Source organism: Sphingomonas corticis (assembly GCF_012035195.1).
GTDB lineage: Bacteria > Pseudomonadota > Alphaproteobacteria > Sphingomonadales > Sphingomonadaceae > Sphingomonas > Sphingomonas corticis.
This window is the reverse complement of the sequence record NZ_JAAVJH010000006.1, coordinates 168369-348541: the sequence shown is the minus strand read 5'-3', so window position 1 is coordinate 348541 and position 180173 is coordinate 168369. Positions and strand designations below refer to the sequence as shown.

The following is a 180173-nucleotide window of genomic DNA, read 5'->3' as shown; positions in this document are numbered from 1 at the left end:
CGGGCTACGCCCGCCCTACGCCGCAACCAGCGCGAACGGTGCGACCCCCATACCCGTCACGCTGCTTGACGAAGGGGGTCCCTTTTGCACGCCGATAGGGGGTCCTTTTTGGACGCCGATTGACAGCCACGGTCGCCATCAGCAGCACCGTGGCGGTGATCGCGCCGCTCACCACGGCATAGCGCGCGCGTTGCAGTCCGCTGGCCGCCGCTGCGGCGCCGGCCGTCAGGATCGCCAGCAGCATCGGCGTTCGGTGTACCGACAGGCCGGCGAGGGTCGCCACCACGATCCCTGCCGTCGTGCCGCAGACCCGCTCCAGCCCGCGCCAGCCGGTGTCGCGCAGGCCGGGCTTGAGCACGATCGCGGCCGTCATCGCGGCCCAATAGCCGTGCGACAGCCCCAGCGCGCCGCTGGCAAGCAGGGCCACTACGACGCAGATCGCTGCGCGGAGGGCGTGGAGGGCCATCTCCGCCGGTCGGGCCTTCGCCGATGATGGCGTCATGAGCACCGGTGGGTCGCCGAACAGAGCGACCAGCGCCGCGACGCAGGCGATCTGCACGGCCATGCCGAGCGCGACGAGTGCGGCCCGGTCTACCGCGCCAGCCGGACCGGAGGGGTAGTGGGTGGCGATCAGCGCCGCCACCACGAATTGCAGCCATGCCCACCACAATTCGCCGCTCCGCAGCCCTGCCGCACCGAACGAAGCGGCCACCGCACCGGTAAACGCCAGCGTCGCAAGTAGATCGCGGCCGCATAGCGTGCCGAGCAGGGTCATGGCGACCATGCCCAGCCCGGTCCATGCCATCGCATTCCAGCGCCGTCGCCCGATGCGGCGCGTCGCACCCATGCCGATCGAGAAGGCCGCGCCCGCCGCGATCGAGCCAGCGACCGGGCGGTCCAGTGCGATGCCGCCGATGAGCAGCAGCAGCATGGCCGGCAGGGGCAGCATGGCGGTGCCGACGTCGAACGCCAGCGCCGTCCGCCACCCGCGCGGCCGAGGTGAAGCGTCGTCGCTCAAGGCAGCGCGTAGGCGATCACGTAATCCCCGCGGTCGGGCGACTGCCGCGCGCCGCCCGCGGTGACGACGACGTACTGCTTGCCGGTACGCGGCGAGCGATAGGTCATCGGCGATCCGCCGCTACCCACGGGCAACCGACCCTTCCACAATTCGCGTCCCGTCGCGCTGTCGAGCGCGCGCAGGTAATAGTCCTGCGTGCCGGCGAAGAAAACGAGCCCGCTCTCCGTGGTCAGCGCACCGCCCAGCGTCGGCATCCCGATCGGGATCGGCAGGTGCATCTTGATCCCGAACGGCCCGGTGTCGCGCACCGTGCCGAGCGGTACCTGCCACGCCACCTTGCGCGCGGCGAGGTCGATCGCGGTCATCGTGCCGTACGGCGGCTTCTGGCAGGGTATGCCGGCGACGGAGACGAAGCGGTCGCGGCGCGAGCCGTAGGGCGTACCGGTCATGGTCGAGACGCCCATCTCCGTCCCCGACGCCGGCCCCGCCGGCATCTTCGCGCGTGGCACCAGCTCGTTCCACAGGCCGATGCGCATGTCGTTGACCAGCATGTAGCCGGTGGTCATGTCGATCGACACGCTGCCCCAGTTCATGCCGCCCAGCGATCCGGGGAATTGCAGCGTCCGTTTCACGCCCGGCGGGGTAAAGGCGCCGTCGTAGCGCATCCGGCGAAAGGCGATGCGGCACAGCATCTGGTCGATCGGAGTCGCGCCCCACATGTCCGCCTCGGTCAGCCGCTCCGTCCCGATCGACGGCATCGACGAGAAGGGCTGCGTGGGCGAATAGACCTCCTCGGGGATCAGGCCGCGCGGTACCCGCCGCTCCGCGACCGGCGCGATCGGGCGACCGGTCGCGCGGTTCAGCAGGAAGATCTGGCCCTGCTTCGTCACCTGCACCAGCGCGGGCAGCGTGCCGCCGCGCCCATCGGGGATGTCGTACAGCAGCGGCTGCGCCGGCATGTCGAAGTCCCACAGGTCGCGGTGCACGGCCTGGAAGCGCCAGCGCGGCCGGCCGGTAGCGACGTCGAGCGCCACGACCGAGGAATTCCACATATTGTCGCGCGCGGTGCGGGTGGCGCCGAAGAAGTCGGGCGTGGTGTTCCCGGTCGGCAGGTAGACGAGGCCGAGCGTCGCGTCATAGGCCATGCCCGCCCAGACGTTGGGCGTCGCGCGGGTGTAGCTCTGCCCGGGCGGCGGCCGGCGGGTGATCGCGGGATTGCCGGGATCCCACGCCCAGCGCAGGTCGCCGCTCGCGACGTCGTACGCGCGCACCACCCCGCCCGCCAATCCGGTCGAGACGTTGTCGGCGATGCGTCCGCCGACGATGACGAGGTCGCCCGCCACCAGCGGCGCGGCGGTCTGGGTATAGTAGCCGGGCTCGATAAGCCCCATGTCGACCTTCAGGTCGACCTGGCCGTTGTTGCCGAAGCCGGGGCATGGCCGCCCGTCGGCGGCGTCGATGGCGATCAGCCGCGCATCGCCGGTGGTGACGAACAGCCGCTGCCGGCACACCTCACCGGAGGGCGCGGCGGCCGCCTGATGATAACCGAGCGAGCGGCAGCGCTGCCACCCCGGGACCGTCGAGTTCGGGTCGAAGCGCCACTTGCGCCGTCCGCTATCCACGTCCAGCGCGATGACCCGGTTGAACGGGGTGCAGACGTAGAGCGTGTCGCCGACCTGGAGCGGCGTGTTCTGGTCCTCCGCGCCGAACCCGTCGCTGACCGCCACGTCGCCGGTATGCGCGGTCCATGCCGGGGTCAGCCGCGACACATTGTCCTTGGTGATCTGCGTCAGCCGCGCGAACCGCGTGCCGCGGTCGTCGTTCGCCCAGGCGGTCCAGTTCTCCTGGGGGCCTTTCTGCGTCACCGCCAGCCTCGGCGCCGGACCTTGCGCCGCGACGATCGGGACCGGCATGAAGGCGTAGATCCCGGTCGCGACCAGCGCGGCGACGAGGACCGCCGCGCCGCCCCAGGCCACCCGGCGTCCCCGCGGCGCAAGCAGCGGGTACAGCGCCGCGACCGCTGTCGCGAGCACGGCCAGCGCGACCAGCCGGCTGACCAGCGGCCAGAATGCGAACCCCGCATCGCCCAGCGCCCAGACGATCGTGGCGGCGAAGGCCGCGCCGTACAGCCACGCACCCGCGACGCGGCGCCGCGCGATCAGCACGCCCGACGCGGTCATCACCGCGCCCATCAGCAGGAAATACCAGCTGCCGCCGACACCTGCGAGCATCACCCCGCCGATCGCCATCGGCACGCCGAACAGGCAGATTGCAGCGCCGAGCAGCCGCAGTGTCCAAGTAATGATCGAAGCCCGCCGCTGATTCGTCACCATTGTCCCCCGACGTCGTTGGCCGACCCTATCTACAAGATCTCCCTTACCATATTTTTTGTCTTCGTATCCCGAAAGATGCTCGTCATAAACTCACTATAAGCAACCGTAATCTCTAGTTTTATTTGGAACGCTGCACATTTTCTTCCGAACGGTGGGAGCATTCAGATCGTTGCGAGCAGCGTATCGAGCGAGCGCTTGACCGCCCGATACCGTCGCCGAGAGCGCGGCGGGCAAGGTCGACGGCATCGACGCCGTCAAGCCGGTGCGATCGGCGGCCGTGCGGAGGCGCCCTGCCGTGACCCTCAGAGGTCGGGGTCAGCCGAAGCCCTGTGCTGTGAAATCTATGCGTCGGGCATCTGCCAGCGAGATGGTCATGGGACGCCGGTGGTGGCGGTCTGGCGCGACCGTCGATCGTGGCGGCGGCATCGACCCTTCACATCTTCGACCGCAAGGTGAAGCGGGTGATCTCCGATGGCACGCCGAGGCGGAGCGCGAAGCCCGGCCACAGGCCGGTGCCGTTGCTGACGTAGAGGGTCATGCCGCCGACCTGATAGCGGCCCGCGACGAAACCGGCGTTCGCGCGGGCGACGAGCCGATCCAGACCGACGATCATGCCGCCATGCGTGTGGCCCGACAATTGGAGCGCCACGCCCTTCGCCGCGGCGTGCCGCGCCCGCCGCGGCTGATGATCGAGGAGGACGATCGGTGCCCCGGCAGGGGCACCGCGCAGCGCCAGCCCCACGTCCGGGGCCGCCTCCCCGACACTCGGGGCGGACAGATCCGTCACGCCGGCCACGACGAGTTCCGCGCCGCCGCGCCGGATGACGGTATGCGCATTCGGCAGCATCCGGACACCGAGCGAGGTCAGGTGCCGCATCCACGCGCCATAGTCGAAGAAATATTCGTGGTTGCCCGGTATGGCCCAGACGCCGTCGGGCGCTTCAAGCGCCTGAAGCGGCGCCACATCGTCGCGTCGCATGTCGACCGAGCCATCGATGAAATCGCCTGTGACGACGATCACGTCGCTGCCCGCGGCGTTGGCGCGCGCCACGACCGCGCTTGCCCAGGCGGCCGGGAACAGCTTGCTGATGTGAAGATCGGTCAGTTGGAGGATCCGATATCCCTCGAACCGCGGCGGCAGACCCGCAATTGCCACCTCGACGTCCCTGATCGGCGGAACCCGCACGGCATTGGCGACCGCGATCGCGCTGGCCAGCGCCGCCAGTCCCATCGCCCCGTAGCGCAGGGCGCCGGGTAACGCGGCGCGCTGCCATCGGACCACCGCCGTCACCAGCAGGCCGAGATCGAGCACGATCTGGAGGAGCATGAGCAGCACCAGCGCGCCGAATGCCCAGTTGAAGAGCATCACGACCGGGCGCGGGAACTCAGGGGAGAAGACCGACCCCGAGGATAGCCGGCTCCAGAGGTGATATTGCGAGACACCGAACAGGAGCAGCGCGACGACGACCTTGCTCCACAACGGCAGCGCCAGCGGCCAGAGGGTGCGGGACACGACGTAGATCGCCGGGATCAGGAAGACGAGGAAGATGATCGGCATCCTTCAGGGAGCATCGGCAAGCGGCCGCCGACAAACAGAACGCTTTAACGCCGCTCGGCGCGAGAGGCGACCAGCGATCCGCCGCCGGATGCAGGGCATCAGTGTTCGGTCAACTCGGCGACCTCGAAGTCGAAGCTGCGCCAGCCGTAGCGCCTCGCGGCCTGTTCGGTCAGCGCCTTCTTGCTCGTCGCCTCGCGGGCGGAGGTGGCGTGTCCCCAGAACACCTCTGTCTTGCCGTCGCGCAGATGCGCGACGATGCGCCAGTAATGCGTGAACGGCGCGGCGGTGGGACCGATCGTCTTCACGTAGCCGTCCGCCATCGTCGCGGTCAGGTAGCGCTTCTTTCTCGCCATCTCCGCCCGATAGCGCACGGCCGTTCGGGGTGGGAGGGGAACCGGCTTCAATCCTTGCCGGGAAGCGCAATCCGATAGGGTCCCGATCGCGCCGCCAACCGCTCCCCCTTCCAGCTCAGCCGCACCGCCCCGTCGCGAACCAGCCCGTCGATCGCCGCGTGCACGGACGGCATCGCACTGCGCCAATCCTCTGGAGACCGTGCGCGCGCCACCTCGCTCGGGCAGATCGTCGCGCCTGCCGCGCGGCGGGCGAGAAGGTCCAGTACCGCAGCGCGCGCATCGCTCAGTCCTTCAGGTCGGCTCCGCACGCCCGCGGGTCAAGCCTCAGGCGGTTGCGCCGACCAGCCCCGCTCGCCTATGGGGCGGCCATTCGCAAGGACCCGGTGAAATTCCGGGTGGCTATTCCGGCCGCCGATCCGCCGGACAACAACACGCACCCGATGAGATGCGCCGCCCGGCGCCCGTGCCCTGTTGTGGACATTCGATGACCTTCGACTTCGCTACCTATCGCCGCCAGTGGCTCACTGACGGCGCCGCCGCCCGCCGCGACATCCTGGCCGGCATCGTCGTCGCGCTCGCGCTGATCCCGGAGGCGATCGGCTTCTCGATCATCGCCGGCGTCGATCCGCGCGTCGGCCTCTACGCCTCGGTCGCGATCGCGATCACCATCGCGCTGATCGGCGGACGGCCGGGCATGGTCTCCGCCGCCACCGCTGCCGTCGCCGTGCTCGTCGGCCCGCTCGTGCGCGATCACGGCGTCGAATACCTCTTCGCCGCCACGATCCTGATGGGGCTGATCCAGATCGTCGCCGGGCTGCTGCGGCTCGACCTGCTGATGCAGTTCGTCTCGCGCTCGGTCATCACCGGCTTCGTCAACGCGCTGGCGATCCTGATCTTCATGGCGCAGCTTCCGCAACTGACCGGCGTCGGCTGGCAGACCTATGCGATGGTCGCGGGCGGGCTGGCGATCATCTACGGCGTGCCGCGCGTGACGAAGACGGTGCCGTCGCCGCTGGTGGCGATCCTGGTGCTCAGCGCGATCAGCATCGGGTTCGGGCTGCCGGTGAACACGGTCGGCGACATGGGGCGACTGCCCGACGGCCTGCCGAGCCTCGCCTGGCCCCAGGTGCCGCCGACATTGGACACGTTGCGGATCATCCTGCCCTATTCGCTGGCGATGGCCGCGGTCGGCCTCCTCGAATCGCTGCTGACCGCGCAGATCGTCGACGACATGACCGACACCGACAGCGACAAGCGTCGCGAATGCGCCGGACAGGGCGGCGCCAACATCGTCGCCGCGCTGTTCGGGGGCATGGGCGGCTGCGCGATGATCGGCCAGTCGGTCATCAACGTGACCTCCGGCGGGCGCGGTCGACTCTCGACCTTCGTCGCGGGTGCATTCCTCCTGTTTCTGCTGGCTGTGCTGGGGCCGTTCGTCGGGCGAGTGCCGATGCCGGCGCTGGTCGCCGTCATGATTATGGTGTCGATCGGCACGTTCAGCTGGAACTCGATCCCGAACCTGCGGCGGCATCCGCCCACGTCGTCGGTGGTCATGCTGACGACGGTGGTGGTGGTCGTCGCCACGCGCGACCTGTCGCTGGGCGTGCTGGCCGGCGTGCTGCTGTCGGGCATCTTCTTCGCGGGCAAGGTGCAGCGGATGTTCTCGGTCGAGCAGTCGATATCGCCGGACGGCGCCCACGCGACCTACCGCGTGGAGGGCGAGATCTTCTTCGCCTCGGTCGACCGGTTCAACCGCGCCTTCCAGGCCGGAGACAGCGCCAGCCGCATCGTCATCGACGTGACCGCGGCGCATTTCTGGGACATTTCGGGTGTCGGCGCGCTGGACAAGATCGTCGCCCGGCTGCGTCGCGAAGGGCGCGCGGTCGAGGTGATCGGCTACAATCGGGCGAGCGCCGACCTGATCGACCGCTTCGCGCTCCACGACAAGACCGGCGTGGAGATGGGGCTCGCGCCGCACTGAGCGGCGTCGGCCGCGCTACGATCGCAGGCGCGCCTCTTCCTCCTGCCGCTTCCACTCCGCGGTCCGCAGCGTGACATAGTCGCGCAGAAGCTGCACCCGGCGCGGGCGGAAGCTGCGCCCGCCGCGTTCCAGCGCCTCGATCCGCGGCACCTCGAACGTCCGGTGCGCCTCGCGCAACACGCACCAGCCCACCAGCATCAGCGTCTTCGGGCTGTAGGACAGGCCGAGCGGCAGGATCTCACGCGCGGTCCGCCGCCCCTTCGCGTCACGATTGGCGATCCGGACGCTGAACTCGTCCCGGCAGGCTTCGCGCAGCAGATCGAGGTGGATCGTGTTCGCAGCGTGCGGCTCGGGCGGACGCCACGATCGCTCGATCCGCGACTGGTGTCGCGGTCCGGCGAGCGCATGGGCGACGCGAAGTAGGACCAGGCCGGTCCACAGTCCTGTGACGCTGCCGGGCAGGATTCATGACCGGGATTTGCCATCGATCGGCGGTTGAAAAATGCCACCGACCGATCATCGGCCGCTTGCCATTTTTCGCGCCTTTTTGTACCCCTCGCTGTGCAACTCGCAGATGTGCGGGCTGTTCGTTGACGTGGGTTCAACGACTTGGCGGGCCGGGAAAATCCTGTCTCCCCGACCAAAGCAGCGGTGGCGGGCCTGTAGCTCAACGGTTAGAGCTGGCCGCTCATAACGGCTAGGTTGCGGGTTCGAGTCCTGCCGGGCCCACCATCCCGCCTTCGTCCGCCGCGACCAGCACCTCCGCCAGCGACGCGGGCTCGAACCCGTGCCGAGCCAGCGCAGGCAGCACCGCATCCCACCAGGCGTGAAATCGCGCCAGCTCTGCGTCGTCGCGCACGTAGGGCGTGTTGCCCGGCACCAGCGAGGGGGAGTGGAAGGAGAGGACCAGCAGTCGCTCGCCATCCTGCGCCGCCGCGCGCACCGCCGCCACCGACTCCGCCGCGCACACGCCCTCCGGCGTCAGCGGCACGCGCGAGTGGAGGCCCGCGCGCGCCAGCAGCCCGCGCCCCTTCGGCACCCGCCGCGCCGCTTGCGGCAGCCACTCGCCCGCGCCGCGCCAGCGCCCGACGTCCACGGTCGACAGCGGCAATTCCAGCAACCCCTCGCGCGTGCGGAACGCGGCATTGCCGACATGGGAGAAATCCGCTCCGCCCGCCGCACGGTAATCGTGCCGCGCGCGCATCGACGTGTCGACGCGGATGCCGCGTTCCGCGAGCAGCGCCAGCGATGCGGGACCAAGGCCGTAGCGCCCGGCCCGGTACGCGCGCGGTGCCGCGCCGGTGGCGCTCTCGATCGTGGCGATCAGCGTGTCGAGCTTCGCCGCCTCCACCTCGCGCGGCAGGTTGCCGACGAAGGACGCCCCCTCCCCCGCCGGCTCGCGATCGGGCGGATTGACCCAGGGGTGAAGCTGCGCGCCGATCTCGGCGCCGGCCAGCGCGGCGACGGTGGCGATGGCGCGCGGATTGGCGGCGACGGGGTGGTCGACCAGGTAGAGCGGTCCGATCCCCGCGTCCGCCAGCCGCGCGTGCATCGCCGGCAGCGCCGCCACCGCGGTCACGCCGCGCGCTGCACGGGAGAAGGGCTTTCGCCAGTCGAACTCCTCCTCCACGTCCACGCTGACGAGGAAACGGCGCCCGAACGATGACGGCCATGCCACCCGCGCCGCCGCGGGCGTCGCGAACCGCATCCGGTGAAGCGTGACCGCGGCGTCGGCGGTCACGGCGTGCTGGTGGAAGCCTGCCCCATGATCGTGGTGGAAGCCGCCGGCAGCGTCAGTGTCAAGCGATCCCGCTCGAACGCCAGCCCGCCTCCGAGCTCCACGGCGAGGTGCCGCGCGAGTCGAAGCGAGAAACCGATGCCCAGCAGCGGCGCTCCTTCCACGTCGCCGGCGCGCTCGTCGTCCATCGCCAGCAGCTCCGCCTCGCTGCGGCTCGCCAGCGCCAGCGGCCGGTCGATCGTCAGGCGGATCATCCCCGCGGGATCGCCCGCCACCGCCTGCGTTCGCACCACCTCTCCGGCCGCGGCGGTGGACAGCAGGCTGGCGAGCAGGCGAGAGATCAGCCGCTCCAGCGCGGGCGCGTCCGCCGCCCAGGCCGCGCCCTCGTCCGCCGCGACGGACAGGCGGGCACCCCGCCGTGCCGCCAGCGGCGCCATCTCCGCGGCGATCCGTTCCAGTAGCGGCGCCGCGCCCACCACGTCGTCGCGCAGGTCCAGCGCGTCCGCCTCCAGCCGCGCGGCGGTGTCGAGGTCGTCGATCGCGCCGACCAGGCCGCCGACGTGCCGCCGGATCGTGGCCGCGCGATCGCGATAGATCGACGGCACCGGCCCCAGCAGCTGCTCGTCGATCAGCTCGGCGAAGCCGGCGATCGCGGTGGTGGGCGTGCGCAACTCGTGCACCAGCCGGCGCAATCCCTCCACCGCCGCGCCGCGCGGACGCAAGCGGGCGGCGTCCTCCTCCAGCCGGGGGCGGCGCGCGCTGCCGCGATAGCCGATGAAGGCACCGCGGGCGGGATCGAACAGCGGCACGGCGGAAATGCGCCAGTCGCCCGACAGCGCGGACTCCCCGCGCACCGACAGGCGGGCATCGCCGAAGGCGGCGCGCTTGCGGAACGCGCCGGCGGCGACGCCGTCGACGCTGGGCGCGGCATCCGCGGCATGATCCAGCGACAGGCCGATCACCGCGCCGCGTGGCGCGCTGTCGATCCAGCGGATCACCCCCGCGGCGTCCGTCTCGAACCGGAAGGCGGTCACGGCGGTGTCGGCGGCGAGCGGCCCGGTGGCGCGCTGGCGCTGATAGGCGGCGATGCGATCGACCAGCTCGGCGATCTCGAACCGCTCGTGCGGCCCGTGGTCGCGCGCGGCGGCGACCGGGGGCAGCGTGGCGGCGATGTCGCCCAGCGCGCGGAAGGCATCGGTCGCGGCTTTCGGGGCGGCGACCTTCTCAGGCGGTGCGGCTGCAACCGACTCCCGCGCCTCGTGCGACAGTGCGAAGTCGGTGCTGCCGAAGCTCTCCAGCGCGCGTACCGCGGTCGGCGGCAGGTCGCCGCGCCGCCGCAGCACGCTGCGCCCGTGCGGGCCGAGGCGCGGCAGCAGCCAGTCCCAATCCTCCGGCGACAGCCGCGCCGCGCGCAGTACCGCCGCCGTCACTTCCGGCGTGTCGTCGGCCAGGAACGCGATCAGCGTTACGGGCGGGTCGGCGAGCGCCAGCCCGCGCGCCAGCGCCGCGCGCTGCTCCGCCGGCATGGTGGGGCGCAGCGCGGCGAGCCGTTCGCGCAAGGTATCGTCCAGCGAGGCACGGCCCCGCGCGATCAGGTCGACGAGCTGGCGATAGGCGGCGCGCGCACCGAAGGCGGTGCTGGTGTCGGCGGCGAGCACGGTCTTCAAGCTGTCGTCGAACCGAACGCGCACCCGGCATCACTCCCGCCGCGATCCGGCGGGACCGCTGTCACGTCGGGCATAGGGGACGCGTCGCTGCGGCGAAACGGCGAGGAAATCGCATCTGTCGCAGCTTGGCACAATTGCCAGCGGGCGCAACTTTCCTGTAGCGCGGGTTTGCGAAGCTATCGCGATCGTGCGCGGAGGGGATGAGTAGCGTGATGACCTTGGACCGGATCGACCGCGACATCCTGAACCTTCTGCAACAGGACGGACGGATGACCAACGTCGAACTGGCGGAACGGGTCGGACTCACCGCGCCGCCGTGTCTGCGCCGCGTGCGTGCGTTGGAGCAGGCGGGCGTGATCCGCGGCTATCACGCGGAATGCGACGCGGCGAAGCTCGGCTTTCCGATCACCGTCTTCGCCATGGTCAGCCTGAAGAGCCAGGCCGAGCACGACCTGGCCACGTTCGAGAAGCACGTCGCCTCCATTCCGGAAGTGCGCGAGTGCCACATGCTGAACGGCGAGATCGACTTCATCCTCAAGATCGTCGCGTCCGATCTCGAGAGCTTCCAGCGCATCCTGACGACGCACCTGACCCCCGCACCCAACGTGGCGAGCGTCAAGTCCTCGCTGACGATCCGCACCGCGAAGACGCTGCCGGGCGTACCGATCGCGTAGCGCCGGTCGTCCAAAAGGAAACGCCCGGCGCCGGATGATCCGGCACCGGGCGTTCCCCGTTGCAGAAGCGAGCGATCAGCCGACCGGCGGGTGATCGAGGAACAGCAGCCACATCGCCGCGATGCCGTCGCGCGGCGGCGTCTTCACCGTCTCGAAGGCGGTCTTCGCGCCGGCCTTGTCGCCCGAGTTGGCGAGCGCGATGCCGATGCGCGTGTTCACCGCGTCGGCGTCGACCGAACCCTTCTGCAAGGCGACGCGGTACAACTCCACCGCCTTCGCCCAATTGCCCGAGCCGAGATAGGCGTCCGCGGTGCTGTTGGCGAGCTTGCCGTTGGCCGCGGCCTTCGCGCGCGTCTCCAGCCCGGTCAGCGCGCCCTCGTTCCCGATCGACGTGTTCGCCGCGGCGAGCAGGCCGGACGCGGTAGCGTTGCCCGCGGCGATCTTGCCGGCGGTCTTGCCCTCGTTCAGCACCGCCTTGGACTCCCACGGGATGCCGAGGTCGAGCGCGTATTGCGCGTAGATCACGTAGTCATATTCGTCGGCCAGCGCCTTGCCGGTGCGCAGCAGGCGATAGAGATCGACCTTCTGCGGCTTGTCCGTGGCGACCACCGCCTGCGGCTGGATGCCCCAGAACACGACCATGTCGCGCCAGTTCTTCACGGTCGGATAGGCGGACAGGTAGCGGCGGATCCATGCCTGCGTGTCCGCGGCCATGCGCTTCTGGTGGGTCTGGGAGATGGCGAAGCGGTACAGCTGCTCGTCCGGCTTCTGCCCGGCGGCGACCTGCGCGTCGATCAGCTTGGCGAGGTCGGCCTGGCCGCCGGCCACGTCGCCCGACGCCATCTTCAGCTTCACGAGGTTGAGCGGCAGGTTGGGATCCTGATAGCCCAGCTGCTGCGCCTGCTGGAAATAGGTCGCGGCGCCGGCATTGTCCTTCGCGTTGGAGGCCATCACGCCCAGCTGATAGGCGAACTTCGCCTTGTCGGCCTGCGGCGTACGCGGCGCGGCGATCAGCGCCTCCAGCGGCGCCTTCAGCCCCGCGGTGGCGCCGCCGCCGGCGGCCTGCGACTTCAACACTTCCACGTTCAGGCGGGTGGAGGCGGCGATGTAGCGCTCGTCGTCGCTCTTCGCCGCGGCTTCCATCTGCGCCACCAGCGGGTCGGCAGTGGCGGTGTCCTTCGCCGACACGGCGGCCTGCGCCTTCACCGCGATCTCGCGGAACTCCTTGGACAGCTTGAAGTCGGCGGGCTTCGCCTCCTTCTCCTTCTTCTGCGCCGCCGCGGGCGCGGGCAGGAGCGCCAGCGGGGCGACGCCGGCCATCAGCGCGGCGGCCAGGAAGGCGTTGGTGATCCTCTTCATCGACACGTCTCTCCGATCTCGCGGGCGTTGGTCGCCGGAGCCGCCTCTCTACGGGCGGCCCGGCGCAGGTTCAAGGAAAGTGGACAGGCCCTGCCCCGCACGCGCTGAACCGGGATTGAACGCGTCGGGTTCCAAGTAGCGGTTGAAGCTGGCCACCGGCACGGATAGCGACGCGGGTACGATGATCGCCGTCCTGTCACCAGCCAAGACGCTGGACCTCGCCACTCCGCCGCCCTTTCCCGCCACGCCGGCGCGCTTCGCCGCGGAGGCGGCGGTGCTGGCGAAGGCGGCATCGCACCTGACGCAGAAGAAGCTCGCCGAGCTGATGCACATCTCGCCCGCGCTGGCGAAGCTGAACGCCGATCGCTTCCGCGACTTCGATACGGCGGCGGAGCGCCCAGCGCTCTACACCTTCGCCGGCGACGTCTATGCCGGGCTGGAGGCCGCGACGCTGGACGCGGAGGCGGTGCGCTTCGCGCAAGGCCATCTGCGGCTGCTGTCCGGGCTCTACGGCCTGCTGCGCCCGCTCGACGCGATGCGCCCCTATCGACTGGAGATGGGCACGCGATGGGCACCGCGGCGGCGGAAACTGACGGACTGGTGGGGCGACCGCATCGCATCGGCGCTGGCCGAGGATGTCGGCACGGAGGGCACCGGCACCGTCCTGAACCTCGCCAGCCAGGAATATTGGGCGGCGGTGGACGGCCGGCTGCCCGCCGCCGTCCGCGTGATCGCCGTCGACTTCCGGGAGGCGGACGGCCGCTTCGTCAGCTTCCACGCGAAGAAGGCGCGGGGCATGATGGCACGCTGGATGGCGGAGCATCACGTGACCGACGCCGATGCGATGCGCGGCTTCGACAGCGCAGGCTACGCCTATGATGCCGATGCCAGCACGGCGGACGGCTGGACCTTCCGGCGGCGGGCATGAGCGCCACCGTCGTCATCGGCGCCGGGGGCGGGATCGGCGCCGCGCTGGCCGACGCGATCGCGGAGGAGGGCGAGACCGTCCACCGCCTGACCCGCGCGGAGCTGGAGCTGACCGACGAGGCCGGCATCGCCGCCGCCGCCGCGCGGGTCGGCGCGCCATCGCGCGTGATCGTCGCCACCGGGCTGCTTCACGAGGACGGACTGGGGCCGGAAAAGTCGATCCGCGAGCTCGACCCGGCGTGGCTGGCGCGGCAGTTCGCGGTGAACGCGATCGGCCCCGCGCTGGTCGCCAAGCATTTCCTGCCGGTGATGCCGCGCACGGGGCGCACCGTCTTCGCCGTGCTGTCCGCGCGGGTGGGCAGCATCTCCGACAACCGGCTGGGCGGCTGGTACGGCTATCGCGCGGCCAAGGCGGCGCTGAACCAGCTGGTGCGCACGCTGGCGGTGGAGGATCGCCGCCGCAACGAGCGCGGGATCGTGGTCGCGCTGCATCCCGGCACGGTGGACACGCGCCTGTCGAAGCCGTTCCAGCAGGCCGGGCGCGACCTGTTCTCGCCCGGTCGTGCCGCAGTGCAGCTGCTCGACGTGATCGACGGCCTGCGTCCCGCCGACAGCGGCAGGCTGTTCGCGTGGGACGGCACGGAGATCGCGCCGTAGCCATCCGCCCCGCATCCTCGCGCGCGTACGCGTGCGCGTGACTTTGCGGTCGCGCGGGCCTACATCGGCCCCGCAACGACACCTTCGAACGAAAGAGCTTCCTTGACCGACGAGACCCTGCTCGCCGACCCGTCAGACATCGCGCCGATCTCCATCGTCGAGGAGATGAAGACGAGCTACCTCGACTACGCGATGAGCGTGATCGTGGCGCGCGCGCTGCCCGACGTGCGCGACGGGCTGAAGCCGGTGCATCGCCGCATCCTCTACTCGGCGAACGAGAGCGGGTTCCTCTACAACCGCCCGTTCCGCAAATCCGCGCGCATCGTCGGCGACGTGATCGGTAAGTACCACCCGCACGGCGACACCGCGATCTACGACGCCCTGGCGCGCATGACGCAGGACTGGTCGATGCGGCTGCCGCTGATCGACGGCCAGGGCAACTTCGGCTCGATGGATCCCGATCCCCCCGCCGCGATGCGCTACACCGAGGCGCGGCTGGCGAAGTCGGCGAACTTCCTCATGGAGGATCTCGACAAGGACACGGTCGATTTCCAGCCGAACTACGACGGGTCGGAACGCGAGCCGCAGGTGCTGCCCGCGCGCTTCCCCAACCTGCTGGTCAACGGCGCGGGCGGCATCGCCGTCGGCATGGCGACGAACATCCCGCCGCACAATCTGGGGGAGGTGATCGACGCCTGCGTCGCCTACCTCGACAACGGCGCGATCACCACCGAGGAGCTGATGCAGATCGTCCCCGGTCCGGACTTCCCGACCGGCGCGATCATCCTGGGCCGCGCCGGCGCGCGCTCCGCCTATGAGAGCGGGCGCGGGTCGATCATCGTGCGCAGCCGCCACGTGATCGAGCAGGGCCGCGGCGCCGCGCGGGGCGAGGGTCGCACGTCGATCGTATTGACGGAAATCCCGTTCCAGCAGGGCAAGAACGCGCTGGTCGAGAAGATCGCCGAGGCCGCCAAGGACAAACGGATCGAGGGCATCGCCGACGTGCGCGACGAATCGAACCGCCAGGGCGTGCGCGTCGTCATCGACCTGAAGCGCGACGCGACGCCCGAGGTGGTGCTGAACCAGCTGTGGCGGCACACGCCGGCGCAGGGCAGCTTCCCCGCCAACATGCTGGCGATCCGCGGCGGACGGCCCGAGCTGCTGAACCTGCGCGACATCATCAGCGCGTTCGTGCAGTTCCGCGAGCAGGTCATCACCCGCCGCTCCAAGTTCGAGCTGAACAAGGCGCGAGAGCGGGCACATATCCTGCTCGGCCTGGTCATCGCCGTCACCAACCTGGACGAGGTGGTCCGCATCATCCGCGGTTCCGCCAGCCCGGCGGAGGCGCGCGCGAAGCTGCTGGCGCGCGAGTGGCCGATCGCCGAGATCGCGGGCTACCTGCGGCTGGTCGAGGCGCTGGAGAGCGACGTCGACGGCGACACGTATCGCCTCAGCGAGGTACAGGTCCGCGCCATTCTCGACCTCAGGCTCCACCGTCTCACCGCGCTGGGTCGCGACGAGATCGGCGACGAGCTGAAGGCGCTGGCCGATTCGATCGCGGAGCTGCTCGCGATCCTCGCCGACCGGGTGAAGCTCTACGCCGTGATGCGGCAGGAATTCGCCGACGTGCGCGCGCAGTTCGCGACGCCGCGCCGCACGGAGATCGCCGCCGCCGCCGACGGGATCGAGGACGAGGACCTGATCGAGCGCGAGGAGATGGTCGTCACCGTCACCATGGAGGGGTATATCAAGCGCACCCCGCTCGACACCTTCCGCGCGCAGAAGCGCGGCGGCAAGGGGCGCGCGGGCATGGCGACCAAGGACGAGGATGCGATCACCAGCCTCTTCGTCACCTCGACGCACACGCCGGTGCTGTTCTTCTCCACCGCGGGCAAGGTCTACCGGCTGAAGGTGTGGCGCCTGCCCGAGGGCGGCCCGGCGACCCGCGGGCGGCCGATGGTGAACCTGCTGCCGCTGGCGCAGGGGGAGACGATCTCCACCGTCCTGCCGCTGCCCGAGGACGAGGCGAAATGGGGCGACCTGCACGTGATGTTCGCCACGGCGAAGGGATCGGTGCGCCGCAACTCGATGGATGCCTTCGCCAACATCCGCCAGTCGGGCAAGATTGCGATGCGCTTCGACGAGGGGTCGGACGACCGGCTGATCGGCGTCTCGTTGCTGACGGAGAGTGACGACGTCCTGCTCGCCACGCGCCAGGGCCGCGCCATCCGCTTCGCGGCGACCGACGTGCGCGAGTTCCAGAGCCGCGATTCGGCGGGCGTGCGCGGCGCGCGGCTGGCGGACGGCGACGAGGTGATCTCGCTGTCCGTGCTGGGCGGCTTCGACGCCACGCCGGCGGAGCGCGAGGCGTATCTGAAGGCGGCGCGCTGGAAGGACGGGGAGCGCGAGGTGACGCTGTCGTCCGAGCGGATGGCGGAGTTCGAGGCGGCGGAGGAGTTCATCCTCACTGTCACCGCCAACGGCTATGGCAAGCGCACCTCCGCCTATGAGTACCGACGCACCAACCGCGGCGGACAGGGCATCACCAATATCGTCACCTCCGACCGCAACGGGCCGGTGGTGGCCAGCTTCCCGGCGCATAACGGGCAGCAGCTGATGCTGGTGACCGACCAGGCCAAGCTGATCCGCACCACCGTGGGGGACATCCGCGTCGCCGGCCGCAACACGCAGGGCGTCACCATCTTCCGCGTGGGCGAGGGCGAGCACGTCGTTTCCGCCGCGAAGATCGACGAGGAGGAGGCGCCGGAGAACGAGGCCGAGGCGCTGATCGCCGAGGAAGGCGCCGCCGCGCCCGTGGACGCCGGGGACCGGCTGGTCGTCGACGACGGCACCGGGCCGGCCACGATGGACGAGCGCGTCGACGAGGACGGCGACGGCGGCGACGACGGGGAGGACGAGGCATGAGCCGGGCGCTGACCGCCTACAAGGTGCTGACCGCAGACGAGATGGCGACGCTGGAGCGTGACGGACGGTTCGACGGCGCACCGGTCGATCGCGCCGACGGCTACATCCACCTGTCCACCGCCGCCCAGCTGACGGAGACGGTGGACCGTCACTTCGCCGGGCGGGACGACCTGCACGTCGCCGCGGTGGACCTCGCCGCCTACGCCGATCGCGTTCGCTGGGAGGAATCGCGTGGCGGCCAGCTGTTCCCCCACCTCTACGACGCGCTGCTGCTGGAGACGGTCGTCGCCTACGGCCCGCTGCACCGCGACGCGGACGGCAGCGTCGCGCTTCCCGTCACGGGCTGATCCGCGAGTGAGAGTGGTAGCGGGCGCGGCGCTGCTGGCGCTGGCGGCGTGCGGTGCCGGAGGCGAGGATGAGGAACCGGCGCCGGTCGCCACGGCGACGCCGACGCCGGCGCCGGCGCCTTCACCCTCCCCCACGCCGAGCGGCACGCCCGTCGCGCGTTGGACACCGCACGCGGGTGACGGCTGGCACTGGCAGCTGACCGGCACCGTCAACACCGGCTATGATGTCGCCATCTACGACATCGACCTGTTCGATACACGGCCAGCGACCATTGCCTCGCTTCATGCCGCGGGACGGCGCGTGGTCTGCTATTTCTCCGCGGGTAGCGCGGAGAACTGGCGCAGCGACTATGCCGCGTTTGCCCCGGCTGACATGGGCAACCCGCTCGACGGCTGGCCGGGCGAGCGATGGCTCGATATCCGCTCCGCCAACGTCCGCGCGATCATGACCCGCCGGCTCGAGCTTGCCGCCGGCAAGGGGTGCGACGGCGTGGAGCCCGACAACGTCGACGGGTTCGAACCGGACAACCGCGCCGGCCTGCCGCTAACCGCCGCCGACCAGCTCGCCTACAACCGCTTCCTGGCCGAGGAGGCGCATCGCCGCGGGCTGGCGGTGGCGCTGAAGAACGATCTGGCGCAGGTCTCCGCCCTCGCACCCTCGTTCGACTTCGCCGTCAACGAACAATGCCACGAATATGGCGAGTGCGGGGGCTACGCGGCCTTCGTCGCCGCGGGAAAGCCGGTGCTGAACGCCGAATATGCTGCGCGCTACCGCACCAACGCAGGCGGCGTGCGCGACCGGCTCTGCGCCGCCTCCGCGGCGGAAGGGCTGCGCACGCTGGTGCTGCCGGAGGCGCTGGACGACAGCTTCCGCTTCGCCTGCCCGTAAGGATCAGGTGAACAGGTCGATCACCTCGGCGCCCTCCCCCTCCGCCGCCAGCAGCAGCGTGCGATGGCAGTGGCACGGATCGCGTTCGTAGCACAGCAGCGCGCTCGGCATCTCCGCCGCCAGGTCGCGCATCCGCGCCGCCGCCGCCTGCGCTTCGGGAAGCGCCAGCTGGTGCTCGTACACCGCCTCCAGCGTCGCCACGTCGCCCTTCTTCGCCGCGTCGCGCCCCGCCTTGGGCGTGCCGAGCGCCTTCAGGTGGACGTAGCCGATTCCCGCCTCCGCCAGCGTGGCGGCGAGGATCGACTTGGAGAAGCCGGGCCGGCGCGACAGCGGCAGCGCGCGCACGTCGATCACCCGCCTGACCCCGGCGGCATGGAGCGCGGCAAGGAAGTCGGCCATCGTCGTCGCTTCATAGCCGATCGTGTAGATCGTCGTCATGCGCCTACCTATCACCGCGAGGCGGCGCTGCCCACCGGTTGCCCTGTGCCGCCCGCCCCGCGTAAGGCGCGGCGATGACGCATGACATTCACGTGATCGGCGGCGGTCTGGCGGGGTCAGAGGCGGCGTGGCAGCTGGCCGACGCGGGTTTCCGCGTGCGGCTGAGCGAGATGCGCGGCGCCAATTTGAAGGATGGCGGCGATGCGACCCCCGCGCACCACACCGACGGCCTCGCCGAGCTGGTCTGCTCGAACAGCTTCCGCAGCGACGACGCCGATTCGAACGCGGTCGGTTTGCTTCATCAGGAGATGCGGGCGCTCGGCTCTCTGATCCTGCGCGAGGGTGACGTGCATCGCGTGCCCGCCGGCTCCGCGCTGGCGGTGGATCGCGACGGCTTCTCCGAGGGCGTCACCGCCGCGCTGTCCGCGCATCCGAACATCGCGATCGTGCGCGAGCGGATCGACGCCTTGCCGGACGGTCCGGCGATCATCGCCACCGGCCCGCTGACCGCGCCCGCGCTGTCGGAGGCGATCGGCGCGGAGACCGGGCGCGACGCGCTCGCCTTCTTCGACGCGATCGCACCGATCGTTCATCGCGATTCGATCGACATGGAGACCGCGTGGTTCCAGTCGCGGTGGAACAAGGGCGAAGGTACCGACTACATCAACTGCCCGCTCTCAAAGGACGAGTATCACACCTTCGTCGCCGCGCTGCTCGCCGCGGAGAAGACCGAGTATCGCGAGTGGGAGAATGTGCCGTATTTCGAAGGCTGCATGCCGATCGAGGTGATGGCCGAGCGAGGCGTGGAGACGCTGCGATTCGGCCCAATGAAGGGCGTCGGCCTCGACGACCCGCGCACCGGGCGCTGGCCCTATGCCTGCGTCCAGCTGCGGCAGGACAACCGGCAGGGCACGCTGTGGAACATCGTCGGCTTCCAGACGAAGCTGAAGCATGCCGAGCAGGTCCGCATCTTCCGCACCATCCCGGGGCTGGAGAAGGCCGAGTTCGCGCGGTTGGGCGGCCTGCACCGCAACACCTTCCTCCGCTCTCCCGAGCTGCTCGACGGCGAGCTGCGGCTGAAGTCGCGCCCGGCGATCCGCTTCGCCGGCCAAGTGACGGGGTGCGAAGGCTACGTCGAGAGCGCCGCGATCGGCCTCCTCGCCGGCCGCTTCGCCGCCGCGGAACTGGCTGGCAAGGCGCTGCCCCCGCCCCCACGCGAGACCGCATTGGGCGCGCTGCTGTCGCACATCACCGGCGAGGCGGAAGCAGAGACGTACCAGCCGATGAACGTCAACTTCGGCCTGTTCCCGCCCATCCCCGGCCGCTCGAAGAAGGCGGATCGCAAGCGGATGTACACCGACCGCGCGCGAGAGGCGCTGGCGGGCTGGATCGCGGCCTGAACGTTCGATTCGGTCGCTGGCGCTTCGCGCGCCACCGGCACGAAATTCTCGACGCGGCCCCACGGTCATGCGGCAAACGATGAACTCCGTTCGCGCTGAGCGAAGTCGATGCGCAGCCAGCCTGGTCCCGTAGCCTCCGACTTCGCTCAAGCCGAACGGACGAGAGCGCCTCCGTTCGACGTGCTTATTCTTCCGTCTCCGCCGGCGCCGCAGCAGGGCAAACGCACCGCGGCTTCGCGCTCCGCTTCGGCCGCGTCGTCGCGAACTCCGCCGCGGTCAGCGTGGCGGAGCGGTCGCGGTCGGCGTCGGCGAAGCGGTCGGTCGTCTTCACCGCCCACTCGTCGAACGACAGCCGCCCGTCGCGATCCTTGTCCAGCTTCGCAAATGCCTTGCGCCGGGGCGCGAAATATTCGTCGCGCGTGATCGTGGCGTTGCGATCCTTGTCGTAGCGGTCGAAGCGCTTCTGTTCCCGCGACCGTTCCGGCGCGGCGGGTAGCGCCGCCTCCGGGTCACCCGCTACGCCGGCCTGTGGCTGCCGGACCGCGGGCGCGCTCGCCGGCAGCACGGCGTCGGGGCGCGCCTGGCCGGAGAAGATCAGCCAGCCCGCCGCCACCATCAGCAGCGCCGCCGCGCCGCCCGCCAGATACCGCCACATCGCCCCGCCCCCATGCAACATGGATCAAGCGTAGCGCAAGCGGGCGCCGTCAGGCGAGCGCCTTCTTCAGCAGCTCGTTCACGACCTGCGGATTGGCCTTGCCCTGCATCGCCTTCATCGTCTGTCCGACGAAGAAGCCGAACAGCGCCTCCTTGCCGCCGCGATACTGCGCCAGCTGGTTCGGATTCTTCGCCAGCACCTCGGCGATCACCGCCTCGATCGCACCGGTGTCGCTGGTCTGCTTCAGCCCGCGCTCCTCCACGATCTTGCCCGGCGCATCGCCCGTCTCCAGCATCGCTTCGAACACCTGCTTGGCCAGGCTGCCCGACAGCGTGCCGTCCGCCACCAGCGCCAGCAGCTCCGCCGCCTGTCCTGGCGTCACCGGCGACTGCGTGATGTCCTTGTCCAGCCGGTTCAGTGCGCCGAACAACTCGCCGGTGACCCAGTTCGCCGCCGCCACGGGCGCGGCGCCGGCCTGCAACAGCGTGTCGAACCAGCGCGCGGTCTCCACCTCGGCGGTGAGCACCTCGGCATTGTAGCGCGTGATGCCCAGCGCCTCGTAGCGGGCGCGCTTGGCGTCGGGCAATTCGGGCAGCGAGGCCCGGCACTCGTCGAGGAATGCGTCGTCCAGCACCAGCGGCAGCAGGTCCGGGTCGGGGAAGTAGCGATAATCGTGCGCATCCTCCTTGGACCGCATCGACCGCGTCGCGCCGGTGTCGGGATTGAAGAGCCGAGTTTCCTGCACGATGGCGCCGCCCGCCTCCAGCACCTCGACCTGGCGGTTCGCCTCATGCTCGATCGCGGCCATGACGAAGCGGACGGAATTGACGTTCTTCGTCTCCGTGCGCGTGCCGAACGGGTCGCCCGGTCGGCGGACGCTGACGTTCACGTCGGCGCGCATCGATCCCTGGTCCATGTTGCCGTCGCACGAGCCGACGTAGCGCAGGATCGCGCGCAGCTTCGTGAGGTACGCGCCAGCCTCCGCCGGCGAGCGCATGTCGGGCTTCGACACGATCTCCATCAGCGCCACGCCCGAGCGGTTGAGGTCGACGTAGGAGCGCGTGGGGTGCTGATCGTGCATCAGCTTGCCGGCGTCCTGCTCGACGTGGATGCGCTCCACGCCGATCGTCTTCGTCGCGTCCTCCACCTCGATCTCGACCGCGCCCTCGCCCACCAGCGGGTGGTAGAGCTGGCTGATCTGATACCCCTGCGGCAGATCGGCGTAGAAATAATTCTTGCGGTCGAAGCGCGACCAGCGGTTGATCTGCGCGTCGATCGCCATCCCGGTGCGCACCGCCTGGCGGATGCACTCGCGATTGGGAACGGGCAGCATCCCGGGCATGGCGGCGTCGACCAGGCTGACCTGCGTGTTCGGCTCCGCACCGAAGGCGGTCGCCGCGCCGGAGAAGAGCTTGGCGTTCGACGTCACCTGCGCGTGCACTTCGAGGCCGACGACGACCTCCCACTCACCGGTGGCGCCCTGGATACGATAGTTCGTGTCGCTCATGACGAGGCGCTTACGGCGTCGGAGCGCGGGAGGAAAGAGCGTCGGAAGGGATCGGCGACGTAAGGTTCCCCTCAGGTTGTCTGCACCAGGCCAATCGCATATGAACGGGCAGGCCAGGGCAGCAATGGGAACGGACGTGAGCAGATCGACGGTCACGGTAAGCATTCCCGCCTATAATGCTCGCGAGGTGCTGGAGCGCGCGGTGGGCAGCGTGCTATCGCAGACCTATCCTTGCCATGAGATTATCATTGTAGACGATGGATCAAGCGATGGAACTCAAGATCTGATCGCAGATCTCGCGGCGAGACATTCGATCGTCAAGCCCGTGATCAGAGAGCGTAACGGCGGAGTCAGTGCCGCGCGCAATCTCGGTTTCGCTCACGCGACCGGCGATTGGCTTGCGATCCTAGATGCCGATGACGCGTGGAAGCCCGAACGCATCGCCACCTTGATCGAAGCGGCTGAGCGCGTCGGCGCGGACTACGTTATGGACAATATGGTCCTGTACGACAGCATTGCCAAGCGCGAACATCGTCGCATGATTGCGCCGTCCTGGTCGGTACTACCGCTCACAATGGAGCGCTACTTCCGCAACTGTCGTCTCGGCGGACCGCAATATGCGATCCTCAAGCCGATTGTTCGCCGATCCTTCGTCGAACGCACCGGACTACGATACGACGAGGAATGCGGCAACGGGCAAGACCTCATCTATCATGGGGAGGCGCTGGCGCTCGGCGCATCTGCCATCGTCCTTGCCGAACCACTTTACATCTACACGACCCGCGTGGGTGGGTTTTCCAAGCGCGCCAACAGCTCGTCACGGACCAAGATGAATTTTCAGGGAATTGCCGATCGGATCGATGCCCTTCGTCTGCGTCACGGATCGGCGATACGGGGCGCGGCCGATCGGCAAGCCCGCCTCTGTCGACGCAGTTTTATGGTCGGCGATCGCCTCAACCGATATCGCGACCTGCGACGTGGCGGGAAGCGCGTTCTGGGCTGGGCGAAATTGCTGTCCGATCCGAGCGGCGTGCTGTTGACGGCCCGGATGCGCTACCGTCGGTGGATGGTGCAGCGCCCACCCTACACCCTTGGCTGAGAGGACCCTGACGGCCGGAGTTTCCGTCGCATCAGCATGAATGCAGCGACGTTCCGAAAAATCATCGATGACGCTCCGGATATTGCCGCTCCGACCAGGGCGAAACGCGGGATCAGCACGAGAGAAAGCGCGACGGTCAGGAAGAAGCCGATGAGCGAAAGCTTGAGCGACAGTCGCTCGTTGCCAGACATCACCATCACGCCGCCGATCGGCCCGGTCAGCACGTTAATCGTCTGCCCCGCGCTCAGGATCATCAGTGCCGTGGAGGCCCCGACGAACGCGGGACCGAACAGGGCCAGCAGCTGCTTGGGTATGAGGATGCACAGCAGCAACGGCGCCGCCGCCGCCATGAGCATCAGCAATGTGGCCTGACGATGCCGACGCCACGCCCCGGCGACGTCGCCGATGCGGAAATCGCCGGCGAGCTGCGGGCTCACGAAGGCTTCGATCGTCGTCAGCATGAGCGCGAGGATCATGACGAACTGATTGGCCACTCGATAAGCGCCGACGTCGTCCGCACCGAGTTCGGCACCGACCTGCGCCAGCACGGTCCATTGCGTCAAAGAGTGGCAGAAGGACGTTGCCAGGATTCGCCAGCTGGCACTCAGCAACGGCGCGGTGCTGATCGCCCCCCGCGGCCAGTTTCGCGTGCGCAGAAGCAGGATGATCCAGGCTGACGTGGCGGTGGTGCAGATCGCCCCGGAATAGAGCAGGGCAAGCGTGCTCGACCGGATGCCACCGCTCCCCACCAGCATCAGCCCGGCCACCGCGCCGAGGATGATGATCGAGTGGGCGACGTCGAGAAACTGGCTCATCAGCATCGAACCGGCGGCGCGCATCGTGACCACGGCCACCCGCAACAGCGGGAACGCGACCACCGACGCGGAGGCCGCCGCCATGGCGGCGCTCGACGCGCCGATGAGCGGCGCAAACCGCGAGCCGACAAGCAGCACAATCGCACTGACGATGGACAGGGGAAGAACCAAGCGGATCACTGCCATCAACGCCGCCCAGGCGAGATCCTGACGCCCCTCGCGCAAGTCGCCGCCGATCGTACGTATGGCGATCTGGTCAAGGCCCATCGTGGCGACCAGCGACGCCATCATCGCGCTGGCGATCGCCATAGAATAGTCGCCGGTGATTGCCGGGCCGCTGGCCCGCGCCACGATGAAGATGATCAGGAAGCTGAAGAACGCGCCGCCAAGTTTCAACAGGATCGCGCCGATCGGATCGCGATTCTGGCGGAGCGCCGGACCGATGGCGAGCAGCCGGGTGCCGGGTGCCGCCCGCCGCGCCATGCGCGCGACATCGCGCATACGGGGCATCGTCACGCCCCCACCCGTTCGAGCAGGATCTCGCGGCGCTGGCGACCAACGCGATCCCAGGTGAACTGCATGGCGCGCTCGTGCGCACGCGCGCCAATATCCCTTGCCTGTCCGACGTTCTGCGCAGCGCGGGACAGGAGCTCGGCCCAGCGCTCCGGGTCCGCGCTGTCCAGCACCACGCCTTCCACGCCATCGGCGATGATGTCGCCCGCGCCCATCGGCGTCACTAGCGAGGCCAAGCCGCAGAAGGCGGCTTCATAGGTCACAAGCGGGCTGCCTTCTTCCAAGGTAGGGAAGACGAAGAAGTCGGCCGAACGGTAGAAGGCGCCGACGTCCTGGGTGAACGCGTGATGCTCGACATCCGGTCTCGCCAGGACATCGGCAAAGCGGGCCGCGATCAGCGGCTCCATCCTGCCCAGCAGGACCAGGCGGCCTGCCCCCTCCATGCGGCGCCAGGCATCCAGCAGGATGTGGGCGCCCTTTCGCACACAGATATAGCCGGTGAAGAGGAACGTCGGCACGTCCACAGGTGGAAGCGCGCTGGTCGTGCCGGATAAGCGCGCGGGATCCAGACCATAGCTGGTCCGCGCCAGCCGCTCCTCCTCGATACCCACGACGCGCAGCGTCTCGGCCACCATGGGAGAGGGGCAGAAGATCAGGTGCGCGCGGCGGAGACTTTCCATTTCCGCAGCGATCGAGCGATCGCTGTACTGCCACGTGGGAAAAGCCTTCAGCGCATCAAGCGACCGATATGCGTCATACACGATGCGCCGCGACACGGCCTGCGCGCAGTTGAACTTCTCCCGGGCGATCAAACACCCGGTCTGCTCCAGTCCGCGCATCAATCCGACCGACACGTTGCCCCAGAGAAAGGCCGCCGACTTCCCACCGCGCGTGCGACACGCCGCCAGCAGGCGACGCTCGCTCAGCCGGTTGGTGACCGGCCGCCCGGCGCGGAACGGCCACCGGCGTGCCCAGCGCGGGATGACGCTTTCCACCGCAACCGACGTGCCGATCGTCGTCCGGCGGTCCGCCGGTGCGTATAGCCGCGCGCGGACCCCATGCCCCTCCATCGCCGCCACCACCCGCTCGCAGGTATAACTCGGCCCACCATTCGTCATCGGAAGGCTGATCAACGTGTTCAACTGAAGCACTGAGACGCCTTCCATCAGGACGCGAAACGTCGTTTACCTGCGCTTCGCAGGCGCGGGTTACGGACCGTTGAAGATCCTAAGGCGTTCCGCAGGGTCCCTGACCCGGAGCGCGGGGAACCGGAAGCACCACGTTCCCGCAGGCCACGATGCCCTCTCCCAAAAGTCGGATGCTGGGCCTCAACCGGAAGTTCTTCCGCTCGGGAAAAGGCAGTTCGGGCCACAGCTCCACCTTGTTGTCGCGGACATGCCCTCCCCGTGCCCCGCTGAGCACGATTCCGTTCATGTTCACCGTCACCTTGTTGCCGCGGATGACGATGCGATCGAAGCCGCCGTCGTCCACGCCGTTGCGGACGTGGTTGCCGAAGAAGATGCCCTGCATCCGCCCTTCGATGACGTTGTCCAGCACCTGCACGTCGCTGGTCGGCGGCAGCGTGGACCTGGACCAGCCCTGAATGCAGTCCGGATGGTCGCCGTCGCGCACCTTCTTCCCCGCCGCGTCGAAGACGGCGAGGTTCGGCGAGAAGTCGCGGCAGGAATTGCGCTGGACAAGAACCCTCTGCGACGAGGCCACGTCGATCCCGTCGGAGACCAGCCCGGTCAGCGCGTTGCCGACCAGTGCGATGTCGCGGCTCTCGTTCGTCACGATACCGCGATGGGCGCCGCTGATCCGCATGTTCTCGATCCGCACCCGCTCGCTGCCGCGGATCGAGATGCCGTAGCTGCGCCCGCCCGGCCCCACCACCTGGCCGCCGCGGATCGTCACGCCGCCCACCTTGTTCAGCACCAGCCCGGTGAAGGTAGCGCCGGACGCGTCGATGGTGATCGCGGGAGAATGCACCTCCCGCGGAAAATTGACGATGCCGTAGTCGCCCGGCGCCAGGCGGATCGTCTCCCCACCCTTCGCCGACTTCAGCCGCGCCATCAGCGTCGCCGGCGTTGCGGGACCGGTCGGGGCGCTCGCCGCGCCCGTGCAGGCGACCAGGGCGGCGACGGTGAGGACGGCGAGGACGCGCATCGCGCCTTCTACCACCATCTCGCCGGCCGCGCGACGAAGCCGGCGCGCTCCTCGATCGCCAGCGCGGCGTTCAGCACGCCCTGCTCGTCCAGCGCCCGGCCGATGATCTGCAGACCCAGCGGCAGCCCCGCGGCGTCAAGCCCGCCCGGCACGCTCATCGCCGGCAGACCGGCCAGCGAGGAAGGAACGGTGAACACGTCGTTGAGGTACATCGCGATCGGATCCGCCGACTTTTCGCCCAGCGCGAACGCCGCGGACGGCGCGGTCGGCGTCAGCAGCACGTCGCACTGCTCCCACGCGCGATCGAAATCGCGCGCGATCAGCGCGCGGACCTTCTGCGCCTGCGTGTAATAAGCGTCGTAGAAGCCCGCGGAGAGCACGTAGGTTCCGATGAGGATGCGGCGCTTCACCTCGTCGCCGAACCCTTCGGCGCGGGTCTGCGCGTACATCTGCTGCAGGTTCGCGCCATCGGGCAGATCCCGCAGCCCGTAGCGGACGCCGTCGTAGCGGGCGAGGTTCGACGACGCCTCGGCGGGCGCGATGATGTAATAGGCGGGCAGCGCGTATCTGGTGTGCGGCAGCGACACCTCCACCACCTCGGCGCCGGCGTCCTTCACCCAGGCGACGCCCTGCTGCCACAGCGCGTCGATCTCCGCGGGCATGTTGTCGACGCGATACTCGCGCGGGATGCCGACGCGCTTGCCGGCCAGGCTGGCGTTCAGCCCCGCTTCCCACTGCGGCACCGGCAGGTCGAGCGAGGTCGCGTCTTTCGCGTCGAAGCCGCTCATCGCCTCCAGCATGATCGCGCAGTCGCGCACGTCGCGCGCCATCGGTCCCGCCTGGTCGAGGGAGGAGGCGAAGGCGATCGTGCCCCATCGCGAGCAGCGGCCGTAGGTGGGCTTGATGCCGGAGATGCCGGTGAATGCCGCGGGCTGGCGGATCGAGCCGCCGGTGTCGGTGCCGGTCGCCCCCGGCGCGATGCGCGCCGCGACCGCGGCGGAGCTGCCGCCCGACGAGCCGCCCGGCGCCAGCGCCGCGTTGCCGCCGTCCTTGCGCCGCCACGGCGAGACCACGTTGCCGAAGTAGCTGGTCTCGTTGGACGAGCCCATGGCGAACTGGTCCATGTTCAGCTTGCCAAGCATCCCCGCGCCGGCGTCGAACAGCCGCTGCGAGACCGTGCTCTCATATTCGGGCGTGAAGCCTTCGAGGATGTGGCTCGCCGCCGTGCTCTGCACGCCCTTGGTGCAGAAGAGGTCCTTCATGCCGATCGGCACGCCCGCCAGTGGCTTCGCCGGCTCGCCCGCGGCACGCGCCGCATCGGCGGCATCTGCCGCCGCGAGGGCATGCTCGGGCGTCTCGACGATGAAGGCGTTGAGCGGCTTCGCCGCGGCGACCGCGGCGTTGAACGCGTCGGCCACCTCGCGCGCGGAGAAGTCCCCGGCATGAAAGCCGTCGCGAAGGCCGCGGATGCCGAGGTCGGTCAGGTCGGTCATGGGATCAATCCGAAACGGGAGCGTGCGGGATGCTGGATCCCGGCCTTCGCCGGGATGATCGATTGCGCGGAAACGCTCATTCGATCACCTTCGGCACGGTGAAGAAGCCGTGCTCCGCCTGCGGCGCGTTCGCGAGCACCCGATCGCGGATGCCGCCGTCGGTCACGACGTCGTCGCGAAGGCGCAGCGCGTTTGCGATCACCGCAGTGACGGGTTCGACGTCGGCGGTGTCCACCTCGGACAATTGCTCGATCCAGTCGAGGATGTTGCCCAGTTCGGGCGCGAGCCGCGCCGCTTCCTCGTCGGAGATGGCGATGCGGGCGAGGCCGGCGATGCGGCGGACGGTGGCGGTGTCGACGGACATGGTGGACCCGCCGCTACCATCCCACCCGCGCGGGGCGCAACCGCCTGCCTGTTGCGCCGTCCGCAATCATGCGTCACGGCGATTGCGATTGCGCGTGCGGCGATCTTGCCGCACCGCAGCATGGATGCCCGCTTGGTCCGCAAGTTCCTCTACGTCGTCGCCGCGCTGATCGTGCTCGCGATCGCCGCCGCCTTCGCCTATCGCTTCTTCGGCGTCGAGCTGATGCGCATGGCGATGGTGCCGGGCGAGCGCTTCCGCCCCGCCGCCGCGATGCAGGCCGCCGCCTATCGCGAGCCGCGGATGTGGCTGGCCCGGCCCGACATCCCGGGCAATCCGGCGCTGTGGACGCCCGCGGGACACCGCCCGCGAAAGGAGCCCGGCGGCGCGGCGATATTCTTCATCCATCCCACCTCCTTCCTTAGCCGCGCACATTGGAACGCGCCGCTCGACGATGCCGAGGCGAACGCGCGCGCCGCGCTGTTCCTGCGCGGGCAGGCCAGCGCCTTCAACCAGGCGGGCGAGATATGGGCGCCGCGCTACCGCCAGGCGACGTTCGGCGCCTTCTTGACCAGCGAGGCGGATGCCGAGCGCGCGCTCGACGCCGCCTATCGCGACGTCGCCGCCGCGTTCGACGCCTTCCTCGCCGCTCTCCCGGCGGATCGCCCGATCATCCTGGCCGGGCACAGCCAGGGCGCGCGCCACCTGACGCACCTGCTGCGCGACCGGGTGGCAACCGACGCCGCGCTCGCGCGCCGGATCGTCGCCGCTTATGTCGTGGGCTGGCCGGCTTCGATCGAGACCGACCTGCCGCGCCTCGGGCTGCCCGCCTGCGCCGGCGCGGACCAGCGCGGCTGCATTCTGTCGTGGCAGAGCTTCGCGGAGCCGGCCGACCCGTCGCTGATCCTCGACACGTTCGACGCCACCACCGGCTTCGATGGGCGGCCGCGCCGCGGCACGCGCATCCTGTGCACCAACCCGATCACCGGCACACCGGACGCCGCCGCCCCGGCGAGCGCCAATCGCGGCACCCTGTTGCCCAACGAGGGCATGACGGACGCGTGGATCGAGGCGGGACGCGTCGGCGCGCGCTGCGACGGGCGCGGCATCCTGCTGATCGGGCAGCCACCGCAGATCGGCCCGTACACGCTGCCCGGCAACAACTACCACGTCTACGACTACAGCCTGTTCTGGGGCGACGTGCGCGCCGATGCCGCGCGGCGGATGGCGGCGCGATGACGACGACGGACACGGCGGCATTCGCCGCGGCGCTGTCCGGCGGCGGTCGGCTGCTTGGCCTAGACGTCGGCACGAAGACGATCGGCACCGCGCTGTGCGACGCCGGCTGGTCCTTCGCCAGCCCGGCCGCGCTGATCCGCCGCACGAAGTTCACCAAGGACAAGGAGGCGCTGGCCGCAATGGTCGCGACTCAGGGTGTGAAGGGCCTCGTCGTCGGGCTGCCGCTCAACATGGACGGCAGCGACAGCCCGCGCACCCAATCCACCCGCGCCTTCGCGCGCAATCTCGCCGACCTGTCGCTACCCATCCTCCTCTACGACGAGCGCTGGTCCACCGTCGCGGCCGAGCGCGCGCTGATCGCGCAGGACATGAGCCGCGGCAAGCGCGCCGACCGGATCGATTCGGCCGCCGCCGCGCACATCCTGCAGGGTGCGATCGACGCGCTGGTGAACGCGGTTGCGCGCGCCGCCGCGGACGACTAACCGCTCGATCCCGATGCCGCCGTCGGACCACCGCCCCGGAACGCTGATCGAGGGGGGCGCCGTGTTCCCCCATCGTCACCTCACCGGGATCGAGGGGCTGGAGCCCCACGAGATCACCTTTCTGCTGGACGAGGCGGAGCGCTGGGTCGACGCCGCGCCCGGGGGACCGGAGAAGCGGCTGGCCGGCCTCACGCAGATCAACGCCTTCTTCGAGAATTCGACGCGGACGCTGCTGTCCTTCGAGATCGCGGGCAAGCGGCTGGGTGCCGACGTCGTCAACATGCACGCCGCGCAGTCCAGCGTGAAGAAGGGCGAGACGCTGATCGACACCGCGATGACGCTGAACGCGATGCGCGCGGACGTCATCGTCATCCGCCACATGTCGTCCGGCGCGGTGCGGCTGATCGCGGACAAGGTCGACTGCCCGGTGCTGAACGCGGGCGACGGGCGGCACGAGCACCCGACGCAGGCGCTGCTCGACGCGCTGACGATCCGGCGGCGACTGGGCGGCGTCGCCAACCGGCGCGTGGTGATCTGCGGCGACCTGCTGCACAGCCGCGTCGCACGGTCCAACATTCTGGCCCTGACCGCGCTCGCCGCCGAGGTGCGCGTGTGTGCGCCCTCCACGCTGATGCCCCCCGCAATCGAGCGCTTCGGCGTGACGCCGTTCACCGACTTCGACGCCGCGATGGAGGGGGCCGACGTGGTCATGATGCTGCGCTTGCAGACCGAGCGGATGGCGGGCGGGTACGTGCCGTCGGTGCGCGAATACCATCTGCGCTACGGACTGACGCTCGACCGGCTGGAGCGGCGGGCGCCCGGCGCGCTGGTCATGCACCCCGGCCCGATGAACCGCGGCGTCGAGATCGACTCGGCGGTCGCCGACCATGTCGAGCGCTCCGCCATCACCGAGCAGGTGGCGATGGGCGTCGCCGTCCGCATGGCCTGCCTCGACGTGCTGACGCGGCGGCGTCGCGGCGTGGAGGGCTGGGCATGAGCGGCGCGATCCTCTTCCGCGATGCGCGGATCGTCTGCCCCGCGGCGGGGGAGCGGCGCGGCGACCTGCTGGTCGTCGACGGCGCGATCGCGCCGGGAGAGACGCCCGCCGACGCGCACGTCATCGACTGCCGCGGCCGCATCCTGGCCCCCGCCATCGTCGACCTGGGCGTCGGCGCGATCGACCGCGCCGCGTGCCGCGCGGGCGGGATCGTGCGCGTCGCCCCCCTGCCCGACCAGTCGCCGCCACTGGACGAGCCCGGCGCGGTGCAGCGGCTGGCGCTGATCGGACGGCCGGACCTGTGGATCCACCCGATCGCCGCCGCTACGCGCGGCAACGCTGGCGCGGACCTGGCCGAGATGGCGGTGTGCCTGTCGGCCGGCGCGCGCGCGGTCGGCACCGGGCGGCATTGGATCGCCGACAGCGGCGTGATGCACCGGGTCCTCTCCTACGCCCGCGACCTCGACGTCGTCGTCATGAGCCATGCCGAGGATGCCGGCCTCACCGGCGGCGCGGTGGCGACCGCGGGGGAGACCGCCACGCGGCTCGGCCTGCCCGCCGCCCCGGCGCTGGCCGAGGCGCTGGCGGTCACACGCGACCTGATGCTCGCGGAGGAGACTGGCGCGCGGCTCCACCTGCGCCAGGTGACCACCGCCGCCGCCTTCGCGCTGGTGCGCGCGGCCAAGGCGCGCGGCGTGCGCGTCACCTGCGGCATCACGCCGGCGCACCTGCTCCTCTCCGACATCGCGATGAGCGACTTCCGCACCTTCGCCCATCTCTCCCCGCCGCTTCGCGACGAGGGCGACCGGCGCGCGGCATTGGCCGCGCTGGCGGACGGGACGATCGACGTGCTGTGCTCCGGCCACGATCCGCGCGGGCCGGAGGAGAAGCGGCTGCCGTTCGCCGACTCGAGCGTCGGCGCGGCGGGGGCGGCGACGCTGCTGGCGCTGGGCCTTGGCCTGGTGCGCGACGGTATTGTCACCCTTGAGCGGCTGTTCGCGCTGCTCGCCACCGCGCCCGCGCGCCTCCTCGGCCTGGAGGCGGGCACGCTGGCGGCGGGGATGCCGGCCGACCTGGTGCTGGTGGACGCGGACGCGCCGTGGCGCATCGACGCCGACGCGCTGCCCGGCATCGCCGGCAACACGCCGTTCGACGGCCTGCCCGTGCAGGGCCGGGTCGCCGGTCTTTGGAAGGCCGGCCGGGCCGTCGGCTGAGCCTCAGCGCGAGGCCAGCTGGATCCCGCGGGGCCGGGCCCAGGCGGCCAGCCGATCGCCCGCCTGCTGGCGCACGAAGCACAATCCGCCGCGCACGCGATAGCTGCGGCACAGCGCCACCGCGTCGGCGCGCGCGAAACCGCCGACGGACAGACGATAGAAGCTCGCCCCCTTCACCGCCGCGTTCATGCCGCCGGGCGCGTGGACGCCCAGCGCGGGGAAGCGTCGCGTGGCGCGGGTCCAGCCGTCCTTCGCCACCGCGGCATTCTCAAACGCGCCGATCTGCACGACCCAGTCGCCCTTGGCGGGCGCACGCGCGGCGCCCACTGCCGCCTTCGCGGTCGAGCGGCGGGCGGCGACCGCCGTCTTGTACGATGCGGACGCGGCGATCAGCGGCGGCGACACGGCCTGCTGCGCGATCATGGCCCGTGCGATCGTCGCGGCGGGCGTGGGCGCCGGCGCGGCGACGGGGCCTTGTGCCGGTGCCGGCGGCTCGGCGGCGAGCTGCTGCTCCGCCTCGACATTGGCCTTGGGCATGAAGCTGTCGATCGGCGCCTCGTTCGTCGCGGCGACCGCCACGGGCACAGCGCCCGCCAGCGCCAGCGCCACCGGCAGGCCGGGGTCGGCGACCGGGCGGATGCCGAGCAGCGAGGCGACCTGATCGGACGCGGATGCGGGCCGCGCGAACGCCGCCCACTCGACGATGCGCTTGTCCGCCTCCACCGGCGCCAGGTCCAGCCCGACCAGCGTGCGCGCCTCCTGCCAGCGTCCGGCTAACGCGAGCGCCAGCGCCAGGTTCTGCCGCGTCTTCGGCGTGGCCTCGGGCGAGCGCGTCGCCACCGTCAGCACGTCGACCGCGCCGGCCGGATCGCCCGCCAGCGCCAGCGCCAGCCCGCGGTCGGCCGCGGGGATGGCGGCGGCGTGCCGCTCCAGCGTGGCGCGCGCCTCGGCCCAGCGACCGGCGCCGACCTGCGCCAGCGCCAGGTTCAACGCCACCGTCGCATTCTCCGGCTGCAACGTCATGACGTCGCGATACGCCGCCTCCGCGGAGGCGAAGCGGCCACCCTTCAGATACGCGCTGCCCAGCAGCGTGCGATAGCCCGCGTCGGCGGGGTTCAGCGCCACCGCGGCCTCGGCCCCGGCGATCGCCTTCTCCCACTGGCGCTTCTTCATCGCCTTGCCCGCCTTCACCGCGGCCTCCGCGGCCTTCTTCTGCGCACGCGCGTCGTGGCGCGCGTCGGCGACGGCGGGGGCGATGACGGGCGCGATGGAGGGCACGGCCGCCGCGATCAGCAGCGTGACGATACCGGCTCCGGTCAGGTGCAGCTTCATCTCACAATCCTCGGATCGATCAGGCGCCCGTCGGCAGCTGCCCGCGCAGCGCCTCGACCTCGGGCATGGTGGCGATCAGCGCGTCGAGCGCGTCGGTGACGAGTTGCTGCGCCGAACGGCCGCGCGCGGCGGAAGCGAGGCGCAGGCGCAGGTGGCGCTCGCTGTCCAGCCGCAGCGTGAAGGCCGCCTTGCGGCCGTGCGGCACGGACGCCGCCACCGCCGCGACGACCGCCGCGGGTACGGGGGCAGGGGCGGGTGCGGCGACGGGCTCGGGCGCGATCGCCTCTTCCAGCTGCGCGCGCTCCTCCAGCACGGGTGGCAGCACCGGCAGGGGAAGCGGCTCGCCCATGTCGTTCCAGCCCAGGTCGTCGCCGGCCTGCGACAGCGAGGCGAGCGTCGCCTGGCGGCGCATCGCCGGACGCGCCTGTCCCTTGCGCGCGAGCAGCGTCGACGACAGCGACGCCAGCGGCTTGGCTCCGCCCAGCATCAGCCGATCACCCGGCGGCCGAAGCCGCTGCCCTGCGGCCGCGTCGGAATGTAGCCAGCCGGCGACTTGGGCGCGGCGAAGACGGTGCGGCGGAAGTTCTTTTCCAGCCGGTCGGACAGATATTCCCAGAGGGCCGTCACTTCCGCGGCGGAACGCCCCTTCGGATCGACCTCCATCACGGTACGCCCGTCGATCATCGACGCGGCGAAGTCGGTGCGCTGGTGGATCGTGATCGGCGCGACGGTGCCGTGCTGAGACAGCGCCACGGCGGCGTCGCTGGTGATCCGCGCCTTGGGCGTGGCAGCGTTGACGACGAAGACCAGCGGCTTGCCCGCGCGCTCGCACAGATCGACGGTGGCACCCACCGCGCGCAGGTCGTGCGGCGAGGGACGCGTGGGGATGACGATCAGCTCGGCCACCTGGATCACGCTCTGGATGGCGACGGTGATGGCGGGCGGCGTGTCGATCACCGCCATGCGGAAGCCCTGCTGGCGCAGCACCTCCAGGTCCGCGGCGAGCCGGGCGACCGTCGTCTGCGCGAAGGCGGGATATTCGTCCTCGCGCTCATTCCACCAGTCCGCCAGCGACCCTTGCGGATCGATGTCGATCAGAACGACCGGCCCGGCCCCCGCCAGCTGCGCCTGCACCGCAAGGTGCCCCGACAGCGTGGTCTTGCCCGATCCGCCCTTCTGCGATGCCATGGCCAGCACACGCATGTTTCCGTCGCACTCCCCGCGATTGTTCCACGACGGAGATCGCAGACCGGGATGGAGGAAAGGTTAACGGCGGTGCTTACCTTCACTTTGTCCCGGATCGGGATGACGGATGGTTAATCTTTCGGCACTATCGCGACGGCTCGACATTTCGACTGGGTCGCTTCGAGGGGTGGGCTGATGAGGACGTTCTATTCCGCAATACTCGCCACCGCGCTGGCCGTGCTGCCCGCGACCGCGGACGTGAAGGCGGGCGTCGAGGCGTGGGGCCGCGGCGAGTTCGCCCGGGCGGTCGCCGAGTGGCGCGGCCCGGCGGGCGACGGCGACGCCGACGCGCAGTTCAACCTGGGCCAGGCCTACAAGCTGGGCCGCGGCGTGCCGACCGATCAGGTGCAGGCGACCGAGTGGTTCCGCAAGGCCGCGGTGCAGGGCCATCCCAAGGCGGAGGAGAATTACGGCCTGGCGCTGTTCCAGGACGGCAAGAAGGCCGAGGCGCTGCCCTGGCTGGAGAAATCGGTGGCGCGCGACGAGAAGCGCAGCGAGCTGGTGCTCGGCACCATGCTGTTCAACGGCGACGGCGTGACGCGCGACTGGACCCGCGCCTACGCGCTCGTCACGCGATCGTCGCAGCAGGGCCTGCCGCAGGGTTCGCAGACACTGGCGCAGATGGACCGCTACATTCCCGAGGCGCAGCGGCGCGAGGGGATCACGCTGGCCAAGCGGATCGAGACCGGCGGTCGCACCGCTCTGGCGGGCGCGGGATCGCCGGTCGGCACCGTGCCCGTGCCACCGAGCGAGGTGGAAACGCGGCCGACGCGCGTCGCGGCCGCGCCGAAGCCGCCGAGGGTGCCCAAGGCGCCGAAGCCCGAGGTCGTCCGCGCCGAGCCCGCTTCCCCTCCCCCGCCCGCGGCCAAGCCCGCACCCCGGCCCGCAGTGGCGCGCGTTTCCGCCCCCTCGGGCGGCGCGTGGCGGATCCAGCTCGGCGCCTTCCGCGACGCCGGCAACGCGCGGGGCCTGTGGTCGTCGGTCGGCGGCAGGGTGGGCGGCTCGCCGTCCTACGTCGCGGCGAACGGCCTCACCAAGCTGCAGGTCGCCGGCTTCGGAACCCGCGCGGAGGCGCAGCGTGCGTGCGGTCGTGCCGGCGGCGCCTGCGTGGTGGTGCGGTAGAGCGACAGACCCTCCACTGAGCTGGTCGCGGCGCCCCGCGAGCGAGGCGCCGCAAGAGGGGCGGCATCGGTCGTGGCACGTGCCGGGCAAACACCGGCAACCCGGGAGGTTCCGGCTCGACGAACCGCGTGCTGGCGTCAGTCGTCACAAACAGGCGAACGGCCCCGGGGCTCGCACCCCGGAGCCGTGGTCGTTTCACCGAAAAATGGGTCCGATCAGCGCGGCTTGCGCTTGGTCGTCTTCTTTTCCGTGGTGGTCGTGGTCGTCGTGGCGGCCTCGCCGCTCGCGCCCGCCGCCGGCGTCGTCGCGGTGGTGGACGTCTCGGTGGTGGTCGACGTCGCGCCGGTGGCGGCGCCCGTCGCCGCACCCGTGGTCGCCGCCGCGCCGCCGGCCGCGCTGCCCATCGCCGCGGACAGCTGCGCCGCCGTCATGCCGATCGTCACGCCTTGCGGACCGGGGCCGAAACCCGCGATCGGCAGTGCGGCATCGCCCTGCGCGGTCGTCACCGTCACCGTGCTGGCGTCGACCGTCTTGATCGTGCCGAGCTGCGCGCCGCCCGTGCCGTAGACCGAGGCGCCGGGGACCAGCTTGGCCTTGAAGTCGGCGCTGGCCTGCGCCTGCTGCTGGCCGGCGGCGGCGTCGAGCTGCGCCTTGGTCATCGCCAGCACGGGCCCCTTGGCGCCCGCACCCAGCGAGGTGACCGGCACCGCCGCCTTCACGGCACCGGTGTCGATGACGGCGTTGGTGCCGTCGGTGCTGGCAATCGTGCCGACGGTGCCGCCGCTGGTGTCGTAGACGGTGGCGCCGACGGTCGGCGCCGCGCCCGTGGCGGGGGCCGCACCGGCGGCCGGAGCGGGCGCAGTCTGCGCGGACGCCAGCGAGGGCACGCCGGCGGTGCCGAGAAGAAGGGCGGTCAGAACAATACGCTTCACGAGGGAATCTCCTGCGATTGGTTCGCCTGAGCAACGAGGCGGCGGCGGATCGGGTTCCCGACCCTGCGAGAGGCGCCACGTCGGGCCAAGGGAACGACGATTATCCCGCCCCCGCCTGTCGCCCCGCTGAACGCTCCAGCTCGGCTGGTCGGCGTAGAGGGGCAGGTCGTCGTGACGTATCATGGCGTTCCCGCGCACGCGGAATTTCCCGGGGAAAGGCAGGACAACGCCTTGCATCCCTCGCGGCTCTGGGCTCCCGCCTTCGCGGGAGCACGAGTGAGGTCTTGCCCGAAGGTCGACCGAAGCCGCACTCCTTCTCGTCACCGTCACCCGCCGGCCCGGCAAAGCCGTGCCCGATGGGCTGGCTTGCCGTGCCGTCCGCGATTGTGCGAGTCAGCGCGCGGCCTTGCCGCCGCTGCCGCGCTGCGCGTCAATTCTTCTCCTTGTCCACCAGCTTGTTCGCGCCGATCCACGGCATCATCGCGCGCAGGTTGCTGCCCACCTGCTCGATCGGGTGCGCCGCCGCCGCCTTGCGCGCCGCCTTCAGCTCGGGCTGGCCGGCGCGATTGTCGAGGACGAAGTTCTTCACGAACCGGCCCGACTGGATGTCGGCCAGCACGCGCTTCATCTCCTTCTTCGTCTCGTCGGTGATGATCCGCGGACCGGTCACGATGTCGCCGTACTCGGCGGTGTTCGAGATCGAGTAGCGCATATCCGCGATGCCGCCCTCGTACAGCAGGTCGACGATCAGCTTCGTCTCGTGCAGGCACTCGAAATAGGCCATTTCCGGCGCGTAGCCCGCCTCGACCAGCGTCTCGAACCCCGCCTGGATCAGGTGGGTGATGCCGCCGCACAGCACCGCCTGCTCGCCGAACAGGTCGGTCTCGCACTCTTCCTTGAAATTGGTCTCGATGATGCCCGAACGGCCGCCGCCGACCGCACTGGCATAGGCGAGCGCGACGTCGTGCGCGTTGCCGCTGGCATCCTGCTGCACGGCGATCAGGCACGGCACGCCGCCGCCCCGCACGTACTCGCTGCGCACGGTGTGGCCGGGGCCCTTGGGCGCGATCATGATGACGTCGATGTCGGCGGGCGCTTCGATCAGGCCGAAGTGCACGTTCAGCCCGTGCGCGAAGGCGAGCGCGGCGCCGGGCTTCACGCGGCCCTTCAGGTCGTCGTTCCAGATCGCCGCCTGATGCTCGTCGGGCGCCAGGATCATGATGATGTCGGCCCATTCCGCCGCCTCGCGGTTGCTCATCACCTTGAAGCCGGCGCCTTGCGCCTTCTTCGCGGTCGCCGAACCCTCGCGCAGCGCGATCGCCACGTCCTTCACACCCGAATCGCGCAGGTTCTGCGCGTGCGCGTGCCCCTGGCTGCCGTAGCCGACGATGGCGATCTTCTTGCCCGTCACCAGGTTCAGGTCGGCGTCGTGATCGTAATAGACTTTCATGAGGTCCCTTTCTGCCTCTCCCGGTGGGAGAGGATACGAAGACTTGGCGGCTTGCCGCCTAGTCGGAGTTGGTGAGGGTGGTGCGGGGCAGGAGAGCCGGTCGCCCTCCCCCTCCCATCGCTGCGCGACGGGCCCCTCCCTCTCCCGATGGGAGAGGGGTGATTTCAGGCCGCCTCGCTGCCCCGCGCGATCGCGACGATGCCGGTGCGCGCGACCTCGATCAGGCCGACCTCGGCCATCAGCTCGACGAACTTGTCGATCTTCGCGCGCCCGCCGGTGACTTCGAAGACGAAGCTGCTGGTGGTCGCATCGACCACGCGCGCGCGATAGACGTCGGCCAGCCGCAGCGCCTCGATCCGGTGGTCGCCGGTGCCGCGCACCTTCACCATCGCCAGCTCGCGCTCGACGTGGTCGCCCTCCGCGGTCAGGTCGTGGACGCGGTGGACCGGCACCAATCGGTCGAGCTGCGCCACGATCTGCTCCAGCGTGGCGGGGCCGGCGCTGGTCACGATGGTGATGCGGCTGACGGCCTTGTCCGCCGTGATCTCGCTGACGGTCAGCGATTCGATGTTGTAGCCGCGCGCGGTGAACAGCCCAGCGATGCGGGCAAGGATGCCCGGCTCGTTGTCCACGATCACCGCCAGCGTGTGGCGTTCGGCGGTCTCTTCTCTGATGTGCATCATATCTCCCCGGAACGGAGAGGGGGCCGCTCGCGTCGCGGGTGGTGCAGGGGTCGCCTGCCACCAACGTGTCGCGTGCCGCATTCCCCTCCACCATGCTCCGCATGGTCCCCCTCCCCGTGCCGGGGAGGCAAGGGTTGCGTTCAAACCAGCGCCTTGGCCTCGTCGTCCATGGTGCCCGACACCTCGTTGGCCTGCAGGATCATGTCCGTGTGCGCCGCCCCGCTGGGGATCATCGGGAAGCAGTTCGCCAGCTTCGCCACGCGGCAGTCGACCATCACCGGGCCGTCGTGCGCCAGCATGTCGGCGATGCCGCCGTCCAGCTGCTCGCGGGTGTCGATCCGAATGCCCTTCCAGTCATATGCCTCGGCCAGCTTCACGAAGTCGGGCAGGCTGTCCGAATAGCTCTCCGCATAGCGGCTCTCGTACGTCAGCTCCTGCCACTGGCGGACCATCCCCATATATTCGTTGTTGAGGATGAAGATCTTGACCGGCAGCCGGTATTGCGTGGCGGTGGCCAGCTCCTGGATGTTCATCTGGATGCTCGCCTCGCCCGCGATATCGATGACGAGCGCGTTGGGATTGCCCAGCTGCGCGCCGATCGCCGCGGGCAGCCCGTAGCCCATGGTACCCAGGCCTCCGCTGGTCAGCCACTTGTTCGGCAGCTCGAAGCCGAAATGCTGTGCCGCCCACATCTGGTGCTGGCCCACCTCCGTCGTGATGATCGGCTGGCGCGCCTTGGTCGCCTCGTGCAGGGCGCGGATCGCGCGCTGCGGCATGATGACGTCGCTTGCCGCATCCTCGGGAAAGGACAGGCACTGCCGCGCGCGCCACCCCTCGATCCGCCGCCACCAGGCGTCGAGATCGGGTTTCGGGTGCTGCCGCGCCTTCCACAGCCGCACCATGTCCTCCAGCGCGTGGCCCGCATCGGCGACGACGGCATGGTCGATCCGCACCGTCTTGTTGATGCTGGACCGGTCGATGTCGATGTGCACCTTGCGGCTGTTCGGTGCAAAGGCGTCCAGCCGGCCGGTCACGCGATCGTCGAAGCGCGCTCCGATGTTCACGATCAGGTCCGCCTCGTTCATCGCGAGATTGGCCTCGTAGGTGCCATGCATCCCGAGCATGCCGAGCCACTGCGGCGCGGACGCGGGAAAGGCGCCGAGCCCCATCAGCGTGGACGTGACCGGCGCGCCGGTAAGCCGAACCAGCTCGCGCAGCAGCTGCGACGCCCCCGGTCCGGCGTTGATGATCCCGCCCCCGGTGTACAGGACCGGACGCTCGGCGGCGGCGAGCAGGTCGACCACCTGCTCGATCGCGGCACGGTCCGCCTTCAGCGCGGGGCGATAGGTCTTGTGCTGGATCGGGCCCGGTTTGGCGTAGCGCGCGCTGGCGACCTGCACGTCCTTGGGGATGTCGACGACGACCGGGCCGGGGCGGCCCGACGTGGCGATGTGGAACGCCTCGTGGATCACCGCGCCGAGCCGCGCGGGATCCTTCACCAGGTAATTGTGCTTGGTGCAGTGGCGCGTGATGCCGACCGTGTCCGCCTCCTGGAAGGCGTCGGAGCCGATCAGCGTCGTCGGCACCTGGCCGGTGATGACGACCATGGGGATCGAATCCATCAGCGCGTCGGTGATGCCGGTGACGGCGTTGGTCGCGCCGGGGCCGGAGGTGACCAGGACCACGCCGGGCTTGCCGGTGGCGCGGGCATAGCCCTCCGCCGCGTGGGTCGCCGCCTGCTCGTGCCGGACGAGGACGTGCTTGATCCGCTTGCTGCGGAACATCGCGTCGTAGATCGGCAGGACGGCACCGCCCGGATAGCCGAACACGACCTCCACGCCGAGATCGCACAGCGCCTCGACCAGGATATCGGCTCCGCTCTTCTCGGTCACGTCAGGTCTCCTTCGTTGATGGCGGTGCGCTAGGCTATGCAAAATTGCGCGTCAAACGTTTTCAGAGAAATAAAATTGCGAATTTGCTGCATCGCAGCGCAGCCAGTCCGCGGGTGGCTGATGTCGGAACCAGGTGTATTGCCGCTTGGCATAGCGCCGCGTGGCCAGCTGCGCACCGGCCAGCGCCTCGTCGCGCGACAAGCCGCCCGCCAGCATCGCCGCGATCTCCGCCACGCCGATGGCGCGTCGGACCGGCGCGTCCGCGGGCACGTCCTCGCGCGACAGCAACCCGGCCACCTCCTGCACCGCGCCCGCGTCGAACATGGCGGCGAGCCGCCGGTCGCAGCGCGCGAACAGCGTGGCGCGATCGGGCAGCAGGATCACCGGGGACAGCGCGACACGATGCGCGATCCCGCCCCGCCGCTCCTGCTGCCACGCGGCGAGCGGGCGCCCGGTCGATCGCACCACCTCTAGCGCGCGCGCGACCCGCGCGGTGTCGCCGGACGACAGCCGCGCGGCCGCCGCCGGATCCTCGCGCGTCAGCGCCTCGTGCGCCGCCGCCACCGGCAGCGCGCGCACCGCCGCGCGCACGCCCGGGTCGATCGCGGGCACCGGGGCGATCCCGTCCAGCAGCGTGCGCAGGTAGAGGCCGGTACCGCCCACCAGCACCGGGACCCGCCCCTCGCCGTGAACCTGATCGATCGCCGTCCGCGCGTCCGCGGCCCAGTCGGCGGCGGAACAGGCGCGCGCGCCGTCGACATGGCCGAACAATCGGTGCGGCACCCGCGCCTCCTCCTCACGCGTTGGCCGCGCCGAGAGGATGCGCAGGTCGCGATACACCTGGCTCGCGTCCGCGTTCACCACCGTGCCGTCGATGCGCTCGGCCAGCTCGAGCGCCAGCGCGCTCTTGCCGCTGGCGGTCGGCCCTGCGATGAGCGCGACCTTCGGCAAACGGGAAGACGACATGTTCACGGCGACGCTGATAGCAGCGGGGCGGCTGGCGCCCAACATCGTGGCGGACGCGAACGACCGGCTCGCCGCCGCCGGCTGCGTGCCCACCACGCTGGGCTGGATCGACGAGGGCGACGCCGCCGATCTTCATTTCGAACTGGCCCCCGCCGACGCGCGCACCATGCTGGAAAGCGCGTTCGAGGGCGTCGACGTCGTCGTCCAGCCGCGCGACGGCCGACGCCGGATGCTGCTGATCGCCGACATGGATTCGACGATGATTACGGTCGAATGCATCGACGAGCTGGCCGACTATGCCGGCATCAAGCCGCAGATCGCCGCCATCACCGAGGCGGCGATGCGCGGCGAGCTGGATTTCGAGGCGGCGCTCGACGCGCGCGTGGCGCTGCTCAAGGGGCTGGACGCCGGCGTGATCGATCGCTGCCTGGCCGAGCGCGTGCGGACGATGCCCGGTGCCGCGACGCTGGTGCGGACCATGCGCGGCTGGGGCGCGACCGCGGTGCTGGTGTCGGGTGGCTTCACCCGCTTCGCCGGACCGGTCGCGGCGGAGATCGGCTTCGACCGTGCCATCGCCAACGTGCTGGAGGTCGACGGAGGAGCGCTGACCGGCACGGTCGCGCGGCCGATCGTCGGGGCCGCGACGAAGAAGGCGACGCTGATCGACTATCGCGCCGAGCTAGGCCTCGCCGACACGGCGACGCTGGCGGTGGGCGACGGCGCGAACGACTTGTCGATGATCGAGAGTGCCGGGCTGGGCGTCGCCTATCGCGCCAAGCCGATCGTCGCCGCCGCCGCGATGGCGCGGATCGACCACGGCGATCTCACCGCGCTGCTGTGGGCGCAGGGCGTGCCGAAGAAGGAATGGGTCAAATAGTGCCATTACCGTTCGTGCTGAGGGGCTGAGCCCTTCCACTGCCTGCCGAGGCAGGCGCTCAGGACAGGCTTCGGCACAATGTGCCGGAGCCGAAGATCCATCTCGAAGCACCCGTCGAGACGCCGTTTCGACAGGCTCAACGGCCCTTCAGGGCGAACGAAGGTCGACGTGGACCGCACGGCCATTCACGCCGTAGCCGCCGCCCCCTCCAGCGCCGCCCGCACCGCCGCTACCGCGTCCGCGGCCTTGTCGCCGTTCGGGCCGCCGCCCTGCGCCATGTCGGGCCGTCCCCCGCCGCCCTGCCCGCCGAGCGCCGCCACCGCGCGCTTCGTCAGCTCGACCGCGTTCAGGCGCCCGGTCAAGTCCGCGGTGACGCCGACCGCGACCGAGGCGCGGCCGTCGTTCACCGCCACCAGCATGGCGACGCCCGACCCGATGCGCTGCTTGGCCTCGTCCACCGCGCCGCGCAGCCCCTTGGCGTCGAAGCCGTCGAGCACCTGCGCGACGAAGGGGACGCCGCCCACCGTCTCCGGCCCGGCCGGCGCCCCGCCACCGCCGCCGCCGGACAGAGCGAGCGCCTTCTTCGCCTCGGCCAGCTCGCGCTCCAGCCGGCGGCGCTCCTCCACCAGCGCGGCGACGCGCGCGGGCACGTCGTCGGGCGAGGTTTTCAGCGCCGCCGCGGCCTCACGCAATTTGTCGTCGCGCGCCGAGAGGTAGGCGCGAGCCGCTTCCCCGGTCAGCGCCTCCACGCGGCGCACGCCGGAGGAGACCGCGCCCTCGCCGACGATCTTCATCAGCCCGATATCGCCCAGCGCGCTGACGTGGGTGCCGCCGCACAGCTCGATCGAATAGGTCTCGCCGTCGTCGTCGCTGCCCATGGACACGACGCGAACCTCGTCGCCGTACTTCTCGCCGAACAGCGCCATCGCGCCCATCGCGATCGCGTCGTCGGGCGTCATCAGCCGCGTCGTGACCGCGCCGTTCTGCCGAATCTTCGCGTTCACCGCGGTCTCCGCGTCCGCCAGTTCCGCCGCGCTCATGGCGCTCGGGTGCGACACGTCGAAACGCAGACGCTCGGGCGCCACCAGGCTGCCCTTCTGCGCCACGTGCGTGCCCAGCCGCTGGCGCAGCGCCTCGTGCAGCAGGTGCGTCGCCGAGTGGTTGGCGCGGATCGCCGCGCGGCGGGCGACGTCGATCGCCAGTTTCACGCCGTCGCCGACCTTCAGCACGCCCGCCTCGATCGTCGCGTGATGGATCCACAACTTGCCGAGCTGCTTCGACGTATCCGTCACCGTCGCGCGCAGGTCATCGCCCGACAGCGTGCCGGCGTCTCCCACCTGACCGCCGCTCTCGGCGTAGAAGGGCGTCTGATTGACGATCACGTCCACGCTGTCGCCCGCCGCCGCCCTCTCGACACGCGCGCCGTCTTTCACGAGCGCCAGGACGACGCCCTCGCCGGTATCGCTGGCGTAGCCGGTGAACTCGGTCGCGCCGACCTCGTCGGCCAGGTCGAACCACAATTCGTCCGACGCCTTCGCGCCCGACCCCTTCCACGCGGCGCGCGCGGCGCGCTTCTGCTCCGCCATCGCCGCGTCGAAACCGGCGCGGTCGACGCCGAACTCCTGCGCGCGCAGCGCGTCCTCGGTCAGGTCGTAGGGGAAACCGTACGTGTCGTAGAGCTTGAACGCGGTCTCGCCGGCCAGCACGTCGCCCGGCTGCATTCCCGCGGTTGCCTCGTCCAGCAGCTTCAGCCCCTTGTCGAGCGTCTGGCGGAAGCGCGTCTCCTCCTGTTGCAGCGTCGCCTCGATCAGCGGCTGCGCGCGGACCAACTCGGGATAGGCGGCCCCCATCTCCGCGACCAGCGCGGGGACCAGCCGGTGCATCAGCGGCTCCTTTGCGCCCAGCAGATGCGCGTGGCGCATCGCGCGGCGCATGATGCGGCGCAGGACGTAGCCGCGCCCCTCGTTGGCGGGCAGTACGCCGTCCGCGACCAGGAAGCCCGAGCAGCGCAGGTGATCGGCGATGACGCGGTGCGACGCCTGGTTGTCGCCCGTGGTCGCGGTGTGCGTCAGCGCGCCCGACGCGGCGATCAGCGCCTTGAAGGCGTCGGTATCGTAATTGTCGTGGACGCCCTGCATCACCGCGGCGACGCGCTCCAGCCCCATGCCGGTATCGATCGACGGGCGCGGCAGGTCGCCGACGATGGCGTCCGCCTCCTGCAGATGCTGCATGAAGACGAGGTTCCAGATTTCGACGAAGCGGTCGCCGTCCTCGTCCGGCGAGCCGGGAGGGCCGCCGGGGATATGATCGCCGTGGTCGTAGAAGATCTCGCTGCACGGCCCGCACGGCCCGTCGCTGCCCATCGCCCAGAAATTGTCCTTGGTGGCGATGCGGATGATGCGGTGGTCGGGCAGGCCCGCGATTTTCTGCCACAGCGCGAACGCCTGATCGTCGGTGTGGTAGACCGTCGCGGTCAGCCGGTCCGCCGGCAGCCCCCATTCCTTCGTCAGCAGCGTCCAGGCGTGCAGGATAGCCTGTTCCTTGAAATAGTCGCCGAACGAGAAATTGCCGAGCATTTCGAAGAAGGTGTGGTGCCGCGCGGTGTAGCCGACATTGTCGAGGTCGTTGTGCTTGCCGCCCGCGCGCACGCACTTCTGCGACGAGGTGGCGGTGCTGTAGGGCCGCGTCTCCAGCCCGGTGAACACGTTCTTGAACGGCACCATGCCGGCGTTGACGAACATCAGCGTCGGATCGTTCTGCGGCACCAGCGGCGCGGACGGCACGATGGTGTGCCCGGCGCTGCCGAAATAGTCGAGGAACGAGCGGCGGAGATCGTTGGTCGAGGTCATGGCCTGCGACTTAATCGCGCGATCGCGCGGTGACTAGGGAGCTTCGCCACCTGTGCCGGAATCGGCCGCGGCGCCCCATCGCCGCGCGATCATGGCGCAGGCGACCAGCTGGATCTGGTGGAAGATCATGACGGGCAGCAGCACGATGCCGACCTGCGCCGCCGGAAAGAGCACCCCCGCCATCGGCACGCCCGAGGCGAGGCTCTTCTTCGAACCGCAGAACAGCAGCACCACCGCGTCCTCGCGCCGCAGCCGCATCGCCCGCCCGGCCAGCAGCGTGATGAGCAGCACGAGTGTGAGGAGGAGGCAGCACAGGCCGGTGATGACGGCGAGGTCGCCGGGCGAGACGCGGCGCCACAGCCCCTCCACCACCGCCGCGCCGAAAGCGGTGTAGACGACCAGCAGGATCGACCCGCGGTCGACCAGCGAGAGCAGGCGCCGCTGCCGCGTCACCCAGGCGCCGATCCAGGGCCGCAGCAGGTGCCCGGCGGCGAACGGCAGCAGCAGGTGCAGCACGATCGCCTCCACCGACGCGGCGGAGACGCCCGCGCCGGCCTGGTCCATCAGCAGAGCGACGAGCAGCGGCGTGGCGAGGATGCCGAGCAGGTTGGAGAAGGACGCGCTGCACACCGCCGCCGCCACGTTGCCGCGCGCGATGGCGGTGAACGCGATCGAGGATTGCACGGTGGAGGGCAGCAGCGTGAGGAAGAGCAGCCCCGTCGCCACCGGCCCGCTCAACGCGCCGGCCAGCAGCAGGCCGAGCAGGGGGAAGACGAGGAAGGTGATCGCCAGCACCGCCGCGTGCAGCCGCCACTGCCGCACGCCGTCGATCAGCGCCGCGCGCGACAGCTTCGCGCCGTGCAGGAAGAACAGGACGACGATGCCGACCGTCGCCGCCGCGGAGGCGACCGGCGCGAAGGCGCCGCGCGGCGGCAGCACGCTCGCCAGCACGACGGTGCCGAGCAGCATCAGGATGAACGGTTCGAACACCGCCAGCACGCGCCGGATCACGCGCCCGCCCCCCAACCCGCCTCCGCGCGGCGCATCACACCGGCCGCTCGATGCTCGCCGGGGGTTCGCTGAACCACTTGGGTCCGGCGGCGGTCATGTGGAAGCAATCCTCCAGCCGCACGCCGAAGCGTCCCGGCAGGTAGAGGCCGGGCTCGTCGGAGAAGCACATCCCCTCCGCCAGCGGGGTCGCCTCGCCGTGGACCAGGTTGACGGGCTCGTGGCCCTCCATGCCGATGCCGTGACCGGTGCGGTGCGACAGGCCGGGCAGGCGATAGCCGGGGCCGTAGCCGAGCGTTTCGTAATGGCGGCGCACCGCATCGTCGACGGCCCCCGCGGGCGTGCCGATCCGTGCCGCGGCGAACGCGACCTGCTGCCCCCTCGCCACCTCGGACCACACGCGGCGTACCTCGGCGGGCGGCGTGCCGACGACGAAGGTGCGCGACACGTCCGATTGATAGCCCTCGACCGTGCATCCGCAGTCCATCAGCACCACGTCGCCCTTCGCGATCCGGCGCGGCGCGGTGCCGCCGTGGGGCAGCGCCGCGTCGGGACCGACCAGCGCCATGCTGAACTCGGGCGCACCGCCCAGCCGGCGCGTCGCGGCGGACATCAGCGCGCCGACGTCCGCGCCGGTCATCCCCGGCTCCACCCGCGGGTGGACGAAGCGGTAGGCGGCGACCGTCACGTCCGTGGCCAGTTGCATCAGCGCGATCTCCGCCGGCGTCTTGCGCATCCGGCAGCCGCGCACCACCGCGTCGGCGCTCACCAGCCGCGCGTCGGGCGCGGCGCGGCGCAGGCGGTCGACGGCGAAGAAGCGCACCGTCTCCTCGATCCCCACCGGCCGCCGCGAAAGGCCGCGATCCTTCAGAAAGCCGGCGATCACGCGCGTCGGCTCCTCGTCCTCGTTCCAGGTCCGCACCTGCGCCGGCACGGCCAGGCTGAGGCGGACGGAGGGCTCTTCGAAAAAGGGGGTGACGATGCACGGCTCGCCCTCCATCGGGATCACCGCGCAGGTCAGCCGCTCGCTGCGTCCCCAGCGGACGCCGGTGAAGTAGATCAGGCTCGCCCCCGGCTCGATCACGATCGCACCGATCCCGGCCGCCTTCATCAGCGCCTGCGCGCGACGCAGCCGGCCGGTGCGTTCGGCCACGCCGATCGGCACGGCGCCGGCGGTGATGTCCGACAGGCCGGAGAGGTCGGGCTCGGCGGCGCGAAGCACGCCGGCGAGGGGCATCAGCGCGGCGGCGGCGAGGACGCGGCGTCGGGATGGGGCAAAATGCATCGAGCCTCCTTCGTCACCCCGGACTTGTCCCGGGGTCCACCGTGACGCAAACACAGCCTGACAGGCTCCTGCCGCACGGTGGATGCCGGGACAAGCCCGGCATGACGGTTCGGACGAGGAGCGACGGGAGCATCGAATGGCCAAGCGGCTGACCACCTATATCCTGATCGGCCTCGTGGCGGGGTTGATCGTCGGGCTGTCGATCCACGCCGCGATCGACGACGGCAGCGCCGCGGCGGGCGAGCGGCTGACCACGATCGCGGGCTATTTCTCGATCGTCACCACGCTGTTCCTGCGCCTCATCAAGATGATCATCGCGCCGCTGGTGTTCGCCACGCTGGTCAGCGGCATCGCACAGATGGGCGACACCAAGGCGCTGGGCCGCATCGGCGCGCGCAGTCTCGCCTGGTTCATCACCGCCAGCCTGGTGTCGCTGTCGCTCGGCCTGCTGATGGTCAACCTGCTTCAGCCCGGCGTCGGCCTGAACCTCGCCCTGCCCGCCGCCACGGCGACCGCGGGGCTGGAAACGGGCGCGTTCAACCTGAAGGACTTCGTGACGCATATCGTCCCCGCATCGATGATCGACGCGATGGCGAAGAACGAAATTCTGCAGATCGTCGTCCTTTCCGTGTTCGTCGGCGTCGCCATCACCGCGGTGGGGGAGAAGGCGGCGCCGCTGGTCAAGGCGATCGACGCCCTGGTCCACGTCATGCTGCAGATCACCGACTACGTCATGCGCGTGGCGCCGGTCGCGGTCTTCGCCGCGGTGGCCGGCACGCTGACGGAACGCGGCGCGGGCGTGATCGGCCAACTCGCCTATTTCATGGGCAGCTTCTACGCCTCGCTGCTGCTCTTGTGGTGCGTGCTGCTGGGCGCGGGGTTCGTCTTCATCGGGCGACGCATCGTCGACCTGATCCGCCACGTGCGCGAGCCGCTGCTGGTCGCCTTCTCCACCGCCTCGTCCGAGGCGGCGTACCCGCGGATGCTGGAGGCGCTGGACCGGTTCGGCGTGCCGCCGCGCGTGGCCAGCTTCGTGCTGCCGCTCGGCTATTCGTTCAATCTGGACGGGTCGATGATCTACATGACCTTCGCGTCGATCTTCATCGCGCAGGCCTACGGCATCGACATGTCCATCGGGCAGATGGTGACGATGCTGCTGGTGCTGATGGTGACCAGCAAGGGGATCGCGGGCGTGCCGCGCGCCAGCCTGGTCGTGATCGCCGCGACGCTGCCGATGTTCAACCTGCCCGAGGCGGGGCTGCTGCTGATCCTCGCCATCGACCATTTCCTCGACATGGGCCGCACCGCCACCAACGTGATCGGCAACGCGGTGGCGAGCGCGGTGGTCGCCAAGTGGGAAGGCGGCTTCGACCCGCCCGAACCCGTCGCGATCGAGCCGCCGCACGCCCCGAGCGGCGACGGCCCCGCGCGCGCCGTGGAGAGCTTCCGGGAGGTGTGACGGATCGCCGCGCCGGCGCATCCCCCCGTCGCCACGCCGACGTGGTGCCGGGCCGGTGGCGGCGGCTCTGCGTCAGTTCACCGGCGCGCGCCGGCGGTAGCTTAGCGCCTCCGCCACGTGGAGGCGGGACACCCGTTCCACCGCGGCGAGGTCGGCGATCGTGCGCGCGACGCGCAGGACGCGCGTATAGCCGCGCGCCGACAGCCGCATCGTCGCCGCCGCCTCCGCCAGCAGCACGCGTCCCGCCTCGTCCGGCGCGGCGCATCGCTCCAGCGGCTCGCCGTCGAGTTCCGCGTTGGTACCGCCCTGCCGCGCGCGCTGCACCGCCCGCGCCGCCGCGACCCGCGCGGCGACCTCGCGCGATCCCTCCGCCGGGGGCGGCAGCGACAGGTCGGCTGTGAATCCGAAAACCATGTCGGACCGGATCATGCCCCGAGCCCCGAACATCGCACAAGCCAGTCGGAATAGCTGACAAGTCAGCGCGACCAATTAGCAAGAGAGGAAAAGCACATGCGACCAGTTTCGCGTGGCGGGAGAGCCGTAACCTATTCTAAAGTCGGTCTTATGGTCCTTAAAGAGCACTTCCAGCAGCGCCCCATCGAGGCGACGTTCAGTTCGTTCCGAAGCATGGTCCCGCTGCGCACGCCTTCGGGACCGCAGCAGGTCGAATCGGAGCTGGAGGCCGAACTGCTGGAGCAGCTGGCCTTCGCGCCCGGCACCTACGACCTGCTCACCCAGCCGATCATCGAGTACGCGACGAACGGCAGGGCGCGGCGATACACCCCCGACATCATCGTGCAGCTGCACGCGTCAGGGGACGACGCACCAAGCCGCTATGTCATTGAGGTGAAGCGCCAGGCCGACCTCATCGCCAACGCGGCGCAATACGCGCCCAAGTTCGAGGCCGGGCGCGTCGCCGCCGAGAACGTGGGGGCCGCCTTCCGCATCATGAGCGAGGATCGCATCCGCACGCCCTACCTCGCCAACGCGCGCCTGCTCCGACGCCACCTCGACGCCGACCCGGAGCTCGCGGCGTTCGACCACATTCGCCGGGAGCTTGGCGCGCATGGCGTCACCGTGGCGGAGGCGATCGCGCTGCTGCGCAGCCTGGGTATGGACGAGCCCGACATCCGCGCAGGCATCGAGCAGGCCGTGGCCTGGCGCATGCTGCTGTGCGACCTCTCCCGTCCGTTCGACGACGCGACCGTGGTCTGCGCCCGCGCGCCCGGCGACCTTCCCAGGCCCGTCGACGATCCGATCATGATGTCATTGTGGGACGCAGATTCCGCGTGAACATTCAGGGAACATAATGTAAGCTAGGCGGACCAGTTAGCCGCCGAGGCCAAGATGAAGATCGGCACGAAGAAGGGTGACAAGGTCCGATACGGGGGCGCGCAGATGCGCGTCGTCGGCGCGCGCGACCTCGACACGCTCGTCGTGGTAAGCGCCGAGGGCGAGTACTTCGACGCGTCGATCAAGGATCTCGAGGCGGAGGCGGTGGGACAGGTGCGTTCCGGCACCTCCGTCGACCCCAAGCGCGCCGCGAAGGTGCCAGCCTATGTCGAGGCGCTCGGACCGCTGCTCGGAAACGACCGCAACACCAAGGCCGCGGTGACCGAAGCCGCGAAGAAGCTCGGCATCTCCACCTCCGCCGCATACGACGCGATCAGGCGGTTCAGGGAGACGGGCACGACGGACCAGCTGCCGCCGCCGACACGGCCGGGCGGACGGGGCAAGTCGCGCATCAACCCCAAGGCGCAGAAGATCATCGAGGAGGTGCTGGAGGCGACCGTGCTGAAGCGCGGCGGGGCCAAACCCCGCAAGTTCTTCCGCGAGGTCAAGCGCCGGCTGGAGAAGGCAGGGCTGCAGGTCGCGCACGCGACGCTCGCCGACCGCCTGACGAAGATCCCGGAGCACCGCTGGACCAAGACGCGCAAGGGCTACAACGAGACCCGCAAGACGCACGACCCGATCAGGGATCACTATCCCGAGGTGCATCGCCCGCTGGAGGTCGTGCAGATCGACCACTGGAAGGCGGACATCGAGATCCTGTCCGACGACCGCCTGCAGGTCATCGGCCGCGTCTGGATCACGCTCGCCATCGACGTCTACTCGCGCATGGTGTTCGGCATGCACGTCGGCATCGACGCGCCAAGCACGACCACGTTCGCCATGGCCATGATCAACGGCATGACGCGCAAGGACGCGATCGCCGAGCGATATGGGCTCGAGTGGGACAACCCGATGTGCGGCAAGCCCGAGCGGCTCGAGGCCGACAACGCGCGCGAGTTCACCGGCGAGTCGGCGAACGCATCGGCGGCGCACTTCAACATTCGATTGAAGTGGCGGCCCCTGGGCCAACCCCAATACGGCGCACACATCGAGAGGCTCAACGGCAATCTGGCGGACCGCTTCAAGGACCTGCCGGGTGCCACAGGCGCTACATCGACCGAGCGAGGGGAGCTCCGCCCCGAGATGACGGCGGCGTTCACCCTGGAGGACGTCACCAAGCACGCATGGATGATCGTCGACGAATACCACAACGACGTCCACACTGGGATCGGCATGCCGCCGCTGGAGAGGTTCAGGAGCTACTACTTCGGCCCGAACGGGCAGAAGCACCGACTGCCGGACGTGTTCGTCGACAACCTCCAGTTCCGCATCCACTGGTTCCCGCTCGTGAAGCGCAGCATCCAGCGCTACGGCATCAGGATCGACCACCTCGACTACTACAGCGAGTCGCTGGAGTGGCTGGTCAGGAACCGCAAGAGCTACGGCCAGCTCGAGATCCGCCGCCACCCGTTCGACGTGCGCGTCATCTACGTCAAGCATCCGGACAGGAAGGCCGAGGACCCTGACGCGACGGACCAGGACGAGTGGATCCCGGTCCACGTCCGCCAGCTCAACTTCCCCGAAGCCAGCATCCACGAACTGCAGGCGGCACGGCGCGAGGCGCTGCGGCGCAAGCGCGAGCCCACGCCCGAACTGCTCAGCAAGATCATAGACGAGCAGCACCGCCACATCGAGGAGGCGGTCAAGAAGACCAAGAGTGCCCAGCGCGAGGCCGCACGGCAGCAGCACCACAACAGGATCAGAAAGGAGGCGCCGGTCCCCGCCGCCAGGAGCGGAGCCGTGCCGAGGTTCGTGCAGCCGACCTCGACGCCAGCATCGACGCAATCCGACGAGCAGCCCGTGCGGAACGGGAAGACACAACAGGCACCCGCCGAGGGCAGCATCGCCGCCATCCTAGCGGGCATCAGCGACGACGACGTGGAGGCGATGTTCGAATGAGCGACACCTACGACAACCCGACGCTCCGGCCGGAAATGCAGGAGTTCCTCGACATCGAGGGCCGCGGGCGTCTCGGCGAGTGCTGGAACCGTGTCTGGGTGCCGACGCCCTCGACCAAGGAGGCGTTCATCGAGCTGCAGGACTGCATGAACGCCGCGCAGTCCACGAAGCCGCGAGGCCTCATCATCACGGGCGAGGCCGACACGGGCAAGAGCCGCACGATGCAGGCGTTCCGCGACCTCCACCAGCCGCGCATGGACCCGGAAAGCGAATACGCCGAGCACCGCGTCATCTACCTGACCGCGCCGGACAATCCCGATCCGGTCGTCGTGCTCAAGAAGATCCTCGCCGAGCTCGGACATCCGCTGCGCTACAACCCCTCGCCCGCCGACCTGCGCAGCCACGCCGTCACCATGCTCAAGGCCTGCCGCGTCGGAACCGTCATGATCGACGAGATCCACGACATCTCGCGCGACAGCCGCATGAACTCGAAGATCGTCAGCTTCCTCGTGTTCATGAAGAGCCTCATCAACGACACGGGGCGGCCGTTCGTCGTCGGCGGCACGCAGGTCGTCCTCGACATGATCGCGAGCGAGGACCAGATCGCCGGCAGGCTCAACACGGTGGTCAAGCTGAAGCCGTTCACGCTGTCCGAGTTCGCGATGATCCTGCTGGCCTTCGAGCGCATGCTCCCGCTGCGCCGGCAGTCGCGGTTCCGCGAGAACGAGGGGCTGGTCCAGCTCGCGTACACGCTGACGCAGGGCTACATCGGCCGCCTCAACTACCTGCTGGAGGACGCCTGCAAGGTCGCCATCGACAGCGGCGAGGAGCGGATCACGTTGTCCACCATCGACCGCGTCAGAGACCGCAGCATCGTGTCGGTCGGTCGCCGCGTGGCCTGATGCCGGTTGAGACGCTGCTGCCGCGTCCGCGGCCGAAGCCTGCAATACAGCCGTGGCCGTTCCGGCCGCAGCCGCTGCCGGACGAACTGCTATCGTCCTACCTGTGCCGCCTCGCCGTCGGCATGGACCTGAAGCCCATCACCTTCCTCAACACGGTGTTCGGCTCGGCGAAGAACCTGCTGGCGCAGGACCTCGACAACTTCGCGCCACCCCGGATCGTCGAGCGGATCGCACTCGGCACGCTGCGGCCCGCCGGAGAGATCCACGCCTGCACGCTGCGGGCCTACGCCGGAACGCTGATCACCGCGCACAACCCGAAGGGCCGTAACCCCTGGCTGCTGCCGACGACGATCGACAACAACGTGCGCCTGAGGACCGGGCTGCAATACTGCCCCGCGTGCCTCGCCACCGACGCGAAGCCCTACTTCAGACGGCGATGGCGACTGGCATTCGTCACGTCCTGCACGACCCACGGCCAGCTGCTGCGCGACCGATGCCCGCAATGCGACGCACCCGTCCATCAGCACGCCGCCGCATCTGCGGTGCACTGCTTCAAGTGCGGCGGCGAGCTGTGCGAACAGGCTGCGACGGTCGCGCGGCACGACCACATCGCCTGGCAGAGCATGCTTGAGGCGGCGCTGGAGCGTGGCTGGGGGCCGCTCGGCGACGAGCATCTCCGCGCCCACGTCGCGTTCGCCATCGTGCGGCAGGTCGCTGCCCTGCTCGTCAACGGCCGCCACGCGCAAGCCCTTCGCCAAGTGGTTGCGAGGGACTGGGGCGGGGATCCCGCGCCCTACGAGAAGCCGACGGCGCGCCAGCCGTTCGAGTATCTCGACGTCGCCGACCGGCACCGCCTGTTCGACATGGTCGAACGGCTGATGAGGGGCTGGCCGCACCGGTTCGTCCACTCATGCCTGGAGGCGGGCATGCACCGCTCCCATGCCATCAAGGACATGCCGAACCCACCGTTCGCCTACGAGCGGGTCATGCGCGCCTACATGGACGCCACACCATACCAAGCCACGGAGCCCGAGGTCGCCGCCGCCGCGGCTTGGCTCCGCCGGACCAGGGGCAAGGCGACATACCGCGACCTGCGCGCGATCTGCGGCGAGAGCCGCGCCGCCATATACCGGCACATGGACTACGAACGGCGGCAGGCGGTTCCCTCGCGCTGGCGCACCGAGGCCATGGCGGCCCTAGAGAGCCAGGGCTGACGCGATACGCCGACGCATGAAGTCGGCATAGGCCGCGCGGTCGTCCCACAGGCCGAAGGGGCGCGCGACGCCCCTAACCACGAACTCCGGCGCGAAGCCGGGCTGGGCGACCTTCGGCGAGCGCCAGCTCCCGTCGACCGAGACGCAAGCCCTTCGGGCCGCATTGGCAAGGTCGCGGTCGCTCATGCCCCCTCTCTTCGGCAACAGCAGTCCCAGGCTGCGCTCGTCGCCTAGTGGCGAGCCTCGATCCACGACGAGGAGCCGTCGTCCCCCCACTCGCACGATGGCAACCAGCGGCTCGCGCGTGAGATCAAGGCCCCCGTGCGGCGACCTACGGCCCGACGTGGTTGGCTGCGCGTCCAGCCGCCAGGCCCGTGATCGGCATGCCGTCTCAAGAGCGATCCAGGTGTCAGCCAGCGCCTTGAATGGTAGACGGGCCGCCACTTCGCCCGCTCTCGCCCTGCGCCTCAGGGCCGCCGCGCCGACGTCCGGGTCCGCTCCAGGCTGGCGACCGCCGGTGCCGAACGGCGCGGCGTCCCGCGGGTCCTCGCCGATCAAAGACCGGTCGCGCCGAACGCCTGCGCCGCAGGCGACGGAGACCACCTCGACATCCTTCGCGCTGACGAGATCGACCGTTCCGGTCGGCACCTCCACCGACCGACGGACGGTCGAGCCGGCGCGGCCGGTGGTCAGGACGATCAGACGGGCGTTGGCGGGCCTGGTCCTGCCGTCAGGCGGCGGAAGGTCGCGTCCAGCGCCTCGCTCGGAACCAGGATGACGCACCTCGACGCGCTTGAATGGCAGTGGCGGGGCGATCGCCTCGATGCGCAACGCGACGAACCTCGGCTGGGCGTCGACCCTCGTTACCCATCGTCCGACCAGTCGCATCCGAAGAGGCATTCGCCACGGCCACGCCAGATCCAGGTTGACGGAGCGGCCGTCACGCCCCTCGGGGTCCACGCTCAGCTGCTGAAACGCCGCATCGTGCAGCGCGCGGATCGCCTTGTCCGCTATCACCGCGGCGGCGGCGACCGCCTCGTCGCGCGACAGGTCGCGCCCAGCCTCCAGCACGACTGTGCCGTCATCGCGCACCCGCGAGAGCTGGCGGCTGACCAAGCCGCGCTCGCCGGAAACGGCGGGATCGCGTAAGCCGTCGAAGAGCTCCAGCAGGAACCCGCTGCTCACGCCGAACAGCGCGCGAAGCAGCTCCATCGGCGGCAGCAGGACCCAGTCGGGGTCATTCCACCTCCGCTCGCGCGGCGCATTCCCCTCCACGGCCACCCGACGCAGCAGGAAGCCCGGAACCGACGCGAAGCGCTGCGACGGGAACGGTCGACCCCGCGGCTGCGGGTGAAGCCCCACCCCGACCTCCTCCCTCCAGCCATTGCACTCGAAGCTGTCCTCGATGGCCAGCCCTGGCGCCCACCGCTTCCACTGGCCTCCCACCCAGCACGACCCCGGCGCCAGCAGGTCCAGCTGGCCACAACCGAGCCAGTGCGACGTGACGCCATTCACTAGGTCGAAGCCGGGCGCGTCCATGTCCGATGCGACGACCACCTCAACCTCCACCTCCTGCGCCTCGCCCCGGGGCTGGCGCACGCCGCCCAGGCCCACGATCTCGGCGGTGCCGGGCACCCCAATAAAGCTGTCGATGGCGATCGATCGAGTCGGCACGTTCGAACAGTAGATCCCAAGGCTATAAAAAGCCTACCGGCGAAGCTGCGTGATCGGGCCATCGCTCGCGACCCAACCGTCTCTGTCGGACGCCTATGCCAATTGCGACTGGCATCCTGCGGCTTGACGACGGCGCACGCGGAGAGTCGAGCCCGGGCGTTGCGAGAGGTTGATACAACTACCTGGACAGTCGCACCCGCAGGCGCCGGGCGCGCTCCCTGAACGCATCCGCACCGCCCTCGAGTATGCTGCACACCGCATCCCGTATCGGTTGATCTTCCAATCCGCCCGACTGGTAAGTGATGGGCGGCAACCCGCCCGCCGCGTGATGCCCGCACTCCGCAATGATCACCTGATCGGCATCCGTGTTGATGACCAGGTTTGCGTTGTGGGTGACCATGATCACCTGGCGCTTGGCCTTCGCGGCGATGAACAACGAGACGAGCTCGTCGAAGACCGACTTGGGATCAAGGTTCTCCTCGGGCTGATCGATGATGAGCGGGCGGTCATCGGCATCGTCCAGCGCGAGGTAAAGCAGCAGGAGAACAATGCCCCTGGTGCCCGGCGACAGCTTGCGGATGTCCACCCCGTCATAGGTGATCTCATAGCGGACCGAAATGTGATCTGTGCCGAAGAGCCAGTGCGAGAAGTCGCGCGACCACGCGCGAAACTCAACCGGCTGGGTCGGGACGACAGGCGCGTGGGCGAGGATCGCCTGCGCGTAGTTCGCCACGAAGCCGCTCATGGCGGCCTGCACAGACGCCGCGTCCCCGGCCTCCCACGCCGGTCGTAGCTCGGTCTCGGCTACGCGGATCAGCGACCCTCGCCCGTAGAACGGGCCGGCCCTGCGGCAGTCGATGAGCCTGTCCTCCGCAACGCCGCCCCAACCCGCGGCGTCCACCACCCGAGCGACCGAAAAACCTAGCCTGCGGAGCGTTCCCTCCGATGCCGCGAGGCGGGTCATCAGGGGCGCGTAGAGATCGGCCAAGGCGCACTGCTCGCCGATGATCGCCTGGAACACTCGGCCGTATGAGTTTTCTCGCTCGCCTTGCAGCTGCTTGCGGCGTTCACCGGCGCCCTGAGCATCGAGCAGCCGCGCCTCGATGCCCTGCAACTCGCTGTTCTCTTGGGTGATGCGGGCGGCGAGTGCCGCATATCGTCCGCGCACGACCTGGTCGGCGCTGATCAGACGCTCGAGTCGCGTCATCTCAGCCTTGAGCACGGCTAGGGGAACTGATGCGAGGTCCGCGCCATCCGCGACATAGGGAAGGTCGACCCCGTCTGGTGCCGGTGTCGGCGGCGTGCCGTACAGCGCGGCGATCTCTCGATCGGCCCATTCGATATAGCCCAGCAGGGCCTTGTCGACGTCACCCTTGTAGACGAGCAGGAAGTCATCCCACTTCGCCGCGTCCAATCCGCTGTTCGGATGCCGCGCCTGCGTCTGACGGAGCATCTCCGGTGCCTTGCTGGCGCGGGTGCTCCTCACCTCATCCTGCAGCGACACGAACAATCGCCGCTGGTTGGAGAACGCTTGGACTTGGCTGGTCTTCCTCTGGACGGCCACGTTCAGCTCCGCGTGACGGGCTGCCTGCGCCTCCGTGCCCTTCACCACGAGCTTGCCGAGATCGACCGTGTAGCCAGCGATCAAAGTGCGCTTGTGGCTTGCCTGTGCGGTGAGCGCCGCAACCATGCCCTCCTTCTCGAACTCGTCCGCGATCCGTTCCGAAAGGGCGTCAATCGCTTCGACCTCGCGCCTGCGCGCCTGCCGGAAGCGCTCGGTTCTACGCTCGCGGAGCTGCGCGAAGCTGACAGCACCGTCGCGGTCGTCGCGCGGATGCGCCTCGAATATGACGCGCTCAATCTCGCTAACCAACCCCTCCGACGCGCCGCTCGCGGAGCAGAGTTCCTCCACGAACTGCTGCGACAGATAGCGGGCGCGCTGAAAGGCGAACGGGTCCACCGGGTCGCCGCCGTCCAGCCTGGTTACGCTTGCATCGCCGCCGCCCCACTCGAGCGCTACCTTGGCATCGCCAATTACGTCACGCGCCCTGGCGAGGAACGAGGCGCTGACGCCGCCGACCGCCTCCCAAGCCTTCGCCGGGATCGCATCGCATCCCGCAGCGATCGTGTCAGCCAGCGCCGTCTTCCCGGATCCTCTTGCGCCTATGATCGCGACCAGTCCGGGGTTGAGCGGGAGGTCAGGCGTCGCCGCCCAGGGTGCGTCGCGAATCTCAACTCGCGAGATGACCTGCGATGACAGCGCAGCCCCGGGCGGTTCGGTGCCGACGAAGGCCCGCGTCCCTGGGTCTATGCATGCCTGGCGCAACGCGTCGAAGCTGAGCGCTCCCTTGATCCAGCAGTATCGATCTCCGTCGGGCATGCCGACCGTCGCCTCATCATGAGCGTCGCTGCCGTGCAGGCAGGGCTTGCACCCGTCATAACCGTCGCGCAGCTGCTCGATACTCAGGGCGCGTCCACCCAGCCAGAACTCGCGCTGGGATGGGCTGCTCGCGAAGATGATGTGCGCAAATCGCTCGATCTCCTGACGGATCGTCGCATCGGCAGCTTGGCGCAGGCCAGACGTGCCGTCACCTGCGCCGCCAGCGACGCCGACGAGAATGTTCTCCCTGGCCCACTCGTTTTCCTTGAGCACCTTCTTGAGCTGGTCGAAGTTCACCTTGAACTGCGTCGCCCCGTGCGCGAGCGCGCGTCGATCGTCGACCAGCGACGGGTCAGCCCTGCGTCCCAGACGGATCAGATCCTCGCGGGTGCAATCGAACGTGTCACCAAGGACGTTGAACTGAAGCCGTCGCAGCACCCTGTGAGCCTCGGCGACATGGTCGGGGTCCTCCGGGCTGACCAACAGGTGCAGGTTCACGAACCCGGACTTCGCGGCGATGTCCAGCCGCACCTCGATGTTCGGGAAGACACACTTGACGTCCGATAGCCGTCCGGCCGCCCTGTGCGCGACAGCCTGCTCGTAGGTATCGGTCACATAGTAATCGGTGAACCCGATCGCCTCAATCCGGGGCGATCGCGACTCCAATGCCGACAAGTATCCAGCCCACGGGTCGGGGCCGCCGAACTGATCGTTAAGCACCGTCCCCGGCGCGTGGATGTGCGGCTCCCACCGCCGCCATTCGGCTCCCCTCGTCAGCATCTCACCCCCCGAATATGAATCTTTCTCCGGCGCACCCTAGCAGGGCAGCTCCCCGCGTCGATCGCATGTTCTCGCTGCTCGATGAGCACATGAGGCAAGCAAGGCCCTGCGCACGGCAGCAGTCTGGTTCAACGGCTACCAGATCGCGTCGGCGGTTGCGTGAAAAGGCCGAAACTTCGATGAAGTGGCGGCACGGAATAGGATACGACCATGGCGAATGCGGCGCTAGAGTTCATGCTGAACGTGAGCCGGCACTGTCGTAAGCTGATTGAAACGGCCGGGCTCGCGATTCGTGATCAAAAAGAATACGCTACTCAGGCCGCGAGAGCCGCACTCAAGACGGCCCTGAAGGCGCAACAGGAAGCACTTGAGGCCGTCTTGCCCGCCGACTTCCCGGGTGGACGGCGTGGGGACCTTGCCAGGCATATTCACTTTTGTGAGCCCGGCGACTGGAACGACATCGTATTTTTCGACGTGCCTGACATCATGGCGAAGGCTGAGGCATACGCCACCGAACTGCCGCGGGACGATCTGGGCGATCTGGATGTGTTCATTCATGCGCGCTTCCGCCCGCGACTGGCGATGACGCTTCAACAGGACCAGCCGGACTTCCACGCCCTTATACTAACCTGCAGCGTCGACCTCGCGACTCTGTTCCGACAGAAATCCGGCGCTGCGGACGACTCCGACGGGGAGATCGGGCGAATTTTTAGCCCGAACAACCCAGTGCTCAGGGTGCCGGCGGCGCTCGCGACGGAGACGGAGAGAAACATTCAGCGGGGATCGATGCTGCTGATGCAGGGGTGGAGAGCGTTCATCCGTAATCCTCACGCCCATGGCGAACGCCCGACGGATCGCGAGTATGCCATGCACGCACTCATGCTGATGTCTTTCCTGGCGAGGATCATCGACGGCGCGACACGGGTCGTGTGATCGCGGTTCGCCAAGGCTGGGTTGCATGGGCCGTCACACCAGCGGCTCAGGCCTCATCCACATCGGCCGCCCCCAACGACGCTTTGTTGCAAGCGTGTAGCTCCGAGACGAAAGTGCTTGGTGCACCAGCAGCTTCTTCCTATAATGCGGAAACGATGAAGGGGTCCGACATACTCAGGCAGGCGGGGGAGGCGCTTTACGGGGAGCGCTGGCAGACGCCGCTGTCCCGCGACCTGGGCGTGACCGACCGCACCATGCGGAACTGGGCCGCGGGCCGCCATGACGTGCCCGCCGACGTGCCGGACAAGCTGCTGAGGATCCTGCGGCAGCGGGGCGACAGCATGGCGCGGCTGGCCGCGAGGATAGAGGAACACGTGCGCGCGGAGGGCGACCGCCCGACGGCGCAAGAGGAAAAGGCTAGAGAGGGACAATGAGCGCACCGACCATCTACGACCTCTGCGCCCCGCGCCCCGACGTGCTGTCGGGCGCGATGTCGGAGGGCGACTTCGCGGCGCGCCTCGGGCCGGTGGTCAACCGCACCGGCCATCCCGACTACGTCGACCCGATCCGCTTCTTCACCAACACCTATCCGACGGCCGGCCTCAAGGAGCTGCTCGACCAGGTGCTGCGCCGCCTGTCCGGAACGCCCGGCGCGGTCTCCTCGGTGTTCCGCCTCGACACCAGCTTCGGCGGCGGCAAGACGCACGGGCTCATCGCGCTAATCCACGCGGCACGCAGCGCAGCGTCGATCCCCAACCTGGCCGAGTTCACGTCGGTGACGATGCCGGGGACAGCGCGCGTCTCCGCCTTCGACGGCGAGGCGTCCGATCCGACCAACGGGCGCGCCATGGGCGACGGCGTGCTCGCCTACACGCCCTGGGGCGAGCTGGCCTACCAGCTGCGCGGCCGCGACGGCTACGAGCGCGTCCGCGCGTCCGACGTGGAGCGGAAGGCACCCGGCTCCGAGACGCTGTCCGAGCTGCTGGGCGACGAGCCGGCGCTCATCGTGCTGGACGAGATCGGCGAATATCTGCGCAAGAGCCCCGGCGCCGGGGGCCGCGACCAGCTCGCCGCCTTCATCAAGGCGCTGTTCTCGGCCGTCGAGTCCTCGCCCCGCGCCGCCGTGGTGTTCACGCTCGCGGTGCGCGCCGACGGCAAGGCAACCGACGCCTTCGCTGCCGAGAACGAGGCGGTGGCGAAGCTGATCGCCGAGGCCGAGAGCGTGTCCGGCCGCAAGGCGACGATCCTCAATCCCACCGGCGACGACGAGACGGTGGCCGTGCTGCGCCGCCGCCTGTTCGAGACGATCCGCCCGGGTGCCGCCGACGAAGTCGCTGCCGCGTACGCGACGGTGCAGGCGGACAGACGGGTGGAGAGCCGCGAGGGGGTGCGAGGGTCACGGCTGGTCGACACCTACCCCTTCCATCCCGACCTCATCGACACGCTGACCGACAAGACGGCGACGCTGGCCGATTTCCAGCGCGTGCGCGGCATGCTGCGCATCCTCGCCAAGACGGTCGCTGGCCTGTGGGCCCGCCGGGCGGGCGACGCGTTCGCTATTCACACGCACCACATCGACCTCGGGCAGGAGGACGTGCAGCGAGAGTTCACGACCCGCCTCGGCCAGTCGGCGTTCGTGCCTGCCATCAACAACGACGTCGCCGGCCCCGCGGGCAAGCCCGCACTCGCCCAGGTCGTCGACGCGGACATGAACGCAGGGCTCCTTCCCTACGCCTCCTACGCCGCGCGAACGATCTTCGTGCACACGCTGGCCTTCAACAACGAGCTGCGCGGCATCACCCCCGCGCAGCTGCGTTATTCGATCGCGTCGCCCGCGTCGGACCTCGACCTGCTCGACGCCAGCCTGGTGCGCTTCCAGACCGACAGCGCGTATCTCGACGACCGCCCCGGTGCCCCGCTCCGCTTCAACGCGGAGGCCAACCTCACGCAGATCATCGCGCGCGAGGAGAAGGGCATCGACGCCGAGCGCATCCGACTCGAACTCGATAGCCGGATCAAGGACATCTTCTCCGGCGACCGGCCGACCTTCGACCCGATCCTGTTTCCGGCCGGCGCGTTCGACGTGCCGGACGATGTCGGCGACGGCAAGCCGCGCCTGGTCGTCGTCAAGCACGAGACGCTGGAGGTCTCGTCGCAGCTCGACGCGGTGCCCGAGTTCATCGCCCGCATGTACACGCGCAAGGGCGCCGAGGAGGACAAGATCCGCCTCCTGCGCAACAACCTCGTGTTCCTGCTCGCAGACGAGCGCGCGGTGTCGCAGATGCGCGAGGCGATGAGCCGCCGGATCGCGCTCGCGGAGCTGAAGCGCCCCGAGCGCCTGGTCGACCTGGCCGACCATCAGCAGCAGGAGATCCTGCGGCAGGAGCAGCGGTCGGAGCAGGCCGTCGCGGTCGCCATTCAGGGCTGCTACCGCCACCTACTCTACCCGTCTAAGGCGGCGCTGGGCGACGGGTCGGTCAGCCTGGGCTACGCCTCCATCGACAATCCCTCGACCGCTGAGAAGCCCGGCGCCGGCCAGGTGCAGGTCGTCCGCCAGCTGTCGGCGAGCAACAAGCTCAAGTCGCCCGAGGACGCGCCCGACGCTCCCGCCTACATCCGCGACCGCACGCCGCTGAAGAGCAAGCGGCAGATGACCGCGGCGGCGCTGCGCGAGGAGTTCCGGCGCGACCCCAGCCTGCCCATCCAGATCGGCGACGACCCGTTCAAGAAGATCGTGCGCAAGGGCATCGAGGACGGCGTGTTCGTCTACCGGCGCGAGGACCTCGTCGCCGGCCAGGGCGAGCCGATGCCCAGCATCGTCATCGACGAGTCCTCGGTCATCTTCACCGCCGACTACGCCAGGGAGCACGGCATCTGGCCGCGGCCCGCGCCAGCGCCGACCGCCGGCGCGGGCACGGGCACTGGCGGAGCCGACGGGGGCGGAACCCGCTCGCCCGACGGCGGTGCCCAGTCCGGCGATGCCGCCAGTGGCGGTCACCAGGCCGGAGCTGGCGGCACCGCGACCAGCGGCGCGGGCGCGACGGCACAGGGCGGCACCGGCGAGGCCAACGCCGCGAGCCCGGGCACTGTGTTCGTGCACGAGGGCGTGCTCAAGGAGGCGCTCACCGTCGTGTTCCAGAAGGCGCGCAGCGCCAAGGCGGTCAGTCTCGCGTCGGTGACCATCTCGCCGTTCGACTACGCCGACGCCTTCAAGCTGCTGCCGGTGGCCGAGGGCGTGCCCGACGCCACCAAGCACGTCGAGATGGAGGGCGACCTCGCCACCGCGGCCGGCGGCGAGCTCAGCATCCGGGCCGAGGGCACGCTGACGGAGATGAAGGGGCTGCGCGAGTTCGTCGAGCCCCAGCTCCGCGCCGCGAGCGAGAAGCGGCTGGAGGTCGTCATCCGGCTCGACTTCGCCAACGGTCTCGCCCTCGACGGCGACGCGCCCGAGCGCATCGTCGACCGTCTAACCCGCTTCGGCGCCGCCGCCGCCTTCGTCGAAGCCTCCGCCAAGGTGAACTCGTGATGCAGACCCGCAGGAAAGCCGAATACATGGCCCGCCAAACCATCCAGCCCTCCTACGAGGTCCGCGCCCGCCGGGTTGGCAACGAGCTCCAGGTCGAGATCTGGCAGCTGCCCTCGCCGGCCAGCCCCCACGTCACTGTCCCCGTGCGGGTCGCCGGGCTCGCCGGGCGCAACCTCGAGATCAACCAGATCCGCATCCTCAAGCGGCTGCGCGATGCCGGCATCCGCCTCGACGTCATGCCGGTCGAGGGCATGCGCGCGCCCATCGACGAGGCGGCGGCGCTGCGCATCGCGCTGATGTTCCGCGTGCTCGCGCCCATGCGCTCGCGCGCGGCAATGGTGCAGGTCGCCGAGGGCATCGAGGACATGGCGCGCGAGGAGGCCGCCTACTGGCTCGGCATGGCCGTCCACCGCAAGAACCCGCGCCGCGTTCTGACCGCGCTGCGCGTGCTGCTCACCACCACCCAGCGCTGATCCGGAAGAACGATAACGATGACCACCCGCCTGATCGAGCGCTACCTACCCATCGCCGAGATCGGCATCGAGAGCGTGCGCGAGCGCACCCCGATGACGCCGTTCCCCGCGCCCAACCGTCTGCATGTCTGGTGGGCGCGTCGGCCTCTCGTCGCCTCGCGCGCGGCGGTTCTCGCCTCCATCCTGCCCGAGAACGCCGATCGCGACGCTTTCAAGCATGCTCTCGGCATCCATGGAGACCCCGTTGCGGCACGGGCCAGGATCGCTCGCGCTGACCGACTTGGCGAGCGTCTCGGCGCTGATGCCTACGGCTACCCGCGTGCGTTCTCGCATAACCCGACCCAGGAAGAGCTCGACGACCTCATCGACGATCCCGACCTCGTCGTGGTCGACCCAACCGCAGGCGGCGGCGCCATCCCGTTCGAGGCATATCGCCTTGGACTCTCGGCCAGCGCCAACGACCTGAACCCGGTCGCCACCCTGATCGAGAAGGCAACGCTGGAATACCCGGCGAAGTTCGGCGCAGAGCTATTGCGCGAGTACGAGTCGATCGGCCCGGTCTGGGCGGATCGGGTCCGTGAACGCCTGTCCGATTTGTTTCCGCCTGAGCCGGAGGAAGACTGCCGTCCTGACGGCTACCTCTGGGCGCGCACTGTTGTCTGCCCATACTGCGCCGGCAAGGTGCCGTTGTCGCCGAACTGGCGGCTCGCGCCCGATGGAACCGGTGTGCGGCTGATCCCGCATCTCGCGTCCGGTGTCGGCGACGCTGCTCGCCACTGCTCCTTTGAAATCGTCGACAACGTCAAGGATCAATCAGAGGGCACCGTCGCCGGTGGCGATGGAATCTGCCCCTACCCAGACTGCGGTCGCCCGATCGACGGCGACGACATCAAGCGACAGGCGCAAGCCGGCGGAATGGGAGATCAACTCTTTGCCGTCGTCTACAAGCGGCAGCTCGTCACCAAGACCAAAACCGGCAAGAACAGGATCAAGTGGATCCGTGGTTATCGTGCCCCGACCGAAGACGATGACAACAGCGAGATGCTCTCAACAGCGCTTGCGGACAAGCTCTCCGAGTGGGAGGTCATGGATGTCGTTCCGAGTGAAGCCTATCCCGCGAATACTAACGACGACCGTCCGCGTCAGTATGGCATGCCGCTCTGGCGCGACATGTTTTCTGCTCGACAGCTGCTCGCCCATGGCACCGGCGTAGAGGTATTCCGCGAACTGCTCGAAGCCGATCGAGCAAACGGCTTGCTGAGCGAAGCGCGCGCAGCCGCCTACGTCTATCTCGCGATCGGCATGGACAAGCTGCGCGACTACGGTTCGCGGATGACGCGCTGGATCGTCAATCGTGAAACTCTTGCCAACACCTTCGACCGCCATGATTTCGCATTCAAGTGGTCCTACGCGGAAATGGCCCTGCTGATCGAAGGCATGGGGTTCGACTGGGCCGTCGAGGCGACCGGCAAGGCGTTGAAGGAGCTGATCACCATGGTCGGCGCGAACAAGCGCGGCGACATGCTGGACGCGGTCCAGAAGACGACCGGCACAATTACCGTCACCAACGGCTCCGGCGCATCGATGCCGCACCTCGCCGACAAGTCCGTCGACGCCGTTGTCATGGACCCGCCCTACGGTGCCAACGTCATGTATGCCGAGCTGTCGGACTTCTTCTACGTCTGGCTGAAGCGCACCGCCGGCCTCGTCGTGCCGGAGCTGTTCACCCGCCGCCTCGCCGACAAGGAGACGGAGGCGGTCGCCAACAAGGCCCACTTCAAGGGCCAGAAGGGCGCCGATAAGCTCGCCAACCGCGACTACCAGGACAAGATGGCCGGCATCTTCGCCGAATGCCGCCGGGTGCTGAAGGACGACGGCATCATGACCGTCATGTTCACGCACAAGGACACGGGTGCGTGGGACGCGCTCGCCATGTCGCTGATGGACGCCGGCTTCGTCATTACCGCCTCGTGGCCCGTGAACACCGAGGCATCGGGATCGCTCCACATCAAGGACAAGGCCGCCGCGAACTCCACCATCTTCCTCGTCTGCCGTCCTCGTCTGGAGCAGGGCGGCGAGGCGAGTTACTGGGAGGAGGTCGAGCCGCTGGTCGCCAAGGCGGTGCGCGAGCGCATCGACGAGTTCCAGGCGTCCGGCATCGCCGGCGTCGACCTCTATCTCGCGAGCTTCGGGCCGGCGCTTGAGGCGTTCTCCCGCCACTGGCCGCTGACCCGGGGCACGCCCGCGCCGCAGCCGCCCGCGAAGCGGGGGTCTCAGGGCGACCTGCTGGAAGAGTTCGATCCCTACGCCGTCCGCCCCGAGGACGCGCTCAACGCCGCGCGCCGCGAGGTGAAGGCGTGGCGCCTCGCCCAGCTCGCCGACCGCCGCGCCAGCCGCGACATGGACCCGGCCACCGCCTGGGTCGCGCTCGCCTGGGACGCGTTCCGCGCGCCCCAGTTCGCCTATGACGAGGGCCTTCGCCTCGCCCGCGCCGTCGGCCTCGACATGACGCAGGTCGTGGGGCGCCTGGCCGAGAAGAAGGGTTCCGACCTCAAGCTGTGGGACAGCGCCACCCGCGTCGCCAAGGGTGCGCTTGGACCGGCGGACGGCTCGCGCGGCATGATCGACGCGCTGCATCACGCGGCCAACACCGCGCGCAAGCAGAGCGTCGAGGCGGCGCGCGACCAGCTTGAGGCCAACGGCCTGCTGAATGACGACGAGTTCAAGGTCGCGCTGGAGGTGATGCTGGAGGTGCTGCCGCCGTCAAAGACCTTCTCGGGCATCGACGCCGACGACGCGGTCAAGCCAGCCGCCGACGACTTCGACGCGCTCGAAAAGCTGCGCCGCATCGTCTACGGCGAGGAGATCGGCGCGCCGAAGCAGCTGTCGCTCTACGAGCAGCTCGAAGCCGCCGAATGAGCGGACGGACGGACGACGACTTCGCCCACGAGCGCACGGCGCTCGACGCGGCGCACCAGCAGAACGAGACCCAGCGGGACTCGTTCATCGCGCTGGCGCACACCGCGCTGTTCGCGGCGTCGATCTCGTTCGTCGGCAGCGTCGCGCCGCTGAGGACGGCGATCTGGCGGCCCGTCCTCGTCACGGGATGGACGTTCAGCGTCGTCGGGCTGCTGGCGCTCACCTTCAGCTTCGGCGCCGCGCGCCGGGAGATCGACCGCCGACGGGCAGCGCTGAACGACGAGACGCCGCCGGCCCCCTCGCGGGTGCTCGGGCTTCTCCACACGGTTGCCACTTGGTCGTTCCCGCTCAGTCTTCTATGTTTGTTCTCCTTCGTAACATCGAACGTGGTGTCCGCCGATGAGCCGTCGCCCAAGCCCCCCGCCGCCACCCAGTCCGCCGTCACGGCCGTCGCGCCTCAACGAGGGTGTCAACCCGCCGCCGCGGGCACCGACGCGTGCGCCTGCCCCGCCCCCACCGCCGCCCAGCCCACCCCGACCGTCAACCGGCACGCGGGGGACGTCGCCGCCGCCGCGCGCCCCGAGCCACATCGCCCCGGGCGGTCGGGTCCAGGGCGGCGTCACGCCGGCGCCGCGAGCCCCGACCCAGACGCTGCCACCGCCACCTCCTCCGCCCCCGCCGGCGAAGAAGTAACGGGCCGCGGGCACCGGAGACGCAGATGCTTCTGAGCGACCGAACCTGGAAGCGGAAATACACGCGCGAGGACGGCGACCTCGTGCGCAAGTTCTACGTGCCCGCGCTCTCCACCGCCAAGCGCTACGACCGCATCACCGGCTACTTCAACGCCGAGGGCCTCGCCCTCGCATCGGCCGGCATAGAGCACCTCGCGCTGAACGAGGGTGCCATGCGGCTGATCGTCGGCTGCACGCTCGACGACGCCGAGGTGAAGGCCGTGGAGGACGGCCTGTCCATGGGCGAGATGCTCTCCGACAAGCTCGGTCAGGCCCTGCCCGCGGCCAAGGAGGGCGACGAGCAGCAGGCATTGGAACTACTCGCCTGGCTCGTCTGCCACCGCCTGCTCGACATCAAGGTCGCCGTCCGGTGCCGGCCCGGCACACGCATCCCGGTGGGCGGCACGACGATCTTCCACGAGAAGTGTGGCATCGTCGAGGACAAGACAGGCGACCGCCTGGCCTTCACCGGCTCGCTCAACGAGACATACCAAGGCTGGCGGCTCAACGGCGAGACGATCAGCGTGTTCACCTCCTGGGGTCCCGCGGCGGAATACGTCGACGACGAGGACGCGGCGTTCGACCGCTACTGGGAGGACGAGGCGGACAGCGTGATCGTGGTGGACGTGCCGACGGCCGTTCGCGACGAGCTCCTCAAGTTCCTGCCGTCAGACGACGAGGCACCGCGGCGGCTCAAGCGCGCCGCCAAGGAGCAGGAGGAACAACCCGCGGCGGAGGAGCCGAACGTCGAGATCGAGGCGCCGACGCCGGTCGAAGACGTCAGCCCGGCCGAGCGCCGCGCCGAGGTCTGGGACCGCATCGCCAACGCTGCCACAAACCCCGACGGCGGGGTCTGGGTCGGCGAGGCGACCAGCCCCGTCGAAGCCTGGCCGCACCAGCGCAAGGCGTTCCTGCGCATGTACGGCGACGCGCCCGACCACGCACCGAGGCTGCTGGTCGCCGACGAGGTCGGTCTCGGCAAGACCATCCAGGCCGGCCTGCTGATCCGGCAGTCGTGGCTGGCCGGCCGCATGCGCCGGGCGATCATCCTCGCGCCGGCCAACGTCTGCCCGCAGTGGCAGGCGGAACTGCGCGAGAAGTTCGCGCTCAACTGGCCCCTCTATGACGGCCAGTGCATGCACCGCTACGACCCCGCCACGCAGACCACCGTCGCGACGCCGGTCAGCCGGCTCGCATGGTCGCGCGAGCCGTTCGTCATCATGTCGAGCCATCTCGCCCGTCGACGCGACCGACGGCCCGAGCTGCTCACCGCCGACGAATACGACCTCGTCGTCGTGGACGAGGCGCACCACGCCCGCGTGTCGCGGACCGGCAGGAAGTCCGAGCCCAACATGCTGATGCGGCTGCTCCGCGATCTGCGCGCCCGCACGCGCGGTCTGGTGCTCCTCACCGCGACGCCGCTCCAGACAAACGCGCTGGAGCTCTACGACCTGCTCGCGCTCCTCGGCCTCCCCGACGAATGGACGCCGGACGAGTTCGAGCGCTACTTCGAAGCGTTGCGCGAGCCGCTGGTGCCGGCGTCGGCCTTCGAGGGGTGCGCCCGGCTGTTCCAGGCGACCGAGCGCGAATACGGTCCGCTCGCCGAGCATCGTGCCGCCGCCATCGGCGCCGGCAGCCGCAACCCGCCCCTCTCCCGCGTGGCCGTGCGGACGGTGCTCGCCGCGCTGCGGGGCGAGTCCTCGATCAAACGGCGCCGGCTCGCTCCCGCCGAGCGCCAGGCCGCCGTCCGCATCATGCTCGGCCACACCCCGATCAGCGCCCTCGTATCGCGCCATACCCGGGCGCTGCTCCGCCGCTACCGCACCGAGGGCAAGCTGGACGCGCGCATCGCGACACGCGTCGTCGCCGATCGCTTCATCGACATGAGCCCGGCCGAGCGCGAGCTCTACGAGGCCACCGAGAAGCTGATCACCGACGCCTACGCCACCGCCGACGAGAAGACGCGCGCCGCGGTCGGCTTCGTCCTCACCATCTACCGCAAGCGCCTGTCGTCCAGCTTCACCGCCCTAGCCTGCTCGCTGAAAGGCCGGCTGGAGCGCGCGAAGGACAGCGACGACGACCTCGTCGGGCTGGAGGACGAGGGCCAGGAGATCGACGCGGACGAGGCCGCGGATCATGACCGTGAGGCGCGCCAGCTGCTCGAGGCCGACGCCATCCAATCGCTCCTCGACCGGATCGCGCAGCTGCCACCCGACAGCAAGGCGCTCGCCCTAGCGCGCGAGCTGAAGGCGCTTGAGGCGGACGGCTACCAGCAGACCATGGTGTTCACCGGCTACACCGACACGATGGATGCGCTGCGCGACTGGCTCGCCCGCGAGACGGGGCGCGAGATCATCTGCTTCTCCGGCCGGGGCGGCGAAGTCCGCGGCGTGGACGGCCGATGGCGGCCGGTGTCGCGGGCGGACATCAAGCGTCGGTTCCGGGCCGGCCAAGGCGACGTCCTGCTCTGCACCGACGCGGCCGCTGAGGGGCTGAACTTCCAGTTCTGCGGGTCGCTCATCAACTACGACATGCCCTGGAACCCGATGCGGGTGGAGCAGCGCATCGGGCGCGTCGACCGCCTCGGCCAGAGGTTCGACGACATCCGCATCGTCAACCTGCACTACGCCGACACCATCGAGACGCAGGTCTACCAGGCGCTGTCGTCCCGGATCCGGCTCTTCGAGACGCTGGTCGGCGGCCTGCAGCCGATCCTGTCTTCCGTCAGCAAGCGCATCGCCGAACTGGCCCTGTCGGGCGCGCACGTAGACATCGACGCCATGGTCGCCGGGCAGGTCAACCAGCCGCCGCCCGCCGTCGACCTGGACGACGAGAACGCAGCACTGGACGAGATGCCAATGCTCGGCCACGCGGCGCTCGACCTCGCGGATCTGGCGCGCGTCATCGGCGACGCCGACCTGCTGCCGCCCGGATACCAGGCGGCGACCCTCAGCCCGAAGGAGTGGACGGTGTCGACCGACACGCTGTCCAAGCCGGTGCGCGTCACCCTGGACCGCGACTTCTACGGCAAGAACTTCGATTCGGCCGAGTTCTGGACGCCGGGCTCGCCCGCGTTCCCCGGCGGTTCGCCAGCCTCGGGCGCCCTGCCGTCGAGGGCGGCGGCGTGAGGGCCGGACCGCCCCGTCACGACCTGGCGACCGCACCGCCGATGCCGATCGACGGAGGCAAGGACGCCAACGATGCCGCGCTCGCCGAGCTCTTCGACTATGCGGGGATGCGCGCCGAGGAGGCGGTGCACGCCTGGCGCGAGGAGCGGCGCAGGCTCAACCTGGGCCTCGACGCCTATGGCGGCGCATGCGTCATCATGACGGTCGGCGACCGCAGGCTGCTCAACGCGCTAAAGCGCATCGGCGCTGTCGAGAAGGGCACCTACTGCGGCACTTGGGACGTGAGGCGCACCTGGGCGCATCACGGCCAGGAATGCGGCGTGGCTTGCGCGATGGCCGAGGTGGTCTGCGACATCATCAATGCGAGCCTGGGCGATCGCGCACGTGCCCACGTCCACAGCTGGTGGTCGTGACCACCCGGGCCTTCGCGTCCGGCCGATAAGCAGCCGAACGACGGCGCAGGCCGTCTCAGATGTAGAATCGATAGTCCGACCGCTCGATCTGGGCGTCGCTGACGTGCTTCAGCACCTTGCCCACCTGCCGGGCGGCGCGGATCGGGATCGGCAGGGCCTGGTCGAACTGGGTGGAGTTCCAGTTCATCTTCGTCAGGCCGAGGATCTCCTCGCCCAGCTGCTCGATCGGCGAGTCGCAGCTGTGCGGACGCAGCAGCAGCGGGTTGGGCGTTCTGGCGCCGGGGTAGGTGCGATACCAAGGCACGCTGCCGCGGGTGTAGAGCATCAGGTCGCCGCCGAGCTCGACGCCCGTCCCCCTGAAAGCCGGGTAGTTGCCCTCTCGCATCAGCATCTGGTGCGGGCTCTCCGAAACCCAGACGAGGTCGCTGAACGAGATGCCCGCGTCGGTCGCCGCCGCCATCATGCCGTCCGCCTCGGCCGCGTCGAACCGCGACGTCTTCATGATCACCAGCCGCGCAGGCAGGTGGCCGTGCTGCGCCCGATACTCCTCGAGCGACCGCACGACGAGCTGATAGGCGTCGCCGCGCTCGAGATAGGGATGCCTGTCGTGCTTGTCGTGCAGCGCCTTGCCGCCGCGCAGGATAAGGCCCCGGCCGCGCTCGTCGAACATCTGCGCGGTGCTGGTCATCAGGTTGCGACCGCCGAGGTCCTTGTAGAAGCCGATGCCCAGGAACGTCGTCTTGTATTCGCCCTCCCTGACCGGCAGCCGCCACGGCGCCCGCCCGGCCTTGTAGAACAGCGCGTTGAGCATGTTCCACGCGCGGGTCGCCGGGTCCTGCACCTTGCGCATGGTCTTGCGGATCTTGTGGGGGATCTTCGCGTGGTCGTCCCACAGCGTCGGCCACGCGACCTGCGTGGGCGCGTGCATCAGCAGCGCCCGGGCCTTGTACATGTCGCGGAAGTTGAGCGGGTCGCGGTCGTCGTCGCCATCCTCGCTGCCACCGCCGGCCTTCGCGTTGACGATCTTGGCGATCAGGTCGGTCGGCAGCGCCGCCACGATCACGTCCGGCTTGGACGACCCCTCCAGCAGGATGCGGGTCTGGTCGGCGAAGAGCTCGACCGCCGCGCCGACGGCGTCGTTCTGCTTCGCGATGCCCGTCACCTTGCGAATGTCGCCGTTCGGGATCATCCGCTGCAGGGTGTCGTCGGTGGCGAAGCCGCAGCGGAATGGGTTGCGGTTCTGGAGCCCGGGAAAAGGCGGGAAGAGGTTGGCGCGGGGGTGCGGCTTACCGTCTTTGGTCAGCTTGCCGCCGATGCCCTCCCGGCACCGCTCGAGGAACCTGGAGAAGCCGGCGATCGTCTCGCCGGTCCCGATCACGCCCACGCGGATGACGTCGCCGACCATCGGCTGGAGCGGGCCGTAGTCCAGCAGCCCCGCGCGCGGATCGATGTGGAGGCCGCCGTCGCCGAACTCCAGCCTCGGCTCGGGCATGTAGATCGGGGTGAACATCAGATCATTCCCTCCTGAGCGACCCGTTCCGCCTCCTCCGGATCCTCCTCCCGCCACACGTCCTCCGGCACGCTGACGGGCAGCGACAGCGGCTCCAGCGGCTCGAACCCGATGCGCGGGCGGTCGTCGACGCCCTCGGCCGGATCGTCGAGGAGGGTCGGTGCCGGTGCGGTGGCCGAGGCGATCAGCAGATGGCGCCACATGATGAACTGGCCCCGGATCGCACCCGCCTTCTCCAGCTTCTTCTTGCCCGCGAGCATGATGCTGGACGCCGGATGGGTGCGGTAGCCGTCCGAGGTGAAGACGAAGGTGGGCGTGATCGACACGAACCAGTCGTCGCCGATCCGCTGATAGCGCGGCACGAAAGCGTGGTGGCGCATGATGTCGTCGCGACCCTCCTTGCCGATAAGCGTCACCACGTCGGCGCTCGTCACGTTCTGGAGCGAGCGGTAGACGTATTCCCGCTTCATGCCCGGCCCCGGCGCGCGGAAGCACAGGCCACGCGTCTCTTTGTCGAAGAAGCAGTCGCCGGACAGCTGCGCCTCGACGCTCCGGCGCAGCAGCTCGATGACGGCGTTCTGGTCGTCCACGTCGTCAAGCAGGGTCACGGCCTCGGTCTCCACCGCCTCGACCGAGCCGACATCGACGATCTCATCCAGCACCGTGCCGCGCGGATCGCGGAACGACCAGAAGGTCCGGTCGCGGATCACCCAGTCGAAGTGCATGGGCCCGTCGTGCAGCAGCATCTCCTTCACCGCCTCGCGGCCCGACTTGAAGGGCGACTCCGCGACGAAGATCTCCTCCGGCAGCACCATGCGCACCAGGTTCAGGTGCGCGGGCTCGCCCGCCAGCATCGGCGGCACGTAGGTTCCGAACGTGTTCTTCTCGATCGTCAGCGCCGCGATCGCTTCGGCGGCCCTGGCGTCGAACACGTCGGCCGCCTTGTCGAAGTCCAGCCGGCGCGGCTCGTCGAGGCGCCCCGCATTGACCGCCTTCCAGAACATCGTGTGATCGCTCAGACGGACCAGCACGATGATCATCGGGATATTCGACGGACCCCAATATGCGAGGTCAGCCGGCTCTAAAAGGTATTCGAATCGCTGCTCATCCTCCCCCGTGTAGTTGCCCCCGACGGTCGTCTTGATCTGAACACCCACCCACTTCGCCAGCATAGCGTGCGTCAGCGGGTCACGCAGTTCCATCATGCCGTCCACGCCCGTCTCCAGCCGATTCAGGCCATGGAACGCGAACCCCATCGAAGCGGCCCGGGCGGACACAAGCTGCTCGCCCTGGTGACCGTTGAGGACGTTCTGGTGGAGCCGCTTGGGCTGAGGCTGGTTCTGGAACATAGCGGGAATATAGCAGACGGCGCTGCCGCCATGAAGCGGCTTGGCAATGCGGCAGAAGACGGTGACAATAATCGGCAGAAGGACAATCGGATGATCGGCATTCTCGTATTGCTCCTGCTCGCGGCGCTGGCGGGAGTGGTTTACCCATACATCCCCGGCGCGAAGCGCTGGCAGTTCGGCCTCGGCGCGCTGGCCGCGTTCCTCGGGATTGGCATCGCCGCGCCCAACGGCGCCAAGCCCACCAACGTGCCGGCCGCCGCCGCACCGACGGCAACGCCGGCCACACCTTCCAAGCCGTTCCTGACCATCGAGCCGCGTGCGCTCGACGCCCACCGCGTCGAGCTGAGCATCGGCACGAACGTGCCAACCCCGATCAAGGTGTCGACCAGCATCGATCTGCACGGCCAAAAGGGGACGGACACCTACGTCGGCTACAGCGAGTTCGTGACGCTCACGGCGGCGACCACGAAGGTGGTGCTGGACACGGCCAAGGCCGACAAGCCGCTGCCGGCCTCGACCTACGACGCGACCGTCAGCTTCTTCCCCAAGTGGGGTGCGGAGGGCAACCCGGCCGCGGCAGGCGTGCCCGAGCTCCACGCCGAGCGGCAGTTCCGGCTGTCGGCCTCGGGCGGCAGCGTCGCCGATACGCAGCAGCGGGATGAGCGTCGGCGCTGGATCATGGAGAACGTGATCGTCGGCACGCCGTTCAACCGGGCCGCGTTCGAGCAGCGGCTGGGCAGAGCCGAGCGCGGCCCGTCCGAACTGAACCTGCACGACGCCTTCTACTATCCCGGACCGGGCATGACGCTGCTGGTGAACCAGGTCACGCACAAGGTGGCGACGTGGAAGGACGGCAACGCCATCCCCGCGCCGAACGCGACCAGGGCCGACTTCGCCTCGCGCGGGCTCACCTGGCCTCTGACCGTGGACAGGGGCTGGCTCGGCTGTGCCGGCGACGCGGTCTGGTTCGAGGCTCCCGACTTAACCGTCTACGCTGTGAACGGCGCGGCCGCACGGCAGTACAGGGACATCAAGCCGATATGGGCGGAGAACCAGCAGATGATCCGTGAGCTGCGGGCGGCGGGAGCGAAGGGCGGCCCGACGCTGAGGATCAACATCGGCGACCTCATCCAGGAAGGCCGCAAGCTGTGCGGCTGATCCTTGGCTGAGGTGACGGCCATGCCGCGCGGATCGCAGCACGAGCTGACGGGCCGGCTCGACCGAGACGGACACGGCTTGCTCCTCCGGGCGGACGGGGGCGGGCAGTGGCGTCTCGACACCGGCTTCCTCGCAGGCTGGAAGGCGAGCGGGCTCGTGGGTCGCAACGTCCGGGTCCGCGGGACGAGGGACGCGTTCAATGTGCTGGCAGTCAGCCGGATCGAGCCATCCGGATGGTGAGTGCCACCAGTCTGACGGGCGCGGACGGCGAGCACTTCGTGATGAGCGAGCTGCTCCGGCGCGGCTACATAGCGGCCCTCGCGCCGGCAGGCGTCCCCAACTGCGACATCGTCGTCACCGACGAGATCGGCGACCGGCTCTGCGCCGTGCAGGTGAAGACCCGGAACAGCACCGGGGCCGATGACGGCTGGCACATGCGCAAGAAGCACTAGGCGCTGACCTCGCCCACGCTGTTCTACTGCTTCGTGGACTTCGCCGCGCACAAGCCGGGCGGCGCGTTCACCTACGTCGTCCCCGCCGCGATCGTCGCCGTCGCGCTGGCCGAGGCGCACCAGGCCTGGCTCTCGCAGCCGGGGAAGTGGGGCCAGCAGCGCAAGGACAGCGACTTCCGGCGGTTCCTGCCCGACTACGGCCACCTGAAGATGGACAAGTTGGAGGCCGGTTGGCTGGAGCCATACCGCGAGGCGTGGCACCTGCTTGGCGCAGCTGCGACTTGACAGGCTGGCCACCGACCCCCTCGAAGATGCACAGATCGGACCTGAGCCATGACCGACACATCCGAAAACCCCCTGCTCAAGTTCTGCGCACCTCGCGACGCGGGCGCCGCTTTCCTGGCGACCCACGAAGGCAGCTTCGCCATGATCGAGCCGTTGACGCCGCGAGCCGAATCCTGGCTGCGCGCCAACGTCGACGCCGAGGCGACGTGGATGGGAAAGGCGCTGGTGGTCGAGTTCCGCTACTTCCCCGACCTCGTCGACGCGATCATCGATGCGGGCTTCCTGTTCGAGCGGGACGCCTTCCCAAACTGATCGCGGGATGGATCCGCGGGCCTCCGCCCGCCTGAATGGTGTGCGCCACGGTGTTACGCTCCAGTCCAGCGCCGCTCAGGCGCGAAGCCCGCCTTCCTGGACGATGAGTTCCAGCAGATGGCGGGTCAGCGCGTCCGCGCCGCGGCCATGCGCCAGCCTTCCCCAGTCGTCCCAGCGGTCGACCCTGCGGGCGAGCCAGGCGAACAGGTCGTCCCTGCCCGTCTCGTCCGTGAAAGCCTGCGACCATGAGACGCGCCTCGTCGGCATGCGCGCCTCCGCCGCGATGCCGGTGAGGGTCACCAGGTGGGTGCGGCCGACGCGCTCGCGGGCGAAGAGGTGACGCCTGAATCCGACCGATCGCTCGAATTCCCTGAGCGCAGCCTCTCGGCCGCCATCTGCACCTCGCCCAGCGGCTGCGACCGCCTCGACGACCTCGGCTATCGGCATGCGTTCCCATGCCGGCTCACGGGTGGCCTGCAGCATCAGCATCACGGAACGGCCCTCCGGCGACAGCGGCGCCTCCAGCGGCGCGGTCCCGAAGCTCGTCCTGTGGGCCGTGTCGAGCATCCCGATCGAACTGAGCCAACACTGGTAGAAGCGCCAGAACAGCATGTCGCCACCAAACAGGTCGTGCCTGCGCTCGTCGCCGAGGAGCCACCGGCCGTCGATGGCGGTGAGGACCCGGGTCATCAGCTCGTGCTGCTCCGGCGCGAAGTGGACGTCCGGGAAGCCGAGCTCGCCCTCCCAGAAGGCGTCGCGCACCGTGCTCCAGGTGCGGCCGTCCTCGTCCTCGATCTTGCCCCCGCGCACGCGGAGCCACCATCCCCATGGCAGCTCGCCCGAGTGTCGATCGCGCCGGTCCACCTTCAGGCTCCCTTCTTCGGGTCGAGGCCGAAGGCGGGCAGCGGCGGGCCTTCCCTCGGCGGCACCGGCGCGCCATCGGCGATCGCGCGGAGCTGGCGCGCGAGGTTCAGGATCTCGCGCACGACGTAGGCGTCGTCCCGATACTCGGCCGCGGTCTCGGCGCCGAGGAACCTCGCGCGGTCGCCGCGATCGCCCGGCACGACGTCGTAGACGTGGTTGCACGAGAAGCCGAACCACCAGGCGTGGGCGTCGCCGGGGCGGTGTTCGGTCGCGTGCTCCAGCGGCATGTACCTGACGGCCGAGGGCGGCACGTGGCAAATCCGCCGAGCCTCGGCGACCAGACGCCGAGCGGGGCTCGGACCCTCCTCGCAGATCCGCGAGTAGGTGAGCCCGCCGTGCACCTCGACGCCGAGCTCCGCCGGCACCGCACGGTGATCCCATCCCCAGAGCGGATGATCGCGCGGGATGCCGACGTAGCCGCAGAGGTGGCCACCATGCGTGTCGCGCAGCATGATGCACTCGAACCCCGTCTCCTCGTCGCGCCAGCTGAGCTTGTCCGCCTCCCGCAGCCAGGGGCCGTCACCCCGGGGCTTGGCGCCAGGGACGAAGAACACCTCGCTCGCAGGCACGGTGCGGTCGCGGGTGGCGTATGCCCGGCCCACGACGAGCGTGACACCCTCCTCGCGGGTCACGTCTCCGCCCGAGCCCGGCAGCTTGTCCAAGGCGAGCGGGGAGCCGAACAACGGCGCGAGCTTGGCCTCGGGCAGCGTGGCGAGGGCAGCGGTGGTCGTCTTCGGGGTAGCGTCGATCTTCTTCTTGGTCATGGTGAGATCCTTGCTGAATGAGGAAAAACCGGAGGTCGCGGTCACGCGTAGCGTTCGCGGGCCGTCATCTCGGTGAGCCTCGGACCGAGGGCGCGGGAGCGGTGCTCGGGCGCGTAGACCTCGCGCGCGAGCCAGAACTCCTCCGCCGTCAGCGCGTCGGCGGTCACCTCGCGCCACCACACCTTGGATTCGGCATTCCAGCGGTATCCACGGGCGCGGAGCGCATCCTTGACGCCGAAGTCGGCGCCGAACGCCTCCACGCGGACCGTTGGACACTCGGCGCTGTCGACCAGCTCGGCGAGCACCGTTCGGCCGTCCGGCAGTTCGTGGCGCAGAAGCTCGATGACGGCATCGACGTCGTTGCCCGCGCGGTGCGCGTCGTAGAAGAAGCCGGCCTGCGCACAGAGCCAGCCCAGCGACCTGCCCTCCAACCCCGCCGCCGCCCAATCGATCTCGGCGCACGTGCAGCACCACGCCTGCCCCGCGGATCCCGGCAGGCGACGTTCGACGAACTTTCTGTCGAAACTGGCATTATGCGCGATGACGAGGTCGGCCGAGGCGAGGAGACGGCCTGCGGCGTCCTCGTCGATCTCCTGTCCGACCAGATCCGCGTCGGTGATGCCCGTCAGCCGGACGATTTCTTCATCCAGCGCGCGGCCGGGATCCTCGCGCCACGACCAGGCGCGATCGATCTTCACGACGCGTCCGAGCCGATCGTAGCGGAACCGCCGCATGGCGAGCTCGATGATCAGGTCCGTGCCGGGGTCCTTGCCGGTGGTCTCCACGTCGAGCACCAGCCCGATCGAGGTCGGCCCGCCGTCGTAGTCCACGCCCGTCCTGCCCTCACGCAGGTCCAGGCGTCTGAGGACGCGGTGGCCGCCGTCGCGCTCCAGGCGCTCGACGAGATCCTCCACTCCGTTCTGCCGCAACATCGGCATTCTCCATTCGACGCGCCCCGATGCGTGGAGCGCGTCGAACGGATTAGGAACATCAAGCGGCGGCGCGTAAAATTATTGGCGGGTCAAAGACCATTGAAATTGGACCCGCATGCTTGCGAGACAGCTCTCGCGATCCCGAATTGTAGTGTCCAACGAATCGCTTAGCCGCCCTACCACGGCGCAAGCGGCTCGGCGTCGTTCCGACTAGCTTCCGATATTCCGACATACTTCCATGTTTGACATCGGCCGCGCTCACCGCCGCGACATCGACGTGGAGGTCGATGCGGTCGAGCAGCGGGCCCGACACCTTGGCCTGATAGTCTGCGGCGCAGCGCGGCGCGCGCGCGCAGGCGAGCCCTGCATCGCCCAGGTGCCCGCACCGGCACGGGTTCATCGCCGCCACCAGCTGCACCCGCGCGGGAAAGGTGACGTGCGCGTTGGCGCGCGCGACGGAGACGGTGCCCGTCTCCAGCGGCTGTCGCAGCGAATCGAGCGCGGCGCGGCCGAACTCGGGCAGTTCGTCGAGGAACAGGACGCCCAGGTGCGCGAGGCTGACCTCGCCCGGTTTCACGCGCAGCCCGCCGCCGGTCAACGCCGCCATGCTGGCGCTGTGGTGCGGGCTGCGGAACGGGCGCGCTCGCGTCAGCGTGCCGCCGGGCAGCGTCCCCGCGACCGACTGCACCATGCTGACCTCCAGCGCCTCGGCGGGGTCGAGCGGGGGCAGGATGCCGGGCAGACACGCCGCCATCAGCGACTTGCCCGCCCCCGGCGGACCGCAGAACAGCAGGTTGTGCGCACCCGCCGCGGCGATCTCCAGCGCGCGCTTGGCGACCTCCTGCCCCTTCACCTGGCGCAGGTCGGGTCCGCTGCGCCCCTCTTCCACCCCGCCCGGTTGCGGCGGTGCGAGCAGCTGCTCGCCCTTCAGATGGTTCAGCAGCGACAGGAGGTCGGGCGCGGCCACCACCTCGATCCCGCCGCCCCACGCCGCCTCGCTGCCCTGCGCCGCGGGGCAGATCAGCCCCCTGCCCGTCTCCGCGGCGTGGAGCGCGGCGAGCAGCACGCCCGGCGAAGGCGCGAGGCGGCCGTCGAGCCCGAGCTCGCCGACGACGACATAGTCGGCCAGCGCCTCCGCATCGACGACCCCCATCGCCGCCAGCAGCCCCAGCGCGACCGGCAGGTCGAAGTGCGACCCTTCCTTCGGCAGGTCGGCCGGCGACAGGTTCACCGCGATCCGCTTGGGCGGCAGCGCGAGGCCCATGCCGGCGACGGCGCCGCGCACGCGCTCGCGGCTCTCGCCCACCGCCTTGTCGGCCAGTCCGACCATGTTGAACGCGGGGAGGCCCGGGATCAGCTGCACCTGCACCTCGACGCCCCGGGCCTCCAGGCCCAGGTACGCCACCGTCGATACGATCGCGACCATCATTCCCCCCATCGCACGCCCCGCCCGATGCGGCACGCCGACCCCGTCAGCCGACGTTCATAGCGTGTCGGCGACGGAGGGGAACGCCAGATTGATCCAGGTTGTCCCGCGAGTAGCCGACCCCACATGAAAAGGATGACCGATCGCCACCCCCTCGCCCGCGCGGGCCAGCTGGCCGCGGGCGTGCTGCTGATCCTGGCGGCGGGCGTGGTCGGGCCGCTGCCGGGCCCGGGCGGCATCTTCCTGTTCGCAGGCGGACTGGTGCTGGTGCTGCGCAACTCGCGGTGGGCGCAGGTGCGGTTCGCGCGCGCGAAGCGGCGCTGGCCGCGGATCGGCCATGCCGTCGATGTCGCCATGCGCCGTCCCAGCGCGCTGCGCCGGCGGGCCCGCCGCAAGTCGTCGCTCCGTCGACTTGGGCCGCGTTGACTTGGAAGCGCCTTTCGCCTACCGGCGGCGCTCATGCGGGTCGTCACCCATCGCTGGGGGCGGCCCTTGATATTTGATCGCGGGAAATGAACGATGAAGCGGACCTTTCAGCCGAGCAACCTGGTGCGGGCGCGCCGTCACGGTTTCCGCGCGCGGATGGCGACGGTGGGCGGCCGGGCGGTGATCCGCGCGCGCCGGGCGCGCGGCCGCAAGAAGCTGTCGGCGTAACCGAACCGGTTCCCGCCTGCTCATCCGTGCAGCGGATGACGAAGCGGGCGGACTATCTGAAGGCGAACGCCGGGCGTCGGGCTCCGATGCCCGGCTTCGTGCTGTTGGTGCACCCGCGCGGCGATGGCGATCCGACGGTCCGACTGGGCATTACCGTCACGAAGAAGATCGGCAACGCGGTGGTGCGCAACCGCATCAAGCGCCGCTTCCGCGCCCTGGCGCGCGAGGTGCTGCCCGAGCGCGGGGTGGCGGGTGCGGACCATGTGCTGATCGGCCGCGGCGGCGGGCTGGACCGCGACTTCGCGCAGCTGAAGGCGGACCTGGCCAGGGCGATCGCGAAATGCTCGCCCCGATGATCGCGCGGCTGATGATCCTTCTCGCGCGGGGCTGGCAGCTCGGCCCGTCGCTGGTGTTGCCGCCGTCGTGTCGGTACAGCCCGTCATGTTCCGCCTATGCAATCGAGGCGCTTGGCCGCTATGGCGCGCTGAAAGGGGGATGGCTTGCCGTGCGACGGATCGCGCGCTGCCATCCATGGGGCGGGCACGGGTACGACCCCGTTCCCGAAGATGACCGGGAAGCGACGTGAAGGACGAGAACAAGAACTTCGTGCTGTTCGCGGTACTTGCGGCGCTGATCCTCTTCGGCTGGCCGCTGGTGCAGAACCGCTTCTTTCCCACGGCCAACCCGCCGGTGACGAAGGTGGAGGACGGCAAGTCCAAGCCGCTGCCGCAGCCGCAGGCCGATCCCGCGGCGGACTCGCCCACCGCGATCCGTGACCGCGCGACCGTGCTGGCCGGCTCCCCGCGCATCGCGATCGAGACGCCGCGGGTGCGCGGCAGCCTCAATCTGAAGGGCGGCCGCATCGACGACCTGGTGCTGGTACGCCACAAGGAGACGATCGCGAAGAACTCGCCGCCGATCCGCCTGCTGTCGCCGTCGGGCACCGCGGACGCCTATTTCGCGGCGTTCGGCTGGTCCGGTCAGGGCGTCACCGCGCCTCCCGCCGACGCGGTGTGGCAGGCGACCGGCGCGAAGCTGACCCCGGCGACGCCCGTCACGCTGGAGACGCGCAGCGGTAGCCAGGTCTATCGCATGACCATCTCCGTCGACGACGGCTATATGTTCACCGTGCGACAGTCGCTCCTGAACGCCGGCACCGCGCCGGTGCAGGCGGCGACCTACGGCCTGCTCAGCCGCCGCGCCGCGCCGGCGGACAAGGACACGTGGACGATCCATTCCGGCCCGATCTACGAGGCGGGCGGCGGCGTGAAGTTCGACGTCGACTACAAGCACGTCGACGAGGCGGTGCAGAAGTTCACGACGCCCGGCGGCTGGCTGGGCTTCACCGACCATTATTGGCTCACCGCGCTGGTGCCCGACCAGGGCGCGCCGCACGAGATCGCGTTCCGCAACGCCGGCGACAGCCGCCACCAGGCCGATTTCCGCCCCACCGCTCCCGTCACCATCGCGCCGGGCCAGGCCGCGACGCAGACCGCGCGTTTCTTCGCCGGTGCGAAGGAGGTCGACATTCTCGACCGCTACCAGGACGCGGGCGTGGCGCAGTTCGGCAATTCGATCGACTGGGGCTGGTTCGGTGTCGTGGAGAAGCCGATCTTCCACTATCTCGACTGGCTGTTCCGGCTGGTCGGCAATTTCGGCGTCGCCATCATCATGCTGACGCTGACGATCCGCCTGCTCGTCTTCCCCATCGCGCAGCGCCAGTTCGCCAGCATGGCCGCGGTGCGTGCGATCCAGCCGAAGATGAAGGCGATCCAGGAGCGCTACAAGGACGACAAGCAGCGCCAGCAGCAGGAGATCATGGCGCTCTACAAAGCGGAGAAGGTGAACCCCTTCGCCGGATGCCTGCCCACGCTCATCCAGATCCCGATCTTCTACGCGCTGTACAAGGTGCTGCTGCTGACGATCGAGATGCGGCACCAGCCGTTCGTGCTGTGGATCAAGGACCTGTCCGCACCCGACCCGCTCACGCCGGTGAACCTGTTCGGACTGCTCGCCTTCACCCCGCCGCAGATGATCGCCATCGGCGTGGTGCCGATCCTGCTGGGCATCAGCATGTACTTCCAGTTCAAGCTGAACCCGGCGCCGCTGGACGACACGCAGAAGCAGATCTTCGCGATCCTGCCGTGGGTGCTGATGTTCGTGATGGCGCCGTTCGCGGTCGGCCTGCAGGTCTATTGGATCACCACCAACTGCATCTCGATCATCCAGCAGCGCTGGCTCTACAGCCGGCATCCGCAGCTGAAGGAAGCGCCGGCGAAGTGACCGAGGAAACCGCCCCCGACCGGATCGAGACCGCGCGCAAGCTGTTCGCCGGTCGGGTCGAGTTCCTGAAGTCCGCGCCGGCGCTGCAATTCCTGCCTGATCCGGTCGCGCCGGAGGTGGCGTTCGCCGGGCGCTCCAACGTCGGCAAGTCGTCGCTGCTGAACGCGCTGACCGGACGCAAGGCGCTCGCGCGCACCTCGGTCACGCCGGGGCGCACGCAGGAGCTGAACTTCTTCGATGTGGGCGATCCGCTGGTCCTGCGGCTGGTCGACATGCCCGGCTACGGCTTCGCCAAGGCGCCCAAGGACATGGTCCGCAAGTGGCGCTATCTCGTCAACGACTTCCTTCGCGGGCGCCAGGCATTGAAGCGCGCGCTGGTGCTGATCGACAGCCGCCACGGCATCAAGGACGTCGACCGCGAGATCATGGAGATGCTGGATCGCGCCGCGGTCGGCTATCGCCTCGTCCTCACCAAGGCGGACAAGATCAAGGCGAGCGAGCTGGAGGACGTGACCGCCGCGACGGTGGCGGAGGCGCGGACGCGGGCGGCCGCCTATCCGGAAGTGATCGCGACGTCGAGCGAGAAGGGCATGGGCATCGCCGAGCTGCGCGCCGCGGTGGTGGACGCGATCGGCTGACGAGAGGTTCCCGCTGCGGCGAACCCGCGCTACACCCCCCGCCATGAAGCTCATCATCGGCAACAAGGCTTATTCCTCCTGGTCGCTGCGCGGCTGGCTCGCGTGCCGGCAGGCGGCGCTCCCCTTCGAGGAGGTGGTCGTTCCGCTCTACGACGCGGAGTGGGACCGGCGGCGCGAGGGCGACGAGTTCGCGCCGTCCTCGGGCAAGGTGCCGATCCTGTGGGACGGCGATATCGTCGTTTGGGATAGCCTGGCGATCATCGACTTCCTGGCGGATCGCGTCGGACGCGACCGGTTCTGGCCGGCGGACGAGGCGGCGCGGGCGATGGCGCGGTCCATGGCGGCGGAGATGCACTCCAGCTTCGCCGCGCTGCGGCGCGAGCACAGCATGAACGTACGACAGATCTTCCCGCCCCAGCCGCCGACGGAGGCGGTGCAGGCGGACCTCGCCCGGCTGTTCGAGCTGTGGATGCAGGCGCGCGCGCGTTTCGGCGGAGAGGGCGACTTCCTGTTCGGAGATTTCGGCGCGGCGGACATCATGTTCGCACCCGTCTGTACGCGGCTCGTCACCTACTCGCTGCCCACGCCGCGCTTCGCCGCCGCCTATGCGATGGCGGTGTTGCAACACCCGTTCATGCAGGACTGGATCGCGGCGGCGCAGGCCGAGGAGTGGGTGATCGAGAAGTTCGAGCAGCCCGTCGCCGGGTGATCGCGACCGGTCACTCCGGCTCCATCTCTCCCTCGGGCGTCCAGCCCATGCCGATGTCGGGATAATGGACTCGCCCGCGTTCCGGCAGGCTGACGGCGAACAGCATCACCGGCGCGTCACCCTCGTTGACGATATGGTGCGCGTTGCCGTCCCCTTTGCGGAAGGCGGCGACGTCGCCCGCGCGCAGCGGGTGGCGGCCATGGTCGTCGACCAGTGTACCCTCCCCGGCCAGCACGACGACGATCTCGTCCTCCGCCTCGTGCCAGTGGCGCTGCGAGGACCAGCCGCCCGGCGGCACGGTCACGTGGGTGGCGACCAGATCGGTGAGGCCCGCGGCCTCCGACAATACCCGCACCAGCCGCCCCGCCGCAGCGGCACGGAAGGGCTCGGGATAGTCGCTTGCGGGTTCGTGCCCGATTGCGTCCAGATCCAGCTTGGGCAATGGCCCCTCCCGTGACAGTCGATGCGATCGATCTAGCCCGCCGCCTCCTCGCGTGCGAGAGCGTAACGCCCGCGCACGGGCCGGTGTTCGACGTGCTGGAGGCGGCGCTGGTGCCGCTCGGCTTCCACGTCGAGCGCTTCGTCGCGGGTGAGGCGCCCGACGGTCCCGTCGAGAACCTGCTGGCGACACGCGGCGCGGCGGGACCCCACCTCGCCTTCGCCGGCCACGTCGACGTCGTGCCCCCCGGCGAGGGCTGGACCGGCGACGCGTTCGTACCCGAGGTGCGCGGCGACCTGCTCTACGGCCGCGGCGCGGTCGACATGAAGGGCGCGATCGCCGCCTTCGTCGCCGCCGCGGCACAGGTGCCGGCGACCGGGCGGCTCACCCTGGTCATCACCGGTGACGAGGAGGGGCCCGCCACCTTCGGCACCGTGGCGCTGATCGAGCGGATGCGCGCCCGCGGCCTCGTGCCCGACCTGTGCCTCGTCGGCGAGCCGACGTCGGTCGCGGTGCTGGGCGACATGGTGAAGATCGGCCGGCGCGGATCGGTGAACGTGTGGATCGACGTGCCGGGGCGGCAGGGCCACGTCGCCTATCCCCACCTCGCCGACAATCCCGTGCCGCGGCTGGTCGCGGCACTGGCCGCGCTGGACGCGCTGGTGCTGGACGAGGGCACCGACTGGTTCCAGCCCTCCAACCTGGAGATCACCGACATCGCGGTCGGCAACCCCGCCACCAACGTGATCCCCGCGCGCGCCGCCGCGCGGGTCAGCATCCGCTTCAACGACCGGCACAGCGGCGAGTCGCTGGCGACGCTGGTGAAGGAGACGGTGCGCGCCCACGCGCCGGGCGCGATCGTGACGGCGCGCGTGTCGGGCGAAGCCTTCCTGACCCCGCCCGGGCACTTGTCCGCCCTCGTCTGCGCGGCGGTGGAAGAGGTGACGGGGCGCGTGCCGGAGCTGTCGACGACGGGCGGCACGTCCGACGCACGCTTCCTGCGCGCTCTCTGCCCGGTGGTCGAGTTCGGCCTGACGAACGCGACGATGCACAAGCTGGACGAGGCGGTCGCGCTGGAGGATCTCGCCGCGCTGGTGCGGATCTACGCCGGCGTCGTCCGCCGCGCGACCGCCGGCTGATCGCGGTCGATCCACGCCGCCAGCGCGCCCGCATCCATCGGTCGCGCGATCGCCCAGCCCTGGATCGCGTCGCAGCCGAGCACGCGCAGCATCGCTGCCTGCGCCTCGGCCTCCACGCCCTCCGCCACCGCTTCGCAGCCCAAGCCGTGGATCAGGCCGATCAGCGCCTGCACGATCTCGCGCGCGACCCGGTCGTGCACCACTTCGCCCACCAGCGTCCGGTCCAGCTTTACGCGATCCACCGGCCAGTGGCGCAGCCGCTGCAGGTTCGAATCGCCCGCGCCGAAATCGTCGATCGTCACCGTCGCGCCCGCCGCGCGCAGCCGCGCCAGCGCCGCCACCGCCAGCGGAGAGCAGCGCATCGCGATGGCCTCGCCCACCTCCAGCTCGATCCGCGTCGCGGGCGTACCCGCCTGGTGGAGGATCGCCTCCAGCCGCGCGAAGAAGCCGTCGTCCTCCAGCTGACGCTGGCTGAGGTTCAGCGCGATGCGGCCCGGCCGCCCGTCACGCTCCCACGCCGCGGCGGCGGCAGCGACCGCGGTGGCAATCCAGTCGCCGATCGCGACCATCTGTCCGTTCGCCTCCGCGCGGGCGAGAAACTCGCCGGCGGAGCGCAGCTCGCCCGACGGGTGGCGCCAGCGCAGCAGCGCCTCCGCCGCCACCAGCCCGCCGCCCCCCGCCGCCACCTGCGGCTGGAACACCAGCGCGAACTCGCCGCGATCCAGCGCGATGCGCAATTCCTGGTCCAGCACCTCGCGGCCCGACAGCTCGGCGGCGAGCCGCTCGCTGTAGCGGGTCATGCGCGCGCGCCCCTCCTCCTTGGCCTGGTACATCGCCGCATCGGCGGCGCGCATCAGGTCGTGCAGCGTGGTGCCGTGGTCGGGCCGCAGCGCGACGCCGATCGAGGCGCCGATCATCACCGGACCGTCGGTCAGCGCAAAGGGTTGCGCCAGCGCGTCGATCACCGCGTCGCCGAGCGCCTGTACCGCGTCGTGGTCGGCCATGCCGGGACAGAAGATGGTGAACTCGTCACCCGCCAACCGGCCGACGAGCGCCCCCGCGCAGCCGGCCTCCTCGGCCACGGTGCGCAACCGCTCCGCCACCTTCATCAGCAGCTGGTCGCCGCTGGCGTGGCCGCGGCTGTCGTTGACCGCCTTAAACCGGTCGAGGTCGATGAAGAACAGCGCCGCGCCCGCGCCCTCCTCCATGCCGGCGAGCACCGCCTCGGTGGAATCACGGAAGTTGGCGCGGTTGGCGAGGCCGGTGACAGGATCGAACAGCGCCAGTTGGTGCACGCGCGCGAAATTCGCGGCGAGCTGGGCGAATAGCGAGGTCATCGCCGTCGCCAGCCGCGGCACGACCATGGCGGTGGCGGCGGGTACGGGAGTGGCGAGATCGCCGTCCGCCGCCGCGGCGAGCCGATCGACCGCCTGGTCGATCGCGCTGGCGGTGTCGGCCACGCGCACCCGCGCCGACGCCCAGCTGAGCGCCGCGCACACGATGGCGGGCATGAGCGCGCGGCCGTAATCGCCGCTCGACCAGGTGACGGACGACGTCGCGATCAGCGCGAGGAAGAAGGTGACCGCGCCCGCGCCCAGCGCGAACATCGCCGCGCGACTCTCTAGCGAGGATTGGTGCATCGCGCCGTCACATCCCCAAGGACCGGCGGAAGATGACCGCCCGATGCTGGCATGACAGCGCCGGGTTAAGGAGTGATGGAGATCAGTCCCGGGCGCGGCGCAGGATGACGTACAGCGCGCCCTGCCCGCCGTGGCGCGGGTGCGCGTGGCGCAGCGCGGCGATGCGGCCGGCATGGCGCGACAGCATCAGCCAGTCGCCGATCGCCGCGCGGATCGCGCCGCGGGTGTGGGGCCGCTCGCTCTCCGCGCGCGGCGGTCGGCCGGTGACGAGCAGGACGACGCGGTCGCCCGCCCGAATCGCGCGGTCCAGCCCGGCGTCGAGCGCGGCGTGCGCGGAGGATAGCGTGTGGCCGTGCAGGTCGATCGTGCGATCGGGAATGACGCCGCCGGTGGCGAGCCGCCGGTCCCAGCTGCGGTCCAACGTGTCGCCGGGTCCGCGCGGCGACGGGCGCGAGAGCGGGACGGCGGCGGCGGGCGCGCGCGTCACCGCCAGCCGCGGCGTCCCCGGCGCGGCGGGGGGCACCTCGCCCGCCGACGGGGCCGCGATGCGGCCGGGCAGCGCGCGCACGCTCGCGCTCACGCGCTGCCACAGCGCGGCCTCGTCGGGAGAGAGCGGGCGTCGCGGCGCCGCCATCATTTTACCTCGCGGCGATCAGGCGATCGATCACGCCGACGGGTAGGAGCAGGAAGGCGGTGCCCCGCGCACTCATGCCGCCAGCGATCGCGCGCGCCTCCGCCCCCGCTCCCCAGAACGTGTCGAAGCGGTTCGCGCCCTTGATCGCGCCGCCGGTGTCCTGCGCGATCCAGATGCCGTTGGCATCGCCGCGATCCATCGACAGCAGCACGGGGGCGCCGAGCGGCACGAATTTCGGATCGGCGGCGATCGTGGCGCCGCCGGTGACGGGCAATCCGAGCGCCCCCAGCGGTGCGCCGTCAAGCAGACGGAAGAAGACGTAGCTCTTGTTCTCGCGCATGATCGCGCGGCCCTCGTCCGGATGCTGGTGCAGATAGTCGACGATCCCCTGCATCGACGCCTGCCCCGGGCCGAGCAGCCCGCGGTCGCGCATCAGCTTGCCGATGCCGGTATAGTCGCGCCCGTTCTGCGAGGCGTAGCCGATGCGCAGCACGTCACCGTCGGGCAACCGCACCAGACCCGATCCCTGCACCTGCAGGAAGAACAGCTCCACGGGGTCGGCGGCATAGCCCAGGATCCTCGCGCGGCCGGCGAGCGAACCGTTCTCGATCGCGGTGCGATCGTCGTAGGGGACCAGCTTCGTCCCCTGCACCTTGCCGCGGATCGACTTGCCCGCCAGCGCCGGCGAGAAGGTGCCGAGATCGACGTCGACCAAATCGTCGGGCCGGGCATAGATCGGCGCATAGCCAGCCCGCGGCTCGCGCGCACCGGCGATCTCCGGAATGTAATAGCCGGTGGCGAAGGCGCGGCCGTCGCCGACCTGCACCGGCTCGAACCAGCGCTGGAAGAAGCCGACCGGATCCGCCGACGCACCTGCCGCGGCGTCGCAGGCCGGGCGCCAGTCCGCTCCGGTGGTGAGCGCGGACGGGTCGGCGCGGCGCACCAGGCTGGGGCAGGACAGGCGGAAGGCGGCGAGCGCGGAGGTGGCTTGCGCGCGGTCGATCGGCAGCGCGGCGATCGAGGGCGCGCGTACCAGCCCGGCTTCGCGCGCGTTGGTCGCGCCCGCGACCGGCGCCGCGGCCACCGGTGCGACCGGCACGGCCGCGGTCGGCTGGCGCGGTGGCGGATTGGATGGCCGGTAGCTGGGTCGCTGGCCCGGCGGCGATGTCGGCGCGGGACGAGGCGACACGCCGGTCGGCCGCTCGGGCACGGTGCCCGGCCCCACGCAGGCCGACAGCGCCGTCGCGCCGACCAGCGCGGCCCATCCCCCCTTCGCCCTGGACACGCGCGTCAGGCCTCGTCGGTGTCGACGAGCGTCCAGTTCGGATCGGCGGCGCGCGTCTTGCGCACGAAAGTCCACACGTCGTGTGTCTCCACCGCATCGCTGGTGGAACCGGCGATGACGTTGCCCTCCGCATCACGGGTTACCGCGGCGATATCGGCGTCGAAGCGCACGGTCACGCGTGCCTCCCCGCCCGCCGCACTGGCGCCCACGATGGTGGCCCCGTCGATCCGCACCAGGCGGTTGTCGAGAACGTGGCCCTGCTCGGCACGCGCCGCGATCGCCTCGGCGAAAGCGGCATGGACGTCGTCGGAAACGAGCCCGGCCAGCGCCTGCTCGTCGCCGCGCCAGAACGCCTCCAGGATCATGCGGTACGCCGCCTTGGCGCCGTCGAGGAAACGCGGGACGTCGAACCCCGGCTCGGCCGCGACCACGGCGCGCAACCCGCTCTCCGCCCCGCCCTCGATCGCGCGGGGTCCGGCGTCGCGCACGTCGGGCACGTTCGTGTCGACCGCGCGCGGCAGGACCGCGGCGGGCGGGCGATCGTCGGCGGCGCGGGGCAGCGGCTGCTGCTCGTGCCCGCTGCGCTTGCCCAGCACCGAATAGAGGCGCAGCGCGAGGAAGGCGGCGACCATGGCGAAGAGGACAAGGTAGAACACGGCAACTCCGAGCTTTGGCCCGCCAACATAGCCATTGACGCCCGGCAATTCAAATGACCGGCGCGGGCGTTGTATCCGCACGCGCCACCGTATCGCGTCATTGTATCGCCTCGCCCGGCTTGCTAGGCGCTCACGACTTTTTCGCGCGGCCGCACCGGCGCCGCCGACCACCCCAGGGGACGAAGACCATGGACGAGCAGAACGATTTCGGCGGCGATCCGCTGGCGAACGGCGCGGACACCTCGCCGCAGGTGGGGCTGATCTCGCAGTACGTGAAGGACCTGTCGTTCGAGAACCCGAACGCCCCCGCCATCTACCAGACGCCCACCCCGCCCGAGATCAACGTGCAATTCGACATCGCCGGCCAGCAGGTGGCGGACGAGGTGCACGAAGTGACGCTGAAGATCGAAGTGAAGGCGACCACCGAGGGCAAGACCGCGTTCCTGGTCGAGCTGTCCTATTCCGGCCTGTTCGGCCTGCGCAACGTGCCGGCCGAGGCGGTGCAGCCGTTCCTGCTGGGCGAGGGCCCGCGCCTGATGTTCCCGTTCGCGCGCCGCATCGTCGCCGACGCGATCCGCGACGGCGGGTTCCCGCCGCTGCTGCTGGAGCCGATCGACTTCAACGCGCTGTTCATGCAGCAGGCGCAGCAGCAGGGCCTGCAGTTCGGCGCGACCGAGGGACAGGCGTAACACGCCCGTCGCCGCCCGCCCATCCGTTCGCCCTGCGAAGTCGAAGGGCATACGCCATGCGTAGGCTTCGACTTCGCGCAGTCCGAACGGCGGTGGATTGACCTGACATGAACCTCACCCGCGCGCTCGGTTCCGTCGGCGGCCTGACGCTCGCCAGCCGCGTGCTCGCGCTGGTACGCGACACGTTGCAGGCCAGCTACGTCGGCGCGGGCTTCGCCTCCGATGCCTTCTTCGTCGCGTTCCGCCTGCCCAACATGTTCCGCGCGCTGTTCGCCGAGGGTGCGTTCAACGCCGCGTTCATCCCGCTGTTCAATCGCAAGGTGGCGGAGGGCGGCGGGACGGCCGCTGGCGTGGACTTCGCCGAGCGTGCGCTGGCGGTGCTGTTCCCGGTGCTGGTCGTCTTCACCGCGATCATGATCGCCGCGGCCTATCCGATCACCTGGGGCCTGTCCGGCGGGTTCGAGCGACAGCAGCCGAGCGCGTCGCAATTCGCCTTCGCGGTCACGTTGTCGCGGATCACGATCCCGTATCTGCTGCTCATCTCGCTCGTCTCGCTCCTGGGCGGCATCCTCAATTCGCTGGACAGGTTCTGGGTCAACGCCGCGGCGCCGATCCTGCTGAACGTCGCGATGGTCTCCGCCCTCGTCTTCTTCCACGGTGACGACGCGTACGAGACCGCGCGGGTGCAGGCGATCAGCGTCACCGCGGGCGGCGCGCTGCAACTGGCGTGGCTGTGGTGGGCGTGCCGGCGCGCGGGGGTGAGCCTGCGTCTCCGCCTGCCGCGGCTGGACGACGACGTGAAGCGGCTGCTGAAGCTGATCGTCCCCGCCGCGACGGGGGCGGGGGCGGCGCAGATCAATCTCGCCGTTTCCACCGCGCTGGCGGGCGGGCTGTTGTCCGCCGGGTCGATCTCCGCCATCTACTACGCCGACCGGCTGAACCAGCTGCCGCTGGGCATGATCGGCATCGGCCTTGGCACCATCCTCCTCCCCGTCGTCTCGCGCCTGCTGGCGGAAGGGCGCGAGGCGGAGGCGATGGAGACGCAGAACCGCGGCATCGAGCTGGCGCTGTTCCTCACCCTTCCCGCCACCGCCGCCTTCGTCTTCGCCGCCGAGCCGATCGTGCGCGGGCTGTTCCAGCACGGGCAGTTCGACGCGGCGGACACCGCGCGCGCCGCGCTGGCGCTGTCCGCCTTCTCGATCGGCCTGCCGAGCTACGTGCTGGTGAAGGTGCTGACCCCAGGCTTCTACGCGCGCGCCGACACGCGCACGCCGGTGCGGCTCGCCTTGTGGTCGGTCGCGATCAACCTGGTCGGCAACCTGATCCTGATCCCCACGCTCGGCCGCTACGGCATCGGGCAGATGGGTCCGCCGCTCGCGACCGCGCTCGCCTCCACGGTGAACGTCGTCTCGCTCTACGTCGTGCTGGCACGGCGCGGGCATCTGACGCTCGACCCCGCGGTACGGCGAAAGGTGCCGCGGCTGGCGCTGGCGGCGGCGATGATGGGGGGCACGCTGCTGCTGATCGCGCCCCCGATCATGCCCTATCTCACCGGCACGCTCGTCGTCCGCGCCGCCGCCTTGGCGGTGCTGGTCGGCGCGGGCGTGGCGGTCTATGGCCTCGCGTGCGTGGCGACGGGCGCCTTTCGCCCCGGCGACCTGCGCGCGCTCCTCTCTCGCAAGAAAGCCAGCTGATCCCCATGCGCGTCGTCTCCGGCATCAAGCCCACGGGCAATCTCCACCTCGGCAATTACCTGGGCGCGGTGAAGCAGTGGGTGGCGATGCAGGACGAGGTGCAGGCGTCGGGCGGGGAGACGATGTTCTTCATCGCCGACCTGCACGGCCTGACCGAGTGGATCGCGCCGGCGGAGCTGCGCGCGAACACGATCGAGATGACCGCGACGCTGGTCGCCGCGGGCATCGACCCGGCGCGCTCGATCCTGTTCAACCAGACCCGCGTGCCTGCACACAGCGAGCTGTCGTGGCTGCTGAACAACGTCGCGCGCGTCGGCTGGCTGAACCGCATGACCCAGTTCAAGGACAAGGCGGGCAAGAACCGCGAGGGCGCCAGCGTCGGCCTGTACGACTATCCGGTGCTGATGGCCGCCGACGTGCTGCTCTACAACGCCACCCACGTGCCCGTGGGCGAGGACCAGAAGCAGCACCTGGAGCTGGCGCGCGACATCGCGACCAAGTTCAACACCGACTATGCGACCGAGCTGTTCACCCTGCCCGAGCCGCTGGTGAGCCGCGCCGCCCCGCGGATCATGTCCCTGCGCGACGCGGGCGCGAAGATGTCCAAGTCCAACCCGTCGGAGATGTCGCTCATCAAGCTGATCGACGCCGACGACGTCATCGCCGACAAGTTCCGCAAGGCGAAGACCGATCCCGACGTGCTGCCCGGCAACGTCGAGGGATTGGACGGTCGCGCGGAGGCGAAGAACCTCGTCACCATCTTCGCCGCGCTGGCGGACCGCACGCCCGCCGACGTGCTGGCCGAGTACGAGGGCAAGGGCTTCGGCGCGTTCAAGCCGGCTCTGGCGGACCTCGCCGTCGCGACGCTGGGGCCGATCCGCGACGAGATGACGCGGCTGCTGGACGACGCTGCGGCCATCGACGCGATCCTGGATCGCGGCGCGGAGAAGGCGCGGGATCTCGCCGCGCCTGTGCTGCGGCAGGCGCAGGAGGCGATGGGGCTGGTGGTGTGACGCCCCGCCATCCCGGGCTTGTCCCGGGATCCAGGATCACAAACGATGGCGCTTGTGGCTCTGGATGCCGGGACTAGCCCGGCATACCGCTCAATTGGCCCACGCCGCGTCGTCGAGGTGCAGTTCCGCGGTGCCGCGGCCGCTCCACTCGTCCACCTTCGCCCGGCCGGCCAGCCAGAGCCTCCTCCCCGGCCCTGCTGCCAGCAGCGCCTCGCCCAGCGGCGTGTCCGCGGCGCGGAAGGCCATGGCCTTCAGGCTGCGACCGTCGTCGCCCGCGACGATCGCGCGCACGTGGCCGTTGCCGACGACGTCCACCTTCACCGCGCGCACCGGACCGATCGCGACGCGGGGGCTCGGCCAGCCGGTGCCATAGGGTCCGCCCTGCTCCAGCGCGGCGACCAGCTCCGCGGTGACGCCGCCGGGTGCCAGGACGGAATCGACCAGCAGCGCGCGATCCTCCCGCGCCTTCGCCACCGCGTCGGCCAGCCGCTCTTCGATGAACGACGCGAACGCCGCCACCCCGCCCGCGGCGACCGTCAGCCCCGCCGCCATCGCGTGCCCGCCGCCGGCGACCAGCAATCCCGCCTCCTTCGCCGCCAGCACCGCCTGGCCCAGGTCCACGCCGGTGATCGAGCGGCCCGATCCCTTGCCCACGCCATCCTCGTCCAGCGCGACGACGATTGCGGGGCGCCCCAGCTTCTCCTTCAGCCGCCCGGCGACGATGCCGATCACGCCGGGATGCCAGCCCGTGCCGGCGACCACCACGACCGAGCGATCGGCGACGATCAGCGCCTCCGCGCCCTCCTGCACGATCGACTCGATCGCGCGCCGTTCCTCGTTCAGCCGGTCGAGTTCCTGCGCGATGGCGCGTGCCTCGCCCTCGTCGCGCGTGGTCAGCAGGCGAACGCCGAGGTCCGCGCGACCGACTCGGCCGCCCGCGTTGATCCGCGGGCCGAGCGCGAAGCCCAGGTCGCTGCACGTCGGCGCACGCGTCAGCCGCGACGCCTCGATCAGCGCGGCGAGGCCGATGTTGCGCCGTGCCGCCATCACCTTCAGTCCCTGCGCCACGAACGCGCGGTTGAGCCCGCGCAGCTGCGCCACGTCCGCGACGGTGCCGAGCGCGACGAGATCGAGCAGGTCGAGCAGCTTCGGTTCCGCCCGCCTCGCGAACCAGCCGCGCGCGCGCAGTTCGCGTACCAGCGCGGCGGCGAGGAGGAAGCAAACGCCGACAGCGGCGAGATGGCCGTGGCGCGCCCCCTCGCCCTCGTCCAGCCGGTTGGGATTGACCACCGCCACCGCGCGGGGCAGCTGCGTGGCGCATTGGTGGTGATCGACGACGATCACGTCCACCGGCGCCTCTGCCAGCACATCGAACGCCTGCGCGCCGCAATCGACGGTGACGATCAGCGAGGCGCCCTCGCCCGCCAGGCGGTGCAGCGCGGGGGCATTGGGGCCGTAGCCCTCGGTCAGCCGGTCGGGAATGTGCACCGCCGCGTCGCGGTCGAGTGCGCGCAGCAGCAGGACGAGCAGCGCCGCGGAAGTGGCGCCGTCGACGTCATAGTCGCCGAAGATCGCGATCCCCTCCCCCGCCATCACCGCATCGGCCAGCCGCGCGGCGGCCGTGTCCATGTCGCGAAAGATCGACGGATCGGGCATGAAGCCGCGGATCGAGGGCGCGCGGTGCGCCTGCAGCGCCTCACGCGGGCAGCCGCGCGCCAGCAGCAGGGAGGTGACAAGGTCGTCGGGCACCAGCCCCTCGCGCTGGTCCGCGGCCAAGGCGCGCCAGCGCCACGGCTGGCCCAGGATCGAGCGGTCGATGTCGAGGACGGAACGCATCGGCGGGCCCATAGCGCGTCGTTACGACCGGCGCGAGACGGGGCGGGAGAAGAACGGTGCTTCGACTGCGCTCAGGCCGAACGGAAGTGGGCGACGGTGGACGATCTTCACACCATCCGCCCCAGCGCCACCAGCCGTGGTGCCAGAAAGTCGATCACCGCGCGCACGCGCGGCTGGTGGCGGTGACGCTCGTGGGTCAGCAACCAGATGCCTCGCGCCTCCATGTCCATCGGCGGCAGGCAGCGGATCAGGTCGGGCGCGTTCTCCGCCACGATGCACGGCAGCGCCGCCAGCCCCGCGCCCGCGCGCACCGCGGCGAGCAGCCCGACCGAGGAATTGTGGTGGAAGGCGACCGCCTCCTCCAGCCCGTTGGCGGCCAGCCAGCGCTGGTAGATCGACCACACCGCGGGCTCGCCTCCGCCGACGAAGACGTGCCCGGCCAGCTCGCTGCGGCGCCTCGGTACGTCGTGGCGCGCGGCATAGTCGCGGCTCGCATAGACGGTCCAGCGATCGTCGGCGATGCGGCGCGCGACCAGCCCGGCACCGGCGGGCTCCTTCCACAGCCGCAGCGCGACCTCCGCCTCGCCCGCAGCCAGGTCGCGAAGCCGGTCGCTGGTGTCCAGCTCGATGCGGATCGCCGGATGCGCCTCGTGCAGATCCGCCAGCAGCGGCATCAGGATCGTCGACGCCAGGATCTCCGTGGCGGTCAGCCGCACGGTGCCGCCCTCCTGCCGCCGCGCCGCGGCCGCGCCCTCCTCCAGCGCGGTCGCGGCGCGCTCCACCGCCTCGGCATGGGGCAGCAGCGCCTCTCCCGTCGCGGTCAGGCGGTAGCCGACCGGGCGCCGCTCGAACAGGGAGAGGCCCAGCGCGGCCTCCAGCGCGGCGATGCGGCGCGCGGTGGTGGTCTGGCTGACGCGCAGGGTGCGCGCCGCGACCAGCGTGCTGCCGCCGCGCGCCACTGCCAGGAAATGCCGCAGGTCCTCCCAGTCCATGCACCGGTTCTGCACCGATGCAGAACGGCAGTGCAACATCGTTGCTGTCGACGGCGCGATCGCTTGCCTATCTCGAAGGGGCCGCGGCGATGCGGCACCCTCCCTCGGAGAACATGCGATGAAGACCCTGCTGCTCGCCGCGCTCGCGGCCACGACCCCGCTCGTCCCCGTCACGGCCGAAACGGTGCAGGCGACACGCACCGTCGCCGTGCACGACCTCGACCTCTCGCGTCCCGGCCACCGCACCCGGCTCGACCGTCGCCTGACACTGGCGGCGCGCGACGTGTGTGGCGAGGCGAGCGCGCTCGACCTCGTCGGCAAGCGCCGCGTGCAGCGCTGCCGCATCGACGTGCTGGAACGTGCGCGGCCGGCACGCGACCGGGCGCTCGCGCGGGCGGGCGGCGCTACGGAGTGGGCGGGTCGCTGACGCGCAGGCCGTCGCCCATCATCTCAAGCGCCACGCGCAGCGCGCCGCTGCGCACCTCGCCCCGGCCGACGTCGCCGAAATGGCATTCCCGGTGCGCGCGATGGCCCGCGCGGGTGGCGCAGGCGAGATGGACCAGGCCGGGCTCGTCGTCCGGCGCGCCCGGCCCGGCGAAGCCGGTGATGCCGAGCGCGATGTCGGCGTGCGATCCCGCCAGCGCGCCCGACGCCATCGCCTCCGCCACCTCGCGCGTCACCGCGTTGCAGCGTTCCACCACCTCGGGCGCGATGCCGAGGAGCTCGCACTTGGCCTGTTTCGAGTAGACGACGTAGCCGCGCTCGAACGCGTGGCTCGCCCCCTCCACGTCGGTCAGCAGCGAGGCGAGGAGGCCGCCGGTGCAGCTCTCCGCGGTGGCGATCGACAGGTCCTTGTCGCACGCCTGCGCCAGCACCCGCTGCGCCAGCTTCAGCACGTCGTCGGGAACCGCGCCCAGCGGCTCGGTCACGCGCGCGCCGCCGCCCAGGGTTCCTCCCGAAACCATTTGGTGACGATGTACTTGACGCCTTCCACCACGGGCATTCCCTCGTGCAGCGTGGCGGTGTTCGGGCTGCCGTCCACCGCCATGTTGTTCCAGATCAGCGCCATGCCCTTGCGCGGGACCGCGCGCACGCCGCCGAGCGGAAACCATGTAGCGCCGCCCTCCTCCACGTCGTTGAGGTAGATCATGGCGGTCCACGTCCGCTGCCCGCCGGTGGCGCGCATCCGGGGCCAGTAGCTCTCGCCCTCGTGAAAGTAATCGTGGTGCGCACGGAAATGCTGGGCGGGAGCGTAGCGCTGGCCCTGCATCGTCTCGCCGTTCGCAGGAGCGATGCCCAGCGAGGCGGCGATATATTCGTCGATCTGCCGCACGCCGTCGGCGTGGCGATCCATGTCGCAGCTGTCCGAGGTGCGGTTGGCGTTGGTGCCCTTGTCGGTCAGCAGCGTGGACGGGCGCCGGTTCGCCTCGATCATCGCGACCAGCCAGTCGCAATTGGCATCGTCAAGGAAGCCGGGGCAGCGCCACGCCTGGATCGCGTCGCTGGGCAGGCGCTGCATCCGCGGGTCCGCGTCGAGCCGCGCCGCCACCGCCTGGCCGATGGCGGCCCGCGCGGGAGACGGGTGGCCGGGGGGAACGGAGGTGATCGCCATGGCCGCCGCCTAGTCCCCCTCCCCGCGCGGACGCAAGAGGGGCGGCGCCTCCCATCGGAAACGCCGCCCTGCCAGCTGGTTAGAAGAAGAATCCATATTCCGCGTCGACCACCTGACCGGTGTAGACGTCGACCAGCAGCGCGTCGTCATAGTACCGCACCCAGCGATACGGGCCGTAGGGTTCGGGCAGGCGGTAGGAATAGGGATCGTCGAGCCAGTAATTCTGCGCGAAGAGCAGCGACGACAGCGTCACGCCGATCGAGAAGCGGCGATAGCCCTGGTTCCAGCCGTACGGCGCATAGTATCGCGGCAGGCGGTAGGCGGCGCGATTGGCGGTGCGATAGCGGTTCCAGTCGTAGCGCGAGTCGCGGCGCCAATCGCGGTTCCACGAAGGGCGCCGGTCGTCGCGATCGTTCCAGCTCCAGTCGCGCCGATCGCCGTTCCAGCCCGGGTTCGATCCCCCGTTCCACGCACCGTCCCAGTCGCCATTCCAGCCGCCATTCCGGCCATTGTTCGCGCGACGCCAGTCGCGGTCGCGATCGCGCCGTGCCTGCTCGCGGTCGGGACGTCCGCGGAAGTTGCGTTCGGTCCACAGCGGTCGGCCGTCGCGCGGATCGGCGCTCGTGCGCGGATCGGGCCGTGGGGCATCGGGTCGCTGCCAGCCGCCGGCGGGCGCATCGACACGCCGCTCGTCAGGCCGCCCGTCGCGAACCGGCCGCTGCCAGCCGCCCGACGGCGCCACGACGTCGCGGCGCTCGCGCCGTTCAGGCCGCTCCGCGCGCTCGGGTCGCTCCGGGCGCTGCCAGCCGCCGCTGGCCTGTCCGTCGGCGCGGGCCTGCACGGCCGGACCCCGCTCGCCGCCGCCGGACCGAACACCGCGCGCCTCCATCCGCTGCCGGAACGCCTCGCGCAGCGACGTGTCCTGCGCCATCGCCGCCGCCGGGATCACCGCCGCCGCGGACGCCAGCGCCGCGAGAACCGCCTTCATCATCTCCTGTGCCACCTTCACTCGCCGGCGCACGAGCCGGCCCCTCGATGAGGCCGCTATGGACCGGTCGTGGCAAATACAGGCTGAACCGCCTCGTCAGCGAAATGACAGCATCGCGGGGCGCGGATCGCGCGTCAGCCGACGCCAGCCAGCGCCTTCGCCGCGGCATAGTCCGCCTTGCCGTTGGGAGCGCGCAGCGATCGGGCGGTGGCGACCATCACCTTGGGCTGCTTGTAGCCGGCAAGGTGCGCGCGCAGTTCGGCACGGACGGCGGCCTCGTCGAAGCCCGTGCCCGCCTGCACCACCGCCACCACCGCCTGGCCCCATTTCGGATCGGGAACGCCGAACACCAGCGCGTCGTCCACCGCGGGGCACAGCTTCAGCGCCTCCTCCACCTCCTCGGGAAAGATCTTCTCGCCCGCCGAGTTGATGCACGCCGATCCGCGGCCCAGCAGCACGATGCTGCCGTCGGCGTTCACCGTCGCGAAGTCGCCCGATACGGTATAGCGCACACCGTCGATGGTGCGGAACGTGCGCGCGCTCTTCTCCGCGTCCTTGTGATAGCCGAGCGGCGTCGGCGGCCCCAGCACCACCTTGCCCGTCACGCCGGAGCCGGGCACCACGTCGCGATCCTCGTCGTCGAGTACGCGGCAGCGCCCGCCGATCACGAAGCGCGCGGTCTCCACCGTGCCGTCCCGCGTCGTCAGCGACGTGCCCATGCCGATCGCCTCGGACGAGGAGAAATTGTCCTGGCACGTCGCCTCCGGCATATGGCGGATCAGGCCGTCCTTCACCGCCTGGCTCCACATCACGCCGGACGAGATGACGAGGCGGACGGACGACACGTCCCACCGCCCAGGCTGCTCGTCCAGCGCGTCGAGGATCGGCCGCGCGAAGGCGTCGCCGACCACGACGATGCGGTTCGCGCGCCAGCGGTCGACCGCGTCGAGTAGCTCGGCTGCCTCGAAATGCCGCCCCGGCAGCGTCGCCACCATGCCCCCGCCCAGCAGCGCGCCATAGGAAGTGAGCAGCCCAGTGCCGTGCATCAGCGGTGGCCCGCACACGACGCGCGGATACTCCTCGCCCGCCGCGGCAGCCATCGCGGCCCAGCCCGCAACGTCGCCGGGCACCGGCAGGCCCTGCGCCTCCAGCACGCCCAGCGCGATGCGGTTCAGGTCCTCGTGCGCCCAGGCGACACCCTTGGGCATGCCGGTGGTGCCGCCGGTATAGATGAAGAATTGGTCTTGTGGCGAGCGCGCATGGCCCAGCGCCGTGCCGTCGCCCGCACCCGCCAGTGCGTCGAAGGCGACCGCCCAGTCGGGCACGTCCGCGGCGTCGCCGATCTCGACGAAGGTGCGCACGCCGGACGCCCCCTCGCGCACCTGCGCCACGCAATCGCGCAGCGCCGCGCCGTAGACCAGCACCGTCGCATCCGAATCGTCGAGGATGTACGCCAGCTCGTCCGCCACGTAGCGGTAGTTGACGTTGACGTGCGTGCCCCGCGCCTTCCAGCAGGCGACCAGCGCGGTAAGATAGTCGGCGCTGTTGTGCGCGTAGAAGGCGAACCGGTCGCCCGGCCGCAGCCCCCGCTTCACCAGCGCGCGCGCCAGGTTGTTCGATCGGCGCGTCAGCCCGGCCCAGTCGACCACCTGCGCGCCATGCGCCAGCGCCACGCGGGTCGGCGGGGTCGCCCGCTCGACCGCTTCGATCATGTCGCCGAAGTTGAAGCTCATGCCGCAGCCTCCGCCGCGCCCTCCACCAGCGTCTTCTTGCCCCAATATTCGTCGCGCAGCAGCCGCTTGTAGAGCTTGCCCGTGTCGTGGCGCGGCAGCTCGGCGCGGAAGTCGATGCGCCGCGGCGTCTTCACGTGGCTGAGGTGCCGGCGCGCGAAGTCCGTCAACTCGGCCGCGAGGTCCGCCCCCGCCTCGCCCATGTCGCGCGGCTGGACGACGGCGACCACCTCCTCGCCCATCTCCTCGTGCGGCGCGCCGATGACGGCGACGTCGGCCACCTTGGGATGCGTGACGAGCAGGTTCTCGATCTCCGCCGGGTAGATGTTCACCCCGCCGGAGATGATCATGAAGCTCTTGCGGTCGGTGAGATAGAGATAGCCGTCCTCGTCCACCCAGCCCACGTCGCCCAGCGTCGTCCAGCCGTGCTTGTCGGTCGCCTCGCGCGTCTTCTCCGGATCGTTGTGATAGGCGAAGCCCGCGCCGGCGTTCGAATTCTGCGCGTCGAGCTTCGGCTCGAAGTAGATCGTGCCCTCGGCGCGTGCGGGCGCCTCCTCGCCGTCCTCGCCGACAATGTGCGTGATCGTCGTGAGATTGCGGCCCACCGATCCGCGGTGCGTCAGCCACTCCGCCGCCGAGATGGCGTGGAAGCCGTTGCCCTCGGTTCCGGCATAATATTCGCCGACGATCGGGCCCCACCAGTCGATCATCGCCTGTTTCACCGGTACCGGGCAGGGGGCGGCGGCATGCCACACCGCCTTCAGCGAGGACATGTCGTAGCGCGCGCGCACGTCGTCGGGCAGCTTCAGCATGCGCACGAAATGCGTCGGCACCCACTGCGCGTGCGTCACCTGATACCGCTCGATCAGGCGCAGCGCCTCCTCCGCGTCGAACCGCTCCATCACGATCACGGTGCCGCCAAGCTGCTGCACCGCCATCGACCAGCGCAGCGGCGCGGCGTGGTAGAGCGGCGCGGGGCTGAGATAGACCATGTCGGGCGTGAAGCCGTAGAGCGCCTGGCCCAGCATCACGAGCGGCGACACGTTCTCGCCATAGGGCTGCTCGGACAGCGGGAAGCGCACGCCCTTGGGCTTGCCCGTGGTACCCGACGAGTAGAGCATGATCTGCCCGCACGACGGATCGGCGATCGGCGTGTCGGGCTGCGCGTCGCGCGCCGCCTCGTAGCTGTCGTAGCCGGGCGCTATGCCGTCCACCATGTAGCGTGCGAGGTCGCCGACGCGCGGCAGCAGCGCCGCGGCACAGCCGGCGGTGGCGCGCGACATGACAAGGGCGCGGCAATTGCCGTCCCTGATGATATACTCCGCCTCGTCCGCCGACAGCTTGGACGAAATGCAGGTGACGTAGACGCCGGCCCGCTCGGTCGCCCACATGATCTCGAAGTAGCGCGGCGAATTGTCCATCATCACGGCGATGCCGTCGCCGCGCTTCAGCCCCAGCGCGCGCAGCAGGTGCGCGCCCTGGTTGGCGCGCCGCTCCAACTCGCCGTAGGTGACGGTCTCCCCCGTCGCGGCCATGACATAGGCGGCACGATCGGGCGTGGCGGCGGCGTGCTTGTAGGGGTGCATATCTTACCTCTCCTGCCGCGGCGCGCTCTGTACCGGCGCGCTCGCGGCATTCTTCTCGCTTCCGGTCAGCCGTCGACACGCTCCACGATGATCGCGGGCGCCATGCCGCCGGCGGCGCACATGGTGACAAGGCCGTAGCGCTTGCCTTGCCGCTCCAGCTCGTCGACCACGGTACCGATCAGGATCGCGCCGGTCGCGCCGATCGGATGGCCGAGCGCGATGGAGCCGCCGTTGACGTTCACCTTCTCGCGATCGAGGTCCAGGTCGCGGATGAACTTCTCCGCCACCACGGCGAACGCCTCGTTGATCTCCCAGAGATCGATGTCGTCCTTCGTCAGTCCGGCCTTGGCCAGCACCTTCTTGGCCGCGGGGACGGGCGCGTTCAGCATCAGTGTGGGGTCGTCGCCCACGTTGGCCATCGCCACGATCTTCGCCCGCGGCTTCAACCCGTGCTTCTCCGCATAATCCTTCGACGCCAGCAATACCGCCGCCGCGCCGTCCACCACGCCCGACGAATTGCCGGCATGGTGGAAGTGCTCGATCGTCAGGTCGGGATAGCGCGCGTTGATCTGCTTGCGGAAGGTCGACCCCTTCTCGTCGTAGGGCCAGTCCGCCATCGCGGCGAACGCGGGCTTCAGTCCGGCGAGTCCCTCCGCGGTCGTCTCCGGCCGCGGATACTCGTCCTTCGCCAGCACCACGTTGCCGTCGTCGTCGGTGACGGGCACGATCGATCGGTCGAACCGGCCCTCGGCGATCGCCACGGCGGCGCGGCGCTGGCTCTCCAGGCCGAGCGCGTCGAGCGATTCGCGATCGATGCCCTCCATGCTGGCGATGGCGTCGCCGCAGATGCCCTGGTGCGACTGCGGGTGGAGCGCGTTCAGCCGCTCGTTGCCCGATCCCATCAGCGACGGCGCCTTGCCGGCGGCCTGGTCCTCGGCGGACATGGCGGCCGTCAGGCTCATCATCTCCGTGCCGCCGGCGATGACCAGATCCTCCATCCCGCTCATGATCTGCGCCGCGGCGAAGTTCACCGCGGTGATGCCGCCGCCGCAGAAGCGGTCCAGGGTGGTGCCCGACGCCTTGACGTCGTAGCCCGCGTCCAGCGCCGCCATCCGGCCCAGGTCGCCGGCCTGCTTCCCCTTCTGCGTCGAGGTGGACCAGATGATGTCGTCGACCTCGGCGGTGTCGATCCCGTTGCGGTCCTTGATGGCCTTCAACACGGTGGAGGCCAGGTGCTGCGGGTGGAGATGCGCCAGCGCGCCCTTGCCCTGCTTGCCGATGCCGCGGGGCGTGCGCACCGCGTCGATGATATATGCCTCGGCCATAATCGCGATCTCTCCGAACCTGCCATGCGCGCGGCACCTTTACCGGCGCGGGAAACCGGCATAACCTTCGTTATGGTCGAACCGATGTCAAGCGTAACCCCGTCCGCCAGCCCTTCCCCGGCCCCCGCCCTCGCCCCCGCGCCACGGCCGACGGACCTGACGCCCAGGGACTGGCTGGAGGCGGGGCAGTCGCTGCTGCGTCGTGGCGGCCTTCGCGCGCTGAAACTGCGTCCGCTGGCAGAGGAACTGCGCGTTTCGACGGGCAGCTTCTATCATCATTTCAGCGACTTCGATGCGTATCAGGGGCAATTGGCGCGCTATTTCGCGGAGGATCAGGTGGGGGATCTCATCGCGGCGCTGGAGCGCGGCGCCGACGATCCGATCGGGCGCATCCGGTTGCTGGGACAGACGGTGCGCCGCCGCGGCTCCTCGCGCATCGCGGTCGCCATGCGCGCCTGGGCGGAAAGCGACCCGCGCGCGCGTGCCGCGGTGGAGCGGCACGACACGCTGATGCTCTCCGCCATTTCCGGCTGGCTGGAACAGGCGGGGTTCAGCCGCGCCGAGGCGGAGGTGCGCGCCTACGGTCTCATCACGCTGGGGCTGAGCAAGGTGCACGCACCGCACCTGAACATGGCCAGCCTGTTCGATTCGCTGCTCGACATCATGGTCGCGCGCCGGGCCTGATGCGCGCGCTCCGCGTCTCCTCCCTGTCGCCCGACCTGTCGGGCGTCGCGCTGGCGGAGGTTCCGGACGCCGCGGTGGCGCCGGGCAAGGTCCTGATCCGCGTGCGCGCGGCGGCGCTGAACTATCCCGACCTGCTGATGACGCGCGGCGAGTACCAGTTGAAGCCGCCGCTCCCCTTCGTTCCCGGCATGGAGGTGGCGGGAGACGTGGTCGCGGGGGACGGCTTTGCCCCCGGGACCGCCGTGGTCGCGGGCACGCGGCTGGGGGGCTTCGCCGATCTGGTCGCGGTGGACGCAGGCGCGGTGCGCGAGAAGCCCGGGCATCTTTCCTACGCGGAGGCGGCAGGCGTCGGCGCGGCCTATCTCACGGCCTATGTCGCGCTGGTGCCCCTGGCCGCGGTGCAGCCAGGCGAGTGGCTGCTGGTGCACGGCGCGACCGGCGGCGTCGGGTTGGCCGCAGTGGACCTCGCGGGCGCGCTCGGCGCGAAGGTGATCGCCACGTCGCGCTCGGCGGCCAAGCTGGAGGCGGTCGCGCGCGACTATCGCCTCGCGGCATCACTGCCCGCGCCGGGATTTCGCGAGCAAGTGAAGGAACTTACCGGCGGCGGTGCAGACGTCGCCTTCGATCCGGTAGGCGGCGACGTGTTCGACGAATCGACCCGCTGCATCGCCTTCGGCGGCAGGCTGCTGGTCGTCGGCTTCACCTCCGGTCGTATCGCAACACTGTCGACCAACATACCATTGATCAAAGGGTTTTCGGTCATCGGCGTGCGCGCCGGGGAGTATGGACGGCAGTTTCCTGAGCGCGGTCGCGAGAACCAGGACGCGATCTGGCGCCTCGCCGCCGACCGCCGCATCCGCCCGCGAGTCCACGCCGAAGTACCGCTGGCCGACTGGCGCGAGGCGTTTGCTGCGATGCAGGCGAGCGAGATGGTGGGCAAGCTGGTGCTGGTGCCGTGACGTAGAAGGAACCCGCGGGTCCAACGAGGCCGGCGGTGAACGGGAGAGGAAGATGGCCGGATACGATTACGTCATCGTCGGCGGGGGCTCCGCCGGCTGCGCGCTCGCGGCGCGGCTGAGCGAGGATCCCGCCGCCAGCGTGTGCCTGCTGGAGGCGGGGGGCGCCAACACGGAACTGCTGGTGCGGATGCCCGCGGGAGTGGGCAACCTCATCAAGGCGAAGGGCAAGCACAATTGGGGGTTCTGGACCGAGCCCGAACCGCACCTCGACGGCCGGCGGCTGTGGTGGCCGCGCGGCAAGGGGCTGGGCGGCTCCTCCTCGATCAACGGCATGGTCTACACCCGTGGCCATCCCCGCGACTATGACGAGTGGCGCCAGTTCGGCCTGACCGGCTGGTCGTGGGAGGACGTGCTCCCGTACTTCCGCCGGCTGGAGGGGCATCATCGCGGCGAATGCGAGGGGCTGCACGGCGCCGACGGTCCGCTGCGCATCTCCGGCGGGGAGAGCGACAGCCCGTTCCACGATGCGCTGATCGAGGCGGGACGGCAGGCCGGATACCCGGTGACCGACGATTTCAACGGCGCCGCGCAGGAAGGCTTCGGCCGCTACGACCTGACCATCAGCGACGGTTGCCGCTGGTCCACCGCCGCGGCCTATCTGCGGCCCGCGCTGAACCGGCCGAACCTGACCGTCGTCACCGGCGCGCGCACGACGCGGCTGGTGGTGGAGCGCGGGCGCGTGGTCGCGGTGGAATACGCCCGCGGCCGCGACGCCGCGCGAATCGAGGTGGCGGGTGAGGCGCTGCTGTGTGCGGGCGCGGTGCAGAGCCCGCACCTGCTGCAACTGTCGGGCATCGGTGCGGCGGAGCGGCTGCGCGCCGCGGGCGTGGCGTGCGTGCACGACCTGCCCGGCGTCGGCGAGAACCTGCAGGACCATCTCGACATCATCATGAACTGGAAGACGCGGGGGCTGGTCACCGCCTTCTCCGCGACCAAGGGCCTGCGCCAGCTGGCGACCGGGCTCAACTACCTGCTGCGCGGGCAGGGACTGGGGCGCCAGCAATTCCTCGAATCGGGCGCCTTCGTCTCCTCGCGCGAGGGATTGTCGCGGCCCGATGTCCAGATCCACGGCGTGCTGGCGATCATGAAGGATCACGGCAAGCAGCGCGTCGGTGCGGACGGCTTCTCGCTGCACCTGTGCCAGTTGCGGCCCGAGAGCCGCGGGCGCATCGGCCTGGCTTCCGCCGACCCGCTGGCCGATCCCGCCATCTTCGCCAATTACCTTGCCACGCAGGAGGATCGCCGCGTCATGCGCGAATGCGTGCGGATCGGGCGGAACGTCGCCGCGCAGGCCGCGCTCGACCCGTATCGCGACGCCGAGCTCGCCCCGGGCGCGGGTGTGGAGAGCGACGCGGAGATCGACGCCTGGGTCCGCGCGAACGCGGAGACGATCTACCACCCGGTCGGCACGTGCAAGATGGGAGCGGACGGCGACGCCATGGCGGTCGTCGACGCCCGGCTGAAGCTGCGCGGGATCGACGGCCTGCGCGTGGTCGACGCCTCGGTGATGCCGACGCTGGTCGGATCGAACACCAACGCGCCGACGATCATGATCGCGGAAAAGGCGGCGGACATGATACGCGGGCTCGCGGAGCGTCGGCTGGCGGCGTGATCTTCGCTTGGCTGGAGGGGATCAGCGCCCCTCCAGCAGCGCGCACAGACGCTCGATCATCGCCTCGCGCTCGAACGGCTTGCGGATCAGCCGCTGCTCCGGCACCGCGGCGATCGCGTCGATGTCGGCATAGCCGGTGACGAACAGGATCGGCAGGCCGGGGCGGCGTCGCTCTGCGTGGGCGGCGAACTCGACGCCGTTCATCCGCGGCATGGCGAAGTCGGCTACCACGGCCTCGATGCCCGGCTCCTCCACCAACGCGCGCAGCGCGCCCTCGCCGTCCGCCGCCTCCACCACGCGGCATCCGGCATTGCGCAGCGTCTCCGCCGTCACCTCGCGCACCGCTTCCTCGTCGTCGAGCACCAGCACGGTCCGACCGGCGATCGAGCCGCCCTCCTCGCCAGGCGCGTGGGCGACGGGCGCGTGCTCCTGCGTGCCCGTGGCGCGCGGCAGGAAGACGCTCACCGTCGTCCCCTCCCCAGGCACCGTGTCGATCCGCACGCCGCCGCCCGACTGCTTGGCGAAGCCGAACACCTGCGCCAGCCCCAGGCCCGATCCCTTGCCGACCTCCTTCGTCGTGAAGAACGGCTCGAACGCGCGCGCCAGCACCTCCGGCGTCATGCCGGTGCCTGTGTCGTGCACCGCGACGCGGACGTAGTCGCCCGCGGGAGGCTCCTCCGGCCGCTCCGGCGGGCCGCAAGTGACGTTGGCGGTCGCGACGGTCAGCGTACCGCCGCCCGTCCCTCCCGCCGCCGCGCGCGTCATCATCGCGTCGCGCCCGTTGATCGCCAGGTTGAGGATGATGAGCTCGATCTGCGTCGGATCGACCAGCGCGCGCCACGGGCGCGGCTCCAGCGCCGTCTCGATGGTGATCGCGCGGCCCAGCGTGCTGGCCAGCAGCGCGATCAGCCCGGTGACCGTCTCGTTCAGGTCGACCACCTTGGCCGCCAGCCGCTGCCGGCGGGAGAAGGCGAGCAGCTGCGCCGTCAGCGTGGCGCCGCGCTGCGCCGCGGTGCGCACGTGCTCCAGCCGCTGGATCGCGCGCTCGTCCAGCGTGCCCCGCGCCGCCGCGTGCGTCAGGAGCTCCACGTTGCCGAGCACCACCGTCAGCAGGTTGTTGAAATCGTGCGCGACGCCCGATGTCAGCTGCCCCACCGCCTCCAGCCGCTGCATCTGGTGCAGCGTCGCCTCCACCCGCTCGCGCTCGGCGATCTGCTCCACCAGCTCGGCCGTGCGCGCGGCGACGCGCTGCTCCAGCTCCTGGCCCAGCCGGTGCGAATCGGTGACGTCGATCGCGCAGGCGACGAAGCCGTGGAAAGTATCGGCGACGAAGCGCGGCCGGATCTCGCCGCGGATCCAGCGCTCCTCGCCGGCGGCGGTGACCACGCGGAACTCGCCGCCCCCCGGGGCAGGATCGACGCTGCGCACGCGCGCGCGGCGGCGCACCTCCTCCGCATCCTCCGGCCGGACCGCGATCGACCAGCCCTCCGCCACCATCCGCGCGGGCGGGATGCCGAGCATGGTCTCGAAATAATCGTTGGCGAACTCGATCTCGCCCTTCGCGTCGGTCAGCCACACCAGCGCGGGCAGGCTGTCGGCCAGGTTGCGGAAGCGCGCCTCGCTCTCGCGCAGCCTCTCACTTTCCGCGGCGACGTTGCGCAGCGCGCGCACGCGGCCGGTGGTCTCCGACACGATGCACAGGACGCCGCCGACCGAGCCGTCGTCGCCCGGCACCGCGGAATAGGAGATGTCGAAATACACCTCCTCGCCGTAGCCCGACCGCTCGATGTAGAAGGGGCGGTCCCTCGCCGAATAGGTCTCCCCCGTCCGGCGCACGTGCGCCAGCAGCGGCTCGAGATCGTCCCACAGCTCCGCCCAGCACTCGCGCGCCGGCCGCCCGAGCGCGCGCGGATGCTTGTCGCCGATCGTCGGCGCATAGGCGTCGTTGTAGAAGGCGACGTATTCCGGCCCCCAGAACAGCACGATCTCTGCGCTGGCAGGAAGCAGCAGGCCGACGGCGTGGACCAGCGCGGCGGGCCAGTAGGCGATCGGCCCCACCGGGGAAGCCGCCCAGTCGTGCTCCGCGATGCGCCGCCCCATGTCCCCACCCCGCGCGAACAGGCGCGCGCGGGCAGCGGAGCGGGCGGGCACGTCGTCCATGCCCGAACAACCTATCGTACATCAGCGCGTTATCAAATTGGCAATTGGCCAAATTGCCAACCCGATCCCGCGCACCTTAAGGCAGCGACATGAACGCCAGCTTTCGCTCGATCCACCACCACGGTATGATCCGCGTTGCCGCCGCGACCCCGGTCGGCACCGTCGGCGACCCGGCGCGCAACGCCGAGCGGGCCGTCGCCATCGCGCGGCAGGCGGACGCGGCGGCGGTGGACCTGGTGGTCTATCCCGAACTGTCGCTCAGCTCCTACGCAATCGACGACCTGCACCTGCAATCCGCGCTGCATCGCGCGACGCTGGCCGCCATCGAGACGGTGCGCGAGGCCTCCACCGCGCTGCGCCCCGTGCTGCTGGTCGGTGCGGCGATCCTGCACAACGGGCGGCTCTACAATTGCGCGGTGGCCATCGCGCGAGGGCGCGTGCTGGGCGTGGTGCCGAAGAGCTTCCTGCCCAATTATCGCGAATATTACGAGAAGCGCTGGTTCGCCAGCGGCGCGGGGATCACTGGCCTGACGATCCGGCTTGGCGAGGAGGAGGTGCCGTTCGGCACCGATCTGCTGTTCGTCGCGGAGGACCTGCCGCGCTTCGTCGTCCACGCCGAGATCTGCGAGGATTACTGGGCGCCCACCCCACCATCCACGGCCGGCGCGCTGGCGGGCGCGCTGGTGTGCGCGAACCTGTCCGCCTCCAACGTCGTGGTCGGCAAGTCGCGCGAGCGGCTGATGCTGTCGGCGGCGCAGTCCGCGCGTGCGGCCTGCGCCTACGTCTATTCGGCGAGCGGGCCGGGGGAGAGCACCACCGACCTCGCCTGGGACGGCCAGGGCACGGTGCACGAACTGGGCGAGCTGATCGCGCAGTCGGGCCGCTTCGATCACGAGCCCGAGCTGCTGGTCGCCGACGTCGATCTGGAACGGCTGGAGCAGGAGCGGCTGCGCAACGGCACCTTCAACGACGCCGCCGTGGCCGCGGGGCGGCCGGAGACGCGCTTCCGCCGTATCGGCTTCCGGCACCGACCCGACTTCGCCGACGTCGGCCTGCTTCGCGAGATCCGCCGCTTTCCCTTCGTGCCGAACACGCCGGAGAAGCTGGACGAGGATTGCTACGAGGCGTTCAACATCCAGGTGGAAGGCATCGCCAAGCGGCTGGTCGCCGCCAACGCCCAGCGGCTGGTGATCGGCGTCTCCGGCGGGCTCGATTCGACGCACGCGCTGATCGTCGCGGCCAAGGCGCTGGACCGACTGGGCCGACCGCGCACCGACATCCTGGGCATCACCATGCCCGGCTTCGCCACCAGCGCGGGCACGAAGGACAATGCCTGGCGGCTGATGCGCGCGCTCGGCATCGCGGCGGAGGAGATCGACATCCGACCCGCCGCGACCGCCATGCTGAAGGACATCGGTCATCCCTATGGCCGCGGCGAGCCGGTGTACGACGTGACGTTCGAGAACGTGCAGGCGGGGCTGCGCACCGACTTCCTGTTCCGCATCGCCAATCAGCGCGGCGGGTTGGTGGTGGGCACCGGCGACCTGTCCGAGCTGGCGCTCGGCTGGTGCACCTACGGCGTGGGCGACCAGATGAGCCACTATGCGCTGAACGCCGGCGTGCCCAAGACGCTGATCCAGTTCCTGATCCGCTGGGCGATCGCGACGAACCAATACGACGCGGAAACCGACGCGGTGCTGGGCGCGATCCTGGCGCAGGAGATCTCGCCCGAGCTGGTGCCCGGCGAGGAATTGCAGAGCACCGAGGCGAAGATCGGCCCCTACGCGCTCAACGACTTCTTCGCGCATTACGTGATCCGCCACGGGCTGGCGCCGTCCAAGATCGCGTTCCTGGCGTGGCACGCGTGGAAGGACGCCGCGGCGGGGCGCTGGCCGATCGGCTATCCGGAGGATGCGCGGACGACCTACGACATCGACACGATCCGGCTGTGGCTGGAGCGCTTCCTCGTCCGCTTCTTCCAGACCAGCCAGTTCAAGCGATCGGCGCTGCCCAACGGGCCGAAGGTGTCCGCCGGCGGCGCGCTGTCGCCGCGCGGCGACTGGCGCGCGCCCTCCGACGGCACGGCGGACGCGTGGTTGCAGGAGCTGGCGGCGAACGGCCCGTGAACGTCATCCCGGCCGGACCAAGAATCTGAACCTCCCTGCTTTTCGCCCGTTGCGGTGAAAACTCTCGGAGACAGGTGATGAGCGAAGGAACGACCCGCCGGACGGTGCTGGGCGGTGCGGCGGCGGCCGCGGGGATGGCGGCGACGGCTCCGGCGCAGGCACAGGGCGCGGTGACCGGACAGGGCAGCGGGACCGTCGCGATCCGCGATCCCCGCAGCAAGTACACGAGCACGCCCTTCCCAGAGCAGAAGCAGACCTGGCCCGCGCTGCAATCCAAGATGACCCCCGTGCCCGATTGCGGCGAGAAGACGTACCGCGGATCGGGCCGGCTGGCGGGACGCAAGGCGCTGGTGACGGGCGGCGACTCGGGCATCGGCCGCGCCGCGGCCATCGCCTTCGCGCGCGAGGGCGCGGACGTCGCGATCAACTATTACCCGACCGAGGAGCCCGACGCGCGCGAGGTGAAGTCGCTGATCGAGGCGGCGGGGCGCAAGGCGGTGCTGCTGCCCGCCGACATCCGGACCGAGCGCGCCTGCACGAAGCTGGTCGCCGACGCGGTCCGCGCGCTCGGCGGCCTCGACCTTCTCGTCAACAACGCGGCTTATCAGCAGAGCAAGGAAGACATTTCGCAGATCAGCGACGACCAGTTCGTCCGCACGTTCGAGACGAACATCTTCGCGATCTTCCGCATCAGCAAGGCGGCGATCCCGTCGATGCCCCCCGGCTCGGTCATCATCAACACCGGGTCGGTCAACAGCTACGATCCCGGCGAGGAACTGCTCGACTATGCCTCGACCAAGGGGGCGATCCTGATCTTCACCAAGGGGCTGGCCAAGCAGTTGGCGAAAAAGGGCATCCGCGTGAACATGGTGGCGCCCGGCCCGATCTGGACGCCCCTTCAGGTGGCCGGCGGGCAGCTGCCGGGCAAGCTGGGCGAGTTCGGCCAGGACACGCCGCTGGGCCGCGCGGGGCAGCCGGCGGAACTCGCGCCACTCTACGTCATGCTGGCGAGCGACGAGGCCAGTTTCTCCACCGGCACCGCTGTGGGCGCGCACGGCGGCAAGGGGAACCCGTAGTCCTTGTCCTCACCCTCCCCTCCCTCTCCCATCGTGGACCGGGAGGGGAAGGGTGAGGGTGACGCCCGGATTCAGGCCAGTTCGTTCTCCAGCCAGCCCTTGATCTGCCCCTTGGGCGCCGCGCCCACCTTGGTCGCGGCGGGGGCACCGGCCTTGAACAGGATCATCGTGGGGATGCCGCGCACGCCGTAATTGCCCGGCGCCTCCGGATTCTCGTCGATGTTGATCTTCGCGATCGTCACCTGCTCGCCGAGCTCCTCGGACAGTTCCTCCAGGCTGGGCCCGATCATCTTGCACGGCCCGCACCATTCCGCCCAGAAATCGACCAGCACCGGCTTGTCCGCGTTCAGCACGTCCGCCTGGAAGCTGGCGTCGGTGATCTTCTTGGTCGCCATTCTCTCATCTCCTTCGTCGCCTAGCTAGGATCGATCCGGTGAGGGCTCAACCGGCGGGACCCAAGCTTTGCTCCCTCGCCGCGAAGCGCGGCTTGGCCGCGGCCAGCAGCGCGTCGGGAAGCTCGATCAGCTGCGGCCCGGCGGTGTAGAGCAGCGCCACCTCGATCGCGCGACCGGGAAAAATGACGGCCAGCGCGGCGCGATAGGCCGCCATTTGCGCCAGGTGATAGTCCGGCACCGCGTCGGCGTCGGGGGGGACGCGGCGCCCGGTCTTGTAGTCGATCACGCGCACGCGCGCCTTATCCAGCAGCAGGCGGTCCACCGTGCCGGCGATCACGCGGCCGTCGGGCAGCGTGGCGCTGATCGGAGCCTCCGCCAGCGCATCGGGACCGAACAGCTCGGCGAGCGCGGGATCGTCCAGCACGGCCATCACCGGCTCCACCACCGCCGCCGCATCGTCGGTGCGCGCGGCGAGCCACCGCATCGCGGCGGCACGGCGCTGCGCGGGCGCGAGCGGGGGCAGCCGCTCGAACAGGGCGTGCATCAGCCGTCCACGCTCCGCCGCGGCGCGCATCGCCGGCGTCGGCGGCGCGTCGGCGACGCTATCGTCGCCCAGCGACGACGGCGCGAGCGGGCGGGTGGGGCGCGGCGGGCGCGGCGCGTCGGTGCGCGCCCAGTCGGGCAGCGGCTGCGCGACGGCCGTTGCCGTCGCCGACGCCTCGCGCGACTTCACCGCGGGCTGAGGCGTGCCGCCGGCGAAGCGGCGCACTTCGCCCTCGGGTGCCGTAACGCCCAGCGCGTCCAGCGTCCGCGCGGCGGCGGCGTACCAGCTCGCCTCGGGCGGCACGCCCTTGGCCTTGGGGCCGAGCGCGCCGGCGATGACCAACCGTTCCTCCGCGCGGGTGGCAGCGACGTAGAGCAGCCGCCAATGCTCCTGCCGCTCGCGCGTCTCCACCGCCGCCAGCGCCGCGTCGACCGCGCCCGCCCGCTCGGCCTTGCGCGGGCGGAAGACGGGGATGGCGGCATCCACGCCGTCGGGCGTCCACATCACCACGGAACGCGGGCTGCTGTCCGGATCGACCGTCGCGTCGGCCAGGATCACCAGCGGCGCCTGCAACCCTTTGGCGCCGTGCGCGGTCATCACACGCACCGCGTCGAGCGGCGCGGCAGCGTCGCGCACGATCTCCACCTCGTCGCGCTCGAACCAGTCGAGGAAGCGCTGGAGCGAGGGCGTGGTGTTCGTCTCGAAATCGAGCGCGGCGTTCAGCAGCTCCTCGATCGGGTCGCGCGCCTCCTCGCCCAGCCGCGCCAGCAGCTTGCGCCGACCGTCGAGCGGACCGGACAGGATCAGCTCGAGAAAACGATAGGGCGTGTCGAAGTCCGCATTCGCCAGCATCGCCCGCAGCGGCTCCAGCCGGTCGCCGCAGGTGCGCTGGAGATGGCGCCAGAGCGATCCCTGCCGCGGGATCGCGCGCGCCATCAGCTCGTCCTGCGTCCAGCCGATCAGCGGCGACACGAGCAGGCTGGCGAGGCTGAGGTCGTCGTCGGGCTGGAGCACGAAACGCACCGCGGCGAGCAGGTCCTGCACCGCCAGCGGCGCGGCCAGCCGCAGCCGGTCGACGCCCGCCACCGGCACCCCCTCGGCATAGAGGCGCGCGACGAGCAGCTGCGCCAGCTCGCCGCGCCGCTTGACGAGGATCATCACGTCCTCCGGCCGCAGCGCGCGTCCCTTGCTGCCCAGCCACAAAGGCTCGTCCAGCCAGCGGCGCACCTGCCGCGCGATGCGCGTGGCGTTCTCGCGCACCGCATCCTCGATCCAGCCCTCCTCCCCCGAGTCGTCGCCCTCGGTCGCACCGGCGGCGATGGCGGGCCACAGTTCCACCTCACCCGGCCCGTCGACGCGGCTGGCATGGGCGGGCACCGCGTCGGTCCCCAGGTTCGGCGCGCCGACGGTCGCGATCGCCTGGTCCACGAACTCCAGCACCGGCGCGGTCGAGCGGAACGAATCGGTCAGCGACAGCCGGTCGAACGGCAGCCCGCGCTCGTCCTCCGGCATCAGATCGTCGCCTTCCACCGACGCCGCCGCGCGCGCGAAATGTGCCTCGGCCGCCTGGAAGAAGACGGGGTCGGTGCCCTGGAAGCCGAAGATCGCCTGCTTCAGGTCGCCGACGGTGAACAGCGTGCGGACGGACGGCGCGAAGACGCCGCGACCCACGAAATATTCGTCCACCAGCGCGCGCACGATCGTCCATTGCGCGACGTTGGTGTCCTGCGCCTCGTCCACCAGCACGTGCTCGGTCACCTGGTCCAGCTTGTACCGGATCCACTCGCCGATGCCGGGCTGGCGCAGCAGGTCGACCGCCGCGCGGATCAGGTCGTCGAAGTCGACCGCCCCTGCGCGCCGCTTCGCCGCCGCATAGCCGCGCGCATACTCGCGCCCCACCTCCAGCGCGGCGCCGAGCAGGTCGGCATAGGCGGCGCGGACGCGCAGGGCCAGCAGCGCGGCGCAGCCCTCGCCCAGCGTCGCGGCCAGCGCCTCGTAATCGGCCTCGGCAGCGACCAGCTTCGCCGCAGCCTTGCGCGGCTCGCCCTTGCCGGTGCGGACCACGGCCATCAGCGCCTCCAGCCCGGCGACGCGCGCGGGCAGGTCGCCCGCCAGCCACGCGTGGATCGTCTCGGCGTGGCCGGTGCCGGTGGCGGTGCCCCAGGCGCGGTTGGCGGCGGCGAGGCGCGCGATGCCGTCGCGGTCGAGCGCGTCGCACCCCCCCGCCACCGCCGCGTCGATGTCGCCCAGCGGCACGCCCAGCTGCCCGCGCACGAACGGTGCGATGCCGCTCGGCAGCGCCTCCAGTGCATCGCCGGCGCGCGCGCAGGCGGCGAGGTAACCCTCCGCGCCCTGCTCGCCGAGGCGCACGCTCAGCGCGCCGATCGTCTCCGTGACGGAGCGGCGCCCCTCGCGCTCGGCGTCGACCAGCAGGTCGGACAGCGCCTGCCGCCGCAGCAGCGCCTCCTCGCGGGGTTCGATCGGGCGGAAGCCGGGGACGAGCCCCGCCTCGATCGGGAAGGCGCCGAGGAGCGACTGGCAGAAGCCGTGGATCGTCTGGATGCGCAGCCCGCCGCCGGGCGCGTCGAGCACCTTGGCGAACAGCGTCCGCGCCACGCCGCGCTGCGCCGGCCCTCCGGGTTCGCCGAGCGCACGCAGGTCGTCGAACAGCGCCTTCTCGTCGGCGCGGACCCAATGCGCCAGCTGCCGGCTGATCCGCGTCGCCATCTCCGCCGCGCCCGCCTTGGTGAAGGTGAGGCACAGGATGGCGCCCGGATCGACCCCGCGAAGCAGCAGGCGGAAAACGCGCGCGGCCAGCACCTGCGTCTTGCCGGTGCCCGCGGAGGCGGAGAGCCACACGTGCGCGTCGGGGCGCGAGGCGCGCAGCTGCTCGCCCTTCAGCGTCGGCAGGGGGCGGACGGCGCCGGTCATGGATCCGTCACTCCTCCACCCCGGCGAACGCCGGGGTCCGGTTCGCAACGGCACATGGCAGCACGAGACCTGCATCACACCGGTTCGCCCACCTGGGGCCCGGCGTCCGCCGGGGCGGAGCGACGCGGCTAGCGATCACGGCCATACCATTCGTCCCGCCGCATCAGCTGGTCGTATTCGGCATAGGGAGCGAATTCCGGATGCAGCTTGGCGGTGAACGGCTCCTCGCCGAGCAGCCACTTGCGTGCGCTGTCGGCGAAGCTGTCCACCGCCGCGCGCACGAAGTCGTCGGTGACGATCCGCCCGCCCTTTCCCGCCGGATCGGCCGGGCTGGTCACCTGGCCGAAGGCGTCGTCCTTCTTCGCCAGCGACCAATATTCAAAGGCGGTCGCGCGCCCTTCGACGTACGGGAAGCCGCCCGCCTCCGCGATCGCCCCGAGCAGGCCGAGCTGCAGGTTGAAGCCGCCGCGTACCGCCGCGGTGGAGGGGGCCTTGCCGGTCTTGTAGTCGACGATGCCGAGCCCGCCGTCCGCCATGCGGTCGATCCGGTCGTAGCGGCCGGATAGCTCGACCCCGGCAACCACGGCGCCGCCCTGCCCCTCGACCGACAGCACGCGCCGGCCCGCCGCCTGCTCCGCCGCGGTGCGCGCGGCGATCCAGTCGAAGCCGGCGAGCAGGCGCGGCTGCCACAGCGCGCGCAGCAGCGGGTGGGCGGCGGGATCGTCCAGCAGCGCGGCGGCGCGGCGCGGCAGCGCGGCGGGATCGCACGCGTCCTCGCGCGCCCACGCCTCCAGCACGGCATGGACCGCGGTGCCGCGCCAGGCGGCGCTGGGATCGGCGTCCACCGCGTCCAGTGCCGAGAGGTTCAGGATGCGGAGCGCGTAGAAGGCGAAGGGATCGGCCTTCAGCCGGTCGACTTCGGTGACGGAGATGCGGCGCGGGCGCAGCGCGGCGGCGGGCACGGGCGCCGGCCGTGACGCCGGGCGCGGCGTGCCGCCGTCGTCGAGCGCGCGGGCCCAGCCTTCCAGGTCGCGCGCGCGCGCGAACCGCTCGCCCGCCATCGCCTCCAGCCTGAGCCAGAAGCGCGAGGCGAGCGCGGGCGAGCGCACGTCGCGGCGGCTGCGCGTCATCAGCACGCGCGGCGCGCCCAGCGCCTGACCGAAGTCGTGCGCGGCGACGCCGATCGACCGCTCCAGCCCGGGCAGGCCCAGTTCGCTGCGGATGCGCGGCGCAAGCCACGGATCGGGCGCCGGGATGCCCGGCCACACGCCCTCGTTCAGCCCGGCGAGGATCATGACGTCGGCCGATTGCAGCCGCGCCTCCATCAGGCCGTAGATGGCGAGCCGCGGGTGGCGATCGCCGGGCGGACGGCGGATCGCCACCTCGTCCATCAGCAGCCGCAGCAAAGGGGCGAAGCCGCCCTTCTCCACCCGCGCGGGGCCGAGCGGCGCCTGTTCCTCGAGATCGGCGAGCAGGTCCGCCGCGGCGCGCCCGGCGGGGCCGCGCCACGCCTCCTCCCCCGCCAGCGCGCTCGCCGCCTCGCGCAGGCAGGCGACGAGGGCGGGCAAGGGTGCCGCCTCCGCGCCGAAGCCCGCCGCCAGCGGCTCCAGCAGCGCGCGCGCCTCGGGCCACCACGCCGCCGCCGCGACGCGGACGTGGCGCTCGCGCTCCGGCCCGTCGCGAAGGTGCGCGTCGATCCCGGCAAGGCCCGGCGCCGGCCGCGGACCGCGCAAGGCGCGGTCGAGGCGACGGACGCCCTCCAGCCAGTCCGACCGCGCCTGGCTGCGCACCAGCGGATGCTTCAGCAGCGTCAGCAGCGGCAGCGGCGCGAAATCCTGCGCCGCCGCCTCGACGATCGCGGTCAGCAGGGTGCCGGGGGGCAGGATCGACAGCGGGCGCCCGGCGCTGTCGTCCACGTCGATGTTCCATCGCCGGCAGTGCGCCGCCACGCGCCGCGCCAGCGCGCGGTCGGGCGTGACCAGGGCGGCGGTGCGCCCCTCCTCTTCCAGCACGCCGCGCAAGCGGAGGGCGACCGCCTGCGCCTCCTCCGCCGGGGTGCCGAGTTCGGCCGCCTCCACGCCGTCCAGCCGGCGGCCGGCGGGGGGCAGTCCGGTCCACTTGCCGGTGAAGGCGGCGGGGGCGAGCGCGTCGGCGATGGCGCGGCCGCGCGCAGGCGCCGCATCATGCTCGCTGCCATCGGGCCAGCGCGCCACCTCGTCGCGTGCAACACCCATGCGCGCGAGCAGCAGCTTGGGCGCGAATTGCGGATGCACCTCGATCGCGCGGCGGGTGCGGCCGGTGACGGGATCGGGCAGGTGCGGACCGAGCGCCTCCCACTCCTCCTCCGGCATGTCCTTGTCGAGCCCGGCGAAGGCGACCATCCCCTGCGGCAACTCGGCTACCACGCGCAGCAGTTCGGCGACGGCGGGGGCGGCGTCGGTGATGCCGGCCGCGCAGACGAACCCCGCCGGGGCCGCCGCGCGCCAGCGCTCCGCCTGCCGCCGCAGCAGCAGGATGCGGCGCTCGGCCGGGTCGATGCCGCCCAGCGCGGCGCGCTCCGCCGGCCAGCGGTCCAGCAGCAGGCGGAACAGCCGCAGCGCCGCCTCCCAATGGTCGGACAGCGCCTCCCCGGGATCGATCTCCGCCAGCCGGCGGGGCGCCACGTCCTCCAGCGCCAGCTGGTCCAGCGTCTGCGCCAGTTCGCCCGCCAGCCGCACCGCCTCCGCCGCGTCGACGGGGCGCCCGGCGGCGGCGCGCTCCTCCTCCACCAGCCGCGCCAGCGCCATGCGGCGCTTCAGCGGCGCGATGGCGGGGGGCACCGGCGGCTCCGCATCGGCCGGGTCGAGCGCGGCGCCGACCGCCTCGCCGAGGTCGTCGCTACCCAGCGCGACGATCCGCGGGAGGACCAGCCCCGCGCCGCTCGCGCGCACGAACGCGTCGCGTACCGCCAGCGCGCCGCGGTTGTTCGGCACCAGCACGATCCCGCGCGCGAGCGCGAGCGCATCGCCCCCCGTCCGGCGCAGCAATCCGGCGACCAGCGCGTCGGCGAAGGCGCGGTGCGCGGGGATGGTGTAGAGGCGCGGGCGCGGCATCAGCCGGTCAAGTCGTCACCCGGGGCGTGGCCCCCGGCGCCGTCGTGAGGGTTCGCGCGGAGGCGCGGAGACGCGGAGATGTCTCCCTTGTCGCACTCCTCCGGGCCGTCGCGAACGGCCCAATCGCTGGACCGTGGGTGAGGAAGGTCTCGCTTCCGCTAGACAGCCTTGCTTCCTTCTGCTCGGCGCCTCCGCGCCTCCGCGTGCACCACCTCGACGTCATCTCGGCAGGATCACCCATCCGACAGGATCGCCTCCGTCCGGCCGATCGCGGCGGGGGTGCCGACGTCGAACCACAATCCCTGGTGCACCTGGCCGAAGGCGCGGCCGGCGGCGATCGCGCGGTCCCAGAACAGGTTGGTCGAGAACGGCCCCGCGGGCCAGTCGGCGATCAGCCGCGGGTGGAGGATCTGCACGCCCGTCCACACGAACGGCGCCACGCGGTTGCGTCCGCGCCGACCGGTGATGCGCCCATCCGCCGCCAGCCGGAAATCGCCCTGCCCGCGATGATTGTGCGCGCGGGCGTAGGGCACCATCAGCAGCAGCGCGTCCATCGTCTCCGCGTCCCAGCGCGAGGCGAGCAGGCGGATCGCGTCGGTGGGGCCGTCGATCCACAGATTGTCGCTGTTGACGCAGACGAAGGGCTCGTCGCCGATCAGCGCGCGGGCCTTCACCAGCCCGCCGCCGGTCTCCATCAGCTGCGCGCGCTCGTCGGAGACGATCACCTCCAGTCCGTCGACGCGGTGGCGAAGATGCGCCTCCAGCGCGTCGGCGAGGTAATGGACGTTGACGACCACCCGCTCCACGCCCGCGGCGCGCAGCCGATCGAGCACGTGGTCGAGCAGCGCCTTGCCCGCCACCTCCACCAGCGGCTTGGGCCGGGTGGCCGTCAGCGGGCGCATCCGCTTCCCCAGCCCCGCCGCCATCACCATCGCCGTCTTCGGCACGCTGCCGCCGGGTGTCGGCCGGATGTAGCGCGGGCGGGTCATGCGCGGGCCAGCACCATCGGGTCGCCGCGAAGCTCGGGCGGGATGTTCGCCGCGAACCATCGCGCCACCGGCGCCAGCACCGGATAGCTCAGGTCGCGTTCCAGATATCCCCACACCCGCGGGCACAGCGCCGGGTAGCGCGGCTTGCCGTCGCGCTTCCACAGGCGGGTGAAGACGCCGACGATCTTCGCGTTCCGCTGCGCGCCGAGCACGTGATAGGCATCCATGAACGCCTCGCCCTCTCCCGTCGCGGCACGGTAGCGGCGCAGCATCGCCTCCTCGATCGACGGTTCCACGTCGCGCCGCGCGTCCTGCAGCAGCGAGACGAGGTCGTAGGCGGGATGCCCGGCCAGCGCGTCCTGGAAGTCGAGCAGGCCCAAGCGGTTGGAGTCCCCGACCAGCATCAGGTTCTCCGCGTGATAGTCGCGCAGCACCGTCACGGGGGCATCGGTGAGCGCGCGGGCGAACACCTCGTCCCACGCCGCGCGATAGCTGTCGAGGTCGACGGACAGGCCGACGGCGGGGCAGTAATATTCGGTCAGCACCTGCGCCTCGCGGTGCAGCTCCGCCCGGTCGTAAGGGCGCAGGTTGTCCGCCGGGTGGCCGCGCAGCGCGACCAGCACGTCGACCGCGGCCTCGTACAGCGGCACCAGCGTCGCGGCGTCGGCATCCACCGTCTCGCGCATTCGCCGGTCGCCGAAATCCTCTAGCAGCACGAGCCCGCGCGCCTCGTCCGCCGCCAGGATCGCGGGCGCGCCGAAATCGCGCGCCGACAGCCAGCGCGCCACGGCGACGAACGGGCGCGGGTCCTCGTGCGGGGGCGGCGCATCCATCAGGATGGCGCGGCGCTGCCCGTGGAGAATGCGGAAGTAGCGGCGGAACGAGGCATCGCCCGCCAGCGGCTCGATCGCGGCACCGGCCCAGCCGTGCGCGGCCAGGAAATCGGGTGCGTGCGCGGGCGGAATCATGTCGGTCGCCATCGCGCTTCCCATGCCGCGGGACCATCCCAAGTCAAGCGCCGCGCGCCGTCCGGCGTGGGCGTCAGCGACAATGCGAGCGCGTCGGGCCAGCGCCCGGCGGCGCGATCGGGCCACTCGACCAGCAGCGCGGAGTCGAGCCGCGCCTCGTCGAGGCCCAGCTCCTCCAGTTCGGCGGGATCGTCGATGCGGTAGAGATCGACGTGGAGCACCGGCAGGCGCACCTCGGGCGGCGCATAGGGCTGGACGATCGCGAAGGTCGGGCTCGGCGCCTCGCCGGGGAGGCCGAGTTCGGCGAGGACGCCGCGCGCGAGGCTGGTCTTTCCCGCGCCCAGCCCGCCCGAAAGGGTGACGACGTCGCCGGCACGCAGGACGAGCGCGAGCCGGCGGCCGATCGCCTCGGTCGCGGCGGCGTCGGGAAGGAGCAGCTCCCGCGTCATGCCGGGCCCCTCCCTGCATCGATGATGCCGGCCACCGTCAGCGTGCGGCTACGCGGCGCGGTGACCCACGCGACACGCCCGTGGCGACGAGGCGGTCCACTCACCTTCACCCCGCTCCCGCTCATCGCCGCGGCAATTCCACCGTCACCAGCGTTCCCTTGCCCGGCTCGCTTTGCAGGCGGATCGTGCCGCCGTGCGCCTCGACGAACTGCTTGGCGAGCGGCAGGCCCAGGCCCAGCGCGCGGTCGGTGCCCGGCGCGATCTGCGTGTCGGCGAAGCGGTCGAAGGCGCGCGCGGCGGTGTCCGCGTCCATCCCCTCGCCGTCGTCGGAGACGAGCAGGCGGGCCGTGCGGGCGTTGCCCTCGGCGCGCAGCAGCACCTTGCCGCCGCGGCGATCCCCGGCGGAGGCACTGGCGATGGCGTGGCGCAGCAGATGCTCCACCACCTCGCGGATGCGCCGCGGGTCGGCGTTGAGGCGGCCGACCGAATGCTGCACGTCGATGGTATAGTCCACCGCGTGGCGCTTGGCCGAGGGGCGCAGCGCGTCCGCGGCGGTGCGCGCCACGGCGGCGATGTCCACGTCTGCCCGCTCCAGCGCGTCGCTGTCGGCGGTCTGCGTCAGGTCGAGCACGTCGTCGATCAGCAGGCCCAGCCGCTCCGCCGAATCGAGGATCGCGCCGACGTAGCCCTGCGCCTCCGTCGTCAGCGCGCCGGCGAACCCCGCGTGGAGCATTTCGGCAAAGCCGCTGATCGACGTCAGCGGGGTGCGCAGCTCGTAGCTCATGTTCGCGACGAAGGCGGTCTTCACCTTGTCCGCCGCCTCCAGTGCCTCGTTGCGGTCGCGCAGCGCCTGTTCCATCCGCCGGCTGTCGGAAATGTCGAGCATCGTGAACAGCGCGTTGCCGTCGGGCAGCGGCACGGCGGCGAACTCGAAATGCCGTCCGTCCGCCAGCGCCACCTGCCCGGCGCGCTGCTTGCGCTCGGCGGTGGCGTAGCGGACCAGCTCGGCGATGAAGCGCGCGTGCTGCGGATTGGCGAGCCGCGTCGCCACCCGCTCGGCGATTGCATCGACGCGGGGATGCGCGCTGAGGAACTCCTCCTCGAAATCCCACAGCGCGCGGAAGCGGTTGTTCCACAATTGCAGGCGCCCGTCGGCGGCGAACACGCCCAGCGCCTCGAACAGATTGTCGAACGTGGCGGTGCGCACGCGCAGCAGCGTGTCGCGCGCGCTGGCCAGCTGCACCTGCTCGGTGCGGTCCTCGAAGACCAGCAGCAGCCCGCCGTCGGGCAGCGGCTGCGCCACGACGCGCAGGTGCGTGCCGCCGGGCAGATGCCACGCCTCCTCGCTAGCGCCGTCGGTCTGCAGGAACCAGTTGCGCCGCTCCGCCTTCCAGCCGGGAAAGTCGCGCACCTCCGGCACGCGCTTGGCCTCGCGCATGCGCTCCAGCACGCGGTCGAACTCGGGCCGGTCGGTCAGCCACTCGCGCCGCATCGCGAACATGCGGCGGAACGGCTGGTTGAAGAAGGCGAGGCTGCGGTCGCGGCCGAACTGCGCCACGCCGGCCGATAGGCGGTCGAGCGTCGCGCGCTGCGCTTCGGCGAAGCGGCGCTCTCGCACGTTGGCCTGTTCCAGCTCCTCGACGTCCACGGCGAACCCGGCGATGCCGCCCACCGGCAGCGGCACGTCGTGCAGCCGCAGCGCGCGGCGCGCGCCGTCGATCGTGGCAGGCCGGATGCGCTGCTGCGGCTTGCCGCTATCGCGCGCCGCCGCCGCGCCCGCCTGTGCCTGCCCCGCGCCCTCGACCAGCTCCAGCCCGCGCGCCACCACGTCGGCGGCGTCGCTGCCCTCCACCGCGGCGACATAAGCCGAGTTGACCATCGCCAGTTGCAGGTCGCTGTCGCGATACCAGATCGGCAGCGGCGCCGCCTCCACCAGGCCGGTCAGGGCGTCGAACGCCTGCGACAGGTCGGCGATCTCCGCGGAGAGGGTCCGCACCTCGCCCTCGGTCGCGGTGGAATCGAAGATCCACAGCACCACCTTCTCGCCGCGCCGGTCCCCCTGCACGGTCAGCGCGCGCGCGCCGTCGCCGCAATGGACCGTGCGCAGGAACCCGCGCGCGGCACGTAGGCAGCCCTGCACGTCGGCGTGCAGCGCCTGCGCGTCCACCGCGTCGAGGCCCCAGCCGTGATCGCCCGCCAGCTGGTCGAGATAGTCGGCGGGCGCATCCAGGCCGAACCAATCCGCCACCCGGCGCGGCATCTGCACGCGTCCGTCGGGCCGCACGACGACCGGCTGCATCGGCGCACCTTCCAGCAGCGATTCGAGGCGCCGCCGCGCCGCCGCATCATCCGCCGCGGCGCGGCGCGCGCGCAGTCCCGTCGCCAGCATCGCCACCGCGCCCGCCAGCAGCAGCGCCACCAGCACGCCCGCGCCGATCGCGGTCAGGTGATCGATCGCGATCATCCCTGCTGGCATCGCGCGGAACGGGGCGCGTGGCGGGAGGCGGCGGCATTCATCGACAGGGTCTTAGGCAGTCCGAAACGCGGGCGGAATACGAAAAAGGGGCGGCGCCGCGCGGCACCGCCCCCTTTCGCGCAACGAAGGGTGCGATCAGTAGCGATAATGGTCGGGCTTGAACGGCCCTTCCACCGGCACGCCGATATAGTCCGCCTGCTTCTGCGACAGCTTGGACAGCTTCACGCCCAGCTTCTCGAGGTGGAGCGCGGCGACCTTCTCGTCCAGGTGCTTGGGCAGGACGTACACCTGGTTCCTGTACTCCTCGCCCTTGGTGAACAGCTCGATCTGCGCCAGCACCTGGTTGGTGAAGCTGGACGACATGACGAAGCTGGGATGGCCGGTGGCGCAGCCCAGGTTCACCAGCCGGCCCTTGGCGAGCACGATGATCTGCTTGCCGTCGGGGAACTTCACCAGGTCGGTGCCCGGCTTCACCTCGGTCCACTCGTAATTGTCGAGGGCGGCGATCTGAATCTCGCTGTCGAAGTGGCCGATGTTGCACACGATCGACATCGGCTTCATCGCCTTCATGTGATCGGCGGTGATGACGTCGGCGTTGCCGGTCGCGGTGCAGAAGATGTCGGCGCGGGTCACCGCCTCGTCCATCGTCACCACCTCGAACCCCTCCATCGCCGCCTGGAGCGCGCAGATCGGGTCGATCTCCGTCACCAGCACGCGCGCGCCGCCGTTGCGCAGCGACTGGGCCGAGCCCTTGCCGACGTCGCCGAAACCCGCGACGCAGGCGACCTTGCCCGCCAGCATCACGTCGGTGGCGCGGCGGATGGCGTCGACCAGCGACTCCTTGCAGCCGTACAGGTTGTCGAACTTCGACTTCGTCACCGAATCGTTCACGTTGATCGCGGGGAACGGCAGCTCGCCCTTCTTGGCGATCTCGTACAGGCGGTGGACGCCCGTGGTCGTCTCTTCGCTGACGCCCTTCAGGTTCTTGACCGTCTCCGTCAGGTATCCCGGACGCTTGGCGATGAACGCCTTCACCGAGCGCTGGAACTCCACCTCCTCGGCATTGTCAGGCTCGCCGAAGGAGGCGCCCGCCTCCAGCTTGGCGCCCCAGAGCGCGAACATGGTCGCGTCGCCGCCGTCGTCGAGGATGATGTTGGCGGTCTGGTCCCCCCAGTCGAAGATCGAGCCGACATAATCCCAATATTCGGCCAGCGTCTCGCCCTTGATCGCGAAGACGGGGATGCCCGCGGCGGCGATGGCGGCCGCCGCGTGGTCCTGCGTCGAGAAGATGTTGCAAGTCGCCCAGCGCACGTCGGCGCCGAGCGCCACCAGCGTCTCGATCAGCACCGCGGTCTGGATGGTCATGTGCAGCGAGCCGGTGATGCGCGCGCCCTTCAGCGGCTGCGACGCGCCGAACTCCTCGCGCAGGGACATGAGGCCCGGCATCTCGGTCTCGGCGATCGCGATCTCCTTGCGGCCGAAATCGGCCAGCGAGATGTCGCGGATGGCGTAGTCGTTGGTGTCGAGCACGGGAGCGGTCGCCACGGTGGTTCTCCGAACGGGTGTAGGGCCGACCAAGGCCGCGCACGACCGATCGACATGCGCGGGCCTTTAGCGGGCTGGACCCGTCAGAGCAAATATAAAGATATCTTTATATGTCGACGCCCACCCCGTCACGGGCCGGTTCACGCCCGCCCGCTCTCCGGCGACAGCAGCCTCGGGTCCACCCCCGCCGCGGCGAAGCCCTTCGTCCAGCGCTCCGCTGCGGGCGCGTCGAACAGCAGCGCGTCGTCGCCGTCGACGGTCATCCAGCCGTGACGCGTCATCTCCTCGTCCAGCTGCCCCGCGCCCCAGCCGGCATAGCCCAGCGCCACCACCCACCGCGCCGGGCCCGTTCCACTCGCAATGGCGCGCAGCACGTCCAGCGTGCCCGACAGCGCCCAGCGACCGGCGACGTCGATCGTGTCCTGACCGCCCCAGTCGAGCGTGTGCAGCACGAAGCCGCGACGCACCTCCACCGGCCCGCCGAAATGGACGGGCGCGTCGGGTGCCTCGCCGGGTGCGATCTCCAACTGGCGCAACACGTCGTGCAGGCCGAGGCCGTTGATCGTCGCGCCGACGCCCACCCCCAGCGCGCCATCCGCGTCGTGCTGGCACATGGCGATCACCGCCTGGTCGAAGCGCGGGTCGCCGATGCCGGGCATGGCGAGAAGGAATCGTCCGGTCAGAAACATCGCGATCCACCGTAGCGCCTCGCGCGGCGTTGCGAATGCTTGAAATCAACCCGCCGCATTGCGACTAGGAACGCACTTCACTGGAGAACCGGCATGACGATCAACGTGGGCGACAAGCTGCCCGACACGACGCTGACCAAGGTGACGGCGGACGGCCCCGAGCCGGTCGGCACCGCGGACTTCTTCAAAGGCCGCCGAGTCGCGCTGTTCGCGGTGCCGGGGGCCTTCACCCCGACCTGCTCGGCGCGCCACCTGCCGGGATATATCGAGAAGAAGGACGAGCTGGCGGCCAAGGGCATCGACGAGGTCGTCTGCACCTCGGTCAACGACCCGTTCGTGCTGGGCGCCTGGTCGAAGTCGGCGAACGCGGACGGCATCACGATGCTGGCGGACGGGAACGGCACCTTCGCCGAGGCGCTGGGTCTCGCCATGGACGGCAGCAAGTTCGGCATGGGCAAGCGCAGCCAGCGCTACTCGATGGTCGTCAACGACGGCGTCGTCGAGTCGCTGAACGTGGAGGGTCCGGGCGAGTTCAAGGTGAGCTCCGCCGAGCACATGATCGGAAACCTCTGACGCCGCGGGTGCGTTGGTCGTGACGGTATCTCAACGGAGTATAGCGTCATGACCGACACCGCACTGAAGCCGCTTCCCGACGACAAGGCGCAGGCGAGCTACGCCGACCGCGCGCGCGATGCCGCAGGACAGGCGCAGGAGAAAGTGAGCGCCGCAGCCACCGCGGCGGTCGACGCCGCGAAGGAGCGGCCCTACGCCGCCGCCGCGATCGGCGCCGGCGTCGCCGCCGCGGTAGCCGGCGCGGCCTTCGGCGTCGCCAAGCTGCTGGAAGACGACAAGCCGGCGGGAAAGGCCAAGGGCAGGAAATAGTCGTCACCCCGGGCTTGTCCCAGGGTCCAGAGTCGCGGCGCGATCGCTCGTGGCCCTGGACGCCGGGACGAGCCCGGCACGACGGTGTGGCACACCCGTCTTGCCAGCGTCATGCGCGGCACGTAATCATCCGCGATGACCGCCAACGACATCGTCACCCAACTCGACCGGCTCTACACTGCCTCGGTCGCCCGGCTACAGGCCGCCATTTCCGCTTACATCGCCGATGGTTCCGTCCCCAGCACGGAGGATCGGCGCAGCGGTGCCTTCGCTTATCCCGAAATCCGCCTGCGCTTCGCCGGCGGCGACGGCCGTCCCGCCCCGCTGCGCTCGTTCGGACGGCTGACCGCACCCGGCGAGTATCGGATCAGCGTGACCCGCCCGGCGCTGTTCGCCGACTATCTCGAAGAGCAGCTGACGCTGCTGATCGAGGATTACGACGTCACCGTCGACGCCGTGCCGGGCGGCCAGGAGATTCCCTTCCCCTACGTGATGGACGCCGGACATGCGCTGAGCCTCGACGCGGTGTCCGCGGCGGAGCTGGCGCGCTGGTTCCCGACGACCGAGCTGGCCCACATTGGCGACGAGATCGCCGATGGCCTGTGGGCGTCGATCGACGGCACCCGCCCGCTGGCGTTGTTCGATGGCCTGCGCACCGACTTCAGCCTCGCGCGCCTGCGCCACTACACCGGCACGCCCGCGGAGCACGTCCAGCGCTACGTCCTGTTCACCAACTACCACCGCTACGTCGACGAGTTCGTCCGCTGGGCGGCGACGGAGGTGGGCCGCGCCGACAGCCGCTTCACCGCGCTGTCCGGCCCGGGCGGCGTGCTGTTCAAGGCCGGCGACGATCCCGCCGCGCTGGACGACAGCGCGTGGCGGCGGCTGCAGATGCCCGCCTATCACCTGATGGCGGACGATCGCACCGGGATCACCCTGGTCAACATCGGCGTCGGTCCGTCCAACGCGAAGACGATCTGCGACCATCTCGCCGTCATGCGGCCGGAGGCGTGGCTGATGATCGGGCATTGCGGCGGCCTGCGCCCGTCGCAGCGGATCGGCGACTATGTCCTCGCCCACGCCTACCTGCGCGACGACCACGTGCTGGACGACATGTTGCCGCCGGAAATCCCCGTGCCCGCCATCGCGGAGATCCAGCAGGCGCTGGCGCGCGCGGCGGAAACGGTGAGCGGCCAGTCCGGCGACGAGCTGAAGCGACGCCTGCGCACCGGCACGATCGTGACCACCGACGATCGCAACTGGGAATTGCGCTACAGCCGCTCCGCGCTGCGCTTCTCGCTCAGCCGCGCGGTGGCGATCGACATGGAGAGCGCGACGATCGCGGCGCAGGGCTTCCGCTTCCGCGTCCCCTACGGCACCTTGCTGTGCGTATCGGACAAGCCGCTCCACGGCGAGCTGAAGCTGCCGGGGCAGGCCAACCGCTTCTACGAGCGCGCGATCAGCGAGCACATGCGGATCGGCATCGAGACGTGCGAGGAATTGTTCAGAGAAGGGCCCAAGCTGCACAGCCGCAAGCTGCGCGCGTTCAACGAACCGCCGTTCCGCTAAGTCCCCATCGGAAACCATCGTCCCGCCGTGCGTTACGGGCGCGAACCGATCCATCGTGGGAGCGAGACATGGCCGACGACACCACCGACACCCCCACCCCGCCCGCTCCCCGCCGTCGCGCGCCGCGCAGCAGCGCGGGCGGAGCCAAGAAGCCGCCCGCCAAGTCTGCCGCCGGCACCACGGACGCGGCGGACAAGCCGCAGACCACGCGCAAGCGGACCGCCGGGACGACCGCCGCCGCGAAGCCGCGGACGGCCAAGCGCTCCACCCCGTCGAGGGGCGCCGCCTCGCGCTCGGTCGTCGGGCGATCGGTGGATGCGGTCACGCACACCGCCGGCGACGCGGGAGCCGCGGTGTCGAATGCCGCGACCAGCGCGAAGAAGTCGGCGAAGCGCGCGGGCACGGGCGCGCGCAAGGCCGCGACTCGCGCGGGCAAGCGGGTGGAGACCGCGACGGAGAAGGTCGGCGGACGCTGGGGCGCCGCGGCCATCGCCGGCGGCGTGGCCGCGATCGGCGCGGCGGCGACGGCGGCGCTGCTGTCGCTGCGCGGATCGACGCCCAAACCGCCCGCATCGGCGTCCAAACCGAAGGGCGGGGCCCATCAGCCCGACGGCACCGATTCCTCCGCCTCGTTCAAGGCGGGGATCGCCGACGAGAACACGATTCCGGAGTAAGCGCCGCCGTCAGCCGCGCAGGAAGTCGGCGATGGCGCGGCCCAATTCGGCCTTGGTGACCGAACTCATGTGGTTGCCCGGCACCTCGACGAGGGTTGCGTGAGGCAAGGCGGCGGCGAGATCCGCCGCCGACCCGTTGTCGGCATCGTCCCTGCCGTTGACCACCAGCACCGGCTGCGACAGCGCGCGCAGCGTCTCCACCGGTGTGTCGACGAACGTGTCGATCACGCCGCGCAGCGCCACCGGATCGCCCCCGGTCGTCTTCAGGAACGCCTCTGCCAACCACGCGGGCGAGCCGCGCTCGTGCTCGCCGAGGTGGTCGAGGATGTGGCGGAAATGGCCGGCACGGCGGTTCGTGTCCACCAATCCTTCCAGCCCCATGCCGGAAAAGATCACCCGCCCGGGCGTCGCCCCGGTCGCCAGCATCCGCGACGTCGTGCGCGCGCCCAGCGAGTAGCCGCCGAGATCGTAGTCGGTCAGCCGCAGGTGCGCGACCAGCGCGTGTCCGTCGCGCGCCAGCGCGTCGGGCGGATAGGCGGCGGGATCGTGCGGGCGCGCGCTCTCGCCGTGGCCGCGCAGGTCGGGCATGATGACGCGGAAGCCCTCCGCCGCGATCGCGGCGGCGTGGCCGTAGCGGATCCAGTTGGTCGCCGCGTCGGAGAAATAGCCGTGGATCAGCACCACCGGTCTCCCCTCGCCCATCTCGCGCCAGGCGAGCCGGGTGCCGTCGAAACCGTCGAAGAAGCGCGTTTCAGTCGGGGAGCTTGCCACAGGCGTCCATCCACTTGGCGGTGATGTTCGGGAGTTCGTCGGTGCGCGTGTCCGGCAGGGCGACGGTGTCGCGCCACGCCTCGTGCCGGCTCTCGACGCCGAAATGGCCGAACGGCCGCAGCCGCGCCGCCTCGTCGAAGCTGCCGACGGTCAGATCCATCTGGTCCGATCCCGCGCCCTCGTAGGTCAGCGGCGTACCGCAGGCCGCGCAGAAGCCACGCTCGGCGATCGGCGAGGAGGCGCGGCGGTCGGGCTCGCGCGTCGTCCACGTCACGGCGGCGCGCGGCACCTGGATCAGCGCGGCGTACACGCCGCCGGTCGCCCGCTGGCACATGCGGCAGTGGCAGAGGTAGGCGCGCGCGGGATCCTCCACGCTCACCTGGAAGCGCACGCGCCCGCACTGGCATCCGCCGGTCATGTCCTGCGCCATGCCGCGGTGCTAGCGGGCGGGGCGTGACGGGTAAACCGGCGAGCGCGGCTTTCGCAGGCTTGGCGGATCGCGCCGGATTGTGGCGCGATCCACGGCTCACGCCAGCCACCTTCCTCGACGACTTCACGAAAATTCAAGCTTTTCCGGTGTTTTCGCGATCTGGCACGCGCCCTGCTTAGCGATGGGCAACACGGATGGCCGCTATCGCGCCATCCCCCTGCCGGAGCCCGATCGATGACCGACACCCCCGCCCCCGCTGCCAAGGACAACCTGTTCGGCGTGTGCGCCGCCATCGGCGAGGACTTCGGCTTCGATCCGATCTGGCTGCGCGTCGGGTTCGCCGTAGCGCTGCTGTTCAGCCTGGAGGCGGTGCTGGCGACCTATGCCGCGCTCGGCCTGGTCGTGCTGGTCAGCCGCCTCATCGCGCCCAGCCGCAAGCCCGCCGCCGCTCCCGCTGTCGCCGCGACGTTCGCGATGCCGGAGGAGCCGCTGCGCCGCGCGGCGTGACGGCTCAGCCCTCGAGCTGGCCGAGCAGCACGCGCACCGCGCCGTCCACATCGCGGTCGGAGTCGCGCAGCTCCTCGATCCGGCGGACCGCGTGGATCACCGTCGAATGGTCGCGTCCGCCGAACTTGCGGCCGATCTCCGGCAGCGAACGCGTCGTCAGCCGCTTGGCCAGGTACATCGCGATCTGTCGCGGCCGCGCCACCGCCCGCGCGCGGCGCGCGGAGACGAGGTCGAGCGGCTTCAGCTCGAAGTGATCCGACACCGCTTTCTGGATCTGGTCGATCGTGACGCGCCGCTGCCCGCCGCGCAGCTGGTCGGCCAGCGTCTGCATCGCGAATTCCAGGTCGATGGTCGTGGCGGTCAGCTGGGCATAGGCCAGGATGCGGTTCAGCGCACCCTCCACCTCGCGCACGCTGGAGGTGATGCGCCCGGCCAACAGCTCGATCACCTCCGACGGGACGCGCGCCTCGACCTCCGCGGCGCGGCGCTCCAGCACGGTGCGGCGCAGGTCGACGGTGGACGGGCGGATGTCCGCCACCAGCCCGGCGCCGAGGCGCGACAGCAGCCGCGGTTCGATGCCGTCCATCGCCTGCGGCGCGCGGTCGGCGGCGATCACCAGCCGCTTACCCGCCGCCATGATCTCGTTGACCGTGTGGAAGAATTCCTCCTGCGTTGCGTCCTTGCCCGCGATGAACTGCAGGTCGTCGATCAGCAGCAGGTCGCAGCCGCGCAGCCGCGTCTTGAAGGCATGGGTGTCGCGCGCGCGCATGGCGGCGACGAAATCGAACATGAACCGCTCCGCCGACATCATCAGCACGCGTGCGTCGGCGTGCGCGTCGAGAAAGGCATGGCCGATCGCGGTCATCAGGTGCGTCTTGCCCTGCCCGGTTCCGCCGTGGAGGAACAGCGGGCTGAACCGCACCGGGCCCGGCGCCGCCAGCGCCCGGGCCGCGTTCACCGCGACCAGATTCGACGCGTCCGCGACGAAGCGGTCGAAGGTGAGCCGCGGGTCCAGCAGCGGACGGTCGGGAACGGAGGCGACCGCGGCCGGTGCGGCGGCGACCGGAGCAACGGCCGGTGCGGCCATGGGTGCTTCGGCCAGCACCTCGGTCACGACCGCCGCCGCGCGCTGCGTCTCGATCGACACGGTGCGGACCGCGGGAATCTGCGCGCGGAACTCGTGCACCAGACGCTCGGCGTAATGGTTGCGTACCCAGTTCGTCATGAACGCACTGGGCAGCGTCAGCCGCACGTCCTGCCGGTCGGAGGCGTCGGCCAGCGCGATGGGCGCCAGCCACTGGTCGAACAGGCGCGCGCCCGCGGACAGGCGCAGGTTCGTGCGGACCCGGGCCCACGCCCGTGCCAGCTCGTCACCGCTCTCGTCCCGGGTCCTCGCTTGCGCCACGCACACCTCTCCCGCTGCCGCGAAGCGGGTGCTCGCGCGGTGCCTTCGTCCAACCGAAAGATCGTCCCCCCTTCCGGTCCCGCCGCACGCCAAAGACGCTGTCGACGGTACCCGTCGCAGCGGTCGCCGCGCCGGGAGGTGAAGGGATAGGAACAGCGGCGTGAGTCGATCAAGCCCGCCGCCCGCCACAAAACCGAAATAAACCCCATTGACTCGACCCCGGCCGCGGAAACGCGTCGGATTTCTTATAAGTCGCTGTTTAGATGATGTTTTATGAGAGAGCACCCGGAACGGACCGGCTCGAATCGCGGTATTTCCGATGCTTTGCCCCGCGTGATCCCGGTTCCCGCGCGAGCATGAAAAAACCCGCCGGAGCGCTCGCTCCGGCGGGTCAGATCTTCGTGCGTCGCCGCGGTTCAGCCGAGCGAGGCAAGCCGCTTCGTCAAGCGCGAGAACTTGCGCGAGGCGGTGTTCTTGTGGAGCACGCCCTTGGCCACGCCGCGTGCCAGCTCGGGCTGCGCCGCCGCCAGCGCGGTGGTGGCGGTCGCCTTGTCGCCGGCCGCCAGCGCCGCCTCCACCTTCTTGATGAAGGTCCGGATACGGCCGACGCGATTCCCGTTGATCTCGGCGCGGCGCTCGTTCCGGCGGATGCGCTTCTTGGCTTGCGGCGTGTTCGCCATGAAAGTCCTCTAAACAGCAGAAATGTGGAAAAGAGGGCGCGGGATGGCCCATGCCCTCTTCGAAGCGGCGCCCTTACCCCGCGGGGCCGCGCGCGTCAACTGCGCTGGCAGGCCGGGCACCAGAAGGTCGAACGCCCACCTTCGGCATAGCGATGCACGGTGCCGCCGCAGCCGCACGGCAACCCCTCGCGGCCATAGACCGCGAACTGCTTGGAGAAATAGCCGAGCTCGCCGTCGGGCCGGGCATAGTCGCGCAAGCTGGAGCCACCGGCGCGGATCGCCTCCTCCAGCACCTGGCGCACCGCACCGACGAGCCGCTCCAGCCGCGCGAGCGCGATGCGTCCCGCCGCGCGGCGCGGATGGATGCGCGCGTGGAACAGCGCCTCGCACACGTAGATGTTGCCGAGCCCCGCCACCACGCGCTGGTCGAGCAGCGCCAATTTGATCGAGGTGCTCTTCCCCGCGAGCGCCCGCCGCAGCCCCGCCGCGGAGAAGGCGTCGCCGAGCGGCTCCGGCCCCAGCGCCACGAAGGCGGGAAAAACGGGTAGCTGCGCCGTCGGCCACAGGTCGACGGATCCGAATCGCCGCGGATCGTTGAGCGCCACGCGCCGGCCCGCGCCCGTATCGAGCATCAGATGGTCGTGCGGCAGCAGGTCCGCCGGGTCCACGCGCCATCGGCCGGACATGCCGAGATGGAAAATCATCGTGTCGCCGCGGTCGGTATCGATCAGCCCGTATTTCGCGCGCCGCGACAGTCCGGTGACGCGCGCGCCGGTCAGCCGTTGCCGCAGGTCAGGCGGGAACGGCCGGCGCAGGTCGCCGCGACGTGTCTCCAGCGCGGCGATCACCTGCCCCTCCAGCACGGGGGCGAGCCCGCGCACGGTGGTCTCGACTTCGGGAAGCTCGGGCACCCGAACGCCCTAGCGGGTCGCCCCCCGCCCCGCTAGAGCCGCGGATCATGACCGAAACCGTCTCCTTCGGCTACGAAGACGTCGCGCCTGCGGAGAAGACCGCGCGGGTGCGCGGCGTCTTCTCCAACGTGGCCGCCCGATACGACCTGATGAACGACGCCATGTCCGCGGGCATGCACCGGCTGTGGAAGGATCGCTTCGTGCGGCGCGTGAAGCCGCGCGCCGGGGAGCAGATTCTCGACATGGCGGGGGGCACCGGGGACATCGCCTTCCGCCTGGCGGAAAGCGGGGCGTCGATCACGGTTGCGGACATCAATCCCGAAATGCTGGCCGTCGGCGTCGATCGCGCCGCCAAGCGCGGCATCGACGGCTTGGTCTGGACGGAGGCGAATGCGGAGACGCTGACCTTCCCCGACCGTTTCTTCGACGGCTACACCATCGCCTTCGGCATCCGGAACGTGACGGACATTCCTGCGGCGCTGCGCGAGGCGCATCGCGTGCTCCGTCGCGGCGGGCGGTTCTACTGCCTGGAATTCTCGACGACGCTGTGGCCCGGCTTCGCCGAGATCTACGACGCCTATTCGCACCGGCTGGTGCCCAAGCTGGGCAAGCTGCTGGCGAACGACGAGGACAGCTATCGCTACCTGATCGAATCGATCCGCCGCTTTCCCGACATGCCGACGTTCGAGCGGATGATCGGCGAGGCCGGCTTCGTGCAGACCGCGGTGGAGCCGATGCTGGGCGGGCTGGTGGCGATCCATTCGGGGTGGAAGATCTGACCTCCGCCGTCGTCCACACCTGGCGCCTGCTGAAATGGGGCCGCACGCTGGCGCGGCACGGGGCGCTGCGCGGGCTGGAGCGCGACCGCAACACGCCGCTGCGGCTGCGCCGGCTGCTGCGCCTCGCCCGGCTGGGCGCGCGCGTGCCCGAGCAGCCGGAATATGCCGCCGCCTTCACCGCGATCGGCCCTGCGGCGATCAAGCTGGGGCAGACGCTGGCGACGCGGCCCGATCTGGTCGGCGATGTCGCGGCGACCGACCTGCTGCGCCTGCAGGATGCGGTGCCCCCCGTCCCCTTCGCCGCGGTCCGCGCGCAGATGGAGGCGAGCTTCGGCCGGCCGCTGGAGCAGTTCTTCGCCTCGATCGACGAGGTGCCGGTCGGCGCCGCCTCGATCGCGCAGGTGCACCGCGCCGTCACCACCGACGGCCGCACCGTCGCGGTGAAGGTGATGCGCCCGCAGGTGGAGGAGGAGTTCGCCCGCGCCATCGACACCTATCAATGGGCGGCCGCGCAGGTGGAGCCGATGGGCGGCGAGATCGCGCGGCTGCAACCGCGCCTCGTCATCGAGACGTTCAAGCGCTGGACCCAGCGCGAGCTGAACTTCACCCGCGAGGCGGCGTCAGCGTCCGAACTGGCGGAAACGATGAAGGCGGAACCCGACTTCATGGTCCCCGCCATCGACTGGCAGCGCACCACGGGCCGGGTGCTGACGATCGAGTGGCTGGACGGGATCAAGCTGTCCAACCGAGAGGCGCTGATCGCCGCCGGGCACGACCTGCCGCGGCTCGCCCGCGTGCTGGTCCACGCCTTCCTGCGACAGGCGATCGCCGACGGCTTCTTCCACGCCGACATGCACCAGGGCAATCTGTTCGCGCTGCACGACGGCCGGGTGGCGGCGATCGACTTCGGCATCATGGGGCGGATCGACCGGCGCGCGCGGATGTGGCTGGCGGAGATCCTCTACGGGCTCATTACCGGCAACTACCGCCGCGTGGCGGAAATCCACTTCGAGGCGCAATACGTGCCCGCGCACCACAGCGTCGACGAGTTCGCGACCGCCCTGCGTGCCGTGGGCGAGCCGATGCGCGGGCTGCCGGTGAAGGACATGTCGATCGGCATGATGCTGGACGGCCTGTTCGCGATCACCCGCGACTTCGACATGGTGACGCAACCGCACCTGCTGCTGCTGCAGAAGACGATGGTGATGGTGGAGGGCGTGGCGACCGGGCTCGATCCGGACATCAACCTGTGGGAAACGGCCGGCCCCTTCGTCGAGGAGTGGATCCGCACCGAGCTGGGGCCGGAAGCGGCGGTGGCGGACCGCATCGTCGCCGACGTGCGCACGCTCGCCCGGCTGCCCGAACTGGTCCGCCGCATCGAGGCGCGCTTCCCCGCTCCCGGCGGCGCGCCCCCGGCGCCTCCGCTTCGCGAGATCGAGCTGGTACGGATCGGCGGCGGCTGGCGCTACGCGCTGGCCGGGCTGATCGGCGCGCTGGGCGGCGGCGCGGCGCTGCTCGCGTTCCAGGCGTGGTGAGGCCGGTCGCGCCACTGTGGCTGGCGCGGCCGTCGCGCTTCGCCGGGCTGGAGCGGCCGACCGCGCGGGTGGTCGCGCTCCTCGCCGCGCTGCTGGTGCTGCTGAGCTTCACCGCGCTGGTCGGCGCCGCCCCGCCGCCGGTCGAGGGCCCGGTCGCCACCGCGGACGATCGCGCCGACGTCCTCCTCTACGACACGATCGTCGAGCAGGTGCGCCACGGCGCGGATTATTACGTGGTCGCGGCGCAGGAGATGCGCCGGTCGGACTATCCGCTGCGTCCCTTCGTCACGATGCGGCTGCCGACGCTGGCGGTGGTGCAGGCGCATTTGCCGCCCTTCGCCACCACGGCGCTGCTCTACGCGCTGGTCGTGGCGGTGACCGCGGCCTGGTACGCGCGGCTGCGCGGGCCGCTGCCGCGGCGCGCGCCGCGCCTGCTCGCCGCCGTGCTGCTGCTGGCTGGCGTGGCGCCGTTCGTGCAGCGCGATCTCCTCGCCTTCCACGAGGTGTGGGCAGGGCTGCTGATCGCGCTGTCGCTGGCGCTGCGGCGCCCGGGCCACGCCACCGCTGCCATCGCGATGGGCCTCTCCGCCATGCTGATCCGCGAGACCGCGGCGCTCTACGCCGGCGTGATGCTGGCCGGCGCGCTGCTGGGCGGGCGGCGCGGCGAGGCGCTGGGCTGGACCGCGGCGCTGGCGGTGCTCGCCGCGGCCGTGGCCGCCCATGCCGCCGCGGTGGCGACGGTGACCGGGCCGTTCGACCCGACGTCGCCGGGGTGGGCCGGGCTGCTCGGCTACGGCTTCTTCGTGCGCGCGATGACCGCGCTGACCGCGCTCGCCGTCCTTCCCGCCTGGATCGCGGCGCCGCTGGTGCCGCTGGCGCTGATCGGCTGGGCCTCGTGGCGCGACCCGCTGGCGCTGCGCGTGCTGACGACGCTGGCGGGCTACGCGCTGCTGCTGGCGCTGTTCGCGCGGGTGGATACCTATTACTGGGGCATGATGGCGGCGCCGCTGCTGCTGGTCGGCCTCGCCTTCGCCCCCGACGGCGTGCGCGATCTGCGGCGCGCGGCGGGCGCGCGGCGGCGGATCACGGTGACGCGCGGGCTGCGCGGGGAGGCCGGACGGTGAAGCGCATCCTTCTGATCGTCGGCGGGGGCATCGCCGCCTACAAGGCGTGCGAGATCGTTCGCGGGCTGCGCAAGGCGGGCCACCGCGTGCGCTGCGTCCTGACCGACGGCGGCGCGCACTTCGTGACGCCGATGACGCTGGCGGCGCTCAGCGAGGAGCAGGTGTTCACCACGTTGTGGGATCTGAAGGACGAGGCGGAGATGGGGCACATCCAGCTCAGCCGCGAGGCCGACCTGATCGTCGTCGCGCCCGCCACCGCGGACCTGATGGCGCGCATGGTCGCGGGCATCGCCGACGACCTGGCAACGACGGTCCTGCTCGCCACCGACACGCCGGTCCTCGCCGCGCCGGCGATGAACGTGCGGATGTGGCTGCACCCCGCCACGCAGCGCAACGTCGCCGCGCTGCGCGCCGACGGCGTCGCGGTGATGGAGCCCGACGAGGGCGCGATGGCCTGCGGCGAGTTCGGCCCCGGTCGCCTGCCGGAGCCGGCGGCGATCCTGGCGCGGATCGAGGCGATGCTGGCGCCGCGCGACGCGTCGCTGGCCGGACGCCACGTGCTGGTCACGGCAGGGCCCACGCACGAGCCGATCGATCCCGTCCGCTACATCGCGAACCGCTCGTCGGGACGGCAGGGCTATGCCATCGCCGGCGCGCTGGCGGCGCTGGGCGCGCGAGTGACCTTGGTGTCCGGGCCCGTGGCGCTGCCGACGCCCGCGCAAGTGACGCGCGTCGACGTGGAGACCGCGCGCGAGATGGCGGCGGCGGTGGAGGCCGCCCTGCCCGCCGACGCCGCAGTGATGGTGGCTGCGGTCGCCGACTGGCGCGCGGAGGATGCCGCGGGGCAGAAGATCAAGAAGACCGGCGATGCCCCCGCGGCGCTGCGCCTGGTGGAGAATCCGGATATCCTCGCCACGCTGGGACGCGGGGCGGCCCGGCCGCGGCTGGTGGTGGGCTTCGCGGCGGAGACGGAGAAGGTGACCGAGCACGCCGCCGCCAAGCTGGCGCGCAAGGGCGCCGACTGGATCGTCGCCAACGACGTATCGGGCGACGTGATGGGCGGCGCGTCGAACGCCGTCCACCTCGTCACCGCCACCGGCGTCGAGACGTGGGAGCGGCTGCCCAAGGACGAGGTCGCGCGGCGCCTGGCCGACCGCATCGCCGCGGCGCTGCGCTGATCCCCCTCCCGCGCGAGGATGCGCTGCGCTACGGCGGGGCATGACCGAGCCGATCGCGATCCGCCTGCGCCGCCTGCCCCATGGCGAGGGCCTGCCCCTGCCCGCCTATGCCACCGATGGGGCCGCGGGCATGGACGTGGTGGCGGCGGAGGATGTGGTGCTGGCACCCGGCGCGCGATGCGCGGTGGCGACGGGGTTCGCGATCGCGATCCCCACGGACTGCGAGGTGCAGGTGCGCCCCCGCTCCGGACTGGCTCTGCGCCATGGCATCACCTGCCTCAACACCCCCGGCACGATCGATTCGGACTATCGCGGCGAGGTGAAGGTCATCCTCGCGAACCTGGGCCGGGAGGAGGTGACGATCGCGCGCGGCGACCGGATCGCGCAGTTGGTCCCCGCGCCCGTGCTGCGCGCGCGGATCGACGAGGTCGCGGTGCTGGACGACACCGCCCGCGGCCACGGCGGCTTCGGTTCAACCGGTCGTTGAGGCCGACTACCCAAATCGGCGTTCTTTCGCATCGCTTCGACTTTTTAGACTGTTGCCGCCGATATTCACGCGACTATGGAACCGGTGCGGCATCGTCTGTGTTGCCGCGCAGCATCGGTTCGGAAGCGTTTTTCCGGCCATGGATGTCTTCGGGTTGCTACGGACGAATGTTCGTGCCATGGCCTCGCTGACGAGCACAAAGGGAGTTCATTATGCGTCTTGGGAAGCTTTTCCTGACCGCCGCTGCGGTCACGATGGCCGCCGCTCCGGCGGTTGCCGCTCCTGCCAATTCGGCGGCGAGCCTGTCGGTTGCCAAGTCGGCTCGCGCCGCGTCGGCGACGTCGAAGAAGAACGAGCTGGCCGGTGGCGGCGTGATCGTCGCGATCCTGGCGGCTGCGGCGGTTGTCGCCGGCATCGTCGTCGTCGCCGACGAGGACGATGACGCGGACAGCAACTGATCCCAGCGATCGGTTCTGACGAAAGATAGCGGTCCGCGAGGGCCGCTATTTTTTTGCGCATCGGGCGTGAGAGTCGCGTGAGGCGTCGTGGCATGCGCACCCGTCATGGCTGGGCGGTCGACGGTCCGGACGGTGAAGAGGTTGCGCTTCAACTCGCGGCGATCGCCCTTTAGGGCGACGTCATGCTCTCGCCCGAGGAACTCGCCCGCTACGCGCGGCACATCGTCCTGCGTGAAGTGGGGGGCGCAGGCCAGCAGCGGCTGAGGCGCGCCACCGTCGTCGTCGTCGGTTGCGGCGGGATCGGCAGCCCCGCGGTCCAATATCTCGCCGCGGCGGGCGTCGGGCGACTGCGACTGATCGACGACGATGCGGTGGATCTTTCCAACCTGCAACGGCAGACGATCTTCGCCACCACCGACGTCGGCGTCTCCAAGGCGGAACGCGCGGCCGAGCGGGTCGCGGCGATCAACCCGCACGTTACCGCCGAGCCGGCCGCGACGCGGCTGGACGCCCGCAACGTCGACGCGCTGCTGACCGGCGCGGACGTGGTGGTGGACGGCTGCGACAATTTCGCGACCCGCCTGCTCGTCGCCGACGCGGCGCTCGCCGCGCGCGTGCCCCTCGTCTCCGCCGCGATCGGGCAGTTCGAGGGGCAGCTCGGCGTCTTTCGGGGTTGGGAGGCGGATCGCCCCTGCTACCGCTGCTTCGTCGGCGCCGCGCCCGAGCGCGACGGCGTCAGCTGCGCCGAGGCGGGCGTGCTGGGGCCGGTCGCAGGCGTGCTGGGCAGCCTCGCCGCGCTGGAGGCGATCCGCGCGATCGCGCCATTCGGCGAGGATCCGGCGGGCAGCCTTCTCCTCGCCGATCTGCTGGCGCTGCGCTTCCGCACGCTGCGCCTGCCCAAGGACCCCGGCTGCCCTGCCTGTTCAGGCCAGTAGCGCGCGCGCGAAGTCGCGCACCGCGGGGCCGATGTCCTCCCGCGCCAGCGCCAGCGCCAGATTCGCCTGGATGAAGCCCGCCTTGTCGCCGCAATCGTAGCGGTCGCCGTCGAAGCGGAAGCCGTGGAACGGCTGGCGGCCGATCAGCTTGGCCATGGCGTCGGTCAGCTGGATTTCGCCCCCTGCCCCGGTCTCCTTGGCGGACAGGATCTCCATCACCTCGGGCTGGAGGATGTAGCGGCCCGGGATCATCAGGTTGGACGGCGCGCTGCCTTGCGCGGGCTTCTCCACCAGCGCCTGCACCTCCACGAGCGTCCCATCGTCGCTGCCGGGCGAGATGACGCCGTACTTGTGCGTTTCCGCGTCGGGCACCGCCAGCGCGCCGATCACGTTGCCGCCGACGCGGCCGTATGCCTCGACCATCTGCTTCATGAAGCCGCCGACCATCAGCTCGTCCGGCAGCAGCACCGCGAACGGCTCGTCGCCGACGATCTCGCGCGCGCACCACACCGCATGTCCCAGGCCCAGCGGCTCCTGCTGGCGCACGTAGACCGGACTGCCCGGTTGCATCCGGATGTTCTCGATCAGCGCCAGCGACTTGCCGCGCGCCTTCATCGTCGCCTCCAGCTCGTAGGAGACGTCGAAATGGTCCTCCAGCGCGCCCTTGCCGCGGCCGGTGACGAAGATGATCTGCTCGATGCCCGCTTCCAGCGCTTCCTCGACCGCATACTGGATCAGCGGCTTGTCGACGACGGTCAGCATCTCCTTGGGCATCGACTTGGTCGCCGGCAGGAAACGGGTGCCGAGACCGGCGACAGGAAAGATCGCCTTGCGGACGGGCTTGATCGTCATGAGAGCTCCTCGTGTGTCTCGTCTCGCCCGCCTATCGGCAAGGCGGCGCGGCGCAAGGGTTTTTCCTTGCGGTTGCACCCACGCACCGGCGCGCCTAAGTCGACGCCGTCCCATGACGTCAACGTTCCACCGATGCTGAAGAAGTTGTTGCGTGCCGCGCGCACGCCAGCCCGCGCGCCATGGCAGGTGCCGCCGGGGCGGCGCGTCTATGCCGTGGGCGACATCCACGGCTCGCTCGCCCAGCTCGACGCGCTGATCGCGAAGATCGACGCCGACGACCGTGCCCGCGGTCCGGCGCGGACGGACCTGGTCTTCCTCGGCGACCTGGTCGACCGCGGACCCGATTCGGCGGGCGTCGTGGAGCGGTTGCTGCGCCGGTCACGCGAGCGGGCGGACGCGCGCTTCATCATGGGCAATCACGAGGAGATGTTCCTCGCGACGATCGCGGGCGACGCGAAGGCGGCGCGGCTGTTCTGCCGCGTCGGCGGCCGCGAAACGGCGCTGAGCTACGGACTGGACGCGCCCACCTACGAGCGGATGGACCATGCGGAACTGGCCGCGTGGCTGGCCGCGCACGTCCCGGCGGATCACGTCGCCTTCCTCTCGGCGTTCGAGGAGATGGTCGGCGTGGGCGACTATCGCTTCGTCCATGCCGGCGTGCGGCCGGACAAGCCGCTGGACGAGCAGCGCGCCGCCGACCTGCGCTGGATCCGCGAACCGTTCCTCAGCCATCCCAAGCCGCTGGAGGCGATGATCGTCCACGGCCACACGATCAGCGAGGGGGTGGACTATCGCCCGCACCGGATCGGCATCGACACCGGCGCCTACGAGGGCGGCCCGCTGACCGCGCTGGGTCTGGAGAGCGAGGAGCGGTGGGAATTGTCCGCCGCGTGAGCGCGGATCGCCGGCGCCATCCGTGGGTCGACGCCATCACCCTCACAAACGGAACCGCCCTCCCGAGCATTTGCCGGGAAGGCGGTCGGCGTTCTCACATCGTCGTGATGGTCTTTTAGCGACCGCCGCCCGCGCCGGGAGGCAGCGCACCGGGAGGTACGGCGCCGCCGGGCATCGCGCCGGGCGCCATCATCTGCTGCTGCTGAAGCGCGCGGAGCGTGGCTTCGGGAATGAAGTCGACCAGCTCGACGTCGAACACCAACGTCGAATTGGCGGGGATTGGCCCCTTGGCCTCTGCGCCGTAACCCAGCTCCGGCGAAATCCAGAAACGGTACTTCGCGCCCTTGGGCATCAGCTTCAGCCCCTCGCTGAAGCCCTTGATCATGCCCGCCACCGGCAGCGGCGTGGGCTGCTGCGACTGGTCGAAGATCGTGCCGTTGGGCAGCTTGCCGACGTAATTGACAAGGGCAACGTCGGAGTCGGTCGGGTGCGCGGTGCCGCTGCCGGGGGCGATCACGCGATAGCGCAGGCCCGACGGCGTGGTGCGAATGCCGGTGTCGCCCGCCTTCGCCAGCGCCACTCCCGCGACCAGCGCGAGCGCCAGGCCCAGCCACAGCCAGACGAGATAGGCGCGCTTGACGGGGAGCAGCGGAACGGCGGTGACGGTCGACATAGGCGGGCGCTCTGCTGGGCGGTTGCAGGCCCGGGTCACGGGCCCGGCGCCGCGGGTAGTCACATCAGGGTCACGAGCGGCCGGCGCCTCGTGCGCCGGCCCGCGCGCTCACCGCGCGCCGTCGCGCTCGGCGCGCTTGCGCTCCAGCTTGCGGGCGCGGCGCACGGCGGCGGCACGCTCGCGCGCGCGCTTCTCCGACGGCTTCTCGTAGTGGCGACGCAGCTTCATCTCGCGATACACGCCCTCCCGCTGCAGCTTCTTCTTGAGCGCGCGAAGGGCCTGGTCGACGTTGTTGTCGCGGACGATGATCTGCATAAACCCAAAGAACTCCGGAAAAACGGCAATCGCGGCGACAGGCAGGCCTGCGCCGAATGGACCGGCTCTAACAGAGCGCGGCGCCTTAGGCAACCTCGACCGGCGGGATCGCGCGACGGTGCGCGAGCACCGGAAGCCTGGCGCGCACCTCGGCGAGGCGCGCGGCGTCGAGCGCGGCGAAGGCCAGGCCCGGCACGTCGCCCGCGTCGGCGATCACCTCTCCCCACGGGTCGACCGCCAGCGAGTGGCCGTAGGTGGCGCGCCCGTCCTGGTGCTCCCCCGCCTGCGCCGCCGCCACGACGAAGGCCGCCGCCTCCACCGCTCGCGCACGTAGCAGCAGGTGCCAGTGCGCCGCCCCCGTTGGCCGGGTGAAGGCGGCCGGGACAGACAGGATCGTCGCGCCCGCGTCGCTCAAGGCGCGATACAGGTCGGGAAAGCGCAGGTCGTAGCAGATCGACAGGCCCAGCCGCCCCGCGGGCGTATCCACCACCACGGCGCGCGCGCCCGGCGCATAGGCGGCCGATTCGCGCCAGCTCTCGCCCGTCGGCAGGTCGACGTCGAAGAGGTGCATCTTGTCGTAGCGGGCACGGACCGCTCCCTCGGCGTCGATCACGAAGCCGCGGTTGGCGAGCCGGCCGTCGTCGCGACGGAGCGCCAGCGAGCCCAGGTGGACCCACACGCCGTGGCGAGCGGCGGCGTCGCGCACGGCGGCGAGAACCGCGTCGTCGCCTTCACCGCGGATCGACGCCGCGGCGCGGGCGCGATCGCGATCCAGCAGGTTGGACATTTCCGGCGTGAAGACCATCGCCGCGCCGCCCGCCGCCGCCTCGGCGATCGCGGCGACCAGCGCCGCGGCATTGGCGGCCGGATCGATGCCGGTGGTCGTCTGTGCGAGCGCGATGCGGGTCATGCGGCAACCTCCGTCCTGCCGGAGCCGTCCCGGCCTCCATTGCGCCTATACGCGGGGCGCGCGGAAAGTGCAGGGCCGCCCTCCACCTGTGTCCCGCGCGCAACACCTGTCACGCGAACGCCGATTGTTGCAGCCCGGCAATGTCGGCGATACGCCGGTTGCGCACATCGACGGCATGTACCAGCCCGCCCGCATCGAACCAGCCCTCGGCCAACCGGCCGGCGAGGAGACCGTGGACACCGCGCACCGCCTGCTGATCGTCGACGACGACCCCGGCATCCGGGAACTGACCGCGGCCTTCCTGTCCGGTCATGGCTATCGCGTGGACGTCGCCGCCGACGGGGCGGAAATGCGCGCGCTGATGGCGCGCGACGGCTACGCGCTGATCGTGCTCGACGTGATGATGCCGGGCGAGGACGGGCTGTCGATCCTCCGCTCGCTCGACCGCGCCACCGGGCCGGCGGTCATCATCATGAGGGTCATCGGCGAGGAGGTGGACCGCATCGTCGGGCTGGAGATGGGCGCGGACGATTACGTCGCGAAGCCCGCCAACCCGCGCGAGCTGCTGGCGCGCATCCGCTCGGTACTGCGGCGCAAGGACGCCGCCGCCACTGCCGCGCCGATCCCTGGGGCCCGGCCGTTCCTGCGCTTCGCGGGCTGGCGTCTGGACGCGGTGGCGCGTCAGCTGTTCGATCCGGACGACGTGGTCATCAACCTGTCCGACGGCGAGTTCCGGCTGCTGCTGGCGCTGGTCGAGCATCCGCGCCGCGTGCTGACGCGCGACCAGTTGCTGGACCTGTCGCGCGGCGTCGATTCGGATCATTTCGATCGCGCCATCGACGTGCAGGTCAGCCGCCTGCGCCGCAAGCTGGCGCGCGACGATGCCTCCGGCGAGCAGGTGGAGCTGATCCGCACGGTCCGCAACGAAGGCTATATGTTCGTCGCGCATGTCGACCGTCGTTAGCCGGGCCGCGCGGCCCATCGCGGCGCACATCCTGGCGCTGGTGATCGGCGCGGTGGTCGCGGCGACGGCGGTGCTGTTCTTCGTGACGTACAGCGGCCCGCCGCCGATGGAGCCGCCACGCCCGCTGTTCGCCGTCGCCGACGCGCTGCGCGGATCGCCGCCGCCGGGACGACGCGCGCCGCCGCAACGCGATTTCGGCCGCGACCGGCCGCTGACGGTGGCCCGCACCGATGCCGCACCGCCGCCGCGCTGGCGCGAGAGCGCGGATGCTGCCACGGCGGCGCGGATCGCCGCGCTGCTGCGCGTGCCCGCGACCCAGGTGATCGCCAATACGGAGCTGCGCCCGCGGCGCGGCGGACGCGAGCTGTTCGGTCGCTTCACCGTGGCGTGGCGCACCGGCGACGGCTGGCGCGTGGTGCGCAACGCCACCGGTCCCGCCTTCACGCGCTGGCACGCCAACACGCTGGCGGCGATGGCGCTGGCGATCGCGCTGCTCGCCCTTCCCGCCTGGGCGCTGGCGCGCGCCGTCTCGCGCCCGCTGCGCGAGCTGGCGCGCGCGGCGGCGGCGGCGCAGGCGGGGGCGGCGCGACCCGATTTCCCCACGGGCGGCCCGGCGGAGGTCCGCGCGCTGACCGCCGCGGTGGGCGCGATGCACGATCGGCTGGCGAGCCATGCCGAGGGGCGCACCGCGATGCTGGGCGCGATCGCGCACGACCTGGGCACCCCGCTCAGCCGCCTCGCCTTCCACGTGGATCGGCTGCCCGAATCGCTGCGGGATCGCGCCATGGCCGACATCGACGAGATGCGCGCGATGATCGCCGACACGCTCCGCTTCGCGCGCGACGAATCGGCCTCCGGCGAGGCGGTGCGGCTCGACCTCGCCAGCCTGATCGACAGCCTGGTCGAGGACATGGCGGTGGCGGGCGCGCCCGTCACGGCACGGCCGGGCGAGCGCGCGGTGGTGCGCGGCGACGCGGGCGCGCTGCGGCGGCTGTTCGCGAACCTGATCGACAATGCGGTGCGCTACGGCGGCGAGGCGGCGGTCGCCTGGCGCGTCGAGGGCGGCACGGTGTGCGTGACGGTGGCGGATCGCGGCCCCGGCGTTCCCGCGACTCAGGCCGAGCGCCTGTTCGAGCCGTTCGTGCGCGGCGAGGCGTCGCGCAACCGCGCCACCGGGGGCACGGGGCTGGGCCTGGCGATCGTGCGGTCGATTACGGCGCGGCACGGGGGCAGCGTGTCGCTGGGCCCGCGCGACGACGGCGCGGGCGCGGTGGCGGCGGTGGTGTTGCCGCTCGCCCGCTGATGCCGGCGCGCTGAAACAATCCGCAACATGTGCGTCGCGCGGCGACATTCGCGCGCGACACGGCGGCGTCATCTTCTTCGGCAGGAACCGGAGGGAACGCCATGCAGCACGACGACCACATCATCGAGGATCACGACCGCGGACTGGCGCACGACCTGGCCGTGATGGCGCGGGTGATGGAGCGCCGCCGCGCATTGAAGTGGTTCGCGGGCGCCGGCACGATGGCGCTGGTCGCCGGCTGCGGCGGCGAAACGGACAGCAGCGCCACGACGACGAGCGCGACGCCCACGCCCACGCCGACCGCCACCGCCACGCCCACGCCCACGCCCACCGCGACGTCGGGCGCGGGATGCGTGCTGGACCCGACGGAAACCGCCGGCCCCTACCCCGCCGACGGGACGAACAGTTCGGCCGGCTCGACGTCGAACGTGCTGACCTCCAGCGGCGTGGTGCGCAGCGATATCCGGCCCAGCTTCCTGACGACCACCACCGTGGCGACGGGCACCAGGGTCACGCTGACGCTGACGGTGGTGAACGTGAACGCCTCGTGCGCGCCGCTGGCGGGATACGCCGTCTACCTGTGGCATTGCGACCGCAACGGCAATTACTCGCTCTACGCGTCGGGCGCGGCCGAGAGCTATCTGCGCGGCGTGCAGGTGACCGACGCCAATGGGCAGGTGACGTTCACGACGATCTTCCCCGCCTGCTACGACGGGCGCTGGCCGCACATGCACTTCGAGGTGTTCTCCAGCCTCTCCGCCGCGATCGGCGGGCGCTACGCCGTGCTGACCTCGCAGCTGGCGATGCCGGCCGCGTTGTGCACCACGGTGTTCGCCGACACGGCGACCTATCCCGGCAGCGCGAGCCGATTCGCGCGCGTGTCGCTGTCGAGCGACAACATCTTCGGCGACAACAGCGCGGCGCAGGTCGCGCAGCAGACGCCGACGTTCACCGGCTCCGCGGCAGCGGGCTATCAGGCGAGCGCGATCATCGGCATCGCGCGATAGCGTCAAAGCCGCTAAGGGGCGCGCCATGCACGGTGCGCCCCTCCGCCTCCACAACAGCCTGACCCGCGCGACGGAGACGTTCGCGCCGATCGAGGAGGGGCACGCCCGCGTCTACTCGTGCGGGCCGACCGTCTATCACTACGCGCATATCGGCAACCTGCGCGCCTATGTCTTCACCGACACCCTCTCGCGCCTGCTGACGTGGAAAGGGCTGCGGCTGACGCACGTCCTCAACATCACCGACGTCGGCCACCTGACCAGCGACGCCGACGCGGGCGACGACAAGATGGAGGCGGCGGCGAAGGCGAGCGGGCGCGACATCTGGCAGGTGGCGGCGCATTACACGCAGGCGTTCGAGGAGAACCTCGCCGCGCTGAACATCCGCACGCCGACGCATATGCCGCGCGCGACCGACCATGTCGCGGAGATGATCGAGTGGGGCCGCGCGATGGAGGCGAAGCATTGCTACCGCTTGGACGACGGCCTGTACTTCGACGTGACCAGCGTGCCCGACTATGGCGCGCTCGCGGGGAGCGCGGATGATGCGGCGGAGGGCCGGATCGCGGCGGTGGAGGGCAAGCGCCATCCGCAGGATTTCGCGATCTGGCGCACCTCCCCGCCCGGCGAGACGCGGCAGATGGAGTGGGATTCGCCCTGGGGCCGCGGCGCACCGGGCTGGCATCTCGAATGCTCGGTGATGAGCGCCAAATATCTCGGTCTGCCGTTCGACATCCACACCGGCGGGATCGACCATCGCGAGATCCACCACCCCAACGAGATCGCGCAGAACCAGGCGCATTGCGGCTGCGGCGACCCCGGGGCAAAGCTATGGCTGCACAACAACTTCCTCGTCGATCGTACGGGAAAGATGAGCAAATCCTCCGGCGATTTCCTGCGCCTCCAGCGACTGGTCGATCGCGGCTTCCACCCTCTCGCCTACCGCATGATGTGCCTGCAGGCGCATTATCGCAACGAGCTGGAATTCAGCTGGGACGGGCTCGCCGCGGCGCAGGTGCGGCTGAAGCGGCTGGTGCACGCCGTCGCCGCGCTGCGCGCACGCGACAGCGGCAAGGGCGGTGCGGAGGCGGGCCGCTATCTCGCGGAACTGGATGCGGCGCTCAGCGACGACCTGAACACCGCGCGCGCGCTGCCGGTGCTGGACGCCATGCTGGCGGACAAGGCGCTGTCGCCCTCCGCGCGGCTGGCGGCGCTGCCCGACTTCGACGCCGTGCTGGGGCTGAACCTGGCGGTGCTGTCGCGCGAGGACCTGCGCGTGCGCCCTGTCGACGCCGCGATCGACGGGGACCTGATCGAGGCACGGCTGGCCGAGCGGCGAGCGGCGCGCGCGGCGAAGGATTACGCGCGGTCGGACGCGATCCGCGACGAGTTGACGTGCGCGGGCGTGGAGGTGATGGACGGCGACCCGCTCGGATGGGATTGGAGACCGACGCTGTGAACCCCGTGCAACTGATCGAGCCGCGCCGCTTCGGCGACGCGCGGGGCTGGTTCACGGAGACGTACAACGAGGCGGCATTCCACGCGCGCGGGATCCCGTCACGGTTCGTGCAGGACAATCACTCGCTCTCCGTGTCGGCGTTCACGCTGCGCGGGCTGCATTTCCAGTCGCCGCCGGACGCGCAGGACAAGCTGGTGCGCTGCATCCGCGGGCGCATCTACGACGTGGCGGTGGACGTGCGGCGCGGGTCGCCCAGTTACGGGCAGTGGGTTGCCGCGGAGCTGTCGGCGGAGAACGGGCATCAGTTGTTCATCCCGGTGGGATTCGCCCACGCCTTTCTGACGCTGGAGCCCAATTGCGAGGTCGTCTACAAATGTTCGGCGCTCTACGCGCCGGCGAGCGACGGCGGCATCCGCTGGGACAGCGCCGGCATCGACTGGCCGCTCCCTGCGGGTACCGCGCCCGAATTGAGCGACAAGGACAAGGTGCTGCCGTCGCTTGACGACTTCGAAAGCCCGTTTGCCTACGACGGGCGCCCTCTCCTTCCCCTTTCCTGAAGGACCGACATGCGGATTTTCGTGACCGGCGGTGCCGGGTTCATCGGCTCGGCGCTGGTGCGTCACCTGATCGACGACACCGAGCATGCGGTGCTGAACTTCGACAAGCTGACCTACGCCGGCACGCTGTCGACGGTGGAGGGCGCGTCGCGCTCCAACCGCTACGAGTTCGTGCAGGGCGATATCTGCGACCGCGCCGCGGTGGAGGCGGCGATCCAGCGCTTCCGGCCCGACGTCGTCACGCATCTCGCCGCGGAGAGCCACGTCGACCGCTCGATCGACGGGCCGGACGCGTTCATTCAGACGAACCTGGTCGGCACCTTCACGATGCTATCCGCGGCGCGCAGCTACTGGCAGTCGCTCGAGAGCGAGGCGAAGGCGGCGTTCCGCTTCCATCACATCTCGACCGACGAGGTCTACGGCTCGCTGGGCGAGACGGGCCTCTTCACCGAGGACACGCCCTACGACCCGCGCTCGCCCTATTCGGCGTCGAAGGCGGGCAGCGACCATCTCGTCAGCGCCTGGGGCCACACCTACGGGCTGCCGGTGCTCATCACCAATTGCTCGAACAATTACGGGCCGTACCACTTTCCCGAGAAGCTGATCCCGCTGATGATCGTGAAGGCGCTCGCGGGCGAGACGCTGCCGGTCTACGGCAAGGGCGACCAGGTGCGCGACTGGCTGTATGTCGAGGACCACGTGCGCGCGCTGCGCCGCGTGTTCGAGGCGGGCACGGTGGGCCGCACCTACAATGTCGGCGGCAACAACGAAAAACAGAATCTGGAGGTCGTGCAGACCGTCTGCGCGATCCTCGACAGGCTGCGCCCGCGTGGCGACGGGAAGTCCTATGCCGAGCAGATCGGCTACGTCGCCGACCGGCCCGGGCACGACAAGCGCTACGCCATCGACGCGAGCCGCATCAGGGACGAGCTCGGCTGGGAGCCGGCCGAGACGTTTGAGAGCGGGATCGAGAAGACGGTCGCCTGGTATCTCGCCAACGAGGACTGGTGGCGCCCGCTGGTCGGGGCGAAGGCGAGCGAGCGGCGCGGGATCGCGGCCTGATCGTCATGCCGGGCTCGTCCCGGCATCCAGGGCGGCAAGAGCAACGGGCGTTGGGGCAAGCGGCCCTGGACCCCGGCACGAAGCCGGGGTGACGGGGGACGAAGGGAGCCGGACATGAACACCATCCTCGTCACCGGCGCGAACGGGCAGCTGGGCACCGAATTGCGGCGCCATCGCTGGCCAGGCGGCTGGGGCGTGCACGCCGTGGACCAGGACACGCTCGACCTGACCGACACCGCCGCCATCGCCGCGCTGGTCGCCTCGCGGCGCTGGGCCGCGGTCATCAACGGCGCGGCCTATACGGCGGTGGACAAGGCGGAGAGCGACGCCGTCACCGCCTGGGCGGTCAACGCACTCGCTCCCGCCGCCTTCGCGCAGGCGTGCCGCGAGGCGGACGTGCCGCTGGTGCAGGTCTCCACCGACTACGTCTTCGACGGCACGAAGCCGGGCGGCTGGGAGGTGCACGACGCGGTCGGGCCGCTGAACGTGTACGGCGCGTCGAAGCTGGGCGGCGAGCTGGCGGTGCGCACCGGCGCACCGCGCCACGCGATCGTGCGCACGAGCTGGGTCGTGTCGGCGCATGGGCACAACTTCATCAAGACGATGCTGCGGCTTGGCGCCGAGCGCGAGCGGCTGACGGTGGTGGACGACCAGCACGGCGCGCCGACCGGCGCGGCCGATCTCGCCGCCGCGCTCGCCACCATCGCGATGCGCATGGCCGCGGACGCGAGCCTCGCCGGCACCTGGCACTTCACCAATGCGGGCGAGACGACCTGGGCGGGCTTCGCGCGTGCGATCTTCGCGGCAGGCCAGCGCCACGGCGGTCCATCGCCGGAGGTCGCCGGTATCACGACCGCCGACTATCCGGTGCCCGCGACGCGCCCGGCGCATTCGCGGCTGAGCCACGCCACGCTCACGCGCGACTTCGGCATCGTGCCGCGCGACTGGCGCGCGGCGCTGGACGACATCATCGACGAATTGCTGGGGAAGCAGGCATGAAGGGCATCATTCTCGCGGGCGGCTCCGGCACCCGGCTCCACCCGGCGACGCTGGCGATCAACAAGCAGCTGCTGCCCGTCTACGACAAGCCGATGATCTATTATCCGCTGAGCGTCCTGATGCTCGCGGGCATCCGCGACGTGCTCATCATCTCGTCGCCGGAGTTCCTCGACAACTATCGCCGCATGTTCGAGGACGGCTCGGCCTGGGGGCTCAGGATCTCCTATGCCGAGCAGCCGAGGCCCGAGGGGCTGGCGCAGGCCTTCACCATCGGCGCGGACTTCATCGGCAGCGACCGGGTCGCGCTGGTGCTGGGCGACAACATCTTCTTCGGCGCGCACCTCACCGACCTGCTCGCCAGCGCGACCGCGCGCGCGGAAGGCGCGACGGTGTTCAGCTACCGCGTCGAGGACCCCGAGCGCTACGGCGTGGTGGAGCTGGGCGACGATGGCCGCGCCATCAGCCTGGAGGAGAAGCCCGCGCAGCCCAAGTCCAACTGCGCGGTCACCGGCCTCTATTTCTACGACAATGCCGTCGTGGAAATGGCGCGCACCCTCGCCCCTTCCGCCCGCGGCGAGTATGAGATCACCGACCTCAACCGCCTCTACATGGACGCGGGCAAGCTCCACGTCGAGCAGATGGGGCGCGGCTATGCCTGGCTCGACACCGGCACGCACGATTCGCTGCTGGAAGCGAGCGAGTTCGTCCGCACGATCCAGCACCGCCAGGGCATCCAGGTCGCCTGCCTGGAGGAGATCGCGTTCGAGCAGGGCTTCATCACCGCCGACCAGGCGCGCGAGCGCGGCGAGGCGCTGAAGAAGACCGCCTATGGTCGCGCGATCCTGAACGCGGTGGACGGCAGATAGCCGGGTGACGACGGGCCAGCGAGGCTGTTAGGCTGCTGCGATGAAAGCCGTCCTCCCTGCCCTCGCTCGCCCGCTGCTGGAACCGCACCTGCCCGCCGGCCTCGACGTCGCGTGGTTCGCCACGCCCGAGGAGGCGAAGGCGGGCATCGCCGACGCGGAGATCGCCTGGGTCGACATGCAGCCCACCCGGCTGGTCGCGGAAACGATCCGCGCCGCCGGGCCGCAACTGAAATGGGTGTCGACCATCTACGCCGGGCTGGACGCCTTTCCGCTCGACGACCTGCGCGCACGCGGGGCGACGCTGACCAACGGCGTCGGCGTCAACGCGATCGCCGTGGCGGAATATGCGGTGATGGGCGTGCTCGTCGGCGCCAAGCGCTTCGACGAGGTGCTGCGCGCGCACGACCGGCGCGAATGGCCGAAGGACGCGCCGGGCAAGCTGGAACTGTTCGAGACGCGCGCGCTGGTGATCGGCTACGGCGCGATCGGCCGGCTGATCGGCGATCGGCTGGCGGCGTTCGGCGTGGAGGTCACCGGCGTCACCCGCTCCGGCCGCGACGGCACGCTGACGCCGGACCAGTGGCGCGACCGGCTGGGCGAGTTCGACTGGATCGTCCTCGCCGCGCCGTCGACTGGCGACACCAAGGCGCTGATCGGCGCCGCGGAACTGGCGGCGATGAAGCCGGGCGCGTGGCTGGTCAACATCGCGCGCGGCGACATGATCGACGACGCGGCGGTGATCGCCGCATTGGAGAGCGGGCGGCTCGGCGGCGCCTTCCTTGATCCCACCGATCCCGAGCCCCTTCCCGCCGACCACCCGCTGTGGCGCGCGCCACGCTGCATCGTGACGATGCATCTGTCGGGACGCTCGCAGACGAAGATGTTCCAGCGTGCCGGCGCGCTCTTCCTGCGCAACCTGGCCGCCTATCGTGAGGACCGGCCCATGGAGAATGTCGCCGACCTTGCCGCAGGATACTGAAGAAGCGGGCAAAAGGTGAGACGAACCAGTGACAGCGTGGACGCTTTGGCATAAGCTCTGCGTCCTCGCCGCGCTGGCGGTGCCGGAACGACGAACCGGAGGACGATTTGGAAACGCGATTGCTGATCGCCTATACGATCATCGCCGCGATGCTGCTGGTGGGATCGGTCGCGCTGATCGGATGGAAGCGGCGTCGCGACGCGCGGCGGCTACGGCTGCGCGGCATCAAGACGGGCGAGCGGGCTGCCGAACGCACCGCAAGCGAGCGGCGCATCGCCTGACGCGCCTTCAGGCGCTATGTCGCTTTCCCTCGGTGACGAAGGAGCGACACGCATGGATCTCGGACTGAACGGCAAGCGCGCGATCGTCTGCGCCTCGAGCCATGGGCTCGGCCGCGCCTGCGCGATGGCGCTGGCGCAGGCGGGCGCCTCCGTCGTTCTGAACGGCCGCGATGGCGCCGCGCTGGACGCCACGGCGGCGGCGATCGGCGCGGCCACCGGCGTCCGCGTCGCGACGGTCGCGGGCGACGTGGCAGAGGATGCGACGCAGGTCGCGCTGGTCGCGGCGGCGGACGGCGTGCCCGACATCCTCGTCAACAACAACGGCGGCCCGCCCCTGCGCGATTTCCGCGCGCTGGACGCCGCGGCGATCCACGCCGGGCTGGATGCCAACATGGTCACGCCGATCCGCCTGACCCAGCGCGTGGTCGACGGCATGATGGAGCGCGGGTTCGGCCGCATCGTCTGCGTCACCTCCGCCTCGGTGAAGGCGCCGACCGGCGGGCTGGACCTGTCCAGCGGCGCGCGCGTCGGCCTCACCGGATTTCTCGCCGGGGTGGCGCGGCAAGTGGCGGGATCGAACGTGACGATCAACTTCCTCCTTCCCGGCCTCTTCGCGACGCGCCGCCTGGACGGCGTCCACGCCTATGCCGCCAGGGCTCAGGGCGTGAGCGAGGAGGAGGCCGCCGCGCGCGCCCGGGCGCGCATCCCCGCCGGCCGCTTCGGCGATCCCGACGAGTTCGGTCGCGCCTGCGCCTTTCTCTGCTCCGCCCATGCCGGTTTCATCACGGGACAGAGCCTGCTGATCGACGGCGGCGCCTACCCCGGCGTGCTATAAAGCGGAAGTTTGTTGATGCCGCGGTCCGATTCGGACACAGCGGCGCGCTGGACTGACGAAGGATTGTTGCCATGGCCGCCACCCGGCCCTCGCCGAACTGGTCTCCCGACAGCTGGACCGCCGCCGACGCGCGCCAGATGCCGGACTATCCCGACGCCGCCGCGCTGGCGGATGTGACGCAGCGGCTCGGCAACTTCCCTCCCCTCGTCTTCGCGGGCGAGGCGCGCAACCTGACGACGGACCTCGCCCGCGTGGCGGAAGGCAAGGCGTTCCTGCTGCAGGGTGGCGATTGTGCGGAGAGCTTCGCCGAATTCCATCCGAACAACATCCGCGACACCTTCCGCGTGATCCTGCAGATGGCGGTCGTCATGACCTTCGCCAGCAAGCTGCCGGTGGTGAAGGTGGGCCGCATGGCGGGGCAGTTCGCCAAGCCGCGCTCCGCGCCGACGGAGACGATCGACGGCGTGGAGCTGCCCAGCTACCGCGGTGACAACGTCAACGACATCGCCTTCACCGCGTCGAGCCGAGTGCCCGATCCCGAGCGGCTGGTTCGCGCCTACGCCCAGTCGGCGGCGACGCTGAACCTGTTGCGCGCCTTCGCGCAGGGCGGCTACGCGAACCTGCACCAGGTCCACCGCTGGACCCACGACTTCATGGGCCGTAGCCCGTGGTCGAAGAAGTACGCCGAGACGGCCGACCGCATCGGCGAGGCGCTCGACTTCATGGAGGCGTGCGGCATCAGTCCGGACACGGTGCCGCAATTGTCGCAGACCACCTTCTACACCAGCCACGAGGCGCTGCTGCTGCCGTTCGAACAGGCGATGACGCGGCAGGATTCGCTGACCGGCGACTGGTACGACACGTCCGCGCATATGCTGTGGATCGGCGATCGCACCCGCTTCGAAGGGTCCGCGCATGTCGAGTTCCTGCGCGGCATCGGCAATCCGATCGGCGTGAAGTGCGGCCCGTCGCTGGATCCCGACGCGCTGCTGCGGATGCTCGACACGCTGAACCCGGCGCGCGTGCCGGGCCGGATGACGCTCATCACCCGCTACGGCTACGACAAGATCGAGGCGCATCTGCCCCGGCTGGTGCGCGCCGTCACGCGTGAGGGGCACCCGGTGATCTGGTCGTGCGACCCGATGCACGGCAACACCGTAAAGGCGGCGACCGGATACAAGACGCGGCCCTTCGATCGCATTCTGGCCGAGGTGCGCGGCTTCTTCGCCGTGCACCGGGCCGAGGGGACGCACGCGGGCGGCATCCATGCCGAGATGACCGGGCAGAACGTGACGGAGTGCACCGGCGGCGCGATCGACGTGACCGAACAGAGCCTCGCCGATCGCTACCACACCCACTGCGACCCGCGGCTGAACGCCGGCCAGAGCCTGGAACTGGCCTTCCTGCTGGCGGAGATGCTGAACACGGAAATGGCGGAGCGGCGCAAGGCGGCCTAGGTCGCGCGGCAGCGGCGGGCGGGGGCTGGCGGCGATGCCCGGTGGCGGGGTGCCGATTTCCGCCTGCCGGGTCGGTCATCGGCCACCGCCGATACCGCCGATGACGGCTGTCGTTGTCCGCGAGATGGTGCCAGCGAGATAGCCGCCGCCCGCGCGACCACGCCCAAGCTGCACGGTCCCACGGGTGTCGAGGCGTCGATGCGGCGACAATCCGCGCATCCGTGTTCCCGCAACGCCGACACGGCTTGACGCCGCCCCCCGCGCCTTCTAATCGCCCCCCTCCACCGCGAACGGCCCCTTCGTCTAGCGGTCTAGGACGTCGCCCTCTCACGGCGAAAACACGGGTTCGAGTCCCGTAGGGGTCACCAGCGATTACAAGCACTTGGCTTGTAGCCAACATGTTCGACCTAAATCACGTCTCCGCGTTCTTCGCACGCTTCACCAGCATCGTCGGCATACCGCCGATCGAGTATCTGCTCACCTGGCGGATGGCACCGGCGAAGCGCCGAATGTGAACGCGCGGTCTCGCGATCGGTCAGGTCGCAGCCGAGGTCGGCTACGGACCGGCCAGCACCTTCACTCGGCACGCCGGCATGTCACCCATGCGCGATGCGCGGGCGGCGGAGCCCACCCATGACGCGGCCGTCACACGGTGTTACGCGGCGAACTGGACCAATCTCGGCCATTCACGGCCGCTCTTCGCCTGCCGGATTGATGCCGGTCGTTCGCCTCAAGCCGACGTCCTGGCGCTTCCTGCGCGCGGAAACTAGCCCTTAACCACCTTCGGCCGATGGCATTTGCATGCCGTTACGTCGCCCCGGACCCGCGATCCTCGCCCAAGCCGCGGCCGCCGTGGCGGCCATGCTCGCGTTGCCCATGTGGCCACCCGCGTCGGGGAAGCTGCTGCTGGTTCCGATAACGGGCGGCGACGCGAACGACATGGCGCGGATCGCTCTCGACGGAGGCGCGGCGCTGATCGGTGCCGGCCCCCTGCCTGGATCACTGGTCGTGGCCGGCGATCGTGCGGAACTCGTCGCGCATACTCCCAATATCGCAGCCCTCGTGACGGCTGCGCCCGCGACCGCTTGCGGATCGTCGCTGGGAGCGGAGCCGTTCGAATGATTGTCGATGCGCTTCTGCGACCGCGACGGTCCCCTGTGTCGGCCGACCCGACGATGCCGCTCGACCGGCTTCGCCGGAACGGGGTCATCGCCTGGGCGGTGTTCGGTTGGGCTTCGCTCGCCCTGCTCCTGATCACCGATGCGCTACTCGGCGCGGGAGCAGCCCTGGGCATCCTGCTGACCGGCACGGTCGTCAACGCCGCCCCGACCTTGATGGCGATGCGCGGACGCTTCGACGCAGAGGCACGAACGCTCGCGGGATCGATCGCAGCGGTGATCCCGGCGTTGCTCGTCTTCCTGCTTCGCGGGCATCCGTGGCAGATGGATGGCCACATGTACTTCTTCGTCGGCATGGCCGGACTGGTGTTCCTGGCGGACTGGCGCCCGATCGCACTGGCGACGATCATCACGGCGGTCCATCATATCTCGCTGGAGTGGATCGCGCCGGCCTGGGTTTTTGCCGGCGCTGGAGATCTGGGCCGGATCGCCTTCCACGTCGTCGCGGTCGCCTGTCAGTTCCTGGCACTGGCGATCGTCACGATCCTCCTGGAGCGATTGCTGATGCAGCAGCAAGATGCGCTGTCACGGTCACGCGAGGCGGCGGAAGCGGCGGAAGCCGGACGGAAGGAACTCGAACAGGCTATGCAGCTCGCCCGGTCCGCCGAGGCGCGGGCGTCGCAGGAGCGACGGGACCGGGACGAAGAGACGACGCGGCTCGCACGCGAGCGCCGCGGTGAGCTGATGACGCTGGCGAACGCGTTCGAGGAGTCGGTCACCACCTTCGTACGGGACATCGAAGATGCCAGCGGAAAACTGGAGGCAGCCGCGGTCCAGCTGGATGCGGTCGCGGGCGATGCCAATCGCGACGCCACCGAGGCGTCCATCAGCACCACTGCTGCCGCCACGGGCATGGGGCAGGTCGCTTCGTCCATTGGCACGTTCTCGTCGACGATTGCTTCCATCGCCGATGCCGCCGACAGCCAATCTAGGCTGACGCAGGACGCGAGCAGCGAGGCGAAGTTGAGCGTGCAGACCGTTACGATGCTTGAAGAACACGCCGTCGAGATCGAGGGCTTCCTGGCCGACATCCGCACGATAGCCACGCGCACCAACCTACTGGCGTTGAACGCGACGATCGAAGCAGCTCGCGCCGGCGAGGCGGGACGCGGCTTCGCCGTGGTCGCGAACGAAGTTAAGTCCCTGTCTGCGGAATCGGCGCGGGCGAGTGACCGGATCGGCGCGCTGGTGAGCAACATCCGAGAAGGCGTCGTCAATACCGGCGACAAACTTCGCAGCGTCAGCGCCGCCATTGGCGAGGTCTCCGCGGCTGCATCAGAGATCGCTCGGACAGTTGGGAACCAACGGAACGCGGCGGTCGAAGTCGATCGAGGTGCCAGCAGCGCCGCCGAAATGGCAGATGATATACGTAATCGCATCGACAACGTCGCCAAAGCGGTGACGACAACATCGTCCCTCTCAGGCGTGGTGAAATCCGGGGCGCAAGCGCTGACTGTGAGCAGCCGCAATCTTCGTTCGTCCACCGACCTATTCGTTACCTTCCTCAGATCAGAAGGGCCACCAGGCATCCCCAGCAGCTGACATTCAGCATGTTTCGACTGGACGTCAAGACGACCCACATCGATCATTGGGAATAATGAGAAGGCTTCTCCAGACCGGACGTTCCTTCAGGTCGGTTTCCGACGGGCAGCCAAGCTCACCTTGGCCCTTGAGGCTTCGTCCACAGACTAGGCAGCCTGTTACAGCGGCTTCTTCGAACCGTCTTTGACGCCGTGCAATCTAAAGGCTCATCGCGGCGCGGAGGAACACGGTCCGTCCGTTGAAGCCGAAAGGCGAGATCGCATTGTAGGGCTGCGTTCCGGCATTGTCTGCGCCGTTTGCGCCGGCCGCGACGCTGGCCACGGTGGAGGCGACGTTCTCGTCAGGATAGATGTCAAACAGGTTCTGCGCACCCGCGCTGAAACGAAGCGCAGGCGTCGCCTGCCACGACAATTCGACGTCCGTCAGCACCTTGGCGCCGAACTGCTGGACGATGTCGACATTGGCCGGGTTGGCCGCCGCGACCCGCCGCGTGTCGTAGCCCGGCGTCAGCACGTCGGCGCGCGCCACGGTTACATTCGTCAGCGCCACCGTCGACACCTCGCCGTAGCGCGTGTTCGTCACCGACAGCGTCACCCGCCCGCGCGTGTAGTTGAGGTCCAGCGTCGCCTTGGTCCGCGGCAGGCTGTCGGAGAATCGCAGCTGCTGCGTCAGGTCGAACAGCGGCGTGCTGATGCCCAGCGCGGCGAGCGGCGCTGGCGTGCCCGCGATGCGATCGAACGCGGTCTTCGTGTAATTCCCGGCCAGCGTGCCGGTGAACAGGCTGCCGTCGTCAAACCGGTGACGCGCGTTGACGACGAGGTCGACGCCCTTGGTGTCGGTGTCGACCGCATTGGTGATGTAGGAGATCGCGCTGAAATTGCCTGCCCCGCGGCTGGCGAGAAAGGCGGTCAACCGCGCGTCCTGGAACGTGGACGAGATGGCGATGCGGTCGCGCAGCCTGATCCGATAGGCATCGAGCGTCGCGGTCACGCCGCCGCCTTCGACCACCAGCCCGGCGGAGTAATTGTCCGACCGTTCCGGCCGAAGGTCGGTGGCGCCCACCAGTCGGGCGGCCGCACTGTCTACCGCCGCGACACGGACGATCGCCTGCGTACCGTTGAGGATCAGCGTGTTGGAGGCGTTGTAGCCCTGCTGCGCCAGGGCCGGCGCGCGGAAGGCGGTGTTGTAGGAACCACGAAGCGCAAGACCGCCGAACAGGCCCAGGCGCCCGGCGACCTTGTAGTTGGTCGTCGTGCCGAAGTCCGAATAGTTCTCGTGCCGCACGGCGCCCTGGAGCAGCAGGCGGTCGAGGAAGGTCCGCTCCACCTCGGCGTAGACGGCCCAGCTACGGCGGGAGACGCTCGCCCGGTCGTCCGGTCCGGCGCTCGGTCCTGGCTGGGCGCCGATCGGCCCGACACTGCCCGCCGCCGGCCCGTCGACGATGCGGACGCCGCCGTCGCGGAACCCGTCGATGTCGCCGGAGAACAAGCGATAGGTCTCCTCGCGATATTCGGCACCGAGGGCGACGTTGAGGGGTGCGCCGTCACCGATCGGGATAGCGCGGGTGAGGTCGAGGTTGCTGGTCCACTGATAGAAATCGGAGCCCAGCCGGTAGAAGCGCCGCGGCGAGGCCGCGCCCAGCGTCACGTTGACGCTGTTGTCGTAATAGAGGTCCTGCGTGCTGACGCCGTAGACACTCGACACGTCCCAGCCGAACCCTGCGAGGTCGGTCCCGCGAAGGCCCGTCGCGATCGAGAAGTTCTCCAGCCGCGAGTCGAGCACCGGCCGATAGCCGTCGGGATAGAAGGCGCGCAGCGTCTCGTTCTGCCCGGCCCGGCGGAAAAAATACTCGATATCGCCGTCGAGCCGGCTGTAGCCGCCGAAGGCGTATACCTCGACATCCTCTGAGGCGGGAGCGACAAAGTTGGCGAACACCTGTTTGTTGACGCTCGGCTGGTCACCGAAGCGGAAGACGTTGCGATCGATCGTCGCCTCGCGCGGATCGAGCGTGCCGTTCGCGGGCGTCAGCCCCGTGCCCGAACCGTAATTGCCCGAGATCGCGACCGGGCGCCCGGCGGCGTTGGTGCCGAAATACTGCTGCCGCGTATCGGGCCGCGAGCGATTGGTGCCCTCGCCTTTCTGGAGCGAAACCGTGACGCGGAACGCCCCGTCCGCGCCGACCCGCACGCCCGACGAGACGCTGGCTTCTCCATAGGCGCCGTCCCCTGCCGTGGTGATGCCGCCGGTCACCTGCGCGCGCGTGCCGATCGAGCGGTCGAGCAGGAGGTTGATGACGCCCGATATCGCGTCTGACCCATATTGCGCCGAGGCGCCGTCGCGCAGCACCTCCGCCCGTTCGAGCGCGAAGGAGGGGATGGCGTTGAAGTCAACCGACACGTCGCCGCGGCCGATGCCGTTCGAGGCATTGAGGTCGGAGGAGGTGTGGCGCCGCTTGCCGTTCACCAGCACCAGCACCTCGCCCGGCCCGAGCCCGCGTAGCGACGGCGGCTGGAGATAATCGCCGACGCCCGACCCCAGCGGACGCGGCGTGTTGAAGCTGGGCACCTCGACCTTCAGCTGCTGGATCAGGTCGACCCGGCCGCTCTGCTGCAACTGGTCGCGCGTGATCGCGTCGACCGGCGTCGGAGAGTCGGTCGCGGTACGCCCGCCGAAGCGGTTTCCGGTGACGATGATCTCACCCTGCTCGGTCTCGATCGGCTCGGCTGTGTTCGTCTCGGCCGGCGCCGCCTGCGCGCCAGCCGGCGATCCGGCGAGCGCCGCGAGCATCGTGAGCATCGCGGTCGCGGCGAGCCGCTGATCCGTCCGTATCAAATTAACCCCCTGTCGATGCGGCAATCCGACCGCGAACTGTCACGATTGGCTATCCATGTGATGTTGCATCGTCACATGGTTGTTGGCAAGGGGAGCCGCATGACTGGACAGCACGCACCTATACACCTTCGTGACGTGACGCTCGCCTATGGCGATCACCGCGTCCTCGACGGTCTCTCGCTCTCGATCGCGGCCGGCAGCGTCACCGCGCTGCTCGGCGGCAACGGCGCGGGCAAGTCGACGACACTGTCGGTGCTGCTCGGCTTTGCCAGGGCAGAAGGCGGCGAGGTCGCGGTGTGCGGCATCGATCCGGCCGCGGATCCGGACGGCGTTCGCCGCAGGATCGCGTACCTGCCGGAGAATGTCGCGCTCTACGAGCATCTGACTGCGGTGGAGAATGCCGACTATCTCCTCGCCTTGTCCGGACAGCCTCAGGATCGCGCCGCGATTACCGAAGCCCTCACCGCGGCGGGGCTTCAGGAGCGCGCGTGGGACCAGCGGCTCGGCGGCTTTTCCAAGGGGATGCGGCAGAAGGTGGCGATCGCGGTGGCGCTGTTGCGCGAAGTGCCGGTCCTGCTTCTGGACGAGCCGACCTCGGGCCTCGACCCGCGCGCCACCGCCGACTTCAACGCACTGCTCGCGCAGGTGCGGACCCGCGGCACCGCGGTGCTGATGGTCACCCACGATCTGCTGTCGGCCGCGGACGTCGCCGACCGGATCGGCTTCCTCGATGGCGGCCGCCTGACCGACGAGGTCGTGGCGAACGGTCCCGACCGCTTCGACCTGCGTGCGCTCCACGCGCGCTTCCAGGTCGGCGACGACAGGCGCGCGGCATGAGCGCGGCGACGCTGATCGCGCGCGACGAGCTGCGGCTGCTTCGTCGCAACCGCGTCGCGGTGATCGCGACGACGCTGCTGGTGCTGCTCACCCTGGTGGCGGTGGCGACCAGCTGGGCGCATCAGCGCGGCATCGCCGACCTGCGCATGCGCTACCAGCAGGGTGCCGATCGCGCGTTCGAGGCGCAGCCCGATCGCCACCCGCACCGCGTGGTGCATTACGGCACCTTCATCTTCCGGCCTCTCGGCCCGCTCGCCGCCTTCGATCCCGGCGTCGACGCCTTCACCGGCAATTCGATGTTCCTCGAGGGCCACCGGCAGAACAGCGCCAACTTCGGCGACGTGCGGCAAAGCTCGCTGCTCGTTCGCTTCGGCCAGCTCACGCCCGCCTTCGTGCTGCAGATCGTCGCGCCGCTGCTGCTCATCTTCCTCGGCTACGGCGCATTGGCGCGAGAGCGCGAGCGCGGCACGCTGCGACTGTTGATGCTTCAGGGTGTCTCGCGGCGCTCGCTGGTCGGTGGCAAGCTCCTCGCGCTCGGGGCGGTGGCGCTGGTCGCCGCGCTACCCGCTTTGATCGCCTTCGTGGCAATGGCGGGACAACCCGGCGCGCTGGCGCTGCCGATGCTCGTCACCGCCATCGGCTATCTCACCTATCTCGCCTTGTGGACCGCCGTCATCCTGCTCGTCTCCGCCACGGTGCGCCGCAGCCGCGACGCGCTGCTCGCCCTGGTGGCGCTCTGGGCGGTCACCGCGGTGCTGCTCCCCCGCGTCGTGCCAGACATGGCAAGCGCCGCAGTGCCCCTGCGGAATCGCCTCCAGACGGACGTCGCCATCGCGCGCGACCTTCGGCGGATCGGTGACAGCCACAATCCCGCCGATCCGCACTTCGCCGCGTTCAAGCAGTCCGTGCTCGATCGCTACGGCGTCACGCGGGTCGAGGACCTGCCGGTCAACTACAAGGGCGTGGTCGGCATGGAAGGCGAGCGGCTGACCTCCTCGCTGTTCGCGCGCTACACCGGCGAGAGCTACGCCGCGCAGGACCGGCAGATCGCGCTGGTCGACGCGGCCGGCGTCCTCAGCCCCACCATCGCCTTGCGCGCATTGTCGATGGCCGCCGCGGGGACCGACTTCGCCGGCCACCGCCGCTTCCTCGATCAGGCGGAAGCGTACCGCTACGCCCTGGTACAGCGATTGAACCGGATGCAGGCGGAGGACGTAAGCTACGCGGACGACACCGCCGAGGACGTGGGGGCCGATCGACGCAAGCGCGTGTCGGCGACCAACTGGTCCGCCATGCCGGACTTCTCCTTCGATCGCGCGAGCGGCACCGATCTCGCGCGCGGCGCCCTGCCGGGTCTCGCCATGGTCGTCGGCTGGCTGGGCGGCGTGCTGGTCCTGCTGGCGCTTGCCACCCGCCGCCTGGGAGAGCGCCGGTGAACCTGCTGCGCCATGAACTTCGCCTCCTAGCGCGGCAGCGGCTGACGGTCTTCGCGCTGGCGCTGCTGACCTGCCTCACCGTCGCCGCGCTCGCCGCCGGCATGGCGGAGGTCGCACGCCAGCGTGCCGCCATCGCGGCCATTCCGGCCGCCCAGGCCGAAGACATCGGCGCGGTCGCCGCCTGGATCGACGCGAAGAAGGACGCGGGCAGCGCAGCCTATTACAGCTTCCATCCGACATGGGACGCCCCCGCTCCGCTCGCCTTCGCGGCGCTGGGGATGCGCGACGTGTCGCCTTACATCCTGCGTATCCGCGCGCTGGGGCTTGAGGCGCAGATCTGGGACGGCGACACCTTCAATCCGGAACTTGCACTGCCGGGCCGCTTCGACTTCGCCTTCGTGCTGGTGTTCCTGGCGCCGCTGTTCGTCATCGCGCTGTTCCACGACCTGCGCTCGGGCGAGCGCGAGGCTGGACGCGGGCGGATGCTCGATGCGCTGCCGGGGGCGCTCGCGCTATGGCGCCGGCGCACCGGGCTCAGGCTCGCACTGCTCTTCGCCGCGTTGGCGTTGCCATTTACGGTGGCGGCGGTCGTCGAGGGCGTTGCATGGGGCACGATCCTGGCCGTGCTGCTCGTCGTCATGGCCTACCTGCTTTTCTGGATCGCGGTCGCCGCGCTGATCGGGAGGTTGCGATGGAGTTCGGTGGCCAATGCCGCAAGCCTCGCGGCGACGTGGCTGGTGCTGGTGTTGATCGTGCCCACCCTTGCCAATGTGGCCGTCAACGCCGCGCTGCCCGTGAACCAGGGCGCCGAGATCGCGATGGCGCAGCGCGAGGCGGTGAACCGCGCCTGGGACATCCCGCGCGAAGAGACGATGCGGCGCTTCTACGCGCGCCATCCGGAATGGGCGGACTCGGCGCCGCTTGGCCCTGCCTTCCACTACAAATGGTATCTCGCCTTCCACCAGAACGGCGACGAGAGCGTCGCCGGTCGCGTCCGCACCTACCGGGCGGGGCTGGAGCAGCGCGACGCCGCCGGCCGGGCGCTTGGCTGGGTGCTGCCCTCTGTCGGCGTCCAGGCCCTCCTCACTCGTTTGGCGCGGACCGACTTCGCCGCGCAGCTGGCCTATCAGGATCGCATCCGCGCGTTCCACCGGCGGCTCCGCACCTTCTATTATGCCTATCTCTTCCGCGATCGCCCCTTCGCCAAGGCGGATTTTGCGCGAGCGCCCCGTTTTGGAGACGTTCCTAATGGCTGACGCCAATCAGGCCTTCCTCGACATGTTCGCCGACCCGGAACGCGTCGCCGCCTATGCCGAGGGGCCGCCGCGCTACATGCCGGGATATAAGGCTGTGCAGCGCATGGCAGGCGTGCTCCTAGCCGAGCAGGCGCCGGCCGACGCCCACGTGCTGGTGCTGGGAGCGGGCGGCGGGCTCGAGCTGAAAGCGCTGGCGCAGCTGCAGCCGGCATGGCGCTTCACCGGCGTCGATCCCGCCGGGCCGATGCTCGATCTCGCGCGGGCGGCTCTCGGTGCCGATGCCACGCGTACCGTCTTGGTCGAGGGCACGATCGACGCCGCCCCCGCCGGCCCGTTCGACGCCGCCACCTGCCTGCTGACCCTTCACTTTCTACCAAGGGAGGAGCGCGTCCGCACGCTGGCCGAGATCCGGCGCCGTCTTCGGCCGGGCGCCCCCTTGGTCGTGGCGCACGCAAGCTTTCCGCAGGACGAACCGGCGCGCGGCAAGTGGCTCGCCCGCTACGCCGCCTATGCGCTAGCATCCGGCGCCAATCCGGCGGAGGTCGAACAGGCGCACACCGCCGTCGGGAACAGCCTGACGCTGCTGACACCGGAAGACGACGAGGCGTGTCTGTTCGAAGCCGGCTTCGGCGAGACCGAAGCGTTCTATGCCGCTTTCACATGGCGCGGATGGATCGCGAGATGCTGAGCGGCTGAGCGAGAAACGCCACTGCGGGTGGTAGCGATGGTTGCCGTCGGCGCCACCCGCCTCGCGTCCAAGGCCTTCAACCGCGAGAACGGCACCCGGTCCTTCGACGAGGTTCTTCGCGACGCTTTTGAAGCAATGGCTGCGGAGTTCACCGCGGGCTAAGTTGCGCGGCCACCCAAGGCTGGCCAGACACAATCCGGCGGTTCGGCGGCGTCGGCGCATCTTCGCACGTCTGCCAGTCCTTCAACTATCATCCGCAGGTCGTCGGGTGACGTCCTCGTCCAGGCTGCGACGCTCTCGTGGGAGCGGCCGGGTGCGATCGCGGATGACGATCATCAGCCACGTTCCTATCGGATGGCTCAAAACGACGCGGGTCGACCAACGGCACCTTTCCCAGACGCCGTGAGAAACGCCGACGGCCATAAAGCTCGCTTCCCCTTGTTATCGTTAACACCTCGCTGTAGCTTCGACCTCGTCGAATGATACGCTGTCCACAAGGGAGCGAGAGGATGCGAGGAATTGCGCTAGCCTTAGGCCTGCTGGTCGCGGGGGCTGTGGCGGTTGCGCCCGTGGCGCTCGCCGATCAACCCAGCCGCAATCCCATTATCCGCGACAAGTTCACCGCCGATCCCGCGCCGCTGGTCGTCGGCGACGCCCTGTACCTCTACACCGGCCACGACGAAGCCGAGCGTGACCAGATGTTCAACATGCGCGATTGGCTGGTTTTCTCGACAAAGGACATGAAGCGCTGGGTCGATCACGGCCCAGTCATGAGGGTCGCGGACTTCCGTTGGGCCAAGCAGGACGCTTGGGCCTCGCAGGTGATCCGCAAGGACGGCCGGTTCTGGTTCTACGCCGCGGTCGAACACGACGGCACGCACCCCGGCAAGGCGATCGGCGTGGCGGTGGCGGATACGCCGACCGGCCCCTTCGTCGACGCCAAGGGTAGCGCACTCATCACCAATCAGATGACGCCCAAGGGCACGCACAGTTGGGAGGACATCGATCCGACCGTCTTTACAGACGATGACGGGATCACGTGGATCGCCTGGGGCAACCGCCAGTGCTACCTCGCGAAACTGAAGCCCAACATGATCGAGATCGACGGACCGATCACGGAGATCACGCCGCCGTTCTTCGAGGAAGGGCCGTGGCTGCACAAGCGCGACGGGCTCTACTATCTCACCTATGCTTCGCTCGACCGCCGCACCCAGCGTGACGAGCACGTGTCGTACGCAACGGCCCCGTCGATCCAGGGCCCCTGGACACCACGCGGGCTGCTGACTGGATCGGGCAGGTACAGCTTCACGATCCACCCCGGCATCGTCGAGTTCCGCGGCCGTTGGTATCTGTTCGCGCACAATGCGGACATCGCGATCGGCGACCAGAGCGGCGCGGTGGGGCGGCGCGCGGTGACGGTCTACCCCCTGGCGTACAACAGGGATGGGACGATACGGCCGATCGTGCAGGACGATCGGAAGGCATCAACGCAATCGGTGCGAGGGCAACGATGAACGGCAAAGGCACGCTCGCTGCAATCTTCTTTTCGCTGTCCTGCGCGCTGGCACCGCCCGCCACCGCACAGGACGACCGTATGCGTCCGATCGCCACTCCGGCGCAGCCGGGCGCGATCCCGCTCGAGACCGGTGTGTTGCCAGGCGCCTCGGCTGCGGAGACGTGGCACACGCAATATGGCAGCCGCTTCGCGCGCAACGTGACCCGCGCAACGCTCACCCCATTTCTGCCGGACGCGAAGAGGTCGACGGGCACCGCGGTCATCATCGCTCCCGGTGGCGGGTTCCGGTCGCTGTCGATGGACAATGAGGGGTTCGACGTCGCGAGGGCGCTCGCCTCCCGTGGAGTCGCTGCGTTCGTGCTGAAATATCGGCTGAACCAGACACCGGCTCAGCTGCCGGCGTTTGAACGATCGATGACGCAGATGTTCGCCGACACCGCCCGCGCCCCTCGCCCCACGCCGGAGCAGCAGACGCCCCGTCTCGCTCCGCAGGTTGCGGACGCCCGCGCCGCCTTCGCTCTCGTGCGCGCACGCGCCGGGGAATGGCGGGTGGACAAGGCGCGCATCGGCATGGCGGGCTTCTCCGCTGGAGCGATGTTGACGCTTGCCACGGTACTGTCCGGCAATGACGCGAAGCCCGCCTTCCTCGCCACCATCTACGGACCGCTCGGCCCGCTGACCGTTCCCGGCGACGCGCCTCCCCTGTTCGTCGCGCTGGCCGCCGACGATCCGCTGTTCTCCAACGACGGCTTCGGCCTGATCGAGCGCTGGCGCGCGGCGAAGCGACCGGTGGAGTTCCACCTGTATGAACAGGGCGGGCACGGGTTCGGCATGTATCAAAAGCCAACGACCAGCACCGGCTGGTTCGACGCCTTCGTGCGGTGGATGACGATGCACGGCTGGACGACAGCGCCTCGCTGACACGTTCCTTTGCGGCGACACGGCTGCCTTCTCCGGCGGTTCACGCCCTCTCTGCGTCGTCGACCCACCAGGCCCCCGCTTCGGTGAGTTCTGCGTTCTGCGCCGGCGAAACCGCCAACCCGGTTCATGTCGCGTCTGGGGATCACCCGGAGTGACGAGGCGAGCCGGGCGAGAGCGTAGGGGACGCACGGTTTGCGGGGAAGCGCGCGAGAGCGGCCGGGCCGAGCGTGTCACGTTGAAACGCGCACGCCGTCGTGCGTTACGTCGTCGAGAAGGAGCCGCCATGCCATTCGATCCCCCATATGCCGCAGCCCGTGACCGCTATGATGGCCGGATGCCGTACCGTCGCACCGGCCGCAGCGGGCTGAGGCTGCCGGCGATCAGCCTGGGGCTGTGGCAGAATTTCGGCGGATCGGATGTGTTCGAGACCGCGCGTGCGATCCTGCGGCGCGCATTCGATCGCGGGGTCACCCACTTCGATCTCGCCAACAATTACGGCCCGCCCTACGGCTCGGCGGAGGAGAATTTCGGGCGCGTTCTCTCCGCCGACCTTGGTCCGTACCGCGACGAGCTCGTCATCTCCACCAAGGCCGGCTGGGACATGTGGCCGGGGCCGTACGGCGACATCGGCTCCTCGCGCAAATATCTGATCGCCAGCTGCGACCAGAGCCTGAAGCGCATGGGGCTCGACTATGTCGACATCTTCTATTCGCACCGGGTCGATCCGACGACCCCGCTGGAGGAGACGATGGGCGCGCTGGTCCAGCTCCATCGGCAGGGCAAGGCGTTGTACGTCGGGATCTCGTCCTACGAACCGGGACTGACCCGCCGGGCAGCGCAGATCCTGGCCGAGGAAAAGGTGCCGCTGTTCATCCACCAGCCGAGCTATTCGATCCTCAACCGCTGGATCGAGCGCGAGCTGCTCGCCACGCTGGAAGACCTCGGCACCGGCTGCATCGCCTTCTCGCCGCTGGCGCAAGGGATGTTGACCGACAAATACCTGCACGGCGTTCCGCCGGGCGCGCGCGCCGGCCGCGGCGGATCGCTGTCGCAGTCGATGCTGAGCGAGCAGAACCTGGTGGCGATCCGTGCGCTGAACGACATCGCCGCAGCGCGCGGGCAGACGCTGGCGCAGATGGCGATCGCCTGGGTGCTGCGCGATCCGCGCGTCACCTCCGCGCTGATCGGCGCGCGCACGGTCGAACAACTCGATGATTCGCTCGACGCGGTAAAGGCGCTCGACTTCTCCGCCGACGATCTTGCCGCGATCGACAAGGCCGCCGAGGATGGCGGCATCAACCTTTGGGCGGAATCGTCCGACGTCACCGCCCTGCCCGCGGCGCAGGGCATGCCCGCCCGCTGATCGGCGTCGCTATTCGGCGGCCGACAGCACCGTCACCGACTTCGGCGGCAGGGTGATCGCGATCCGGCCTTGATGGACGCGGGCGGCGATCGGGCGCGGGACGACCGTGTCGGGCCGGTCGTAGCTGTTGATCGCATCGACGCGATCCGCGGTCAGCACGGTGCCCGTCGCCGCACGGACGCGGGCTGCGTCGATGCGCACGTCGATCGTGACGGGTCGGCCGGGATCGACGTTGGTCAGCGCGATCCACAGCTTGCCGTCGGTGCCGCGCGCGGCGATCGCGTCGACGCGCGGCAGAACGACGTCGCCGAAGCGATAGGTGCCGGCATCGAAGGTGATCGGCAGCCGCCTCGCATCCTGAAACGGCACGTACATCCTGAACAGATGATAGGTGGGCGTCAGCACCATCTTCGCCCCGTCCGTCAGGATCATCGCCTGAAGCACGTTCACCATCTGCGCGATCGCGGCCATGCGGACTCGATCGGCGTGGCGCGCGAACATGTTGAGGTTGATCGAGGCGATGATGGCGTCGCGGATAGAATTCTGCTGCTGAAGAAAGCCGTCGCGACTGCCCGGCAGCTTTTGCAGCCACACCCCCCATTCGTCGATGACCAGCGGCACCTTCTTGTCGGGATCGTATTTGTCCATCACCGCCGAATGGATGCGGATCATGTCCTCCATCTTCAGCGTATCCTTGACGAGCGTCGCATACTCGCGCTCGCCGAAGCCGATGCTGGCATAGCTGGGCGGCCAGGCGACCCAGGTATATTGATGCATCGACAGCCCTTCGATGCTCCACGCCCAATCGCGCGCCTTCCATGCGCGCATGACCGCGTCGGTATAGGCGGTGTCGAGCGTCCCTGGTCCGACCGCGATACGCCGCATCGGGTCAGATCCCGCGATCGATCCGCCGGCGGGGTTGTCGGTCCCGTTCTGCTCCACGTTCAGGTTGCGCGCGAAGCGGGCGTAGCGCTTCAGCTCGTCGACATAGTAATCAGGTGTGTACGCGCCGCCGCAGCTCCAGCTTTCGTTGCCGAGCCCCAGGAACTTGACGCGGTACGGCGCGGAATGCCCGTTGGCGGCCCGCTCCGCACCCGCGGTCGTGCCGGCGTCTGCGGTCATGTACGCCATCCAGTCGGCGGCTTCCTTGACGCTGCCGGAGCCCATGTTCACGGAAATATAGGCCTCGGACCCGATCTGTCCGATGAAGTCGAAGAATTCGTCGGTTCCGAAGTCGTTCTTCTCGAGCGCGTTGCCCCAGCTGCCGTTGACCGTGACCGCGCGTTTCGCGCGTGGGCCGACGCCATCGCGCCAATGATATTCGTCGGCGAAGCAGCCGCCGGGCCAGCGGACGCTCGGCACCCTTAGCGCCTTCAGCGCGGTGACGACGTCGCTGCGGATGCCGCGAACGTTCGGGATCGGCGAGCCCTCGCCCACCCACACGCCGCCATAGATGCCCGTGCCCAGGTTCTCGGCGAACTGTCCGAAGATGTTGCGGTCGATGCGTGGGCCGGTGCCGTCGGCCTTGACCGTGACGGCGACCGTCAACGCGGCCTGTTGCGCCGATGCGGCCGTGCAAGTGATCGCCGCCGCAATCGACGCCCCAAGAAGCGTTCTGATGCCGCGCGCACCTCCAGCAGAGGCGTAGATCGTTGACCTGCTCCTGCTTCGTCGGTCGATGCCTGAGCCTGCCACTACTCAGCCCCCCGACGCTACGATCCGTGGCAACGATCGGATCGGCTCCACGTAGATGTTGCGAAACCAGGTCTCCGCGCCCTCGGATTGCAGCTGGATCTGTCCGTGCGTGAGCGGACGGCGCACGCCGTCGGCGGCAATCGTGGCCATGTTGCGCACTTCCGCTACCGGGACGCCGTTCACGACATGCACCGCCCGGTCGCCGAGCACATAGAGGTCGAGCGTGTTCCACGCGCCCGTGGGACGTTCAGCATCGGTGGCAGCTTCGACGTTCCACGTCGGCGTACCGTTGATCATCTCCACGCTGCGTCCGCCCAGACGGTAGCGGAGATAGGGCGCGATCAGCGTTGGATCGAACGACACGTCGGCGTGTGCCCGCGTCTGCGTGCCGACCATCACGATCATCCCCGTGGAGCCCTTTATGATCTCGAACTCGACCGACGGTCGCCACGTCCCGAACACGTCGCCTGGCCTGCCATGCGTGTGGTAGAGGAGGCCGTTGTTGGGCGGCTGGGTCTCACGCGGCGCCCAAGTCTGCTTTCCCCATTTGTACTCAAGCCGCAGGTGATAGTTGGCCAGATCGGCTTGGTGCACCAGGCTGCCCCAAGTCTGTCCCTTCACCCAGATCGCGGGGCCGCCATCCACCTGCCGCACCGCAAAGTCGGCTGACATGTCGCGGCTGATGCCGATCGGTTTGTCCGCCGCAGTGGCGCGATAGGTGATCGCCGGGTCGGCATAGCCAAGCCAAGGCGTCCATCCAGTAAGGTTGTGGCCGTCGAACAGCGGCGTCGCCTTGCCTGTCGCGCGGGGTACGTCGACCAAGGTCAGGCGCTGCGGCGCGCGCGCCGGCTTTCCGGCAACCGCCCGTGCCTGCTCCATGGAGCCTTGCGCCAGCGTCGGCCCCGACGCGAGTGACAGCGCTAGCGGCAATGCGTGACGGAAGACCATGACATATCCCGCGTGATGAGGCAGCGGTCTTATTAGCCACTCGCAGCGCCGTACAGCCGATTTCACACCTCGACGTCCAAAGCCAACCTGGTGCCTGCAGCACGGCGCAGCCACCAGGGATGACCCAGATGCGGACCTTCGAGGAACCTGAACCGAATGCCGGAATCGGACACCCATTCAGGTTCGCAGTGGGCGCGAACTCGCCGTGGCGAAGTTCTTCTCGCTCGCGTCGTGGAGGTCGTGCTTCTGCGAGGCAAACGAGCAGAGAGCCGGAAGCGATCTCGGCTCCTCGCGTCAACCGAGCGGCGCCTTGATCGTGCAGATCAGTCCGTGTGGGAGAAAGCGCATCTGGACCGGACCACCAAGCTCCATCGAGAGCGCACGCTCAATCAGTCGCGAGCCGAAGCCTCGCGCCTCCGGCAGCGTGACGGGAGGGCCGCCATGCTCGGACCAGGTAATGCAAAGCCTCTTCGGATCTCCGGGTGCAACGGTCCATCGAAGCGTCACACGGCCTTCATCGTTGGAAAGGGAGCCGTATTTGACGGCGTTGGTGCACAGCTCGTGGAAGGCCAGCGCGAGCGAGACAGCCGTCGGAGGCGGCAGCAGAATATCCGGACCGTCGAGATCGATACGCGCGCGGTCGGCACCGCATCCCGGACCGGCGACCTCCGCAGCGAGGACACGAAGTGACGCCGAGGTCCAGTCCTGGCGCACCAGCAGGTTGTGGGCCGACGCGACCGCAGCCAGCCGCGCCTCGAATGCGCGTCGCGCGGCCGGGGTCGCCTGATCGCCCCTGAAGGATTGCTGCGCCAGGCTCTGGACGACCGCCAGCGTGTTCTTGACCCGATGATTGAGCTCGTCGAGCAACAATCGCTGGTGCGCCTCACCGCGCTTGCGATCGGTGATGTCCACAGCCGCCATTGCGAATCGCGGAGCTTCCGGCGGACTGCCGGCGATGGGGCTGATCGTCACCGCGAACCACCGGGTGCCCGTCGCCGTCTCGATCGATCGCTCCACGTTGGACGGCGGTCCGCCCGCCTCCATCGCCCGCAGCCGCTCGAGCAGCCCGGGGTCGGCGCTCGCCGGATCAACGTCGCTGATGTTCTTGCCGGCAAGGTCGTCGCCGCCGAAGAGCTCCTCGAGCGCGGCGTTGGCGGTCAGGTATCGCATGTCGCTGCCGCGACGTTCGATGATCGAAGCGAGCAGTCCCTCCGTATGGAAGAAGGCGCGCAGCGTCGCTTCGTTCTCGCGAACCGCTTCCGCGCTCCTGCGCTCGGCGACGAGCGTGTCCAGCTGCCGGGTTCCCCACAGCGCAAGCGCGGCCAAGAGGATAACGGTCACCGCAGTGGTGAACACCATGCGGAAGTCCCCCGGATACAGCCCGAGCCGGGAACCGCGCAGCGCCAGTGCGGCAACGCCGACCGGGATGAGGATGACTACCGGCAGCAGCCATCGTGCGGCGGACGCACCCACGCTCCGGCCAACAAGTAGGCTGACCCACCCGCCGCCAGGCCGCGCCGCGAGCACGCCGACCGATAGGCCACCGAGGGCCAGCGCCGTCGGGATCGAGACCTGGGTAAAGCCCAGCACGCCGCTGAGCGGCGCGATCGCATAGAGGTGACTAAGCAGCGCCACCGTCACGAGGAGGAGGACCGACGTCGCACAGGCCGAAAGGATCAGACCGGACGCTCGATCCGCCGAGCGGATGAGGAGCAGCGCCACCGCGATCAGCGCGAACGCCGCCGCGGTGGGCTCGGCCATGCGTCCCGGATGGACGTAGCTGCCGCCCTGCGCGGCGACGGAGGCGGCGAACAGCAAATGATCGGTGCCGAAGTCGGCTCCCGTCCAATGCTGTGCGAGAGTCTGCGCGGCCAGGGCGAGGACGAGCGCGGCCAGCGGGCGATCGGGGATGCAATGGCCCGTCCACCGCACCGACCCGGCGACCGCCAGACCTGCCAGCATAGCGCAGACCGCCGTCAGGGGCTGCATCGCACTGCCCGAGGCGTAGAGCCGCGTCAGGACGCCAACGCCGATCGACCATCCCAGAAGCGCGACGCTCCCGAGGACGAGGACGAACACCGCACTGGCCCCCACCACAACGTCCAGTCTCGTGGGCCGCTCCCCGCACCCCGGCAGACCGCGGACCTTCTCTTCACTCAGCGAAGCCGTTCCCATCCCGCTCGACTTCTTCGCCACCTCGGACCCTCAACCTTCGGGCGCATGACAGATCCCCGCCGCCCTCGCCAATCATTCAAGGAATTGAGATCGCGTTCTGTGTCAATAACTTGCAGCTTCAGAACGGGGATCGACGCTTCGGCTCCTTGACGAGCGCCCGACGGGGCCTCTCACACATTGTAGCCCCAACTCGCAGGGGATGGCATGTCATGAAGGTCGCACCGCTCGCTTCCGCGCTTCTCCTGGTCGCGACGGGCTCGACCTGTAATGGCCTGGCGGCGGAACAATAACGAGAGCCGTCCTCACCCATCGCCTGGCTGAAGCCGGTCGAACATGCTGCTGCCGTGGCCAAGATCGCGGCCGAATGAACGCCGGAAGCTCACCCGCAGACTGGATGAGAAACCGGGTGACTCGCAAACGCGCAGGATCGCGGTCGCCGCGTCGAAGTGATAGCGTGGCGCCATGCGGATCAAGGCCGGGACGGACGTGGAGCGCAGCCTGCTGGGGCCGCTGCTGGAAGGGCGGGGTTGCGGCGAGTGCACCATCTGCTGCACCACGCTGAAGGTGGACACGCCCGACTTCCGGAAGCCGGCGGGCACGCCGTGCGTCCACGTCGGTGCGGGGGGATGCGCGATCCACGCCGTCCGCCCGCACATCTGCCGCACCTGGTATTGCGGCTGGCGCCGCGTCGCCGCGCTGCCCGAGGCGGCGCGACCCGACCGTTCGGGCCTGCTCGTTTCCGTCAGCTTCGTTCGCGAACCGCGCAACTGCCTGGAGGGCGTGTCGATCAACGTGCGGCTGCTGGCCGGCAGCACGGCGATCGAGGACGGCACGGCCGCGGCGGTGCTGGATGCGCTGTGCGCACGCCTGATCCCGGTCTGGTTCAGCGACGGGTCGAGCAAGATGCTGATGCACCCGGCGAACGACGTGGCGCAGCACGTCATCGCCGGGACGGAGCCGCCGGCACGGCTCGCCGCGGAAGTGAACGCCTGGCGCGCGCGCTACGCCATGTTCGTGCCCGCGGAAGGCCGCGGATCGGCATAGCTGCCGAACGCGCGGGCGAGCGCGTCCTTGCTGTCGCGGCGCGCGTTGGCGGCGATCGGCGACGCCGGCCAGGCATTGAAGGCGTGGAATCCGCCGGGATAGACGTGAAGCTCCACCGGCACGCCCGCGCGCATCAGCCGGCGCGCATAGTCGATGTCCTCTTCGAGGAAGAGGTCCAGCCAGCCCGTTGCGATATAGGCCGGCGGCAGCCCGGCGAGGTCGCCGGCGCGGGCCGGCGCGGCATAGGGCGACACGCCCGCGCCGCCCGGCTCCCCGCCGAGCAGCGCGGACCAGCCGAAGCGGTTGCTCTGCGCCGTCCAGACGAACTCGCCGGTGAAGGGGTGCGGATCGGGCGTCACGCAGGTGCGGTCGTCGAGCATCGGATAGATCAGGTGCTGGAACGCCAGCCGGTGCTCGCCCCTGTCGCGCGCCAGCAGCGCCAGCGCGGCGGCGAGCCCGCCCCCGGCGCTCTCGCCCATCACGCCGACCCGGGCCGGATCGATGCCTTCCGGCCCGGCCTGCCGCATCAGCCACGCCAGCGCGGCGTAGCAATCCTCCACGGCGCCGGGGAAGCGCGTCTCCGGCGCCACGCGATAGTCGACGGACAGGATGCAGCAGCGCAGGTCGGCCGCCAACGGCAGGTGAGCGCCTTCGAGGTCCGCCGACCGGCCCGCCACGAAGCCGCCGCCGTGGATGTGGAGGATGCACGGCAGCGGCCCCGCCGCATCGAGCGGGCGGTAGAGCCGTGCGGACACGTCCGGCGCACCGGCGGGGCCGGGCAGCGTCCGCTCGGCCACGCCGGTCCGCGCGCGATCCGCCGGCTCGACCGGCACCCATGGCGGACGGTTGCGGATCGCGGGCAGCAACGCCTCGGTCAGGTCGATCGTGGGGAAGAGGTCCAGCATCGGCGCGAGCGCCGGTTCCACCAGTGATCGGCTCCGGTTCGACGCCACGTCTTCCCCTCCGGTGCCCATTGCCCACCTTCGAGCATGGCGGCCGGCCTGACCGTTGTCACGGATCGAACTTACCCGGGAAGTGCGCGCGCATCTTCGAAGCGGATTGCCTTCTCGTATTCGATAAGGTCTTGCCCGCCTTCCGCCGCCGTGGCGATCGCGTTGCCCTGACACGCCTGCGCGGCGCACCACGCTCCGCCCGTCTTCGCGGCCATTCGAGGGCACGTCGAGGAGGACGTCACGCCGCCGGTGCGGTGTGACGAGGACTATCGTCTCATTCGCATCCACCAGCGCAATTATGGAACCTCGACATCGGCATCGTCCATGGCCGTCGCCGCGATCCGCGGCGCTGGGGATTGGTGAGGGCGATGCGTTCGGCGAGGCGTTGCGCCAGCGTCCGCGGGATGCGGCCGCCCGGAACGATCATGCCCGGGTCGAGCGTCGCGAAGCCCGCCGAGAAAGATGGGGCGCCGCTTAAACCCGACGACGCTGCCGCCGCCGCTCGCGCCGCGCTTCGAGCTCGCACTGCACAGATCCCTCGTCAGCGCCTTCGCACGCGATCCTTTTCCTCGCGAAGTCGACGTCATGATCGATCCTCGCCGCCGGCGTGTCGGCGACGAGGATCCTGTCAGGACGCGGCCGGTGCGCCCGGTGGCTCAGGCGATGTGGTAGTCGAAGGCGTTCACGCGCAGCGATTCCAGCGGGTCATGGGCGCCGTGCGTACCCGGCATCGTCGACAGGACCGCGTCGAGCGTCGGCGCTGCCGTCCCCGGCCGCTCCTTCGGATCGATCGGGACGACCTCGATCGGCGTGAAGATGCCGTCGCCCGTGGTGATGAAGAAGTTGTCGGCGGTGAAATCCTCCGCCAGCGTCTTCTCGAAGGTCAGGAAGGTGCGCCACTGCAGCTGGTCGCCCTCCCCGTCGCCGTCGACCTGCAGCCGCACGTCGTCGCCGTCCTGAACGAGCCGGAGCAGATCGTAGGCGAACAGGTTCGTGCCGTCCTGCACCCAGGGCAGCAAGCCGTTCAGCTGCATACGGTCGCCCCCGGCCCCGGTCTCGAAATCGCCGACGACATTGGCAAGGCGGTCGATCTCGCCGAGGTATACGTCGGTCCAGCGGACCCACAGCGTATCCCGTCCGTCGCCCAGCGTGATGTCCAAGCTGGTTTCTGCCAGCCCGCCCATGCCGACCCTCAGCTCGTCGTCGCCGTCGCCTGCATCGATGACGCCGGTCTTCTGCCCGCTGAAGTAGATCGAGTCGTTGCCCGCCCCACCGAGGACCGTCACGTCGTCCACGTTGCGGTACCTATCGGCGAAGAAGCGCGGATTGTAGACCGGCCCGCTGGCGTATTCGAGCACGTCGTCGCCGTCGCCGCCGTCGATCACGATGGTCTGCGGACCGATGTCGCCGATCCGGAACACCGCCAGCCCGTCGCCGCCGCCGTCGCCGAAGAAGCGGTCGTTGCCGCCTTCGGTGTCGCGGATGATGTTGCTGGCATCGTTGCCGCGGACCAGGTCGTCGAAGGCGGTAGTCACCACGTTCTCGAAGTTGCGGATCGTATCCTTCCCGCCGCCGCCGGTGTCCTGCGTCTCCGTCACGCGCAGGTCCAGCGTGATGCCCGAAGCTGCGCCGGCGAAGCTGACCGTGTCCGCCCCGTAGCCGCCGTCGAGCCAGTCGTCGCCCTCGCCGCCGTTCACGGTGTCGTCGCCCGCCCCCGCGGAGAGATAGTCGTCGCCCGCGCCGCCCTGCAGCACGTCGTAGCCCGCCGCGGTCTCTACCCGGTCGTCGGCATCGCCGCCGTGGAAGCGCAGCGTCTCCACGCTGGTGACGGAGCCGGCGACCTGCCCGTCGAACAGGACGTCGTTCTTCGCCGCGGTGTCGCGGATGTCGATGCGGATCGCCTCCTTGCGGCCGGCATAGAAGAGGACGCCCAGGTCCACCCCCTCGCCGCCGTCCAGCGTATCGCGGCCGCTAGCGCCTCGGGCCAGTCGTTGTGCCCGTCGATCAGCGGGGTCGCCTTCAGCACCCGCGCGATACGGGCAGCTTCGTCCTGCGCGGCACCGTGTCGTGCGCCGGATCGGCCGTCTGCCGCTGCTCCCCGTGCAGGTTCAGCATCACTTCCATCAGCGTTTCGTCGGCACTCGACATCACACCAGCCTCCGCCTCGTCGCGGCTCCGGATCACAGGGTCGCGAGGTAATCCGCCGCGATCCCCCGCGCCTCGTCGGCATCGAAGCTGCCGGGCGACAGGCACAGTTCCAGCCACAGTCCGTCGATCAGGGCGGCGACGCCGATCGCGGCCGGACGCAGCCGTGCGGCAGGCACGCCGCACGCCGCCAGCAATTCCTCGATCCGCTCGCGGAACGCCGCGTAATGG

164 protein-coding genes, 2 tRNA genes, 1 pseudogene and 1 other annotated feature (1 of these 168 only partly in view) are annotated in these 180173 nt (G+C 70.2%); of the genes and pseudogenes, 89 read left to right on the top strand and 78 right to left on the bottom strand.

Going from position 1 to position 180173, the window contains the following annotated elements; genetic code table 11:
• Positions 1-4: 4 nt before the first annotated feature.
• The 5 genes from HBH26_RS12455 to HBH26_RS12435 form a co-directional block, all read right to left on the bottom strand.
• Positions 5-1018: an FUSC family protein gene (locus HBH26_RS12455; RefSeq protein ID WP_168134920.1), complete on the bottom strand. Its 1014-nt coding sequence runs from the start codon at positions 1016-1018 to the stop codon at positions 5-7.
• Positions 1015-3351, bottom strand: coding sequence for a membrane-bound PQQ-dependent dehydrogenase, glucose/quinate/shikimate family (locus HBH26_RS12450; RefSeq protein WP_168134919.1), 2337 nt, complete (start codon positions 3349-3351; stop codon positions 1015-1017). The genes HBH26_RS12455 and HBH26_RS12450 overlap by 4 nt, the downstream gene beginning before the upstream one ends.
• 433 nt (positions 3352-3784) lie before the next feature.
• On the bottom strand, positions 3785-4909 hold the full coding sequence (locus tag HBH26_RS12445; protein ID WP_168134918.1) for a metallophosphoesterase: 1125 nt from the start codon (positions 4907-4909) through the stop codon (positions 3785-3787).
• A gap of 98 nt (positions 4910-5007) precedes the next feature.
• A complete protein-coding gene (locus tag HBH26_RS12440; protein WP_168134917.1) occupies positions 5008-5262 on the bottom strand; it encodes a hypothetical protein in 255 nt (84 codons plus the stop codon).
• Between the two features lie 47 nt (positions 5263-5309).
• Positions 5310-5570, bottom strand: coding sequence for a DUF3253 domain-containing protein (locus tag HBH26_RS12435; RefSeq protein ID WP_338057348.1), 261 nt, complete (start codon positions 5568-5570; stop codon positions 5310-5312).
• A 65-nt stretch (positions 5571-5635) separates the two neighbouring features.
• Positions 5636-5691, top strand: a sequence feature (sul1 is cis-regulatory element that is thought to sense ions involved in sulfur or methionine metabolism; They are found in Alphaproteobacteria).
• Positions 5692-5746: 55 nt separating this feature from the next.
• On the opposite strand from HBH26_RS12435, the gene HBH26_RS12430 reads away from it, so the two are divergent.
• Positions 5747-7243: a SulP family inorganic anion transporter gene (locus HBH26_RS12430; protein ID WP_168134916.1), complete on the top strand. Its 1497-nt coding sequence runs from the start codon at positions 5747-5749 to the stop codon at positions 7241-7243.
• A gap of 15 nt (positions 7244-7258) precedes the next feature.
• Here the strand turns inward: HBH26_RS12430 and HBH26_RS12425 are convergent, their stop codons facing one another.
• Entirely contained in the window at positions 7259-7558 is a 300-nt protein-coding gene (locus HBH26_RS12425) for a helix-turn-helix transcriptional regulator (RefSeq protein ID WP_239024768.1), read from the bottom strand.
• Positions 7559-7899: 341 nt separating this feature from the next.
• Here HBH26_RS12425 and HBH26_RS12420 point away from each other — a divergent pair.
• Positions 7900-7975, top strand: a tRNA-Ile gene (locus HBH26_RS12420).
• On the opposite strand, the gene HBH26_RS12415 is transcribed toward HBH26_RS12420, so the two are convergent.
• Entirely contained in the window at positions 7941-8984 is a 1044-nt protein-coding gene (locus HBH26_RS12415; protein WP_338057347.1) for a polysaccharide deacetylase family protein, read from the bottom strand. The genes HBH26_RS12420 and HBH26_RS12415 overlap by 35 nt on opposite strands.
• A complete protein-coding gene (locus tag HBH26_RS12410) occupies positions 8981-10672 on the bottom strand; it encodes a sensor histidine kinase (protein ID WP_338057346.1) in 1692 nt (563 codons plus the stop codon). The genes HBH26_RS12415 and HBH26_RS12410 overlap by 4 nt, the downstream gene beginning before the upstream one ends.
• Positions 10673-10860: 188 nt before the next feature.
• Here HBH26_RS12410 and HBH26_RS12405 point away from each other — a divergent pair, with 188 nt between their 5' ends.
• On the top strand, positions 10861-11322 hold the full coding sequence (locus tag HBH26_RS12405; RefSeq protein WP_168134953.1) for an Lrp/AsnC family transcriptional regulator: 462 nt from the start codon (positions 10861-10863) through the stop codon (positions 11320-11322).
• 75 nt (positions 11323-11397) lie between these two features.
• On the opposite strand, the gene HBH26_RS12400 is transcribed toward HBH26_RS12405, so the two are convergent.
• A complete protein-coding gene (locus HBH26_RS12400) occupies positions 11398-12681 on the bottom strand; it encodes a hypothetical protein (RefSeq protein WP_168134915.1) in 1284 nt (427 codons plus the stop codon).
• Positions 12682-12862: 181 nt separating this feature from the next.
• Here HBH26_RS12400 and HBH26_RS12395 point away from each other — a divergent pair, with 181 nt between their 5' ends.
• The 5 genes from HBH26_RS12395 (at position 12863) to HBH26_RS12375 (ending at position 18426) form a co-directional block, all read left to right on the top strand.
• Positions 12863-13609: a YaaA family protein gene (locus tag HBH26_RS12395; protein WP_168134914.1), complete on the top strand. Its 747-nt coding sequence runs from the start codon at positions 12863-12865 to the stop codon at positions 13607-13609.
• Positions 13606-14265, top strand: a complete 660-nt coding sequence (locus tag HBH26_RS12390; protein ID WP_168134913.1) for an SDR family oxidoreductase — start codon at positions 13606-13608, stop codon at positions 14263-14265. Before HBH26_RS12395 ends, HBH26_RS12390 begins: the two co-directional genes overlap by 4 nt.
• Positions 14266-14367: 102 nt before the next feature.
• Positions 14368-17190 carry a DNA gyrase subunit A gene (gene gyrA / locus HBH26_RS12385; RefSeq protein WP_168134912.1) on the top strand — a complete coding sequence of 941 codons (2823 nt, stop codon included), beginning with the start codon at positions 14368-14370 and terminating at the stop codon, positions 17188-17190.
• Positions 17187-17537, top strand: coding sequence for a DUF952 domain-containing protein (locus HBH26_RS12380; protein ID WP_168134911.1), 351 nt, complete (start codon positions 17187-17189; stop codon positions 17535-17537). The genes gyrA and HBH26_RS12380 overlap by 4 nt, the downstream gene beginning before the upstream one ends.
• A 13-nt stretch (positions 17538-17550) precedes the next feature.
• Complete coding sequence (locus HBH26_RS12375; RefSeq protein WP_338057345.1) at positions 17551-18426, top strand: endo alpha-1,4 polygalactosaminidase; 876 nt, start codon at positions 17551-17553, stop codon at positions 18424-18426.
• A gap of 3 nt (positions 18427-18429) precedes the next feature.
• On the opposite strand, the gene HBH26_RS12370 is transcribed toward HBH26_RS12375, so the two are convergent.
• Entirely contained in the window at positions 18430-18864 is a 435-nt protein-coding gene (locus HBH26_RS12370; protein ID WP_168134909.1) for a DUF488 domain-containing protein, read from the bottom strand.
• Positions 18865-18938: 74 nt separating this feature from the next.
• On the opposite strand from HBH26_RS12370, the gene trmFO reads away from it, so the two are divergent.
• Positions 18939-20264 (top strand): methylenetetrahydrofolate--tRNA-(uracil(54)-C(5))-methyltransferase (FADH(2)-oxidizing) TrmFO, encoded by a 1326-nt coding sequence (trmFO, locus tag HBH26_RS12365; RefSeq protein WP_168134908.1) that lies wholly within the window; start codon positions 18939-18941, stop codon positions 20262-20264.
• A gap of 184 nt (positions 20265-20448) precedes the next feature.
• On the opposite strand, the gene HBH26_RS12360 is transcribed toward trmFO, so the two are convergent.
• Both HBH26_RS12360 and gatB read right to left on the bottom strand, forming a co-directional pair.
• The gene (locus HBH26_RS12360; protein WP_168134907.1) at positions 20449-20919 is read right to left on the bottom strand and encodes an EF-hand domain-containing protein; all 471 of its coding nucleotides are present in this window, start codon (positions 20917-20919) and stop codon (positions 20449-20451) included.
• 49 nt (positions 20920-20968) lie between these two features.
• Complete coding sequence (gene gatB, locus HBH26_RS12355) at positions 20969-22426, bottom strand: Asp-tRNA(Asn)/Glu-tRNA(Gln) amidotransferase subunit GatB (RefSeq protein WP_168134906.1); 1458 nt, start codon at positions 22424-22426, stop codon at positions 20969-20971.
• 136 nt (positions 22427-22562) lie between these two features.
• On the opposite strand from gatB, the gene HBH26_RS12350 reads away from it, so the two are divergent.
• A complete protein-coding gene (locus tag HBH26_RS12350; RefSeq protein WP_168134905.1) occupies positions 22563-23525 on the top strand; it encodes a glycosyltransferase in 963 nt (320 codons plus the stop codon).
• Here HBH26_RS12350 and HBH26_RS12345 read toward each other — a convergent pair.
• The 5 genes from HBH26_RS12345 to gatC all read right to left on the bottom strand — a co-directional run bounded on the left by HBH26_RS12345 (position 23510) and on the right by gatC (position 28876).
• Positions 23510-24841 (bottom strand): oligosaccharide flippase family protein, encoded by a 1332-nt coding sequence (locus tag HBH26_RS12345; RefSeq protein WP_168134904.1) that lies wholly within the window; start codon positions 24839-24841, stop codon positions 23510-23512. The genes HBH26_RS12350 and HBH26_RS12345 overlap by 16 nt on opposite strands.
• Positions 24842-24852: 11 nt before the next feature.
• Complete coding sequence (locus HBH26_RS12340; protein ID WP_168134903.1) at positions 24853-26019, bottom strand: glycosyltransferase family 4 protein; 1167 nt, start codon at positions 26017-26019, stop codon at positions 24853-24855.
• A gap of 61 nt (positions 26020-26080) precedes the next feature.
• Positions 26081-27019 (bottom strand): right-handed parallel beta-helix repeat-containing protein, encoded by a 939-nt coding sequence (locus HBH26_RS12335; protein WP_168134902.1) that lies wholly within the window; start codon positions 27017-27019, stop codon positions 26081-26083.
• Between the two features lie 8 nt (positions 27020-27027).
• A complete protein-coding gene (gene gatA, locus HBH26_RS12330) occupies positions 27028-28512 on the bottom strand; it encodes an Asp-tRNA(Asn)/Glu-tRNA(Gln) amidotransferase subunit GatA (protein WP_168134901.1) in 1485 nt (494 codons plus the stop codon).
• A gap of 76 nt (positions 28513-28588) precedes the next feature.
• Positions 28589-28876 (bottom strand): Asp-tRNA(Asn)/Glu-tRNA(Gln) amidotransferase subunit GatC, encoded by a 288-nt coding sequence (gene gatC, locus HBH26_RS12325; RefSeq protein WP_168134900.1) that lies wholly within the window; start codon positions 28874-28876, stop codon positions 28589-28591.
• A gap of 132 nt (positions 28877-29008) precedes the next feature.
• On the opposite strand from gatC, the gene HBH26_RS12320 reads away from it, so the two are divergent.
• The 4 genes from HBH26_RS12320 to HBH26_RS12305 are packed head-to-tail and all read left to right on the top strand — an operon-like array spanning position 29009 to position 32805.
• Positions 29009-30112 (top strand): DUF3089 domain-containing protein, encoded by a 1104-nt coding sequence (locus HBH26_RS12320; protein ID WP_168134899.1) that lies wholly within the window; start codon positions 29009-29011, stop codon positions 30110-30112.
• On the top strand, positions 30109-30594 hold the full coding sequence (gene ruvX, locus HBH26_RS12315) for a Holliday junction resolvase RuvX (RefSeq protein ID WP_168134898.1): 486 nt from the start codon (positions 30109-30111) through the stop codon (positions 30592-30594). Before HBH26_RS12320 ends, ruvX begins: the two co-directional genes overlap by 4 nt.
• A gap of 13 nt (positions 30595-30607) precedes the next feature.
• Positions 30608-31591, top strand: coding sequence for an aspartate carbamoyltransferase catalytic subunit (locus tag HBH26_RS12310; RefSeq protein ID WP_168134897.1), 984 nt, complete (start codon positions 30608-30610; stop codon positions 31589-31591).
• Positions 31588-32805 carry a dihydroorotase gene (locus HBH26_RS12305; protein ID WP_168134896.1) on the top strand — a complete coding sequence of 406 codons (1218 nt, stop codon included), beginning with the start codon at positions 31588-31590 and terminating at the stop codon, positions 32803-32805. The genes HBH26_RS12310 and HBH26_RS12305 overlap by 4 nt, the downstream gene beginning before the upstream one ends.
• A 3-nt stretch (positions 32806-32808) precedes the next feature.
• On the opposite strand, the gene HBH26_RS12300 is transcribed toward HBH26_RS12305, so the two are convergent.
• The 3 genes from HBH26_RS12300 to HBH26_RS12290 are packed head-to-tail and all read right to left on the bottom strand — an operon-like array spanning position 32809 to position 35340.
• Positions 32809-34137, bottom strand: coding sequence for an SPOR domain-containing protein (locus tag HBH26_RS12300; RefSeq protein ID WP_168134895.1), 1329 nt, complete (start codon positions 34135-34137; stop codon positions 32809-32811).
• Between the two features lie 19 nt (positions 34138-34156).
• The gene (locus HBH26_RS12295) at positions 34157-34624 is read right to left on the bottom strand and encodes a hypothetical protein (RefSeq protein WP_420824988.1); all 468 of its coding nucleotides are present in this window, start codon (positions 34622-34624) and stop codon (positions 34157-34159) included.
• Positions 34624-35340 carry a ParA family protein gene (locus HBH26_RS12290; protein ID WP_168134894.1) on the bottom strand — a complete coding sequence of 239 codons (717 nt, stop codon included), beginning with the start codon at positions 35338-35340 and terminating at the stop codon, positions 34624-34626. The genes HBH26_RS12295 and HBH26_RS12290 overlap by 1 nt, the downstream gene beginning before the upstream one ends.
• 177 nt (positions 35341-35517) lie before the next feature.
• Here HBH26_RS12290 and HBH26_RS12285 point away from each other — a divergent pair, with 177 nt between their 5' ends.
• Positions 35518-36504: an SPOR domain-containing protein gene (locus HBH26_RS12285; RefSeq protein ID WP_168134893.1), complete on the top strand. Its 987-nt coding sequence runs from the start codon at positions 35518-35520 to the stop codon at positions 36502-36504.
• 215 nt (positions 36505-36719) lie between these two features.
• Here the strand turns inward: HBH26_RS12285 and HBH26_RS12280 are convergent, their stop codons facing one another.
• The 5 genes from HBH26_RS12280 to miaA all read right to left on the bottom strand — a co-directional run bounded on the left by HBH26_RS12280 (position 36720) and on the right by miaA (position 42427).
• Entirely contained in the window at positions 36720-37436 is a 717-nt protein-coding gene (locus HBH26_RS12280) for a hypothetical protein (RefSeq protein ID WP_209308518.1), read from the bottom strand.
• 430 nt (positions 37437-37866) lie between these two features.
• Complete coding sequence (gene ilvC, locus HBH26_RS12275) at positions 37867-38886, bottom strand: ketol-acid reductoisomerase (protein ID WP_168134892.1); 1020 nt, start codon at positions 38884-38886, stop codon at positions 37867-37869.
• A gap of 164 nt (positions 38887-39050) precedes the next feature.
• On the bottom strand, positions 39051-39566 hold the full coding sequence (gene ilvN / locus HBH26_RS12270; RefSeq protein ID WP_168134951.1) for an acetolactate synthase small subunit: 516 nt from the start codon (positions 39564-39566) through the stop codon (positions 39051-39053).
• Positions 39567-39709: 143 nt separating this feature from the next.
• Positions 39710-41461, bottom strand: a complete 1752-nt coding sequence (locus tag HBH26_RS12265) for an acetolactate synthase 3 large subunit (protein ID WP_168134891.1) — start codon at positions 41459-41461, stop codon at positions 39710-39712.
• Positions 41462-41512: 51 nt separating this feature from the next.
• Positions 41513-42427: a tRNA (adenosine(37)-N6)-dimethylallyltransferase MiaA gene (gene miaA, locus HBH26_RS12260; RefSeq protein WP_168134890.1), complete on the bottom strand. Its 915-nt coding sequence runs from the start codon at positions 42425-42427 to the stop codon at positions 41513-41515.
• Here miaA and serB point away from each other — a divergent pair.
• Positions 42426-43304, top strand: coding sequence for a phosphoserine phosphatase SerB (gene serB, locus HBH26_RS12255; RefSeq protein ID WP_168134889.1), 879 nt, complete (start codon positions 42426-42428; stop codon positions 43302-43304). The genes miaA and serB overlap by 2 nt on opposite strands.
• 185 nt (positions 43305-43489) lie before the next feature.
• On the opposite strand, the gene alaS is transcribed toward serB, so the two are convergent.
• From alaS to HBH26_RS12240, 3 genes are read right to left on the bottom strand one after another with little or no spacing between them, the layout of a single operon-like run.
• Complete coding sequence (gene alaS, locus HBH26_RS12250) at positions 43490-46153, bottom strand: alanine--tRNA ligase (RefSeq protein WP_168134888.1); 2664 nt, start codon at positions 46151-46153, stop codon at positions 43490-43492.
• Between the two features lie 33 nt (positions 46154-46186).
• Positions 46187-47161 (bottom strand): bile acid:sodium symporter family protein, encoded by a 975-nt coding sequence (locus tag HBH26_RS12245; RefSeq protein ID WP_338057351.1) that lies wholly within the window; start codon positions 47159-47161, stop codon positions 46187-46189.
• Between the two features lie 37 nt (positions 47162-47198).
• A complete protein-coding gene (locus HBH26_RS12240) occupies positions 47199-48446 on the bottom strand; it encodes a M24 family metallopeptidase (protein ID WP_168134886.1) in 1248 nt (415 codons plus the stop codon).
• A gap of 136 nt (positions 48447-48582) precedes the next feature.
• Between HBH26_RS12240 and HBH26_RS12235 the strand changes: the two genes are divergently transcribed.
• Positions 48583-49905, top strand: coding sequence for a dicarboxylate/amino acid:cation symporter (locus HBH26_RS12235; RefSeq protein ID WP_168134885.1), 1323 nt, complete (start codon positions 48583-48585; stop codon positions 49903-49905).
• A gap of 72 nt (positions 49906-49977) precedes the next feature.
• Here HBH26_RS12235 and HBH26_RS12230 read toward each other — a convergent pair.
• A pseudogene (locus HBH26_RS12230) lies at positions 49978-50301 on the bottom strand (magnesium chelatase subunit ChlI family protein); the annotation flags it as partial.
• Positions 50302-50469: 168 nt separating this feature from the next.
• Between HBH26_RS12230 and HBH26_RS12225 the strand changes: the two are divergent.
• The 4 genes from HBH26_RS12225 to HBH26_RS12210 all read left to right on the top strand — a co-directional run bounded on the left by HBH26_RS12225 (position 50470) and on the right by HBH26_RS12210 (position 55312).
• Positions 50470-51198, top strand: coding sequence for a TnsA endonuclease N-terminal domain-containing protein (locus HBH26_RS12225; protein ID WP_168134884.1), 729 nt, complete (start codon positions 50470-50472; stop codon positions 51196-51198).
• A 105-nt stretch (positions 51199-51303) separates the two neighbouring features.
• Positions 51304-53196 carry a Mu transposase C-terminal domain-containing protein gene (locus tag HBH26_RS12220; RefSeq protein ID WP_168134883.1) on the top strand — a complete coding sequence of 631 codons (1893 nt, stop codon included), beginning with the start codon at positions 51304-51306 and terminating at the stop codon, positions 53194-53196.
• Positions 53193-54098, top strand: coding sequence for a TniB family NTP-binding protein (locus HBH26_RS12215; protein WP_168134882.1), 906 nt, complete (start codon positions 53193-53195; stop codon positions 54096-54098). Before HBH26_RS12220 ends, HBH26_RS12215 begins: the two co-directional genes overlap by 4 nt.
• Positions 54098-55312 (top strand): TniQ family protein, encoded by a 1215-nt coding sequence (locus HBH26_RS12210; protein ID WP_168134881.1) that lies wholly within the window; start codon positions 54098-54100, stop codon positions 55310-55312. Before HBH26_RS12215 ends, HBH26_RS12210 begins: the two co-directional genes overlap by 1 nt.
• Here HBH26_RS12210 and HBH26_RS12205 read toward each other — a convergent pair.
• Together HBH26_RS12205 and HBH26_RS21190 are read right to left on the bottom strand one after the other, a co-directional pair.
• A complete protein-coding gene (locus HBH26_RS12205; protein WP_168134880.1) occupies positions 55295-56986 on the bottom strand; it encodes a hypothetical protein in 1692 nt (563 codons plus the stop codon). The two genes, HBH26_RS12210 and HBH26_RS12205, sit on opposite strands and share 18 nt — an antisense overlap.
• Before the next feature lie 178 nt (positions 56987-57164).
• Positions 57165-60146: a TrlF family AAA-like ATPase gene (locus tag HBH26_RS21190; RefSeq protein WP_168134879.1), complete on the bottom strand. Its 2982-nt coding sequence runs from the start codon at positions 60144-60146 to the stop codon at positions 57165-57167.
• Between the two features lie 210 nt (positions 60147-60356).
• On the opposite strand from HBH26_RS21190, the gene HBH26_RS12195 reads away from it, so the two are divergent.
• The 8 genes from HBH26_RS12195 (at position 60357) to HBH26_RS12160 (ending at position 72269) form a co-directional block, all read left to right on the top strand.
• Positions 60357-61079, top strand: a complete 723-nt coding sequence (locus HBH26_RS12195) for a TIGR02391 family protein (protein WP_168134878.1) — start codon at positions 60357-60359, stop codon at positions 61077-61079.
• Positions 61080-61234: 155 nt separating this feature from the next.
• The gene (locus HBH26_RS12190; RefSeq protein ID WP_168134877.1) at positions 61235-61513 is read left to right on the top strand and encodes a hypothetical protein; all 279 of its coding nucleotides are present in this window, start codon (positions 61235-61237) and stop codon (positions 61511-61513) included.
• Positions 61510-64605 (top strand): ATP-binding protein, encoded by a 3096-nt coding sequence (locus HBH26_RS12185; protein ID WP_168134876.1) that lies wholly within the window; start codon positions 61510-61512, stop codon positions 64603-64605. The genes HBH26_RS12190 and HBH26_RS12185 overlap by 4 nt, the downstream gene beginning before the upstream one ends.
• Positions 64605-65078: a DUF7680 family protein gene (locus HBH26_RS12180; RefSeq protein WP_168134950.1), complete on the top strand. Its 474-nt coding sequence runs from the start codon at positions 64605-64607 to the stop codon at positions 65076-65078. Before HBH26_RS12185 ends, HBH26_RS12180 begins: the two co-directional genes overlap by 1 nt.
• A gap of 18 nt (positions 65079-65096) precedes the next feature.
• Entirely contained in the window at positions 65097-67997 is a 2901-nt protein-coding gene (locus HBH26_RS12175) for a DUF1156 domain-containing protein (RefSeq protein WP_168134875.1), read from the top strand.
• Entirely contained in the window at positions 67994-68725 is a 732-nt protein-coding gene (locus HBH26_RS21050; RefSeq protein ID WP_168134874.1) for a hypothetical protein, read from the top strand. The genes HBH26_RS12175 and HBH26_RS21050 overlap by 4 nt, the downstream gene beginning before the upstream one ends.
• Positions 68716-71856, top strand: a complete 3141-nt coding sequence (locus tag HBH26_RS12165) for an SNF2-related protein (protein WP_168134873.1) — start codon at positions 68716-68718, stop codon at positions 71854-71856. The genes HBH26_RS21050 and HBH26_RS12165 overlap by 10 nt, the downstream gene beginning before the upstream one ends.
• 41 nt (positions 71857-71897) lie before the next feature.
• Complete coding sequence (locus tag HBH26_RS12160) at positions 71898-72269, top strand: hypothetical protein (RefSeq protein ID WP_168134872.1); 372 nt, start codon at positions 71898-71900, stop codon at positions 72267-72269.
• Between the two features lie 55 nt (positions 72270-72324).
• On the opposite strand, the gene HBH26_RS12155 is transcribed toward HBH26_RS12160, so the two are convergent.
• Entirely contained in the window at positions 72325-73779 is a 1455-nt protein-coding gene (locus HBH26_RS12155; RefSeq protein WP_168134871.1) for an argonaute/piwi family protein, read from the bottom strand.
• On the bottom strand, positions 73779-75128 hold the full coding sequence (locus HBH26_RS12150) for a DUF4365 domain-containing protein (RefSeq protein ID WP_168134870.1): 1350 nt from the start codon (positions 75126-75128) through the stop codon (positions 73779-73781). Before HBH26_RS12150 ends, HBH26_RS12155 begins: the two co-directional genes overlap by 1 nt.
• A 30-nt stretch (positions 75129-75158) precedes the next feature.
• On the opposite strand from HBH26_RS12150, the gene HBH26_RS12145 reads away from it, so the two are divergent.
• Genes HBH26_RS12145 through HBH26_RS12135 form a run of 5 tightly spaced genes read left to right on the top strand, consistent with a single transcriptional unit; the run spans position 75159 to position 77335 of the window.
• Positions 75159-76286 (top strand): hypothetical protein, encoded by a 1128-nt coding sequence (locus HBH26_RS12145; RefSeq protein WP_168134869.1) that lies wholly within the window; start codon positions 75159-75161, stop codon positions 76284-76286.
• A 21-nt stretch (positions 76287-76307) separates the two neighbouring features.
• A complete protein-coding gene (locus HBH26_RS20725; protein ID WP_239024764.1) occupies positions 76308-76526 on the top strand; it encodes a DUF5818 domain-containing protein in 219 nt (72 codons plus the stop codon).
• Complete coding sequence (locus HBH26_RS20445) at positions 76520-76738, top strand: hypothetical protein (RefSeq protein ID WP_209308514.1); 219 nt, start codon at positions 76520-76522, stop codon at positions 76736-76738. Before HBH26_RS20725 ends, HBH26_RS20445 begins: the two co-directional genes overlap by 7 nt.
• 33 nt (positions 76739-76771) lie before the next feature.
• A complete protein-coding gene (locus HBH26_RS20440; protein ID WP_209308513.1) occupies positions 76772-77023 on the top strand; it encodes a hypothetical protein in 252 nt (83 codons plus the stop codon).
• A 48-nt stretch (positions 77024-77071) separates the two neighbouring features.
• Positions 77072-77335: a hypothetical protein gene (locus HBH26_RS12135; protein WP_168134868.1), complete on the top strand. Its 264-nt coding sequence runs from the start codon at positions 77072-77074 to the stop codon at positions 77333-77335.
• A 75-nt stretch (positions 77336-77410) separates the two neighbouring features.
• On the opposite strand, the gene HBH26_RS12130 is transcribed toward HBH26_RS12135, so the two are convergent.
• From HBH26_RS12130 to HBH26_RS12115, 4 genes are read right to left on the bottom strand one after another with little or no spacing between them, the layout of a single operon-like run.
• The gene (locus HBH26_RS12130; protein WP_168134867.1) at positions 77411-78199 is read right to left on the bottom strand and encodes a hypothetical protein; all 789 of its coding nucleotides are present in this window, start codon (positions 78197-78199) and stop codon (positions 77411-77413) included.
• Between the two features lie 2 nt (positions 78200-78201).
• Positions 78202-79068: a hypothetical protein gene (locus HBH26_RS12125; RefSeq protein ID WP_338057344.1), complete on the bottom strand. Its 867-nt coding sequence runs from the start codon at positions 79066-79068 to the stop codon at positions 78202-78204.
• Positions 79065-79955 (bottom strand): 3'-5' exonuclease, encoded by an 891-nt coding sequence (locus tag HBH26_RS12120; protein ID WP_168134866.1) that lies wholly within the window; start codon positions 79953-79955, stop codon positions 79065-79067. Before HBH26_RS12120 ends, HBH26_RS12125 begins: the two co-directional genes overlap by 4 nt.
• Positions 79956-80013: 58 nt before the next feature.
• Complete coding sequence (locus HBH26_RS12115) at positions 80014-81381, bottom strand: YifB family Mg chelatase-like AAA ATPase (RefSeq protein ID WP_239024763.1); 1368 nt, start codon at positions 81379-81381, stop codon at positions 80014-80016.
• Between the two features lie 135 nt (positions 81382-81516).
• Between HBH26_RS12115 and HBH26_RS12110 the strand changes: the two genes are divergently transcribed.
• The 7 genes from HBH26_RS12110 (at position 81517) to HBH26_RS12080 (ending at position 85665) form a co-directional block, all read left to right on the top strand.
• Positions 81517-81807, top strand: a complete 291-nt coding sequence (locus HBH26_RS12110; protein WP_168134865.1) for a hypothetical protein — start codon at positions 81517-81519, stop codon at positions 81805-81807.
• Between the two features lie 93 nt (positions 81808-81900).
• Entirely contained in the window at positions 81901-82035 is a 135-nt protein-coding gene (rpmH, locus tag HBH26_RS12105) for a 50S ribosomal protein L34 (RefSeq protein ID WP_028056723.1), read from the top strand.
• A gap of 35 nt (positions 82036-82070) precedes the next feature.
• Complete coding sequence (gene rnpA, locus HBH26_RS12100) at positions 82071-82391, top strand: ribonuclease P protein component (protein ID WP_168134864.1); 321 nt, start codon at positions 82071-82073, stop codon at positions 82389-82391.
• Positions 82388-82621: a membrane protein insertion efficiency factor YidD gene (gene yidD, locus HBH26_RS12095; protein WP_168134863.1), complete on the top strand. Its 234-nt coding sequence runs from the start codon at positions 82388-82390 to the stop codon at positions 82619-82621. Before rnpA ends, yidD begins: the two co-directional genes overlap by 4 nt.
• Positions 82618-84318, top strand: coding sequence for a membrane protein insertase YidC (gene yidC, locus HBH26_RS12090; RefSeq protein ID WP_168134862.1), 1701 nt, complete (start codon positions 82618-82620; stop codon positions 84316-84318). The genes yidD and yidC overlap by 4 nt, the downstream gene beginning before the upstream one ends.
• Positions 84315-84956 carry a ribosome biogenesis GTP-binding protein YihA/YsxC gene (yihA, locus tag HBH26_RS12085; protein ID WP_168134861.1) on the top strand — a complete coding sequence of 214 codons (642 nt, stop codon included), beginning with the start codon at positions 84315-84317 and terminating at the stop codon, positions 84954-84956. The genes yidC and yihA overlap by 4 nt, the downstream gene beginning before the upstream one ends.
• A 43-nt stretch (positions 84957-84999) precedes the next feature.
• On the top strand, positions 85000-85665 hold the full coding sequence (locus HBH26_RS12080; protein ID WP_168134860.1) for a glutathione S-transferase family protein: 666 nt from the start codon (positions 85000-85002) through the stop codon (positions 85663-85665).
• A 10-nt stretch (positions 85666-85675) separates the two neighbouring features.
• Here HBH26_RS12080 and HBH26_RS12075 read toward each other — a convergent pair whose 3' ends face one another.
• Positions 85676-86107 (bottom strand): cupin domain-containing protein, encoded by a 432-nt coding sequence (locus tag HBH26_RS12075; RefSeq protein ID WP_168134859.1) that lies wholly within the window; start codon positions 86105-86107, stop codon positions 85676-85678.
• Between HBH26_RS12075 and dapE the strand changes: the two genes are divergently transcribed.
• Positions 86107-87243 carry a succinyl-diaminopimelate desuccinylase gene (gene dapE, locus HBH26_RS12070; RefSeq protein ID WP_168134858.1) on the top strand — a complete coding sequence of 379 codons (1137 nt, stop codon included), beginning with the start codon at positions 86107-86109 and terminating at the stop codon, positions 87241-87243. The two genes, HBH26_RS12075 and dapE, sit on opposite strands and share 1 nt — an antisense overlap.
• On the opposite strand, the gene HBH26_RS12065 is transcribed toward dapE, so the two are convergent.
• From HBH26_RS12065 to HBH26_RS12050, 4 genes are all read right to left on the bottom strand, one after another.
• A complete protein-coding gene (locus tag HBH26_RS12065; RefSeq protein ID WP_239024739.1) occupies positions 87207-88850 on the bottom strand; it encodes a putative bifunctional diguanylate cyclase/phosphodiesterase in 1644 nt (547 codons plus the stop codon). The genes dapE and HBH26_RS12065 overlap by 37 nt on opposite strands.
• A gap of 115 nt (positions 88851-88965) precedes the next feature.
• Positions 88966-89520: a Smr/MutS family protein gene (locus HBH26_RS12060; RefSeq protein WP_420824987.1), complete on the bottom strand. Its 555-nt coding sequence runs from the start codon at positions 89518-89520 to the stop codon at positions 88966-88968.
• Position 89521: 1 nt separating this feature from the next.
• Positions 89522-90811 (bottom strand): murein transglycosylase A, encoded by a 1290-nt coding sequence (gene mltA, locus HBH26_RS12055; RefSeq protein WP_168134947.1) that lies wholly within the window; start codon positions 90809-90811, stop codon positions 89522-89524.
• Positions 90808-91458, bottom strand: a complete 651-nt coding sequence (locus tag HBH26_RS12050) for a Tim44/TimA family putative adaptor protein (protein ID WP_168134856.1) — start codon at positions 91456-91458, stop codon at positions 90808-90810. Before HBH26_RS12050 ends, mltA begins: the two co-directional genes overlap by 4 nt.
• A gap of 188 nt (positions 91459-91646) precedes the next feature.
• Here HBH26_RS12050 and secB point away from each other — a divergent pair, with 188 nt between their 5' ends.
• The 3 genes from secB to trpS all read left to right on the top strand — a co-directional run bounded on the left by secB (position 91647) and on the right by trpS (position 94854).
• A complete protein-coding gene (gene secB, locus HBH26_RS12045) occupies positions 91647-92147 on the top strand; it encodes a protein-export chaperone SecB (protein WP_168134855.1) in 501 nt (166 codons plus the stop codon).
• A 107-nt stretch (positions 92148-92254) separates the two neighbouring features.
• Positions 92255-93841, top strand: coding sequence for a murein biosynthesis integral membrane protein MurJ (gene murJ / locus HBH26_RS12040; protein WP_168134854.1), 1587 nt, complete (start codon positions 92255-92257; stop codon positions 93839-93841).
• Between the two features lie 5 nt (positions 93842-93846).
• Positions 93847-94854: a tryptophan--tRNA ligase gene (gene trpS / locus HBH26_RS12035; protein ID WP_168134853.1), complete on the top strand. Its 1008-nt coding sequence runs from the start codon at positions 93847-93849 to the stop codon at positions 94852-94854.
• A 90-nt stretch (positions 94855-94944) separates the two neighbouring features.
• Here the strand turns inward: trpS and recJ are convergent, their stop codons facing one another.
• A complete protein-coding gene (gene recJ / locus HBH26_RS12030; protein ID WP_168134852.1) occupies positions 94945-96690 on the bottom strand; it encodes a single-stranded-DNA-specific exonuclease RecJ in 1746 nt (581 codons plus the stop codon).
• 107 nt (positions 96691-96797) lie between these two features.
• On the bottom strand, positions 96798-97682 hold the full coding sequence (locus HBH26_RS12025; protein WP_168134851.1) for a LysR family transcriptional regulator: 885 nt from the start codon (positions 97680-97682) through the stop codon (positions 96798-96800).
• A gap of 118 nt (positions 97683-97800) precedes the next feature.
• Between HBH26_RS12025 and HBH26_RS12020 the strand changes: the two genes are divergently transcribed.
• Positions 97801-98109 carry a UrcA family protein gene (locus tag HBH26_RS12020; RefSeq protein ID WP_168134850.1) on the top strand — a complete coding sequence of 103 codons (309 nt, stop codon included), beginning with the start codon at positions 97801-97803 and terminating at the stop codon, positions 98107-98109.
• Here HBH26_RS12020 and HBH26_RS12015 read toward each other — a convergent pair.
• From HBH26_RS12015 to HBH26_RS11990, 6 genes are all read right to left on the bottom strand, one after another.
• Entirely contained in the window at positions 98087-98611 is a 525-nt protein-coding gene (locus HBH26_RS12015) for a CinA family protein (RefSeq protein WP_338057342.1), read from the bottom strand. The genes HBH26_RS12020 and HBH26_RS12015 overlap by 23 nt on opposite strands.
• The gene (locus HBH26_RS12010) at positions 98608-99294 is read right to left on the bottom strand and encodes a prolyl hydroxylase family protein (RefSeq protein ID WP_168134848.1); all 687 of its coding nucleotides are present in this window, start codon (positions 99292-99294) and stop codon (positions 98608-98610) included. The genes HBH26_RS12015 and HBH26_RS12010 overlap by 4 nt, the downstream gene beginning before the upstream one ends.
• A 79-nt stretch (positions 99295-99373) precedes the next feature.
• Positions 99374-100285 (bottom strand): RcnB family protein, encoded by a 912-nt coding sequence (locus HBH26_RS12005; RefSeq protein WP_239024738.1) that lies wholly within the window; start codon positions 100283-100285, stop codon positions 99374-99376.
• A gap of 131 nt (positions 100286-100416) precedes the next feature.
• Positions 100417-102015, bottom strand: coding sequence for an AMP-binding protein (locus HBH26_RS12000; RefSeq protein ID WP_168134847.1), 1599 nt, complete (start codon positions 102013-102015; stop codon positions 100417-100419).
• Positions 102012-103598: an acyl-CoA synthetase gene (locus HBH26_RS11995; RefSeq protein WP_168134846.1), complete on the bottom strand. Its 1587-nt coding sequence runs from the start codon at positions 103596-103598 to the stop codon at positions 102012-102014. The genes HBH26_RS12000 and HBH26_RS11995 overlap by 4 nt, the downstream gene beginning before the upstream one ends.
• Before the next feature lie 65 nt (positions 103599-103663).
• Positions 103664-104923 carry an acetyl-CoA C-acetyltransferase gene (locus tag HBH26_RS11990; protein ID WP_168134845.1) on the bottom strand — a complete coding sequence of 420 codons (1260 nt, stop codon included), beginning with the start codon at positions 104921-104923 and terminating at the stop codon, positions 103664-103666.
• An 84-nt stretch (positions 104924-105007) separates the two neighbouring features.
• On the opposite strand from HBH26_RS11990, the gene HBH26_RS11985 reads away from it, so the two are divergent.
• The 3 genes from HBH26_RS11985 to HBH26_RS11975 are packed head-to-tail and all read left to right on the top strand — an operon-like array spanning position 105008 to position 108238.
• Entirely contained in the window at positions 105008-105607 is a 600-nt protein-coding gene (locus HBH26_RS11985) for a TetR/AcrR family transcriptional regulator (RefSeq protein WP_168134844.1), read from the top strand.
• Positions 105607-106566: an NADPH:quinone oxidoreductase family protein gene (locus HBH26_RS11980; RefSeq protein WP_168134843.1), complete on the top strand. Its 960-nt coding sequence runs from the start codon at positions 105607-105609 to the stop codon at positions 106564-106566. Before HBH26_RS11985 ends, HBH26_RS11980 begins: the two co-directional genes overlap by 1 nt.
• Before the next feature lie 52 nt (positions 106567-106618).
• On the top strand, positions 106619-108238 hold the full coding sequence (locus tag HBH26_RS11975) for a choline dehydrogenase (protein WP_168134842.1): 1620 nt from the start codon (positions 106619-106621) through the stop codon (positions 108236-108238).
• A gap of 21 nt (positions 108239-108259) precedes the next feature.
• Here the strand turns inward: HBH26_RS11975 and HBH26_RS11970 are convergent, their stop codons facing one another.
• On the bottom strand, positions 108260-110398 hold the full coding sequence (locus HBH26_RS11970) for a PAS domain S-box protein (protein ID WP_168134841.1): 2139 nt from the start codon (positions 110396-110398) through the stop codon (positions 108260-108262).
• Between the two features lie 89 nt (positions 110399-110487).
• Between HBH26_RS11970 and HBH26_RS11965 the strand changes: the two genes are divergently transcribed.
• On the top strand, positions 110488-112524 hold the full coding sequence (locus HBH26_RS11965; RefSeq protein ID WP_168134840.1) for an NAD(+) synthase: 2037 nt from the start codon (positions 110488-110490) through the stop codon (positions 112522-112524).
• A 77-nt stretch (positions 112525-112601) separates the two neighbouring features.
• On the top strand, positions 112602-113600 hold the full coding sequence (locus HBH26_RS11960; RefSeq protein WP_168134839.1) for an SDR family oxidoreductase: 999 nt from the start codon (positions 112602-112604) through the stop codon (positions 113598-113600).
• Between the two features lie 71 nt (positions 113601-113671).
• On the opposite strand, the gene trxA is transcribed toward HBH26_RS11960, so the two are convergent.
• The 9 genes from trxA to HBH26_RS11915 all read right to left on the bottom strand — a co-directional run bounded on the left by trxA (position 113672) and on the right by HBH26_RS11915 (position 127678).
• Positions 113672-113995 carry a thioredoxin TrxA gene (gene trxA, locus HBH26_RS11955; RefSeq protein ID WP_168134838.1) on the bottom strand — a complete coding sequence of 108 codons (324 nt, stop codon included), beginning with the start codon at positions 113993-113995 and terminating at the stop codon, positions 113672-113674.
• A 46-nt stretch (positions 113996-114041) separates the two neighbouring features.
• Positions 114042-117470 carry a double-strand break repair helicase AddA gene (gene addA, locus HBH26_RS11950; RefSeq protein WP_168134837.1) on the bottom strand — a complete coding sequence of 1143 codons (3429 nt, stop codon included), beginning with the start codon at positions 117468-117470 and terminating at the stop codon, positions 114042-114044.
• Between the two features lie 128 nt (positions 117471-117598).
• Positions 117599-120562 (bottom strand): double-strand break repair protein AddB, encoded by a 2964-nt coding sequence (addB, locus tag HBH26_RS11945; protein WP_168134836.1) that lies wholly within the window; start codon positions 120560-120562, stop codon positions 117599-117601.
• A gap of 233 nt (positions 120563-120795) precedes the next feature.
• Entirely contained in the window at positions 120796-121551 is a 756-nt protein-coding gene (locus HBH26_RS11940) for a nucleotidyltransferase family protein (protein WP_168134835.1), read from the bottom strand.
• On the bottom strand, positions 121548-122519 hold the full coding sequence (locus HBH26_RS11935; protein ID WP_209308531.1) for an aminoglycoside phosphotransferase family protein: 972 nt from the start codon (positions 122517-122519) through the stop codon (positions 121548-121550). Before HBH26_RS11935 ends, HBH26_RS11940 begins: the two co-directional genes overlap by 4 nt.
• Positions 122516-122968: a tRNA (adenosine(37)-N6)-threonylcarbamoyltransferase complex ATPase subunit type 1 TsaE gene (gene tsaE, locus HBH26_RS11930; protein ID WP_168134833.1), complete on the bottom strand. Its 453-nt coding sequence runs from the start codon at positions 122966-122968 to the stop codon at positions 122516-122518. Before tsaE ends, HBH26_RS11935 begins: the two co-directional genes overlap by 4 nt.
• Before the next feature lie 121 nt (positions 122969-123089).
• Positions 123090-125432, bottom strand: coding sequence for a sensor histidine kinase (locus HBH26_RS11925; RefSeq protein ID WP_168134832.1), 2343 nt, complete (start codon positions 125430-125432; stop codon positions 123090-123092).
• 147 nt (positions 125433-125579) lie between these two features.
• A complete protein-coding gene (gene ahcY / locus HBH26_RS11920; RefSeq protein WP_168134831.1) occupies positions 125580-126989 on the bottom strand; it encodes an adenosylhomocysteinase in 1410 nt (469 codons plus the stop codon).
• Between the two features lie 140 nt (positions 126990-127129).
• Positions 127130-127678: a YqgE/AlgH family protein gene (locus HBH26_RS11915; protein ID WP_168134830.1), complete on the bottom strand. Its 549-nt coding sequence runs from the start codon at positions 127676-127678 to the stop codon at positions 127130-127132.
• 93 nt (positions 127679-127771) lie between these two features.
• Between HBH26_RS11915 and HBH26_RS11910 the strand changes: the two genes are divergently transcribed.
• The 4 genes from HBH26_RS11910 to HBH26_RS11895 all read left to right on the top strand — a co-directional run bounded on the left by HBH26_RS11910 (position 127772) and on the right by HBH26_RS11895 (position 130803).
• Positions 127772-128251 (top strand): peroxiredoxin, encoded by a 480-nt coding sequence (locus HBH26_RS11910; protein ID WP_168134829.1) that lies wholly within the window; start codon positions 127772-127774, stop codon positions 128249-128251.
• A gap of 48 nt (positions 128252-128299) precedes the next feature.
• The gene (locus tag HBH26_RS11905) at positions 128300-128560 is read left to right on the top strand and encodes a hypothetical protein (protein WP_168134828.1); all 261 of its coding nucleotides are present in this window, start codon (positions 128300-128302) and stop codon (positions 128558-128560) included.
• Between the two features lie 135 nt (positions 128561-128695).
• Positions 128696-130129: an AMP nucleosidase gene (locus HBH26_RS11900; RefSeq protein ID WP_168134827.1), complete on the top strand. Its 1434-nt coding sequence runs from the start codon at positions 128696-128698 to the stop codon at positions 130127-130129.
• A gap of 68 nt (positions 130130-130197) precedes the next feature.
• A complete protein-coding gene (locus HBH26_RS11895; protein ID WP_168134826.1) occupies positions 130198-130803 on the top strand; it encodes a hypothetical protein in 606 nt (201 codons plus the stop codon).
• A 9-nt stretch (positions 130804-130812) separates the two neighbouring features.
• Here the strand turns inward: HBH26_RS11895 and HBH26_RS11890 are convergent, their stop codons facing one another.
• Positions 130813-131574, bottom strand: a complete 762-nt coding sequence (locus HBH26_RS11890) for an alpha/beta fold hydrolase (protein ID WP_168134825.1) — start codon at positions 131572-131574, stop codon at positions 130813-130815.
• Positions 131555-132004, bottom strand: a complete 450-nt coding sequence (locus tag HBH26_RS11885) for a GFA family protein (protein ID WP_168134824.1) — start codon at positions 132002-132004, stop codon at positions 131555-131557. The genes HBH26_RS11890 and HBH26_RS11885 overlap by 20 nt, the downstream gene beginning before the upstream one ends.
• A 234-nt stretch (positions 132005-132238) precedes the next feature.
• Between HBH26_RS11885 and HBH26_RS11880 the strand changes: the two genes are divergently transcribed.
• Positions 132239-132511 (top strand): PspC domain-containing protein, encoded by a 273-nt coding sequence (locus HBH26_RS11880; RefSeq protein WP_168134823.1) that lies wholly within the window; start codon positions 132239-132241, stop codon positions 132509-132511.
• Positions 132512-132515: 4 nt separating this feature from the next.
• On the opposite strand, the gene dnaA is transcribed toward HBH26_RS11880, so the two are convergent.
• The 3 genes from dnaA to mutM form a co-directional block, all read right to left on the bottom strand.
• Positions 132516-133916: a chromosomal replication initiator protein DnaA gene (dnaA, locus tag HBH26_RS11875; protein ID WP_168134822.1), complete on the bottom strand. Its 1401-nt coding sequence runs from the start codon at positions 133914-133916 to the stop codon at positions 132516-132518.
• Positions 133917-134332: 416 nt separating this feature from the next.
• Positions 134333-134596, bottom strand: a complete 264-nt coding sequence (gene rpsT, locus HBH26_RS11870) for a 30S ribosomal protein S20 (RefSeq protein ID WP_168134821.1) — start codon at positions 134594-134596, stop codon at positions 134333-134335.
• A gap of 95 nt (positions 134597-134691) precedes the next feature.
• Positions 134692-135507: a bifunctional DNA-formamidopyrimidine glycosylase/DNA-(apurinic or apyrimidinic site) lyase gene (gene mutM / locus HBH26_RS11865; RefSeq protein WP_168134820.1), complete on the bottom strand. Its 816-nt coding sequence runs from the start codon at positions 135505-135507 to the stop codon at positions 134692-134694.
• Between the two features lie 47 nt (positions 135508-135554).
• Here mutM and HBH26_RS11860 point away from each other — a divergent pair, with 47 nt between their 5' ends.
• The 7 genes from HBH26_RS11860 (at position 135555) to moeB (ending at position 142003) form a co-directional block, all read left to right on the top strand.
• Positions 135555-136286 (top strand): class I SAM-dependent methyltransferase, encoded by a 732-nt coding sequence (locus HBH26_RS11860; protein ID WP_168134819.1) that lies wholly within the window; start codon positions 135555-135557, stop codon positions 136284-136286.
• Positions 136283-137821, top strand: a complete 1539-nt coding sequence (ubiB, locus tag HBH26_RS11855; protein WP_168134945.1) for a 2-polyprenylphenol 6-hydroxylase — start codon at positions 136283-136285, stop codon at positions 137819-137821. Before HBH26_RS11860 ends, ubiB begins: the two co-directional genes overlap by 4 nt.
• Positions 137818-138945, top strand: a complete 1128-nt coding sequence (locus tag HBH26_RS20720; RefSeq protein ID WP_338057341.1) for a hypothetical protein — start codon at positions 137818-137820, stop codon at positions 138943-138945. The genes ubiB and HBH26_RS20720 overlap by 4 nt, the downstream gene beginning before the upstream one ends.
• Positions 138942-140123: a bifunctional phosphopantothenoylcysteine decarboxylase/phosphopantothenate--cysteine ligase CoaBC gene (coaBC, locus tag HBH26_RS11845; protein WP_168134817.1), complete on the top strand. Its 1182-nt coding sequence runs from the start codon at positions 138942-138944 to the stop codon at positions 140121-140123. The genes HBH26_RS20720 and coaBC overlap by 4 nt, the downstream gene beginning before the upstream one ends.
• Positions 140124-140163: 40 nt before the next feature.
• On the top strand, positions 140164-140610 hold the full coding sequence (dut, locus tag HBH26_RS11840; protein WP_168134816.1) for a dUTP diphosphatase: 447 nt from the start codon (positions 140164-140166) through the stop codon (positions 140608-140610).
• A 212-nt stretch (positions 140611-140822) separates the two neighbouring features.
• Positions 140823-141068, top strand: coding sequence for a hypothetical protein (locus tag HBH26_RS11835; protein ID WP_209308510.1), 246 nt, complete (start codon positions 140823-140825; stop codon positions 141066-141068).
• 182 nt (positions 141069-141250) lie between these two features.
• The gene (gene moeB / locus HBH26_RS11830; protein WP_168134815.1) at positions 141251-142003 is read left to right on the top strand and encodes a molybdopterin-synthase adenylyltransferase MoeB; all 753 of its coding nucleotides are present in this window, start codon (positions 141251-141253) and stop codon (positions 142001-142003) included.
• On the opposite strand, the gene galU is transcribed toward moeB, so the two are convergent.
• Positions 141992-142855: a UTP--glucose-1-phosphate uridylyltransferase GalU gene (gene galU, locus HBH26_RS11825; protein ID WP_168134814.1), complete on the bottom strand. Its 864-nt coding sequence runs from the start codon at positions 142853-142855 to the stop codon at positions 141992-141994. The two genes, moeB and galU, sit on opposite strands and share 12 nt — an antisense overlap.
• 132 nt (positions 142856-142987) lie before the next feature.
• On the opposite strand from galU, the gene HBH26_RS11820 reads away from it, so the two are divergent.
• The gene (locus tag HBH26_RS11820) at positions 142988-143749 is read left to right on the top strand and encodes a metallophosphoesterase family protein (protein WP_168134813.1); all 762 of its coding nucleotides are present in this window, start codon (positions 142988-142990) and stop codon (positions 143747-143749) included.
• Between the two features lie 115 nt (positions 143750-143864).
• Here the strand turns inward: HBH26_RS11820 and HBH26_RS11815 are convergent, their stop codons facing one another.
• The 3 genes from HBH26_RS11815 to HBH26_RS11805 all read right to left on the bottom strand — a co-directional run bounded on the left by HBH26_RS11815 (position 143865) and on the right by HBH26_RS11805 (position 145647).
• Positions 143865-144422 (bottom strand): FKBP-type peptidyl-prolyl cis-trans isomerase, encoded by a 558-nt coding sequence (locus HBH26_RS11815; protein ID WP_168134812.1) that lies wholly within the window; start codon positions 144420-144422, stop codon positions 143865-143867.
• Positions 144423-144530: 108 nt separating this feature from the next.
• Positions 144531-144737 (bottom strand): 30S ribosomal protein S21, encoded by a 207-nt coding sequence (gene rpsU / locus HBH26_RS11810; RefSeq protein WP_007404630.1) that lies wholly within the window; start codon positions 144735-144737, stop codon positions 144531-144533.
• Positions 144738-144822: 85 nt separating this feature from the next.
• A complete protein-coding gene (locus HBH26_RS11805; protein WP_168134811.1) occupies positions 144823-145647 on the bottom strand; it encodes a carbon-nitrogen hydrolase family protein in 825 nt (274 codons plus the stop codon).
• Positions 145648-145822: 175 nt separating this feature from the next.
• Here HBH26_RS11805 and HBH26_RS11800 point away from each other — a divergent pair, with 175 nt between their 5' ends.
• From HBH26_RS11800 to HBH26_RS11725, 16 genes are all read left to right on the top strand, one after another.
• Positions 145823-146611, top strand: a complete 789-nt coding sequence (locus HBH26_RS11800) for a response regulator (protein ID WP_168134943.1) — start codon at positions 145823-145825, stop codon at positions 146609-146611.
• Positions 146595-147914: a sensor histidine kinase gene (locus HBH26_RS11795; RefSeq protein WP_168134810.1), complete on the top strand. Its 1320-nt coding sequence runs from the start codon at positions 146595-146597 to the stop codon at positions 147912-147914. The genes HBH26_RS11800 and HBH26_RS11795 overlap by 17 nt, the downstream gene beginning before the upstream one ends.
• 101 nt (positions 147915-148015) lie before the next feature.
• Positions 148016-148921 carry a dioxygenase family protein gene (locus tag HBH26_RS11790; protein ID WP_168134809.1) on the top strand — a complete coding sequence of 302 codons (906 nt, stop codon included), beginning with the start codon at positions 148016-148018 and terminating at the stop codon, positions 148919-148921.
• Between the two features lie 25 nt (positions 148922-148946).
• Positions 148947-150377: a cysteine--tRNA ligase gene (gene cysS, locus HBH26_RS11785; protein ID WP_168134808.1), complete on the top strand. Its 1431-nt coding sequence runs from the start codon at positions 148947-148949 to the stop codon at positions 150375-150377.
• A complete protein-coding gene (gene rfbC, locus HBH26_RS11780) occupies positions 150374-150934 on the top strand; it encodes a dTDP-4-dehydrorhamnose 3,5-epimerase (protein WP_338057340.1) in 561 nt (186 codons plus the stop codon). Before cysS ends, rfbC begins: the two co-directional genes overlap by 4 nt.
• A gap of 9 nt (positions 150935-150943) precedes the next feature.
• A complete protein-coding gene (gene rfbB, locus HBH26_RS11775) occupies positions 150944-151996 on the top strand; it encodes a dTDP-glucose 4,6-dehydratase (RefSeq protein ID WP_168134806.1) in 1053 nt (350 codons plus the stop codon).
• A 114-nt stretch (positions 151997-152110) separates the two neighbouring features.
• On the top strand, positions 152111-152995 hold the full coding sequence (gene rfbD / locus HBH26_RS11770) for a dTDP-4-dehydrorhamnose reductase (protein ID WP_168134805.1): 885 nt from the start codon (positions 152111-152113) through the stop codon (positions 152993-152995).
• Positions 152992-153861, top strand: coding sequence for a glucose-1-phosphate thymidylyltransferase RfbA (gene rfbA / locus HBH26_RS11765; RefSeq protein ID WP_168134804.1), 870 nt, complete (start codon positions 152992-152994; stop codon positions 153859-153861). Before rfbD ends, rfbA begins: the two co-directional genes overlap by 4 nt.
• A 40-nt stretch (positions 153862-153901) precedes the next feature.
• Positions 153902-154840: a D-2-hydroxyacid dehydrogenase gene (locus HBH26_RS11760; RefSeq protein WP_168134803.1), complete on the top strand. Its 939-nt coding sequence runs from the start codon at positions 153902-153904 to the stop codon at positions 154838-154840.
• A 119-nt stretch (positions 154841-154959) separates the two neighbouring features.
• Entirely contained in the window at positions 154960-155121 is a 162-nt protein-coding gene (locus HBH26_RS11755) for an LPXTG cell wall anchor domain-containing protein (protein WP_168134802.1), read from the top strand.
• Between the two features lie 52 nt (positions 155122-155173).
• Positions 155174-155956 carry an SDR family oxidoreductase gene (locus HBH26_RS11750; RefSeq protein ID WP_168134801.1) on the top strand — a complete coding sequence of 261 codons (783 nt, stop codon included), beginning with the start codon at positions 155174-155176 and terminating at the stop codon, positions 155954-155956.
• A 71-nt stretch (positions 155957-156027) separates the two neighbouring features.
• A complete protein-coding gene (locus HBH26_RS11745; RefSeq protein WP_168134800.1) occupies positions 156028-157413 on the top strand; it encodes a class II 3-deoxy-7-phosphoheptulonate synthase in 1386 nt (461 codons plus the stop codon).
• 292 nt (positions 157414-157705) lie between these two features.
• Positions 157706-157781 (top strand) — tRNA-Glu (locus HBH26_RS11740).
• Positions 157782-157811: 30 nt separating this feature from the next.
• Complete coding sequence (locus HBH26_RS21350; protein WP_476712835.1) at positions 157812-157928, top strand: helix-turn-helix transcriptional regulator; 117 nt, start codon at positions 157812-157814, stop codon at positions 157926-157928.
• A 286-nt stretch (positions 157929-158214) separates the two neighbouring features.
• Positions 158215-158535, top strand: a complete 321-nt coding sequence (locus HBH26_RS11730) for a hypothetical protein (RefSeq protein ID WP_168134799.1) — start codon at positions 158215-158217, stop codon at positions 158533-158535.
• Complete coding sequence (locus tag HBH26_RS11725) at positions 158532-160133, top strand: methyl-accepting chemotaxis protein (protein WP_168134798.1); 1602 nt, start codon at positions 158532-158534, stop codon at positions 160131-160133. Before HBH26_RS11730 ends, HBH26_RS11725 begins: the two co-directional genes overlap by 4 nt.
• 198 nt (positions 160134-160331) lie before the next feature.
• On the opposite strand, the gene HBH26_RS11720 is transcribed toward HBH26_RS11725, so the two are convergent.
• On the bottom strand, positions 160332-162965 hold the full coding sequence (locus tag HBH26_RS11720) for a TonB-dependent receptor plug domain-containing protein (RefSeq protein ID WP_209308509.1): 2634 nt from the start codon (positions 162963-162965) through the stop codon (positions 160332-160334).
• Positions 162966-163064: 99 nt separating this feature from the next.
• Between HBH26_RS11720 and HBH26_RS11715 the strand changes: the two genes are divergently transcribed.
• The 8 genes from HBH26_RS11715 (at position 163065) to mgrA (ending at position 170982) form a co-directional block, all read left to right on the top strand.
• Positions 163065-163802 (top strand): ABC transporter ATP-binding protein, encoded by a 738-nt coding sequence (locus HBH26_RS11715; RefSeq protein ID WP_168134797.1) that lies wholly within the window; start codon positions 163065-163067, stop codon positions 163800-163802.
• Positions 163799-165238 carry an ABC transporter permease gene (locus HBH26_RS11710; protein ID WP_168134796.1) on the top strand — a complete coding sequence of 480 codons (1440 nt, stop codon included), beginning with the start codon at positions 163799-163801 and terminating at the stop codon, positions 165236-165238. Before HBH26_RS11715 ends, HBH26_RS11710 begins: the two co-directional genes overlap by 4 nt.
• Entirely contained in the window at positions 165235-166494 is a 1260-nt protein-coding gene (locus HBH26_RS11705) for a DUF3526 domain-containing protein (RefSeq protein ID WP_168134795.1), read from the top strand. Before HBH26_RS11710 ends, HBH26_RS11705 begins: the two co-directional genes overlap by 4 nt.
• Positions 166454-167182 (top strand): class I SAM-dependent methyltransferase, encoded by a 729-nt coding sequence (locus HBH26_RS11700; protein WP_239024736.1) that lies wholly within the window; start codon positions 166454-166456, stop codon positions 167180-167182. Before HBH26_RS11705 ends, HBH26_RS11700 begins: the two co-directional genes overlap by 41 nt.
• Before the next feature lie 36 nt (positions 167183-167218).
• Entirely contained in the window at positions 167219-167344 is a 126-nt protein-coding gene (locus tag HBH26_RS21045; RefSeq protein WP_275402962.1) for a hypothetical protein, read from the top strand.
• 407 nt (positions 167345-167751) lie between these two features.
• Positions 167752-168696, top strand: a complete 945-nt coding sequence (locus HBH26_RS11695; protein ID WP_338057339.1) for a glycoside hydrolase family 43 protein — start codon at positions 167752-167754, stop codon at positions 168694-168696.
• Positions 168693-169619 carry an alpha/beta hydrolase gene (locus HBH26_RS11690; RefSeq protein WP_168134793.1) on the top strand — a complete coding sequence of 309 codons (927 nt, stop codon included), beginning with the start codon at positions 168693-168695 and terminating at the stop codon, positions 169617-169619. The genes HBH26_RS11695 and HBH26_RS11690 overlap by 4 nt, the downstream gene beginning before the upstream one ends.
• 283 nt (positions 169620-169902) lie before the next feature.
• Positions 169903-170982 (top strand): L-glyceraldehyde 3-phosphate reductase, encoded by a 1080-nt coding sequence (mgrA, locus tag HBH26_RS11685; RefSeq protein ID WP_168134792.1) that lies wholly within the window; start codon positions 169903-169905, stop codon positions 170980-170982.
• Positions 170983-170991: 9 nt separating this feature from the next.
• Here the strand turns inward: mgrA and HBH26_RS11680 are convergent, their stop codons facing one another.
• From HBH26_RS11680 to HBH26_RS21185, 3 genes are all read right to left on the bottom strand, one after another.
• Positions 170992-172530 carry an alpha-N-arabinofuranosidase gene (locus HBH26_RS11680; protein WP_168134791.1) on the bottom strand — a complete coding sequence of 513 codons (1539 nt, stop codon included), beginning with the start codon at positions 172528-172530 and terminating at the stop codon, positions 170992-170994.
• A gap of 150 nt (positions 172531-172680) precedes the next feature.
• Positions 172681-173625, bottom strand: a complete 945-nt coding sequence (locus HBH26_RS11675) for a 3-keto-disaccharide hydrolase (RefSeq protein ID WP_168134790.1) — start codon at positions 173623-173625, stop codon at positions 172681-172683.
• 294 nt (positions 173626-173919) lie between these two features.
• A complete protein-coding gene (locus tag HBH26_RS21185) occupies positions 173920-175821 on the bottom strand; it encodes an HWE histidine kinase domain-containing protein (protein ID WP_168134789.1) in 1902 nt (633 codons plus the stop codon).
• Between the two features lie 441 nt (positions 175822-176262).
• Here HBH26_RS21185 and HBH26_RS11665 point away from each other — a divergent pair, with 441 nt between their 5' ends.
• On the top strand, positions 176263-176844 hold the full coding sequence (locus HBH26_RS11665) for a YkgJ family cysteine cluster protein (RefSeq protein WP_209308508.1): 582 nt from the start codon (positions 176263-176265) through the stop codon (positions 176842-176844).
• Here the strand turns inward: HBH26_RS11665 and HBH26_RS11660 are convergent.
• The 5 genes from HBH26_RS11660 to HBH26_RS11645 form a co-directional block, all read right to left on the bottom strand.
• Positions 176802-177770: an alpha/beta hydrolase gene (locus tag HBH26_RS11660; protein WP_338057338.1), complete on the bottom strand. Its 969-nt coding sequence runs from the start codon at positions 177768-177770 to the stop codon at positions 176802-176804. The genes HBH26_RS11665 and HBH26_RS11660 overlap by 43 nt on opposite strands.
• A 98-nt stretch (positions 177771-177868) precedes the next feature.
• The gene (locus tag HBH26_RS11655; protein WP_168134787.1) at positions 177869-178012 is read right to left on the bottom strand and encodes a hypothetical protein; all 144 of its coding nucleotides are present in this window, start codon (positions 178010-178012) and stop codon (positions 177869-177871) included.
• A 441-nt stretch (positions 178013-178453) separates the two neighbouring features.
• Complete coding sequence (locus HBH26_RS11650; protein ID WP_209308507.1) at positions 178454-179737, bottom strand: calcium-binding protein; 1284 nt, start codon at positions 179735-179737, stop codon at positions 178454-178456.
• A gap of 79 nt (positions 179738-179816) precedes the next feature.
• Complete coding sequence (locus HBH26_RS21040) at positions 179817-179945, bottom strand: hypothetical protein (RefSeq protein WP_275402965.1); 129 nt, start codon at positions 179943-179945, stop codon at positions 179817-179819.
• A gap of 32 nt (positions 179946-179977) precedes the next feature.
• On the bottom strand, positions 179978-180173 hold the end of the coding sequence (locus tag HBH26_RS11645) for a TetR family transcriptional regulator C-terminal domain-containing protein (protein ID WP_168134786.1). It continues 389 nt past the right edge of the window; the window shows 196 of its 585 coding nt (coding positions 390-585); the start codon falls outside the window, past its right edge; it ends in the stop codon at positions 179978-179980.

Excerpts from the sequence above, each read along its gene's own strand:
- HBH26_RS12450 (WP_168134919.1), bottom strand. The coding sequence starts at position 3,351 with ATGGTGACGAATCAGCGGCGGGCTTCGATCATTACTTGGACACTGCGG.
- HBH26_RS12445 (WP_168134918.1), bottom strand. The coding sequence starts at position 4,909 with ATGCCGATCATCTTCCTCGTCTTCCTGATCCCGGCGATCTACGTCGTG.
- HBH26_RS12440 (WP_168134917.1), bottom strand. The coding sequence starts at position 5,262 with ATGGCGAGAAAGAAGCGCTACCTGACCGCGACGATGGCGGACGGCTAC.
- HBH26_RS12430 (WP_168134916.1), top strand. The coding sequence starts at position 5,747 with ATGACCTTCGACTTCGCTACCTATCGCCGCCAGTGGCTCACTGACGGC.
- HBH26_RS12405 (WP_168134953.1), top strand. The coding sequence starts at position 10,861 with ATGACCTTGGACCGGATCGACCGCGACATCCTGAACCTTCTGCAACAG.
- HBH26_RS12400 (WP_168134915.1), bottom strand. The coding sequence starts at position 12,681 with ATGAAGAGGATCACCAACGCCTTCCTGGCCGCCGCGCTGATGGCCGGC.
- HBH26_RS12395 (WP_168134914.1), top strand. The coding sequence starts at position 12,863 with ATGATCGCCGTCCTGTCACCAGCCAAGACGCTGGACCTCGCCACTCCG.
- HBH26_RS12390 (WP_168134913.1), top strand. The coding sequence starts at position 13,606 with ATGAGCGCCACCGTCGTCATCGGCGCCGGGGGCGGGATCGGCGCCGCG.
- HBH26_RS12380 (WP_168134911.1), top strand. The coding sequence starts at position 17,187 with ATGAGCCGGGCGCTGACCGCCTACAAGGTGCTGACCGCAGACGAGATG.
- HBH26_RS12370 (WP_168134909.1), bottom strand. The coding sequence starts at position 18,864 with ATGACGACGATCTACACGATCGGCTATGAAGCGACGACGATGGCCGAC.
- trmFO (WP_168134908.1), top strand. The coding sequence starts at position 18,939 with ATGACGCATGACATTCACGTGATCGGCGGCGGTCTGGCGGGGTCAGAG.
- HBH26_RS12360 (WP_168134907.1), bottom strand. The coding sequence starts at position 20,919 with ATGTGGCGGTATCTGGCGGGCGGCGCGGCGGCGCTGCTGATGGTGGCG.
- gatB (WP_168134906.1), bottom strand. The coding sequence starts at position 22,426 with ATGAGCGACACGAACTATCGTATCCAGGGCGCCACCGGTGAGTGGGAG.
- HBH26_RS12345 (WP_168134904.1), bottom strand. The coding sequence starts at position 24,841 with ATGCGCGATGTCGCGCGCATGGCGCGGCGGGCGGCACCCGGCACCCGG.
- HBH26_RS12340 (WP_168134903.1), bottom strand. The coding sequence starts at position 26,019 with ATGGAAGGCGTCTCAGTGCTTCAGTTGAACACGTTGATCAGCCTTCCG.
- HBH26_RS12335 (WP_168134902.1), bottom strand. The coding sequence starts at position 27,019 with ATGCGCGTCCTCGCCGTCCTCACCGTCGCCGCCCTGGTCGCCTGCACG.
- gatA (WP_168134901.1), bottom strand. The coding sequence starts at position 28,512 with ATGACCGACCTGACCGACCTCGGCATCCGCGGCCTTCGCGACGGCTTT.
- gatC (WP_168134900.1), bottom strand. The coding sequence starts at position 28,876 with ATGTCCGTCGACACCGCCACCGTCCGCCGCATCGCCGGCCTCGCCCGC.
- ruvX (WP_168134898.1), top strand. The coding sequence starts at position 30,109 with ATGACGACGACGGACACGGCGGCATTCGCCGCGGCGCTGTCCGGCGGC.
- HBH26_RS12310 (WP_168134897.1), top strand. The coding sequence starts at position 30,608 with ATGCCGCCGTCGGACCACCGCCCCGGAACGCTGATCGAGGGGGGCGCC.
- HBH26_RS12305 (WP_168134896.1), top strand. The coding sequence starts at position 31,588 with ATGAGCGGCGCGATCCTCTTCCGCGATGCGCGGATCGTCTGCCCCGCG.
- HBH26_RS12300 (WP_168134895.1), bottom strand. The coding sequence starts at position 34,137 with ATGAAGCTGCACCTGACCGGAGCCGGTATCGTCACGCTGCTGATCGCG.
- HBH26_RS12295 (WP_420824988.1), bottom strand. The coding sequence starts at position 34,624 with ATGCTGGGCGGAGCCAAGCCGCTGGCGTCGCTGTCGTCGACGCTGCTC.
- HBH26_RS12290 (WP_168134894.1), bottom strand. The coding sequence starts at position 35,340 with ATGCGTGTGCTGGCCATGGCATCGCAGAAGGGCGGATCGGGCAAGACC.
- HBH26_RS12285 (WP_168134893.1), top strand. The coding sequence starts at position 35,518 with ATGAGGACGTTCTATTCCGCAATACTCGCCACCGCGCTGGCCGTGCTG.
- ilvC (WP_168134892.1), bottom strand. The coding sequence starts at position 38,886 with ATGAAAGTCTATTACGATCACGACGCCGACCTGAACCTGGTGACGGGC.
- ilvN (WP_168134951.1), bottom strand. The coding sequence starts at position 39,566 with ATGCACATCAGAGAAGAGACCGCCGAACGCCACACGCTGGCGGTGATC.
- serB (WP_168134889.1), top strand. The coding sequence starts at position 42,426 with ATGTTCACGGCGACGCTGATAGCAGCGGGGCGGCTGGCGCCCAACATC.
- miaA (WP_168134890.1), bottom strand. The coding sequence starts at position 42,427 with ATGTCGTCTTCCCGTTTGCCGAAGGTCGCGCTCATCGCAGGGCCGACC.
- alaS (WP_168134888.1), bottom strand. The coding sequence starts at position 46,153 with ATGACCTCGACCAACGATCTCCGCCGCTCGTTCCTCGACTATTTCGGC.
- HBH26_RS12240 (WP_168134886.1), bottom strand. The coding sequence starts at position 48,446 with ATGCATTTTGCCCCATCCCGACGCCGCGTCCTCGCCGCCGCCGCGCTG.
- HBH26_RS12235 (WP_168134885.1), top strand. The coding sequence starts at position 48,583 with ATGGCCAAGCGGCTGACCACCTATATCCTGATCGGCCTCGTGGCGGGG.
- HBH26_RS12225 (WP_168134884.1), top strand. The coding sequence starts at position 50,470 with ATGGTCCTTAAAGAGCACTTCCAGCAGCGCCCCATCGAGGCGACGTTC.
- HBH26_RS12220 (WP_168134883.1), top strand. The coding sequence starts at position 51,304 with ATGCGCGTCGTCGGCGCGCGCGACCTCGACACGCTCGTCGTGGTAAGC.
- HBH26_RS12215 (WP_168134882.1), top strand. The coding sequence starts at position 53,193 with ATGAGCGACACCTACGACAACCCGACGCTCCGGCCGGAAATGCAGGAG.
- HBH26_RS12210 (WP_168134881.1), top strand. The coding sequence starts at position 54,098 with ATGCCGGTTGAGACGCTGCTGCCGCGTCCGCGGCCGAAGCCTGCAATA.
- HBH26_RS21190 (WP_168134879.1), bottom strand. The coding sequence starts at position 60,146 with ATGCTGACGAGGGGAGCCGAATGGCGGCGGTGGGAGCCGCACATCCAC.
- HBH26_RS12195 (WP_168134878.1), top strand. The coding sequence starts at position 60,357 with ATGGCGAATGCGGCGCTAGAGTTCATGCTGAACGTGAGCCGGCACTGT.
- HBH26_RS12190 (WP_168134877.1), top strand. The coding sequence starts at position 61,235 with ATGAAGGGGTCCGACATACTCAGGCAGGCGGGGGAGGCGCTTTACGGG.
- HBH26_RS12185 (WP_168134876.1), top strand. The coding sequence starts at position 61,510 with ATGAGCGCACCGACCATCTACGACCTCTGCGCCCCGCGCCCCGACGTG.
- HBH26_RS12180 (WP_168134950.1), top strand. The coding sequence starts at position 64,605 with ATGCAGACCCGCAGGAAAGCCGAATACATGGCCCGCCAAACCATCCAG.
- HBH26_RS12175 (WP_168134875.1), top strand. The coding sequence starts at position 65,097 with ATGACCACCCGCCTGATCGAGCGCTACCTACCCATCGCCGAGATCGGC.
- HBH26_RS21050 (WP_168134874.1), top strand. The coding sequence starts at position 67,994 with ATGAGCGGACGGACGGACGACGACTTCGCCCACGAGCGCACGGCGCTC.
- HBH26_RS12165 (WP_168134873.1), top strand. The coding sequence starts at position 68,716 with ATGCTTCTGAGCGACCGAACCTGGAAGCGGAAATACACGCGCGAGGAC.
- HBH26_RS12160 (WP_168134872.1), top strand. The coding sequence starts at position 71,898 with ATGCCGATCGACGGAGGCAAGGACGCCAACGATGCCGCGCTCGCCGAG.
- HBH26_RS12155 (WP_168134871.1), bottom strand. The coding sequence starts at position 73,779 with ATGTTCACCCCGATCTACATGCCCGAGCCGAGGCTGGAGTTCGGCGAC.
- HBH26_RS12150 (WP_168134870.1), bottom strand. The coding sequence starts at position 75,128 with ATGTTCCAGAACCAGCCTCAGCCCAAGCGGCTCCACCAGAACGTCCTC.
- HBH26_RS12145 (WP_168134869.1), top strand. The coding sequence starts at position 75,159 with ATGAAGCGGCTTGGCAATGCGGCAGAAGACGGTGACAATAATCGGCAG.
- HBH26_RS20725 (WP_239024764.1), top strand. The coding sequence starts at position 76,308 with ATGCCGCGCGGATCGCAGCACGAGCTGACGGGCCGGCTCGACCGAGAC.
- HBH26_RS20445 (WP_209308514.1), top strand. The coding sequence starts at position 76,520 with ATGGTGAGTGCCACCAGTCTGACGGGCGCGGACGGCGAGCACTTCGTG.
- HBH26_RS12135 (WP_168134868.1), top strand. The coding sequence starts at position 77,072 with ATGACCGACACATCCGAAAACCCCCTGCTCAAGTTCTGCGCACCTCGC.
- HBH26_RS12120 (WP_168134866.1), bottom strand. The coding sequence starts at position 79,955 with ATGTTGCGGCAGAACGGAGTGGAGGATCTCGTCGAGCGCCTGGAGCGC.
- HBH26_RS12115 (WP_239024763.1), bottom strand. The coding sequence starts at position 81,381 with ATGGTCGCGATCGTATCGACGGTGGCGTACCTGGGCCTGGAGGCCCGG.
- HBH26_RS12110 (WP_168134865.1), top strand. The coding sequence starts at position 81,517 with ATGACCGATCGCCACCCCCTCGCCCGCGCGGGCCAGCTGGCCGCGGGC.
- rpmH (WP_028056723.1), top strand. The coding sequence starts at position 81,901 with ATGAAGCGGACCTTTCAGCCGAGCAACCTGGTGCGGGCGCGCCGTCAC.
- rnpA (WP_168134864.1), top strand. The coding sequence starts at position 82,071 with ATGACGAAGCGGGCGGACTATCTGAAGGCGAACGCCGGGCGTCGGGCT.
- yidD (WP_168134863.1), top strand. The coding sequence starts at position 82,388 with ATGATCGCGCGGCTGATGATCCTTCTCGCGCGGGGCTGGCAGCTCGGC.
- HBH26_RS12080 (WP_168134860.1), top strand. The coding sequence starts at position 85,000 with ATGAAGCTCATCATCGGCAACAAGGCTTATTCCTCCTGGTCGCTGCGC.
- dapE (WP_168134858.1), top strand. The coding sequence starts at position 86,107 with ATGGCCCCTCCCGTGACAGTCGATGCGATCGATCTAGCCCGCCGCCTC.
- HBH26_RS12065 (WP_239024739.1), bottom strand. The coding sequence starts at position 88,850 with ATGTTCGCGCTGGGCGCGGGCGCGGTCACCTTCTTCCTCGCGCTGATC.
- HBH26_RS12060 (WP_420824987.1), bottom strand. The coding sequence starts at position 89,520 with ATGATGGCGGCGCCGCGACGCCCGCTCTCTCCCGACGAGGCCGCGCTG.
- secB (WP_168134855.1), top strand. The coding sequence starts at position 91,647 with ATGGACGAGCAGAACGATTTCGGCGGCGATCCGCTGGCGAACGGCGCG.
- murJ (WP_168134854.1), top strand. The coding sequence starts at position 92,255 with ATGAACCTCACCCGCGCGCTCGGTTCCGTCGGCGGCCTGACGCTCGCC.
- trpS (WP_168134853.1), top strand. The coding sequence starts at position 93,847 with ATGCGCGTCGTCTCCGGCATCAAGCCCACGGGCAATCTCCACCTCGGC.
- recJ (WP_168134852.1), bottom strand. The coding sequence starts at position 96,690 with ATGCGTTCCGTCCTCGACATCGACCGCTCGATCCTGGGCCAGCCGTGG.
- HBH26_RS12025 (WP_168134851.1), bottom strand. The coding sequence starts at position 97,682 with ATGGACTGGGAGGACCTGCGGCATTTCCTGGCAGTGGCGCGCGGCGGC.
- HBH26_RS12020 (WP_168134850.1), top strand. The coding sequence starts at position 97,801 with ATGAAGACCCTGCTGCTCGCCGCGCTCGCGGCCACGACCCCGCTCGTC.
- HBH26_RS12010 (WP_168134848.1), bottom strand. The coding sequence starts at position 99,294 with ATGGCGATCACCTCCGTTCCCCCCGGCCACCCGTCTCCCGCGCGGGCC.
- HBH26_RS12005 (WP_239024738.1), bottom strand. The coding sequence starts at position 100,285 with ATGATGAAGGCGGTTCTCGCGGCGCTGGCGTCCGCGGCGGCGGTGATC.
- HBH26_RS12000 (WP_168134847.1), bottom strand. The coding sequence starts at position 102,015 with ATGAGCTTCAACTTCGGCGACATGATCGAAGCGGTCGAGCGGGCGACC.
- HBH26_RS11995 (WP_168134846.1), bottom strand. The coding sequence starts at position 103,598 with ATGCACCCCTACAAGCACGCCGCCGCCACGCCCGATCGTGCCGCCTAT.
- HBH26_RS11990 (WP_168134845.1), bottom strand. The coding sequence starts at position 104,923 with ATGGCCGAGGCATATATCATCGACGCGGTGCGCACGCCCCGCGGCATC.
- HBH26_RS11985 (WP_168134844.1), top strand. The coding sequence starts at position 105,008 with ATGTCAAGCGTAACCCCGTCCGCCAGCCCTTCCCCGGCCCCCGCCCTC.
- HBH26_RS11980 (WP_168134843.1), top strand. The coding sequence starts at position 105,607 with ATGCGCGCGCTCCGCGTCTCCTCCCTGTCGCCCGACCTGTCGGGCGTC.
- HBH26_RS11975 (WP_168134842.1), top strand. The coding sequence starts at position 106,619 with ATGGCCGGATACGATTACGTCATCGTCGGCGGGGGCTCCGCCGGCTGC.
- HBH26_RS11970 (WP_168134841.1), bottom strand. The coding sequence starts at position 110,398 with ATGGACGACGTGCCCGCCCGCTCCGCTGCCCGCGCGCGCCTGTTCGCG.
- HBH26_RS11965 (WP_168134840.1), top strand. The coding sequence starts at position 110,488 with ATGAACGCCAGCTTTCGCTCGATCCACCACCACGGTATGATCCGCGTT.
- HBH26_RS11960 (WP_168134839.1), top strand. The coding sequence starts at position 112,602 with ATGAGCGAAGGAACGACCCGCCGGACGGTGCTGGGCGGTGCGGCGGCG.
- trxA (WP_168134838.1), bottom strand. The coding sequence starts at position 113,995 with ATGGCGACCAAGAAGATCACCGACGCCAGCTTCCAGGCGGACGTGCTG.
- addA (WP_168134837.1), bottom strand. The coding sequence starts at position 117,470 with ATGACCGGCGCCGTCCGCCCCCTGCCGACGCTGAAGGGCGAGCAGCTG.
- addB (WP_168134836.1), bottom strand. The coding sequence starts at position 120,562 with ATGCCGCGCCCGCGCCTCTACACCATCCCCGCGCACCGCGCCTTCGCC.
- HBH26_RS11940 (WP_168134835.1), bottom strand. The coding sequence starts at position 121,551 with ATGACCCGCCCGCGCTACATCCGGCCGACACCCGGCGGCAGCGTGCCG.
- HBH26_RS11935 (WP_209308531.1), bottom strand. The coding sequence starts at position 122,519 with ATGATTCCGCCCGCGCACGCACCCGATTTCCTGGCCGCGCACGGCTGG.
- tsaE (WP_168134833.1), bottom strand. The coding sequence starts at position 122,968 with ATGACGCGGGAGCTGCTCCTTCCCGACGCCGCCGCGACCGAGGCGATC.
- HBH26_RS11925 (WP_168134832.1), bottom strand. The coding sequence starts at position 125,432 with ATGATCGCGATCGATCACCTGACCGCGATCGGCGCGGGCGTGCTGGTG.
- HBH26_RS11915 (WP_168134830.1), bottom strand. The coding sequence starts at position 127,678 with ATGTTTCTGACCGGACGATTCCTTCTCGCCATGCCCGGCATCGGCGAC.
- HBH26_RS11910 (WP_168134829.1), top strand. The coding sequence starts at position 127,772 with ATGACGATCAACGTGGGCGACAAGCTGCCCGACACGACGCTGACCAAG.
- HBH26_RS11905 (WP_168134828.1), top strand. The coding sequence starts at position 128,300 with ATGACCGACACCGCACTGAAGCCGCTTCCCGACGACAAGGCGCAGGCG.
- HBH26_RS11900 (WP_168134827.1), top strand. The coding sequence starts at position 128,696 with ATGACCGCCAACGACATCGTCACCCAACTCGACCGGCTCTACACTGCC.
- HBH26_RS11895 (WP_168134826.1), top strand. The coding sequence starts at position 130,198 with ATGGCCGACGACACCACCGACACCCCCACCCCGCCCGCTCCCCGCCGT.
- HBH26_RS11885 (WP_168134824.1), bottom strand. The coding sequence starts at position 132,004 with ATGGCGCAGGACATGACCGGCGGATGCCAGTGCGGGCGCGTGCGCTTC.
- HBH26_RS11880 (WP_168134823.1), top strand. The coding sequence starts at position 132,239 with ATGACCGACACCCCCGCCCCCGCTGCCAAGGACAACCTGTTCGGCGTG.
- rpsT (WP_168134821.1), bottom strand. The coding sequence starts at position 134,596 with ATGGCGAACACGCCGCAAGCCAAGAAGCGCATCCGCCGGAACGAGCGC.
- HBH26_RS11860 (WP_168134819.1), top strand. The coding sequence starts at position 135,555 with ATGACCGAAACCGTCTCCTTCGGCTACGAAGACGTCGCGCCTGCGGAG.
- dut (WP_168134816.1), top strand. The coding sequence starts at position 140,164 with ATGACCGAGCCGATCGCGATCCGCCTGCGCCGCCTGCCCCATGGCGAG.
- HBH26_RS11835 (WP_209308510.1), top strand. The coding sequence starts at position 140,823 with ATGCGTCTTGGGAAGCTTTTCCTGACCGCCGCTGCGGTCACGATGGCC.
- moeB (WP_168134815.1), top strand. The coding sequence starts at position 141,251 with ATGCTCTCGCCCGAGGAACTCGCCCGCTACGCGCGGCACATCGTCCTG.
- galU (WP_168134814.1), bottom strand. The coding sequence starts at position 142,855 with ATGACGATCAAGCCCGTCCGCAAGGCGATCTTTCCTGTCGCCGGTCTC.
- HBH26_RS11820 (WP_168134813.1), top strand. The coding sequence starts at position 142,988 with ATGCTGAAGAAGTTGTTGCGTGCCGCGCGCACGCCAGCCCGCGCGCCA.
- HBH26_RS11815 (WP_168134812.1), bottom strand. The coding sequence starts at position 144,422 with ATGTCGACCGTCACCGCCGTTCCGCTGCTCCCCGTCAAGCGCGCCTAT.
- rpsU (WP_007404630.1), bottom strand. The coding sequence starts at position 144,737 with ATGCAGATCATCGTCCGCGACAACAACGTCGACCAGGCCCTTCGCGCG.
- HBH26_RS11805 (WP_168134811.1), bottom strand. The coding sequence starts at position 145,647 with ATGACCCGCATCGCGCTCGCACAGACGACCACCGGCATCGATCCGGCC.
- HBH26_RS11800 (WP_168134943.1), top strand. The coding sequence starts at position 145,823 with ATGTACCAGCCCGCCCGCATCGAACCAGCCCTCGGCCAACCGGCCGGC.
- HBH26_RS11795 (WP_168134810.1), top strand. The coding sequence starts at position 146,595 with ATGTCGACCGTCGTTAGCCGGGCCGCGCGGCCCATCGCGGCGCACATC.
- HBH26_RS11790 (WP_168134809.1), top strand. The coding sequence starts at position 148,016 with ATGCAGCACGACGACCACATCATCGAGGATCACGACCGCGGACTGGCG.
- cysS (WP_168134808.1), top strand. The coding sequence starts at position 148,947 with ATGCACGGTGCGCCCCTCCGCCTCCACAACAGCCTGACCCGCGCGACG.
- rfbB (WP_168134806.1), top strand. The coding sequence starts at position 150,944 with ATGCGGATTTTCGTGACCGGCGGTGCCGGGTTCATCGGCTCGGCGCTG.
- rfbD (WP_168134805.1), top strand. The coding sequence starts at position 152,111 with ATGAACACCATCCTCGTCACCGGCGCGAACGGGCAGCTGGGCACCGAA.
- rfbA (WP_168134804.1), top strand. The coding sequence starts at position 152,992 with ATGAAGGGCATCATTCTCGCGGGCGGCTCCGGCACCCGGCTCCACCCG.
- HBH26_RS11760 (WP_168134803.1), top strand. The coding sequence starts at position 153,902 with ATGAAAGCCGTCCTCCCTGCCCTCGCTCGCCCGCTGCTGGAACCGCAC.
- HBH26_RS11750 (WP_168134801.1), top strand. The coding sequence starts at position 155,174 with ATGGATCTCGGACTGAACGGCAAGCGCGCGATCGTCTGCGCCTCGAGC.
- HBH26_RS11745 (WP_168134800.1), top strand. The coding sequence starts at position 156,028 with ATGGCCGCCACCCGGCCCTCGCCGAACTGGTCTCCCGACAGCTGGACC.
- HBH26_RS21350 (WP_476712835.1), top strand. The coding sequence starts at position 157,812 with ATGTTCGACCTAAATCACGTCTCCGCGTTCTTCGCACGCTTCACCAGC.
- HBH26_RS11730 (WP_168134799.1), top strand. The coding sequence starts at position 158,215 with ATGCCGTTACGTCGCCCCGGACCCGCGATCCTCGCCCAAGCCGCGGCC.
- HBH26_RS11725 (WP_168134798.1), top strand. The coding sequence starts at position 158,532 with ATGATTGTCGATGCGCTTCTGCGACCGCGACGGTCCCCTGTGTCGGCC.
- HBH26_RS11715 (WP_168134797.1), top strand. The coding sequence starts at position 163,065 with ATGACTGGACAGCACGCACCTATACACCTTCGTGACGTGACGCTCGCC.
- HBH26_RS11710 (WP_168134796.1), top strand. The coding sequence starts at position 163,799 with ATGAGCGCGGCGACGCTGATCGCGCGCGACGAGCTGCGGCTGCTTCGT.
- HBH26_RS21045 (WP_275402962.1), top strand. The coding sequence starts at position 167,219 with ATGGTTGCCGTCGGCGCCACCCGCCTCGCGTCCAAGGCCTTCAACCGC.
- HBH26_RS11690 (WP_168134793.1), top strand. The coding sequence starts at position 168,693 with ATGAACGGCAAAGGCACGCTCGCTGCAATCTTCTTTTCGCTGTCCTGC.
- mgrA (WP_168134792.1), top strand. The coding sequence starts at position 169,903 with ATGCCATTCGATCCCCCATATGCCGCAGCCCGTGACCGCTATGATGGC.
- HBH26_RS11675 (WP_168134790.1), bottom strand. The coding sequence starts at position 173,625 with ATGGTCTTCCGTCACGCATTGCCGCTAGCGCTGTCACTCGCGTCGGGG.
- HBH26_RS11665 (WP_209308508.1), top strand. The coding sequence starts at position 176,263 with ATGCGGATCAAGGCCGGGACGGACGTGGAGCGCAGCCTGCTGGGGCCG.
- HBH26_RS11655 (WP_168134787.1), bottom strand. The coding sequence starts at position 178,012 with ATGGCCGCGAAGACGGGCGGAGCGTGGTGCGCCGCGCAGGCGTGTCAG.
- HBH26_RS21040 (WP_275402965.1), bottom strand. The coding sequence starts at position 179,945 with ATGTCGAGTGCCGACGAAACGCTGATGGAAGTGATGCTGAACCTGCAC.